The sequence below is a fragment of the Aquamicrobium zhengzhouense genome (assembly GCF_016124105.1).
GTDB lineage: Bacteria > Pseudomonadota > Alphaproteobacteria > Rhizobiales > Rhizobiaceae > Aerobium > Aerobium zhengzhouense.
In genome coordinates, this window is record NZ_JADGMQ010000003.1 from 105,425 (window position 1) to 328,909 (window position 223,485).

At 59.7% G+C, this 223,485-nt stretch carries 230 protein-coding genes, 5 tRNA genes and 3 pseudogenes (1 of these 238 running past the window's edge); 141 read left to right on the plus strand and 97 right to left on the minus strand.

Features of this window, described 5'->3' with window-relative positions; all coding sequences use genetic code 11:
- From IOD40_RS06595 to IOD40_RS06660, 14 genes are all read left to right on the plus strand, one after another.
- On the plus strand, positions 1-243 hold the 3' portion of the coding sequence (locus tag IOD40_RS06595) for a hypothetical protein (protein ID WP_198475590.1). It extends 30 nt beyond the left edge of the window; only the last 243 of its 273 coding nucleotides appear in the window; its start codon lies off the left edge, out of view; its stop codon occupies positions 241-243.
- Positions 207-605, plus strand: a complete 399-nt coding sequence (locus IOD40_RS06600; RefSeq protein WP_198475591.1) for a hypothetical protein — start codon at positions 207-209, stop codon at positions 603-605. The genes IOD40_RS06595 and IOD40_RS06600 overlap by 37 nt, the downstream gene beginning before the upstream one ends.
- Positions 602-907, plus strand: a complete 306-nt coding sequence (locus IOD40_RS06605; protein WP_198475593.1) for a hypothetical protein — start codon at positions 602-604, stop codon at positions 905-907. The genes IOD40_RS06600 and IOD40_RS06605 overlap by 4 nt, the downstream gene beginning before the upstream one ends.
- 2 nt (positions 908-909) lie before the next feature.
- The gene (locus tag IOD40_RS06610; RefSeq protein ID WP_198475595.1) at positions 910-1,077 is read left to right on the plus strand and encodes a hypothetical protein; all 168 of its coding nucleotides are present in this window, start codon (positions 910-912) and stop codon (positions 1,075-1,077) included.
- Positions 1,074-1,439 carry a VRR-NUC domain-containing protein gene (locus IOD40_RS06615; protein WP_198475597.1) on the plus strand — a complete coding sequence of 122 codons (366 nt, stop codon included), beginning with the start codon at positions 1,074-1,076 and terminating at the stop codon, positions 1,437-1,439. Before IOD40_RS06610 ends, IOD40_RS06615 begins: the two co-directional genes overlap by 4 nt.
- The gene (locus tag IOD40_RS06620; protein ID WP_198475599.1) at positions 1,436-1,633 is read left to right on the plus strand and encodes a hypothetical protein; all 198 of its coding nucleotides are present in this window, start codon (positions 1,436-1,438) and stop codon (positions 1,631-1,633) included. Before IOD40_RS06615 ends, IOD40_RS06620 begins: the two co-directional genes overlap by 4 nt.
- Positions 1,630-1,887, plus strand: coding sequence for a DUF2312 domain-containing protein (locus IOD40_RS06625; protein ID WP_198475601.1), 258 nt, complete (start codon positions 1,630-1,632; stop codon positions 1,885-1,887). The genes IOD40_RS06620 and IOD40_RS06625 overlap by 4 nt, the downstream gene beginning before the upstream one ends.
- Positions 1,887-2,318, plus strand: coding sequence for a hypothetical protein (locus tag IOD40_RS06630; protein ID WP_198475603.1), 432 nt, complete (start codon positions 1,887-1,889; stop codon positions 2,316-2,318). The genes IOD40_RS06625 and IOD40_RS06630 overlap by 1 nt, the downstream gene beginning before the upstream one ends.
- Positions 2,318-2,848: a helix-turn-helix domain-containing protein gene (locus IOD40_RS06635; RefSeq protein ID WP_198475605.1), complete on the plus strand. Its 531-nt coding sequence runs from the start codon at positions 2,318-2,320 to the stop codon at positions 2,846-2,848. The genes IOD40_RS06630 and IOD40_RS06635 overlap by 1 nt, the downstream gene beginning before the upstream one ends.
- On the plus strand, positions 2,848-3,096 hold the full coding sequence (locus IOD40_RS06640; RefSeq protein ID WP_198475607.1) for a helix-turn-helix domain-containing protein: 249 nt from the start codon (positions 2,848-2,850) through the stop codon (positions 3,094-3,096). Before IOD40_RS06635 ends, IOD40_RS06640 begins: the two co-directional genes overlap by 1 nt.
- A complete protein-coding gene (locus IOD40_RS06645; RefSeq protein ID WP_198475608.1) occupies positions 3,093-3,308 on the plus strand; it encodes a hypothetical protein in 216 nt (71 codons plus the stop codon). Before IOD40_RS06640 ends, IOD40_RS06645 begins: the two co-directional genes overlap by 4 nt.
- An 18-nt stretch (positions 3,309-3,326) precedes the next feature.
- A complete protein-coding gene (locus IOD40_RS06650; RefSeq protein ID WP_198475610.1) occupies positions 3,327-3,515 on the plus strand; it encodes a hypothetical protein in 189 nt (62 codons plus the stop codon).
- Positions 3,490-4,122, plus strand: a complete 633-nt coding sequence (locus tag IOD40_RS06655; RefSeq protein WP_210336815.1) for a hypothetical protein — start codon at positions 3,490-3,492, stop codon at positions 4,120-4,122. Before IOD40_RS06650 ends, IOD40_RS06655 begins: the two co-directional genes overlap by 26 nt.
- Before the next feature lie 253 nt (positions 4,123-4,375).
- Entirely contained in the window at positions 4,376-4,825 is a 450-nt protein-coding gene (locus tag IOD40_RS06660) for a hypothetical protein (protein WP_198475614.1), read from the plus strand.
- Positions 4,826-5,059: 234 nt separating this feature from the next.
- On the opposite strand, the gene IOD40_RS06665 is transcribed toward IOD40_RS06660, so the two are convergent.
- The 3 genes from IOD40_RS06665 to IOD40_RS06675 all read right to left on the minus strand — a co-directional run bounded on the left by IOD40_RS06665 (position 5,060) and on the right by IOD40_RS06675 (position 6,626).
- Entirely contained in the window at positions 5,060-5,407 is a 348-nt protein-coding gene (locus IOD40_RS06665; RefSeq protein WP_198475616.1) for a hypothetical protein, read from the minus strand.
- A 451-nt stretch (positions 5,408-5,858) separates the two neighbouring features.
- Positions 5,859-6,266: a hypothetical protein gene (locus tag IOD40_RS06670; protein WP_198475618.1), complete on the minus strand. Its 408-nt coding sequence runs from the start codon at positions 6,264-6,266 to the stop codon at positions 5,859-5,861.
- Between the two features lie 159 nt (positions 6,267-6,425).
- Positions 6,426-6,626, minus strand: a complete 201-nt coding sequence (locus IOD40_RS06675) for a helix-turn-helix domain-containing protein (RefSeq protein ID WP_198475620.1) — start codon at positions 6,624-6,626, stop codon at positions 6,426-6,428.
- Between the two features lie 125 nt (positions 6,627-6,751).
- On the opposite strand from IOD40_RS06675, the gene IOD40_RS06680 reads away from it, so the two are divergent.
- The 20 genes from IOD40_RS06680 to IOD40_RS06775 all read left to right on the plus strand — a co-directional run bounded on the left by IOD40_RS06680 (position 6,752) and on the right by IOD40_RS06775 (position 25,351).
- Positions 6,752-6,898, plus strand: coding sequence for a hypothetical protein (locus tag IOD40_RS06680; RefSeq protein ID WP_198475622.1), 147 nt, complete (start codon positions 6,752-6,754; stop codon positions 6,896-6,898).
- On the plus strand, positions 6,895-7,464 hold the full coding sequence (locus IOD40_RS06685; protein ID WP_198475624.1) for a hypothetical protein: 570 nt from the start codon (positions 6,895-6,897) through the stop codon (positions 7,462-7,464). The genes IOD40_RS06680 and IOD40_RS06685 overlap by 4 nt, the downstream gene beginning before the upstream one ends.
- 42 nt (positions 7,465-7,506) lie before the next feature.
- Entirely contained in the window at positions 7,507-7,878 is a 372-nt protein-coding gene (locus IOD40_RS06690) for a helix-turn-helix domain-containing protein (RefSeq protein WP_198475626.1), read from the plus strand.
- Between the two features lie 61 nt (positions 7,879-7,939).
- Entirely contained in the window at positions 7,940-9,430 is a 1,491-nt protein-coding gene (locus IOD40_RS06695; RefSeq protein WP_210336816.1) for a hypothetical protein, read from the plus strand.
- 17 nt (positions 9,431-9,447) lie between these two features.
- Positions 9,448-11,634, plus strand: a complete 2,187-nt coding sequence (locus tag IOD40_RS06700; protein WP_198475630.1) for a portal protein — start codon at positions 9,448-9,450, stop codon at positions 11,632-11,634.
- Between the two features lie 105 nt (positions 11,635-11,739).
- Positions 11,740-12,714, plus strand: a complete 975-nt coding sequence (locus IOD40_RS06705; RefSeq protein ID WP_198475632.1) for a hypothetical protein — start codon at positions 11,740-11,742, stop codon at positions 12,712-12,714.
- A gap of 44 nt (positions 12,715-12,758) precedes the next feature.
- Complete coding sequence (locus IOD40_RS06710) at positions 12,759-13,937, plus strand: P22 phage major capsid protein family protein (protein ID WP_198475634.1); 1,179 nt, start codon at positions 12,759-12,761, stop codon at positions 13,935-13,937.
- Positions 13,938-13,987: 50 nt separating this feature from the next.
- Positions 13,988-14,266: a hypothetical protein gene (locus IOD40_RS06715; RefSeq protein ID WP_198475636.1), complete on the plus strand. Its 279-nt coding sequence runs from the start codon at positions 13,988-13,990 to the stop codon at positions 14,264-14,266.
- On the plus strand, positions 14,263-14,907 hold the full coding sequence (locus IOD40_RS06720; RefSeq protein ID WP_198475638.1) for a phage adaptor protein: 645 nt from the start codon (positions 14,263-14,265) through the stop codon (positions 14,905-14,907). Before IOD40_RS06715 ends, IOD40_RS06720 begins: the two co-directional genes overlap by 4 nt.
- Positions 14,908-14,911: 4 nt before the next feature.
- The gene (locus tag IOD40_RS06725) at positions 14,912-15,793 is read left to right on the plus strand and encodes a hypothetical protein (RefSeq protein WP_198475640.1); all 882 of its coding nucleotides are present in this window, start codon (positions 14,912-14,914) and stop codon (positions 15,791-15,793) included.
- A gap of 10 nt (positions 15,794-15,803) precedes the next feature.
- Positions 15,804-16,124: a hypothetical protein gene (locus IOD40_RS06730; RefSeq protein WP_198475642.1), complete on the plus strand. Its 321-nt coding sequence runs from the start codon at positions 15,804-15,806 to the stop codon at positions 16,122-16,124.
- Between the two features lies 1 nt (position 16,125).
- A complete protein-coding gene (locus IOD40_RS06735) occupies positions 16,126-16,743 on the plus strand; it encodes a hypothetical protein (protein WP_198475644.1) in 618 nt (205 codons plus the stop codon).
- A complete protein-coding gene (locus IOD40_RS06740) occupies positions 16,740-17,210 on the plus strand; it encodes a hypothetical protein (protein WP_198475646.1) in 471 nt (156 codons plus the stop codon). The genes IOD40_RS06735 and IOD40_RS06740 overlap by 4 nt, the downstream gene beginning before the upstream one ends.
- A gap of 443 nt (positions 17,211-17,653) precedes the next feature.
- Complete coding sequence (locus IOD40_RS06745) at positions 17,654-19,576, plus strand: hypothetical protein (protein ID WP_210336817.1); 1,923 nt, start codon at positions 17,654-17,656, stop codon at positions 19,574-19,576.
- Positions 19,577-19,687: 111 nt separating this feature from the next.
- Positions 19,688-20,458 (plus strand): hypothetical protein, encoded by a 771-nt coding sequence (locus IOD40_RS06750; RefSeq protein WP_198475650.1) that lies wholly within the window; start codon positions 19,688-19,690, stop codon positions 20,456-20,458.
- Positions 20,459-20,461: 3 nt separating this feature from the next.
- Positions 20,462-20,731, plus strand: a complete 270-nt coding sequence (locus tag IOD40_RS06755) for a hypothetical protein (RefSeq protein ID WP_198475652.1) — start codon at positions 20,462-20,464, stop codon at positions 20,729-20,731.
- A 3-nt stretch (positions 20,732-20,734) separates the two neighbouring features.
- Positions 20,735-22,903, plus strand: a complete 2,169-nt coding sequence (locus tag IOD40_RS06760; RefSeq protein ID WP_198475654.1) for an ML domain-containing protein — start codon at positions 20,735-20,737, stop codon at positions 22,901-22,903.
- The gene (locus IOD40_RS06765; RefSeq protein WP_198475656.1) at positions 22,900-23,271 is read left to right on the plus strand and encodes a hypothetical protein; all 372 of its coding nucleotides are present in this window, start codon (positions 22,900-22,902) and stop codon (positions 23,269-23,271) included. The genes IOD40_RS06760 and IOD40_RS06765 overlap by 4 nt, the downstream gene beginning before the upstream one ends.
- Before the next feature lies 1 nt (position 23,272).
- A complete protein-coding gene (locus IOD40_RS06770) occupies positions 23,273-24,187 on the plus strand; it encodes a hypothetical protein (RefSeq protein ID WP_198475658.1) in 915 nt (304 codons plus the stop codon).
- A gap of 66 nt (positions 24,188-24,253) precedes the next feature.
- Positions 24,254-25,351, plus strand: coding sequence for a hypothetical protein (locus tag IOD40_RS06775; protein ID WP_198475660.1), 1,098 nt, complete (start codon positions 24,254-24,256; stop codon positions 25,349-25,351).
- Between the two features lie 8 nt (positions 25,352-25,359).
- Here IOD40_RS06775 and IOD40_RS06780 read toward each other — a convergent pair whose 3' ends face one another.
- Positions 25,360-25,644, minus strand: a complete 285-nt coding sequence (locus tag IOD40_RS06780; RefSeq protein ID WP_198475662.1) for a hypothetical protein — start codon at positions 25,642-25,644, stop codon at positions 25,360-25,362.
- Positions 25,645-25,702: 58 nt separating this feature from the next.
- On the opposite strand from IOD40_RS06780, the gene IOD40_RS06785 reads away from it, so the two are divergent.
- Positions 25,703-27,910, plus strand: a complete 2,208-nt coding sequence (locus tag IOD40_RS06785) for a hypothetical protein (RefSeq protein WP_198475664.1) — start codon at positions 25,703-25,705, stop codon at positions 27,908-27,910.
- A 645-nt stretch (positions 27,911-28,555) separates the two neighbouring features.
- Here the strand turns inward: IOD40_RS06785 and IOD40_RS06790 are convergent.
- Positions 28,556-28,777, minus strand: coding sequence for a hypothetical protein (locus IOD40_RS06790; protein ID WP_198475666.1), 222 nt, complete (start codon positions 28,775-28,777; stop codon positions 28,556-28,558).
- 169 nt (positions 28,778-28,946) lie between these two features.
- Here IOD40_RS06790 and IOD40_RS06795 point away from each other — a divergent pair, with 169 nt between their 5' ends.
- From IOD40_RS06795 to IOD40_RS06810, 4 genes are all read left to right on the plus strand, one after another.
- Entirely contained in the window at positions 28,947-31,064 is a 2,118-nt protein-coding gene (locus tag IOD40_RS06795) for a M23 family metallopeptidase (protein WP_198475668.1), read from the plus strand.
- Positions 31,065-31,119: 55 nt separating this feature from the next.
- Positions 31,120-31,929, plus strand: coding sequence for a glycoside hydrolase family 108 protein (locus tag IOD40_RS06800; protein ID WP_198475670.1), 810 nt, complete (start codon positions 31,120-31,122; stop codon positions 31,927-31,929).
- On the plus strand, positions 31,929-32,183 hold the full coding sequence (locus IOD40_RS06805) for a hypothetical protein (RefSeq protein WP_198475672.1): 255 nt from the start codon (positions 31,929-31,931) through the stop codon (positions 32,181-32,183). The genes IOD40_RS06800 and IOD40_RS06805 overlap by 1 nt, the downstream gene beginning before the upstream one ends.
- A gap of 169 nt (positions 32,184-32,352) precedes the next feature.
- Positions 32,353-32,664, plus strand: a complete 312-nt coding sequence (locus IOD40_RS06810) for a hypothetical protein (protein WP_198475674.1) — start codon at positions 32,353-32,355, stop codon at positions 32,662-32,664.
- Positions 32,665-32,701: 37 nt separating this feature from the next.
- On the opposite strand, the gene IOD40_RS06815 is transcribed toward IOD40_RS06810, so the two are convergent.
- The 3 genes from IOD40_RS06815 to IOD40_RS20305 form a co-directional block, all read right to left on the minus strand.
- A complete protein-coding gene (locus IOD40_RS06815; RefSeq protein WP_198475676.1) occupies positions 32,702-34,258 on the minus strand; it encodes an ATP-binding protein in 1,557 nt (518 codons plus the stop codon).
- Positions 34,259-34,444: 186 nt separating this feature from the next.
- Positions 34,445-34,723, minus strand: coding sequence for a hypothetical protein (locus tag IOD40_RS06820; protein WP_198475678.1), 279 nt, complete (start codon positions 34,721-34,723; stop codon positions 34,445-34,447).
- Between the two features lie 21 nt (positions 34,724-34,744).
- Entirely contained in the window at positions 34,745-35,248 is a 504-nt protein-coding gene (locus IOD40_RS20305) for a thermonuclease family protein (RefSeq protein ID WP_325099676.1), read from the minus strand.
- Positions 35,249-35,471: 223 nt separating this feature from the next.
- Here IOD40_RS20305 and IOD40_RS06830 point away from each other — a divergent pair, with 223 nt between their 5' ends.
- Both IOD40_RS06830 and IOD40_RS06835 read left to right on the plus strand, forming a co-directional pair.
- Positions 35,472-35,609 carry a hypothetical protein gene (locus tag IOD40_RS06830; protein ID WP_198475682.1) on the plus strand — a complete coding sequence of 46 codons (138 nt, stop codon included), beginning with the start codon at positions 35,472-35,474 and terminating at the stop codon, positions 35,607-35,609.
- 497 nt (positions 35,610-36,106) lie between these two features.
- Entirely contained in the window at positions 36,107-36,394 is a 288-nt protein-coding gene (locus tag IOD40_RS06835) for a hypothetical protein (protein ID WP_198475684.1), read from the plus strand.
- A 52-nt stretch (positions 36,395-36,446) separates the two neighbouring features.
- Here the strand turns inward: IOD40_RS06835 and IOD40_RS06840 are convergent, their stop codons facing one another.
- The 9 genes from IOD40_RS06840 to IOD40_RS06880 form a co-directional block, all read right to left on the minus strand.
- Positions 36,447-37,694, minus strand: a complete 1,248-nt coding sequence (locus IOD40_RS06840) for a flagellin N-terminal helical domain-containing protein (RefSeq protein WP_198475686.1) — start codon at positions 37,692-37,694, stop codon at positions 36,447-36,449.
- Between the two features lie 324 nt (positions 37,695-38,018).
- Positions 38,019-38,095, minus strand: a tRNA-Arg gene (locus IOD40_RS06845).
- A 22-nt stretch (positions 38,096-38,117) separates the two neighbouring features.
- Positions 38,118-38,423 (minus strand): ETC complex I subunit, encoded by a 306-nt coding sequence (locus IOD40_RS06850; protein ID WP_198475688.1) that lies wholly within the window; start codon positions 38,421-38,423, stop codon positions 38,118-38,120.
- A gap of 19 nt (positions 38,424-38,442) precedes the next feature.
- Positions 38,443-38,519: transfer RNA gene (locus IOD40_RS06855), tRNA-Pro, on the minus strand.
- A gap of 84 nt (positions 38,520-38,603) precedes the next feature.
- Entirely contained in the window at positions 38,604-39,320 is a 717-nt protein-coding gene (locus tag IOD40_RS06860) for an ABC transporter ATP-binding protein (protein ID WP_198475689.1), read from the minus strand.
- On the minus strand, positions 39,313-40,077 hold the full coding sequence (locus tag IOD40_RS06865; RefSeq protein ID WP_198475691.1) for an ABC transporter ATP-binding protein: 765 nt from the start codon (positions 40,075-40,077) through the stop codon (positions 39,313-39,315). Before IOD40_RS06865 ends, IOD40_RS06860 begins: the two co-directional genes overlap by 8 nt.
- Positions 40,077-41,063 carry a branched-chain amino acid ABC transporter permease gene (locus IOD40_RS06870; protein WP_198475693.1) on the minus strand — a complete coding sequence of 329 codons (987 nt, stop codon included), beginning with the start codon at positions 41,061-41,063 and terminating at the stop codon, positions 40,077-40,079. Before IOD40_RS06870 ends, IOD40_RS06865 begins: the two co-directional genes overlap by 1 nt.
- Positions 41,064-41,070: 7 nt before the next feature.
- Positions 41,071-41,922 carry a branched-chain amino acid ABC transporter permease gene (locus IOD40_RS06875; RefSeq protein ID WP_198475958.1) on the minus strand — a complete coding sequence of 284 codons (852 nt, stop codon included), beginning with the start codon at positions 41,920-41,922 and terminating at the stop codon, positions 41,071-41,073.
- A 127-nt stretch (positions 41,923-42,049) separates the two neighbouring features.
- Positions 42,050-43,213: an ABC transporter substrate-binding protein gene (locus IOD40_RS06880; RefSeq protein ID WP_198475695.1), complete on the minus strand. Its 1,164-nt coding sequence runs from the start codon at positions 43,211-43,213 to the stop codon at positions 42,050-42,052.
- Positions 43,214-43,523: 310 nt separating this feature from the next.
- On the opposite strand from IOD40_RS06880, the gene IOD40_RS06885 reads away from it, so the two are divergent.
- From IOD40_RS06885 to IOD40_RS06895, 3 genes are all read left to right on the plus strand, one after another.
- A complete protein-coding gene (locus IOD40_RS06885; protein ID WP_198475697.1) occupies positions 43,524-44,258 on the plus strand; it encodes a GntR family transcriptional regulator in 735 nt (244 codons plus the stop codon).
- A 245-nt stretch (positions 44,259-44,503) separates the two neighbouring features.
- On the plus strand, positions 44,504-45,904 hold the full coding sequence (gene ligM, locus IOD40_RS06890; protein ID WP_198475699.1) for a vanillate/3-O-methylgallate O-demethylase: 1,401 nt from the start codon (positions 44,504-44,506) through the stop codon (positions 45,902-45,904).
- Positions 45,905-45,976: 72 nt separating this feature from the next.
- Positions 45,977-46,711, plus strand: a complete 735-nt coding sequence (locus tag IOD40_RS06895; RefSeq protein WP_198475701.1) for a GntR family transcriptional regulator — start codon at positions 45,977-45,979, stop codon at positions 46,709-46,711.
- 63 nt (positions 46,712-46,774) lie between these two features.
- Here IOD40_RS06895 and IOD40_RS06900 read toward each other — a convergent pair whose 3' ends face one another.
- On the minus strand, positions 46,775-47,947 hold the full coding sequence (locus IOD40_RS06900; RefSeq protein ID WP_198475703.1) for a cystathionine beta-lyase: 1,173 nt from the start codon (positions 47,945-47,947) through the stop codon (positions 46,775-46,777).
- Positions 47,948-48,341: 394 nt separating this feature from the next.
- Here IOD40_RS06900 and IOD40_RS06905 point away from each other — a divergent pair, with 394 nt between their 5' ends.
- From IOD40_RS06905 to IOD40_RS06920, 4 genes are all read left to right on the plus strand, one after another.
- Positions 48,342-49,370, plus strand: a complete 1,029-nt coding sequence (locus IOD40_RS06905; RefSeq protein WP_198475705.1) for an amino acid ABC transporter substrate-binding protein — start codon at positions 48,342-48,344, stop codon at positions 49,368-49,370.
- 158 nt (positions 49,371-49,528) lie between these two features.
- Positions 49,529-50,719, plus strand: a complete 1,191-nt coding sequence (locus IOD40_RS06910) for an amino acid ABC transporter permease (RefSeq protein ID WP_198475706.1) — start codon at positions 49,529-49,531, stop codon at positions 50,717-50,719.
- 1 nt (position 50,720) lies between these two features.
- Entirely contained in the window at positions 50,721-51,878 is a 1,158-nt protein-coding gene (locus IOD40_RS06915) for an amino acid ABC transporter permease (protein ID WP_198475708.1), read from the plus strand.
- A 57-nt stretch (positions 51,879-51,935) separates the two neighbouring features.
- Positions 51,936-52,739 (plus strand): amino acid ABC transporter ATP-binding protein, encoded by an 804-nt coding sequence (locus IOD40_RS06920; protein WP_198475709.1) that lies wholly within the window; start codon positions 51,936-51,938, stop codon positions 52,737-52,739.
- Positions 52,740-52,805: 66 nt separating this feature from the next.
- On the opposite strand, the gene IOD40_RS06925 is transcribed toward IOD40_RS06920, so the two are convergent.
- Positions 52,806-53,996: an FAD-dependent oxidoreductase gene (locus tag IOD40_RS06925; protein ID WP_198475711.1), complete on the minus strand. Its 1,191-nt coding sequence runs from the start codon at positions 53,994-53,996 to the stop codon at positions 52,806-52,808.
- Between the two features lie 9 nt (positions 53,997-54,005).
- Positions 54,006-54,251 (minus strand): zinc-finger domain-containing protein, encoded by a 246-nt coding sequence (locus IOD40_RS06930; protein WP_198475713.1) that lies wholly within the window; start codon positions 54,249-54,251, stop codon positions 54,006-54,008.
- A 154-nt stretch (positions 54,252-54,405) separates the two neighbouring features.
- Here IOD40_RS06930 and IOD40_RS06935 point away from each other — a divergent pair, with 154 nt between their 5' ends.
- Both IOD40_RS06935 and ppx read left to right on the plus strand, forming a co-directional pair.
- Positions 54,406-56,616: an RNA degradosome polyphosphate kinase gene (locus IOD40_RS06935; RefSeq protein WP_198475959.1), complete on the plus strand. Its 2,211-nt coding sequence runs from the start codon at positions 54,406-54,408 to the stop codon at positions 56,614-56,616.
- On the plus strand, positions 56,613-58,130 hold the full coding sequence (ppx, locus tag IOD40_RS06940; protein ID WP_198475715.1) for an exopolyphosphatase: 1,518 nt from the start codon (positions 56,613-56,615) through the stop codon (positions 58,128-58,130). Before IOD40_RS06935 ends, ppx begins: the two co-directional genes overlap by 4 nt.
- A 57-nt stretch (positions 58,131-58,187) precedes the next feature.
- Here ppx and rnd read toward each other — a convergent pair whose 3' ends face one another.
- Complete coding sequence (gene rnd / locus IOD40_RS06945) at positions 58,188-59,342, minus strand: ribonuclease D (protein WP_198475717.1); 1,155 nt, start codon at positions 59,340-59,342, stop codon at positions 58,188-58,190.
- 6 nt (positions 59,343-59,348) lie between these two features.
- The gene (locus IOD40_RS06950; protein WP_198475719.1) at positions 59,349-60,680 is read right to left on the minus strand and encodes an MFS transporter; all 1,332 of its coding nucleotides are present in this window, start codon (positions 60,678-60,680) and stop codon (positions 59,349-59,351) included.
- Positions 60,681-60,959: 279 nt separating this feature from the next.
- On the opposite strand from IOD40_RS06950, the gene aspS reads away from it, so the two are divergent.
- Positions 60,960-62,750 (plus strand): aspartate--tRNA ligase, encoded by a 1,791-nt coding sequence (aspS, locus tag IOD40_RS06955; RefSeq protein ID WP_198475960.1) that lies wholly within the window; start codon positions 60,960-60,962, stop codon positions 62,748-62,750.
- A 93-nt stretch (positions 62,751-62,843) separates the two neighbouring features.
- Here the strand turns inward: aspS and IOD40_RS06960 are convergent, their stop codons facing one another.
- Complete coding sequence (locus IOD40_RS06960; RefSeq protein WP_198475721.1) at positions 62,844-64,028, minus strand: hypothetical protein; 1,185 nt, start codon at positions 64,026-64,028, stop codon at positions 62,844-62,846.
- Positions 64,029-64,243: 215 nt separating this feature from the next.
- Here IOD40_RS06960 and parC point away from each other — a divergent pair, with 215 nt between their 5' ends.
- Positions 64,244-66,526, plus strand: a complete 2,283-nt coding sequence (parC, locus tag IOD40_RS06965; protein ID WP_198475723.1) for a DNA topoisomerase IV subunit A — start codon at positions 64,244-64,246, stop codon at positions 66,524-66,526.
- Here the strand turns inward: parC and IOD40_RS20200 are convergent, their stop codons facing one another.
- Positions 66,527-66,649 carry a hypothetical protein gene (locus IOD40_RS20200; RefSeq protein ID WP_267905067.1) on the minus strand — a complete coding sequence of 41 codons (123 nt, stop codon included), beginning with the start codon at positions 66,647-66,649 and terminating at the stop codon, positions 66,527-66,529. It abuts the gene before it with no gap.
- Positions 66,650-66,673: 24 nt separating this feature from the next.
- On the opposite strand from IOD40_RS20200, the gene IOD40_RS06970 reads away from it, so the two are divergent.
- Entirely contained in the window at positions 66,674-68,188 is a 1,515-nt protein-coding gene (locus IOD40_RS06970) for an ATP-binding protein (protein WP_198475725.1), read from the plus strand.
- Here the strand turns inward: IOD40_RS06970 and IOD40_RS06975 are convergent, their stop codons facing one another.
- The 4 genes from IOD40_RS06975 to hemB form a co-directional block, all read right to left on the minus strand.
- A complete protein-coding gene (locus IOD40_RS06975; RefSeq protein ID WP_233713881.1) occupies positions 68,189-69,070 on the minus strand; it encodes a DMT family transporter in 882 nt (293 codons plus the stop codon).
- A gap of 57 nt (positions 69,071-69,127) precedes the next feature.
- Entirely contained in the window at positions 69,128-69,889 is a 762-nt protein-coding gene (locus tag IOD40_RS06980; RefSeq protein ID WP_198475727.1) for an arginyltransferase, read from the minus strand.
- 101 nt (positions 69,890-69,990) lie between these two features.
- Positions 69,991-70,458 carry an RDD family protein gene (locus IOD40_RS06985; RefSeq protein WP_198475729.1) on the minus strand — a complete coding sequence of 156 codons (468 nt, stop codon included), beginning with the start codon at positions 70,456-70,458 and terminating at the stop codon, positions 69,991-69,993.
- Positions 70,459-70,536: 78 nt separating this feature from the next.
- Positions 70,537-71,568 carry a porphobilinogen synthase gene (hemB, locus tag IOD40_RS06990; RefSeq protein WP_198475731.1) on the minus strand — a complete coding sequence of 344 codons (1,032 nt, stop codon included), beginning with the start codon at positions 71,566-71,568 and terminating at the stop codon, positions 70,537-70,539.
- Positions 71,569-71,678: 110 nt separating this feature from the next.
- Between hemB and IOD40_RS06995 the strand changes: the two genes are divergently transcribed.
- The 11 genes from IOD40_RS06995 (at position 71,679) to IOD40_RS07045 (ending at position 82,560) form a co-directional block, all read left to right on the plus strand.
- Positions 71,679-72,107, plus strand: a complete 429-nt coding sequence (locus IOD40_RS06995; RefSeq protein ID WP_198475733.1) for a DUF6163 family protein — start codon at positions 71,679-71,681, stop codon at positions 72,105-72,107.
- A 146-nt stretch (positions 72,108-72,253) separates the two neighbouring features.
- Positions 72,254-72,769, plus strand: a complete 516-nt coding sequence (gene ldtR, locus IOD40_RS07000; RefSeq protein WP_198475735.1) for a transcriptional regulator LdtR — start codon at positions 72,254-72,256, stop codon at positions 72,767-72,769.
- Positions 72,770-72,988: 219 nt separating this feature from the next.
- Positions 72,989-74,242, plus strand: a complete 1,254-nt coding sequence (locus tag IOD40_RS07005; RefSeq protein ID WP_198475739.1) for a L,D-transpeptidase family protein — start codon at positions 72,989-72,991, stop codon at positions 74,240-74,242.
- 159 nt (positions 74,243-74,401) lie between these two features.
- Positions 74,402-75,715, plus strand: a complete 1,314-nt coding sequence (gene glyA / locus IOD40_RS07010) for a serine hydroxymethyltransferase (protein ID WP_198475741.1) — start codon at positions 74,402-74,404, stop codon at positions 75,713-75,715.
- A gap of 34 nt (positions 75,716-75,749) precedes the next feature.
- A complete protein-coding gene (gene nrdR / locus IOD40_RS07015) occupies positions 75,750-76,214 on the plus strand; it encodes a transcriptional regulator NrdR (RefSeq protein WP_198475743.1) in 465 nt (154 codons plus the stop codon).
- A gap of 6 nt (positions 76,215-76,220) precedes the next feature.
- The gene (gene ribD / locus IOD40_RS07020; RefSeq protein ID WP_198475745.1) at positions 76,221-77,336 is read left to right on the plus strand and encodes a bifunctional diaminohydroxyphosphoribosylaminopyrimidine deaminase/5-amino-6-(5-phosphoribosylamino)uracil reductase RibD; all 1,116 of its coding nucleotides are present in this window, start codon (positions 76,221-76,223) and stop codon (positions 77,334-77,336) included.
- Positions 77,336-77,953, plus strand: coding sequence for a riboflavin synthase (locus tag IOD40_RS07025; RefSeq protein ID WP_198475747.1), 618 nt, complete (start codon positions 77,336-77,338; stop codon positions 77,951-77,953). The genes ribD and IOD40_RS07025 overlap by 1 nt, the downstream gene beginning before the upstream one ends.
- Before the next feature lie 114 nt (positions 77,954-78,067).
- The gene (locus tag IOD40_RS07030; RefSeq protein ID WP_198475749.1) at positions 78,068-78,523 is read left to right on the plus strand and encodes a 6,7-dimethyl-8-ribityllumazine synthase; all 456 of its coding nucleotides are present in this window, start codon (positions 78,068-78,070) and stop codon (positions 78,521-78,523) included.
- A gap of 2 nt (positions 78,524-78,525) precedes the next feature.
- A complete protein-coding gene (gene nusB / locus IOD40_RS07035) occupies positions 78,526-79,032 on the plus strand; it encodes a transcription antitermination factor NusB (protein WP_198475751.1) in 507 nt (168 codons plus the stop codon).
- Positions 79,029-80,255, plus strand: a complete 1,227-nt coding sequence (locus IOD40_RS07040; RefSeq protein WP_198475753.1) for an MFS transporter — start codon at positions 79,029-79,031, stop codon at positions 80,253-80,255. The genes nusB and IOD40_RS07040 overlap by 4 nt, the downstream gene beginning before the upstream one ends.
- A gap of 166 nt (positions 80,256-80,421) precedes the next feature.
- Positions 80,422-82,560, plus strand: a complete 2,139-nt coding sequence (locus tag IOD40_RS07045; protein WP_198475755.1) for a sodium-translocating pyrophosphatase — start codon at positions 80,422-80,424, stop codon at positions 82,558-82,560.
- Between the two features lie 67 nt (positions 82,561-82,627).
- Here IOD40_RS07045 and IOD40_RS07050 read toward each other — a convergent pair whose 3' ends face one another.
- The gene (locus tag IOD40_RS07050; protein ID WP_210336818.1) at positions 82,628-82,774 is read right to left on the minus strand and encodes a hypothetical protein; all 147 of its coding nucleotides are present in this window, start codon (positions 82,772-82,774) and stop codon (positions 82,628-82,630) included.
- A gap of 120 nt (positions 82,775-82,894) precedes the next feature.
- Here IOD40_RS07050 and IOD40_RS07055 point away from each other — a divergent pair, with 120 nt between their 5' ends.
- Positions 82,895-83,167, plus strand: coding sequence for a PepSY domain-containing protein (locus IOD40_RS07055; RefSeq protein WP_198475759.1), 273 nt, complete (start codon positions 82,895-82,897; stop codon positions 83,165-83,167).
- Positions 83,168-83,199: 32 nt separating this feature from the next.
- On the opposite strand, the gene IOD40_RS07060 is transcribed toward IOD40_RS07055, so the two are convergent.
- Positions 83,200-83,274: transfer RNA gene (locus IOD40_RS07060), tRNA-Asn, on the minus strand.
- Positions 83,275-83,723: 449 nt separating this feature from the next.
- Complete coding sequence (locus IOD40_RS07065) at positions 83,724-84,140, minus strand: heme-copper oxidase family protein (RefSeq protein WP_198475761.1); 417 nt, start codon at positions 84,138-84,140, stop codon at positions 83,724-83,726.
- 313 nt (positions 84,141-84,453) lie between these two features.
- Here IOD40_RS07065 and IOD40_RS07070 point away from each other — a divergent pair.
- The 3 genes from IOD40_RS07070 to IOD40_RS07080 all read left to right on the plus strand — a co-directional run bounded on the left by IOD40_RS07070 (position 84,454) and on the right by IOD40_RS07080 (position 86,824).
- Positions 84,454-84,527, plus strand: a tRNA-Cys gene (locus IOD40_RS07070).
- Positions 84,528-84,583: 56 nt separating this feature from the next.
- On the plus strand, positions 84,584-85,258 hold the full coding sequence (locus IOD40_RS07075; protein ID WP_198475763.1) for a protein-L-isoaspartate O-methyltransferase family protein: 675 nt from the start codon (positions 84,584-84,586) through the stop codon (positions 85,256-85,258).
- Positions 85,259-85,450: 192 nt separating this feature from the next.
- Complete coding sequence (locus IOD40_RS07080) at positions 85,451-86,824, plus strand: TolC family outer membrane protein (protein ID WP_198475765.1); 1,374 nt, start codon at positions 85,451-85,453, stop codon at positions 86,822-86,824.
- A gap of 178 nt (positions 86,825-87,002) precedes the next feature.
- Here the strand turns inward: IOD40_RS07080 and IOD40_RS07085 are convergent, their stop codons facing one another.
- The 5 genes from IOD40_RS07085 to IOD40_RS07105 all read right to left on the minus strand — a co-directional run bounded on the left by IOD40_RS07085 (position 87,003) and on the right by IOD40_RS07105 (position 93,298).
- Complete coding sequence (locus IOD40_RS07085) at positions 87,003-88,643, minus strand: MFS transporter (RefSeq protein ID WP_198475962.1); 1,641 nt, start codon at positions 88,641-88,643, stop codon at positions 87,003-87,005.
- A gap of 118 nt (positions 88,644-88,761) precedes the next feature.
- Positions 88,762-90,000: an O-antigen ligase family protein gene (locus tag IOD40_RS07090; RefSeq protein ID WP_198475767.1), complete on the minus strand. Its 1,239-nt coding sequence runs from the start codon at positions 89,998-90,000 to the stop codon at positions 88,762-88,764.
- Positions 89,997-91,532, minus strand: a complete 1,536-nt coding sequence (locus IOD40_RS07095) for an undecaprenyl-phosphate glucose phosphotransferase (protein WP_198475769.1) — start codon at positions 91,530-91,532, stop codon at positions 89,997-89,999. Before IOD40_RS07095 ends, IOD40_RS07090 begins: the two co-directional genes overlap by 4 nt.
- A 69-nt stretch (positions 91,533-91,601) precedes the next feature.
- Positions 91,602-92,729, minus strand: coding sequence for a glycosyltransferase family 4 protein (locus IOD40_RS07100; RefSeq protein WP_198475771.1), 1,128 nt, complete (start codon positions 92,727-92,729; stop codon positions 91,602-91,604).
- An 8-nt stretch (positions 92,730-92,737) separates the two neighbouring features.
- Positions 92,738-93,298: a polysaccharide biosynthesis/export family protein gene (locus IOD40_RS07105; protein ID WP_198475963.1), complete on the minus strand. Its 561-nt coding sequence runs from the start codon at positions 93,296-93,298 to the stop codon at positions 92,738-92,740.
- A 226-nt stretch (positions 93,299-93,524) separates the two neighbouring features.
- On the opposite strand from IOD40_RS07105, the gene IOD40_RS07110 reads away from it, so the two are divergent.
- Positions 93,525-95,621, plus strand: a complete 2,097-nt coding sequence (locus tag IOD40_RS07110) for a GumC family protein (RefSeq protein ID WP_198475773.1) — start codon at positions 93,525-93,527, stop codon at positions 95,619-95,621.
- Between the two features lie 20 nt (positions 95,622-95,641).
- On the opposite strand, the gene IOD40_RS07115 is transcribed toward IOD40_RS07110, so the two are convergent.
- On the minus strand, positions 95,642-96,811 hold the full coding sequence (locus IOD40_RS07115; protein WP_198475775.1) for a GNAT family N-acetyltransferase: 1,170 nt from the start codon (positions 96,809-96,811) through the stop codon (positions 95,642-95,644).
- 54 nt (positions 96,812-96,865) lie between these two features.
- Between IOD40_RS07115 and IOD40_RS07120 the strand changes: the two genes are divergently transcribed.
- Positions 96,866-97,876, plus strand: a complete 1,011-nt coding sequence (locus IOD40_RS07120; protein WP_198475777.1) for a polysaccharide deacetylase family protein — start codon at positions 96,866-96,868, stop codon at positions 97,874-97,876.
- Here the strand turns inward: IOD40_RS07120 and IOD40_RS07125 are convergent.
- Entirely contained in the window at positions 97,873-98,091 is a 219-nt protein-coding gene (locus IOD40_RS07125; RefSeq protein WP_198475779.1) for a DUF2842 domain-containing protein, read from the minus strand. The two genes, IOD40_RS07120 and IOD40_RS07125, sit on opposite strands and share 4 nt — an antisense overlap.
- 148 nt (positions 98,092-98,239) lie before the next feature.
- On the opposite strand from IOD40_RS07125, the gene IOD40_RS07130 reads away from it, so the two are divergent.
- A complete protein-coding gene (locus IOD40_RS07130; protein ID WP_198475781.1) occupies positions 98,240-99,340 on the plus strand; it encodes a COX15/CtaA family protein in 1,101 nt (366 codons plus the stop codon).
- 11 nt (positions 99,341-99,351) lie between these two features.
- Here IOD40_RS07130 and argC read toward each other — a convergent pair whose 3' ends face one another.
- The 5 genes from argC to IOD40_RS07155 all read right to left on the minus strand — a co-directional run bounded on the left by argC (position 99,352) and on the right by IOD40_RS07155 (position 103,059).
- Entirely contained in the window at positions 99,352-100,290 is a 939-nt protein-coding gene (gene argC / locus IOD40_RS07135; RefSeq protein ID WP_198475783.1) for an N-acetyl-gamma-glutamyl-phosphate reductase, read from the minus strand.
- Positions 100,291-100,377: 87 nt separating this feature from the next.
- The gene (gene speB / locus IOD40_RS07140) at positions 100,378-101,331 is read right to left on the minus strand and encodes an agmatinase (protein ID WP_198475785.1); all 954 of its coding nucleotides are present in this window, start codon (positions 101,329-101,331) and stop codon (positions 100,378-100,380) included.
- A gap of 106 nt (positions 101,332-101,437) precedes the next feature.
- A complete protein-coding gene (rpsI, locus tag IOD40_RS07145; RefSeq protein ID WP_198475787.1) occupies positions 101,438-101,917 on the minus strand; it encodes a 30S ribosomal protein S9 in 480 nt (159 codons plus the stop codon).
- Positions 101,917-102,381: a 50S ribosomal protein L13 gene (gene rplM, locus IOD40_RS07150; RefSeq protein ID WP_198475788.1), complete on the minus strand. Its 465-nt coding sequence runs from the start codon at positions 102,379-102,381 to the stop codon at positions 101,917-101,919. Before rplM ends, rpsI begins: the two co-directional genes overlap by 1 nt.
- A 240-nt stretch (positions 102,382-102,621) precedes the next feature.
- Entirely contained in the window at positions 102,622-103,059 is a 438-nt protein-coding gene (locus IOD40_RS07155) for a PaaI family thioesterase (RefSeq protein WP_198475789.1), read from the minus strand.
- A 117-nt stretch (positions 103,060-103,176) separates the two neighbouring features.
- On the opposite strand from IOD40_RS07155, the gene IOD40_RS07160 reads away from it, so the two are divergent.
- The 10 genes from IOD40_RS07160 (at position 103,177) to IOD40_RS07205 (ending at position 113,779) form a co-directional block, all read left to right on the plus strand.
- On the plus strand, positions 103,177-103,986 hold the full coding sequence (locus IOD40_RS07160) for an enoyl-CoA hydratase (RefSeq protein ID WP_198475790.1): 810 nt from the start codon (positions 103,177-103,179) through the stop codon (positions 103,984-103,986).
- A 5-nt stretch (positions 103,987-103,991) separates the two neighbouring features.
- Positions 103,992-104,513 (plus strand): CoA-binding protein, encoded by a 522-nt coding sequence (locus tag IOD40_RS07165; RefSeq protein ID WP_198475791.1) that lies wholly within the window; start codon positions 103,992-103,994, stop codon positions 104,511-104,513.
- Positions 104,514-104,653: 140 nt separating this feature from the next.
- Entirely contained in the window at positions 104,654-105,937 is a 1,284-nt protein-coding gene (locus IOD40_RS07170; RefSeq protein ID WP_198475792.1) for an O-acetylhomoserine aminocarboxypropyltransferase, read from the plus strand.
- Between the two features lie 3 nt (positions 105,938-105,940).
- Positions 105,941-106,291 (plus strand): cupin domain-containing protein, encoded by a 351-nt coding sequence (locus tag IOD40_RS07175; RefSeq protein ID WP_198475793.1) that lies wholly within the window; start codon positions 105,941-105,943, stop codon positions 106,289-106,291.
- Positions 106,292-106,320: 29 nt separating this feature from the next.
- Positions 106,321-107,424, plus strand: a complete 1,104-nt coding sequence (locus IOD40_RS07180; protein WP_198475794.1) for an NAD(P)/FAD-dependent oxidoreductase — start codon at positions 106,321-106,323, stop codon at positions 107,422-107,424.
- A gap of 145 nt (positions 107,425-107,569) precedes the next feature.
- Positions 107,570-108,208, plus strand: a complete 639-nt coding sequence (locus tag IOD40_RS07185) for an ATP-dependent Clp protease proteolytic subunit (protein WP_198475795.1) — start codon at positions 107,570-107,572, stop codon at positions 108,206-108,208.
- Positions 108,209-108,498: 290 nt separating this feature from the next.
- Positions 108,499-109,770: an ATP-dependent Clp protease ATP-binding subunit ClpX gene (clpX, locus tag IOD40_RS07190; protein ID WP_198475796.1), complete on the plus strand. Its 1,272-nt coding sequence runs from the start codon at positions 108,499-108,501 to the stop codon at positions 109,768-109,770.
- A gap of 217 nt (positions 109,771-109,987) precedes the next feature.
- Entirely contained in the window at positions 109,988-112,396 is a 2,409-nt protein-coding gene (gene lon, locus IOD40_RS07195; protein WP_198475797.1) for an endopeptidase La, read from the plus strand.
- Between the two features lie 191 nt (positions 112,397-112,587).
- On the plus strand, positions 112,588-112,860 hold the full coding sequence (locus IOD40_RS07200) for an HU family DNA-binding protein (protein WP_198475799.1): 273 nt from the start codon (positions 112,588-112,590) through the stop codon (positions 112,858-112,860).
- 226 nt (positions 112,861-113,086) lie between these two features.
- Positions 113,087-113,779 carry a PopZ family protein gene (locus tag IOD40_RS07205; RefSeq protein WP_198475801.1) on the plus strand — a complete coding sequence of 231 codons (693 nt, stop codon included), beginning with the start codon at positions 113,087-113,089 and terminating at the stop codon, positions 113,777-113,779.
- A 25-nt stretch (positions 113,780-113,804) separates the two neighbouring features.
- Here IOD40_RS07205 and IOD40_RS07210 read toward each other — a convergent pair whose 3' ends face one another.
- Positions 113,805-114,206, minus strand: coding sequence for a hypothetical protein (locus tag IOD40_RS07210; RefSeq protein WP_198475803.1), 402 nt, complete (start codon positions 114,204-114,206; stop codon positions 113,805-113,807).
- A 233-nt stretch (positions 114,207-114,439) separates the two neighbouring features.
- Between IOD40_RS07210 and IOD40_RS07215 the strand changes: the two genes are divergently transcribed.
- From IOD40_RS07215 to IOD40_RS07225, 3 genes are all read left to right on the plus strand, one after another.
- Positions 114,440-117,211: a valine--tRNA ligase gene (locus IOD40_RS07215; protein WP_198475805.1), complete on the plus strand. Its 2,772-nt coding sequence runs from the start codon at positions 114,440-114,442 to the stop codon at positions 117,209-117,211.
- 134 nt (positions 117,212-117,345) lie between these two features.
- Positions 117,346-118,527, plus strand: a complete 1,182-nt coding sequence (locus IOD40_RS07220) for an outer membrane protein transport protein (protein WP_198475807.1) — start codon at positions 117,346-117,348, stop codon at positions 118,525-118,527.
- Between the two features lie 337 nt (positions 118,528-118,864).
- Positions 118,865-119,674 carry a tetratricopeptide repeat protein gene (locus IOD40_RS07225; protein WP_198475809.1) on the plus strand — a complete coding sequence of 270 codons (810 nt, stop codon included), beginning with the start codon at positions 118,865-118,867 and terminating at the stop codon, positions 119,672-119,674.
- Positions 119,675-119,690: 16 nt separating this feature from the next.
- Here the strand turns inward: IOD40_RS07225 and xth are convergent, their stop codons facing one another.
- On the minus strand, positions 119,691-120,479 hold the full coding sequence (xth, locus tag IOD40_RS07230; protein ID WP_198475811.1) for an exodeoxyribonuclease III: 789 nt from the start codon (positions 120,477-120,479) through the stop codon (positions 119,691-119,693).
- Between the two features lie 6 nt (positions 120,480-120,485).
- A complete protein-coding gene (gene erpA / locus IOD40_RS07235; protein WP_198475813.1) occupies positions 120,486-120,836 on the minus strand; it encodes an iron-sulfur cluster insertion protein ErpA in 351 nt (116 codons plus the stop codon).
- Between the two features lie 84 nt (positions 120,837-120,920).
- On the opposite strand from erpA, the gene IOD40_RS07240 reads away from it, so the two are divergent.
- From IOD40_RS07240 to IOD40_RS07305, 14 genes are all read left to right on the plus strand, one after another.
- Positions 120,921-122,135 (plus strand): deoxyguanosinetriphosphate triphosphohydrolase, encoded by a 1,215-nt coding sequence (locus tag IOD40_RS07240; RefSeq protein ID WP_407649110.1) that lies wholly within the window; start codon positions 120,921-120,923, stop codon positions 122,133-122,135.
- 59 nt (positions 122,136-122,194) lie between these two features.
- Positions 122,195-123,952 (plus strand): arginine--tRNA ligase, encoded by a 1,758-nt coding sequence (gene argS / locus IOD40_RS07245; RefSeq protein ID WP_198475817.1) that lies wholly within the window; start codon positions 122,195-122,197, stop codon positions 123,950-123,952.
- 99 nt (positions 123,953-124,051) lie between these two features.
- Positions 124,052-127,597: an SPOR domain-containing protein gene (locus tag IOD40_RS07250; RefSeq protein WP_198475819.1), complete on the plus strand. Its 3,546-nt coding sequence runs from the start codon at positions 124,052-124,054 to the stop codon at positions 127,595-127,597.
- 116 nt (positions 127,598-127,713) lie between these two features.
- Positions 127,714-128,733, plus strand: a complete 1,020-nt coding sequence (nagZ, locus tag IOD40_RS07255; RefSeq protein WP_198475821.1) for a beta-N-acetylhexosaminidase — start codon at positions 127,714-127,716, stop codon at positions 128,731-128,733.
- A gap of 42 nt (positions 128,734-128,775) precedes the next feature.
- On the plus strand, positions 128,776-129,582 hold the full coding sequence (locus IOD40_RS07260) for a segregation and condensation protein A (RefSeq protein ID WP_198475964.1): 807 nt from the start codon (positions 128,776-128,778) through the stop codon (positions 129,580-129,582).
- Entirely contained in the window at positions 129,575-130,297 is a 723-nt protein-coding gene (gene scpB / locus IOD40_RS07265; RefSeq protein WP_198475823.1) for an SMC-Scp complex subunit ScpB, read from the plus strand. The genes IOD40_RS07260 and scpB overlap by 8 nt, the downstream gene beginning before the upstream one ends.
- A gap of 49 nt (positions 130,298-130,346) precedes the next feature.
- Positions 130,347-131,447 (plus strand): ABC transporter ATP-binding protein, encoded by a 1,101-nt coding sequence (locus IOD40_RS07270; RefSeq protein ID WP_198475825.1) that lies wholly within the window; start codon positions 130,347-130,349, stop codon positions 131,445-131,447.
- A gap of 56 nt (positions 131,448-131,503) precedes the next feature.
- Positions 131,504-131,719, plus strand: coding sequence for a twin-arginine translocase TatA/TatE family subunit (locus tag IOD40_RS07275; protein WP_198475827.1), 216 nt, complete (start codon positions 131,504-131,506; stop codon positions 131,717-131,719).
- A gap of 39 nt (positions 131,720-131,758) precedes the next feature.
- Entirely contained in the window at positions 131,759-132,319 is a 561-nt protein-coding gene (gene tatB, locus IOD40_RS07280; RefSeq protein ID WP_198475829.1) for a Sec-independent protein translocase protein TatB, read from the plus strand.
- Positions 132,316-133,143, plus strand: a complete 828-nt coding sequence (gene tatC, locus IOD40_RS07285; RefSeq protein WP_198475831.1) for a twin-arginine translocase subunit TatC — start codon at positions 132,316-132,318, stop codon at positions 133,141-133,143. Before tatB ends, tatC begins: the two co-directional genes overlap by 4 nt.
- A gap of 182 nt (positions 133,144-133,325) precedes the next feature.
- A complete protein-coding gene (gene serS / locus IOD40_RS07290) occupies positions 133,326-134,624 on the plus strand; it encodes a serine--tRNA ligase (RefSeq protein WP_198475833.1) in 1,299 nt (432 codons plus the stop codon).
- Positions 134,624-135,406 (plus strand): 5'/3'-nucleotidase SurE, encoded by a 783-nt coding sequence (gene surE, locus IOD40_RS07295; RefSeq protein ID WP_198475835.1) that lies wholly within the window; start codon positions 134,624-134,626, stop codon positions 135,404-135,406. Before serS ends, surE begins: the two co-directional genes overlap by 1 nt.
- Positions 135,403-136,056 (plus strand): protein-L-isoaspartate(D-aspartate) O-methyltransferase, encoded by a 654-nt coding sequence (locus IOD40_RS07300; RefSeq protein ID WP_407649111.1) that lies wholly within the window; start codon positions 135,403-135,405, stop codon positions 136,054-136,056. The genes surE and IOD40_RS07300 overlap by 4 nt, the downstream gene beginning before the upstream one ends.
- Before the next feature lie 107 nt (positions 136,057-136,163).
- Positions 136,164-137,459: a peptidoglycan DD-metalloendopeptidase family protein gene (locus IOD40_RS07305; protein WP_198475839.1), complete on the plus strand. Its 1,296-nt coding sequence runs from the start codon at positions 136,164-136,166 to the stop codon at positions 137,457-137,459.
- A 110-nt stretch (positions 137,460-137,569) separates the two neighbouring features.
- Here IOD40_RS07305 and IOD40_RS07310 read toward each other — a convergent pair whose 3' ends face one another.
- Entirely contained in the window at positions 137,570-138,448 is an 879-nt protein-coding gene (locus IOD40_RS07310) for an ATP-binding protein (protein ID WP_198475841.1), read from the minus strand.
- A 179-nt stretch (positions 138,449-138,627) separates the two neighbouring features.
- Between IOD40_RS07310 and yajC the strand changes: the two genes are divergently transcribed.
- Genes yajC through IOD40_RS07330 form a run of 4 tightly spaced genes read left to right on the plus strand, consistent with a single transcriptional unit; the run spans position 138,628 to position 142,819 of the window.
- A complete protein-coding gene (gene yajC, locus IOD40_RS07315; RefSeq protein WP_198475843.1) occupies positions 138,628-138,963 on the plus strand; it encodes a preprotein translocase subunit YajC in 336 nt (111 codons plus the stop codon).
- Positions 138,964-139,020: 57 nt separating this feature from the next.
- Positions 139,021-141,582: a protein translocase subunit SecDF gene (secDF, locus tag IOD40_RS07320; protein WP_198475845.1), complete on the plus strand. Its 2,562-nt coding sequence runs from the start codon at positions 139,021-139,023 to the stop codon at positions 141,580-141,582.
- Positions 141,583-141,588: 6 nt separating this feature from the next.
- A complete protein-coding gene (locus IOD40_RS07325) occupies positions 141,589-141,978 on the plus strand; it encodes an Mth938-like domain-containing protein (RefSeq protein ID WP_198475847.1) in 390 nt (129 codons plus the stop codon).
- Between the two features lies 1 nt (position 141,979).
- The gene (locus tag IOD40_RS07330) at positions 141,980-142,819 is read left to right on the plus strand and encodes a phytoene/squalene synthase family protein (protein ID WP_198475849.1); all 840 of its coding nucleotides are present in this window, start codon (positions 141,980-141,982) and stop codon (positions 142,817-142,819) included.
- Between the two features lie 4 nt (positions 142,820-142,823).
- Here the strand turns inward: IOD40_RS07330 and trmFO are convergent, their stop codons facing one another.
- Positions 142,824-144,245, minus strand: a complete 1,422-nt coding sequence (trmFO, locus tag IOD40_RS07335) for a methylenetetrahydrofolate--tRNA-(uracil(54)-C(5))-methyltransferase (FADH(2)-oxidizing) TrmFO (RefSeq protein WP_198475851.1) — start codon at positions 144,243-144,245, stop codon at positions 142,824-142,826.
- 173 nt (positions 144,246-144,418) lie between these two features.
- A complete protein-coding gene (locus tag IOD40_RS07340) occupies positions 144,419-144,559 on the minus strand; it encodes a DUF1127 domain-containing protein (protein ID WP_198475853.1) in 141 nt (46 codons plus the stop codon).
- Positions 144,560-144,809: 250 nt separating this feature from the next.
- Between IOD40_RS07340 and IOD40_RS07345 the strand changes: the two genes are divergently transcribed.
- Both IOD40_RS07345 and IOD40_RS07350 read left to right on the plus strand, forming a co-directional pair.
- Positions 144,810-145,919 (plus strand): DUF2157 domain-containing protein, encoded by a 1,110-nt coding sequence (locus IOD40_RS07345; protein ID WP_198475855.1) that lies wholly within the window; start codon positions 144,810-144,812, stop codon positions 145,917-145,919.
- Positions 145,916-146,491 carry a GDYXXLXY domain-containing protein gene (locus IOD40_RS07350; RefSeq protein WP_198475857.1) on the plus strand — a complete coding sequence of 192 codons (576 nt, stop codon included), beginning with the start codon at positions 145,916-145,918 and terminating at the stop codon, positions 146,489-146,491. The genes IOD40_RS07345 and IOD40_RS07350 overlap by 4 nt, the downstream gene beginning before the upstream one ends.
- 21 nt (positions 146,492-146,512) lie before the next feature.
- Here the strand turns inward: IOD40_RS07350 and IOD40_RS07355 are convergent, their stop codons facing one another.
- Together IOD40_RS07355 and IOD40_RS07360 are read right to left on the minus strand one after the other, a co-directional pair.
- A complete protein-coding gene (locus IOD40_RS07355; RefSeq protein WP_198475859.1) occupies positions 146,513-147,634 on the minus strand; it encodes an FUSC family protein in 1,122 nt (373 codons plus the stop codon).
- A 298-nt stretch (positions 147,635-147,932) separates the two neighbouring features.
- The gene (locus IOD40_RS07360) at positions 147,933-148,229 is read right to left on the minus strand and encodes a hypothetical protein (protein WP_198475861.1); all 297 of its coding nucleotides are present in this window, start codon (positions 148,227-148,229) and stop codon (positions 147,933-147,935) included.
- Positions 148,230-148,367: 138 nt separating this feature from the next.
- Between IOD40_RS07360 and IOD40_RS07365 the strand changes: the two genes are divergently transcribed.
- The gene (locus IOD40_RS07365; protein WP_198475863.1) at positions 148,368-149,267 is read left to right on the plus strand and encodes a LysR family transcriptional regulator; all 900 of its coding nucleotides are present in this window, start codon (positions 148,368-148,370) and stop codon (positions 149,265-149,267) included.
- A gap of 1 nt (position 149,268) precedes the next feature.
- Here IOD40_RS07365 and IOD40_RS07370 read toward each other — a convergent pair.
- Positions 149,269-149,353: transfer RNA gene (locus tag IOD40_RS07370), tRNA-Leu, on the minus strand.
- A 398-nt stretch (positions 149,354-149,751) separates the two neighbouring features.
- Here IOD40_RS07370 and tig point away from each other — a divergent pair.
- Positions 149,752-151,233, plus strand: coding sequence for a trigger factor (gene tig, locus IOD40_RS07375; RefSeq protein WP_198475865.1), 1,482 nt, complete (start codon positions 149,752-149,754; stop codon positions 151,231-151,233).
- A gap of 63 nt (positions 151,234-151,296) precedes the next feature.
- Here the strand turns inward: tig and IOD40_RS07380 are convergent.
- The 3 genes and pseudogenes from IOD40_RS07380 to IOD40_RS20020 all read right to left on the minus strand — a co-directional run.
- Positions 151,297-151,458, minus strand: a pseudogene (locus tag IOD40_RS07380) (JAB domain-containing protein); the annotation flags it as partial.
- A gap of 254 nt (positions 151,459-151,712) precedes the next feature.
- The gene (locus tag IOD40_RS20345) at positions 151,713-151,955 is read right to left on the minus strand and encodes a helix-turn-helix domain-containing protein (RefSeq protein ID WP_407649102.1); all 243 of its coding nucleotides are present in this window, start codon (positions 151,953-151,955) and stop codon (positions 151,713-151,715) included.
- 129 nt (positions 151,956-152,084) lie between these two features.
- Positions 152,085-152,348, minus strand: a complete 264-nt coding sequence (locus IOD40_RS20020) for a helix-turn-helix transcriptional regulator (protein WP_233713884.1) — start codon at positions 152,346-152,348, stop codon at positions 152,085-152,087.
- Positions 152,349-152,842: 494 nt separating this feature from the next.
- On the opposite strand from IOD40_RS20020, the gene IOD40_RS07385 reads away from it, so the two are divergent.
- The 9 genes from IOD40_RS07385 (at position 152,843) to IOD40_RS07425 (ending at position 167,259) form a co-directional block, all read left to right on the plus strand.
- On the plus strand, positions 152,843-156,307 hold the full coding sequence (locus IOD40_RS07385) for a DEAD/DEAH box helicase (protein WP_198475867.1): 3,465 nt from the start codon (positions 152,843-152,845) through the stop codon (positions 156,305-156,307).
- A 405-nt stretch (positions 156,308-156,712) separates the two neighbouring features.
- On the plus strand, positions 156,713-156,937 hold the full coding sequence (locus IOD40_RS07390; RefSeq protein WP_198475869.1) for a YodC family protein: 225 nt from the start codon (positions 156,713-156,715) through the stop codon (positions 156,935-156,937).
- Between the two features lie 3 nt (positions 156,938-156,940).
- Positions 156,941-159,949, plus strand: a complete 3,009-nt coding sequence (locus IOD40_RS07395; RefSeq protein WP_198475871.1) for a DEAD/DEAH box helicase — start codon at positions 156,941-156,943, stop codon at positions 159,947-159,949.
- Positions 159,950-159,972: 23 nt separating this feature from the next.
- Entirely contained in the window at positions 159,973-160,869 is an 897-nt protein-coding gene (locus IOD40_RS07400) for a DNA-binding response regulator (RefSeq protein ID WP_456061950.1), read from the plus strand.
- Positions 160,866-161,444 carry a hypothetical protein gene (locus IOD40_RS07405; protein WP_198475873.1) on the plus strand — a complete coding sequence of 193 codons (579 nt, stop codon included), beginning with the start codon at positions 160,866-160,868 and terminating at the stop codon, positions 161,442-161,444. The genes IOD40_RS07400 and IOD40_RS07405 overlap by 4 nt, the downstream gene beginning before the upstream one ends.
- Position 161,445: 1 nt before the next feature.
- The gene (locus tag IOD40_RS07410) at positions 161,446-164,847 is read left to right on the plus strand and encodes a UvrD-helicase domain-containing protein (RefSeq protein ID WP_198475875.1); all 3,402 of its coding nucleotides are present in this window, start codon (positions 161,446-161,448) and stop codon (positions 164,845-164,847) included.
- An 81-nt stretch (positions 164,848-164,928) separates the two neighbouring features.
- Positions 164,929-165,675 carry a multiubiquitin domain-containing protein gene (locus IOD40_RS07415; RefSeq protein WP_198475876.1) on the plus strand — a complete coding sequence of 249 codons (747 nt, stop codon included), beginning with the start codon at positions 164,929-164,931 and terminating at the stop codon, positions 165,673-165,675.
- Complete coding sequence (locus IOD40_RS07420) at positions 165,650-166,822, plus strand: ThiF family adenylyltransferase (protein ID WP_198475878.1); 1,173 nt, start codon at positions 165,650-165,652, stop codon at positions 166,820-166,822. Before IOD40_RS07415 ends, IOD40_RS07420 begins: the two co-directional genes overlap by 26 nt.
- On the plus strand, positions 166,822-167,259 hold the full coding sequence (locus IOD40_RS07425; protein ID WP_210336819.1) for a DUF6527 family protein: 438 nt from the start codon (positions 166,822-166,824) through the stop codon (positions 167,257-167,259). Before IOD40_RS07420 ends, IOD40_RS07425 begins: the two co-directional genes overlap by 1 nt.
- 537 nt (positions 167,260-167,796) lie before the next feature.
- Here IOD40_RS07425 and IOD40_RS07430 read toward each other — a convergent pair.
- Positions 167,797-168,021, minus strand: coding sequence for a helix-turn-helix transcriptional regulator (locus IOD40_RS07430; RefSeq protein WP_198475882.1), 225 nt, complete (start codon positions 168,019-168,021; stop codon positions 167,797-167,799).
- 418 nt (positions 168,022-168,439) lie between these two features.
- Between IOD40_RS07430 and IOD40_RS07435 the strand changes: the two genes are divergently transcribed.
- Together IOD40_RS07435 and IOD40_RS07440 are read left to right on the plus strand one after the other, a co-directional pair.
- Complete coding sequence (locus IOD40_RS07435; RefSeq protein ID WP_198475884.1) at positions 168,440-169,102, plus strand: response regulator; 663 nt, start codon at positions 168,440-168,442, stop codon at positions 169,100-169,102.
- Positions 169,102-170,442, plus strand: coding sequence for an ATP-binding protein (locus IOD40_RS07440; RefSeq protein WP_198475886.1), 1,341 nt, complete (start codon positions 169,102-169,104; stop codon positions 170,440-170,442). Before IOD40_RS07435 ends, IOD40_RS07440 begins: the two co-directional genes overlap by 1 nt.
- An 88-nt stretch (positions 170,443-170,530) precedes the next feature.
- On the opposite strand, the gene IOD40_RS07445 is transcribed toward IOD40_RS07440, so the two are convergent.
- On the minus strand, positions 170,531-171,277 hold the full coding sequence (locus tag IOD40_RS07445; RefSeq protein ID WP_198475966.1) for a L,D-transpeptidase: 747 nt from the start codon (positions 171,275-171,277) through the stop codon (positions 170,531-170,533).
- 246 nt (positions 171,278-171,523) lie between these two features.
- Here IOD40_RS07445 and IOD40_RS07450 point away from each other — a divergent pair, with 246 nt between their 5' ends.
- The 4 genes from IOD40_RS07450 (at position 171,524) to IOD40_RS07465 (ending at position 175,510) form a co-directional block, all read left to right on the plus strand.
- The gene (locus tag IOD40_RS07450; RefSeq protein WP_198475888.1) at positions 171,524-172,063 is read left to right on the plus strand and encodes a thioredoxin family protein; all 540 of its coding nucleotides are present in this window, start codon (positions 171,524-171,526) and stop codon (positions 172,061-172,063) included.
- Between the two features lie 185 nt (positions 172,064-172,248).
- Complete coding sequence (locus IOD40_RS07455; protein WP_198475890.1) at positions 172,249-172,857, plus strand: DsbA family protein; 609 nt, start codon at positions 172,249-172,251, stop codon at positions 172,855-172,857.
- 33 nt (positions 172,858-172,890) lie between these two features.
- Entirely contained in the window at positions 172,891-174,708 is a 1,818-nt protein-coding gene (dsbD, locus tag IOD40_RS07460) for a protein-disulfide reductase DsbD (protein WP_233713885.1), read from the plus strand.
- Position 174,709: 1 nt separating this feature from the next.
- Positions 174,710-175,510: a TlpA family protein disulfide reductase gene (locus IOD40_RS07465; protein ID WP_198475892.1), complete on the plus strand. Its 801-nt coding sequence runs from the start codon at positions 174,710-174,712 to the stop codon at positions 175,508-175,510.
- Positions 175,511-176,013: 503 nt separating this feature from the next.
- On the opposite strand, the gene IOD40_RS07470 is transcribed toward IOD40_RS07465, so the two are convergent.
- The 4 genes from IOD40_RS07470 to IOD40_RS07485 all read right to left on the minus strand — a co-directional run bounded on the left by IOD40_RS07470 (position 176,014) and on the right by IOD40_RS07485 (position 178,428).
- Entirely contained in the window at positions 176,014-176,484 is a 471-nt protein-coding gene (locus IOD40_RS07470; protein WP_198475894.1) for a cytochrome b, read from the minus strand.
- Positions 176,485-176,822: 338 nt separating this feature from the next.
- Complete coding sequence (locus IOD40_RS07475) at positions 176,823-177,326, minus strand: DUF305 domain-containing protein (protein ID WP_198475896.1); 504 nt, start codon at positions 177,324-177,326, stop codon at positions 176,823-176,825.
- A 22-nt stretch (positions 177,327-177,348) separates the two neighbouring features.
- On the minus strand, positions 177,349-178,116 hold the full coding sequence (locus IOD40_RS07480; RefSeq protein WP_198475898.1) for a glutaredoxin family protein: 768 nt from the start codon (positions 178,114-178,116) through the stop codon (positions 177,349-177,351).
- An 18-nt stretch (positions 178,117-178,134) separates the two neighbouring features.
- Positions 178,135-178,428 carry a metal-sensitive transcriptional regulator gene (locus IOD40_RS07485; protein WP_407649103.1) on the minus strand — a complete coding sequence of 98 codons (294 nt, stop codon included), beginning with the start codon at positions 178,426-178,428 and terminating at the stop codon, positions 178,135-178,137.
- A gap of 163 nt (positions 178,429-178,591) precedes the next feature.
- Here IOD40_RS07485 and IOD40_RS07490 point away from each other — a divergent pair, with 163 nt between their 5' ends.
- Positions 178,592-178,855, plus strand: coding sequence for a hypothetical protein (locus tag IOD40_RS07490; protein ID WP_198475902.1), 264 nt, complete (start codon positions 178,592-178,594; stop codon positions 178,853-178,855).
- A 16-nt stretch (positions 178,856-178,871) separates the two neighbouring features.
- Here IOD40_RS07490 and copM (IOD40_RS07495) read toward each other — a convergent pair whose 3' ends face one another.
- Entirely contained in the window at positions 178,872-179,276 is a 405-nt protein-coding gene (copM, locus tag IOD40_RS07495; protein ID WP_198475904.1) for a CopM family metallochaperone, read from the minus strand.
- 14 nt (positions 179,277-179,290) lie between these two features.
- Complete coding sequence (locus IOD40_RS07500; RefSeq protein ID WP_198475906.1) at positions 179,291-179,485, minus strand: heavy-metal-associated domain-containing protein; 195 nt, start codon at positions 179,483-179,485, stop codon at positions 179,291-179,293.
- Positions 179,486-179,645: 160 nt separating this feature from the next.
- Here IOD40_RS07500 and IOD40_RS07505 point away from each other — a divergent pair, with 160 nt between their 5' ends.
- Positions 179,646-182,204 (plus strand): heavy metal translocating P-type ATPase, encoded by a 2,559-nt coding sequence (locus IOD40_RS07505; RefSeq protein ID WP_198475907.1) that lies wholly within the window; start codon positions 179,646-179,648, stop codon positions 182,202-182,204.
- Positions 182,205-182,258: 54 nt separating this feature from the next.
- A pseudogene (locus IOD40_RS20400) lies at positions 182,259-182,396 on the plus strand (glutaredoxin family protein); the annotation flags it as partial.
- Here the strand turns inward: IOD40_RS20400 and IOD40_RS20405 are convergent.
- On the minus strand, positions 182,376-182,507 hold the full coding sequence (locus IOD40_RS20405; RefSeq protein WP_456061952.1) for a hypothetical protein: 132 nt from the start codon (positions 182,505-182,507) through the stop codon (positions 182,376-182,378). The pseudogene IOD40_RS20400 and the gene IOD40_RS20405 overlap by 21 nt on opposite strands.
- A 26-nt stretch (positions 182,508-182,533) precedes the next feature.
- Here IOD40_RS20405 and IOD40_RS07515 point away from each other — a divergent pair, with 26 nt between their 5' ends.
- Genes IOD40_RS07515 through IOD40_RS07525 form a run of 3 tightly spaced genes read left to right on the plus strand, consistent with a single transcriptional unit; the run spans position 182,534 to position 184,292 of the window.
- Entirely contained in the window at positions 182,534-183,547 is a 1,014-nt protein-coding gene (locus IOD40_RS07515) for a 2Fe-2S iron-sulfur cluster-binding protein (protein WP_233713886.1), read from the plus strand.
- A gap of 20 nt (positions 183,548-183,567) precedes the next feature.
- Positions 183,568-184,083: a Cu(I)-responsive transcriptional regulator gene (cueR, locus tag IOD40_RS07520; protein WP_198475908.1), complete on the plus strand. Its 516-nt coding sequence runs from the start codon at positions 183,568-183,570 to the stop codon at positions 184,081-184,083.
- Between the two features lie 2 nt (positions 184,084-184,085).
- Positions 184,086-184,292 (plus strand): hypothetical protein, encoded by a 207-nt coding sequence (locus tag IOD40_RS07525; RefSeq protein ID WP_198475909.1) that lies wholly within the window; start codon positions 184,086-184,088, stop codon positions 184,290-184,292.
- A 112-nt stretch (positions 184,293-184,404) separates the two neighbouring features.
- On the opposite strand, the gene IOD40_RS07530 is transcribed toward IOD40_RS07525, so the two are convergent.
- On the minus strand, positions 184,405-184,851 hold the full coding sequence (locus IOD40_RS07530; RefSeq protein ID WP_198475910.1) for a c-type cytochrome: 447 nt from the start codon (positions 184,849-184,851) through the stop codon (positions 184,405-184,407).
- A 161-nt stretch (positions 184,852-185,012) separates the two neighbouring features.
- On the opposite strand from IOD40_RS07530, the gene IOD40_RS07535 reads away from it, so the two are divergent.
- The 8 genes from IOD40_RS07535 (at position 185,013) to IOD40_RS07565 (ending at position 192,684) form a co-directional block, all read left to right on the plus strand.
- Positions 185,013-185,384 (plus strand): hypothetical protein, encoded by a 372-nt coding sequence (locus tag IOD40_RS07535; protein ID WP_198475911.1) that lies wholly within the window; start codon positions 185,013-185,015, stop codon positions 185,382-185,384.
- 173 nt (positions 185,385-185,557) lie between these two features.
- A complete protein-coding gene (locus IOD40_RS20025) occupies positions 185,558-185,893 on the plus strand; it encodes a four-helix bundle copper-binding protein (RefSeq protein WP_233713887.1) in 336 nt (111 codons plus the stop codon).
- A 36-nt stretch (positions 185,894-185,929) separates the two neighbouring features.
- A complete protein-coding gene (copM, locus tag IOD40_RS07540; RefSeq protein ID WP_233713888.1) occupies positions 185,930-186,409 on the plus strand; it encodes a CopM family metallochaperone in 480 nt (159 codons plus the stop codon).
- A 242-nt stretch (positions 186,410-186,651) separates the two neighbouring features.
- On the plus strand, positions 186,652-187,008 hold the full coding sequence (locus IOD40_RS07545) for a hypothetical protein (RefSeq protein WP_210336821.1): 357 nt from the start codon (positions 186,652-186,654) through the stop codon (positions 187,006-187,008).
- 75 nt (positions 187,009-187,083) lie between these two features.
- A complete protein-coding gene (locus IOD40_RS07550; protein ID WP_198475913.1) occupies positions 187,084-188,574 on the plus strand; it encodes a multicopper oxidase family protein in 1,491 nt (496 codons plus the stop codon).
- A gap of 63 nt (positions 188,575-188,637) precedes the next feature.
- Entirely contained in the window at positions 188,638-189,600 is a 963-nt protein-coding gene (locus IOD40_RS07555; protein ID WP_198475914.1) for a cation diffusion facilitator family transporter, read from the plus strand.
- Positions 189,601-189,704: 104 nt separating this feature from the next.
- Positions 189,705-192,086 (plus strand): heavy metal translocating P-type ATPase, encoded by a 2,382-nt coding sequence (locus IOD40_RS07560; RefSeq protein ID WP_198475915.1) that lies wholly within the window; start codon positions 189,705-189,707, stop codon positions 192,084-192,086.
- 109 nt (positions 192,087-192,195) lie between these two features.
- The gene (locus tag IOD40_RS07565) at positions 192,196-192,684 is read left to right on the plus strand and encodes a DUF411 domain-containing protein (protein WP_198475916.1); all 489 of its coding nucleotides are present in this window, start codon (positions 192,196-192,198) and stop codon (positions 192,682-192,684) included.
- Between the two features lie 180 nt (positions 192,685-192,864).
- Here IOD40_RS07565 and IOD40_RS07570 read toward each other — a convergent pair whose 3' ends face one another.
- Complete coding sequence (locus IOD40_RS07570; RefSeq protein WP_198475917.1) at positions 192,865-193,104, minus strand: hypothetical protein; 240 nt, start codon at positions 193,102-193,104, stop codon at positions 192,865-192,867.
- Positions 193,105-193,325: 221 nt separating this feature from the next.
- Between IOD40_RS07570 and copM (IOD40_RS07575) the strand changes: the two genes are divergently transcribed.
- From copM (IOD40_RS07575) to IOD40_RS07590, 4 genes are all read left to right on the plus strand, one after another.
- Positions 193,326-194,867, plus strand: a complete 1,542-nt coding sequence (gene copM / locus IOD40_RS07575; protein ID WP_198475918.1) for a CopM family metallochaperone — start codon at positions 193,326-193,328, stop codon at positions 194,865-194,867.
- A gap of 100 nt (positions 194,868-194,967) precedes the next feature.
- Entirely contained in the window at positions 194,968-195,387 is a 420-nt protein-coding gene (locus IOD40_RS07580) for a c-type cytochrome (RefSeq protein ID WP_198475919.1), read from the plus strand.
- A 54-nt stretch (positions 195,388-195,441) separates the two neighbouring features.
- Positions 195,442-195,651: a hypothetical protein gene (locus IOD40_RS07585; RefSeq protein WP_198475920.1), complete on the plus strand. Its 210-nt coding sequence runs from the start codon at positions 195,442-195,444 to the stop codon at positions 195,649-195,651.
- A 54-nt stretch (positions 195,652-195,705) separates the two neighbouring features.
- A complete protein-coding gene (locus IOD40_RS07590; protein WP_233713889.1) occupies positions 195,706-196,632 on the plus strand; it encodes a LysR family transcriptional regulator in 927 nt (308 codons plus the stop codon).
- Here the strand turns inward: IOD40_RS07590 and IOD40_RS07595 are convergent.
- The 13 genes and pseudogenes from IOD40_RS07595 to IOD40_RS07655 all read right to left on the minus strand — a co-directional run bounded on the left by IOD40_RS07595 (position 196,613) and on the right by IOD40_RS07655 (position 208,770).
- Complete coding sequence (locus IOD40_RS07595; protein ID WP_198475922.1) at positions 196,613-196,852, minus strand: DUF2274 domain-containing protein; 240 nt, start codon at positions 196,850-196,852, stop codon at positions 196,613-196,615. The two genes, IOD40_RS07590 and IOD40_RS07595, sit on opposite strands and share 20 nt — an antisense overlap.
- A gap of 2 nt (positions 196,853-196,854) precedes the next feature.
- Positions 196,855-197,985 (minus strand): TrbI/VirB10 family protein, encoded by a 1,131-nt coding sequence (locus tag IOD40_RS07600; protein WP_198475923.1) that lies wholly within the window; start codon positions 197,983-197,985, stop codon positions 196,855-196,857.
- Entirely contained in the window at positions 197,982-199,010 is a 1,029-nt protein-coding gene (trbG, locus tag IOD40_RS07605; RefSeq protein ID WP_198475924.1) for a P-type conjugative transfer protein TrbG, read from the minus strand. Before trbG ends, IOD40_RS07600 begins: the two co-directional genes overlap by 4 nt.
- Positions 199,007-199,696 carry a conjugal transfer protein TrbF gene (trbF, locus tag IOD40_RS07610; RefSeq protein ID WP_198475925.1) on the minus strand — a complete coding sequence of 230 codons (690 nt, stop codon included), beginning with the start codon at positions 199,694-199,696 and terminating at the stop codon, positions 199,007-199,009. The genes trbG and trbF overlap by 4 nt, the downstream gene beginning before the upstream one ends.
- Positions 199,693-201,048, minus strand: coding sequence for a P-type conjugative transfer protein TrbL (gene trbL, locus IOD40_RS07615; protein ID WP_198475926.1), 1,356 nt, complete (start codon positions 201,046-201,048; stop codon positions 199,693-199,695). Before trbL ends, trbF begins: the two co-directional genes overlap by 4 nt.
- 4 nt (positions 201,049-201,052) lie before the next feature.
- On the minus strand, positions 201,053-201,343 hold the full coding sequence (trbK-alt, locus tag IOD40_RS07620; protein WP_198475927.1) for a putative entry exclusion protein TrbK-alt: 291 nt from the start codon (positions 201,341-201,343) through the stop codon (positions 201,053-201,055).
- 17 nt (positions 201,344-201,360) lie between these two features.
- Positions 201,361-202,143 (minus strand): P-type conjugative transfer protein TrbJ, encoded by a 783-nt coding sequence (gene trbJ, locus IOD40_RS07625; RefSeq protein ID WP_198475928.1) that lies wholly within the window; start codon positions 202,141-202,143, stop codon positions 201,361-201,363.
- Positions 202,140-204,650: a conjugal transfer protein TrbE gene (trbE, locus tag IOD40_RS07630; RefSeq protein ID WP_198475929.1), complete on the minus strand. Its 2,511-nt coding sequence runs from the start codon at positions 204,648-204,650 to the stop codon at positions 202,140-202,142. The genes trbJ and trbE overlap by 4 nt, the downstream gene beginning before the upstream one ends.
- A 9-nt stretch (positions 204,651-204,659) precedes the next feature.
- Complete coding sequence (locus IOD40_RS07635) at positions 204,660-204,941, minus strand: VirB3 family type IV secretion system protein (protein ID WP_198475930.1); 282 nt, start codon at positions 204,939-204,941, stop codon at positions 204,660-204,662.
- Positions 204,941-205,270 carry a TrbC/VirB2 family protein gene (locus tag IOD40_RS07640; RefSeq protein ID WP_198475931.1) on the minus strand — a complete coding sequence of 110 codons (330 nt, stop codon included), beginning with the start codon at positions 205,268-205,270 and terminating at the stop codon, positions 204,941-204,943. The genes IOD40_RS07635 and IOD40_RS07640 overlap by 1 nt, the downstream gene beginning before the upstream one ends.
- Complete coding sequence (gene trbB / locus IOD40_RS07645; RefSeq protein WP_198475932.1) at positions 205,267-206,265, minus strand: P-type conjugative transfer ATPase TrbB; 999 nt, start codon at positions 206,263-206,265, stop codon at positions 205,267-205,269. The genes IOD40_RS07640 and trbB overlap by 4 nt, the downstream gene beginning before the upstream one ends.
- Before the next feature lie 383 nt (positions 206,266-206,648).
- On the minus strand, positions 206,649-208,055 hold the full coding sequence (locus IOD40_RS07650) for a sensor histidine kinase (protein ID WP_198475933.1): 1,407 nt from the start codon (positions 208,053-208,055) through the stop codon (positions 206,649-206,651).
- Positions 208,052-208,770: pseudogene (locus tag IOD40_RS07655) on the minus strand (response regulator). Before IOD40_RS07655 ends, IOD40_RS07650 begins: the two are co-directional and overlap by 4 nt.
- Positions 208,771-208,950: 180 nt before the next feature.
- Between IOD40_RS07655 and IOD40_RS07660 the strand changes: the two are divergent.
- Together IOD40_RS07660 and IOD40_RS07665 are read left to right on the plus strand one after the other, a co-directional pair.
- A complete protein-coding gene (locus IOD40_RS07660; protein ID WP_198475934.1) occupies positions 208,951-209,211 on the plus strand; it encodes a hypothetical protein in 261 nt (86 codons plus the stop codon).
- A 197-nt stretch (positions 209,212-209,408) separates the two neighbouring features.
- Positions 209,409-209,906 (plus strand): DUF2938 domain-containing protein, encoded by a 498-nt coding sequence (locus tag IOD40_RS07665; protein ID WP_198475935.1) that lies wholly within the window; start codon positions 209,409-209,411, stop codon positions 209,904-209,906.
- A 22-nt stretch (positions 209,907-209,928) separates the two neighbouring features.
- On the opposite strand, the gene IOD40_RS07670 is transcribed toward IOD40_RS07665, so the two are convergent.
- The 18 genes from IOD40_RS07670 to IOD40_RS07755 form a co-directional block, all read right to left on the minus strand.
- On the minus strand, positions 209,929-210,357 hold the full coding sequence (locus IOD40_RS07670) for a ribbon-helix-helix domain-containing protein (RefSeq protein WP_198475936.1): 429 nt from the start codon (positions 210,355-210,357) through the stop codon (positions 209,929-209,931).
- A gap of 4 nt (positions 210,358-210,361) precedes the next feature.
- Positions 210,362-212,347: a conjugal transfer protein TraG gene (locus IOD40_RS07675; RefSeq protein ID WP_198475937.1), complete on the minus strand. Its 1,986-nt coding sequence runs from the start codon at positions 212,345-212,347 to the stop codon at positions 210,362-210,364.
- A gap of 24 nt (positions 212,348-212,371) precedes the next feature.
- Positions 212,372-214,111 carry a relaxase/mobilization nuclease domain-containing protein gene (locus IOD40_RS07680; RefSeq protein ID WP_198475969.1) on the minus strand — a complete coding sequence of 580 codons (1,740 nt, stop codon included), beginning with the start codon at positions 214,109-214,111 and terminating at the stop codon, positions 212,372-212,374.
- Between the two features lie 243 nt (positions 214,112-214,354).
- A complete protein-coding gene (locus tag IOD40_RS07685) occupies positions 214,355-215,125 on the minus strand; it encodes a lytic transglycosylase domain-containing protein (RefSeq protein WP_456061951.1) in 771 nt (256 codons plus the stop codon).
- Positions 215,122-215,457 carry a DUF736 domain-containing protein gene (locus tag IOD40_RS07690; RefSeq protein WP_198475938.1) on the minus strand — a complete coding sequence of 112 codons (336 nt, stop codon included), beginning with the start codon at positions 215,455-215,457 and terminating at the stop codon, positions 215,122-215,124. The genes IOD40_RS07685 and IOD40_RS07690 overlap by 4 nt, the downstream gene beginning before the upstream one ends.
- 67 nt (positions 215,458-215,524) lie before the next feature.
- Entirely contained in the window at positions 215,525-216,070 is a 546-nt protein-coding gene (locus IOD40_RS07695) for a S26 family signal peptidase (protein WP_198475939.1), read from the minus strand.
- On the minus strand, positions 216,067-216,552 hold the full coding sequence (locus tag IOD40_RS07700) for a DUF2840 domain-containing protein (RefSeq protein WP_198475940.1): 486 nt from the start codon (positions 216,550-216,552) through the stop codon (positions 216,067-216,069). Before IOD40_RS07700 ends, IOD40_RS07695 begins: the two co-directional genes overlap by 4 nt.
- Positions 216,549-216,803, minus strand: coding sequence for a hypothetical protein (locus IOD40_RS07705; RefSeq protein ID WP_198475941.1), 255 nt, complete (start codon positions 216,801-216,803; stop codon positions 216,549-216,551). Before IOD40_RS07705 ends, IOD40_RS07700 begins: the two co-directional genes overlap by 4 nt.
- The gene (locus tag IOD40_RS07710) at positions 216,800-217,543 is read right to left on the minus strand and encodes a DNA-methyltransferase (protein ID WP_198475942.1); all 744 of its coding nucleotides are present in this window, start codon (positions 217,541-217,543) and stop codon (positions 216,800-216,802) included. Before IOD40_RS07710 ends, IOD40_RS07705 begins: the two co-directional genes overlap by 4 nt.
- Complete coding sequence (gene parA / locus IOD40_RS07715; protein WP_198475943.1) at positions 217,540-218,193, minus strand: ParA family partition ATPase; 654 nt, start codon at positions 218,191-218,193, stop codon at positions 217,540-217,542. The genes IOD40_RS07710 and parA overlap by 4 nt, the downstream gene beginning before the upstream one ends.
- Positions 218,190-219,365 carry a replication initiator protein A gene (locus IOD40_RS07720; RefSeq protein WP_198475944.1) on the minus strand — a complete coding sequence of 392 codons (1,176 nt, stop codon included), beginning with the start codon at positions 219,363-219,365 and terminating at the stop codon, positions 218,190-218,192. Before IOD40_RS07720 ends, parA begins: the two co-directional genes overlap by 4 nt.
- Positions 219,366-219,383: 18 nt before the next feature.
- Positions 219,384-219,668: a helix-turn-helix transcriptional regulator gene (locus IOD40_RS07725; RefSeq protein WP_198475945.1), complete on the minus strand. Its 285-nt coding sequence runs from the start codon at positions 219,666-219,668 to the stop codon at positions 219,384-219,386.
- A gap of 140 nt (positions 219,669-219,808) precedes the next feature.
- The gene (locus tag IOD40_RS07730) at positions 219,809-220,414 is read right to left on the minus strand and encodes a DUF2285 domain-containing protein (protein ID WP_325099682.1); all 606 of its coding nucleotides are present in this window, start codon (positions 220,412-220,414) and stop codon (positions 219,809-219,811) included.
- Positions 220,353-220,574, minus strand: coding sequence for a transcriptional regulator domain-containing protein (locus IOD40_RS07735; protein ID WP_198475946.1), 222 nt, complete (start codon positions 220,572-220,574; stop codon positions 220,353-220,355). The genes IOD40_RS07730 and IOD40_RS07735 overlap by 62 nt, the downstream gene beginning before the upstream one ends.
- A 111-nt stretch (positions 220,575-220,685) precedes the next feature.
- Positions 220,686-220,961, minus strand: coding sequence for a DNA -binding domain-containing protein (locus IOD40_RS07740; protein ID WP_198475947.1), 276 nt, complete (start codon positions 220,959-220,961; stop codon positions 220,686-220,688).
- A 96-nt stretch (positions 220,962-221,057) separates the two neighbouring features.
- Positions 221,058-221,306, minus strand: a complete 249-nt coding sequence (locus IOD40_RS07745; RefSeq protein ID WP_198475948.1) for a helix-turn-helix domain-containing protein — start codon at positions 221,304-221,306, stop codon at positions 221,058-221,060.
- Between the two features lie 304 nt (positions 221,307-221,610).
- The gene (locus tag IOD40_RS07750; protein WP_198475949.1) at positions 221,611-222,012 is read right to left on the minus strand and encodes a single-stranded DNA-binding protein; all 402 of its coding nucleotides are present in this window, start codon (positions 222,010-222,012) and stop codon (positions 221,611-221,613) included.
- Positions 222,013-222,732: 720 nt separating this feature from the next.
- Positions 222,733-223,149, minus strand: a complete 417-nt coding sequence (locus tag IOD40_RS07755; RefSeq protein WP_198475950.1) for a hypothetical protein — start codon at positions 223,147-223,149, stop codon at positions 222,733-222,735.
- Positions 223,150-223,485 lie beyond the last annotated feature (336 nt).

Consider the following 223,485-nt stretch of genomic DNA (forward strand, 5'->3'; position numbering starts at 1 on the left):
AACCTGAGCGCAAAAAGGGGATGCGAGCGGGGCATTGTCTCGCATCCCCAAAGCGCCAGCGGCATGGCGCGTTCCTTCCTTGGCGACACGAGCTTCGAGCTTTTCCAGAAGCCGTTTAGCCGCGTCTCCAAGGCTTTCCAAGCCGATCTCTCCTTTGAAAATGCTCACGAACTGCATGGGCATCTAAGCAAAGGAGTCGATGCAGCATGTGCAAAGAAACTAAGCAATCGGAGCATGAGTTGATGTGTAGCGCCGATCTCGCGACCGGTTACGTCCGGCGCATGATTGAGAAAGAGACACGCGGATGGGGCGACCAGAACAACGCGCTCCACCGTTTGGGCAACCGATATGGCCTGCCATTTTGGTCGCTGCACAATATCAGAATAGGCCGCGCAAAGACGGTCGAAGCCGGTCTGTTCGACCGGATCAGGGCGGCATATCTCGACCTGTGTGAACGACAGGTTCGCCAGCTTCAACATGAAATCGAAATTGAGAAAGCAAAGGGCGGAGGGGATGCTTCTTTTGAGGATTTGGCGCGCGAGGCTGAGGAATTGGCTGCGCGCGTGGCGCAAGCGTCGAAGGGCGCGCAAAGGAGGGAAATATGAACGCGATTGATCAAAGCCTGGCATCCGCCGTCGAACGGGAATGCAACATCTTGCAGTTCCGCGAAGACCACGAGGAAAAGAACGAACGCCTGGACGAGGTGATGCTGCGAGAGGCCAAACAGGCCCGCCAGCGCATCAAGCGCATCCGCAAAGCGGCAGCAGATGAAGTTGCCGCCATCGATGCCGAGATTGCCGCGCTAGTTGCCCGTAAGGCCGAGGTGCAGACCGGCGCGGATGCCAAGGCTCAAGCCGAGGAGCGCCGCATCGCCAAGTGCCGCGCTTATCTCACTGCGGGCGAATAGGCATGACCCGTCACCCAATCGAAACAGCGGCCGGTGAGGCGTTTGCACCTGAGCCTGAGCCATTCGAGGCACGCCCGGCTGCATGGCGTCTCATCGTTGCGCTGCTGGTGATCCTGGTTGTCGGGATGGGCGCGATGGCGTGGGCGGTGTTCGTGAGGGGGGCGGCATGAGGGCGCTTTTCACCAAACCGACCGAAGACCAGATCCAGCGTCAACTGCTCGGCTGGCTCAAGGCAGTATGCCCGAATGCGGTTGTCTTCGCCGTCCCGAATGGCGAGCACCGCAACAAGGCCACGGCAGGAAAGCTCAAGGGGCAGGGGGTTCTTCCGGGAGCTCCCGATCTGGTCATCGCCCATGATGGCGTGATCGCGTTTGTCGAGGTGAAGCGCCCCAAAGGCGGCAGGCTCTCCCCGGCCCAGCTCGAGTTTCAGGAGAGGTGTTCCGAGCAGCGTCTGCCATATGGCGTCGTGCGCAGTCCGGGCGATCTGCAAGCCTTCCTCGATGACATTGGCATCAAGACGAGGGCAGCATGAGGTTCACCTATGCAGAGAAACGGGATGCTGCACGAGGCCGCGTCTACAGCCTGGAGACGTGGCTCGCTGATTTCGGCGGCCCGAAGTCCAAGTTCCCGCAACACCTGATTGATGACCGCAAGCGCGAGCTCGCCCTGATGCGAGACATCGCCAGCGATTATTCGCGCGCGGCAGAAAAGGAAAAGGCAGCATGACCGATACGACCGACAGCAGACAGACGATTGCAGCAGGCCAGCTGCGCGCCTTCATTGAGCGGGTCGAGAAATTAGAAAACGAGAAGCAGACCATCGCTGAGGACATCAAGGAGGTCTTTGCAGAGGCCAAGGGTACCGGCTTCGACACGAAGGCGATGCGCACGATCCTGAGGCTTCGCAAGAAGGACCGAGCCGAGCGCGAGGAAGAAGAAGCGATCCTCGACATGTACCTCTCAGCGCTGGGGATGGTGTGATGACCCGCCGCAAGATCACCAAAGCAGACGAGACACCGGAGTTCATCGCATTCTGGGACATGTGGCGTCCAAAAGCCCGGCACAATGACGGGCGCGGCTTGGCGCGCGACACTTTCTTCAAGCACGTAGAGCAGGGGGCTGATCCTCAGGACATCGTGGACGGTGCCGCCTACTTCCTGCGTGGCATTAAAGACCGCCAATATATCCCGCTCGCCTCGACGTGGCTCAATCGTCAGGCCTACGAGGACTTTGCCGAGCAGGAGCGTGAATTCCAGGCGCGTCGTGCAGAGCGCATGCAGCCGCAAGCCTCCAACGTCACCGTGCTTCGTCCTCGGACAGAAGCGGCCCCGACTATTGATGCAGAAGCGCGCCGCCGCCACTTCGAAAGCTTGCGCGCTCAGAACCCACTTCTTGCAGGAGGTGATTGGTAATGCAGGAGCATGACCTCGCTCATCATTACAGACCCGGCCTCAATCCGGATTTCGTGAACAGAGTGAAAGAACGGAAAGCCGCCGAGCGGAAAGAGCGTGAGGCTACGATCCTCAAGGCTAAGCTTGCCGAAGCCGAACGCCGGCGTAAGGAACTGGAAGCAAAGATCGCGCAGGAGAAGCTTCTACGCGAGCAGGCGATTGAGAACGAAAAGAAAGTCATCGAGAACTATCAGGTGATCGTCGTTCATGGTGTCAGTCGCTCATCACGCGACATCATTCGAGAGACTGCAAAGGCATGCAGGGTGAGCGCCGAAGAGATGCTGGGACGATCTGGTCAGAAAAAGATCGTGGATGCGCGCCACCTTGCCATGTACCGCCTGCGAAACGAACGCGGACTGTCTCTGCCGCATATAGGCCGGATATTCGGACGTGATCACTCAACCGTCATCCATGCAATCAAGAAGGTTGAGGCCAAACGGAAGGGCGTCAATGGCCAGTGCACCAGCGATCTCATCGCGGGGGCCGCTTGATGCTGGATGAGCGCGGCAAGTTCAAGAGAAAGCCGGTCCGGTCCGCATCTCCGACCGTTCGCATCATATTCGATGCGATAGACGCCTCAGGACTGACATATCGCGAGGCCGCGTATCACGCCAAATTGCACTACGCGACACTGTCCTGTTGGAAGCAAGGGAAGCGATCGCCGAATATCCTGGATCTGGAAGAGATTGCTCAAGTCCTTGGTTACGACATCGTCTTGAAGAAAAGGGCCAAGGCATGAGCAGAACCCAGGTTACGACCGGCTTCGTCATCGTGCGCCCGGATGGCCGAAGGGTAGACGATACCCTTTACGATGGTGAGGTGGATGCGGCCATTGTCTGCGCCTTCCTAAATGGCTGCCGTGTCGCGCCTGCCAAGCGCATCACGACGTTTCAGCGCAAGGGCGGTCAGATGGTTCCAGTGCGCACTGAGATCAGCATACAGCACGACTAAGCGGCAACGAGGGACAGTATGGCGAAGGCACAAAAGCGCGACCATGGCCGATTGCGCCAAATCATGGGAGCCAAAAAGAAGCGCCAGCAAGCCATCACGAAGGCCGTGGATAAGCTGGCTCTGGAATACGCGCAGGGCAGGGCGGCTTCGGCATGCTGGGTGGATCTGATGAAAGCAGCGAATGAGGATCAGGTTGAGCAGAGATAGCAAGACCGCACGCCGGTTCCCCCGCGAGACTATCCAGATGGGCGACAAGCGCGTGCCTGCAGCAAAAATCGAATGCAACAAATGCCAGTCCGTCGCCTACCACACTGACACAGGATTGAACGATGACGTTTACTTCAAAAGGAAGGGGTGGACGGTCGGCAATGGTCCCGCTGCCGATGTGTGCGGTGCGTGCGCTGGAAGGAAACCTAAGCCCGATTTGAAGGTGGTCCCGATGGAAGCAGCTGCAGTTAAGGACAAACCGCGCGAAATGACCCGCGACGAGCGGCTGATCATCATGGACAAGATCAGGGACGTTCACGATGGCGACCGCTACGGCTCGGGCTGGTCGGACAAGAAGGTCGCTGACGATCTGGGCGTGCCTCGCGCGTGGGTCGAGGACATTCGCGAGAACGTGCTGCAATTCGCGGGCGGCCATAGCGCCGACATGGAGGAGTATCTGGCGATGATCGCGCCGGTTAAGACCGAACTTGCCAACATGATCAATTCTGCGCGCGTCCAGCTACAGCGCCTGGAGGAGATGGCGGGCAAGGAGCTTGCATCGATCACCACGCTTGGCCGGAAGGTTGAGAAGGAAATGAGCCGCTAAACACAGCCGCCCCGCTGGCGGGCGGGAACGGCTGCAAATCACTCAATTGAAGGCTTCCCCAAAGCTACCACGGCTGGGGCTTTTGGCGCAACAAGCGGCGAGGCATACACACATGGCAAGGGCAGCAAGGAAGCCTGAGAGTTTCCAATCTCAGCATATCGAGACAGGCACCATGAGGCACGAGAACCCAAGCTGGACACCAGCCAACGATGGGGAAAAATGGGCACCAAGGTATATCCAACCGACTGTGAACTTGCGTGAAAGCGCCATTGTTTCATTGCGCGCCAAGAAGGCTATTGATGAATGCCAGTACGAAGCGGCAGAGCTTTTCCGCAGGCTATTCGAGGCTATCGGAGGCAAAGGCGCTCGCGCTATCGATTACAGTCGGGAATTCGTGGATGGAGGACGCTTCCCCGATCCGGTAAGTGATCATCAGATCGACGCAGGGAGGAAACTTGCCAAGGCCTACGAGGCGCTAACCAAGGCGCACGGCCTCTATGCGTGGCGGCTTGTCGGATACATCTGCGGTGAAGGGCGCGCGATATCAGAACTGACGGAAACGAAGCGCCAGCGTCTCACTATGGCCGACAACCTGCGCACCTATCTGGACTGCCTCGCTGCCCATTGGGGATTGGCTTCACGCGGTATTGACATGGTAACCAGCAAAGGGCAGAATCACCTAAATTTCGACAATTGTAAGTGATTTGCGCCGTTAAGGCGTGACCGACAACAGCACCCGCCACGCCTCTCCACGATGCGCCTCTGGGCGGGTTTTTCGTTTGCCGCCCCCGACACACTCCATCAGCTCCTTGGCCAATAGCGGGACCAGCGGCATTCCTAATGCAAGGCTACAATGGAGCTCAAACGAGCAAGGCGCATCCGAGACAAGCTCCGCGTGAAGCCGGGGCAGTTTGCAAGGCGATGGGTGTCGCGCATGCTATTTTGTGGAATTCAGGAACTTCGGGCACCAGAGGCGCTTAACTGCACCCACGCAGTTGGTGGGTGACCCGTCGGCTGCGTGGATGACAACTGCTTTGCCGATTAAGTAGTCGTTCATTTGTAGCCGCATTGTCATCCGTAGTACGTTGTAGCATTCTTCGGCAGAAAACTTGCACATTCCCATTAATATCGTTGTCGCAGCATCATCATTCGCCGAGATCGATGATGATGTTATGGCCATTATTACTTGCTGACGCAGTTCCAGCTCGATCTCCTCAACGGTGGGGTTTGTCACCGCTAGGCCGCCCGCAATCACTGCAAAGCCCAACCATCCGCTGGCAGACATCTCTTATCCCTCAATTCGTTGTCTTCTTGTCTTGCGTTTTCCTAAACCCGACCCATGCATAAGTGAGGACGATGCCACCCAGCGCCCATGTTGTAAGAGGAAATGGGGGCTGCAGAATAAAGACAACAATTCCGCTAGCCAGGAAACCGATGAGGGTTGCTCCATTGCTGACGCCCGTGTTCTGCAACAGGTATGGGATGGGCGCGTCGCAGTTCGGGCATGTCGCACCCGGAGTGTTAAAAGTATGCCTGCAGCTTCGACAAGTAGCCATTACTTGGTCCTTAAGAAATCCGCAGGTTACGCTATGGTGTGGTCTCCTATAATTGCAATCTACTCATAAGTGGTAGTGGTTTACGGCTGACAGCTGCAGTCGCCGCCGGTAATAAACCAAAGACGGAGTAAGGCCGGCCCGTTCTGACCAAGTTCAAGGCAGTCCGGGTCGTTTGCTCCCTCAATATACCAGCCTGACCAAGTCAGGTGCGACAGTCAAAATCAGTCCGACGGAGCCCAGTATTCCTTTTGGATGCCTGTTAAGTACAGCAAGCGCTCCGTGAGCCATGTGGATCAAGGCGAAGAGCATCACAGCAAGCAGCGGCAGCGCCAAGATAGCCATGATTATCAGCGGAGTTGCGTCCTGCGCCGGATCAGTAGATGAAAGCGCCTGAGGGTACATCCTTTTTACGATTAAGAAGGCGCCCCCGAAGAAGCCGTAGAACCCAAACAGAGTCCGTATCGGCGCTCTCTGTTTGAGTTTGAGAAGTAGCTTTTTGATGGAAAGTAGCACTGCTTCAGCGCGCGATTGCTTGTCGAATAGGTCTATCAAGACCATTGCGTATCCGAATATCTCGGTTGGTCCCATGCCTATCCTCCCAAACTCGCGTAATGAGAAGTTCGCGCAAGAGTTTGCAAAGGGCAAGACGGCCGATTAGGTGTACCAACCAACCGGGTTTGCAGTGAATACTGGGGCGGCCTTACCTAATCCAACCAAGGGGCCAGCCAGGTTGATCTCCGGCTGCAGTCATCCGCCGACCGAAACCTGCTTCGTCAGCGCCATTACGCCATCTGCTAGATCAAGATAGGCAATCACTGGCCCAGGTATCTTGGCTTGGCCAGTAGCCCACTTCGACACGGTGTTCCGGTGGACATAGACGAGTTTAGCGAAGCCTGACTGTGAGACGTGAAGGTAATCAAGGCGGGCTTTGAACTGATCTGGCGTCATGGATTCTCACCTAAACAGTGAAGGATGCGCCGGGCCAGTATCCACCAACCAGTGATTTCAGGCAAGAAACGACTCTCCGTCGGACGCTGCGCCGCCGTCACCTGCGTAAAGCGAAGGACCATCCAATGATCAACATGCCTGTCACTCACAAGCCTTCCGGTACGGCTGGCAAGGTCGATGGCGTATCTGTCACTGCTGATGGCAAGCCTATCGTGCGGGTGGCTGATCGCTGGTTCTTCGCAGATGAAATCGAGGCTGCAGCAAAGCCATGAACCAGACGCCCAACCCTTTCATGCCTTTCTGGGATAGCTACGACAACACGCAGGCTTCCCCGACTTACGACAATGCGCACGCCTATCAGGATCTGCTGGGCCGCATGCCGGAGTACCAGCCAAACAGCCAGCTTGGCCCGATCCACGAAGCCGTTGGCATGGACGGCATTCGGCGCAACATTCTCGCCTCCAACGAATACACGGCTCGCCTTCTAGGCTCGATGCCTCAGAGCGTCAGTCAGGACATGGGCCGTCGAGCAGCTGTTGGCATCAATTCCATGCCGGGCGTGTTCAGCGACTACACCAACCCCAACCTTCCGAACCAGCACCACAACATGGCAGATCAGCGCGCACAGGCGCAGCAGATGATGCCAGATGCATTCCAGGCGCTGCTAGGTGCCTTCACCGCCCCACCGGCTCAGGAACTTCCCCCGGCTGTGCAGCAGCTTATCGCAGGCCCTCAAGAGCCAGCACAAGCCGAGCAGACCGAAGCGGCTAAGGGCAAGAAGAAGAGCCCCACCGATATCATCGCTGATGAAAACTTCCGGTGGCCTCGTTCCCGCTAGGGGCATCAATCACATTCCGGCAACAATCCGAAAGGAACTGCCATGGCTGACAAGCCCCAACGGTCCAAGGGCGGAAGGCCGACGAGGTATCGTCCGGAGTTCTGCGATACAGTCGTAGAGCTCGGAAAGATCGGCAAGAGCAAGGCTCAGATGGCTGCGCACTTTGATGTAAGCCGCCAGACCATCGACAATTGGGCCGAGGTAAATCCCGAGTTTCTAGAAGCGCTCAATCGCGCGATGGTCCATTGCCAAGCTTGGTGGGAAGACCAAGGGCAACTGGGCCTTACCCTGCAAGGCTTCAATGCCGCTGTTTGGCGTAAGTCGGTCGAAGCTCGGTTCCGTGACGATTACACCGAGCGCCGTGAGACGCACGTGACCGTATCGCACGAGGACGCACTTGAGCAGCTTGAGTGAGCGCGAGCTAGCGATCCGGAGGCGACTTCGCGACGACCTGCTGCACTACGCCGAAAAATGCATGAAGATCCGCTCCAAGGGCGGCAAGATCATCTCATTCCGGCTCAACGCAGCGCAGAGGTATCTTCACGAGCGCCTCGAAGAGCAGCGGCAGCGCACAGGGAAGGTCAGGGCTCTCATCCTAAAGGGCCGACAGCAGGGCGTTTCGACATATCTGGGTGCGCGGTTCTACCATCAAGTATCACACAATAAGGGCTTGCGGGTTTTCATCCTGACGCATGAGCAGGCCGCGACCGATAACCTCTTCGGGATGGTGGCGCGGTATCACGAGCATTGTCCTGCTCTGGTCAAGCCGAGCACCGGCGCATCCAATGCGAAGGAGCTATTTTTCGACCGGCTTGAAAGCGGATACGCGGTCGGCACGGCGGGAACGAAGGCGGTAGGTCGATCGCAGACGATCCAGCTCTTCCACGGTTCGGAGGTTGCTTTCTGGCCAAACGCGGCAACGCACTTCACCGGTGTTGTCCAGGCTATCCCTGATCTACCGGGGACGGAGATTGTCCTTGAATCAACTGCCAACGGCGTCGGTGGTGAGTTCCACGAACGCTGGCAGATGGCGGAAGCCGGGCTAGGCGATTACGAAGCAATATTCATTCCGTGGTTCTGGCAGGAAGAATACAAACGTCCCGTTCCACCGGATTTCGTTCTCGAAGCGGAAGAGGCTGAGTATCAAGAGATACACGGCATCAGCCTTGAACACATGGTCTGGCGACGTGCCAAGATCCATGAATTGAAAGATCCGTTGCTGTTCAAGCAGGAATACCCTGCGACGGCGGCAGAAGCATTTCAAATCACCGGGCATGACAGTTTCATCAAGCCTGAGGCGGTGCTTCGGGCGCGTAAGGCAACGTGTGAAGGAATTGGCCCGCTCATCATCGGTGCTGATCCGGCTCGCTTTGGCGATGACCGGTTCTCACTTGCATGGCGGCAGGGCCGGAAGGTCCTGAAAACAGAGAGCAAGGCGAAGATCGATATCGTCGCTGGGGCAAACTGGATCCGGCAGGTCATCGACACCGACAAGCCAGACGCTGTTTTCATCGACGTGGGCGGTCTCGGCGCGGGGGTGTACGACATTCTCCGAAGCTGGGGCGAGCCATACGCCTCTATCTGCAAGGCCATCAACTTCGCATCTGAGCCGCAAGAGCCTGTTCGCTACTTGACGGATGGCTCCAAGATGCCTGGCCCGCGCAATAGGCGTGCAGAGATGTGGGAACGGTCGCGAGACTGGCTTGATGAGCCTAGCGGGGCCGATATCCCGGACGTTGATGCGCTCCAAGCTGATGCGTGCGGACCGGGTTATCACTACGACGCAAACCAGCGTCTGTTGCTGGAATCGAAAGAGCATATGCGAGCGCGTGGTCTCAGATCCCCGGACGATTGGGACGCGATCGCACTCACCTTTGCAGAGCCTGTTGCGGTCAAAGCGCAGGACTACCGCAACTCTGCCGAGCGCGACTATCGCGGCGGCGGGGCTGGCGGCTGGATGGGCTGATCCTCCGAGGTTCATGAATGAGCGATGATCTTCTCAAAGAAGCGCAGGATGCGTTCGACGCCGCACGCGAGGCTGAGAACGAAAATCGCGTTGCTGCGCTTGATGATCTGCGCTTTGCCCGTCTAGGCAAGCAATGGCCGGAAGAGATTAAGCAGCAGCGCGATTTTGATCAGCGTCCGATGTTGACGATCAACCGTCTGCCAACCTTCATTCGCCAGGTGGTGAACGAGGCACGGCAGATGAAGCCGACGATCAAGGTTCATCCGGCAGACAGCGAAGCTGATGTTGAGACCGCCGAGATCATCAATGGCCTGATCCGCAACATCGAATACACGTCCAATGCGGACGTTGCCTATGACACTGCGACTGAGAGCGCGGTGACGATGGGCTGGGGCTACTTCACCGTTGATATCGACTACGCATACGATGACACGTTCGATCTGGATATCCTGATCAAGCGCGTTGCCAACCCGTTTTCGATCTATGGCGATCCAAACTCGACGGAGGCCGATTCATCGGACTGGAATACGGCGTTCGAGACGGAATGGCTCGCAACGGATGATTTCAAGCGTCTATTCCCCGGCGCGGATGAGATCGATTGGGAATGTGACGAGCAATCGTCCGAGTGGTTCAGTCGCGAGCGTGTGCTGATCGCCAAATACTGGCGTCGCACGCAGGAAGCCAAGAAGATCCTGCAGCTTTCGGACGGCCGCGTGATGGACGCTTCATCCTTCGATGAGGCAGCGCCGTTCCTGATGGTCGAAAACATCAGCGTTGTCGGTGAGCGCGAGGTGATGGCCCACAAGGTCAAGCGCTACCTGCTCAACGGCAAGGAAGTGCTGAAAGAGGAAGAGTGGCCAGGCAAGTACATTCCAATCATCCCGGTTTATGGCGATGAGGTGAATGAGGAGGGCAAGCGCCATTTCCTGTCGCTGATCCGGTCCTCGAAAGACGCTCAGCGCATGTACAATTATTGGCGCTCTGCAGCGACCGAGCTCGTCGCTCTTGCGCCAAAGGTTCCGTTTATTGGCCCGAAAGGTGCGTTCAAGTCTGACGCTCGAAATTGGGCCACAGCGAACAAGGTAAGCCACCCATATCTCGAGTATGACGTGGTTGCAGGTGCACAGCCGCCGCAGCGTCAGCCGCTCGATACAGGTGCTGCAGCTGGTGCCCTGCAAGAGGCTATGAACGCCGCTGATGACCTCAAGGCGATCATGGGCATCTTTGATCCATCCATGGGGGCGCGCTCGAACGAAACGTCTGGAAAGGCGATCATTGCTCGCGAGCGCCAGGGCGATGTCACGAATTTCCATTTCCAGGACAACATGTCTCGCGCGATCCGTCATGCGGGGCGCGTCATCATTGATCTGATCCCGAAGGTCTACAATTCGGAGCGTATCGTTCGCACGCTGGGTGAGGACGGTTCACCGACGCTTGCCAAGCTCAAGCAGCCTGTTCCGCAGATGGGCCCGCATGGCCGGCCGATCATGGAGCCGGTGCTTGATCCGATGGGCAATCCCGTCATGGACCCGATGAGCGGCGCTCCGATTGAGCAGCCAAAGATGCGTGTGTTTGACCTTGGCATCGGCAAGTATGACCTGACTGTCACCGCTGGCCCGTCCTACGGCACGCAGCGTCAGGAAGCTGCCTCTCAGATGATCGAGATGATGCGGATGAACCCGACCGTTGCTCCGCTGATCGGTGATCTGGTCGCCAAGAACCTTGATTGGCCTGGTGCGGACGAGATTGCACGCCGTCTCAAGGCGATGCTCCCGCCGCAGTTGCAGGAGGGCAGATTGCCGCCTGAGGTCGAGCAGATGATCGAGGAAGGCAAGCAGACGATCGCTGGTCAGCAGCGCCTCATGGATCAGATGCAGGCTTACATTCTCAAGCTTGAGTCTGAGGACGAGGCAAAAGCGAAGAAGGTTCAGGTGGACGCGTTCAACGCTGAAACTAAGCGGCTCGACGCAGAGACCAAGCGCATGGACGTGCTGGCTGATATGGGCCACTCGCCAACGCAAGTGTCATTCCCTTACGCCGACCAGATCGTTGCTGAGGCGAAGGCCAACAGCCTCAACGCCAAGGCCGAACACGAAATTGCAAACGCAAACCTCGCCAACGCGCGGGCAATGCAGGTCGCAACGCCTGACCCGATTGTGCCGCAGAGCATCATCCACGCGCACCGACCGCGCCGCGACTTCTAACCAACGGAACATTCCAGATCAGAGGCTCCACACCGGGGCCTCTTTTCGTATGCGCCCACGTCAGTGGCGCTCCATCCCCATTCACCAACCGGCAAGGAGTGAATAATGAGCAACGATCAGGACGCCGAACTCGATTTCGTAACACCGGACGATGGGACGGCAAGTGACGAAGTGGAGCACGACGAGAACCTTGAAGCGGTTCACGACGATGATCCTGAACTTGAGGGCGATGGTGACACCGACGCCGATCAGGGCGACGAGGAAGACGCAGACGACGAGGATCCTGTCTCGCAAGAGGAAACGGAAGAACTCGAAGTAGGCGGGAAGAAGTACAAGGTCCACAAGGACCTCAAGCCGCTCATGATGATGCAGGCTGACTACACGCGCAAGACACAGGAAGTCGCGGAGCATAAACGGGCACTGGAACAGGACCACGAAGCGATCCAGCGGGAACGCGAAATGGTGGCCCAGCACTCCCAGATGATCCGCCAGAACCTGCAAGGCTATGCGCAGCTGGCGAACATCGATCAGCGTCTGGAAGCATTCGCGAAGATCGATTGGAACGCCTACGAACAGCAAGACCTATTCCAGGCCCAGCAGGCTTTCCGTGAATACCAGTTGCTAAAGGACCAGCGGCAGCAACTCGCTGGCAACCTGCAGCGTCAGGAGCACGAAGCCCGGTCGATGGCCGAGCAGCAACAGAGGCGCCAGGCAGAAGAACAGCGGCTTGCTCGTGAACGGGCAGCAGCTGAGACACTCAGGGTGCTTCAGAGGGACATCAAGGGCTGGAATGAACAGCTCGCGGGTGAAGTACGCATCTTCGCAGAAGCGCAGGGGTACACCCAAGAGGAACTGTTCAACGCCACGTCCGATCCCCGCGCTTTCAAGCTTCTTCACAAGGCCATGCAGTTCGACAAGCTGATGGCAGCGAGGAAAGCAGCCCAACCCAAGACCGAACAGGCCAAGCCACTGACCAAGGTGGGCGGACGCAAAGCCGCTGCTCCACGCGGTCTCGATGACAGCCTGTCAGCGGATGAATGGGTTCGCAGGCGAAACGAACAACTGCGCAAACGCGCGTGACCCAATCCGAGCGGCCCTAGCGCCGGCACAAGGAACTCCACACCATGGCAAACACTTTGCTCACCCCAACGCAGGTGACCCGTGAGGCCCTGCGCATTCTTCACCAGAAGCTGAACTTCATCGGCTCGATCACCCGGGATTACGATGACCGCTTCGCCAAGGACGGCGCGAAGATCGGCGATACGCTGAAAATCCGCCTGCCGAACCAGTATGTCGTCACCGATGGCAAGACGCTCGCAACTCAGGACACTGCGGAAGAAAGCGTCGATCTGAAGGTCTCGCATCAGAAGCATGTCGGCATGAACTTCTCGTCCGCCGACCTGACCCTCTCGCTGGACGACTTCTCCAAGCGCATCATCGAACCGGCAATGAACGTTCTCGCATCGAACGTTGAATCGACCGTTCTCGCAGCCCGCTATGCCGACATCTACAATCAGGTGACGGATATCGGCAATGCGGCAACGTTCAAGAAAATCCTCGACGGTCGCAAGATCCTCGTGGACAACCTTGCCCCGCCGATGGGCCTGACCGCGAACCTGAACACTCAGGACAACGTGGACCTCGTGGACAACCTCAAGGGGCTGTTCAACGACACCAAGGAGATTTCGAAGCAGTACCGTGACGGCTATATCGGCCGCGCCGCTGGCTTCGACTTCATGGAAAACACGCTGATGCCAGCACACACCAATGGTGCAGGCGCTGGCTACCTGATCAATGGCGCATCCCAAGCCGGCTCCACGCTCACCGTGGACGGCGGCACTGGCGCTATCACCAAGGGCACGGTTTTCACCATCGCCGGTGTTTACCGCGTCCATCCGGAAACCAAGAAGCCGACTGCAACTCTGCAGCAGTTCGTCGTCACTGAGGATGCAGCAGCCGCCGCAACCTCGATCAGCATCTCGCCTGCCATCATCACGACTGGTGCAAAGCAGAACGTCACTGCTGCTCCGGCGGACAATGCGGCGATCACCTTCGCTGGTACGGCGTCCACCACGCATGGCATCTCGCTTGGCTACACCGAAGACGCCTTCGCCTTTGCCACGGCTGACCTTGTGATGCCTAAGGGCGTGGACTTCGCTTCCCGTCAGGTTCTGGACGGCATCTCGCTGCGCATCATCCGCCAGTACGACATCAATAACGACAATCTGCCTTGCCGTGTTGATGTGCTCTTCGGCTCGGCAACGGTCCGACCGCAGCTGGCGACGCGCTACGCCTTCAATTGATCAACGAGAGAGTGGGGCTTCGGCCCCACTTTTCATTTGCGGGGTGCGCTATGGCCGAACTCATTCCAACGTGGGGCTACGCCGCAGACGGCAAGGCTCAGCTGTTTCAACTCGCGTCTGGGGAAGAATTGCCGCAGGGCTGGGCGGATCATCCCAACAAATGGCAGACGCCAGCCGTCAATCAGGCGGTGGATGAGCTGGACAAGATCATCGCCTCTCAGAACAAGGGCGCGCTTGATCGCTTTGCTGCTAGCCAAGGCATTGAACTCGACCGCCGCAAATCCTTCGGCAAGATGGTTGCCGATTACCGGGAGGCAATCTCCCGATGACGTGGGATTACAACCGCCTCAAGGCTGAGGTCACCAAATTCGCGATGCGCGGCGGTGACACGGAATATGAGGACACGGTTCCGACCTTCATCAGCCTGGGCGAGAGCGCGCTAAACCGCGAACTGCCTTTGCGCGTGATGGAAGTTGATACGCCGCTGATCGGAGCGACCGGCTCGCGCCTCATTCCTCTACCTGCTGATTTCGTGGAGCCCTTTGCGCTTCATCTGACCACCTATGGCGAGCCGCGCTGTGTGCGCCCCGGCGTGGCAGGCCAGATGAAGGTGCGATCGAGCAATTCCGAGCCGACCGAATGGGCGATCAACGGCACCAATATCGAGCTTAACGCTCCCTGCGATCAGAACCACAGTTTTACCTTCCGCTACCGCAAGTCGTTCGCGCTGTCTGACGCAGAGCCGACCAATTGGCTGCTGACACACTACCCGGACGCCTATCTCGCCGCTGCGCTTGTCTGGGGCGGGGTGTTCATGCGCGACACGGCAGAGGCCGCACCGTGGAAGGCCATTCTTGATGACGCAATCGCAAAGATCGGCTGGCTTGAAGCCCGCTCGATTGCGGTTGCACCTTTGACCGCAGATCCCGCGCTCGCCGGTCGCGGTGGCTTCAACATCTACACCGGGTAATCCCATGACAGATGCGACTTTTACCGACCGGCTGGGGCTGATCCTGCAGGCCTATGCGTCAAATCCTGAGACGTGGGGAACCGAGCTTAACAACGCCGTCATCCGCCTAATGGACGATACGGTGGCCTATGAGCCGATCACCGTTGATGCAGACGTGACGCTCTCGGCCGACGATGGGCTTGAGAACCAGGTGCGCCGCACTCTGCTGCCATTAATTGGGGCAGGCGGACATACAGTCACCGTCAAGAGCGTTGATCGGTTCTATCTCGTCTACAATGCGTGTGCGGCTGATGTTGAGATCAAGCCGGAAGGCGGGACGGGCTCAACGGTTCGTGCGGGCTCCTGCGTTATCTGGACCACGGATGGCGCAACGGCTTCCACCTTCGACGTTCCGCTCGATCGTATTCGCAAGCCGGAAGCTGACGTAGACTTCAACGGCAAGAAGATCGTCAATCTGGCAGCACCAACGGGCGACGACGATGCTGTGACCAAGCAATACGTTGATGACGCCAAGGGCGAGATCGACAGCCGCCCACTGAACGAATTCACGAAGCCCGACGCGGCGCTCGACCTCAACGGCAAGAAGGCCATCAATCTCGGTGCTCCTACCGATCCGGCAGATGCGGCAACGAAGGGCTACATTGACACGCTCGCTGCTTCTTCATCGCTTGGAACGGTTGCAGCTATTGCGGACGAGATTGTCGCTGTAGCAGCGAATGAAAGCAACGTCGTTACCGTGGCCGAGAACATCGCGAATGTGAACACGGTAGCCGCGAACATCACGAGCGTCGATCTGGTGGCCGACAACATAGCGGACGTTCAGAACGCCGGAGCCATCGTAGATGAGTTCAAGAACACCGCATTCTGGCTCGCTGTGACCTGCTGAGGATTGAGATATGAGCACTGACAACAATGCAGGTGTAATGCTGACGACGACGCTGGCCGACATCTACACCGCCCCAGCTGGAGGGGCAAAGATCAGTCTGATCCAGGTGGCGAACACCCATGCGGAAAATGAGGTGGACGTTACTGTCGTCTGGTCGAACGCCAGTGCGAGCAACCTTGAGATACCGTTCTGCTCCAATTCACCGGTCGCTGTAGGGGACGGGCTCTCCGTGCAGGCTGGCGGCATGATCCTGAAGCCGGGTGATAAGATCCGGGCTCGCGCGTCTGCGGACAGCAACGCGGCAATCACCGTCGCAGTGATCGAGGGCTGACATGAGCAGGTTCAAGCGAGTCGGCGGCCTTTCGAGGTTGAGTGATAAAGGAGTGGCGCGTGGGGGTATCTTGGATTTTGTCGGATATGCGCAGGGGTCAACATCCAGTCTTGATATCTCACACATAGATATTCAGCCGGGTGATCTTATTCTAGGCTTTGCGTCTCAGACACAGGCGGGGTCTTCGTACCCAGTTCCTGGCCCCCCTCCGGGCTACACCGTTATCGCAACCGCAGAAATGTCATCAGCAAAGATGGCGGCATTTTATAAATTATCGGATGGGACAGAGACTAATTTCACTCCAGCCCCCGCAATGAGCATTGGAGCGGTTCTTGTCCTGCGCGGCGTGTCAGGCATAGGAAATTTCACAACAAATGCAACAGGGACCGGGCAGTCGCCTATAATCAAACCTGCGTCCATATCCGAGGGGTCTTTCTTAGTATTTGGATTCTACAGAGCCTCGGGGCTTAGAGCCGCCGGGTTCGCTTGGCTAGCAAACACCGTGCCCATGGTCGCGTTCACGCCAACGTCTGAACTAGCGAATTTCTATATGGAGGCATCAGGTTCCGCCCTTTGGGAAACGTCTGGGCCGAATATAGCTCTGGAGATACTAGCATGACCCTCTACTCCCTCAACGGCTCCTATCCCGCACCTCTACCCTTCCGCATCATCCTCTCCAGCGGCGCTACCCGAACCGATCCGGCAACGTTCACTCCGGCTGAGATAGCGGACGCGGGCTACGTCGAAGCCCCGGCAAAGCCGGCCTTCGATCCGGCCACGCATCAGCTTGGTTGGGATAGCGAGAACTGGACGGTTACGGAGCTACCTCCTCTGGAGCCAGTCTATGAACCGCTGACTGCTCGGCAATTGCGCCTCGGCCTGATCGGTGCAGGCGTTTCTCTAGCTGACGTTGACGCAGCCATTGATGGAATCCCTGACGAAGCCGGCCGGGAAGTCGCCCGCGTGGAGTGGGAGTACGCCTCTCAGTTCGAGCGCGAACATCCGCTGATTGGGCAGGTTGGTTCTGCACTTGGTATGTCTGCCGAGGATATCAACACAGCATGGCTTGCGGCGGCGGACTTGTAGTCACGAGGACCGCCAAGATCGTATATCCCTCCCAGTAAGCAGGATGCGTGCCAAAGTATCCGCAGATGGGGTGAGAGTAGGATTGAATAAATTTGGAATAAGCACACCAGCCGCCAGAGATGTAGCTCTTAGGAGCTATCAGTATTAGAGCCGCGTCCCGCCTGTTCAAAAACGTCCGGTCGGTCTTGGGGTTGTTGCTCTATAATACTCAGTCACTTCTAGGTATATGTGATTGTAATCAAGATTTATGTGATCGCATCGGAGTCATGGCGATTCTGGTGAAAGTATTCAAGCAAGGTCAGTTTGCTTCGTTGCATTGACCGTCGTCGGGTTGCGAGCTATTTTCCAGCACGAACTGGACACGGTGGGAGGAAATTTTGTTCAACGAGTCATTTTATCTACAGATGAACCCGGACGTAGCGATAGCAGTTGCGGCAGGGTTAATGTCAGCGCAAGAGCACTTCGAGCTATATGGGAAGTTCGAGAATAGAGCTCCGTCGCCGTTCTTCGACCCGGTGCTTTATCTGCGGGCTAACCCAGATGTAGCTGAGGCTGTACAAGGCGGGCTTGTTAACGCGTTTGACCACTTCATGTCATTCGGACAGAACGAAGCGCGGAGTCCGTCTGTTTTCTTTGACCCGTCAGTTTATCTGCGAAACAACCCGGATGTTGCAGCGGCTATTGAGGCTGGCGCGTTCTCTTCGCCGTTCGAGCACTTCCTGCTTTACGGTCAGAATGAGATTCGCAACACAGCGCCGTTCTTTGACCTAAAGGGTTATCTCGACGCAAACCCCGACGTTGCAGCTGCTGTTCGCGCTGGACACACGACCGCGTTCGATCACTTCATCAATCATGGATTTGCCGAAGAGCGTGACCTTGGCAATGGCATCAGCCTTGAGCAGTTCGCCAGCGATCCGAAAGCACTAGCGGCAATTCAGGATGGCGATTACAGCGCGCTGATGTCGCGGGTGGCTGAGGTCGCTCCGTTCCTGCCGACCTACAGCCCGCCAGCCGGGTATACTGTTCCAAGCAACACCCCCCTTCCGGCTGATTTCGTCCCGGCAGGTGAGGAAAAGCTGGTTGTGCCGCCCGGGGTGGAAGCGCCGGATGTGCTGCCACCAAACTTCCAGCAGCCGGAGCCAGAGCCTGAGCCTGAGCCGGGCGAGGGTGGTGGTGGCGGCGGTGGTGGTGGCACGCCGACACCGGATCCTATTGTGCTGGAGTTCAACAAAGCGAAGTCCTACACCGACTTCATTGCCTTGATCCGCGAGCACGAGGTCGCGCTTGGCGTGACCGAGAGCCTCAAAAACCTGCCTAATGAAGGCGGGCGCATTAACGCAGTCGGCATGGGCGTTCAGGAGGTGCGAAATCTCTTCGGTGATTTTACCACTGTCGATGGCATTAAAGCAGCTGTCGCGAAGCATATACAGACTGAGCTGAACAAGCAGGCGGCGCTGCAGGGTCTTTACTCGACCGAAGATCTCGAGACGTTCGTTGATCTGGTAACCAATTTGGCAAGCGACCGCGCAGGCATCATCGACTACTACACCACGCTGGCAACGCAGACCGACTCCGAAGCCGGTCACCTGCGGGTCGATGCTCTCGAGGAAGAGCTCTACACCGTCGCGCTGACCAAACTCGCGGAAGCATTTGGCGATCCGACCGAGGCCACGAAGATCTTTGAAGAGTTCCAGGATGTACGCGGCAACTACAGCGGCAGCATCGTCACCTTGGTCAACAAGCTCTACGAAGCGCACGCTGCAGCCGACGACGATGTCGCGTTCCTGCGTTCGGTCAATACTGCCGATGATGAAGCCACAGTCCTTGCAGCCATCAAGACCGACCCTGACTTCGCCGCACTCCTGGAAGGCACTGCCTTCCCGGACAATGGCGGACGCGAAAAGGCGGTTGCGCTTGGCGTCATCGAGACCATCGAGAAGCTTGGCTACTTCTCTGATGTTGGTGATTTGAGGGAGGTCATCGGCCTCCATATCGAGATGGAGCAGAACAAGGCTGATTTCATTGCAGGGGCGCAAGTAGCCCAAGGAGAGGGATTTGCCGCAACCTTCGAGGACTTGATCCGTGACCTTGATCTCGACCGCGACACTATCATCAACTTCTGGTCGAATGCCGACGATCCGGAAGCAACCGCACGCGCGGATGAACTGAAGGCCGACACCTTTACCGTCGTCCTCGACCAGATCGTCAGTCACGCCGACACTCTTGGTGAAAATGACAGCACCTACTGGGCCGATCTTGCCTCCGCCTTCGATGACATCAACACCGAATACACCGGAAGCATCGTCACCTTGATCGGGCAGCTTAAGGATGCTCATAACGAGGCTACTTCGGACCCGGTTTATTAGCTTCGAGCCTAGTAATACAACCTCGGAAACCCGGCCTTCGCGCCGGGTTTTTCTTATGAGCTGTATCCCTCCCGCGTCCCTGATCTCGCAAAAGTTAACAGGAGCTTCACCATGGTCTTTGGCGGCTTTGGCTTGGGACGACTTGGCTTCACGCATCCCATGCGGACGGAAGCCCCGGAAAGCGAGACTGTCTCCCTTTTGCCGGATCAGCAGCAATGGATGTCGGATTGGGAGAAGCGCCGGGCAGCCGAGGCAGCAAGAGCTCGTCCCGCTGCCGCGCCAAGAGCACAGACGTTCGACAACGCCGGGTATCTTGCTGCCAACCCGGATGTTGCAGATCCGTCGAGTTGGGGCGGTGCTTTCCCTGCCAATCCGGTGGGTGCCTATCACTACGGCGCTCACGGTGCCGGGGAGGGTCGCCAAGGCACAAACTTTGATGAAGCCAAGTACCTCCAGCTAAATCCTGACGTTGCGGCGGCTGTTTCCGGTGGTCAGTTTTCAAGCGGGCTTGACCATTTTGCCAAGCATGGATTTGGCGAAAACCGCGCGGTTAATGTGACGCCGGGCAGCGCGGGCTATACGCCAAACTTCTCTGCGCTCAACGCGGAGTGGGACAAGATGACCCCGATGTTCGAGAACCAAACGCGCCAGCAGCAGGCCTATGACTGGATGCAAGGCGGCAACCAAGAAAACGGCCTGATGTCTGAAGACTATGCCAATGCCGGGTTCAACACGATCACCGGCATGAGCAACCCCTATGCTGGCCCCGGCCAGATCGAAGGCGTTGATATGGATTGGGCGCAAGGCGTCTACGATCCTCAGACACAGCGCGGCACTGGCACGTACACGCCAACCCATCAGCGAACCAACTTCGGCTGGTAACCCATGCGACATTCTAAAATTGTGCTGAGTGACGACGAGATCGTTGCTCAGATGAGAGCTGCTGCGCCTGCCAATGAGGGCGCTGGTGCCGTTCAGGCGCGTATAGACGACGTTCTTGCCGAGCGCCGCGCCAATCAGGAATCCATTCAGGCGGAATACGACAAGGGACGCGGCACCGACTTCGGCACGGCCGAGATTGTCGCTCAATCCAAGCTCTACCCGGTGAAGGAACACAAAGGACCGATCACCGCAGTTTACACGCCGGGGAAGTAGCCCATGCCGCTTGTTAAGCTCGAACTAAAGCCGGGCATCAACACCAATGATACCGCGCTGGCGAACGAGGGAGGCTATGTCGCTGGCAACCGCATGCGCGGCTGGCAGGGTAGGGCGCAGCCTATCGGCGGCTGGCGGTCACGCACGACGCAGGTTGTGGATGGTTTATGTCGCGCATCCCACGCCTGGTCAACACATGAGGGCGCAACCTGTATCGCCTACGGCACCAGCGAAGGCTTGTTTGGCGAGTATAACGGCAATTTGCGCGACATCACCGGGCCGATCCACGAGACAACGCTGCAAGACGTTTTCTCAACCACGAACGGCAGCGAGATTGTCACGGTCCATCTACCGTTTCATGGCCTTGTCGAGGGGCAGGACGTTGTATTCAGCCATCATCAGATGGCTGTTGCTGGGCTGACGATCGAGGGCACCTACACAATCAAGAGCGTTCCGACGCGGGGGTCATTCACGATTGAGCACGCGTCCAATGCCGATGCCGATGTTGAGAACGGCGGCGGCTATGTGGATTTCCGCGCCGATCTGATGCCCGGACTCGTTAGCGATCCGCTCACAGGCTACGGCACCGGGGGATATAGCGAAGGGCCGTATGGCTCCTCGGGGAACCGCCCCGGCATGCGCCAGTGGACACTTGCCAATTGGGGTGAATATCTTCTCGCAAACGCCTGCGGATACGGTCTTTGGGAATGGCAGCCCTATGCCAATTATCCGGAGCTCGCTTACAATGGCGAGTTCGCCAATGCGGACGGCTGGGGTCTTGGCACTGGCTGGAGCATTGCAAGCGGCAAGGCGACGAAGGCAGCAGGAACGGGCTCCGCCCTTTCGCAAAGCGTTGAGGATCTGGTCAAGGGCGGCATTACGGTTCGCGTCACCTTCACCGTGACAAGGACGGCCGGCACGCTCAAGTTCCGTGTCAATGCCGGTGCCACGCCAGCGGTGATCGACGTTGGGCCAGCTTCCTCGCCCATCTCCAAGTCTGGCACATACACCCGCACCTTCCGCATGCCAGCGCTTGCAAAGGACGTGGTGTGGGAAGCAGACAGCGCGTTTGCCGGTTCGGTCGAGGACGTTTCCTATCACCTTGAAGACAAGGCAATTCGCATCACGACCGCGCCGCCTGTGATAGATGCGATGTACGTCAACACGAATGGCATCGTCGTTGCGCTTGGCACTACCTCGGTAGACGAGGGCACATACGATCCAACGCTGGTTCGTACCTCGGATCTCGGCAATAACCGCGCATGGGTGCCGGATGAAGGGTCTTACGCTTCGTTCTTCAACGTTCGCGGCATTGGCGGCCGTCTAGCGAAGGGCATCGCAACCCGCCAGCAGGACATCATTGCAGGCGACGACGGCGTTGCCTCGCTACAATTCACCGGCGATCCGCAAGATCCTTTCACGGTCAACATTCTTGGCACCGGCTGCGGCGTCGTCGCGCGCCACGCCATGGTTGAGCAGAACGGCTTTGTGTTCTGGGCAGCTGAGAAGAACTTCTACATCTTCCGCGGCGTCGGCGCGACCAGCCTCGGCATTCCTGAAATCCTGCCGTGCCCGATCTCGAAAGACCTCTTCGACAATATCGAGCGCAGGCAGAGCGCCAAGAGCCATATGGGCATCGTCCCGGCATTCTCGGAATTGTGGTTCTTCTATCCCGATCAACGCGATGGAGATGAATGCTCGCGGGCCGTCTCATATTCCTGGACCGAAGGGCACTGGCACACGCATAAGCTCGCGCGCACTACATGGTGTTCGTCGGGCATCTTTCCCAACCCGCTTGGCGTTGCACCGAACGGGCGCCTCTACAATCACGAAGTCGGCACCTCTGCCAATGGTGCGAACCTCGACGCATGGATTGAAACAGGCGATCTCGACATAGGCGACGGTGACACGCTTCTCGCGCTCACAAGCCTGATGCCCGACTTTGCCAGCATGGAGGGGCAGGTCGCGTTCACGATCCTGTCGAAGCTCTATCCGCACCAGAAGGACCCCAAGCAGACGGGGCCATTCATCATCACGCCGACCACCGAGCGCGTGAACTTCCGCGTCATGACCAGGCAAGTGCGGTTTCGCTTTGGCAACGGCACGGCAAACACCTTCTGGCGCATGGGCGCTCACCGTATCGACCTGAACCAGACGAAGGCACGGCGATGACACCCAGCGAGCAGATCATCGAGTTCAACCGCGTCTGGAAGTGGCTTGAGAAGGCCGTCAAACGCGGTGGCAACACCCACGAAAAGCAGCATGTTCTCGCCCGTATTCTGGATGGCCGCGCGCAGCTCTGGACCAATCGCGAGGCGGCTATCGTCACCTCTATCGAGACTTACGACAACGGCTTCAAGGAAATTCAGGGATGGCTGGCGGGCGGCAAGCTCAGCGCTGTCCAGCAGCTTCGTGATGAGGCGGAAGCGTGGGGCAAGCAGATGGGTTGCAGCCGCTCGCAGCTTATATCGCGTCCCGGATTTGAGCGCGCATTTCCCGGATACCGCCGTGTCGCGGTCGTACTTGTGAAGGATCTATAAAATGAGCTTCGGCGGATCGAAAAGCCAAACGACGACGCAGAACGCGAGCAACGTTAGCGCAGGAGGCGGCACCTCCAGCTATGCTCCGTGGACGCAGAACATGCAGACCGCTATCGGGCAGATGGCGCTTGCGCAGAACGCGGGAAATCTCGGCCCTCGCGATTCAGCAATTGCTGGCTTCACGCCGGATCAGCTCAAAGCCTTCGATATGGCTCGCGGTACGGCGGCTCAGTTTGGCGCTGGCAATTCTGGCAGCGACACGTTCAGCGCACTTCTCGGTCAAAGCCGGATCGGGCCCGACGACTGGAAAGAACACATGAACCCGTATCTCGACTCGGTGGGTCGCGATGCGGTCAACAATATGCGCCGGGAGCATGAGAACGCTCAGGCAGGCTTGTCGGCACGATACGCGGCACGTGGCGGCTTGGGCGGCTCAGGTGAGGGTTTTGCTCGCGCACGTATGACACGCGGCCTTAACGAGGCGGTTCCCGGCGTCATCGCGAACATCATGTCCGGTGGCTATGATCGTGCCCAAGGCATTGCCGCTCAAAACGCACAGAACGCGCTTGCGGCGGCGGGGCTCCATGATCGCCACATGAGCAGCGAATTCGACCGGCAGGGGGCCGCAGCTGGCCTTCTTGGGCAAGCTGGAGCAGCACAGCAGGCGCTTGCACAACGCAGCCTCGATCTGCCGCATGAAGCCCTCCAGCGCATCGCGTCGTATGTCCCTCAGGTTTACGACAACTCGCAGAGCTCGTGGAGCATGGGCAACGAGAACAAGACCGGCACGCAGCCTGACAACTCTCCCAGCCTGTTCCAGCAATTGCTCGGTGGTGGCTTGGCGGTGGCGGGCCTCCCAGCAGCGGGCGGCGGTTCCGTTGGCGGTAACTGGCTCTCCGGCCTCCTCGGCAAATAGGGGTATTTCATGCTCGGTCTTCCTCAGATTGCACCACTCCCTCAGTCCCGGCCGATGGAAAGCGGCATGGCTGCGCCCGTTCCTGCGGCTGGCGGTGGCCTCGGAGGCGCTTTGGGCGGCCTTGGTCAGCGTATCGGCGGCGCGCTCAACACGCCCGCAGGCGGCAACCTTCTGTCGGCGCTCGGCTATTCGCTCATGTCCAGCCCGCGCAATGCACCCTTGCAAAACTTCGGACAGTTCCACACGAACCTGACCGCCAATACCCTCCAGCAGCAGCGCTATGATCAGCAGCAACAAGAGGCGGAACGCCAGCGTCAGGAAGAGGCGGCATCGAAGAACCAGACGGCTGCTTGGCTCAAGTCGAACTTTGGGCTTAGCGATGACGAGGCTCTTGCAGCAGCGCAAAACCCGACGATCCTACAGCACTATCTCAAGCAGGCTCAGGGTGGTTCTCGCCCTCGCTACAGTCTCAACCCGATCTATGGCACCGACCCCGAGGGCAATACCGTCATCAGTGTACTCGGGGACGACGCCTCGCTAAAGACCGTGGATACCGGGGGAGTAAAAATTTCTACTGGCGTGGATCGGGTTGACGTAGGCACCCACTACAACCTTATCGACAAGCGGTCTGGTCAAATGGTCGGGACCTTGCCGAAAGAGAACTATCAGGAAGCCTTTGACACGGCTCAGGGTGGCGCAGAAGGCAAGGCGGCGGGTGAAGCTAACGCTAATCTCGAAAGCGAGATGATCACCGCACGTCAGACAATCCAGGAGCTTGACGAGCTCATCGCGCACCCCGGCCTGTCGGCTATCGCAGGTCCCGTCGATCAGTTCCGTCCATCATGGTCTATGGGCGCTGAGGGGCGCGATGCCTTGGCACGGTTCAACCAGGCGAAGGGCCGCGCGTTTCTACAGGCGTTCGGCATGCTCAAGGGCGGCGGTGCGATCACCGAAATCGAAGGTCTTAAGGCCGAACAGGCTATGGCCCGTATGGACCGCGCGCAGAGTGAGCCTGAATTTATCCAGGCGCTTAAGGACTTCCGCGAAGCAGTTGCTAGCGGGATGACGAAGTTGCAGCGGCGCTCCTCAGGTGGTGGAGCGTCTCGTGCGCCGACCGCTCCCGCTCGAACATCAAGCGGCGTCCAGTGGAGCTTTGACGACTGATGGCGCGTTTAGTTGATCGCGCCACTCGGCGCTGGCGCTGGCTGCTTGCTCACCATCTCCAACGTCTTTCTTATCGCATCATAAAGCTGGAGTGCGGCTGCGGGCGAGCACCGCAGATGTGCCGTTGCAGTCAAGCGGCTCTCAACTCCACTCCCCGAAGGGTGCAATATATGGGCCGCCAACTCGATTTGGATCGCCCCGTTCAGAACGCCAAATACGGGCGTTTCATCAAAGTAGACGACGGGCGCTCCGTCGTTTGGATGAATAACTAGCGCTGCCTTTTCTTCGGTCATCTGCCCCTCCCTGATTTCCCCACCACATCCTTGAATCTTTCTTGCGGCGAGTCGAGTCATGACAGTCCTCAACATCAACGGTCGGCGCGTCCGCGTCGATGACAGCTTCCGCTCGCTTTCGCCGGAAGATCAGCAAGCAACGGTGGAGGAAATTGCGCGCGAGATGGGCGCGGCCTTTAGCGGCACCGACGATGATCCTATCCTCGACAGCCTGCGAAACGCGCCAATCGGTGAGGATGATCCTTGGGCCAACCTCATGCAGACGGTTGGTCAGAAGGTCGATCCTGCTACCAATCAGCCGCACGGCGTGCCGGAATACTCGCCTCCCGGTGTTGAGGGCTATGACCCCAAGACTGGCGAGGTGGCTCAGCTCGAAAGCGGTTGGAATGAACGCGCGGGAGCATTCGCCACGGGCGCGGCCGATCTGCCTGTTATCGGTCCTGCTCTCAAATCAGCTTCTGCTGGAATCGCTGCAGGACTGACCGCGCCATTCGCGGACGACAGCTTTTCAGAGCGCTACGGCAAGATGCGTGAGCGCCAAGAAGAGGTCATGGAAGAACACCCCGGGTATGCGCTCGCGGGCAATGTCGCAGGCACCATCTTAACTTTGCGCGGCATCCCACAGAGCCGCGTTGGTTCGCAAGCGTTCGGCCTGACCGGCAGTGTACCGCAGCGCATGTTTGCAAGCGGCTTGACGAATGCCACTATCGCTGGCGCGGATACTGCAGTGCGTGGCGGCGATATCGGTGATGTTGGCAATAGCGCATTGGTTGGGGGCGGCATTGGGGCAGCGGTCCCCGGTGTGGGCCACGTTGGCAGCGCTCTTTGGCGAGCCGCTGGCGATAAAGCAGCTCCTATCATCAACGCCGTACGAGACCCCGCCCGGGAAGCGTCACGGCGCGTAGGGACGGCTGTCGAGCGCGATATTACCGCGAGCCCGACCTCGGTATTGACCGGAGCCGATGAGGCAATTGCCAGGCAGAACAACATTCCGCTCCTGAATGTGGACCGTGGTGGGGAGACAACCCGCGCCGTTGCTCGTTCCGTTGCCAATCAATCGCCGGAAGCACGCGGCGCTATCGAGAATGTCGCAAGCGATCGCTTTGCAGGGCAGGGGGCTCGTGCAGTCGAGTTCGTTAAACGCATCTCTGGCGGCAACGCTGATGACCTACAGTTTCAGCAGCTGATTCGCGACACGGCCCGCGCCGTCAATCGTCCAGCGTATAACAAGGCGTTCTCAACACCCGCCGCACAGAACATGTGGCACGAGGGGTTTGAGCAGCTGATGCAGGCTCCGGCAATGCAGTCGGCAGCACGTCAGGCCACAACACGCGGAGCGAACCGCGCTGCCACAGAAGGCTTTACGCCTGTCCGCAATCCGTTCGCCTTCGATGAGGCCACGGGTCGAGTGATGCTTCGCCAGAACTCGGACGGAACAAGCGCGCGTCCTAATCTGCAATTCTGGGATCAGGCGAAGCGCAACCTCGACAGCATGATCGGCAAGGCGCAGCGGTCAGGCGACAATACTTACGCGTCAGACCTGATGTCCCTCAAGTCGCAACTGGTCTCGCTTCTTGATGATGCAGTCCCGGCATATCGTTCCGCACGACAAGGAGCAGCCTCTTTCTTTGATGCAGAAGACGCCCTCGAAGCGGGACGAAAGTTCGCCAACTCTCCGCGCTCGATCCCGGAGGCGCGGGCTGCATTCTCGAAGTTCAACAAGACCGAACGGGCAGGCTTCCAAGCAGGATACGCTTCCGAGCTAATCGATCGCATCAAGACAGTTGGCGACCGCAGCAACGTCATTAACTCGGTCTTTAAGAACCAAGCTTCGCGAGAATCAATCGAGATGGTCTTTGGCCCTCAGAAGGCGAAGGAGCTCGAGGCGTACATTCGGGTGGAAGACATTGCTGACCGTCTCCGGGGGGCAATGGGGAATTCCACTACGGCACGACAGCTTGTCGAGCTCGGACTCGGCGCAATGGGCGGCGGCTATATGACCGGCGATCTTTCCGGCGCCGCCATGGGCGCGCTCGCCGTTAAGGGCGGTCGCGCCGCACTCACTAAAGCCGATAATCAGGTTATGAAGCGCATGGCGGACCTCCTGACCAAGGATGATCCAAACGCGCTCAAGCATGCGGTATTGGTAGCACGTCAAAACCCGAAATACATGCAGGCTCTTGAAGTAATCGGGGATGCGCTCGCTATTCCCGTCCGAGCTGGCGGCATGGTTGGCAGCCGCCAAGATGATCTTGGCGGGACCTAGCGTTCTTTCTTCCCGAAGAGACATCCCCAGGCTTTCAAGATCAAGTCCGACAGGAGAATCAAAGCGATCCCGCCGACGATTCCGAACGCGGTTGCAGATATCCCCTCGGTGAGGGACAGCTCACCGTAAGATCCCCGGGTCACTGCAATCGCAATAGCAACGCCGGTCGCAGCGATCAGGCCGGATACAAATTTGCCGCTGCGGCTTGGTTTCGCGTCCCCGTCTTGGTCATGCGGGTTGGGCTCGATGGTGGGCGGTTCGTGCTCCCGGCTGCTCAATTGCAGAACCCGTTAATGCACGTGTGGCTGAACGAGCGGCCTCGGGAGTCAGTGCCTTGGTAAAGCTGAGTGTTTCCCATGTTGTACTGGTTCATGTTCCAAGACTGACCGTTAGTCTGCCCTTGGTGCATGGTCGTGTTGCCAAAGGTCGTTGAATTCTGCGACCAATTGGAGCCGGTTCGGGAATTGTGGCCTTGGACCATGGTGTTGTTGCCGAAACGATTGACCGTATAGCTATTCCCGCTTGTGTCGGTGCAATTTTGGAAAGAACTCGTGCCAACGCACATAGCGCTGGCGGCTGTTGAAAAGAGCGTCGCGGCGATAAGAACAGCAATGCGCATGAGCGGTTTCTCCATCTCGGGTTGGATTACTTGACCCCGCAGCCGTTATCGTCACACCGGGATGTATAAATGCCGCTCATGTCGGGCGACTGATACGTGCAAGAAATCAAGTACCCGTCTTTCTTGACGAAATCAATCAAGCGCCAGCCGTTGCGGTCTCTTTCTTCGCAGAGGACGAAGTAGTGCTTGGGCTTACTGTCGAAGCAGCCACCAAGCGCGAGCAACATCGCTACCCCAACCCACTTCATCCACCCCTCCCAAGCAAAGGCTTACTCTGCCACCTAGGGATACGGCGGGCAATGGGCACTGAGAGCTACGCTTAGGACCTTCGCGTCGAAGCACTAGGCCTCGTCACACCACAAATTCAAATTCCGCAAGCCGCTCCATCTCAGGGCGGCTTTTTCTTTGAGGATCACCATGAGCGCAGCAGTTCGCGATGCGATTGTTTCTTACCTGGCAGATCGCGGTGCCCCGCTGCACGTGGCTGCGGCGATTGCCGGAAACTTCTCGGTCGAGACTGGCGGGTTCTCGCCCAAGGTCCTTTCTGGTGAGAAAAGGGGCGACAACGGCAAGGCTGCTTTTCTCGGTCAGTGGCGCGATGGGCGGCTTGAAAACCTGAACCGCTTTGCAGCGTCTCGCGGTGAAAAGGTGCCGAGCATCCCGACGCAACTTGATTTCATGGCGCTGGAGCTAACGCCTGGCTCCCGGTACGCCGACCCCATCGCGTCCCGTAAGCGTGACGATATCTTCTCAGCGCCGACAATCGAGCAGGCTACCGAGGCATTCGCGAGGCATTATGAGCGCGCGGGGACGCCTCACATGGACCGCCGCCAAGAGGCTGCTCAAGCCGCATATCAGGGCTTTTTCGAGAGCCGTACGGTAAATGCACCAACACCAGTAGCACGTGCCGATGCGATGCGGGATGCTGTAGTGGCTGCTGCTCAACCCGCACCATTGGCAGAGCCGCGCGAAGGCTATGTTAGCCCGCTTGGCCCACTAGGCGACCGAGTTGTCAGCAATTTCGGCCCTCGCAACGCGCCGCAAACCCCACAAGGGCGCGGCTCATCCAATCACCGTGGTATTGATCTGACGGCTGGCCATGGTCGCGGTCAGGTCGGATATCCGGCTCAAGCTGTTGCCGCTGGCGTCATCACCCATGCGGGCCCACGCGGCGGTTATGGTAACATGGTCTCGGTCCGGCACGATGACGGGACTGTCTCACGCTATGCGCACCTGCAGGACGTGAACCCGAATATCGCTGTCGGTACTCGGATCGGGCAGGGGTCTCCAATTGGCACAGTGGGTTCGACCGGCAAGAGCCAAGCTCCCCACCTCCATTTTGAAATGATGGACGCGCAGGGCCGGCACATCAACCCATCGAACGTCATCGACTTTGCGCAGAACCGTTCGGTGCCGACGCCAAGCCCTCGAACAAGCAACGTGCCCACCATTGCCCATTCCGGCGCACCGGCACGCGCTGCACAGGAACAGTCCATGGCCGCACTCAACCGGTCACAGGAGACGCCGCTGATCAGCATGGCCGCTGCACCGGTGCAATCGGCAATGATCCCGTCGCTGGACCTTTCCTCAGCCCCGCGTATCGACGTCGCTCAGCCAGCCGTACAGGCCAATGCTTACGCTCCGGCATTCAACGCACCATCCGCAGCCCCTCAGACGGCGCGTGAGGCGTTCAACATCGATGACCGGATCAACCAGGCGCACTCAGTCTCAGTGCCCCAGCTAGCCGGCGTAGCAGATGCGCGCGTGGCGCAGGCTCATTCCGTCCCGAGCGTCGCTCCTCAGATAGCAGACAACCGGGTAGCGCAGGCCCATGCGGTTGGCGCACCTTCGGCACGTTCGGCTCAGGATGCGTCAATGGCCGCGCTTGCAGCGTATCAAGCAGAGCGCGCACCGGCTCAGGCATTTGCGGCAGCGGCTCAGACGCCGATCGCTCAAGCGGCTCCCGTTCATGCCGCATCGGTCCCGGCCTACGCCTCCACTCCGGCCCTTGGCCCTACACCCACTGCGCGGCCTGATAACCTCGCAACGCAGATCGTCGCCAATGCGGTGCAGCCTTCGGCTCCGGTTCAATCGCCATCGGTTCACAACTACGCGCCAATGCCCGATCACATTTCCTCGGCTCCGCGAACGGGCGGGATCTTCGGGGATGGCGGCATCTTCTCCCCGGCGAACGTCCAAAACACAGCGGTTGGAGGCCTTGGTGGCTTTGCCGGCGGCGCGCTTGGTGGCGCACTGCTTGGCCCGGTTGGCGCACTAGTCGGGTCAGCGGTGGGTCGGCACATGGCAGTCGATAAGTTCGGTGCTCGTGCGCCTGATCCTATCGCGCCTCTCGGCATTGCGGAGTTCAACCGCCTGATGGCTCAGAACTACACGCCGGGCCTGGCTTTCCCCGACGCACCAAACTTCGATACGATCTACCACTATTCCGGCGATGGCCCCAGCTATTCAGACATGGCGGCTATCTCACCGGGCGCGGCTGACGCGATCTCAGAAGGCCGAGGTGGCCTCTACTAACTACCCCTCTCATCTCATCAACCTGCACCGACCGGCAACGGCGGAAGGAGAAGACATGGACCGCAACTTTCAGCGGGCGCTTCCGCTCGTCCTCAAACACGAAGGTGGCTTCGTGAACCATCCGGCAGATCCGGGTGGCGCAACGAACAAGGGCGTGACGCTGGCGTCGTTTCGCGCCTATGTGAAGCCGAACGGAACGGTTGAGGATCTCAAGGCCATCACCGATGCGCAGGTCGCGACCGTCTATTACCGGCACTATTGGTCGGCGGTGAATGCACAGGCTCTGCCTTCTGGGATCGACTACGCGGTCTTTGACTTTGCGGTGAACAGTGGACCGGCTCGCGCGGCCAAGTATCTGCAGGCGGTTCTCGGTGTGGCGCAGGACGGTCGGGTTGGGCCTCAAACAATTGCCGCGGCCGAGAAGGCGAATGCGCGCGATGTGATCGATGCGCTTTGTGACGACCGGCTCGCCTTCCTCAAGCGCATCAAGAACAAGGGCAAGCTGATGTGGGAGACCTTCGGCAAGGGCTGGTCGCGCCGGGTTGAGGATGTGCGCAAGACCGCCCAGCTGATGGTGGGCCATCCAGCCGATGTCAAAGAGGTGGTGCGAGAAGTTTCGGTTCCGGTCGATAAGCCCACGGTCCCGGTGTCGGTTGAGAACGAGGTCAAGCAGAAGACCGGGCTGTGGTCCTGGATCACTGGTCTCTTCTCGTCCGGTGCTCTCGGCCTTGGCTGGCTGGCTGGCATGGATTGGCAAGCGATTGTCGCGATCGGTGGCGTGGTCCTCGTCTTCCTTGTCGTCATCTTCCTGATGCGCCGGCAGATCATCGCCGGGGTTAAGGAGATCCGCGAGGGGCTGGCGTGATGCTGACCCTTCTGTTTTCCCGCACCGGGGTAATGGTGGCGGGTATTGTCATAGCGACGCTGATTGCCGTCTGGGCAGTCACTGCAGCCTATCAGGCAGGCCGCAATGCCGAGCGAACTGCGGCTCTCACTACCTCCGTCGAGATCCTGCGCGAAAGGAGCGCCATCGATGACCAAACACGCAGCATGGACAGCGGTAGCCTTTGCCGGGCTCTTGGTGGCGTCTGGGTGTCAGACGAGCGTACCTGCCAGTGAGTGCGATGGCTGGCGCAAGCTGAGCCCGTCTTCCGAGACGCGCGCGTTCATCATTGAGCATGACCGGCCCTTCGCGGAAGAGGTCGCGTCTCACAACGGGTTCGGTACACAGCGCGGCTGCTGGTAGCGAACTGAAACCATCCACGGGCGTTCACGAAGGGGCTGATACGTGACGGATAAGGCAAACGAGATGGACGGTGACCTGCGTGCTCGGGTCGTGACGTTGGAACACGCGTCAGCGGCAAAAGAACAACGGCTATCTGCCCTAGAGGCGTGGCAGCGTCAGCGGGACATCGATTCTGCCAGGCATGACGAGAAATGGAATGCCATGGAGGCTCGGATCGATGCGCGCTTCTCCGGCCTCGAAAGCTCGGTAGGCGAGATCAAAAACGCACTGTCCCGGATCAACTGGGCGATCATCCTTGGCATTATAGCGGGGATCGTCGGGTTCATGATCAAGGGTGGGTTTGCTGCGCCGTGAGGCAAAAAGAAACCCCGCCGGAGCGGCCGATAAAGAATTATGCGCCATCCGACCGCGATTTCTTCGAGAGGATGTAGTGCGCTTTTGCATCTCGGCTGTAAGCTCCCGCAACAAAATCTAAAACTCCGTTGCGACGCAAACGCTCGAGATCCTTTTTGCTAGTAGCCCAAGTTCGGCCTGTTAGCCTTTGCGCTTCGGTAACCTGAATCTTGCCGTTTCGAAAGGTGTAGGCGGCAATTTTAATTTCGTGCTCTTGGAGCCGTCTCCAGAGCGCTACACCGAAATGGCTGGCAACATCGGCGTCGGTCGCGCGCTTACGGCTCTCGTGATCGTTCATTAGGGTGACCCTCACGAGAACGCCGTGGACAGCCTCTTGCTTGAAGATCGGGTCGGGGAGGCCCCAATCCTTCATGCTCTGGAGGATGCGACGCGTACCCTCTCTCGCCATCTGCACATATCCCAAGACGCGCATCGCATCCATGAAGTGATGATTGCGCGCGGCGCGTGTGTGGTAGATCGTTGTCTCGTTCACCGGGGGTACGAACCCTCCTGGACTCTCGATCTCAAGGCGCTCAGGGAAAAACTTCACCGTGATCTCGGAGCCGCTGAAGCTGTAGGATCGGTGAACGCAAGCATTTACTAAAGCCTCGAGCCACGCCCATCGAGGATACTCGGTTGTAGTAACGAACTTACCCTCTGAGTTCAGCCAAGTTACATTGTAGTTCAGCTCCTGGATTGCGTCCGAGACGCCATTTATAATATTGATAACGTTGCCTTCAACAAACCGGTCGCGGATAGGGTTATAACTCGACCCGACCCCTTCTTGATCAGTAGCGAAACGCTGAACGCGAACGCGGCAGCCCGGAATGGTCTTCCGTGGGTCTTTCGCAGCGAGAAGAACCAGCGCGTTGGTCGGGCGCAGCTTTTCGTCTTCCTCGCGCAGCAGATGGCGATCAAGAAGAACTTCTGTATTACTCCACCCTTGCCTGCTTTCTTTCGTGCGGAACGAGTCACAAAAGTCTTGGATAATGCGAAGGTCGAACTCGTCCGGAAACGCGTAGTTCGCGACATCCATCTCGAACGACAGTTCCCCGCGGGTTGAGCGAAAATCCCGCTTCTCCTCATCGGTCATCTTGTGCTTGCTGTCGCCATATCGCGTAAATGCATCCCCTTTGTTCGTCTCGACCAGTTTCGCAACGTAGGGGATGTAGATGGCGATGCAAAAATCCTGTTCGCCGTTGACAATCACTGGGATGCGCTTGAATTCGGGCTTGGCCTGCGGGCACCTCTGTATATGGCACCGCTCTATGCCATTGAGCAGCGGTGCTGGGAGCTTTGAGCAGCCGTGTGCAATGCCCTTGCTATCTGCCCCAAAAACTATCACTCCGCCTTCAGGCACATTTGAGAACATCGATATATAGGTAGCGAGATCATCGATATTTACAGAGGTGCCGCTCTTGTAGTCGATCCTCCGATCTTCTGGGAATGCCTCCATCATGCGCTGAGTGAGCTTCACCCATATCTCGCGCGGCGACCACAGGGCTGGGTTGTCTCCCGGTGCAAATACAGCATCGAATGGAAGATCGAGCTGCATTCCAAGTTCACTATCGCTGGGGTGTCGACGCTCCGTCGACACCCCAGACCTTGTTTTTTTAGCCATTCTTACCGCTCTGCATTACGCCTCGTGCCTCGCCGTTTCCTCAGTTCAGCTGCTGTGTAGTCCTACGTAGTCGATGATGCTAGACGTGTAATATCGTGCTGAAAAAGCTGAGGGCGAACTTCAAAGCCGAGGCTCAACGCGTCGCAGGCCGTGCTCGCAGGCTGGTACAGGAGCTCCATGCATACCAATTGAGATCCGAGAAAGATGCCCCTCGATGAGCGTCAGGTACGAGATCAAACCACAACATAGCGCAGCAACGAGAAAGCCGATTAGTGCTCCAATCCCACCTCCGAGTGGAAAGCCTGCTGCACGATAGCCGAAATAGAAGCCGGCGATCGTTATAACGATGGCGAGCACGCCATTTAGTGCCGAAAGCGTATCTGCAAGCAGTCTATTCACTGGAAATCCTTCCGAAACATGTCATTCACACCAACTCGCTTTATAGCCTGGCTTCCAGCGGACGGCGTATCCTTCACGCAGAAGGACCTCGCCAGCTGTGGTGCCGTCTCCAAGTTTGACGACTACCAGCGGTCGACCGTAGCGGTCACGCTTCCCGCTGTCTTCTACACGGGTGCCGCGTTGGTCGAGGAGTTCTTGAAGACGGATCTTGGCCTGCTCACCCAGCAAACGCTCTTTGGCGCATTTGGCTCGGCTTATCTCCGGAGCGTCATAGCCTGACTTGTTTGGACTGCCTGGTCCCATGTCGCGCATGCGTTCAGTCCCGCAGCGGATCGTATCACCGTCGACAGCGACGAGGCTGCTGCAGGATAAAACGGCGGCAGCCAACAACGTAACAAGCATTCCTGAGCCCTCCCGCCGTCGATAGTGCGATGGAAGCAAGGGGAGGGCAAGCCGCCTACAAAAGAAACCCGCGCCTTTTGCGGAGGGTAGCGGGGCTTCTACTGCGCGTGAGGAGACGCGCATCTTGATCGTGCGCGAGCGTGGTTGCGTAATCGTTAAAGCAGGTGACTCATCTCAGGCCGGACCGGCAGGAGCACCAGGCGATCCTTGGCACCATAGCCGGAGTGGTCGGAATCATGATCAAGGACGGGGATGTTGCGCAGGAAGGAATCAAAGTCTTTGTTGAAGAACTAAGCGCGTGTCTTACGTTAGGGGATAGTGCTCGTGAAGCGCGGAAGGTGCAGTCATGCCCGAAGATCCCTTTATTATATCCAGCGAAGCAGCTAGCGCCCGCGATGAAAAGGCCAGCAGCCTGATACCGATGCTTATCGGAGGACTTGTACTGATCGTGGTTGGCGGCGTTGTGGTGATGATGTTCGTTTAAGCCGTCACGCATAAAAAGCCCCGCTCCGTGGTCGTTACAGAGCGGGGGCAGTCCTTCCCCGGGGCGCATTGGCTCGTTGCACCACATGATGATGCTGGCCGCAGGTCTTCACTTCGTCAAGGATGAGCGCTCTAGCCAATTCGGATAATTGGCTCCGCCGGCCAAAACGGGATTGGGGAGGCAAGCGAGGCCACGGTAGCAAGGACAGCTGCCGCAATGGCATGCTGCCCACGGCGGGTTGATGAAACGTAAAGCGACAACCTCGATCGCATCTGTGTCGTGCGTTGGCGGAGACAGAAAGCCCTGCCAAAAGGGAAAAAGCAGGGCTTTCCTGTCCATGGCCATTTTTAACGCCCCGGCCGTGGGGAGGGGAGCTTGCCGGGACGTCGAAGAGCGAACCGCTAGTGGCTGCAAAGGTTCCGCTTACTGCAACGGCAGACAGCTTTCCATTTCTACGCAAGGTTCTGATGGGATCATGACGGAAAAGGAGCGCCTTCATGCACATCGAAGATTTCAAGAAGGCTGTAAGCGGTGTGAGCCCAAAGGGATTTGAAGTTCTCGCAACCTTCACTTTGGTGCTCGAGCGGGGGCTGAAGCTTTTTGAAGTGAAGCTCATCAAAGGTCCGAAGGACGAATATCTGGTATTTCCTCCGGATCGTCGTTTTGGCGGAGCCGCTTGGTTCATGCTGCCTGAAATGCGCAGCGAAGTGCTCAGAATGGCGCTGACCGAAATGGATAAGGCCGCACTTGAGCGATTTGCAAAGCTGGCAAATCTCGCAAAATAAAAAAGGGGCCGCCCGGAGGCGACCCTCATATCCAGTTGCCTGAGCGGTTCGATTAACGGAACAGCGACAGGATGTTCTGGGTGTTGGAGTTTGCGATCGACAGAGCCTGAATGCCCAGCTGCTGCTGAACCTGCAGAGCCTGCAGACGGCTCGACTCCTGCTCCATGTCAGCGTCAACCAGCTGGCCGACGCCGCGGTCCACAGCGTCCATGATCTTGCCGACAAAGTCCTGCTGCGAGCCAATGCGGGTCTTGATCGCGCCGAGGTCGGAGGCGGCGGTTGTGACCTTGCCGAGCATGTCATCGATGTCTTGCATGTAAAGAGCAAGGTTTGCAGCCGATGCATCTGTGATGCTGAAATTGGTCACCGTAGTGTCTTCGTCAATTTCAGTTCCACGCAGGTTGCTGATCAGGACAGAATCTCCTACCTGCGAAGCAGCGTCGGTGCCCTTAGTAAGTGTAAGCGTGCCAGTCGCGTAGCCCACTGTCAGGCCTGTGACGCCAGCAGATTCCAAAGCATCTTCGAAAGCAGTTTGGTCAAATGCGCCAGATGCACCTGCAGTGACGGTCACTGTAACCGCTGATCCACCATTCACAGCGACGTCGAACGACAAGGTGTCGCCTTCGGCGAAGGCATTAGCAGTCTCGAGGCCCGTAATGGTGTGGGCGGCGGCAATGGTACCCGGAGTAACGTTGGTCGGTGTAGTACCTGGTAGGACAGCCGCGTTGAGCGTCTTGGTCTGGGTCATGCCGCTCTGCAGCAGCCCCTTTGCGGCCGGATCTTTGGTGAAGAGCGCTGTCTTTGAGGTGTCGACGTTAATGGTTTCAAGCGCGATGTTGTCATCAGCGTCACGGGTAAACGAGGCGACGACCTTCTGGGTTGCTTGCTTGTCAACGTCTAGCCAGTTACCGCCCGAGAAATTTGCCGACTTCGCGTAGGTCTGAAGATCGTTCTGGAGCTGGGCGATCTCTTCCTGGATCTTTTCCTTGTCGATATCCGGCTGCTGAGCGGCAACCAGCTTGGTCTTCATGGTATCCAGCGTGTCCTTCACCGCGTCCATTGCGGTGTAAGCGATATCGACCTGAGCTGCGCCGAGGCCGAGTGCGTCCTTGACGGTCGACATGGCGTTGTTGTCCGAACGCATGGTGGTTGCGATCGACCAGTAGGCAGCGTTGTGAGCTGCTTCGCTCACGCGGGCGCCGGTGGAGATACGGCCTTGGGTGGTTTCAAGGTTCTTGTTGGTCGCCTTGAGGGTCTGCAGCGCGGTCATCGCGCCGGCATTGGTGTTGATGCTCGACATTACTCGTAATCCTTAAACACGAACTAATGGGTCCGGTTCATCCGGCTGAGAAGGATCGCATCATGCTGGCCCCCGAGGCCCCCGCTCGTGAGGTAGTAGTAGCGAGGACCTTCTAACGAAAAGTGAACATCGATCCACCTTGTGCCGCTCCTGAAATGCGAGTCGTGCGGGGGTAGGGATATCAGCCTGTTGGTAACGGATGACACGCCGCGCGGAGAGGATCGAGCGCACGCGCGTTAGAACGTCTCAGCAACAAAAGTTGGAACTCGGCGAAAAACCGACTTGGAACTTTTGTCGTAAGCTGTCGCTAACTAATTGATTTGATGGCGATCCCGGCAGGATTCGAACCTGCGACCATCGGCTTAGAAGGCCGGTGCTCTATCCAGCTGAGCTACGGGACCCCCTGAGCAAGCGGCCCGGGACCTAGTGGGTCCAGGGCATCTTGCGATCATAGCGGAAGTTTTCCGCATATGCCATTTGGCGACGGCGGGGTTCCTTCGGTTCCTGAACACGGAAGGCAAGACCGTTACGCTGCGCGTATGCGATCGCTTCTTCCTTCGTCTGGAAAGTCAGCCGGATCTGGCTCCTCATGTCACCTGAGGTGGTGTAACCCATGAGAGGATCGATCTTGCGTGGCTGTTCCGGCTCGAACTCGAGAACCCAATGACCCGTCTTCGCCTGGCCGGACTGCATCGCGGTCTTGGCAGGGCTGTAGATACGCGCGGACATGGAAACCTCGTGTAATCGATGGTCGGAGTGGCAGGATTCGAACCTGCGACCCCCTGATCCCAAATCAGGTGCGCTACCAGGCTGCGCTACACTCCGAGGCCGTTGTGAGCCGTGGTTTCATTAGGTTTTTGCCACGGCGGAAGCAAGGCCTTTTTTCGATTTTATTGAAATTTCTTGGGTTTATCCCGCACCGAGTTTCAAACCGAGATAACGCTCGAGCGTATCGCGGTCCTCAAGCAGCTCGGCAGAGGTCGCGCTGTGTGCGATGCTGCCCCGCTCAATGATGATCGCATCCTTCGTCAGACGCAGAGCAACTTCTGCGTGCTGCTCAACGAGCATCAATGCCATGCCTTCGCGCTCGGACATGGTCCGCACTGCGTCGGTGAGTTCCTCGACGATGATCGGTGCCAGCCCCTCAAACGGCTCGTCGAGCAGGAGAACACCAGGATTGGTCATCAGCGTCCGGGCAATGGTCAGCATTTGCTGCTCGCCACCCGATAGCTGATTGCCCATGTTGGCGCGTCGCTCTTTGAGGCGCGGGAACAGGCCGTAGACGCTGTTGAGTTCCCAGCGGCCCGGACGTGCCGCGACGATCAGATTCTCTTCCACCGTCAGGGAGGGGAAGATGTCGCGCTCCTGCGGCACCCAGCCCACACCCAGCCGTGCGCGCTTGTAGGACGGGACCTTGGAAATATCCTGCCCCTTGTAGAAGACGCTGCCGCGCGACACGCGCACAAAGCCCATTGCCGTCAGAAAGAGGGTGGTCTTACCAACCCCATTCCGACCCAGGACAGCCATGCTGCCCCCTTCCGGCAGAGAAAAGCTGACATTGTCGAGAACGACGGCCTCTCCGTAGCCGGAGCGAACGTCGCGAAATTCTAGAAGTGCCTCAGCCATTGTGTGCCTGCCCGAGATAAACCTCACGTACGCGCTCATCAGTACGCACGCCATCCGGCGTGTCCTCGACGAGGACACCGCCTGCCACGAGAACGACGATTCGCGATGCGAATCGGAAGACGATGTCCATGTCGTGCTCGATGAACAGAATCGACATGTCCTCAGGCAGCGAGGAGATGACGTCGAAGAGCATGGAGCTCTCGTCCTTCGGCACGCCTGCTGCCGGCTCGTCAAGCAGCAGGACCTTCGGCTTGGTCGCGAGCGCCAATGCGATCTCCAGCAGACGCTGACGGCCATAGGCGAGGGTACGCGTGTTACGCGTTGCTACATCCGCCAGCCGGAGCTTTTCGAGAATGTCGAACGCCTCATCGATGGCGGCCTGCTGGGAGGACAGGCCGCGCCAGAACTGGCCCGCAACATTCTCTCGCTCACAGACTGCCAGCGTGACCGACTCGAGCGGTGTCAGATCAGGAAACAGCGTGTTGATCTGAAAGGTTCGGGTCAGCCCCTTGCGGACCCGTGCTGCGACGGGGGCATTGGTGATGTCCTCGCCGCCGAGCAGGATCCGGCCGGAATCCGGCTTGAGCTGTCCGGTGATCAGGTTGATCAGCGTCGTCTTGCCGGCACCATTGGGGCCGATCAAGGCGTGGCGGCAGCCGTGAGGGAGATTGAGCGATACGCTGCGTGTGACCTGCAGCGCGCCGAAATTCTTCGTCAACGCCTCGGTCTGCAGAACAATAGGTTTGTTTCCAGCCATCAGTCGCGCTTTCCGGCCAGGCGGCTAATGAAGCCGAGAATGCCCTTGGGCATAAACAGAACGACTACCATCAGCAAAAGGCCGATCCAGAAATACCAATATTGCGGGTTGATGCCGGCGAGCTGGTCGCGGGCCACGAGGAAGATGATCGCACCGATGATCGCGCCGTAGAGACGGCCCGTGCCACCGAGAATCAGCATGACCACAACGTCCGCCGAGCGGTTGAAGCTCAGAACCTCAAGCGCAACGGTGCTGGTGGTCTGAGCGAGAAGCGCACCAGCCAGACCGGCCATAGCAGCAGAAATCGTGTAGATGATCTGCTGATGCGACTTATAGGCGGAACCGATCGCCGGCATGCGCGTCGAGTTCTCACGCACACCACGCAATGCGAGGCCGAACGACGAGTTCACCAGCCTGCGGCTGAGCAGGAAGCAGACGAACAGGACCGCGAGCGAATAGCCGTAGGCCGTATATCCCCACAGGTCGAAGCGGAAATAATTGAAGATTGGCCATGTGCGGGGCACTCGCAGGCCGTCGGCGCCGCCGGTGAGCCAGCCAAGGCTGTTGGCGAGCTCGAGCGTCAGGAAGCCGAGACCCAGCGTGATCATCAGCAGTGCAAGGTGCTGCACCCGCACGATGATGAAGCTGGCGACGAAGCCGATGAAGCCGGCGAATGCGCCTGCAATCAGAAGCCCCGTCAGAGGCTCGCCCCAGCCGTTCTTGCCCAGCAGGGCCGCGCAGTAGGCGCCCAGACCGAAGAACATGGCGTGGCCCAGCGTGATGATGCCCGCATAGCCGAGGATCAGGTCCACCGAGAGCGCGAACAGAGCTGCAATCGCAATTTGGTTCGCCAACGGCAGATAGGTCGGGAACAGGACGAATGGCAGCAGCAGCAGGGGCCAGAAAATGATCTCGGGCAGAGACCAACGGCTCTGGCGGCGAAGCCAATCGCGTGCAGTTGCCTGTGTAAGTGTTGAATTAGTCATGTCCGGGTCACCGCTTTCCGAACAGGCCGAGCGGGCGGACGAAAAGGATCGCCACCAGCAGCAGATAGATCAGGAACGAGCCGATCTCCGGCCAGAAATATTTTCCAGCGACGTCGCCAATGCCAAGGAGCGCTGCACCTACAAACGAGCCGGTGATCGATCCGAGACCGCCAACAGAGACGACGATCAAGACATAGACGAGGAAGTGGAAGCCAAATGAGGGGTCGAGACCGACGATCTCGACAGCGAGTGCTCCACCGAGACCGGCAAGGCCGCTGCCGAGCGCGAAGGTGATGCCAAAGATCTTTTCGACATCGAGGCCAAGCCCCTTGGCCGCGCGCTGATTGTCGACAGCCGCGCGGATCTGTGCCCCAAGACGCGTGCGCTCGAGCCCGAAGACCAGAACAGCTGTGACGACGAGGGCCACTGCAATGAGGAAGATCCGATAGACGCCGAATCGCATCCCGAACAGTTCGACCGACCCACGAAGCCAATCCGGCAGAATCAGAACCTGCTGTACCGTTCCGAATAGATAGGTCGCTACGGATGAGGCGACAAACACCACACCGATCGTGAAGAGAACCTGGTTCAGCTCCGCCGCGCCATAGAGGCGCCGGAAAAGCAACCTTTCAAACAGCACGCTGACAATTGCAGCGGCAAGAAAGGCGGCGGGAAGAGCCAGAAGAAAAGGGAAACCGAGTTGGCGCATGACCGTGACGGCGACGTAGCCGCCCAGCATGCCAAAAGCCCCATGGGCGAGGTTGATGAAATTCATCAGGCCCAGGGTCACCGAAAGCCCCACTGACAGGACGAACAGAAGCATCCCGAAAGCAAAGCCGTCGAACAGAACTATGATCAAACTGCTCATGTCGACCCGTTAGCGCGTCTTGTTTTCGCGGCGTTTGATTGCCGAGGTCCGGAAAGACATACCTTCCCGGACCTCGGTGGTTGTAGAAAAACCGGCAGATACGTCTGCCAGCAGCGTATTAGTGAAGCGGGTCCTTAACGTTCGCGATCTCGTGGATCACGACGTTCTGGAGCTTGCCGTCAACTTCCTGCACTTCGCGGATGTAGACGGTCTGGACCACGTCGCGGGTCTCCGGGTCGATTGACATCGGACCGCGCGGGCTGTCCCAGGACATGCCCTTGGCAGCTTCGAGCAGTGCATCGCCCGAGGCATCACCATTGGTCTTCTTCAGCGCCTCATAGATAAGGTGCATTCCATCGTAACCGCCGATGGAAAACAGATCAGGCTCGCGGCCGTTGTTGGCAGCGGTGTAGCCCTCGACAAACTCCTTGTTCAGCGGATCGTCACGCTCAAGCGTGTAATGGAACGTGGTGATGATGCCGCGAGCGGTTTCGCCCATGCTCTCAAGAGCTTCCGGATGGGTCAGTTCGCCCTGCGCGAAGACCTGTGTTGCCGGCGGGTTCAGGCCACGATCGGCAAGAGCCTTGCCGATTGCTGCCGGCTGCGCGCCGCCCGGAACGAAGATGTAAACTGCTTCAGGATTGGCATCCTTGACGCGCTGAACAAAGGCCGAAAAATCCGGATTCGCGACCGGGGTGCGGTCAGAGCCGAGCATCGTGCCGCCTGCTTCGGTGAAGCCTGCAGCGAACGACTTCTCAGCGTCGTGGCCCGGACCGTAGTCCGATACTAGCGTGTAAGCCTGCTTGACGCCGTTCTCGTGGGCCCACTTGCCGAGCGCATAGTTGACCTGCGGGATCGTCACGGACGTGCGGACGATGTAATCCGACTGCTCGGTGACCATCGAGGTCGCAGCATTCATGACGACCATGAGCTTCTGGGCTTCGTCAGCGACCGGGGCCGCACCGAGTGCCTCAGGCGTAAGTGCGAAGCCAGCGATGATGTCGGCGCCGTCACGAACGACCAGCTCCTGCGCCATGCGCTGGGCTACGTCAGCAGCAGGGCCGCCGGTGTCCTTCTTGATAAGCTCGATCTTCTTTCCGGCAACGGTGTCGCCGTGCTTTGCAATGTAGAGATCGATACCAGCCTGCAGCTGGTTAGCCGCGTCAGCGAACGGGCCCGAGTACGGCAGGATCACACCGATCTTCACCGTTTCCTGTGCCAGAGCTGAGGTCGACATGGCGAGTGCCAGGCCGAGCGCAGCCGTAATGCGATGAGTCAACATTCAAGACCTCCCTAGGTTGTTGAACTGCAGACGATCCAATGCCCCCGTCTGCTCTCAGTACCGACTGTATACACGGTTCATTTTCCCGCCAAGAGGGGGGAGGCTGAAATTTAATGAGTAACGTAACGGAACCCTGTGGGGAACTATGTGGGACCATCAGTACACAGGACGCATTTCCATCCTATCTAAAGCGGATCGAGCGTATTTCTTGTGTATACACATTAGCTTAGGCTGCTGGGTGTCGCAGGTGGTGTCAAGCCTGATCGGGCGTATATAGTCGGTCAACTGAAAAGGGAGGATTTCAGTCGGCATGAAGCAGAGTTCGACTCGAACGCATGCGATTCGTGTGGCTATCGAATTGCGTAAGCGCATCCTGAGTGGGGAGTTCGAAGGCGGAGCGCGTCTTTTTGAGGTTGCCCTTGCAGAATCGATGCACGTGTCGCGCACCCCAGTGCGCGAAGCAATGTTCAGGCTGGCGGAGGAGGGGTTGCTAGTTCGCGGCAGCAGTGGCGGCTTCTTGGTCCGTACCTTCAGTCTTGATGATGTGGCCGACGCGCTTGAATTGCGAGGAGTTCTTGAAGGAACAGCAGCTCGGTTGGCTGCAGAGCGGGGAGTATCGGCAAGGGAGTTGCGCCAGATAAGTGCAACCCTTGAAGAAATGGATGCGTGTTTCGCCATTTCTCCTGAGGACGTTGATTTCGACGCATATTGCGATCTGAACGCCAGGTTTCACTCAGAGCTGGCAGTTCTTTCTGGCAGCCAAGTATTAGAGCGGGAAATCGAGCGCGTGACGCGTTTGCCGTTTGCGTCACCCTCCGCCTTTCTTCCCACTAATGCAGATGTCCCGGCGTTTCGCCTGTCGCTGGGTCCGGCCCAAGATCAACATCGTGAAATCATCCTGGCGATCACGGAGCGGGAGGGCGCAAGGGCCGAGGCGATTGCACGTGAGCATGCCCGGATTCCTCGCCGAAATTTGCATTTCCTGCTTTCCGAAAGAGCCGATTTGGCAGCCCGAACTCCAGAGCTGGCATTAATCGTGACGTGACGGATGGCAGCGGCTCACGCTGTACACAGTTTTTCATAGATTCGCCTCTTCCGAAGCTTCTGCAAGGAAAATCAAACTGTTCAGACGGTTTGGTGAGTGCAGGATATTACGGTCTCAGGCCCGTCGTAGGGGCGTTGCGCTGTTAAAAATAAGCGGTTCGACCTTGTCCGCTTCAAAACCGCCTTGCAATTCTCACACGTGCGATACAGTATGTATACATCTTCACATCAAACGGAGGACAAAGAGTGTCGGTTACTAGCCTAGAAGCCCTTCTGCAGGAGAAGGGTAACGCCGTTGACCTGCTGCGCAACTCGCGCATCGGTGCTTACGTTTACCCCGTCGTCGCGCCGGAATTCTCCAACTGGCGCACCGAGCAGTGGGCATGGCGCAACACTGCTGTGCTTTTCGATCAGTCGCACCACATGGACGAACTGATCGTTGAGGGCCCGCAGGCTGAGGAATTCCTCGCCTACCACGGCATCAACGCTTTCCACAATTTCGACCTGAACCGTGCAAAGCACTACGTTCCCGTCACCCCGGCTGGTCACGTCATCGGCGACCACATCATCTTCCGTGAGCGTCAGGACAAGTTCGTCCTCGTCGGCCGCGCACCGACCTCGAACTGGCTCCTGTTCGCTGCCGCTTATGGCAAGTGGAACGTCCGCATCAAGCACGATCCGCGTTCGCCATCGCGTCCGGAAGGTGAGCGCGTCCTTCGCACGCACTACCGCTTCCAGATCCAGGGCCCTGAGGCCAACAAGATCTTTGAAAAGATGAACCGTGGTCCGATTCCGGACATCAAGTTCTTCCACGTCGACTGGATCAACATCGGTTCCAAGCGCGTTCAGGCTCTGCGCCACGGCATGTCGGGCGCTCCGGGTCTCGAAATCTGGGGTCCGTACGAAGACAAGTCCTACATCCTGGCAGAAATCATGCAGGCTGCTAAGGACGCTGGCGTCGATCTGGTTCGTTGCGGCTCGCGCGCTTACTCGACCAACACCCTCGAGTCGGGCTGGATTCCGTCCCCGCTTCCGGGCATCTACACCGGCGACGGCATGGTCAAGGCGTTCCGCGAATGGTCGGGCATCGAGTCCTACGAAGCTTCGGGCACCATCGGCGGTTCGTTCGTCTCCGAGAACATCGAAGACTACTACGTCAACCCGTTTGAGCTGGGTTACGACTTCTACATCGGTTGGAAGAAGGATGACTTCATCGGTAAGGAAGCCCTTACTGCAATGAAGGGCCAGAAGAACCGCAAGAAGGTCACCCTCGAGTGGAACCGTGAGGACGTCCTCAAGGTGATCGGTTCGGCATTCGAGCAGGGCACCCCGTACAAGTGGATCGACTTCCCGCAGCCGAACTATGCATCGTCGTCCGCTGACATGGTCATGCACAACGACAAGATGGTCGGTATGTCGATGTTCAACGGCTACTCGTTCAACGAGCGTTGCCTGCTGTCGCTGGCAGTCGTCGACTCCGACGTTCAGATCGGTGACGTTCTCACCCTCAAGTGGGGCGAGCCGGAGCCGACCCAGAAGACCTCGACCGAGACCCACAAGCAGGCAGAGATCCGCGTCCGCGTGTCGCCGACTCCTTATGCCGCTGAGGCTCGTGAAAACTACGCCGACAGCTGGCGTTCCAAGTAGTAAAATACGGAACTTCCGTATCGTGGCGGCCAGAGATGGCCGCCACTTCTTTCCTCTTGTGCGGCCAGGGAAATGAACGAGCGTAAGGAAACGTCCCAGACGCTGAAGGCCCTTATGGGCATCCGCAATCTGGTGATCGGTGGCGAAATTGCACGTGGCGAACGCCTCTCCGAAGTCCCGCTTTCCGAACGGCTTGGAATTTCACGCACACCGATCCGCGCTGCCCTTGCGCGACTTGAGCAGGAAGGCCTGCTAGAAAGAATTCCCTCCGGCGGTTTTCTCGCGCGGGGATTTTCTACCGACGAAGTCATCGATTCGATCGAGATACGTGGCGTCCTGGAGGGGACGGCTGCTCGTCTTGCCGCAGAGCGCGGTGTCGAACCACGTAAGCTGATTGAAATCAGTAAGGTCGTGGAGGCGCTTGACGAGATTATGTGCGATGACCCTCGCGAGATGAACTTCGAGCGCTATGTTGAACTGAACGCCGAGTTCCACCGGCTGCTTTCGATGCTCGCGGGTAGCGAAACACTAAGGCGTGAAATCGAGCGCGCAACAAGCCTGCCGTTCGCATCTCCAAGCGCTTTTCTGGAGTCGGAGGAAGCTATTATCGTCTTCCGGCGATCGTTGATTGGCGGACAGGAGCAGCACAGAGCGGTGGTCCAGGCCATTGAAATGCGCGAAGGCGCGCGGGCAGAAGCCATCGCACGCGAGCACGCTCGCCTTGCCCGCCAAAATCTCGAATACGTCCTCAACACCGACAAAAGCCTGCTCACCCGGATACCGGCGCTGACGCTTGTCGTCACTTGACCGGAGTTTTCCGGCGCGGAGAAGCGGCACTGCTGACCATTAGCAGTGCACGGATCTTCACGATTATGCGTTCGCTACGGCCTGAAGGGCGTTCGTGAGGTCGCGTTTGATATCCTCCGCATCCTCAAGGCCGATCTGAAGGCGGATAACCGGTCCGGCATAGCTCCGGCGTGCCACCGTACGATCGCCAAGCCAAACATGGACGGCAAGGCTTTCATAGCCACCCCAGGAATATCCAAGTCCGAACAGCTTCAATGCGTTCAGAAACGCATGAGCTTCCTTTTCACCGCCACCATTCAAGACAATCGAGAAAATGCCGCTCGAACCGCTGAAGTCGCGTTTCCACAGCGCGTGGCTCGCGAAGCTTTCGAGGGCAGGGTGTAAAACCTGCGCGACCCCAGACTGTGCTTTAAGCCAGCGTGCAATCTCCAGGGCATTCTTCTCGTGCCGCTCGAGGCGCACGCCCATTGTGCGAAGTCCTCGAAGGACCTGGTAAACATCATCCGGAGCTGCACAGCAGCCCATGGTTATGTGTGTCTCATGCAGCTGTTCCCAGCAGCGCTCGTTTGCAGAAACGGTGCCGAGAAGGATATCGGAGTGCCCGGAAGGGTATTTTGTTGCCGCGTGGATCGAAATATCGACGCCATGCTCCAGCGGGCGGAAATAGAGCGGCGTTGCCCAGGTGTTGTCCATCATCACCACGGCGCCGCGAGCACGCGCGGCGGCGGCAATAGCCGGAATGTCCTGCATTTCGAAAGTGTTTGAGCCGGGCGATTCTGTAAACACGACCTTCGTGTTCTCTTTCATCACCGATGTGATCCCGGCTCCGATGGCTGGATCGTAATACTCGACCTCCACGCCGAGTCGTTTCAGCATCGTATCGGCAAAATGGCGGGTCGGATGATACACGGAGTCGACAATAAGGACGTGGTCGTCGGCCGATAGGAATGCGAGCAGCGGGATCGTTACGGCTGCAAGACCAGAGGGTACGATGATCGTGCCGGCAGAACCTTCCAACGTGTCGACTGCAGCGGCCAGTGCATCCGTCGTCGGGGTCCCGCGCGTCCCATAAGTGTACTTCTGGTTCCGCGTTGCCATCGTTTCGGCATCCGGGAAGAGCACGGTAGATGCGTGGACGACCGGCGGATTCACAAAGCCATAATAGTCGTGGGGATTGTTGCCGATATGCGCGAGCAGGGTATTCGTGCCCTGATTGTCCTGACCTGAATTGCTCATGTGACCTCGATCCGTTTCAGTCGAGGGATATCGGCTGGGAAGCGCTTCTGCAACTGCGTGCGCGGTTCATCAGTGACCGCACAATAATCAGATTGTCGAAGATGTCGGACCGGCATTGCCTGGTGATGATGAAAACGGAGATAATCTTCACTGCAGACAGTTCAATCAAAACGATAATTTGTTCAGTATCCGATGCCCTTCGGGCAATTTCCGGCCTACTTTCATTCTCTCTTGACCGACGCTCAATAATCCCTTTCGATGGTTGACGTAGTGGGAGACGGAAAGACGGGACTGCCGCACTTGGGCGACCTGACAGTTGACAGGGCAGCTTCTCCTTCCGCAGGAACCGAATGGGGCAAAGCACCCCCCGATAAGAAGAAAAGGGTACGTGGGCATGAAAAAATTTGTAACCGGAGTTATCGGATCGGCGGCGCTTGCACTGTCGGTCACATCCGGCTCCGCCGCAACTCTGGACGACGTCAAGGCGAAAGGCTTTGTCCAATGCGGCGTTCACACAGGTCTCGCCGGTTTTGCTGCTCCCGATGATCAGGGCAACTGGAAGGGCTTCGACTCGGATTTTTGTAAAGCTGTTGCAGCCGCAATCTTCGGCGATCCGGAGAAGGTAAAGTTTACACCGACCAATGCGACGGAGCGTTTCACCGCGCTGCAGTCCGGTGAAATCGATCTTCTTGCGCGCAACACCACCTGGACCCTTAGCCGCGATACGTCGCTGGGCTTCAACTTTACGGGCGTCAACTATTATGACGGCCAGGGCTTCATGATTAACGCAGCGAAGCTGCCCGGCATCAATTCGGCCCTTCAGCTTTCGGGCGCTGCGGTGTGCGTCCAGACGGGGACCACGACTGAGCTCAACCTCGCCGACTATTTCCGTGCGAACAACATGGAATACAACCCGGTCGTGTTCCAGGGATTTGACGAGACCAACGCCGCGTATGAAGCAGGCCGTTGCGATGCTTATACGACCGACCAGTCGGGCCTGTATGCTCTCCGTCTGACCCTGGCAAACCCGGATGACCACGTCGTTCTGCCTGAAATCATCTCAAAGGAGCCGCTTGGCCCGCTGGTCCGCCAGGGCGACGATCAGTGGTTTGACATCGTCAAGTGGACGCTTTTCGCGCTGGTCCAGGCTGAAGAGCTTGGCATCACGCAGGCGAACGTCGAAGAGATGAAGGGTTCGGACAATCCGGAAATCAAACGAATCCTCGGTCAGGAGGCAGACTCCAAGATCGGCGATATGCTTGGCCTCGACAATGACTGGGTTGTCAAAGTCGTCGCCGGCGTAGGCAATTACGGCGAGATGTTCGAACGCAACATCGGGCAGGAAAGCCCGCTGAAGATCGCGCGAGGCCTCAACCAACTTTGGACGAAGGGCGGCATCCAGTACGCTCCGCCACTGCGCTGAGCATTCTGCGGCTGCCGGTTCTCACCGGCAGCCGTTTTTCCCTGTACCAACTACATAACAGGCCGCCGGTGTCCGGACGGCTACGGTACCGGTCTTAGGCATTATCGGGAATGACGGAGGCGCCACGTACGTCCCCGCACCGAACCAAGGGGAACCATATGGCGTCGAATGAGGTGCTGCGGGCTGACACGTCAGCTCGCGTATCATGGATGAACGATCCGAAAATTCGGGGCATCGTCTTCCAAATCATTGTCGTGGCGATTCTGGCTGCGGCTGTCTACTGGATCTGGGGAAACACTGTCGACAATCTGCGCCGTGCGAACATCTCGTCCGGTTTCGGATTTTTGAACCGCCGAAGCGGCTTCGATGTTTCCCAATCGCTGATCGACTACACATCCGACTCTTCGTTCCGGCAGGCGCTCATTGTCGGCCTGCTGAACACGGTCCTCGTCGCGGTATGCGGGATTATCACCGCGACAATCATCGGCTTTCTGGTCGGCATAGGCCGCCTGTCAGGCAATTGGCTTATCGCCAAGATCTGCATGGTCTATGTCGAATTGTTCCGGAATATCCCGCCGCTACTCGTCATATTCTTCTGGTATCTGGGCGTGCTATCCGTGCTTCCCGGTCCACGCGACAGCATTTCGCTCCCTTTTTCTTCCTACCTCAACAATCGCGGGTTCTTCCTTCCGAAAGCGATATGGGGAGACGGGGCCTGGCTGATAACTGCAGCGCTTCTCATTGGAATTGTAGCCGCGTTTCTGGTTGGTCGTTGGGCTTATCGTCGGCGAATGCAGACCGGCCAGCCATTCCCGACCCTCGGAGTGTCGCTTGGCTGCATCATCGGCCTCCCGCTGCTGGTGTCGCTGGCGCTCGGGGTGCCGCTCACCTTTGAGTTTCCGCAAAAGGGCACATTCAATCTCAGCGGCGGCTTTCAGGTGAAGCCGGAATTCTTGTCGCTTTATCTGGCCCTGTCCTTTTACACCGCCTCGTTCATCGCTGAGATCGTTCGTGCCGGGATCCTCGGCGTCAGCCGTGGTCAGTCTGAAGCTGCCCATGCGCTGGGACTGCGTGCAAGACCAACGCTTCGGCTGGTGATCGTTCCACAGGCGATGCGTATCATCATTCCGCCACTCACGAGCCAGTACCTGAACCTGACGAAGAACTCTTCGCTGGCGGTGTTCGTCGGTTATCCGGATCTCGTTCAGATTGGCCAGACAACCATGAACCAGACGGGGCAGGCGATCGAAGTGGTTGCGATCTGGATGGTGATCTACCTCGGCTTGAGCATCTCGACTTCGGCCTTCATGAACTGGTTCAACGCCAAGATGGCACTGGTGGAGAGGTAACATGCAACAGGCAGACCTTTCCTATGTGCGCACGGAGATGCTGGCTCCCCAGCCAGCCCCCAACCGTGAGCGTGGATTTGGCGCGTGGCTTCGCGCCAATCTGTTCGCATCTCCGATAGACACGGTTCTGACCCTCCTGGGGCTATTCCTGGTGGTCTGGTTCGTGCCGAACTTCCTGCGCTGGGCTTTCATCGACGCAGTGTGGAGCGGTCCCGATCGCAGCGTGTGCGCAACGATCCCACAGGGCGGCATTCAGCCTGAGGGGTGGTCGGGGGCTTGTTGGGCCTTCGTCAACGCGAAGTTCGCGCAGTTCATGTACGGCAGGTACACCTTCAGCGAACGCTGGCGGGTCGATCTTACCGCGATCATGTTCGTCCTCCTGATGGTGCCTCTTCTGATGCCACGCGCACCATATAAGGGGCTGAACGCGCTCCTGTTTTTTGTGGTATTCCCAATTGTAGCCTTCTTCCTGCTCGTGGGCGGCTATTTCGGCTTGCGGTACGTGCCTACTTCGGAGTGGGGTGGGTTGCTGGTGACGATGGTGCTCTCCTTCGTCGGTATCGCGATATCGCTGCCGCTGGGTATCATCCTCGCGCTCGGGCGACGTTCGAAAATGCCGGCCATAAAGCTGGTCTGCGTGATCTTCATCGAGGTGGTTCGCGGTGTCCCGCTGGTCACGGTGCTGTTCATGGCGTCCGTGATGCTGCCGCTCTTCATGCCAGCTGGCGTGACGTTCGATCGCTTCTTGCGCGCGCTAGTCGGGGTGTCGCTGTTCGCATCGGCTTATATGGCGGAAGTCGTGCGCGGCGGCCTTCAGGCGATCCCGAAGGGACAGTATGAGGGCGCCGAGTCGCTCGGCCTCAGCTACTGGCAGAAGATGATCCTGATCGTCCTTCCGCAGGCTCTTAAGCTGGTAATTCCGGGCATCGTCAACACCTTTATCGGCCTCTTCAAGGATACGAGCCTGGTCTACATCATCGGCATGTTCGATCTCCTTGGCATCGTGCGCCAGAACTTCACCGACGCTGCTTGGGCATCCGCTCAAACACCGATGTCCGGCCTGGTTTTCGCTGGAGCGGTGTTCTGGATTTTCTGTTTCGGAATGTCACGATACTCAATCTGGATGGAGCGTCGTCTGGATACCGGTCACCGACGATGAGTGACCGCTACCAGGCGAAATATAGAACAAGGCGAAATCGCCAAAGGGGAATGACAAATGGCTACTGAGAACGCTGTCTCTCCGCGAGAAATCGCGGTCGACCGATCGAAGATGCAGGTGTCCGCCACCGACGTGTGCATTGAAATCATCAACATGCATAAATGGTACGGCGAATTCCACGTCCTCAAGGACATCAATTTGAAGGTCATGAGGGGGGAGCGGATCGTGGTTGCCGGGCCCTCAGGTTCCGGAAAGTCAACGATGATCCGCTGCATCAATCGACTGGAAGAGCATCAGCAGGGACAAATTCTCGTTGATGGGATCGAACTTACAAACGATCTCAAGAAGATCGATGAGGTTCGCCGAGAAGTCGGGATGGTGTTTCAGCACTTCAATCTCTTCCCCCATCTCACGATCCTCGAGAACTGCACGCTGGCGCCGATTTGGGTTCGCAAGCTCCCGAAGCGTGAGGCAGAGGAAGTGGCGATGCACTACCTGGAGCGGGTCAAGATCCCGGAGCAGGCCAACAAATATCCCGGCCAGCTTTCAGGCGGTCAGCAACAGCGCGTTGCGATCGCGCGATCGCTCTGCATGAAGCCAAAGATCATGTTGTTCGACGAGCCGACATCCGCCCTTGATCCAGAGATGGTCAAGGAAGTGCTCGAAACCATGGTCGGCCTCGCGGAGGAAGGCATGACGATGATCTGTGTTACTCACGAAATGGGCTTTGCGCGCCAGGTCGCCAATCGTGTGATCTTCATGGATCAGGGACAGATCGTCGAACAGAACACGCCAAGCGAGTTCTTTGACAACCCGCAGCACGAGCGCACCAGGCTGTTCCTGTCGCAGATCCTGCACTAGCGCGGCGCAGACCCGAGAGTCTTTGGCGACACCATGTGTGTCGCCACCCGACGGTTCATCGATTCGCTAACTGCCGACGCGTGCGTCGTAGCCATAGAGCCAATCGAGATCGGCCGCGAGTTGGTGTGGTTTCCGGATTGAGAGAATCATGTCTCGGGCAATTGCGACCGGTCCGGCTGCATGCCAGGCGAAACGGTTGAATTCGCCGCGGCGCGCAACGCGTCTAAGACGTGGACGCCGTATTGCCTCATATGAGCTAAGCGCTGTCGCAGCGTCGTGCCCGGCTGTGAGCTTTTCAGCCAAAACAATCGCGTCCTCGATCGCCATTGCAGCGCCCTGGGCTGCATGCGGGCTGAGTGCGTGTGCTGCGTCGCCAATGAGGACGGCGCGGCCGCCAAAGGTCCAGGGCGATGTGGCCGGCACTTCATGGATCGGCCATGTCGTCCATGTGCTTGGATGCCTGATCAATCTGAGTAACGCAGGATCGCTTCCCGCCATGGCAGTTTCCAGCCGAGCCGGTCCCGCATCATTCGTCCAGCTTGCAGCCTCAGGCGGTGCGGGGGTGATTGCCACCAGATTGATTTCCTTGCCCGTACGCACCGGGTAAGAGACCAGATGGAAGTTGCGGCTGACAAAGGTCGTGACCCGGTCGCGCGGTACTATTTTTCCGCCATCATTCAGAACCGCGCGCCACGCAATATGGCCGGTATAGCGGCTTTCGGCAGTCCCGCCCAATTTCGCCCTTGCGCTGGACCAGACCCCGTCAGCGCCGATGACAATATTAAAGGGGATCTCTTGTTCGCCGTTTTCTCGAACGATCCGAAGGAGGCATCCATTGCTCGTGAGCGAGATGTCTTCGACCGCTGCTCCGGAGATCAGTGAGATTGAAGGAAAAGTCCGAACCTTTGCCAGAAGTGCTTTTTGCAGATCCGCACGATGCACGGTGAGATATGGCGCTTCCCAGCGCTCGAGCGCGAAAGCTCCCAGAGGGACCGTCGATAAGAGTTTGAGATTGTTTGCGCGGCGGATCGTGATGTTCAGCGGCGCGACGCTCTGCTGGAGAACGTGATCGAGAACCCCGAGGTTCTGTAAGATGCGTGAGGCGTTGGGTGAAAGCTGGAGACCAGCTCCCACTTCCTGAAGTTGAGGCGCGCGCTCGAAGACCGTGACCTCAACGCCTTTACGGGCCATCGCAAGCGCAAAGGTGAGGCCAGCTATGCCGGCCCCGATTACGGCGATGGTGTTCGTTTGATGCATCCAGAAGGATCAGGCAGCCTGCGGCTGATAAACTGCGCCTTCAGGGTTCGTACGATCTGCCGGCAGGGCCGGGTCGTAACGGAAAAGCGTTGAGCAGTAAGGGCACACCTTCTCCGAGTCATCGCCCATGTCGAGGAAGATGTGAGGGTGGTCAAAGGGTGGGTTCGCACCCACACACATGAATTCTTTCACCCCGATCGCGATCGCGGGATGACCTGCGTCGTTCTGGAAATGAGGTACCGCGTGGCCAGCCATGTGATGCTCCCGGATTCCTTGCCGATTGCGCCTGAGGGAGCGTTTGCCGCATAAACGTGGTCTTTGCAAGTTGGTGATATCAAACTGTCGCAAATGGCTGTCACGAGCTAAGGTGGCAGGATCCCGTAGCCTGCGGCTAAGGATGAACATGACTATGAACGAGCTCAAGTCCGCGACGAGTGAATTTACCGGAGAAATCCATGCCCTGGCGGCTGCGCCTGATGGCAATCCCGATCGTTTCGTCAATCGGGAGTTCTCCTGGCTACAATTCAACCGGCGGGTCTTGAATGAGGCGGAGAACGCGAATCATCCGCTACTGGAGCGCGTTCGCTTCCTGTCGATCTCTGCAGCTAACCTCGACGAGTTCTTCATGGTCCGCGTCGCGGGGCTCGCCGGTCAGGTTCGACAGCGCATTGCGATCAAAAGTCCTGACGGCCGCACTCCCGAGCAGCAGTTGGAACTTCTCCTGTTCGAAGTGGCGCGTCTGCAGGAAGACCAGCAACGCGTCTACGCCCATCTGACCGACCTTCTGCGCAATGAAGGCATTGAAGTCGTCCGCGCCGAGCACCTCAAAGCAGCGGAGCGTGAGTGGCTTGAAGCGCATTTCATGGAAGCAATCTTCCCGGTCCTGACCCCGCTTTCAATCGATCCGGCGCACCCGTTCCCGTTCATTCCGAATTTGGGGTTCTCAAGTGCACTGCAACTGCGCCATCTGCGAAATCGCGAGCAGATGACGGCGCTCCTTCGCTTGCCGGTCGCGCTTCCCCGCTACATCCAAATCCCTGGAGACGGTTCCCGGGTACGCTTCATCAAGCTGGAAGAGGTTGTTGCCCTGCACATAGGCAAGCTTTTTCCAGGCTACGAAGTGGAAGGTTCTGGCACATTCCGCATCATACGTGACTCGGATATCGAGGTGGAGGAAGAGGCAGAGGACCTCGTGCGGCTATTCGAGAGCGCCTTGAAACGCCGACGGCGCGGTCAGGTGATCCGTATCGAGTTCGATGACAAGATGCCCGAAGCGCTACGGGAGTTTGTGGCGACCGAGCTTGAAGTGCCGTCCTCGCGAATCTCGATCCTTCGAAGACCGCTGGCGATCAATCAGGTGTCTGAACTTGTTTCAGTTCCTCGTGATGAGCTGAAGTTCACACCGTATAATCCTCGCTTCCCCGAGCGTATCCGCGAGCATGGCGGCGATTGCTTTGCGGCGATTCGTGAGAAGGACATCGTCGTTCACCACCCATATGAGTCGTTCGACTCGGTCGTACAGTTCCTGCGACAGGCCGCTGCCGACCCGGAAGTGGTGGCGATCAAGCAGACCCTGTACCGGACCTCGAACGACAGTCCCATTGTACGAGCGCTCATCGATGCAGCAGAGGCGGGAAAGTCCGTTACGGCGCTGGTTGAACTTAAGGCAAGGTTCGACGAGGAAGCGAATATCCGCTGGGCAAGGGACCTTGAACGTGCCGGAGTGCAGGTCGTGTTCGGCTTTCTCGAGCTGAAGACCCACGCGAAGATGTCATTGGTCGTGCGGCGTGAGGATGGAAAACTGCGCAATTACGTCCATCTTGGCACTGGAAACTACCATCCGATCACGGCGCGGATTTATACCGACCTGTCTTTCTTCACCTCTGATCCGGTGATAGCGAGGGACGTGGCGCAGATTTTCAACTTCATCACGGGCTATGCGGAGCCAACGGGGGAGATGCACCTCGCCATCTCGCCGTTCGGACTCAGAAGCCGCATTCTCGAGCATGTCGCGGAAGAGATCCGTCACGTGGAAGAAGGAAGGCCCGGGCAGATCTGGATGAAGATGAACTCGCTTGTCGATCCCATCATCATCGACGCGCTGTACGACGCCAGCCGGGCAGGGGTCGAAATCGACCTCGTCGTGCGCGGCATCTGTTGCCTGCGGCCTCAGGTGCCCGGTCTGTCGGATAACATCCGGGTAAAGTCGATCATCGGGCGCTTCCTCGAGCACAGCCGCATCTATTGCTTTGGCAATGGCAGCGGCTTGCCGTCCGATGATGCCATCGTATTCATAGCGTCGGCCGATCTGATGCCCCGCAATCTTGACCGACGGGTTGAGACACTGGTTCCGATCACCAACCCAACCGTTCACGAACAGGTGCTTGGCCAGATTATGCTCGGCAACATCATGGACAACCAGCAGAGTTTTGAAGTACTGGCGGACGGAACCTCGCGGCGGATAACACCCGAGGAAGGCGAAGAACCGTTCAACGCGCAGGAGTATTTCATGACCAATCCGAGCCTGTCGGGTCGAGGTGATGCCCTGAAATCTCACGCGCCACAGCGTATCGCGCAGTATAAGCGCGGCAAGAAAGCCAGCGTGGCAACCCCCGCATGATTTCCCAATCGCAGGGCCGGCTCCCAGATCGCCGGCCTTTGTCAATCGTAGACATCGGCTCCAACTCGATCCGCCTCGTCATCTATGAGGGAATCGCGCGTTCGCCGACGATACTTTTCAACGAAAAGATGATGGCCGGCCTCGGCCGTGGAATCTACTCCACCGGCAGGCTGGACCCGGAAGCGGTCGATCTCGCTCTCGAAGAGTTTCGGCGCTTCCGAGCGTTGTCGGAGCAGGCGGGTGCTGAGTCGTTGCATGTGATCGCAACCGCTGCTGCGCGAGAGGCCGAGAACGGTCCCGATTTCATCCGGCGCGCCGAAGAGATCTTTGGCGTTCCGATTCGAGTTCTCAGCGGGCGCGAAGAGGCAAATTATGCAGCGCTGGGAATCGTCTCTGCATTCCGCGATCCTGATGGGATTTCAGGCGATTTGGGCGGCGGAAGCCTTGAACTCGTCGACATTCGGGGCAGAAATCGTGCCGAGGGTACCACACTCCCTCTTGGCGGCCTGCGCCTGCAGGAGATGGCCAAGGGATCGATAGATTCAGCTGTTGCGATTGCGCGCACAGAACTGAAACGAGCCAGCTTTCTGGAAGAGGGGCGCGGACGCACTTTCTATTGCGTAGGCGGCACCTGGCGTAACCTTGCCCGCCTGCACATGAATATGCGGGGATATCCACTCGAAGTGATGCATCACTACGAGTTTGATATGTCCACTTTTAGCAGCTTTTTGCGACAGATTATTGACGGTGACCTGTCGAGGCTGAAAGGTATCGATCGGATTTCAAAATCGCGCCGCGCACTGCTGCCGTATGGTGCTGCTGTTCTGCGCGAAATCTACCAGGCAATGACACCTGAAAAGGTTGTCGTCTCGGCCCTCGGTGTACGTGAAGGCTATCTCTACTCGCTTCTGGATGAGGAAGGCCAGCGGCAGGATCCGCTGCTGTCCGCAGCCGAGGAACTGGCGGTTCTGCGGGCTCGGTCGGTCACACATTCGCGCGAACTTGCGACGTGGACCGGTGAGGCTTTCGAAGCATTCGGGATCGAGGAAACGATCGATGAGGCCCGCTATCGCCGTGCTGCCTGCCTGCTGACTGACATTGGTTGGCGCGCACATCCGGACTACCGCGGCACGCAATCGCTGAACATCATCGCTCACGCCGCGTTCATTGAAGTCGACCATCCCGGTCGTGCCTTCATTGCCCTGACGAGCCTTTTTCGGCATGAGGGCATCTATGAGGACGCGGTTTCGCCGGTGATGGGAACGTTGGCGGGCCCGCTCTACCTGCAGCGGGCGCGGATCCTGGGGGCGCTGCTGCGCGTCGTCTATCTTTTCTCGGCCGCCATGCCCGGGGTCATACCCAATCTGAAGTGGCGCAAGGGCGAGGGCGGCAGACTGTCCCTGGTCGTGCCGCGTAAATACGCCGATCTCACGGGCGACCGGCCGGACCGTCGCATGGCATTGCTAGGGAAGGTGTTGCGTCGGCCGATGGATATCGTTCTGTCCGACGATTGATCGCCCAGGCACGGCAGGTGTCTGCCGTGCCCTTGAACGGCGATCAGAGCGCGAAAGTCACTTCGTCTCGAAGACCGTGATCTTCCGATTTTCGAATTTCAGCGCGATTTCACCGCGTACGAGGGCGAGGGCGCGCTCGCCGAACACTTCTCGTCTCCAGCCCTGCATAGCCGGCACGTTTGCATTTTCGCCTGATGCGGCGATTTTTTCGACGTCGTCTGAGGACGCGAGCACTTTCGGTGCCACGCCCTGCTGCTCGGCGACGATCTTCAGCAGGACTTTAAGGAGTTCGGCTGCGGCGCTGGTGCCCTCTGCCTGCTGGACAAACTTCGGCAACTTGGGCAGCTGATCCTTGGGAATATCCAGCGCCTTATTGACGATCTCCAGCACTCCCGCAGCCGAAGACGAGCGTTCCCAACCTCTGGGCGTCGTACGAAGCCGGGCGAGAGCAGCCGCGTCACGAGGTGCCTGCTGCGCAATCTCGAAGATCGCGTCGTCCTTCAAAACGCGCCCGCGGGGAACGTTGCGCTCGCGCGCTTCGTATTCCCGCCAGGTTGCAACCGCTTGCATGATTGCAAGCTCCTGCGGCTTGCGTATCCGCAATTTCAATCGCTTCCAGGCGTCTTCGGGAGCGGGGTCATATGTTTCGGGCGATGTCAGTACGCCCATCTCTTCATTGAGCCAGTGGGCGCGGTTCTCCCGCTCAAGGTCGGCCTTGAGATGAAGGTAAACGTCGATCAGATGTGTCACGTCAGCGAGCGCATATTCCAGCTGCTTCTCCGACAACGGGCGGTGACGCCAGTCGGTAAAGCGAGACGTCTTGTCGATGCGCGCGCCAGTGATCTTCTGAACAAGCTGGTCGTAGGAAACGCTGTCGCCAAACCCACATACAGCCGCTGCGACCTGCGTGTCGAACATGGGGGAAGGGATGATCTTCCCCATGTGGTAAATGATCTCGACATCCTGACGGGCAGCGTGGAACACCTTAATCACGCTTTCGTCGGCCATCAGACGGAAAAAGGGTTCCAGATCGAGGTCTGGAGCCAAGGGGTCTACAAGGGCGGTGACGCCCGGAGCCGCCATCTGGATCAGGCACAGCTCCGGCCAAAAGGTCGTCTCGCGGATGAACTCGGTATCAATGGTGATAAATTCGGAGCGCGAGAGCTCCCCGAGTGCGGTTTCCAGTTCTTCCTGGCGGGTGATGAGATGCATCAGGCTCTATGATCTTTTGTTTGGTGTCTCCATCCCAGTCGGCGGCGTTCGCGTCAAGTCTTCTGCTTCATATGTGCAGGCATTCCCACTCTTCTGTTGTGTCCCAGGTCGTGATCCACCTGTTTGCCACTGAGCCAGGCGGGCAAAAAGCGTGGAAGTGCGCAAAAGCGCTGTAAAGCGACCACGCTCTCCATCCTCCGCCGGGCCGCGTACGAGCATTCGCCAGACAATTATCGCGAGAAACGCCACGTATACGGCTGTTGAGAAGTGGAAAAGCGCGTGCGGCCCGTACTGCTCCATCGCTGCAGCCGCAGTGAAGGGACCTGCGATGGCTCCAAACGAGTAGAACAACATCAAGGCTGCGTTCAGCATGACGAACTCATTGGATTCGGCGCGGTCATTGGCGTGGGCAGCCGAGAGCGAATAGAGCGGCATGGCGAAACAGCCGAAGACAAAGATGATCGCGAAGTTGAGCATCCTGCTGTCGCCTGCAAGAAATCCAATCGCGGCAGCACTGCCCATGGCGAGTGTGGTTGTTACCAATATGACCTTCCGCCGGTCGTATCGATCGGACGCATAGCCAAGAGGATACTGGATCAGCGCGCCACCTATGATCGACATGCTGACGAAGGTTGCGACATCGGCGACCGACATGCCGATATTTTGTGCGTATATGGGCGACAGAGTCCGGAATGCACTATTGGTCATGCCAACCGCCACGCAGCCCAGCGCAGCGAGCGGCGATATCGTCCATGCGCGTTTCAAATCCAGTTTGATGTCTGGTGGGGCCGCAGGATTTGATCTGTCTCCCAACGAGACCGGTACCAGCGACATGGTGATCATGATCGCCATTACCGCGAAGATGGTGAAGCCCTCGGTCCCGAAGAACGGTATAAGGAACTGCGCACCGGTGACCGCACCCAGGTCAACGATGCGATAGACGGCGAGAACCCGTGCTCGGTCGGAATTTGCGACACCTGAATTCAACCAGGCCTCTACGACCGTGAATAAGCCAGCAAAGCAAAATCCGGACACGAAACGTGCGCCGATCCAGGTGAACTCGTCGACCGAGATGATCATGACCAGCGTCGCGCATGCGGCGACGGCCGCCAGCGCGGAAAAGCAGCGAATATGTCCGACCGAACGTATCAGGCGGACGATTATCAGGCAGCCGATGAGAAAGCCGGCGAAATACGCTGTCCCCATAAAGCCGATGGAGGCGGGGGGGAAGCCCTCCTGAACACCGCGCAGCGCAATCAGCGTCCCCTGCAGCCCATTTCCACCCAGCAGGATACCGGCCGCGAGCAAGATCGGAATGAGGGGCCGGAGGCTGTGCATGAACTGACTTTCGTTCAAATCGCGAGCTGCCTACTCCTACGACGCGCAAGACGCCCGTGCCACTGACACCGGACAAGTGGTCAATGGTCCAGAATCAGTCAGAGATAAGCAGCACTCGAAAATTGCTTGGGATGAGCCAAGGAATCGCCGGTGGTATCGCCGTATCGGTCTTGTAAAAGGCAGCGTATCCTTGACAAATAAGGCCTCTCATGCGCTCTACCGCGCAAAAGATGCCGGATTATGTGCCGGCACCCACCATATCCGGAATTTCACATGACCATGCATCGTTACCGCAGCCACACCTGCGCTCAATTGACCAAAGCCGATGTCGGCCAGACCGTTCGCCTCTCGGGTTGGGTCCATCGGGTGCGTGACCATGGCGGGCTGCTCTTCATCGACATGCGCGACCACTACGGACTGACGCAGATCGTGGCAGATCCGGATTCGCCTTGCTTCAAGATCGCTGAGACCGTGCGCGGTGAGTGGGTCATCCGCGTTGATGGTGAAGTCAAGGCGCGAACCCCTGAGACGGTCAACGCCAACCTTCCAACGGGCGAGATCGAGATATTCGCCGTTGATATGGAAGTCCTGTCGGCTTCGAAGGAACTGCCCCTGCCGGTTTTCGGCGAGCCCGAATATCCGGAAGACATCCGTCTCAAGTACCGCTTTATCGACCTGCGTCGTGAAACGCTGCACCGGAACATCGTCAAGCGCACCAAGATCATCACGGCGATGCGCAACGGCATGACGGAGGCCGGCTTCGGCGAATATGCCACCCCGATCCTGACCGCATCGTCTCCTGAAGGCGCACGCGACTTCCTCGTGCCGAGCCGGATCCATCCGGGCAAGTTCTTCGCACTGCCGCAGGCACCCCAGCAGTACAAGCAACTGCTGATGGTGGCTGGCTTCGACCGCTACTTCCAGATCGCGCCGTGCTTCCGCGACGAAGACCCGCGCGCTGACCGCCTGCCGGGCGAATTCTACCAGCTCGACGTCGAAATGAGCTTCGCCACCCAGGAAGACATCTGGGAGACGATGGAGCCGATCATGACGTCGGTCTTCGAGCAGTTTGCCGACGGCAAGCCGGTCACCAAGAACTGGCCGCGCATTCCTTACGACGTTGCCATCCGCAAATACGGCTCCGACAAGCCGGACCTGCGCAACCCGATCATCATGGAAGAAGTTTCGGACCACTTCCGTGGTTCGGGTTTCAAGGTGTTCGCCAACATCCTCGCCAACGACCCTAAGGCTGAAGTCTGGGCTATCCCAGCCAAGACCGGCGGTTCGCGTGCATTCTGCGATCGCATGAACTCGTGGGCACAGGGCGAAGGCCAGCCGGGCCTCGGCTACATCTTCTGGCGCAAGGAAGGTGACAAGCTCGAGGGTGCAGGGCCGATCGCCAAGAACATTGGTGAAGAGCGCACTGAAGCCATCCGCCAGCAGCTGGGCCTCGGCGATGGCGATGCCTGCTTCTTTGCTGCAGGCGACCCGAAGAAGTTCGCTTCGTTTGCTGGTGCAGCCCGCACCCGGGCAGGCGAGGAGCTCAACCTCGTTGACCGTGACCGCTTCGAGCTTTGCTGGATCGTCGACTTCCCGTTCTACGAATGGAACGAAGACGAGAAGAAGATCGACTTCGCGCACAACCCGTTCTCCATGCCGCAGGGTGGCATTGAGGCGTTCGACAGCGCCGACCCGCTGACGCTGAAGGCGTACCAGTACGACGCAGTTTGCAACGGCTTCGAAATCGCATCGGGCTCGATCCGTAACCAGTCGCCGGATCTGATGGTCAAGGCGTTTGAAAAGGTCGGCCTCAGCAAGGACGATGTCGAAGAGCGTTTCGGCGGTCTTTACCGCGCGTTCCAGTACGGCGCGCCTCCGCACGGTGGTTGCGCCTTCGGCATCGACCGTGTGGTCATGCTGCTGGTGGGCGCAAAGAACCTGCGTGAAATCTCGCTGTTCCCGATGAACCAGCAGGCGCAGGATCTTCTGATGAACGCGCCTGCAGAGGCAACGCCGGCTCAGTTGCGTGAATTGCACCTGCGCACAGCTTTGCCGAAGAAGGAAGACTGACCTTCGGCCGGCGGAGCATTGGCTCCCAGCTTGTGTCAGCTAGAATTGAAAATGCCCGGCAGTGCCGGGCATTTTTGTTGGAGCGTAAATACGTCAGTCGTTCGCAGTTGCGGTCACGTTCAGGGTCTTGATCAGTCCCTGCGGTGTGCTCATCCCTTCGGCCATGATCAGAGCAAAGGGAACTTCATTGGCTGGCTTTGCCGTGATGCGGATGTTTTTCGGATCATCGAGAAACGTCGACACGGCACGCGTGGCAGCGGTGGTGAAGTCTGAGCTTCCCAATTGAGCGACCGCAAACGGCACCGCACCCTTCGCGATAGCAACGACATCGCTTTTACTCATGCCCTGCATCTGCGCGACAAGCTCAAGCACCTTGCCGGTCAGCGAGTCATCTGCGAACGAGAGCTCTGCCTGTTTGAAGCTCATCTGCTGCATGAGGCCAAGCATAGCCAACCCCTGAGCAGAATTGTCACCTTCCGGGTTCTCCGCAAATGTCTTCTGGATTTCGCGAAGTGATGCAACGAGCTCGCGTGTGTAGCCTCCCAGGTTGAACGAGAAGCCGAGGGTGCCGGCGTTATCAACCGTGAAATTATTGGCAGTCAGCTCCAACTGGCCATTTTCTGGATCCCAGGTGCCGCTTGATTCGATCTTCCCGGTCATACGCTGGTAGCCAAGAGCCTCAATGATAGGCCATTGCTCGCTTCCCTCAGCCATCGAGAGATCCAGCGAGAAATGATCCACCAAGCCGCGATAGGTCATCGGGCTACCGGGGGAGGCGGGAGTGACGGTTACCGAACTGTCGGTCAAGGCGACGACTTCGGTATCGCCATTATAGACGCGAATGTCATCGATATGGGCGCGCTCGTAGAAGATGAAGCCGCCATAATTGTCGCGTACATTGTCGTTTGGCAGAAGAATGTCGTTCATGCCGATGCCACGGACGCTCAAGGAGAAGTTTTCTTCCCCGTCTACGGAGATGTCGTCCATGCTTATCGAAGCGACGCGATAGCCTTCCGGGTCATCCACAATATCCTCAAACGAGATGTTCGATACGCCAAACTCGTCTTCAGCGGTGGCTAGCGTGACGTCTTCGAGAACCGCGTCGTCGCCGCTGATGCGTGCGTTTTTCCAATTGATGCTGATGCCCTGATCCTCGAACAGGACCTTAAAGCGTTCGAGGGCCGCGTCTACACCCTGTGCCTGAGCACTGGTCAGCGGTGCCATGACAATTGCTGCCGACAGGAGCAGCAGGCGAGTTTGGCGGCGGCGATTGTTCATGGGTTCTTCCCTTCGACGTGAACAGACTTGGATCGGGCTTTCTATGCAGCGCTGCGAAGTCGCAATAGTGCCCAGAGAATTGACGTAAAGTCATTGAATGGCAATTCGGTTGTGAACTCTCGATGAACGGTGGAAAAATCGCCGGACTGCCTGTGCTTTGCGCTCTCGGGGCTGTTTCGCTTGCCGCGAATCAGCGTGTCGGATAACCCAACCCTATGGGAAAAAGCATAGTTCCGTCGGGCTCCGGCGGTGATGATCACATCGAGTCGGTCGATCTGAAGCAGGCGCTCGAAGAGCGTTACCTTGCCTATGCGCTGTCGACCATCATGCATCGAGCACTGCCGGATGTGCGAGACGGTCTGAAGCCGGTTCATCGACGCATCATGCACTCGATGCGTCTGTTGCGTCTCAATCCCGATCAGGGGTTTGCAAAATGCGCCCGCATCGTGGGCGAGGTGATGGGTAAATTCCATCCCCATGGCGACCAGTCGATCTACGACGCGCTGGTTCGTCTCGCCCAGTCCTTCTCGATGCGCTACCCGCTCGTGGACGGACAGGGAAATTTCGGCAATATCGACGGCGATAGCGCTGCGGCGATGCGCTATACCGAAGCGCGGATGACGGACATCGCGACCGAGCTTCTGGCCGGTATTACCGAGGATGCGGTCGACTTCCGTCCGACCTACAACGAGGAAGACGAAGAACCGGTCGTATTGCCTGGCGCCTTCCCGAACCTGCTTGCCAACGGATCATCCGGTATTGCGGTCGGCATGGCGACGTCGATCCCGCCGCACAACGTTGCGGAGCTGTGCAAGGCTGCCCTGCATCTGATCGATCATCCAGACGCCGAAGTCGAAGATCTCATCACGAGCGTGCCGCATGAGGACCCGGATGAGAATATGGTCCGTGGGCCTGACTTCCCGACCGGCGGCGTCATCGTCGATTCGCACGCGTCGATCCTTGAGGCTTACAAGACGGGCCGTGGATCGTTCCGTGTTCGCTCGAAATGGGCCGTCGAAGATCAGGGCCGTGGGACTTACCATATCGTCGTCACGGAAATCCCATACGGGGTCCAGAAGTCACGCCTGATCGAGAAGATCGCCGAACTTCTGATTGCGCGGCGTCTGCCTCTGCTGGAAGACATCCGGGATGAAAGCGCAGAGGATGTACGCGTCGTTCTGGTGCCCAAGAGCCGCACGGTTGATCCAGAGATCCTGATGGAATCCCTGTTCAAGCTGACGGAGCTCGAAGCGCGCTTCCCCTTGAACATGAACGTACTGTCGCGCGGCAAGGTGCCGGGCGTCTTGTCGCTCAAGCAGGTGCTGCGGGAGTGGCTGGACCACCGCAAGGAAGTGCTGGTCCGTCGCTCCAATCACCGCCTCAATGAAATCGTCCGGCGGCTTGAGATCCTTGGCGGCTTCCTCATCGCCTATCTCAATCTCGATGAGGTGATCCAGATCATCCGCGAGGAAGATGAGCCCAAGCCAGTCATGATGGCCCGCTGGGACCTGACGGATTTGCAGGCCGAGTCGATCCTCAACATGCGCCTGCGTTCTTTGCGCAAGCTTGAGGAGTTCGAAATCCGCAAGGAGTTCGACGTGCTGTCTGAAGAAAAGGCGCAGATCGAGGCTTTGCTGGCGTCCGAGCAGAAGCAGTGGAAGACCATCCGCTGGGAGGTCGACAAGCTGCGCGATCGCTTTAGCTCCACGACCGAACTCGGGCGTCGTCGTACTCAGTTTGCCGATGCTCCGGAACACGATCTTGAGGATATTCAGCAGGCGATGATCGAGCGTGAGCCGATCACCGTAGTGGTTTCGGAAAAGGGCTGGCTGCGCGCACTGAAGGGCCATCTGGCGGATTATTCCACGCTCAGTTTCAAGGAGGGTGACAGCCTGATGCTCGCCTTCCACGCGCAGACGACTGACAAGATCCTTTTCCTGACGACTGGTGGAAAGTTTTTCACCATTGGAGCCGACCGGTTGCCAGGCGGCCGCGGTCACGGCGAGCCGATCCGTATTATGGTCGACATGGAGAACGATCAGGCGATCGTTACCGCTTTCGTCCACGACCCCTCGCGCAAGCTCCTTCTGGCCTCCTATGCCGGCAACGGTTTCGTTATCCCCGAAGCCGACGTCATCGCGAATACGCGCAAGGGGCGTCAGGTGGTCAACGTGAAGGCACCGGACGAGGCGAAGTTCTGTGTTCCGGTCGTTGGCGACCACGTGGCTGTCGTCGGTGAAAACCGGAAGCTCCTTGTCTTCCCGCTTTCGGAAGTCCCGGAGATGGGGCGCGGCAAGGGCGTGCGCCTCCAGCGCTACAAAGATGGTGGCATCTGCGATATCAAGACCTTCGCTCTGGAAGAAGGTTTGACATGGCAGGATTCTGCCGAGCGGACATTCACCCGAAACAAGGAAGAACTGGTCGAGTGGATGGCAGCGCGCGCGTCAGCCGGCCGCATGGTGCCAAAGGGCTTCCCGCGCACCGGCAAGTTCGGTTGATCAGCTAGTCTCGTCGCCTGAGAACGCGCCCTGCGACCATTCGCGGGGCGTTGCAAGTGCCTCTCCTGTGAATTGCGCCTCGCGAGAGGCCCAAGGAGTGGTGGTGAGTGCTATGCCTGTCATGGCGCAACAAACGGAGGTTTCTGGATGACTGTCGGCATCGATCTTGGAAAGGGCGCGAGCGGCGCGTCCGCGAAGGTCGATCTGGAGGAATTGCTTGCCACGCGATTGCTGGTCCAGGGCAACTCCGGTTCCGGCAAGTCTCACCTTCTGCGCCGCCTGCTGGAGCAATCTGCGCCTTGGGTGCAACAGTGCATCGTTGACCCGGAAGGTGATTTCGTCACCCTGGCCGACAAGTACGGGCATCTGGTGGTAGATGCGCAGCGGACCGAGCAGGAACTGACGCGCATCGCCGGTCGCATTCGCCAGCATCGCGTCTCGGTCGTCCTGAATCTCGAAGGCCTCGATGCCGAGCAGCAAATGCGTGCCGCGGCGGCGTTTCTAGGCGGAATGTTCGATGCGGAACGGGAGTTCTGGTACCCGGTCCTGGTCGTTGTTGATGAGGCGCAGCTATTTGCGCCCGCTGCCGGTGGAGACGTATCCGACGAGGCGCGAAAACTTTCCCTCGGCGCAATGACGAACCTCATGTGCCGGGGAAGAAAGCGCGGACTTGCCGGGGTGATCGCGACACAGCGCCTCGCCAAGCTCGCAAAGAACGTTGCGGCCGAGGCTTCGAACTTCCTGATGGGACGAACCTTCCTCGACATCGATATGGCGCGTGCGGCCGATCTCCTTGGCATGGACAAACGTCAGGCTGAACAGTTCCGTGATCTGGAACGCGGACGATTTGTCGGGCTTGGACCAGCTATTGCGAGGCGCCCGGTGCCTATTGCCATTGGTCCGGTGGAAACATCAGCGCGGTCGGTCAGCCCGAAGCTTATGCCACTGCCGGACACGGCGCCTGAAGATGCGGCCGAGTTGATTTTCAAGATCGATCCGGAAGAGGAGCGGCGTATCATTCGTCGTCCGCCGCCACCGCCTCCTGCGCCCACGGCCGAAATTCTGGAGCGGCTGACGAGACAGCGAGCCGAACCCATCGCGCCAGAGCCGCCGCCGAGCCTTTTCCCGGAGATAGATCAAGCCGAGCGGGAAGCCGCACTCGCCGCCGTTCTGCGTGAAATCGTTGATGATCCCGATGCAGGTTTCCGCTCAGTGGCCGTGTTGTATCAGGATTTCCTCGTTCGTTGCCGCATTCATCGGGTTCCAGGTGTCGCGCCTGATCTCAATAATTTCAAACGGCGGTTGGCGATTGCTCGCGCCGGTGTTGATGAGGAAACCGCCGAGAGCGAAAGCTGGGCGCAGGCGGTTCAGATGGCTGATACGCTTACGGACGACATCCGTGGCGTATTCCTGGTTGTTGCGCAGGCGGCCCTGTCCGGTTCGCCGTGCCCCTCGGATGCGACTTTGGCCCGCGCTTACGGCACGCACTCGCCATCGCGCGCCCGACGGCTTCTGACTTATTTTGAAGAACGTGGATTGCTAGTCCTGAGGACAGACTTTCACGGCATGCGGATCGCTGTGTTTCCTGAGCTCTCCGCAGAGACTGCGCCGGGCGACCCCAATGCGCCCGACGAGCTGGAGAGCAGGGACGCTGCCGAATAATCAGGCAGCGAGCCGGCGCTTGCGGCTTTTCTTCAGTTGCCAAACGGCATGGATCAGTAGCGTCACGATCAGGATAGCCCCGCCGAACAGGCTCTGGTTCGATGGGACTTCGGCAAAAATGTACCAGACCCAGATCGGGGCGAGGACCGTTTCAAGGAGGTAGAACATCGCCACCTCCGGGCCGCTGATGTATTTGGGCCCGGTTGCCAGCAGGAAAAATGCAATTGGGATCACGACCAAGCCGTCGAAGATGATCCACCACGGAGCCTCTACATTGAGGCCGTTGCTCGCTACCATGGTACCGCCAACCAGTATTGGCGCGATGACGGCAATCAGTGGCGTAAAGCCCATATCGCGACCACTGGCGCGAGAGATGACAATGGCCGTCGCGATCGAGATGGCTGCTCCCAGAGCCAGAAGATCACCGAACCATCCGCCGGAACTCAGTCCGTCCTGCACGATGATGGCAATTGCCAGGATCATGACGCCCATCGCCAGAAGCGTTTGTGGGCGTGGTACCTCCCGCAGGAACACCCATGACAGCACGGTGGAGAATACGGTGCTGAACGCGACGATGAAAACGAGATTGGCGGTGGAAGTGTAGAACACCGCGCTCATGAAGCAGATTGACGTAACACCGTAGCACGCAACTACGGCGAGGCCGGCCTTGCCTGGGATCAATGGCGGCACATCCCGTGAGATAGCTCGCCAAACGAGCCACGCGATCAATGCAGCAACCAGTGTGGAGGAGCCACGGAGCAGCAAGATCGACCAGACGTCACCACCAGCAAGTTTGATAAGCGGGATGTCGAAGGCGAGTGTCACGCCGCCAATGGCTGTCAGGATCAGCCCTTTCGTATGTGGCGACATGGTTTGAGACATACAAAAACTCCTGCGCCGCAACGCGCTATCTATTCGTTTGTGATTCAGGAAAGGGCGTCAGCGCGTATTTTCGGGAACGAACCTGTCCCAACCGCGCGGTCCGAGATGTTCCTGTGGTTCAAAGCGAACCTTGTACGACATCTTGGGAGAACCGTTCACCCAATAGCCGAGGTAGATGTGAGGAAGTCCCGCAGATCGCGCCCTGTTGATATGATCAAGGATCATGAACGTGCCAAGCGAGCGATCTTCCATCTCAGGATTATAGAAGGAGTAGACCATCGACAAGCCATCACTCATGCGATCGGTCAGGGCGACGGCGATCAACTCACCATCACCTTCGCCGGTAATGAAGCTGTCGGGCCCACGGCGGCGATATTCGATGACGGTCGTATCGACGTGGGTATCTTCGATCATCATGGAATAGTCAAAGACGCTCATGTCGGACATGCCGCCGCTCTTGTGGCGTCGATCCAGGTATGCCCGGAACAGGGAGTATTGCTCGGTGGATGTCTCGGGAGCCTTTGCGGTTCCTATCAGGTCGCTGTTGCGCGACAGCACCCGCTTCATATTGCGGGTAGGCTTGAACTCATCAACCAATATGCGGACAGAGACGCAGGCTCGGCAGGTCTCGCAGGCCGGGCGGTAGGCAATATTTTGCGAGCGACGAAAACCACCCTGCGTCAGAAGGTCATTCAGTTCCGGCGCACGATCACCAAGCAGATGCGTAAACACCTTCCGTTCCTGCTGTCCTTCCAGATATGGGCAGGCGGATGGTGCTGTCAGGAAGAACTGGGGTGATTGTGTTGTGTGATGCGTCATGGCCTTCGACGGTCGTCCCAACCACGGGTACACCCAGATAAGCTCGTCTGCCGGGCCGAAAAGTCAACCGAAAAAGATTGAACCACGCTTGCCACTTAGCCTCATCGGTCGGTTCGCGTAACCACGGTACCAAGCAGAAGGTCATGCACCGTTCTCTTACGCTCCAGAAAGAGGGTCGCGAGCAGGATCAGCGGCGTCAGGACTGCGTTGCCGGCCCAGAACAAAACGGTATGAACGATGGCGAGCATACCATCCACGGGACGGTGATCGAGCCGTTGAAGCCGCAGGCTCATCATGCGCATTCCTATGGTTGCCTGGCTCGCGCCTCCCATCGTCTTCCAGACGTAGATCAGGGCGACCGCGGGGCAGATGATCGCAAACAGCATCCAACCGAGGCCAAGCGTCAAAATTCCCAGAAGGAAGACGAAAATCGCAATAGGTATGACAAGCAGGCCAATGATCAGATAGTCGATCAGAAATGCGAATACGCGTCGTGAGCGAACGCCATCATAGACACGGATGTCATCCAGGCGGTCGCTAATGATATCACCGTCGTAAGTGCGGCCCATTGTTTCAGTCCTCATTGTGCAGGACAGGTGGTAGTTGAGGCCCGCTGATTCAACCGCAAAGCGGTTCTCTTGCTCGCGCTAGCCTTCTTGCTTCAGAAGTTCCGCAACGCGCGGCGCGTAATAGGTGAGAATGCCGTCACAGCCAGCACGCTTGAACGCCAGCAGTGATTCCAGCATCGCCTTTTCGCCATCGATCCATCCATTCGCGGCGGCCGCCTCGATCATCGCGTATTCGCCGGACACCTGATAGGCGAATGTCGGTACGCGAAGTTCGTGCTTCAGGCGATGAATGATATCGAGATAAGGCATGCCGGGCTTGACCATCAGCATGTCTGCGCCTTCGAGCAGATCTTGTTCCGCCTCGCGGACCGCCTCGTCAGAGTTCGCGTGGTCAAGGTAATAGGTTTTCTTGTCGCCCCGCAGAAGACCTTGAGTTCCGATCGCTTCGCGGTACGGGCCATAGAAGCATGATGCGAACTTGGTGGCGTAGGACATGATCGGGACGTCCTGAAAACCGGTAGCGTCCAATGCATCGCGGATTGAGCCGACGCGGCCATCCATCATGTCTGATGGAGCGATGATATCTGCCCCGGCTTGCGCCTGCAAAACTGCAGCCTGAGTGACCTGTTCGACGGTTTCATCGTTCACGATAATGCCGTTGCGAAGAATTCCGTCGTGGCCATGGCTGGTAAACGGATCCAGCGCCACGTCAGTGATGATGCCCATTTGCGGCACAGCGGCTTTGATCGCGCGTGTCGCCCGATTGATGAGGTTGTTCTCGTCGAGGATCTCCGACCCCGCGTCGTCTTTCAGGGCATTGTCGATCTGCGGGAAGGTGGCGATGGCAGGAATGCCCAGTTTCGCGCCTCGTTCTGCCTCCGCGACGGCGAGGTCTACTGTCATACGGAAGACGCCCGGCATGGCATCTACCGGCTCGCGCCGATTTTCCCCCTCCATGATGAAGATCGGCCAGATGAGATCATCCGCCGTCAGACGGTTTTCCTGCACCAGGCGGCGCGACCAGTCTGCCTTGCGCATGCGGCGCAGGCGCCGCGATCCTGTGATCTCGTCAACGGTGCGAACCAGGGGCACCCGCGAATGTATGCTCATGATACGGACTCCAGTTTCCGCGCTTCTAGCATGGTGATCCCTGTCGGGCCAATTGCTTGCGGATCAAACATGCTGCCCTATGCTGCATGACGAATCTCGGAGGATAATCAATGCTCGCCACGAACGAGTTTTTTGCACGGACGCCGTCACACGCGACCCCGCTCGAGCTCACGTGGCAATGGTTTCTTCGGGTCGTAGCTACGATCAGTCTGGGGCTGGGCATTCTATATTGGATCCGGCTTATCGGCTTTTATGAGGGCGCACAGTGGCGCTTTGACCTTATGCCTGTGCATTGGCAGGTGGCTTCGGTCGCCCTCGCGGTCCTGTTTCCGTTCGCGGCGAGCGGACTTTGGATGCTTGCATCTTGGGGGCCGGTCATCTGGTTCCTCTGCGCAGCGATCGAAGTCGGGATGTACCTGGGCTTCCCCACTTTGTTCGGGTTTCACCTCGAGATTTTGATCGCGCATGCTGTGGTGGCGGTCGCGTACTGCACCCTTCGGGTCATCTTTTTTCTGAAGTCCCGAAAGGAGGCGGATTAACTGAGCATTAGTCCTGTCTGTCTCTTCCGCCCGGTAAGCCCCTGTTAAGCCTGCGGTTTAAGTCGAATTTTATAGGTATTCGATATGGTCGGGCCAAGGTGAGAACAAAAAAGAAAATCACCAGGCGTCAAACAAGAGGCAAGACCATGATGACTTCCCGTCAGGCGGCGAAGCCCGCGGCTAAGCATGAAGATCGCAAGGATGCGATCCGGAATCTCTACATGGAATCTTTGCAGCTGGTGGAAAGACTTCATCGCCGGTTGCTCGATGTGATCAAGGACGAATTTGATCGGAACGGTCGTTCAGACATCAACTCGATCCAGGCTCTTTTGCTCTTCAATATTGGCGATGCAGAACTGACGGCTGGTGAGTTGCGCTCCCGCGGTTACTATCTCGGATCGAACGTTTCCTACAATCTTAAGAAACTGGTCGACCTTGGCTTCATCAATCACCAGAAGTCCCGTGTTGATCGCCGCTCGGTTCGCATCAGTCTGACTGAGAAGGGGCAGGAAGTGGCTGAAGTCGTGGCCCGTCTCTACGAGCGCCACATCGGCTCGATTGAGCAGGTCGGCGGTATCAATGCGGACGAGTTCATGCAGATGAACCGCGCGCTCCAGCGCCTCGATCGCTTCTGGAACGATACGATCGCCTATCGCATGTAGTTGCATTCAAGACACGACTGTCGAAACCGCGTGCGCGATGGCGCGCGCGGTTCGCGTTGTTTGGCCTGACGCCACTTTAACGCCATAAAAGCGTGTGAGCCAGAACAGGTCTCGTATGGGCGTTACTACCGTTTGGGGTATGTTAACCCTACGAGACTTATTGCTGAGTGGTGCCGCGGAGTGTGACGCGGCGGACTTTTGAATGCCAGGACCATCTCAATGAAGACAAGTCGTCGAAACTTCCTTGCAGGTGTGGGCGTCGGCGCAGCCGCGACAGCTCTTGCAGCGCCCGCAAAAGCGCAAAGCGTCATCGATGAAATCCTCTCGTCGCATTCGCGAGCAGGGTGGGACAACCAGTTCGACGCACGTTCGACAGCTCAGCCGGGCAGGGTGGTGTCCACGTCCCCTGTCTTCAGTCCGCAGACCGTTTCCTACATTGAGCAGACGCTGCAGCACTATTCGAACGTTGTCGCCAATGGCGGTTGGCCGATGGTGCCGGCGCAAAAGTCATTGAAGCTCGGCGTCGTTGACCCCGACGTCCAGGCTCTGCGGCGGCGGCTGATGGTTTCCGGAGATCTGCCAGAGTCAGCGGGAATTTCCTCGGCATTCGATTCTTACGTTGATGCTGCGCTGAAGCGCTTCCAGCAACGACACGGTCTGCCCGCAGATGGGGCAACCGGTCGCTTTACCTACGCCGCAATGAATGTGCCGGCGAATATCCGCCTTGGGCAGCTGCAGACGAATCTCGAGCGTCTTCGCGCGATGCCGGCTGACGTGCATGGCCGGTTCGTCATGGTCAATATTCCGGCTGCAGAGATCGAGGCGGTGGAAGGCGGTCGCGTCGCGTCCCGCCACGTTGCGGTCGTCGGAAAGATCGATCGTCAGACGCCGATCCTCAATTCGCGGATCCACGAGATCAACATCAATCCGTACTGGAATGCCCCGGAGTCAATTGTCCGCCGGGATATCATTCCCCTCATGCGCAAAAACCCGAACTATTTGCGAGATAATAACATCCGCATTCTTGGGCCGAACGGTGAGGTTGATCCTTTGACGATCGACTGGAACACTGAGGAAGCAGCAAAGCTTCGCTTCCGTCAGGATCCGGGCCGCATCAACGCCATGGCGACGATGAAGATCAACTTCCATAACTCTCACGCGGTCTATCTCCATGACACGCCGCAGCAGAGCATGTTCAACGACCTTGAGCGTTTCCACTCATCAGGTTGCGTGCGCGTCCAGAACGTACGTGATTTGGTTACTTGGATCCTGAAGGAGACCTCAGGCTGGGAACGCCGCCGCATCGAGCAGACGATCCAGGCCGAATCGGACGTAAAGGTGCCAGTTACCAATCCGGTGCCCATCCATATGACTTACATCTCGGCATGGGCGACGGATCAAGGTGTGGCGCACTTCCGTGATGACATCTACGGCATGGATGGTGTCGAAGCGCTTCAGATCTCGACCCTTTGAGGCCGAACGGCCCCTCGTAAAGGCCGCCGCGAGGCGGCTTTTGCGTTTGTGGCGCAAAGCCGCAAGCAAATTTCGCGGCTGCGCATGGCCGCATGCCGGGAAGTATGGTAATCGCGCCGCGTTCACGCCACTTCCAATTTTAGTCCGAAGGACAGGTACATGGCCATTGCTTCCGCAGCGTCGGCAGATGCTTCCGCTTTCTTCACCCAGCCGCTCGAGGAGCGCGATCCAGAAATCTTCGCCGCAATCCGCAGCGAACTTGGTCGCCAGCGCGATGAGATCGAGCTGATTGCGTCGGAGAACATCGTTTCTCGCGCCGTACTCGAGGCGCAGGGTTCGATCATGACGAACAAATACGCGGAAGGGTATCCGGGCAAACGCTACTATGGTGGCTGCCAGTTCGTCGACATTGCCGAAGAGCTTGCAATCGAGCGCGCCAAGCAGCTGTTCGACTGCCAGTTCGCTAACGTGCAGCCGAATTCCGGCAGCCAGATGAACCAGGCTGTGTTCCTTGCGCTGCTGCAGCCGGGCGACACCTTCATGGGTCTTGACCTGAATTCGGGCGGTCATCTGACCCACGGTTCGCCGGTTAACATGAGCGGCAAGTGGTTCAATGTCGTATCCTATGGTGTGCGTGAAGACGATCACCTGCTCGACATGGATGCGATCGAGAAGCAGGCGCATGAGACTAAGCCGAAGCTGATCCTGGCCGGTGGCACTGCCTACTCCCGCATCTGGGACTGGAAGCGCTTCCGCGAGATCGCAGATGCTGTCGGCGCCTATCTCATGGTCGACATGGCGCATATTGCGGGCCTTGTTGCGGGTGGACAGCATCCGTCACCGCTTCCGCATGCGCATGTTGTCACCACGACGACGCACAAATCGCTGCGTGGTCCCCGCGGCGGCATGATCCTCACCAATCACGAGGATATCGCGAAGAAGATCAATTCGGCCGTGTTCCCTGGCCTTCAGGGTGGCCCGTTGATGCACGTCATTGCTGCCAAGGCTGTGGCCTTTGGTGAGGCGCTGAGGCCAGAGTTCCAGACCTATGCAAAGAACGTTGTCGACAACGCGCGTGCGCTGGCAGAAAGCCTGAAGGAAACCGGTCTCGACATCGTTTCAGGTGGCACTGATAACCATCTGATGCTTGTCGATCTGCGTCCGAAGAATGCGACTGGCAAGCGCGCCGAGGCAGCTCTTGGCCGCGCGCACATCACCTGCAACAAGAATGGTATTCCTTTTGATCCGGAAAAGCCGTTCGTGACTTCAGGTGTTCGTCTTGGAACCCCAGCTGGAACGACCCGCGGTTTTGGTGCTGCCGAATTCACTGAGATCGGCCAACTGATTGCCGAGGTCCTGGACGGTCTCAAGGCTGCGAACTCTGACGAGGGCAACGCCGCCGTCGAGCAGGCTGTGCGTTCGAAGGTGGAGGCGCTTTGCGCGCGCTTCCCGCTTTACCCATATCTGGGGTAGACCTACGACGAACAAGATTCGTCGGGGATGAGCGATGCGTTGCCCATACTGCCAGTCTGAAGACACGCAGGTAAAAGATTCCCGCCCCGCAGAAGACGGGGCGGTCATCCGCCGCCGCCGGGTGTGCCCGATATGCGGCGGTCGTTTTACGACCTTCGAGCGGGTGCAATTGCGCGACCTCGTGGTCATCAAGCGCTCTGGGCGCAAGGTTGCGTTCGATCGTGACAAGTTGCTTCGGTCCATGGAGACCGCTGTGCGCAAGCGTAATGTCGATCCTGAACGGATCGAGCGCGCTGTAAGCGGCATACAACGCCAGCTTGAGAGTTCCGGCGAGTTCGAGATCAATTCCGGCGACATTGGCCGCCTCGTGATGGACGCCTTGAAATCCATCGACGACGTCGCCTATGTGCGTTTTGCTTCGGTCTATCGCAATTTCCGCGAGGCCAAGGATTTTCACGATGTCCTCGGCGAGCTGCGGGGCGACGAAGACGAGGACTAATCAGTCATGGTGGCCAATGCGCCCGAGATCCCCAGCGAGATGGATCGCCGTTTCATGGCTGCCGCGATCAGGCTTTCGCGACGCAATCTCGGACTGACGGGCACCAACCCTTCTGTCGGCACACTGATCGTTCGCGACGGAGTTATTGTCGGGCGCGGTGTCACCGCTCTTGGTGGGCGGCCTCATGCTGAGCCACAGGCGCTTGCAGAGGCTGGAGAGCTCGCGCGGGGGGCCACGGCTTATGTCACCCTTGAGCCATGCGCACATCACGGTCGCACACCTCCTTGTGCAAACACCTTGGTCACTGCGGGGGTTGCCCGGGTGGTCGGAGCTGCGACGGATCCGGACCCTAGGGTCTCCGGGCAAGGTTACGCGATATTGCGAGCGGCGGGGATTGAGGTCACTGAGCGCGTCCTCGCTGATGAAGCTGCCGATCTAATGGCGGGTTACCTTACGCGCTCTATAAGCCTCCGGCCGGAAGTCACTCTCAAACTTGCGGTTTCGGAAGACGGGATGATCGGGCGCGAAGGAGAAGGGCAGGTCTCCATCACCGGGCCGCAGGCCCGTGCTCAGGTGCATGTCATGCGGGCGGAATCCGACGCTATTCTCGTCGGCATTGGAACTGCGCTTGCTGATGATCCGGAATTGACCTGCAGGCTGCCGGGGCTTGCCGAGCGCTCGCCGATCCGTATCGTCCTGGACCGCGCGATGCGACTGCCGCTCAGCTCGAAGCTGGTCAGGTCTGCCCGCGACGTTCCGGTTCTGGTCGCTTCTTGCAACGTCACTGCTGCTTCGGAGCGCCGCGAGGCGCTGGCCACCCATGGCGTCACCTTCATCGCGGCGGAGACTTACGAGAACCGCCTCGCACTTCCGGAGCTGCTTGAGGATCTTGGCGCCCAAGGAATTTTGACTGTTCTCGTTGAAGGCGGAGCAAAGACAGCTCGTCATTTTCTCGAGGAGGGGCTGGTGGACCGGATCGCCCTGTTCACCGGGCAGGCGATCGTCGGCGCCGGTGGAATTGCGTCGCCGATTAAGCGGGATTTGGTGCCGGAGGGCTTCAAGCTCCAGCGTGAAGCGCGTTTCGGCGAAGACGAATATCTTGAATTTGTGAGGACACGCTGATGTTCACCGGTATTGTGACAGACGTTGGGACGGTTACGTCCGTCTCGCCGCTGGCAGAAGGCGTCAGGCTGCGCATTGGGACCGTCTATGATCCGGCCACGATCGATATAGGTGCTTCGATCGCATGCGCTGGCGTCTGTCTGACTGTTGTCGCATTGCCGGAACAAGGTTCCAAGGAGCGTTGGTTTGAGGTTGAGGCCTGGGAAGAAGCGCTGCGGCTCACCACCGCCGCTAGCTGGAAAGCTGGTTCTCGCATCAACCTCGAACGCGCCTTGAAGATCGGTGATGAGCTGGGCGGGCATATCGTATCGGGTCACGTTGACGGGATTGCACAGATCGTCGAGCGGAAGGAAGAAGGCGACGCGGTGCGCTTCACCCTGGTAGCGCCGAAAGAATTTGCGCGCTTCATAGCGCCGAAAGGCTCAGTCTGCCTTGATGGGACATCGTTGACCGTCAACAGGGTTGACGGCGCACGATTTGACGTATTGTTGATCCAACACTCGCTCTCTGTCACCACTTGGGGAGAACGCGGGGTTGGCGATCCGGTCAACCTCGAGATCGACACGATGGCCCGCTATGCGGCTCGCCTGGTGGAAGCCACGAACCAAGGCTTCTAGTTTGATCGACCACAAGAAGGAGCCTTGCGCACGGCGCAAGCCTCCAACGCTAACGAACCGCTTGCTAAGGGACCTGCTTCGGCCTAATTGACCGAACAATCTCCGGAGTATCGCATGACCATGACCACCTCGCCTCGGCTCCTCATCGTTGAGGCACGCTTCTATGACGATTTGGCGGATGCCCTGCTGGATGGGGCAAAGGCTGCATTGGATGCGGCCGGTGCCAAGTACGATGTCGTAACGGTTCCGGGCGCGCTCGAGATTCCGGCAGTCATCTCCTTCGCGCTTGATGGCGCAGAAAATGGCGGTGTCGACTATGACGGCTTTGTCGCGCTCGGCTGCGTTATCCGTGGCGAGACGTATCACTTCGATATTGTCGCAAATGAATCCTGCCGTGCGCTGATGGATCTTGCCGTCGAGGAATCGCTCGCCATTGGCAACGGCATTCTGACCGTCGAGAATGGTGAGCAGGCGTGGGCGCGCGCCAAGCGCAGCGAAGGCGACAAGGGCGGGTTCGCAGCTCGCGCCGCGCTGACCATGATCGCTCTGCGCGAACGGCTCGGAGCTTGAACTTGGCCCCGAAATCCACACCGGCTAAACCGGGCACCCTTCGCCCGGCAAACAAACGCGGTGTCGCGCGTCTTGCCGCGGTCCAGGCTCTCTACCAGATGGACGTGGCACGCAGTGGCATCCTTGAGATTACCGCCGAGTACGAACAGTTTCGCCTTGGCAAGGAAGTAGACGGCGCGCAGTATCGTGAAGCTGATCCCCAGTGGTTTCGTGCGATCCTTGCCGGGGTCGTCGAAAATCAGAAGACCGTCGACCCCGTCATCCGTCAGGCTCTGACTGATGATTGGCCGCTGTCGCGTCTCGACTCGACGCTGCGCGCGATTCTTCGCGCAGGCGTTTTTGAGTTGATGCGCCGTGAAGATGTGCCTGTTCCGGTAGTCGTCTCGGAATATGTCGACATAGCCAAGGCCTTCTATGATCAGGACGAGCCAAAGCTCGTCAATGCCGTTCTCGACCGCGTAGCAAAGCGATTGCGCGGGGAGGGCAAGGGCAAGGAGCCAGCGGCTTGACGCATGATCGGCTCTTTGACGAAGCGGTTGCACGACGCTCTGCTATCATCTTCGCGTCGTCTCAGGCCATCGTCGGATCAGCTGCTCCGATAACGATCTCAATCGGCGGCTTGGCCGGTTACTATCTGCTCGATGCGGACAAGTCGCTGGCAACGCTGCCAGTGACGGGCTTCACCCTAGGGGTAGCCCTCGGTGCAATTCCTGCGGCCGTCCTCATCAAGAGCCTCGGCCAACGCGCGGGCTTCATGCTGGGCACAGGCGCAACGGCGCTCGGTGGCGCACTCGCCACCTTCGCCCTTTTCGAAACGTCATTCTGGCTGTTTGGCTTCGCGCTTGCCCTGATCGGGCTTGGTGGAGCGTTCGTGCAGCAATTCCGCTTTGCAGCAGCCGACAATGCGCCGCCGCCTTTCAAGGCCCGGGCTATTTCGTTCGTGATGGCCGGCGGAATCGTCACCGCGATTCTCGGGCCACAGATCGTGATTTTCACGCGCGAGTTGCTCGCGCCAGTCATGTTCGCGGGATCCTTCGCCGCGATCGTCGTGCTCGCGGCGGTTGGCGCATTCATTCTTTCTTTTCTGCGAAATCGCGATAGCACATCCACCAATTCGATGGTGGATCAGGAGCCCGCTCGCCCGTTAACGACCATCATCCGCGAACCACGCTTTGCGGTTGGTCTGACATGTGCTGTCGGTTCATACGCGCTGATGAGCTTCCTGATGACAGGGGCTCCCATTGCTATGGTGGGCTGTGGGTTCACTGCGGATGAAGCGACCCTCGGGATCTCCTGGCATGTGATGGCGATGTACGCGCCAAGCTTCTTTACCGGCAAGCTGATTGCTCGATACGGCGCCAGTAGAGTAGTCGCTCTGGGGCTTGTGTTATTGCTGGTCTGTGCCCTGGTCGGACTGTCCGGGATCCAGCTTTGGCAGTTCTGGACGGCGCTGATCCTGCTGGGTCTCGGCTGGAATTTCGGCTTCATCGGCGCGACCGCCATGGTGGCCAATACGTATCGTCCGAGCGAGAAGGGCAAGGTCCAGGGCTTTCACGATTTCATCCTGTTTGGCGCGGTCGCGATTGCCTCTTTGTCATCAGGAATCGTCTATACTCGGTGGGGCTGGGACATGCTCAACTGGCTGAGCCTCCCGGTCATCGCAGTATGCTTCGTCGCTCTACTGGTGCTGAGCCAGTTGTCTGTGCGTGAACAGGCACTTAGCGACAGCTGACAAGTCGTCTTCGTCGAAATACATACAAACGAGATACATTAACTTGACGGCTGCTTAGTCGTTTCGCAAGCTGCGCGTGGAAGGCAGAAGTCCTTCGGGGTTTCTGCCTCTTCAAACCCGGCCCGGGGAGGGGTTTTTCGGGCCATCACGTGAGGAACTCCGCGAAATGACTATGCTTTATGTCGTCATTCTGTGCGGCTTGCTTTCTGTGGTCTACGCCGTATGGGCGACGCAATCGGTATTGGCGGCCGACCAGGGAAATGCCCGCATGCAGGAAATTGCCGGCGCGATCCGCGAAGGAGCGCAGGCGTATCTGAATCGTCAGTACACCACCATCGCCATTGTCGGCGTCGTGGTTTTTCTTCTCGCTTGGTGGCTGCTATCGGGGGCAGCAGCAGTTGGGTTTCTGATAGGCGCGGTCCTGTCTGGTGCGGCAGGCTATATTGGCATGCACGTCTCGGTACGTGCGAATGTGAGAACCGCACAGGCGGCTTCCGGTAGCCTCGCTGCCGGGCTTGATCTCGCTTTCAAGGCCGGTGCGATCACCGGCATGTTGGTAGCAGGCCTCGCTCTGCTGGGCGTTGCCGTTTACTACTGGATCCTGATCGGACCGTCAGGCTACGCGCCATCTGATCGCACAGTGATCGATGCGCTTGTTTCCCTCGGCTTTGGCGCTTCTCTGATCTCCATTTTCGCCCGTCTTGGTGGCGGCATTTTTACCAAGGGTGCCGACGTTGGCGGTGACCTCGTTGGAAAGGTTGAAGCTGGTATCCCCGAGGATGATCCCCGCAATCCGGCCACCATCGCCGACAATGTGGGCGATAATGTCGGTGACTGCGCTGGCATGGCCGCTGACCTGTTTGAAACCTACGCGGTGACGGTTGTGGCGACTATGGTGCTCGCAGCAATCTTCTTCGCTGGATCAGACGTTCTCGCGTCGGTGATGATCTATCCGCTGGCGATTTGCGGCGCTTGCATCATCACGTCGATTATCGGGACGTTCTTCGTCAAGCTTGGTGCGAACGGCTCGATTATGGGCGCCCTTTACAAGGGGTTGATCGTCACTGGACTTCTGACGGTTGTTGGCGTCGCGATTGCCAATCAGCTTACGATTGGCTGGGGAGAGCTTGGCGTCGTGGCGGGCCAATCGATTACCGGCACCGCACTGTTCGTCTGCGGCCTGATCGGTCTTGTCGTGACCGGACTGATCGTGGTCATCACCGAGTACTACACCGGGACCAACAAGCGGCCTGTAAACTCGATTGCGCAGGCCTCGGTGACTGGGCACGGCACGAACGTGATCCAGGGGCTCGCAGTCTCGCTCGAATCAACGGCGCTTCCGGCTATTGTCATCGTCGGCGGCATCCTGGCCACGTTCCAGCTTGCCGGTCTGTTCGGAACCGCCATTGCCGTTACGACCATGCTGGGCCTCGCTGGCATGATTGTGGCTCTCGATGCCTTCGGGCCGGTTACGGACAACGCTGGTGGTATTGCCGAAATGTCTGGCCTGCCGCCCGAGGTGCGCCAGTCTACGGACGCGCTTGATGCGGTGGGGAACACCACAAAGGCCGTGACAAAGGGCTATGCGATTGGTTCGGCGGGCCTTGGCGCGCTGGTGCTCTTCGCAGCATATTCCTACGATCTGGAATATTTTGCCGCGAACAGTGATCGCTATCCGTATTTCGCCGGGATTGGCGACATCTCGTTCTCACTGTCGAACCCGTATGTCGTCGCGGGACTCATCTTCGGCGGGCTTATCCCTTACCTGTTCGGCGGCATCGCCATGACGGCTGTTGGACGCGCAGCCGGGTCGATTGTCGAGGAAGTGCGCAAGCAGTTCCGCGAAGATCCCGGCATCATGGCCGGCACCTCTAAGCCGAACTATGCACGCGCGGTGGATATTCTCACGCGAGCGGCGATCAAGGAAATGATCATTCCTTCGCTTCTGCCTGTCCTCGCACCACTCGTCGTCTATTTCGGAGTGCTTCTGATCTCCGGATCCAAGGCCTCAGCCTTCGCGGCGCTGGGAGCGTCGTTGCTCGGTGTGATCGTTAACGGTCTGTTCGTGGCAATTTCCATGACCTCCGGTGGCGGCGCATGGGACAATGCGAAAAAGTCGTTCGAGGATGGCTTTACCGACAAGGACGGTGTGAAACACTTGAAGGGATCCGAAGCGCATAAGGCATCGGTTACAGGTGACACCGTTGGCGACCCTTACAAGGATACGGCAGGGCCTGCGGTAAATCCCGCAATCAAGATCACCAACATCATGGCCTTGCTGCTGCTGGCGGTCATGGCGAACTAGCGGTCCGCAAACGCAATCGGCCGCAGGGAGACCCATTGCGGCCGATTGGTTTTATCCTGACGCTAGATCAAAAGTTATGCCTTTCTGACGAAGGATTGCGTCGGCCCATCCGGTTTGGAGCCGAAATCAGCGCGACCGGCTTTCGTGACTGATTTTCCTTCATGATCACGTAGCCAATCCAGGCGAGGCTTCCGACAAAGAGCATTTTCAGCATCATCTTTCTCCTTTCGCCTCCAACAGCGGAGGGCAGAGATCGGTTCCGCGAATTAACCGTGGAACGGCATGCGCCGCTTCTCGTTCATCATCTCCAGGAGATCGATCAACAGGAGCGAGCATGTTGAAGAAGTTGGCATTAGCGGGAGCTCTAACTTTTCTGACGCTGGGTGGTGCTCAGGCACAGAATGAGAATCAAAACGCCACGACAGCTGATTCACGCAAGCCGTCAGAGATTCTCGCGCTCATCGAAGGGCGCAATGATTTCGCGCGACTCGAGGAGATGAAATGGGATGACGATGGCTACTACGAAATCGTCTATCACACGGCTGACAAAGCGCGGGTGGAGATAAATATTGACGCGAAGACAGGAGAGCCCGTTGACGGGCGGTGAGGCGCTAAGCGACCTTTTCTCTTGAAGAGAGGTGGCTCCCCGGGCCGGATTCGAACCAGCGACCAACCGGTTAACAGCCGGTTGCTCTACCGCTGAGCTACCGGGGAATGGCCTGCTCACGTGAACGAGGCTGCGTATACAAAGCCTTTTCTGATTTGCCAAGCCCTATCTGCACTTTTCGTGTTTTTTCCTGTCTCGCGCTGGTGTTTCCACATTTGGCGTCTCATATCTGGCCGGGTTCAGCGTGTGAAAAGTGAAACACCATGTGCATCGATGAGCAGGAACGTCGCCCGAGACGAAAGATATCGCTGTTGGGGCGTGAGATTCTGCTGCCAGAATCGCGTGCTCTACGAGTCACGATCGGAATCGCGCTGGTTTTCGGTGGTTGCCTCGGCTTTTTGCCGATTCTCGGCTTCTGGATGATTCCGCTCGGCCTTTTGATTCTGTCTTACGAGTTCGCATTGGTACGCCGGTGGCGGCGCCGATCCGCCGTCTGGTGGGCTCAAAAACGGAATCGCCGGCCCAACAGGCCTCGTTAAGACCAGGACATGCCCATTCAGCCCACAGGGTCAGTACGAATCCGTGGAATGTCGGCACGACTCTTCCTGCCGTCCCGCAATACGATCAATCCGAACATGAGGACGCCAATGAAGACGATTATGGACGCAACGGCTACAATCGGCTCCAAGGCGGGATTGCCCGTTACCAGCAGATAGAGGGAAGGGGTCATCAGGACCACGCCGAAGGTGTAGGTGTAAAACTGAACCCTGGCGAGGCGTCTTGCAGCGCCGTCAGGGTTAAGCGCGTGGTAGGTCCCGAAGATGGCCATCGTCACCCAACCAAGCAGGTTGATGTGCGCGTGCGCACCTACTGCACTATGGTCGTGACTGATTGACATATGCAGCCCAACGAGAACGCCAGCGATTAAAAAACCGAGCGCGCAAAGATAGTACATTCTTGAAATCAGCGGCATCGTGTGTCCTCCCCGAACCGCAAGATGCCGACCTTAACTCCCGTCTGGGTCTCAGTGCTACTGACCGGCGGTTGAAGTCCGCGCTGAGTCGCAAAACGAGGTTCCTACAAGAATCATCTCTTTGGCGGATCCGATACCGCAACAGACGTAAGTAGCCGAGTTGCGGCGGTGAATGGGTGTATGCATGGCTCTCGCCACTGTCTCATTCCATATATCGAGTGTCCGCCAACGATATTTCGTATAATGGCCCGTGCCCGCTTGACGGGTTCCATTACCTAACATATTGAGACCGCGGAACGTTTGGAAACGTTAAGGCCTCGTGGCGGAGTGGTTACGCAGAGGACTGCAAATCCTTGCACGCCGGTTCGATTCCGGCCGAGGCCTCCAATCCTTCTTATACGTTCCAGCCGATGCAATTCGCGTAGCGCCAGACAGGTTGAGTGATGACGGTCGATTTTCAGCAGCTTCGGGTGAAGATGGTCGACGGTCAGGTCCGTACCACCGACGTCACGCAGGTCAGCCTGCTCGCCGCGATGCTGTCCGTTCCACGCGAAGAGTATGTTCCTGAGGAACGTCGCGCGCTTGCCTATATCGACGAGGACATTGAGCTCGCGCCGGCGGGTGAGGGTGCAGAGGCTCGTTACCTCATGGAGCCGTCGCCGTTCGCCAAAATGGTTCAGGTCGCGGAGATTCGTCCAGGCGATCGGGTGCTCGATGTCGCGTGTGGAACCGGCTATTCGAGTGCCGTCCTCGCGCGCCTGGCGTCCGAAGTCATTGCTTTGGAGAGCATCGCCACGGTGGCAGAGCGTGCCAAGTCGATCCTTGAGGCGCAGGGCGTGGGCAATGTCGAAGTTGTCCAGGGAGCGCTTGCTGAAGGGCATTGCGTCAAGGCTCCCTACGATGTCATCGTCATCAACGGCTCCGTTGATGAGGTCTCGAAGGAACTGTTCGATCAACTCGCTGAAGGCGGTCGCTTGGTTGCAGTCGTCGGCACCGGCAATGCTGGTCGCGCCGCGATCTACGTAAAGGACGACGGACACGTATCAGCTCGTACAGTATTCAATGCAGCTGTGCGTCCTTTGGCTGAGTTCGCTCGCACAATCGCTTTCGAATTCTAAGCTTTTCACGAAAAAAGTCTTGGAATGTTACCGATCGGTAACGCCACCTCGCGCAAACTTTGTGTATTGTCCCGCTTGATTTCTCCCGGTAGTCATATGCCGGTTGGCTCATCAGGCGCGCTCCGGCGCGGGGGATGGTTTGCGTTCAACTGGGGCAGGTACCTGCCTCAGCGCTTTTGAAAGAGGTGGCACTTGTTTTCTGTCCGCAAAGGTTTGTTTGCCGCGTTGCTGTCTGGGGTCGCGCTGGCATCGACACCGTCGTTCGGTGAAACGTTGCAGGGTGCCATGTCGAAGGCATACACCAACAATGCCAGCTTGAATGCGGCGCGTGCCGGGGTTCGGGTCACGGATGAAGGTGTTGCGATCGCGAAGTCGGGCTGGCGACCCGCCATTGGTGCGAGCGGCAGCCTTACCTACACGAAAAACTCAGGTGTCGAGATTCGCACCGGCTCGTTCGGTGTCCAGATTCAGCAGTCGATTTTTGACGGCTTTCAGACGCTGAATTCGGTCCGGTCCGCCGAATCTCGCGTCCGCGCCTCAAATGAGAGCTTGCGCAACAGCGAGCAGGATATCCTCTTCAATGCCGCTGCAGCGTATGTGGATGTTCTGCGCGACCGACAGATTGCCAACTTCCGCGAGCGCAATCTTGCGTTTCTCGGTGAGCAGGTCCGTGCAGCCAACTCTCGCCTCGAAGTAGGTGAGGGCACGCGAACAGACGTTGCCCAAGCGCGTGCACAGCAGGCAGCCGCTGTTGCCCAGCTCAGTGCAGCTCGCGCTCAGCTGCAATCTAGTGAGGCAACTTACTACCAGCTTGTCGGCGATCGTCCGGGCAAGCTCGATGTGGCCCGTGCTGCCAGCCATCTGGTTCCTGCTTCGCTGGAGCAGGCGCAGGCCATCGCGCTGTCCGAGCATCCGGCAGTGCGTGCCAGTGAACACCTCGTGGACGCAGCCGCATTCCAGGTAAAGCAGGCGGAGGGTTCGCTGCTGCCGCAGTTGAGTGCTCAGGCCGGTGTCTCCTCCAGCGACCGGAAGACCTATTCGGACCTTCCCGGCGTGCGTGAACAGGATGGGAGCTCCACCACGGCTTCTATTGGCCTGAACCTTTCGATTCCGATCTATCAGGGTGGGCGCACCTCAGCGACGATCCGCCAGGCGAAGGAATCGCTCGGCCAGGCGCGCATTGAGGTTGATGTCGCTCGCGACCGTGTACGTCAGGCTGTTACCGCGGCTTGGGCGCAATATGTGGCTGCCCAGCAGATGGTCTCTGCCGGCCGTGAGCTTGTCTCAGCAGCGCAGCTTGCGCTCAGCGGCGTTGTTGAGGAGAGAAACGTGGGTCAGCGCACCACGCTCGACGTACTCAACGCGCAGGCGGATGTGATTTCCGCACAGATCAGCCTGGCAGGTTCGGAACGCGACGTGGTCGCAGCAAGCTACGCGATCCTCTCCTCGATGGGCCGCCTTGCTCCGGATCGTCTCGGCCTGAACGTCGCGCTTTACGACCCCACCGAGCATTATGATGCCGTGAAGAACAAGTGGGTAGGAACGCGGACGCCTGACGGCCGCTGATAGCGACGCTTCGCACCCGAGAATTAGGAAAAGCGGCTGACGGTAAACGCAGCCGCTTTTTTGTTTTCCTTCTACCGCCGATGCGCTCCATCCTTAGGTGAGGCGCGGATTTACCGGCAGAGCAATGCCGCTGACCGCGCGCGCCTCAAAGAGGACGCGCTGACGGCTGCAGGCTTGCTTACTGCTGGTGCAGTTCTACGACGCCCTTTGGATGAATGTCCCATTCTCGGCGGCCTGTTGGGCGCTCGATCATCCGGTGGACCGTTGGCGGGTGCTCACCGGCATGCAGCCGGCGGATTTCGTCGCTGACGAGAGCATCTGCATGGGTCATGCGCTGATTGTAGCGGACATATTCAAGCCACGTCGGCAGATGATAGCTTTCCATCCAGCGTTCCGGATGCTCCAGATCCCGCATCAGGCTCCAGCGGCGAGCGCCATCCCGCTTCCTGATCCGCCTTCGCTCCCCCATCATTGCAAGGAAGGTGGGCGTGTCCTTCTCATCAATGATGTATTCGATCACGATCTTCACCGGGCCGCTTCGCGGGGTGATGTCCAGCTCGAGAGCAGGCTCCTTCCAACGGTTTATCGGGTCGAGGTTGAGGGATTCCAGCGCCGGCAGCGCGATAGACTTTATCAGGCCGACGGCTGCACCCGCGGCCATCACAAGGGCAGCGATTTGCAATGCCGCTTCAGGGCCCGATGTGTCGGCGATGCTTCCCCATACCCAGCTGCCGATTGCCATCCCGCCAAACGTACATGTGTGATAGAGCGACAGCGCGCGGCCGACGACCCAGCGCGGCGTTGAGAGTTGAACGGTGATGTTGAAGCTGGACAGCGAAATCACCCAGCATGCACCCGCCAGAAGCAAAACCGCCACTGACAAGATCGCGCCAGGTGCGAAGGAGAGCGTCAAGGCAGAGACCGCAAAGCCGATGAAGCCTAGCCGGGCAATTGCCTCAGTTGTCATGTGCTCGCGCAGATAGCCGCTGGCGACAGCGCCACCAACTGCACCGACGCCGAACGCCCCGAACAGCACTCCATAGAGGAATGCGCCGCCGTCCAGCATATCACGCGCAACGATCGGCAGAAGCGCCACGATGGTGATTACACTGCCGCCGAACCAGAACCCGCGGTACAATACCTTCTGCAGGTTTGGCGACATCGCCACGTAACGAAGCCCCGCCACAATGGCGAGGCCGAGTGGTTCGCGGGGGAGAGTCGATGCGCGTGGTGCCGGCTTCCATCGGACCAGCACGATCAGTAGCGCGATATAACTTACAGCATTCACCGCGAAGGCGGCGGCGGCGCCGAAAGCGGCGACGATTGCACCGCCGATTGCCGGCCCGACGCTTCGAGTGAGGTTGAACCCCATGCTGTTGATCGCGACTGCTGCCGGGATGACGTCGCGTGGAACCATATCACCGACCGACGCCTGCCATGACGGGTTGTACAGCGCTGTCCCGCAGCCGATCATAAATGTGAAGGTGAGGAGCAGCCAAGGTGTCAGCATGTCTTCATAAGCGAAGACCGCTAAAACGATGGATATGAAGAACATGAAGCCCTGGGCGAGCAGCATCACGCGACGCCGGTTGAAGTTGTCCGCAATCGCCCCGGCCACCACGGAGAACAGCATGATCGGCATTGCCGTGGATGCTTGAACCAATGCCACCATGTCCGCTGAAGACGATATGATCGTCATCAGCCACGCTGCGCCGACCGTCTGGATCAGCGAGCCGAAGTTGGAGGCGAGGCTGGCAGACCAGATTGAACGAAAAACCGGTTGGCGAAATGGAGCGAGTGGAGATGCAGATGACACGATTTAAAAGAGACCCCATAAAATTATGCAGCTGGTGCGGGCGCACCTAGCGTAACTCAACTTTTCGATTCGAGCTTAGCGAATTTGCAAGGCCGAATTTCGGCTGGGTTGGCGGCAACGCCTACCGGAGGTGCGTTGCGTTGCGCTGATGCCGCTGCTCAAGCGCCATCGCGCCCCAAATCAGGCCAAGAAGCAGGTAGAAATGCCGCCAATGGTCCATGTCAATGACGGTTCCGAGGCCGATGTGACCGAGAAACACAACGTAGGCGCATAAGAGGAACGGCTGCCAGGGGCGATCGCGAAAGAGGATCCTGAACCCTCCGATCACTGTCCATGCTATGAGCGTGAGGAACGACGCAAAGCCGAGCCATCCATAGTCCATCAGGGCCTTGAGCCAGATGTTATGAGTGTCTTCACCGAGGAGACGGCCGAAATTGAGAGGACCAATCCCTAATGGATGCTCCATAGCCATCTGGAATCCGATAGCGAAGCGAGCAAATCGCCCTGACTGCCCACCATCGTAATCCTGAACCAGCTTGGCGCGCGTCGCAAAGAAGTCCGAGACGCCGGGGAGTTGCAGAGCGAACAGGATCGCTGCGACAAGGATCGCAAGTGCCAATAGGGACATGAGTGCAATGCGAAGGCGGAAGAGGCCGCTCCGCGATTGCAAAAATAACGCCGCAATCATCAGGACGCCTGCAACCGCGAACAGGCCCCATGCTCCTCGGGAGAATGAAAAGAAGATGGCGGAGACCAACACGACGAATGCGCCTGCGGTCACAGGCATCAAAAGCGGGTTGCCCGTCAGTAGGCGGTGGAGCAGCCAGATGGCGGGCAGGGCTAGGAAGGGGCCGAAGACATTAGGATCGGCAAAAGCCCCCGACGCACGATCGTAAAGGGTGAACATTCCGGCGCCGGGGAAAAGGCGAAAGTAACCAGCAATGCCGAGCAGCCCCGTGACAAGCCCGGCCGCAACCCAGGCAAGAAAGATCAGGCGATAACGTGAGTGATCGGCTTCGACGATCGCGACGAAAAACACAGCTGTCAGGGCAAGAAAAATCGAGACCGCCAGATACATCGGCGTCTCGTAAAGGTCGGACATCACCCCCATCGAGATGAAACCGCCAATGTTGAAAAGCACCAGCAGCGTGAGCAGCACCGCCGCGTGCCCTGAAATACGCAGGCCGAACAGCGCCCAGATGCCGAGCAAGGCTGCCATGTAAAGTTCGTACGGTGCGGGCTCGTGAATCACAAAGCCCCCGAGAAATACGCCAAGCGTAACCGCAGCCGATGTAACGATCGAGATCGCCTTGGCCTGAACTGCCGCGCGCGGCAAACCGCTTTGCGTCAACTCACTCAATATGCGTTCTCGGAATTCAGGAGCCGGATTGGGGTGAGGAACAGGATCTTGAGATCCAGCCAAAGCGACCAGTTTTCGATGTAATAGAGATCGAATTCGGTGCGTATCCGGATCTTTTCGTCATTATCGATCTCCCCACGCCAGCCATTTACTTGAGCCCACCCCGTGACCCCCGGCTTGACCCTGTGTCGCGCGAAATATCCGTCGACGACCTCGTGGTAGAGGAGATTGCGGGTCTGTCCTGCCACTGCATGCGGTCGCGGACCGACGAGTGACAAATGCCCCATCAGAACGTTGAAGAACTGGGGCAGTTCGTCGATTGAGGTCTTTCGGATAAACCTGCCGACGCGAGTGACGCGCGGATCGTTCTTGGTGACTGCGTTTTTCGCGCTCGGGTCGCATTGCTCGACATACATTGACCGGAACTTGTAGACATCGATTGGCTCGTTGTTGAAGCCGTGCCGCGTCTGTTTGAAGAGTATGGGCCCTTTGCTATCGAGCTTGATGGCTACGGCCGTCGCGAGCATCACCGGAGCGAAAAGGACGATCCCCAACAGGCTGAAGACGACGTCGCAGCTACGCTTTACCACTGAGTCCCAGTCATTGATCGGCCGGTCGAATATATCCAGCATCGGTACGGAGCCGATGAACGAGTAGGAGCGTGGCCGGAAACGCAGCTGGTTTGAATGGGCAGACAGGCGGATGTCGACCGGCAGTACCCAGAGCTTCTTCAGGAGCGACAGCACGCGTTTCTCGGCAGTGAAAGGCAGGGAAACGATCAGCATGTCGATGCGGGCAATCCGGGCAAATTCGATTAGCTGAGCGACCGAGCCAAGTTTCGGATAGCCCGCAATGATCGGGGGCGAGCGCGTGTCGTCGCGATCATCGAAAAACCCGCAGATGCGAATGTCGTTGAATGGCTGGCGCTCGATGGAGCGGATGAGAGCTTCTGCTTGTGAGCCGCCACCGATGATAACTGCGCGTCTTTCCATTCGGCCATTGCGCGCCCAGCGGCGCACAAGGCGCGCAACAATGCTTCGAAAGGCCAGCATTCCTATCAGGCCGGCAGCGAACCAGCTTGCTGCCCAAACGCGCGAGAACTCGATCGAGATCTTCAGGAAAAAACCAATCGCAGCCATCGCAGCGAGGGCGGATGTCCATACAAGAAGGCATGTCCCAAAGGCGAGCAGGGGCTGTTGCAGCCGCGCGAGCTGGTAGTTGCCAGCGATCTCCAGCAGCACCACGCTTGTAGCAGAGCAGGCTAGGATCAGCGGGCCATAGTACCAAAGCTGGCCGGCCTCCCATCCGACATAAGTAAGCCAGAGCCCTATTCCGCTTAAGACCAGTAGCGAAAACTCTAGGATACGCACGACACCGATGACCATGACCGGTGACATCGTGTCGTGCCTGTACTGCGTCGCAATTTGCCGGGCGAGCGGGCTGATCTGAGCGTTGAAGGCGCTTCCGCGCTCGTCCTTAAACGATCGAACCGCGTCTAGCGTGAAGTTATGATCGAGCTTCTTCTTTGGCATCTGCAATCTCTTGGCTGCAGATGACTTACAGGAAAGCTGCTAAGGAAATCTTGACCCTCTGCCGTAGAGTTAGCTGAGCAATGACGTGCGATAGGCGGTTTCGATATTATTCGACATGGTCGCTACGCTGAAGCGACTTCGAAGTTCATCGGCCGGCGGCATTGTTTTCAGGTACGCAGCTTCATTTTCGAGGACACGAACCATGGTCGACGCAATGCTGTTCGCGTCGGCTGAAACCAGGGCAGGGGATGAAGCACCGAAAATTTCCGGTATTCCACCGACCGCGGTTGCTATCATGGGCTTGCCTGCAGCGAGTGCCTCAAGAACCAGATATGGCATGGCCTCGGCACGCGATGGGACAACTACAGTCCGTCCAAGCGCAAAGGCGTCCCGCGCCGGTATAGGAGGACGAAAGGAGACTGCAAGGCCGAGCACTTCCGCCAGTCTCTTGTAACTCTGAAGATCAGGCCCATCGCCGATCATGACCGCCCGGATCTTTCTCTCGGTGATTGTCTCCGCGTTCGCGAGCGCCTGTAAAAACAGATCCGGCCCCTTCAGGCCCCGCATCATCCCGATATAGATGAAGTCTGCTGCGTCGGGTGCCGGAGCTACGGGGATGAACTCGCTGGGGGCCAAGCCATTGTGGAACATGGACATAGGCACTGACGCGGATCTGCTGATTTTCTCGCGGAACGCCTGCCTTTCGTGCTCCGAGACAAACAAGATGTGGTCGCTCAACCGGGTCAGCATCCGCTCGATCGCGAACAGAAGCCTACCTTTCCGAGTGGCGGGGTCGTAATGCAGCACGCCGCCATGCGGAGAATAGACGCGGGCAACGCGATACCTGAAAACCCGCAACACTGAGCCGAAGACTCGCACAAGCGCGCCACCCTTGGCGCCATGCCCGTGCAGCACGTCTGGCCGCAATTCCTTGATCAATCGATATGTACGCCAACCCGCCGCGAGATCTGCCGCGCTGATGGCGCGCCTGATGGGCATACGAAGGACGCCCAGCTCCAACTTGTCCTGTATCTGCTCAAAGTAGTGTTCCTCAAGCGGTCCGCCTGTCGAGGAATCGCAGATGATGCCCACCTTGTGGCCTGCTGCGGCCTGCGCCTTGGCGAGGTCTCGCACGTGCCGGAATATGCCACCTACCGGCGAACGAAAGCAGTGGATGATGCGAAGGCTTTGATCCACGTCACGCTCTAGAAGAGGCGTTCGCGAACGTAGATCGTGTCGCCCGGAAGCACAGGGTCGGAGGTGGGTACGCGCCCTGTCATGACCTCATTGTTGATCGTCCTCGTGATATCAACGTTGGTCTGGTTGGCGCGCGGGGTAAAGCCACCAGCGGAGGCTACAGCTTTCTGGACGGTGAGCCCGGGCACATAGGAATACTGACCGGCGGCGCCGACCTCGCCCATCACGAAGATGGAACGGTAGCGATCGACCTCGACCGAGACGTCCGGATCGCGCAGGTAACCATTGCGCAGCTTGTCAGCGATCAGCCGCTCAATCTGCTGGACCGTGTGGCCACGTGCAGGAACAGCGCCAACCAGCGGAAAGGAGATGTAGCCGGACTGATCGACAGCGTAGATGTTTGTCAGCGAGTCCTGCTCGAAGACGGTGACACGAATGCGGTCGCCCGCGTCGACGACATAAGGTTTGCTAGTTGCTTCGTGGAAGGCCGCGGGAGCCGGCCGATAGCTGGAACATCCAGAAACTGCGAACGCAGCGCAGAGGATGAATGCAACGGTCGGGCGCTTCATGGACAAGTGGCTACTTCCAGATTGTGGACGGCGCCGGATGCCGTCTCTCTTGGAAGCGAATTTGTGCTGACAAGGTTAATGGCCGGTAAAAGCCTGGAAGTATTTGTCCTTTTGGCTGGCGTTGCTCTCGCGCTGTCTGCACACCAGAACAGGCGGTTACTCATCGTTTAACTCCTCGGTTACCATACGCATTTACCATGCTGCAGACGTGTATCGGAGTTTGCGCATGTCTGGGGCTGGAACGGCGGACGTTGATGTTGATCTTGGCAGGTTGTTCGGCAGCCTGTCACGAAATTGGCGGCGCATTGCTGTGGCGGCAGCAGGTACGACTGCAATCGCCTTCATGCTCGCTTCGATGGCAACGCCGCATTATCGCGCTGAAACGCGTGTGCTTATCGAAAACCGCGAGTCTATTTATACCCGGCCCACCGGCGCTACGAGCGAGGCAGACCGTCCGCTGCTCGACGGTGAGGCGATAGCAAGCCAGGTCGAAGTCATCGCTTCGAACGACATCTTGCGCGACGTCGCTCGCAAACTCGATCTGGCCAAGCATGATGAATTTGGTGCCGCCGGACATACTTCAACGCTTGGGCATCTGATGATCCTCGCGGGGCTGAAAAACGATCCTTCGCAGGCTTCTGTCGAGGACCGGATCATCAAGGCGATGCGCGAAAAATTGAGCGTCTACAATGTCGACCGCTCACGCGTCATCGTCATCAGCTTCTCGTCGACGGATTCGGCTTTGGCTGCCAAAGTTCCGAACGCGATAGCCGACGCATATCTCGACGTTCAGGAGCAGGCGAAGCGCCTGACGACGGCAGATGCCACAGAGTGGCTCGAGCCGGAGATCGCCGACCTGCGCCGTCGTGTGCGCGAGGCTGAGGCGCGCGTTGCAGACTATCGTGCGACCGCTGATCTGCTCGCGGGGCAGAATAACTCCGTTCTCGCCAATCAGCAGCTTTCGGAAATCTCGACTGAGCTTTCGCGTGTGAGTGCGGCTCGCTCCGCAGCCCAGGCGCGCGCCATTGCGATCAAGGATGCGCTGGCATCGGGTGCATCGGTAGAGACGATCCCTGAAGTCCTGAATGCGCCTGTGCTGCAGCGTTTGCGAGAACGCCAGGCGCAGCTTTCATCGGACCTTGCTGACCTCTCGACGACCTTGCTTGGAAATCATCCGCGCATCCGTTCGTTGAATGCGCAGCTGTCCGAGCTCGGCCAGCAGCTTAGGAACGAGGCAAACAAAGTTCTCGCATCTATCGAAGGCGACGAGCAGTCAATGCGGACGCGTGAGACGCAACTTACGGCCGACCTCAACCGCCTCAAGGCTGCGGCGGCGCAGGCAGGCGGTGACGAAGTCGAGCTTCGGGCGCTTGAGCGCGAAGCCGCAGCCGAGCGTGCGTTGCTTGAATCCTATCTAACCCGTTATCGCGAGGCGGCTTCCCGCGCTGACCGGAATTACCTGCCGGCGGACGCGCGGATCTTCTCCCGCGCGAGCCAGCCTTATGAGCCATATTTCCCGAAAGTGTTGCCGATCACGATGGCGGCGTTTGCCGGTTCGGCGCTGATTCTGATGATTTTCACCTTGCTCGCGGAGCTGTTCAGCGGGCGCGCCATGCGGGCGGCACCCCGAGCGATCGATCCGGTTGAGGAAGTCGTCATGCCAACATACTCAGCGGCAGATCACCTAGGCTTCGCGGATGAGGGCGAGGTCGTATCGGCCGCGGCGCAGACTGAGCTTTTGATCAGCGATGCTGCCAAGCTCCTGGCAGAAGCTGATTTCACACGTGCAGTCTTCATCTCTCCTGAAGGAGATGAGGCGGCAGCCGCGTCCGTCATGGTTGCGCGCGAAATATCTGATATCGGCTTGCGGGTTGTCTTTCTGGACCTGACATCTACCGGCGCGCCATCGTCCTCGATGCTGGAGAGCAGCAGATATCCGGGCATCACCAATCTTCTGGCGTCCGAGGCGCAGTTTTCCGAAATCATTCGCGGCGATCTTTATTCGGATTGCCACGTCATCGCCGTCGGTACGGCCGAGACAGAGAAGGCGATGCGGGCCATCGATCGCTTGCCGATCATCCTGGCATCATTGGAAACCGCTTACGACCTGATCATCATTGAATGCGGACCTACAGATGCCGAGAGTCTTGCCAGGGTGATCAGTGAGACGACGGAGATTCTGGTGAGTGTCATCGAGCGGGAAGAAGTTGCGATCCAGGAAACTGCAGCTGATCTCGTCGCCGCAGGATACGGTGAGGCCTTGCTTGTCACGCCGGTAGGCTATCAGGCTCCACCCGCGCCTGAAGGAAGATCGGTGGCGTGATTGCTCAAGCACCGCTTGGACTATTGGTCATGCGGTGTTGACCTGGTTCCAGCCACCTTGGTCCGCAATTGCTTAAGGACCGACCAGAGTACGGCATTTGATTTGATTAGGCGCACGGCGTGGCCGCGCGCTGTCGAGATCGCCCATGCGGCTCGCCCTTTGGCTGTGAGCGGCAGCAGGGTGTCAAACTGCCATGTTTCGACGTCGCACCAGCTACGCTTGTAAGGTTCATCCCCGACACTGAAGTCGTAGAGCGACTTCCCCGCGTTACATGCCTCTTCAATGCAAAGGTAATCGAAGAAGAAGCCGGGGCTGAGGTTCGCTCCCATCTCAACAATTCCACCAAAGTCACAGACAACGCTATGTTCGTTGATGCTCATCCCGTGGACGGCGACGAGCTCGCCGTTGATCTCGATGCCTTTGACCTCGAATGGACGATCCCCGTAAACCAGACTGCTGGAATAAAGTCTGCGAAAGAAAGTCTGAACTTCAAGCGGCGCAAATACGTTCGGAATACCGCGCTCTGCGAACCGGGCAGCCTTCATCATGAAAAATGCATCGAGCAGCCGGTCGACCTCTTCCGGGGATGACGCCTTGATGACCCGGTAGCCTCCAATTTCATCGAATTTCCGCTGGTTGTGGCGGAATTTTTTTTTCTTGCGACGTCCTCCGTTGCGCTTGAGAGCAGCTTCAAGGCCGTCCCTAAGATCTACGGCAAGGGAAACATTGGGACTGCGCATCGCGGCAAGCTTGCGAAGTGGATTTTCCAGGTTCCCATGGTTGGGATTCTGTCTCTGAAGGCTGATGAGATCTATGTCGGGTCGCGAGGCCTGCACAGCGGAGCAGATGGCTTTGATGTCGGCCTCCTCAACCAATCCGGCGTCCGGTACAACGGCGGGAAAGTTGCCGTTCGCGTGTTCTGCGGACGGGAATTGAGCGATGGCAAACGGCCCTTCTCGAACCACTTCAAGTGCAAGCGCGAAAACCGGAGCGCCACCTTTGCGCAGCATTATGATGACAGCATCGGAACCGCTGGCCTCTACCCAAGCGCGTATCCAAAGCGGATGCTGAGGGGGAGCAAAACGCGCGTCTTGGCAGAACCTGTCGTAGGCTGAGAGCCCGATATCGTCCGCCGGAAACACCTCCACCAGCGGGGCGTACGTTTCCCTCGCCGCGTTGCTGTCAACCATAACGCAATCCTTCCGCCCGATACTGCACGCAACGTAGTCGAGAAAGGTGAATCAATGCTCGACGCCAGTGAGGTCGGACAGAAGCTGATTCTGAGCGCTGGTTATTGGTCCGGCGCGTCTGTGCTGGCGAACCGGTTCCTGTCGCCGTCGGGAGGCATCTTGATGTTGCACAGGGTAAACCGTGGTGGCCCTTCGCCTCTGGGCGTGAATAGCCATCTGACGATCTCGCCGGAATTCCTTGACCGATTGTTGTCCGATTTGCGCGGCGGCGGGCTCTCTTTCGTCTCCATGGACGAGATGGTTGACGGTTTGCAACACAGGCGAAAAGGCATGATAGCCGTCACTCTTGATGACGGTTGGCTGGACAATTTTACCGATGGGCTACCCGTCTTTCAGTCTCACGGAGTGCCATTTACCGTTTACGCAACCACAGGGTTCATGAGCGCGCAGGTTGAGCCCTGGTGGGAACTGGCGGAGGAGTTCGTTGCTCGTGGAGGAGAAATTCGCTCGCTGGGCCACCGCGGTGAAAGCTTGCGGCAACGAGCGCTACGGCTGATGCGATATATTTCCGCTGAAATGGATGAACAGGATCAGCAAGCATTCCTGGCGCGGATTGGTGCGATTGATACGGCAGCGCCTCGTCGGTTCATGGATTGGAACGAACTGCGCGTGCTCGCGGCTCACCCGTTGGCGACAATAGGGGCCCACACGGTCCATCACTACAATCTTCGTCGCCTCGATGAAGCTTCAGCTTTCTCAGAGCTTGTCGGCAGCGCAGACCACATAGAGCGGGAGATTGGCGTTCGGCCCAAGCATTTTGCGTACCCGTACGGATCGGCAAATGCGGCAGGTGCCCGGGAGCTCGACTTGGCTCGCCGCGCCGGTTTCCAGTCCGCCGTTACGACGCGGCACGGTGTCCTTATGCCTGAACACCGTCACCACCTGCATGCGCTTCCCCGCATTTCGATCAATGGGAACTATCAGCGGATAAGCTATGCGCGCACGTTGCTGTCAGGGCTAACGACACTGTTGGCCAATCGCGGTCAGCGGCTGGTCACGCTCTAGCGGGTCTTGGGGCGAGGGGGCGTCGCCATCCATTTGATGATGACCATCGCAGGCAACACCCAGAGCAGGCCGGTGAAGAAGAAGTAGGCGAGGTGGACGAGTGGTCCGGACTCGGCAAGCTGTGCCACCGCGACGATGGTCGCGACAATCGCGTAGATGCTAACCAGCAGCACCAGCAGCACTGTACCAATCAGTTTCTTGAGACGTACGGGCATCGCTATTCTTCCTTTGACGGCGTTCTATGCCGCATGGGTGCAGGGCGCAAACGGTTTACGCCGCGACGGCGTGTCGCGTGGCCTTCTATTGCGTTGCGTCAGCGGATAAGAGACGAAACGCGCACTTGTCTTCGTGAAGGTGACCTGCATGGCCGGACACGCGGCATCAAATGCCTCTACTCCAATTCTCGCAATGGATCGCGAACAGCACAACCGCCGCCTTGTTCGCTGGTGGCTCTACGTTGTCTTGCTGGTCCTGTTCGCGTTGTTCGTCGTCGGTGGCGCAACGCGCCTGACGGGGTCTGGCCTTTCAATTACCGAGTGGAAGCCGATCCATGGTGTCATACCACCAATGAACGAGGCTGAGTGGCTCGAAGAGTTCGATAAATATCGCGCCATCCCGCAGTATGAGCAGGTCAACAAGGGCATGTCCCTTGGCGAATTCCAGGTGATCTTCTGGTGGGAATGGGCACATCGTATCCTCGCCCGTGGTGTGGGAATTCTAGTCGCGGTTCCATTGGTGTTCTTCTGGGTATCCGGTCGGCTGGAACAGCATCTCAAGCCGAAGCTCGTCGGCCTTCTCGCCCTTGGCGGATTTCAAGGGTTTATCGGCTGGTGGATGGTCTCCTCCGGTCTTTCTGAACGAGCCTATGTCAGCCAGTACCGCCTTATGACGCATCTTATGCTGGCTTGTCTCATCTTCACGGCCACCATGCTCATTGCGCGCGGGTTAGCTCCACATAGTGCGGGACCGGCGAAAGATCGGACACGCAGCTTTGCCGGATGGCTTCTGGTCTTGGTGCTAATCCAGATCGCTCTGGGTGCGCTTGTCGCCGGGCTTCACGCCGGTATGACCTTCACCACTTGGCCGCTGATGGATGGCAAGCTTTGGCCCGATCAGCTGCTGTTGATGAACCCGTGGTGGATCAACTTCTTCGAAAACGTGAAAACCGTTCAGTTCACTCACCGCATGGGTGGGTACGTGCTGTTCCTGGCGGCTCTGTGGCATGCGATCGCAACATGGAGAACTGAGCCGGGTACGCCGCACGCGAGGCGCGCTTTGGTGCTGTTCCTGATGGTGTTCGTTCAGGCAGCTCTTGGAGTCGTGACGCTTGTGACAGCGGCGAGCCTTCATCCGGCCCTTACGCACCACGCCTTCGCTATCATCGTCCTTGGCTTCGCAGCGGCTCACTGGCGCGCTGCGAAGGGGAGCTATCCAAGCGAGACTGTCGTTATCAACGACAGATGAGGGAAGGCGGCTTAAGCCGCCTTGCCAATCATCAGTTCCATGTTCTGGACAGCAGCGCCCGAAGCGCCCTTGCCGAGATTGTCGAGTACTGCCACGAGGTTTACCTGCCCATTGCCCTCTGTGCCGCAAACAATCAGCTGCATGCGGTCGGTATCGTTCAACGCGGTCGGATCAAGGCGCGGCGCGGACGTTGCAGTGCCTAGCGGCAGTACCTCAACGATATTCTGACCTGCATAATGATCCGCCAACGCTTCGTGGAGGCGGGCCAAAGTGGTGCCCTCTGCAAGCAGATCAAGGTGCAGCGGCACCTGGACCAGCATGCCCTGCGCAAACTTGCCTACGCTGGGGGCGAAGATTGGCGCCCGATCGAGTTTACCGTGAAGTTTCATCTCCGGCACATGCTTGTGGGCCAGAGACAAGCCGTACAGGAAGTGCGGCGAAGCAATGTGGTCTTCAGCGCCCGCATTCTCCATCTGCGCAATCAGCTGCTTGCCGCCGCCGGTATATCCGGACACAGCGTTGACGCTGATCGGGTAGGTGGCTGGAAGAAGGCCAGCGGAGACAAGCGGCCTGATCAGTCCGATGGCACCTGTGGGGTAGCAGCCTGGGTTGGCGACGAAACGCGCAGCGGCGATCTTGGCAGCCTGCGCCTTGTCCATCTCGGCAAAGCCGTAGGCCCAATCGGGGTTAACGCGATTGGCTGTCGACGTATCGATCACACGAGTAGTCGTGTTGCCGTCCAGCATTGCGACGGATTCGCGCGCAGCATCATCCGGGAGGCACAAGATCGCAATGTCGGCGGCGTGCAGCATCTCGCGGCGCAAATCGGCGTTGCGGCGGTCAGCCTCCGGGATCGACAGCATTTCGATGTCGGTGCGGCCTTCAAGGCGCTGACGGATCTGTAGGCCCGTTGTACCATGCTCGCCGTCGATGAAAATTTTCGGTGTCATTTCAATTTCCCGGGAAACCCAATTATATCAAGACCTTGGGTCTAGTTCCGGAATCAGACTAACCGGAACCTCAACCTGGATCTTAGCTTACGAGGCTGCAGCTTTTCGCTTCGCCAGCAGTCCAAGATAGTGCAGGGCAACGGTCGCGCCCGCGATAGCGGTTATATCGGCATGATCGTAGGCTGGTGCAACCTCCACAACGTCCGCACCCACAATATCGAGCGCCTCCAGCTGTCGAAGGACCGATAGCATTTTGGCGGAGGAAGGCCCGCCCGCTACTGGCGTTCCGGTGCCGGGGGCGTAGGCCGGATCGAGGCAATCTATGTCGAAGGTCAGGTATGTTTTTGCGTTAGCGGTACGCTCAAGAATGGCGCTTGCGACCTCGCTGGCTCGCATCTCTTCAAGTTCATGGCCATAGATGATCTTGAAGCCACAATCTTCTGGGGCGTGCGTGCGAATGCCGATCTGAATGGAGCGCGTCGGATCGATAATTCCTGCACGCACGGCACGGGCGACAAACGACCCGTGGTCAATGCGGCTGTCATCGTCGAACCATGTGTCCTGATGCGCGTCGAACTGCACGAGCGCCATCGGTCCGTGTTTCGCGGCGTGCGCCTTCAAGATTGGCCATGTGACGTAGTGATCGCCTCCAAGTGAAAGGAGAAAGCCAGCCTCGCTGAGGATGTGCGCGGCCTCGCGCTCAATCCGTCCCGGCGTCTCCTGATGGTTGCCGTAGTCGAGAAGGCAATCGCCATAATCGACGACCGACATGTTCTCGAACAGGTCGAGATGGAACGGGTATTGGGGGTCTACATCGAAGATGGCCGAAGCGCGGCGGATAGCCTGCGGACCAAAGCGTGATCCAGGGCGATTGGAGACGGCGGCGTCGAAAGGAATGCCCCAGACAACAGCATCTGCACCCGCCACATCCTTCGAGTATCGGCGGCGCATGAAGGACAGCGCGCCTGCGTAGGTCGGTTCCGCGTCGCTCCCGATGGCTCTGTCTGCCGTGAAGGCTCGGTCTATCGCGTCGGATGGCATCGTGATCTCCTACAATCGAGGATGGAAGCTATTGGCCGGAAGCGTCACATGCGCAACAAAAAAGCGGACCCGAAGGCCCGCTTTCTCTTGTCCAATCCAGGCGCGATTAGCGCTTGGAGAACTGGAACGAACGACGAGCCTTGGCACGACCGTACTTCTTACGCTCGACGGTACGGCTGTCGCGGGTCAGGAAGCCACCCTTCTTGAGGACGGCGCGGAGCGCCGGCTCATAATGGGTGAGTGCCTTCGAGATGCCGTGACGAATTGCGCCAGCCTGGCCGGAGAGACCGCCACCAACAACAGTCGCGACGATGTCGAACTGACCATCACGGTTCGACGCAACGATCGGCTGCTGCAGGATCATCTGCAGGACCGGACGCGCGAAGTACTTGTCGTACTCCTTGTCGTTGATGATGATCTTGCCGGTGCCCGGCTTGACCCAGACGCGAGCAATTGCGTCCTTACGCTTGCCAGTTGCGTATGCACGGCCCTGTGCGTCCAGCTTCTGGACGTAAACCGGAGCCTCTGGCTGCGCAGCAGCGCCAGCAACCTGGCCGAGTTCTGCGAGAGAAGAAAGGTCAGCCATTATGCGGCCCTCTTGTTCTTGCCGTTGAGTGCGCCGATGTCCAGCGTCTCCGGCTGCTGTGCCTCATGCGGGTGCTCTGCACCAGCGTAAACGCGCAGGTTCTTCATCTGACGACGGCCGAGCGGGCCGCGCGGGATCATGCGCTCGATTGCCTTCTCGATGACGCGCTCCGGGAAGCGGCCTTCGAGGATCTGGCGAGCCGTGCGCTCCTTGATGCCGCCCGGGTGGCCGGTGTGCCAGTAGTACATCTTGTCGGTGTACTTCTTGCCGGTCAGCACGACCTTGTCAGCGTTGACGATGATGACATTGTCACCGTCATCGACGTGCGGGGTGAAGGTAGCTTTGTGCTTGCCACGAAGACGATTGGCGACAATGGTTGCCAGACGACCGAGGACGATGCCCTCAGCGTCAATAAGCACCCACTTCTTCACCACGTCCGCAGGCTTCTGCGAAAAGGTAGCCATGGTTTCTGCTTTCGTTGGTCCTTTACCACCCGAAGGCGGGAAGGCGTTTCTTGTTGCTTTTGTTGTTGAAGAACTTGTTCTTCTTACAACACGGGAAGCGTCCACCTTTTCAGGCTTCAGTATCCATGGCGGCTTATAGAAGGCAGCGAATAAGGCGTCAACAAGGGTTGTGCAATAGAAGTAAAAAAATAACCAATAAAAACAACTAGATAGGCGTGGGGTATTATTTTACCACAGCAATCAGCGCTTTGGTGGGATCGAATAGGTGCCTGTTGCGTGGGCGACGACCTGCTGGTCAGGTCCCGCGATCATTTCGATGTCGAAGACCATAAGGCTGCGGCCAAGCTTCAGAATCCGGCATTTTCCATCGATCGGTCCAGCCTCTGCCTTACGCATGAAATTGATGCTGATGTTGGTCGTTACTGACAGCGCATCGCGGCCAGCATGGCTTAAGACACAAACATAACCGCCGATATCCGCGAGGGCAAACAGGGCGGGGCCTGACACGGTGCCGCCAGGGCGAATGTGCCGATCCGTTGCGTTCAGGCGAACAATGCAGCCACCGGGAAACACCTCCGTCGCAACGTAATCTTCGGAGCCGTTATTGAGCTGCGGAAAAATCTCGTTCAGGAACAAATTGATCTCGTCGGCGCTCATCACCGGCGTCAGCGCGTTCATCTCAAAAAACCTCCCACTCAGTTCTTGCCGCTGAATGTTGCCGTTTCGAAGCTTTCCTTCAAGGCGCTGCGTGGTACTTTCGGCGCGCTGATACGAACATGCGCGGCGGAGACTAGGATGACTGATAAGACCGACAATGCGGCTGGCCCGCTCATTATCGAACGCGTCGAGACGACGCTGCGCCTGACGCTCGCCAACCCACCCGCCAATGCGCTTTCAATGGCGATGATCTCGGAGCTCCAGAGCGCGCTGGACAAGGCGGCCAATGACCGGACTGTACGTGTTGTCGTGATTGCTGCTGCTGGGAAGGTCTTCTGTGCCGGGCATGACCTTAAGGAAATGACTGCGCACCGCGCCGATGCTGATGGCGGAAAGACGTTTTTTGAAGATATCATGAAAGCTTGCGCCAAACTAATGCAGTCGATCGTCAAGCTGCCAAAGCCGGTCATCGCGGAAATCGGCGGCATCGCGTCTGCAGCTGGTTGCCAGCTTGTCGCCAGTTGCGATCTGGCAATTTCGACTGATAAGGCGACGTTCGCTACGCCTGGGGTTAACATAGGCCTGTTCTGCTCGACCCCCATGGTCGCGCTCTCGCGCAATATTTCGCACAAGCACGCAATGGAAATGCTGCTCACCGGTGAGCAGATCGATGCGTCGTCTGCCCGTGAATACGGCCTCATCAACCGCGTTGTGCCGGAAGAGTATCTCACTCACGTCGTGATGAAATACGCCGAATCCATCGCGTCGAAATCGCCGCTGACGATCAAGATCGGCAAAGAGGCATTCTATCGGCAGGCCGAAATGAACCTGACCGACGCCTATGACTACGCGTCAAACGTCATGGTCGAGAACATGATGACCGGTGACGCCAACGAAGGCATCTGCGCTTTCGTCGAAAAGCGCGCGCCCGAGTGGAAGGGCGAGTAACGCATATGAAGCACGACGCGTACGACAATTCCTACATCGCAGACATTTTGAGCTCGGTGAAGACCGTCGCCATTGTCGGCGCGTCGGCCAATGACGTGCGGCCGTCGTTTTTCGTTGCAAAGTATCTGATCGACAAGGGTTACAAGGTTTTCCCGATCAATCCGGGACATGCAGGCAAAGAGATCCTCGGACAAATGACCTATCCGCACCTAGCCGACGTGCCACAGCCAATCGACATGGTCGATGTATTTCGCGCTTCGGCGGCGGTGCCGGGAATCGTTGAGGAAGTATTGGCACTTGATCCTCTGCCCAAGGTCATTTGGATGCAATTGACCGTTCGCCATGATCAGGCAGCCGCCAAGGCAGAGGCCGCAGGCATCAAGGTGGTGATGGATCGTTGCCCGAAGATCGAGTACGCGCGTCTTGCTGGGGAGATCGGCTGGAACGGAGTAAACAGCCGGGTGATCTCATCCAAAAAGCCGGTTTTGAAAGGCGGCTTCCAAAGCTTTGGATTGCGAAGCCGCTGACCGGAAGAATTTTCTAACCCACGCTCGTTTTTACGAACGCGGAATGGTTCCGTAGGTGCATTGAGGAAAAATCCTCTTTGCGTTTACGCACTGCCTTTGCGATCAATGCCGTAACGACAATTTTCCCCTGGAGGAGCCAAATGTCACAGCGCACGCCCGGATTTAACACGCTTGCCATTCACGCCGGTGCTCAGCCCGACCCCGCTACAGGAGCGCGGGCAACGCCGATCTACCAGACGACCTCGTTCGTATTCGACGACGTCGATCATGCGGCTTCACTGTTCGGCTTGAAGGCCTTCGGCAATATCTACACCCGTATCATGAACCCGACGCAGGCCGTGCTAGAAGAGCGTGTCGCAGCGCTTGAGGGTGGCACTGCTGCGGTGGCGACTTCGTCGGGCCATGGCGCTCAGCTGCTCGTCTTCCACACGATCATGAAGCCGGGCGATAATTTCGTTGCTGCACGCAAACTTTATGGCGGCTCGATCAACCAGTTTGGTCACGCATTCAAGAACTTTGGCTGGGAAGTGCGCTGGGCCGATCCTGAAGACCTCGCATCCTTTGAAAGCCAGATCGATGAGCGCACCCGCGCGATCTTCATTGAAAGCCTTGCTAATCCCGGCGGCACCTTCGTCGACATCGCCAAGATTTCCGAAGTTGCCCGCAAGCATGGGCTCCCGCTCATTGTCGACAACACGATGGCGAGCCCATACCTCGTTCGTCCGATCGAGCACGGAGCCGACATTGTCGTCCACTCGCTGACCAAGTTCATCGGTGGTCATGGTAACTCCATGGGCGGCATTATCGTCGATGGCGGTACTTTCGACTGGTCGAAGTCGGGCAACTATCCGATGCTCTCGGAACCGCGCCCGGAATATGCCGGCATGGTTCTTCACGAGACTTTTGGCAATTTCGCATTCGCTATCGCCTGCCGCGTGCTCGGTCTTCGCGATTTTGGGCCCACCATCTCGCCGTTCAACGCCTTCCTGATTGCTACCGGGCTTGAGACGCTGCCGTTGCGGATGCAGCGTCACTGCGACAACGCTCTCAAGGTGGCTGAGTGGCTGAAGACCCATCCGAAGATCGAGTGGGTTTCCTATCCAGGCCTCGCAGAAGATCCGAACAACGCACTGCAGAAGAAGTACTCGCCGAATGGTGCGGGTGCGGTATTCACGTTCGGGCTCAAAGGCGGCTTTGAAGCGGGTGTGAAGGTGGTTGAAGGGGTGGAGTTGTTCTCACACCTGGCAAATATCGGTGACACCAAGTCACTGATCATTCATCCAGCTTCCACGACGCACCGCCAGCTGACCGATGAGCAGAAGGTTGCTGCAGGTGCTGGTCCCGATGTAATCCGAATCTCGGTTGGCATCGAGGATGTGGCTGATATCATTGGAGACTTGGAGCAAGCTCTGGCAAAGGCATAAGCCATGTACGCTAGTCACTTTGCAGCACTTTCAATTGCTGGAATTGACGTGGAAGAGGGGGCTCCGGCCCCCGACCGCGTTATTTCAGGCACGCCAACCTTCCGGACATGGAACGTCGAAGAGGCGGAGGGGGGCATCTACGCTGGCATCTGGGAATCGACGCCCGGGAAGTGGCGCATCTCCTACGACGAGTGGGAGTTCTGTCACATCTTGTCTGGCGTCTCGATCATCACGGAAGATGGTGGTGAAGCGAGGTCAGTAAGGGCTGGCGATTCTTTCGTCATCCGGCCAGGCTTCAGGGGGACCTGGGAAGTTGTCGAGACGACGCGCAAGGAATATGTGATCCGCGCGTAACAGCCGGGCATCTGCCTGCGGGAGGGGCGATGAGAACGACTGTCGTAGGCGCAGGTATAGCCGGATTGGCAACCGCCTGGGCGCTGACCCGCCGAGGGCACCAGGTGACGCTCATCGAGCAGGGCACCATTCCCAACACTCTGTCCGCTTCGGGTGATCATCACCGAATTATTCGCCGTGCGTATCCAGCCGATTCCGGCTACGGCGACGCTATCTCCGAGGCATACTCGGCCTGGAACGAGTTGTGGCGGGATCTTGATCGCAGTCACTACGACCCGCGCGGCTTCATGTGCATCTCACGCGAGCTGGGGGATGAAGCCGAAATTTACCTCGCCGGTATGGATGCGGGCGGTTGGCAGTATGACCTCCTCCAGCCCGACGCCGCATGCGAGCGATGGCCCTTTCTCGATCGCGGTTCGTTCAGATACGCTTTTCAATCTGATGACGGTGGAGCGCTCCATTGCCGACGCATTGCAAGCGACCTGGCGGCCTGGCTGCGCGAACATGGCTGCGTCATCCTTGAGCAGCGCCGCGTAGATGCCGTCGATTGCGATGCGGGGCGATGCCACCTGGCCGACGGTGCCACCATTGCAGCGGACCAAGTCGTTATCACGGCGGGGGCCTGGGTTGCCAAGCTCTTCCCGGACCTATCCCAGCGTCTGGCTGTTCATAGAACTGGTGTGGTTTATCTCGACCCTCCCACCGATCTGGTGGAGGCCTGGAGCAGGGCTCCCGTCATCCTCGATGTTGGCGGAGCGACCGATGGCTACATCATACCACCTTCAGGCCAAGGCGGCTTGAAGTTTGGTGCTGGTGCTCATCGCTACGAAAATGCTGATCCCGATCGAGCCCGGGAGCCGTATGAGGGTGAGGGATGGGATATCCTCAACCTATTTGCACCTCCTATTGCGCGGATATCTGAATACGAGATCACGCACACGGCCACCTGTGTCTACACTTTTACCTCCGACGAAAGGTTCTTCATGGAGAGGCGGGGCAATTGCGTCATTGTGTCCGCCTGCTCTGGCCACGGCTACAAGTTTGGGGCTGCCGTCGGGCAACATGTCGCGGCCGCGCTGGAGAATGGTGATTTTGCGCGTCTCGAGCGCTGGCTCCTCGGCGACCGCCCCTGACGGTCAAAGACAGATCAGAGACATTCTGGCGTTGCAGGCGGCCTTCTAAACTCTTGCACTTGCATGAGTGGGCATCCTATGTAGCGACTGACATAAGTTGGATTCCGGCCTTCGCGCCCAGTACAATCTCCTGGAAGGACTATCGATGCGGGACCCCGTCGAACACTACATGAACCTCGTGCCGATGGTGGTCGAGCAGACCAATCGTGGCGAACGCGCATACGACATCTTCTCGCGCCTCCTGAAGGAGCGCATCATCTTCATTACGGGTCCGATCGAGGACGGCATGGCGTCGCTCGTTTGCGCGCAGTTGCTCTTCCTCGAGGCTGAAAACCCGAAGAAGGAAATCAACATGTACATCAATTCGCCGGGTGGCGTCGTCACCTCTGGCCTGGCGATGTACGACACGATGCAGTTCATCAAGCCGCCGGTGTCGACGCTCTGCGTTGGTCAGGCCATGTCGGCTGGTTCGCTCCTGCTGTGCGCTGGCGCGGAAGGCATGCGCTTCGCGACCCCTAACGCGTCGATCATGGTCCACCAGCCATCCGGTGGATACCAGGGGCAGGCGACCGACATTCTTATTCACGCCCAGTGGACCGAAGCGCTCAAGCGCCGGCTCAATGAAATTTACGTGAAGCACACTGGTCAGGATTACGAGACGATCCATAACGCTTTGGAGCGTGACCGCTTCATGACTGCCGAGCAGGCCAAGGAATTCGGCCTGGTCGATCAAATCATCGAATCGCGCGAGGCTGTTGAAGCCGCGAGCGCTTCTGCTGAGTAATACGTATGGACGATGGCGCGTAAGCCGAATTTCGGTCTTCCGCGCCATTTACGTCACAATTTGCTGTTCCCTCGGGACAGGTGGCGACCTACGTTAAGTCTCTGTTGAGTTTAAACGGCGTAGCTTTCCTGCTTGGAACGCTGGCGTTCGTTGCTATACATTCCTATGGGATGGCTATGGCAGCTACGGCGGGACATGGGCATTGGCAGGGGCATGTTCCCGCCATTATGTTAGACCTGAAAGGCCACGCTTGTTGCGGGCCCCGGTAAGGCCGAAAGGACTTGGACAACATGAGCAAGGTCAGCAACGGTGGCGGCGATTCCAAGAACACGCTGTACTGCTCGTTCTGCGGCAAGAGCCAGCACGAGGTTCGCAAGCTGATCGCTGGCCCGACAGTGTTCATCTGCGATGAATGCGTTGAGCTTTGCATGGACATCATCCGCGAGGAAAATAAAACCTCGATGGTGAAGTCGCGCGAGGGTGTGCCCACCCCGCAGGAAATTCTTGGCGTTCTGGACGACTATGTGATCGGACAGCCTTATGCCAAGCGTGTGCTGTCGGTGGCGGTTCATAACCACTACAAGCGCCTCGCGCACGCCTCGAAGAACCAGGACGTCGAGCTGGCGAAGTCGAATATCTTGCTGATTGGCCCGACGGGCTGTGGCAAGACGTTGCTTGCGCAAACGCTGGCGCGCATCATCGACGTGCCATTCACCATGGCCGACGCGACGACATTGACCGAAGCCGGTTACGTTGGTGAAGACGTCGAGAACATCATCCTGAAGCTGCTTCAGTCTGCCGATTACAATGTCGAACGTGCGCAGCGCGGCATCGTCTACATCGACGAAATCGACAAGATTTCCCGCAAGTCGGACAATCCGTCGATAACACGCGATGTGTCGGGCGAGGGCGTCCAGCAGGCGCTGCTGAAGATCATGGAAGGCACCGTTGCTTCGGTTCCGCCGCAGGGCGGCCGCAAGCACCCGCAGCAGGAGTTCCTGCAGGTGGATACGGCCAACATCCTCTTCATTTGCGGTGGCGCATTTGCTGGCCTTGACCGCATCATTTCCGATCGTGGCCGCAAGACTTCGATCGGCTTCGGTGCGACCGTGGAATCGCCAGAAGATCGCCGTACGGGAGAGCTTTTCCGTCAGGTCGAGCCTGAGGATCTTTTGAAGTTTGGTCTCATTCCGGAGTTTGTCGGTCGTCTGCCGGTTCTCGCGACGCTCGAGGATCTTGATGAGGCTGCACTGATCCAGATTCTGACGGAACCGAAGAACGCCCTGGTCAAGCAGTACCAGCGCCTGTTCGAGATGGAAAATGTTGAGCTGACGTTCCACGACAGCGCGCTCTCTGCCATCGCGAAGAAGGCGATTGAGCGGAAGACAGGTGCTCGTGGTCTGCGTTCGATCATGGAATCGATCTTGCTCGACACGATGTTCGAACTTCCGGCGCTGGAAGGCGTGCAGGAAGTGGTGATCTCGGATGAGGTCGTCTCCGGAAACGCCCGCCCTCTCTATATTTACGCTGAGAAGGAAAAGGGCAGCGCAGCAAGCGCCTGACGGTTTCCAGTTCCAAAGCTTGGCGGCGCCTCCGGGCGCCGCAATCGTTTTGGCGTAGGACTTGATCTTCGGACGGTGCAACGCCAACTAAGCGTTCGAGATGATCGTTGAGTTCTTCCGTGCTGCAGCCTCTCAGAGGTAGGCGGAACGATTTACGGTCGCTAATATCGAGAATCGCGGCTGGCCATTTGGCGGCCGCGACATGAAAGGTTGGATTATGACCACATCTCCGAGGTCTGCTGGCGAAGGCACCTATGCGGTCCTGCCGCTGCGTGACATCGTCGTATTCCCGCACATGATTGTGCCGCTCTTTGTTGGGCGCGAAAAGTCGATCCGCGCACTCGAAGAAGTTATGGGTGCTGACAAGCAGATCCTGCTCGCAACCCAGATGAACGCCGCGGACGACGATCCGGCTGGCGATGCGATTTATGATGTCGGCACGCTGGCAAATGTTCTTCAGCTTCTGAAGCTGCCTGACGGAACCGTTAAGGTTCTCGTTGAAGGCACCGCTCGTGCGAAGATCGGAAAGTTCATCGATCGCGAAGAGTTTCACGAGGCTGAAGCCGCCGTACTCCTCGAGCCTGAGGAAGACGAGGTCGAAGTAGAGGCGCTTGCTCGCTCGGTTGTGGCCGACTTCGAGAACTACGTGAAGCTGAACAAGAAGATCTCGCCAGAGGTCGTTGGCGCAGCCAGCCAGATCGATGATTATTCGAAGCTGGCGGATACTGTTGCCTCGCATCTGGCGATTAAGATCACTGAGAAGCAGGAAATTCTTGGCACTCTGTCGATCAAGGACCGGCTGGAGAAGGCCATGGGGTTCATGGAGTCCGAGATCTCCGTGCTCCAGGTGGAAAAGCGCATCCGCTCGCGCGTCAAGCGCCAGATGGAGAAGACTCAGCGCGAGTACTACCTCAACGAGCAGATGAAGGCGATCCAGAAGGAACTCGGCGAAGGCGAAGATGGCCGCGACGAGGCTTCGGAGATCGAGGAACGCATCAAGAAGACCAGGCTCTCAAAGGAAGCGCGCGAGAAGGCAGATGCCGAGCTCAAGAAGCTGCGGGCGATGTCGCCTATGTCAGCCGAAGCGACGGTCGTTCGCAATTACCTTGACTGGCTGCTGTCCATTCCATGGCAGAAGCCGTCCAAGGTGAAGAAGGATCTGGCCTTTGCAGAAGAGGTCCTCGATGGGGATCACTTCGGTCTCGACAAGGTCAAGGAGCGGATCGTTGAGTATCTGGCGGTTCAAAGCCGACAGAAGAAGCTCAAGGGACCCATCCTGTGCCTCGTTGGACCTCCCGGTGTTGGCAAGACCTCGCTCGCACGCTCGATCGCCAAGGCGACCGGCCGTGAGTATGTTCGCATGGCCCTTGGTGGCGTTCGCGACGAAGCAGAAATCCGCGGTCACCGCCGCACTTACATCGGCTCGATGCCTGGCAAGGTCATCCAGTCGATGAAGAAGGCGAAGAAGTCGAACCCACTGTTCCTGCTCGACGAGATCGACAAGCTGGGTCAGGACTACCGGGGCGATCCGTCGTCGGCTCTGCTCGAGGTTTTGGATCCTGAACAGAATTCAACCTTCATGGATCACTACCTGGAGGTCGAATACGATCTGTCGAGCGTGATGTTCGTTACGACGGCGAATACGATGAACATCCCCGGTCCGTTGCTTGATCGGATGGAGATCATCCGTATTGCTGGTTACACCGAAGACGAGAAGGTCGAAATCGCCAAGCGGCACCTGCTTCCGAAGGCAATCCGCGATCACGCGCTGCAGCCGAACGAGTTTGAGCTCACGGACGGCGCGCTGCGACTGGTCGTTCAGCAGTATACTCGCGAAGCAGGCGTTCGTAGTCTTGAACGTGAGCTGATGAAGCTGGGCCGCAAGGCTGTGACGGAAATTCTGCGCAAGAAGGTCAAGACGGTGAAGATCACCGAGGAAAACCTTTCCGATTATCTCGGTGTGCAGCGCTACCGTCATGGTGAGATCGACGGTGAGGATCAGGTCGGTGTCGTCACCGGTCTGGCTTGGACCGAGGTCGGTGGAGAGCTGCTCACGATCGAAGGCGTCATGATGCCCGGCAAGGGCAAGATGACGGTGACGGGCAATCTTCGGGACGTGATGAAGGAGTCGATTTCCGCTGCTGCATCGTATGTTCGTTCGCGTGCGATCGACTTCGGCATCCAGCCTCCGCTGTTCGACAAGCGCGACATCCACGTGCACGTGCCGGAAGGTGCGACGCCGAAGGACGGTCCGTCGGCCGGTACTGCGATGGCAACGGCGATCGTGTCGGTGCTGACCGGTATCCCGGTTCGCAAGGATGTGGCCATGACGGGCGAAATCACTCTACGTGGTCGCGTTCTCCCGATCGGCGGCCTCAAGGAGAAGCTGCTTGCAGCTCTTCGTGGCGGCATCAAGAAGGTGCTGATCCCGGAAGAAAACGCCAAGGATCTGGTGGACATTCCGGAGAATGTGAAGAGCGGTCTCGAGATTGTTCCGGTCAGCCGGGTGGGAGAAGTGCTCCAGCACGCTCTCACACGGATGCCCGAGCCGATCGAGTGGGTGGAGCCCGTGGAGCCCGCCGCAGCCAAGCCGGGCGACGTTTCGGCAACGCCTCTAGCGCACTAACGTTGCGTGAGCACGTTTAATGACAAGGAAGCCGGGTTTTTGACCCGGCTTTTTTGCTCGAAACCGCAGAAATCCGGTAAAAAGCGGCTCTGCGCACGCTTTCTCGCTTGGTGTCTTCAAGTTCATTTTCTAATGTTTGCATCCTGCCGGTTGAGTCAGTCACCGGTCTTTCACAGGGAAGGGAATTCTCCATGAATAAGAATGAACTCGTATCCGCAGTCGCGGACGCCGCCAAGCTCTCCAAGGCTGACGCCCAGGCCGCTGTCGATGCGGTTTTTTCGGTCATCACCAACCAACTGAAAAGCGGTGGCGATGTTCGTCTGATCGGCTTCGGAAACTTCTCGGTTTCCAAGCGCGAAGCAACGACCGGCCGCAACCCGCAGACTGGTGCTGAAGTGAAGATCCCGGCCCGAAACGTGCCGAAGTTCTCGGCTGGCAAGGGTCTTAAGGACGCCGTCAACTAAGCGGTACCGGTGACAGGCGGGGGAAAGTTGAAAAGTCGGGCGCAAGTCCGGCTTTTTCTTTTGCCCTTGCTCCTATTCGCTTTGCGGCTGGGTGTCCTTAGCTGTGTGAAACCAGTCTAATGCCGGTCAAAGGATTCACAGTTCGGTAACCGTAGTTTAGCCTTGAGCATGATTCGGTGATCCGGCGTCGGCCGGATGGGGTGGCACCACAGCGGCGGACCTGACAATGGCACAGACTGGCAGCGCGCAACGCGAACCTTCAATGGAAGAAATCCTGGCGTCTATTCGCAGGATCATCGAGGACAGTGACAGTGTGAGGCAACCTCTTGAAGAGGCTACGGCCGAGCTTCGTGTCATCAGCCAGCCGATGGCAGATGCGGACGTGCGCGCTGCTTCGGCGGACATCGAGGCGTTTCGCGAGGAGTTTGAAGAGCACGCCGACGACCCTGCATCGGCAGTTGAGACGATCCAGCCGACGACCCAAGCAATGGTTGATCAGCCAATCCCTGAAGCCGAGGAGGTGGCTTCGGTGGCAAACGTGTCAGCGTCACAAGAGGATGTGCAGCAGGTTACAGCGCCGGCTGACGGTTTCGTTCAGGTGGCCCGAGACGATTCGAAGGTAGCGGACGTCGAAGCCACCACAGTCGAGACCGCTCCGCAGACGGTGGCCGAAGGGGAGATGGACGAAAAAATTGAGGCGAGGCCAGCTTTGATATCCGGCGCAACGGAGCGCCAAGTAGCTGCTGCTTTTGGAGAACTGTCGGAAGCGTTTGCGGCTAGTCGTCGCCGTTCGTTCGACGAAATGGCGGAAGAGATGCTTCGGCCTATGCTTCAGGACTGGCTCGACAACAACCTTCCGACCTTGGTTGAAAAGCTGGTTCGGGAAGAAATCGAGCGTGTTGCTCGCGGTGGCCAATAGCCACCAGCGAGCATTTCGCGGACAACTAGAATTTCTGGCAGTCGCCGTACATGATGTGAAGCGTATCGCTGCTTCCAGCGATGTAGCCGTAAGCGAGAGCGCGTACGAAACGCAGTGACGCTTTGTCGAACGTCATGAAGTAGAACTCTTCAACGCATTGAAGAAGGTTCGGCTTTCCGTGCCACGGGGCCTCGCACTTATATACTTCTTCACGCCCATCCACACGCAGCGTCAGCCTGGAGCCGTTCTCAATTGCGGTAAACTTCTCGTCGTGGAATGACGTTCGTTCAAACCGGTTCTTGTCTTTATTCAGCATGAATCCGGTGTTGTCATACGATGCGCACGCGTAGGCTGCGCTTTCAGCAAAAGCGGAGGATGTGCTAAGCGCGACCATGAGGGCTGCAACGCAGCCGCCAAAACGTTTCATAGACGTAGTCTTTCAGTGATTACCGATGATCCGCGTTTGATAGGCGATGAAATCGCCCAGGCAAACGGCAGTGAGGCCGGTTCGGTGGATGATCAACAGGTGTTGTGGCAGGCGACGAAGGCCTCGTAAACACTACGAAAAACGCTACTTATGAGAGTAAGGGGGCATCAGGTTGACTCAGATGCTCCCATCCGGTTTACACCGGGCTGAATCCGCAACAGCTGGAGCTTCCCATGCTCGACAAGACATACGACGCGAAGACCGTCGAACCCATCATCGCGAAAGCTTGGGAGGACGCAGACGCGTTCGCAGCCGGAGCTGGCGCAGAACCTGGCGCAGATCCGTTCGCAATTGTCATCCCGCCGCCGAACGTCACGGGTTCACTGCATATGGGCCATGCGCTCAACAACACGCTTCAGGACATTATGGTCCGTTTCGAGCGTATGCGTGGCAAGAACGTCTTGTGGCAGCCAGGTATGGACCATGCCGGTATCGCGACGCAGATGGTCGTCGAGCGCAAGCTGGCAGCTGAAGGTATTCGCCGCCGCGACCTTACGCGCGAAGAGTTCATCGACAAGATCTGGGAATGGAAAGCCGAATCCGGCGGCATGATCTTCAACCAGCTGAAGCGGCTTGGTGCGTCATGTGACTGGTCTCGCGAACGCTTCACCATGGATGAGGGGTTGTCCGAGGCTGTTTTGGAAGTCTTTGTCACGCTTTACCAGCAAGGTCTGATCTACAAGGACAAGCGGCTGGTCAATTGGGACCCGAAGCTGCTGACTGCGATCTCCGATCTCGAGGTTGAGCAGATTGAGCTTGACGGAAGTCTCTGGCACTTCCGCTACCCGGTCGAAGGCAAAACCTACGATCCAGAGGACGCGTCGACATACATCACCGTTGCGACGACGCGACCGGAGACGATGCTGGGCGACACGGGCGTTGCCGTGCATCCGGAAGACGAGCGCTACACGGCCCTCGTTGGCAAGAACGTGATCCTGCCGCTTGTCGGCCGCCGTATTTGCGTCGTGGCAGACGACTATTCGGATCCCGAGAAGGGCACCGGCGCGGTTAAGATCACGCCCGCACATGATTTCAATGACTTTGAAGTCGGCAAGCGCAACGATCTGCGCATGATCAACATCCTCAACACGGATGCGACGACCAACATTGTCGACAACGAGGATTTCATTGAAGGCATCGAGCCGACGCCGGAGCAAGCCGCAGTTTGGCAGCAACTCCATGGCCTCGATCGCTTCGAAGCGCGCAAGCTGATCGTTCAATTGATGGAAGAAGGCGGTTATCTCGCCAAGATCGAACCGCACCGCCATATGGTCCCACATGGCGACCGTGGCGGCGTGCCGATCGAGCCGTTCCTGACCGATCAGTGGTATGTCGATGCGGCGACGCTCGCCAAGCCGGCCATTGCCTCCGTTCGTGAAGGCCGCACAAACTTCGTCCCGAAAAACTGGGAAAAGACCTATTTCGATTGGATGGAGAACATCCAGCCGTGGTGCATTTCACGCCAGCTGTGGTGGGGCCATCAGATCCCGGCGTGGTACGGCCCGGACGGCAAGGTCTTCGTCGCAAAGAGCGAACAGGAGGCTCTGGACCAGGCGGTAGAGTACTATCTGGCGGTCGACACACCCTGGCGCGACTGGGTTAAGGACCAGCTCGAAAATTACGAGCCGGGCAAGATACTGACGCGCGACGAAGACGTCCTCGATACCTGGTTCTCGTCGGCGCTATGGCCATTCTCGACGCTCGGCTGGCCGCACCAGACCAAGGAGCTCGAGACCTATTACCAGACCGATGTTCTGGTCACCGGTTTTGACATCATCTTCTTCTGGGTCGCCCGAATGATGATGATGGGGCTTCACTTCATGAAGGAGGAGCCGTTCCACACCGTCTATGTTCACGCGCTGGTTCGCGACAAGACCGGTGCCAAGATGTCGAAGTCTAAGGGCAACGTCATCGACCCGTTGGAGCTGATCGATGAGTATGGCGCTGACGCGCTTCGTTTCACGCTCGCCATCATGGCGGCGCAGGGCCGTGACGTGAAGCTCGATCCGGCACGCGTCGCAGGCTACCGCAACTTCGGCACCAAGCTGTGGAACGCGACCCGTTTTGCGGAGATGAATGAGGTCAAGCGCGACCCTTCGTTCAAGCCGGAAGATGCAAAGCTCACCCTCAACCGCTGGGTGTTAACCGAGCTCGGTCGCGCTACGGCCGCAATTACCGACGGCATCACGTCATATCGCTTCAACGATGCGGCCGCGTCGGCCTATCGCTTCGTCTGGAATCTCGTCTGCGACTGGTATGTCGAGTTGCTCAAGCCTGTCTTCATGGGCGACGATGAGGCTGCAAAGGCGGAAAGCCGCGCCTGCATGGCGTACGTGCTTGACGAGATCTACAAGCTTCTGCACCCGATGATGCCGTTCATGACGGAAGAGCTGTGGAAGCAGACGGCAGATCGCAACACTCTGCTTTGTCAGGCCGCCTGGCCGACCCCGGACTTCGAAGATGCTGCGGCTGCGGCTGAAATCAACTGGCTGATCGAACTGGTGACGGGTATCCGCTCGGTCCGTTCAGAAATGAACGTTCCACCGTCAGCAACAGCTCCGCTGGTGCTTGTCGGTGCAAATGAGCAGAGCCGTGAGCGTGCTGCACGGCACCACGCAGCAATCCGGCGTCTTGCGCGTGTCTCGGAGATCGATTTCGCTGATGGGGGCCCGAAGGGCGCTGCTCAGATCGTGATCGGCGAGGCAACCGCGTGCCTGCCGCTCGGCGACTTGATCGATCTTAAGGCCGAGGAAGCGCGTCTTACGAAGGAGCTTTCGAAGAACGCTGACGAGATTGGCCGGATCGAAAAGAAGCTCGGTAATCCGAACTTTGTTTCCAAAGCTGCGCCGGAAGTGGTTGAGGCGGAGCGAGAAAAGCTCACAACTCTTCAAGAAGGTCGCGCCAAGCTTGAGACCGCAATAGCCCGGGTGCGCGACGCCTCCTGAGACCCGGAACAACTGTGGGATTGAAGAAACGCTCCGTCGGTGATGGGGCGTTTTCTTATTGGCAACTTCCGCGCGATACCGCTTGTTAACCATAATTATGCTTCGTTTAGGCTTCCCGCTGCCGAGAGAAGACCATGGTAGAAGTTCGCGCAAAGAATATTTTGGCATTGCTGGCGGCGTTGGGTTTCTCAACCGCGGCGGAAGCGGGTGGGTTCGCCCGTGGCACTGCCGACACGGACATCCTGTATGAGGCTGGCACATTCGCTGCTCGGGCTGGCGCCACCGTGATCGTTCCAAATCGGAAGTTCGATACAAATTCGAATCCAGCGCTGATTGGGGTAAATCCCTTTCAAAGCTACGTCGTGCCGTCCGCTGCCGTTAAGTATCAACTAGTTCCTAATTTTAGCTGTGCCGGAACATACACGCATGGCTTTGGCGCTGCGGGCGACTGGCGCGGCGGTGGCGGAACGGTCACCGGAAAACTCACTGAGGAATTTCTGGTTCATGAGTTCGGTCTGACGTGCGGCGCAAACATCGAGTTAGGCAACGGCAAGCTGTGGCTGCTCGGTGGTGCGTTTGTCGACCACTTCGATTATGAACGGACCGGGGTGGTACGTGGAGCGCTACTCCCGGCGCTTAACGGTTTGCCGACCCTGCTGGAGCTTGATGGGACCGATGTCGGCTACCGTATCGGCGTAGCCTACGAGATGCCAGAGATCGCCCTTCGCACTCAACTGATGTACCGCTCAGGCACTTCTTTTGGAGCTACCGGCAATTTGACGGCACCGATGGCGGCTCTTGGTTTAGGCCTCAGCGGTTCTCCAGCGACTGTCGGCACTATAGGTGTCGGCCGGTTGCCCCAGAGCGTGGAATTTAAGGCGCAAACTGGTATCGCACCGGGCTGGCTCGGATTTGGTTCGATCAAATGGACCGATTGGAGCGCAGTGGAGACGCTCGATGTGTTCGGACCCACGGGTGCGATCGTCAGTCGTAATGAATATTACTGGAGAGACGGTTGGACCGTCGCCGGTGGGATTGGCCACGCTTTCACCGACCGCATTTCGGGTTCGCTGTCGGTTCAGTGGGACCGCGGTGTGTCTACCGGCTATGACCTGATGGGCGACACTTACACGGTTGCAGCCGGTGGCTCGTTCAAGGACGATTGGGGCGGGGAGTTCCGCATGGGGCTTGGGCTCAGCTATTTGAGCTCATCTCAGGAGACCGCTTACCCGACCGCTTACTACCCCGCAGGAAATGCTTCCGTCGATTCTGGATGGGCAGTCAGCTTCGGCGGCAGCTACAAGCTCACCTGGTAGTCTAAAAACGTCCGCTACCAATTACGCCCGTGCCTGTCGCGGGCGTATTTGTTTGTGTGGCGGTTGTGCAACATGAAGCACGAGACACGATCGTCCAGCCTCTCAATGCCCTGAAATGCCCACATCCCGCCATAAACCCGGCGCACCTCAAGGCTCTATTATGAAAGGTGCCGTAAGAGCGCTATAACGGAAGGCGTCGCGTCACCTGCGACAAGGATGATGATGGAAGAACGGAAAAGGTCCAGCTTGTCGGTGCGGACGTTTGAAGTGCCAACGAGCAAGGATTCGGCTCCGGCTTCTGCCATTCGGGTGGCAAGGACGTGGGAAACGGGGCGTCATGCGTGTAGGTGAGTTTTTCAGAATAGGCTTGCTGTCTGTAGCAACCTGCGGGGCCTGCAGTCTGTGGTCCGCAAACGCCTTTGCTCTCGACCAGTCGGTCATTGGAGCACCGGAGGAAAAGCGCAGTCCATGGGCCGTTTTCCGGCTTGGCTTTACCGCTTACAAGAGTGGGCATAAGGAACAGGCAGTCGAAGCGTATAGATATGCGGCCGAGAATGGGCAGCTAGGTGCCCGTTGGAAGCTGGCTCGGATGTATGCCGAAGGGGACGGCGTCACGCGCAACGATTACGAAGCCTACAAATTCTTCCAGGAAATCGCCGCACAGGACGTTGATCCCGGCTCCCCGGATGGCAGTTACGTAGCAGACGCTCTCGTCGCACTTGGACGATATACCCTTCGCGGTATTCCTGACAGTCCGGTTCAGCCAAATCCTGCAGTAGCGCAGGATTATTACATGCGCGCCGCCGCCACCTATCGGAATCCCGATGCTCAGTTCGAGGTCGGGAACATGCTCCTCAACGGGGAAGGGGGCTTCAAGGCGAACATCCAGCAGGCAGGCCGCTGGTTCCAGCTGGCCGCCCAAAAGGGCCATGCGGGCGCTCAGGCCACGCTTGGAAACCTCCTCTTCCAGAGCGGGAAGGTGGTCCGTGGCCTCGCGCTGATGACCGCTGCTCTTGAACGTGCGCGCCCCGGCGACAAGCAGTGGATACGCGGCATGCAGGAAGAAGCATTTGCGCTAGCAGATGAAGCGGACCGTCGGACCGCGATTGCCCTTGCCCAAGATATGCTTGTTCAGGGCTCTAACTAGCCGATTTTAAAAGCGGTCAGTCTATCCTGAGTTCGGCAATGGCCGGAACGTGATCTGATGGCTTCTCCCAGGCGCGAACGTGCTTTTCGACGCTGGTCGACGACAGCAGATTCGCGGCCTCCGGAGAGAGAAGAAGATGGTCAATCCGGATGCCATTGTTCTTCTGCCAGGCACCGGCCTGATAATCCCAGAACGTGTAGATGCCGTCTTCATCAGTCGTCGTGCGGATCGCATCGATGAAGCCGAGGTTGCAGAGACGGCGCAATGCCTGACGGCTCTCAGGTTGAAAGAGCGCGTCATTGTACCACTGGTCGATGTTCCTGGCGTCGCCGGCTTCCGGGATCACGTTGTAGTCTCCCGCTAGCACGAGCGGTTCCTCGAGCGCCAATCGTTCATCCGCCCAGCGTTCCAGGCGGTCCATCCACCGGAGCTTGTAGCCGAACTTTCGGTCTTCGCTGATTGGATTTCCGTTAGGAAGATAAAGCGACACCACCCGAAGGACCCCTTTCGGGGTCGAAAACACGCCTTCGATAAAGCGTGCCTGTTCGTCTTCGTCGTCGCCTGGAAGACCGCGATTTACCTCATCGAAGCGCAGCTTCGAAAGGATCGCAACTCCATTGAACCCTTTTTGGCCGTGCGTTTCGACGTGATAGCCGAGCGCTTCAATCTCCATCCGAGGAAATGCGTCGTCAACGCTTTTGATCTCTTGGAGGCAGGCGATATCCGGCTTGCTCTCCTCAAGCCAGGCCAGCAAAGTGTCGATGCGTGCCTTGACGCCGTTGATATTCCAAGTTGCGATTTTCATGAAGATTCAGATCGAGAAAGAGGTGCCGCAGCCGCAGGACGCTACTGCATTTGGGTTTTTGATCTGGAAAGACTGACCGATCAGATCGTCCACGAAATCGACGACAGCACCCCCCATGTAAACGAGGGACAGATCATCGATCAGCACCGTGGCGCCATTTTTTTCAATGGCAACGTCATCGTCATTGCGGGTGTCGGTGAGGTCCATCTTGTAGGAGAACCCTGAACAGCCTCCACCTTCGACGGTAATGCGCAATGCAATCTTGCCAGGCTCCGTCGCGAGAATTTTCTTGATACGATCAGCCGCAGCGTCGGTCATTTCGACGCTCTTCATGCCGGACTTTGCATCGACGCCCATAACCATCACCTTGCGTTCGCATTTGCACAATAGGTATGAACAGCCAACAGCCAAGTCAACAAGCGGTGGGATCACGTGATCGGAATATCAGGAACCCTCGACGGGATTGGCTTCGGTTATCGTCCCCGTGCACCGTACGCGTGCGACCCCGAGAAATCGCGAGGTCGTCTTTATCACGAAGGCGAAAGTCGGACCCGCACTCCGTTCCAGCGCGACCGGGACCGGATCATCCACTCCACGGCGTTTCGGCGTCTCAAGCACAAGACGCAGGTCTTCATTGCTCATGAGGGCGACCATTATCGCACACGCCTGACACACTCGATCGAGGTGGCTCAGATTGCCCGCGCATTGGCGCGTGCGCTGAGGGTGGATGAGGATTTGGCCGAGGCGATCGCGCTGGTCCACGACTTTGGACATACGCCGTTCGGGCATACTGGTGAAGACGCGCTTGATGCGATGATGAAGCCTTGGGGCGGGTTTGATCACAACGCCCAGTCACTGCGAATCGTTACAAGGATCGAACGTCGCTACGCGGAATTTGACGGGCTGAACCTGTGCTGGGAGACGCTTGAGGGCCTGGTCAAGCATAACGGCCCCCTTGCGACCGATGACGGTCGCGCGCTGAAGGGCGAGCTTCCGATGACGATCGTAAACTTCAACGAGCTGTTTGATCTGGAGCTGTCAAAATTTGCCTCCGTCGAGGCGCAGGCGGCAGCGCTGGCGGACGATATTGCATACGACGCGCATGACATTGACGATGGCCTGAGATCGGGCTTGCTCACGCTCTCCATGCTGGAGGAGACGCCGCTTCCCGCCCAGATCCTCTCTGAAGTCAGAGCCAAATATCCGTCTCTCGATGCGGTTCGTACTGGCCATGAGCTGATGCGGCGGCAAATCACCAGGATGGTTGAAGACGCGATCGGAACGTCCAACGCGCGCCTCGCAGAACTCAAGCCAGAAAGTGTGGCCGATATTCATAATGCGGCGAAACAGGTCGTCTCTTTCTCCGAGGATATGGGAACTGCGGAAAAAGAGTTGAAACGTTTCATGTACGCAAAGCTCTATCGTCACCCCGATGTCATGGAAGCGCGAAGAGGTGCGGACCGCATCGTACGCGACCTGTTTCAGCATTATTTTTCCAACCCCCGAGATATGCCGGAGGGCTGGCGGGAAGGGCTGGACAGTGCTGAAGAGCGCATCAAGGCACGCGATGTCGGTGATTTTATTGCGGGGATGACGGACACCTACGCCATCCGCGAGCATAAGCGTCTGTTTGACCATACACCCGAATTAGGTTAGGCGAAGCGCGAATTTCCGGGCCTGAGGGCCTCTCCCGCATCAAAGCCGGATAGCTGACCATGAATATTTTCACGCAGTTCGCGTCGCGCATCAACAAGGCGATTGAACAGCTTGGGTTGACCCCGAAGGACGGCGGTTCACTCGATCTTTCGCGAATTGCGGTCGAGCCTCCGCGCGACCCAAGTCACGGCGATCTGGCGACGAATGCGGCGATGGTACTTTCCAAGAGTGTTGGTGAGAATCCGCGCGCGCTGGCCGAGAGGCTCGCGGGCGTCCTCGCCGCCGACCCGGACGTTGCTGCGGCTGAGGTTGCTGGACCCGGTTTCGTGAATCTGCGTCTTGCTGATGGTTTCTGGCAGGCTCGGCTCGGCGAGATGCTTGAGGCGGGGACGGATTACGGGCGGTCTACGGCCGGCGCAAACCGCAAGGTAAATGTCGAGTACGTTTCGGCGAACCCGACCGGACCCATGCATGTTGGCCATTGTCGCGGTGCTGTCGTTGGTGACGCACTTGCCAACATCATGGCTTTCGCTGGCTTTGATGTGACCAAGGAATATTACATCAACGACGCAGGCGCGCAGATCGACGTGCTCGCGCGCTCCGTCCTGCTGCGCTACCGCGAGGCGCTTGGTGAGCAGATCGGAGAGATCCCGGCGGGGCTTTATCCTGGCGACTATCTGGTCCCGGTCGGCGAGGCGCTGGCCAAAGAGTTCGGCGAGAAACTGCTGTCGATGGCAGAGGACGAGGCCTTGGCGCTCGTCAAGGAGCGGACCATCGATGCAATGATGCAGATGATCCGCGAGGATCTCGAAGCGCTCAACGTTCATCATGACGTGTTCTTTTCGGAGCGCACGCTCCATGAAGGCAATGGCAGCGCCATCCGCACGGCAATCGCCGACCTTACCCTCAACGGCCATGTCTACAAGGGCAAGCTGCCGCCTCCGAAGGGTGAGAAAAGCGAAGACTGGGAAGATCGCGAACAGACCTTGTTCCGCTCGACCGAGGTTGGCGATGACATGGATCGTCCGCTGATGAAGTCGGACGGGGCCTTTACTTATTTCGCCGCTGATGTCGCCTACATGAAGGACAAAATCAGCCGTGGCTTTGAAGAGCTGATCTTCATCCTTGGTGCCGACCACGGCGGTTACGTCAAGCGCATGGAAGCGCTCGGCAAGGCGCTGTCGGGCGGCTCCGTCGATGTCGAGATCCTGCTTTGCAATCTCGTCAAGCTGTTCCGCGGTGGCGAGCCTGTGCGCATGTCGAAGCGGGCAGGCGAGTTTGTGACCCTGCGTGATGTGGTCGAAGAGGTTGGGCGCGACCCGATCCGCTTCATGATGCTCTATCGCAAGAATACCGAGCCGCTGGACTTCGACTTTGCCAAGGTAACGGAGCAGTCGAAGGACAACCCGGTCTTCTACGTGCAATACGCGTCGGCGCGTTGCCACTCGGTCTTCCGGCAGGCGAAAGAGCAGCTCGGGGAAAGCTGGATCGAACGGAAGACGATGAAAGATGCTGCGCATCTGCTGGTCGATGAGGGCGAGATTGCGATCATCCGTAAGCTGGCTGAGTATCCACGGCTGATCGAGTCAGCAGCTCAGTCCATGGAGCCGCATCGCCTCGCTTTCTATCTGTACGACCTTGCGCAGGTATTCCACTCGCATTGGAACCGTGGCACCGACAACCAGGCCTTACGCTTTATTAAGGTTAACGAACCAGAATTGACGCACGCCAGGCTGGGACTGGTGCAGGCCGTTTCGGACGTACTCACGTCCGGCCTTGCGTTGATCGGTGCAGATGCACCAGCGGAGATGCGCTAGGTTCACGGAAGGTTCTGCCACCGTTTACCCACATTAGCTTGGTAACGCCAACCTAGTGACGTCGCCGGCGTCCGATCGAGTCCGAGTGCGGGAAAAAGCATGGCAGACACCAATCAGAACACGCGCGGCCAGTTTTTGGATGATGATCCATTCGCTGAGCTCACGCGCATCATGGGCCTTGACCCGCGTCCAGCCGCTCCCGCGGCTCCAGCTGCCGAAACAGCAGCTACACCGGAAGTCGAAGATTTCGGTATTGACCTTGAGAAGGAGTTGCTCGGCGAACTTGCATCTGACGAGTTCGTAGCAACTTCCCCTGAACCAGTAGCTTGGCCGGAGAGCCCGGTTTCCCAGCCGGCCACCACAAGCTCATACGTTGAAGAGACACAGCCGCAGGAGGCAGTTTCGCAGCCTGAGGTACAAAGTGCACCTGAGGACGAAACGGCCTGGGAAGATAGCCTCGATGACCTGCTTGCGCGGGAATTGTTGGCCACGACCGAGTCCGATGAAGAGGATGAGCCAGATATGGCTCCGGCGGAGCCTCACGTTACGGTTCAGGAAACTGCTGTTCCCGAAAGCTCCCTTGAGGAGGAGCGTGACACAGCGGTGCAGGTTGCACCTGAAGAAGTGATCGCGACTGCCGCCGAACTGTATCTCAACGATGACGAGCTTTGGCCGCTCGAAAATCTGGAACATTTCAACGTCGAGGTGCCTTCCGAGGAACAGGCTGAAGCGGCTGCGGACGAAGAGACCGCAGAGCCAGTACAAGCTGCGTCAGTCCAGTCTGACCCTTCCCTGGTGCCAAGTGTCGTCGCTGCTCACGAAAGCATTGAGACGGCCCCTGAACCTGTTGGTGCCGAAGCTTCTGCCGCCGTAGAGCCGGATTTCGACTTCGATTTTGGTGGCCTCGAGAGCAACGACGACAGCGAAGCGGTTGCAGAGCCGGGTGAGGTGCATTCGCCACTCGACGCGCAGGCACATCCTTTCGAGGAAGAGGCCCGCGACGACGAAGCCGCTTCGGCCTCTGCAGACTTCGAAGACGATTTCAGCTTTGAGCCTTTTGAACTCGATCTTGCTGACGAGCGTGTAGCAGAGACTCCGGACTTGGAGCCCGAGATTTCTGCCAACGACGACACGAGTGCCGCCGTCGCATCTGACTTCAGCTTCGAGCCGGCCGAATTTGAGTCGTCTGAAAAGACGGAGAATGCTGCTTCGGCAGACGCTTCGACATTCGAGGTGACGGCAGAGGACATCGATTCAGATGCCCCCGCAGAGTTCTCGTTCGAACCATTCACACTCGATCGTGCAGACGATGCAGCTTTAGAACCGATCGGGGCCGCACCCGAAGTTGAGCCTGTTCATGCGGATGCTGAACCGCGTGACGATTTCTCCTTTGATCCGTTCGAATTCGAAAACGAAGCAGCTCTTGGTGCAGAGCCTTCGCAGGCTGAAGCGTCTCAGATCAGCAGCGCGCCTTCGGCGCCGGAAGACGTTTTTCCGTTCGATGCATTTGAGCTCGATCTGAGCGATGAGAGCGGCGAGGTTGAGCGCGAGCCGGAGCCTGCGATTGCCGCGCCCGCTTCGATCTTCCCGACAGCGCCTGCGTCGCTACGTATCGCCCCAGCGGAGCCAAGCTTCGAAGATGAACTGACAGCGCTGCTGAACGGTGAGGATACGCCTGCACCGGTCGTCGCAAGCACGACGGCTCAGCCGCGCGACAGCTGGCAACCGTCAGTCCATACGTTCGGGACGACCCAGAACGCGGAAACGCCGTCCGCACCAAGCTACACGCCGGCTACGGCCAGCGCTGAACGGGATGTTGAGCATGAAGAGCTCGAAAATATTTTCGACGATTTCTCGCTTGATCTCGATGATAGCGCGCAGCCGGCAGAGCCAGAGCCTTCTGTTGATGCTCAATGGTCGACGGCCCCACGGACCGCGACGACCCCGGTCGAGGAACCGGATTTTGACGCCATCTTTGGCGATGACCTCGATCTTCGCATAAACGAGGAGCCAGCTCAGCCGGCGTCTGCGCCTATGCCTTCTTATGCGCCTCAAACAGGCCTTGCCGCAGGTGCGGTCGGCATGGCGGCTGCAGCCAGCTTCGGCTCCCGAACTCAGTCTGACAACGCGGGCTTTGAAAGAAGCCCGCCGCAGGCCGCAGGTGGATACGGATCGGCCGCGACGGCAGCTGCATCTCAGCATGGCTTCGGTCAATCCTGGACTGCTGCTCCCGCCGTTTCGAAGGACCAGGCGCCGGAGATCGAGACCATCGAGGTTCTCGAGCCCGCACCGAGACTGGTCGATGACCTGGATATCCCGGAAGTCGAATATGAGGCTGCGCCTCCGCCTGCCGATCCTTTCGATGCCTTCGAGAGCGAATTTGCTCGAAGCATGGATCAGATGCAGGACGTCGAGCATTCGTCGCAGACGGAAGCTGCCGCACAGCATTTTGACGGCCCAACTCCGCGGGAGTTGGCGGAGGAAGAGGCACGTTGGCTGTCTGCACCACCGATGGATCAACAGGATTTTGACTTCGACAATGAGGTAGATCAAGAGGTTGCGCCGGCGCCTTACATAGGCAGGCGAGCGCAATCCACTCCGCGCCGCCGCGGGACGATGCTCGCGGCAGCCGTTGCCGGTGTTGCGGCTATTGGTGTGATCGGAGTCGTGGGCGCTTCGTTCTTTGGTGGTGGTTCGGATGGTCCGGCGTTCGTGGCTGCGGATGGGGAACCGATAAAGGTTCGTCCGGAAAATCCCGGTGGAACCACCGTTCCGAACCAGAACAGCAAGGTTTATCAGAGCGTGACCGGAAGCGGCGAAACCGTGCCTGGTCAGGAACGGCTGATCACGACCTCCGAGCAGCCGGTGGATGTCCTGCGGCAGGCTGAGGCTGAAAATGTCCTCGCTCCCGGCATTGATGATCAAGGCGCCGACGAAGACGTTGCAGCGGTGGATGACGGCAGCGATGAACTCGCAGCTATCATGGGACAGCCGAAGTCCGAGGATCGGATCGATCCGGCTGACCAGTCTGCCCAGTCAACTGTCGCCGAGGAAGTCGCAGCGGTAGCACCGCGCCGGGTTCGCACGATGGTCGTAAGGCCAGACGGGACGCTCGTACCTCGCGAGGAGGTCGCTCCAGCCGCTGAAGCTCCCGCACAGAATGCGGCGACTTCCGTGATGGAAGCTCCCGCAGCTGGCGTCCCGCTCGTGGAGAGTGCAAACTCGCTCTCCGATGCGGATGCCGGTGGGGTCGATGTCGAAACTCCGGCGACCGTAGCGGTTGTGCCCACGCCGCGCGTCGAGCCGCGTCCCGCCGCCTCGCAGCAGGTTGCTCAGGCACCAGCGCCGGCACCTACGCCAGTCTCTGCGCCCGCCGCAGCAGCATCAGCAGGTCAGGCATCGGGCGGTTGGTCGATGCAAATCGCCTCGCAGCCGACAGTCGAAGGTGCGCAGGCTGCCTATCAGGACCTTGCGCGCCGATATGGCAGCGTCCTTCAGGGCAGGGGCGTTGACATCGTTCGAGCCGACATTGAAGGGCGCGGTACTTATTATCGCGTGCGTATCCCGGCAACGAGCCGCGATGAGGCAATTCAGCTTTGCACCCGCTACAAATCGGCGGGAGGCAACTGCTTCGTCTCGCGCTGATCTGTGCGGAATTTCAGAAAGGCCACCTCCGGGTGGCCTTTCTCGTTTGTGGACCAACCCCGACGGCGCTGGACAGTCGGGTGCACGATGTCTCGCTTCCAGATATGATTCGAGTCATGAGCGAATCAAAAGCAATGATCGTCGGCGCGTCCGGCGCGACACTGACATCCGAGGAAATTGCCTTTTACCGCGAACAGCGGCCTTGGGGATTCATTCTGTTCGCGCGCAATATTGTCGACGCTGAGCAGGTGCGAGAGCTTGTGGCTGCGATGCGCGATTGTGCCGGCAGCCCGAATGCTCCGGTCTTCATCGATCAAGAGGGAGGGCGGGTCCAACGACTGCGTCCGCCGCTCGCACCAAACTACCCCGCGGGGGCGGCCCTCGGCGCGCTATATCAGCGCGACCCAAATGCCGGACTCCGCTCTGCCTGGCTGGTCTCGCGGCTTCATGCGTTCGATCTACGCAAACTCGGAATAACTGCCGACTGCCTCCCGGTACTCGATGTTCCCGTAGAGGGGGCGCACGACGTGATCGGAGACCGTGCCTATGGCAAGGAGCCGGGTATCGTTGCGGTGATGGGCCGAGCCGCCATGGAGGGACTGAAGGCGGGGGGAGTGCTGCCGGTAATCAAGCATATTCCGGGACACGGACGCGCATTTGCCGATAGCCATTTCAACCTGCCTGTCGTCGACGCGACGCTTGACGAGTTACGGACGCATGATTTTCCGCCGTTCCGGGCTCTGTCCGATGCTCCAATGGCGATGACGGCGCACGTTGTCTATACGGCCATCGATCCGGACCATCCGGTTACGACCTCTCCACGTGCCGTCAACGAGATCATCCGCGGCGAGCTGGAATTTGACGGGCTGCTCATGAGCGATGACGTCTCGATGAAGGCCCTCTCCGGCGACTTCGAAGAGCGGACCCGTGGGATCTTCGAGGCCGGTTGTGATGTCGTCCTCCATTGCAACGGCCTGATGGACGAGATGAAGGCGGTGGCGACGCAAACGCCGGTTCTTTCAGGCGAGGCCTTGCGTCGCGCGACGGCTGCCTTGCAGGGGCTGAACGTAATCGACACTGCAGTTGAAGAAGAAGTGCGCGCAGAGTTCGCGGCCTTGTATGAGGCGGTAGCATAGGAACAGCCATTGTCCACGACAGCATCCAAAGCTGACGTTCCGATGGAACGGCTCTGGAGTGACGAAGAGGAGAAGCCAGGCATCTCCGAGCCGTCACTGGTTGTGGACGTGGATGGCTTTGAAGGTCCGCTGGACCTACTTTTGCATCTGGCACGGACGCAAAAGGTCGACCTTGCTCGGATCTCGATTGGTGCGCTGGTCGACCAATACATCTTATTCATCGAGCAGGCGCGTCGCATGCGGCTGGAACTGGCCGCTGATTACTTGGTGATGGCGGCGTGGCTCGCTTATCTGAAGTCGAAGCTGCTCATACCCAAGCAGCCGGACGACGAAGGCGAGAGCGGCGAGGAGATGGCAGCGGTCCTCCAGTTCCGGCTGAAGCGGCTGGAGGCCATGCGTGACGCGGCAGCGCGTTTGGTTAATCGCAATCGGTTGGGCCGAGACGTTTTCGCGCGTGGAATGCCTGAGATGGTGATCATCGAAAAGCATAACGAATACACCGCCACGCTTTATGATCTTCTGACAGCCTACGCCGCTCAGCGCCAGCGCCAGGCAGTCAGTACGGTTCAGATCGCGAAGCGAGGTGTTTGGTCGTTGAAGCAGGCGCGCGAGTTATTGACGCGAATGATTGGCGAGGTCCGCGACTGGACGGCGCTTGATCACTTTCTTCTCCGTTGGACCACGAAGCCGGAGCAAAGGGCTACTGCCATTGCGAGTTCGTTCGCGGCCAGTCTCGAAATGGTGCGGGATGGGACGCTTGAGGTCCGGCAGGACGGTGCGTTTTCACCGATCTACCTGCGAGAGCGCCGATCCGATCCTATTCGAACGGGGGAGGGGGCTGATGAATGACACTGGCGCCAAGATCATTCCTTTCGACAAGGAAGGTGATCATGGGAATGTTGTCTTCCACACTGATATCCTCGAAGCGGTTCGTATGGCGGAGGCAATCATCTTCGCATCCGCATCGCCTGTCTCCGAAAAAGCGCTCGCTGAGCGTCTGCCGGAAGGGGCCCAGGTTCGCGAAGTCGTCCTTGAACTTCAGCGGCAGTATGAGCGTCGGGGCGTCAATCTTGTGCGCGTCGCGGACGCCTGGGCGTTTCGAACTGCTGGTGATCTTGCATTCCTGATGAGCCGAGACGCGGTGCAACAAAAGAAACTCTCTCGAGCGGCACTCGAGGTCTTGTCGATCATTGCCTATCATCAGCCAGTCACAAGGGCGGAAATCGAGGAAGTTCGCGGAGTCGAAACGTCAAAGGGAACGATCGATACGCTTCTCGAGACCGGTTGGATTCGTATGCGGGGGCGAAGGAAGACGCCGGGCCGGCCAGTTACATACGGCACGACTGACGTATTTCTTGACCATTTCGGTCTCGAAGAGCTACGTGATCTTCCGGGTATCGACGAACTTAAAGGGGCGGGTCTGCTGTCGGCTCGGATGCCAGCCAATTTCGCGATCCCACAACCCCCTGTGGATCATGACGCATTGACCGACGATGAGGACCCGCTTGAGGATCTCGATCTTGAGGGGCTAGGGCTGTTGACACCTCGCGCCATGGATGATTGACCAAGGTTGGTCTTCCACATAACCGGTAGGCCAGACGGGTCGGTAACGAGTGGCTGCGAATTCTTCATCGGTTCAGGTAACAGCGGGGGTGTCTTTTGCCGCCCGGCTCAGGTTCGAAAATATCAGTCATGAATTTTTGCCCGGGCTGGCCACGCTTCATGATGTTTCTCTGACCGCGGATGCCGGCGAGGTTCTTTGCCTCTTGGGTCCCTCTGGTTCTGGGAAGACAACATTGTTGCGCATTGCGGCGGGTCTGCAGGGGCAGACACGCGGACGCCTGTTTCTGAACGAACGCGAGATCGCTGGACCCGAGGTATTTCTTCCTCCCGAAAAGCGTTCAATCGGCCTCGTTTTTCAGGACTTCGCGCTTTTCCCGCATCTGAGCATCATCGACAACGTGCGTTTCGGACTTACTGCGCTCTCGAAAGATGAGGCACGGCGCGAGGCAATGAACGCGCTTAAGCGCGTCGGTCTGGCCCATTATGCAGATGCGTATCCGCAGGCATTATCCGGCGGACAGCAGCAGCGCGTCGCGCTGGCGCGTGCGATTGCTCCGCGCCCGGCCGTGCTGTTGATGGACGAACCGTTTTCCGGCCTCGATTCGCGTCTGCGGGACATGGTCCGCGCCGAGACCCTCGAAATCCTGCGCCGCAGTCGCGCGACCGCCATAGTTGTTACGCATGATGCCGAGGAGGCTATGCGGCTTGGCGACAAAATTGCGCTGTTGAAGGACGGAAACCTCGTCCAGGTTGGCACGGCCCAGCAGCTTTACAACCAGCCTTCGAACCTGTTTGCTGCAGGCTTCTTTTCGGAACTGAACGTCTTCGAGGGCAGAGCGCAAAACGGGGTCGTGGAAACTCCCTTGGGACGCTTTTCGGCAAACGGGCTGTCGGACGGAACTGCCGCATCAGTCGCCTTTCGTTTGTCCGCGTTCGATATATCGGAGAAGAGCGGCGAAATACCGGCCAGGGTGTTATCTCGCCGTTTTCTTGGAGTGATAGAATTGGTTGAGCTGGCTGTTCCAGGATCGGAAGTACCGGTTAGAGCGCGTGTCAGGTGCGGCGCTTTGTCCGGTGACGATCGGGAAATTTGGCTCACGATACGTGAAACGGATGTGCTTGTGTTTGCAAGAAGCGACAACAGCGCATAGATCAAATCCTAGGCTGGCTCGACCGGTCGGGGGAAACATTCGAGAGAGAGTTACAAATGGGTACTTTTTCGGTCTGGCATTGGCTCATCGTTCTGGTCGTAGTCTTGCTTCTGTTCGGTCGTGGTAAGATCCCGGAACTGATGGGTGACATGGCTAAGGGTATCAAGAGCTTCAAGAAGGGCATGTCCGACGAGGACGAGCCGAAGACGGTTGAGCATCGCCCTGAGGAGACGGTAGCGTCGACCAAGGAAAAGGCTGGCAAGACGTCCTAAGGGCTCGTGCCCACCTTTTCTGCGTCGGAGTGAGAAGCGATGTTTGACATCGGCTGGAGCGAGATGCTGGTGATCGCAATTGTGGTCATCGTCGTCGTTGGCCCCAAAGAATTGCCTGGAATGCTGCGGACTTTTGGCAAGACGACTGCGAAATTGCGCGTCATGGCCAATGATTTCCGCAAGCAGTTCGATGAGGCCATGAAAGAGGCCGAGCTTGACGATTTGAAGCAACTCGCAAACGACGCGCGCAGCTTGAACCCGGCAAGCCAGATAAAGAAAGCGCTATCGCCAATGGAACAGGCAGCCCGGGACGTAAAAGCCGGGCTCGATAGCGCGATGAAGCCGGAGACGTCAGCGGTTACCGACGCCTCTGCGGATGCCGCTCAGGCGGATGAATCGGGAGACACGCCAGCCGCGGCAGCGATGAAGGCGGCGGTAGCCAAGGCCACCGCCGCGACGGCCGCCACTGCTGCAGCGAATTCAGCGGCAGCTACCACGGCTTCCTCCCCAGAGGCCTTGGCTAGCGACGCGCTGCCTCCTGAAAACACCCAGTCAGTAGCCGCAGGCGAACAGGCCGATGCCGGCGGAGCAAAATCGTGACTTCAGCAGATAAAGACGAGATCGAGCAGTCTTCGGCACCGCTGATCGAGCACCTCATTGAGCTGCGCAAGCGGCTGATTTGGTCGCTTGCTGGATTTTTCCTCGCATTCCTTTTGTGCTTCTTCTTTGCGAAGGAGCTGTTTAACCTGCTGGTCCTCCCATTCCAGTGGGCCACCCAGTGGGCAGGGCTCGATACCGGGCGGGTCAATCTGATCTATACGGCGCCGCAGGAGTTCTTCTTTACCCAGATCAAACTAGGAATGTTCGGTGGTCTTGTGCTGGCGTTTCCGGTGATTGCAACCCAGCTCTACAAATTCGTGGCGCCGGGCCTCTATCGGAATGAACGACGGGCCTTTCTGCCTTTCCTAGTTGCTGCCCCCATCCTGTTCTTGTTGGGTGCGGCGCTCGTCTACTTCTTCTTCACCCCGATGGTGATGTGGTTCTTCCTGGCGATGCAGCAGATCGGCCCGGATGATGAAGTGACGATCGAGCTGCTGCCGCGCGTCTCGGAATATCTTGGACTGATCATGACGCTGATCCTGGCGTTCGGATTGGTGTTCCAGCTGCCGGTGGTAACCACTCTTCTGGCGCGGGTCGGCCTTCTGTCGGCTCAAACTCTGGCCGATAAGCGCAAATGGGCGATCGTCATTGCCTTTGTCGTGGCGGCTGTGATCACTCCGCCCGATCCGGTCAGCCAGATCGGATTGGCGCTTCCTACGATACTGCTTTACGAAATCTCGATCATCTTGTGCCGCCGCATCGAAAAGACGCGTGAAAAGGAACGACTGGCGCGGGAAGCTGAAGCGGCTGAACCGACGACATGATCAGTGAGAACTCTGCCTGGCTTTTGCTGCGGGTGTAATTCCGCAGCAAAAACTGGGCTTGTTTCTCAATTGCCGTCTGCACCGTTGTGCCTCTTGCGGCCGAGAGTCTTGCGAAGATTCGGTTTGTTGTTTACCCACCTTGGTTGCTCCCAAGAGGGCTGACGACAGGAATTGGACGCATCATGCTCGACATCAAATGGATCCGCGAAAATCAGCAGGCACTCGCCGAAGCGCTGGAGAAGCGCGGGCAGTCGGCAGATTCGGCACGGTCGATCGTCGCGGATCTTATCGCGCGCGACGAAGCACGCCGCACACATCTGACAAAGCTGCAGGACACGCAGGCAAGGCAGAACGCTGCGTCCAAGGAGATCGGGAAGGCCATGGGGGCCAAGGATCTCGCGCTGGCTGAAAAGCTTAAGGGCGAGGTGGCGGAGCTTAAGGCATTTGTCCAAAGCGGTGAAGCAACCGGGCGCGAGTTGGATCGCGCTCTCACAGAGGCGCTCGCCGTTGTCCCGAATGTGCCCCTAGATGACGTACCCGTCGGCAAAGACGAAAACGACAACATCGAGATTCGGCGATTCGGTGACCCGCGCCAGGGAGAAGGGTTAAAGGAGCACTTTGAGCTCGGTGAAGCCCTCGGCTTCATGGACTTTGAAAGGGCGGCCAAATTGTCAGGTTCGCGCTTTACCGTTCTGACCGGAAAGCTTGCGCGTCTTGAACGTGCTCTTGGTCAGTTCATGCTGGATCTTCACACGAGCGAACACGGCTACACGGAGGTGGTCGCTCCGCTTCTGGTCCGTGACGAGGCCTTGTTCGGTACTGGCCAGTTGCCGAAATTCGAGGAAGATCTGTTCTTTACCCCCCATGGTGATGGTCGGCTGGGGCTGATCCCGACATCTGAAGTGCCGATGACGAATCTGGTACGCGAAGAGATTGTAGGGGCTGAAAAGCTGCCGCTGCGCTTTACGGCCCTCACGCCGTGCTTCCGCTCCGAGGCTGGATCCGCTGGGCGTGATACCCGGGGCATGCTGCGTCAGCACCAGTTTTATAAGGTCGAATTGGTATCGATCACTGATGCAGAGACGGCTCTCTCTGAGCACGAGAGGATGACGGAATGCGCGGAGACTGTATTGAAGCGCCTAGGGATCCCCTATCGGACCGTTGTTCTCTGCACCGGCGACATGGGATTCGGTGCTCGTAGGACCTACGACATCGAGGCTTGGTTGCCGGGTCAGAATACCTATCGTGAGATTTCATCTTGCTCCGTCTGCGGGGATTTTCAGGCGCGCCGAATGAATGCGCGGTATCGCGGAGCGGACGGCAAGCCACAATATCTCCATACCCTCAACGGGTCCGGCGTTGCCGTTGGTCGCGCTCTGATTGCTGTGATGGAGAACTATCAGAACGATGATGGCTCCATTAGCGTCCCTGATGTCCTGCGGCCTTATATGGGCGGCGTTACCCGGATTGAGGCAGCCTGATGCGCATTTTGCTGACCAATGATGATGGCATCCACGCAGAGGGCCTTCAGGTTCTCGAGCGGATTGCGCGCCAGCTTTGCGACGAGGTTTGGGTGGTTGCGCCGGAGACTGACCAGTCAGGCTTCGCGCACTCGCTTTCGCTTTCCGAGCCACTGCGGATGCGCAAGGTCAGCGAGCGGCACTATGCCGTTCGTGGAACACCGACGGATTGCGTGATCATGGGCGTGCGGCACCTGCTGCCAGAGCCACCTGACCTGATCCTGTCCGGCGTAAATGCTGGGTCCAACGTTGCCGATGACGTGACCTATTCGGGAACGATCGCCGGCGCGATGGAAGGCACTTTGCTGGGTATCAGGTCAATAGCGCTAAGCCAGGCCTATTCCTTGTCGGAAGATGGTCGTGAGGTGAATTGGGCAACGGCAGAAGAGCATGCTCCGCACGTATTGCGTCAGCTGATTGGGCTCGACCTACCACGGAATGTGTTCCTCAACCTGAACTTCCCGAATTGTGACCCCGATGAGGTGAGGGGTGTAGCCGTGACTGATCAGGGCAAGCTTTCGCATGGGCTTTGGCTCGAAGAGCGCAAGGATGGTCGGGGCTTCCCTTACTTCTGGCTGCGTTTTGGTCGTGACCCTGGTGAGATCCGCGATGGTACCGATATCGCAGCGCTTCGTGCCAGCATGATCTCGGTGACACCGTTGCACATGGATCTCACGGCGTATGCGGTGAAAGACCAGATTGCCAATGCGCTCGCCAAGGCGCCAGCGCGCCAGCAGAGCTGACAATGGACGAGGCGGAACGCGAACGCTTTGCGGCATTTCTGCTGCGGATGCGAAGCAGCAATTTGAACCATCGAGATCTGATGGCGGCAGTTGAGGCAACGCCTCGCTCGTCCTTCGTGCCGCCTCAGTGGCGCGTCGATGCCTGGTCCGAGCGCTCGATTCCCATCGAGTGCGGTGAGGCGATCGAGGGGATCGACCTCCAGATGCGGGTGATTTCACTCCTGAACCTTGAGCCTGGTTCGCGGGTCCTCGAGGTCGGGACCGGCTCGGGCTATACGTCTGCCGTCATGTCCAGGCTATCGGCCCGCGTCCTGACGCTGGATCGTTTCCGCACGCTGTGTGATGCCGCGCGTCAACGCCACGAAACGCTTGGAATTTCCAATATCCTCGTGCGCCAGGCAGATGGGACAAACGGTGCGGCGGCAGAGGGGCCGTTCGATCGTATCGTTATATGGGCGGCTTACGAATCGCTGCCGCGTGGTTTTGTGGAGCAATTGTCGTCCGGAGGTGTGATGATCGCACCGATCGGTCCGGCAGACGGCATCCAGACGCTGGAGAAGCTTACGAAGACCGGCAGCAGGTTCGAACGTGAAAACGTTGCAAATGTCCGCCTTCAGCCGATTGCATCAGGCATCGCTGCCGCGATCTGACTACGGTACGCAGTCTGTAAACATTCATTTCCTCGGATTAACGGCCCAGTAACATTAACGCGCTTTAATCGAACCATTCATTGGTATCGAGTGTTGCGGGTAGTGTGATGGGTTTCGCAGTTTCAGGCCAAAACCGCCGTGTTCTGTTGCGCGGAGCCGCTGTCATCCTGATTGGCGGTCTCACCGCCGGATGCAGTTCGGGAGCAATGCGCTTCGAGGACCTGGCCGGTCCGCAGGCCAGCGTTTCCAATCAGCAATATTCGGGATCCGCGTATGGCGTGGATCCGACCGCAACCGGTTCGATTTCATCGGCGCCACGGCAGGGCGGCTTGCTGAACCGGCTGACTCCACGACCACGGCAGGATCTCGGTGGGCAGTACGCAGCAGCGCCATCGCAGAACAGCTGGCAAAACAACAGTGCCCCGCAGCCGGTTTATTCAGCGCCCGCATCGCCCGTCTCAGCCGGACCTGCACTGGCACCGGTGATGCGCAGCAGCCTTGATCCTGCACCCGCCGTCCCGCCTGCGGCTCGACACGCGGAATCGCGTCCGTCCACCGCGTCGGGTGCTTTTGGGCAGACGGATCAGGTCGCACGCGTTCCTACGCCAACGAAGGCCCCTGATGGCCGGGTAGTGAATCAGTCTACCAATCTGACACAAACAGCACAGCTGGGTACGCAGTCGGTCGCGTCCGGCGCGCAGGCCGCTGCTGCTGGCAACGTCCACAAGGTTGCGTCCGGCGACACGCTCCACTCGGTGTCACGGAAATATCAGGTCAGCGTGGATTCACTGAAGCGAGCCAATGGCCTTTCCGACGGCAACATCCGTATCGGGCAGACGCTGACGATCCCGGGAGCCGGGGCAGCTAGTGCCCCCGTACAGGTAGTAGCGGCACCGAAGCCAGCGACGGCTGCGGTCACGCCCGAAACGCCGAAGCCGGAAGTTGCGACCTATACTCCACCGAAGAAGGCCGAGTTGCCAGTCCAGCAGGCGGCAATCGACCGCACAACGCCGGCTCCGAACGCAACCGGCATCTCCAGCATGCGCTGGCCGGTCCGCGGTCGCGTCATCAGCGGCTTTAGCGCTTCAGGTGCGAAGAAAAACGATGGCATTGATATCGCAGTCCCGGCGGGCACGCCGATCAAGGCTGCTGAAAACGGTGTCGTGATCTATGCCGGCGACGGTCTTAAGGAATTCGGCAATACGGTTCTGGTCCGGCACGAAAACGGGCTGGTAACCGTCTACGGCCACGCCAGCGAGCTGAAGGTTCAGCGGGGTCAGAAGGTCCGTCGTGGTGAAGATATTGCGTTGGCCGGTATGAGTGGCTCGGCAGAAATGCCGAAGCTGCACTTTGAAGTCCGGAAGGATTCCACGCCGGTCGATCCTTCGAAGTACCTCGAGTAAGCGAACCGAACAAATGTAGGGGTGTCCGTTTCGTCTCCAGTCCGGACCACCTGCAAAATAAAGGCCCGCATCGCGCGGGCCTTTTTGCTATTCGGGATCACCTGTCTCGCTTATGCTTCCAGCCGGTGACCCAGCCGACCGGCCAGATCCTGTACGAACTGCCATGCAACTCGGCCAGATCTGCTCCCGCGCGTGGTTGCCCACTCAAGCGCGTCACGACGCAGCTCGTCAGCACCGACCTTGAGACCGAAGTGCTTTGCATAGCCGTCGATCATTTCGAGATATTCGTCCTGCGAGCATTTGTGGAAACCGAGCCACAGGCCGAACCGATCGGATAGCGAAACCTTCTCTTCGACGGCCTCAGCCGGGTTGATTGCGGTTGACCGCTCATTCTCGATCATGTCGCGCGGCAATAGGTGCCGACGGTTGGAGGTGGCGTAGAAGATCACATTTTCCGGCCGTCCTTCGACACCACCATCGAGCGCTGCCTTGAGGGATTTGTAGGAGGCATCGTCATGATCGAACGAGAGATCGTCACAGAACAAGATGAAATGCTGCGGCTGGCCCTTGAGGATGGTGAGAAGCTTGGGCAGCGACGAAATGTCTTCGCGATGGATTTCGATCAGCTTCAGTCGGGGCTGATCGGGCGCACTTTCAGCCAATATTGCAGCATGCGCGGCCTTGACCAGCGATGACTTGCCCATCCCGCGGGCACCCCACAACAAGACGTTGTTCGCCGGTAATCCCCGAGAAAATCTTCGAGTATTCTCGACCAGGATATCGCGAACCCGGTCGACGCTCTTGATAAGGGAGATGTCGACGCGGTTGACCTGATGCACCGGTTCAAGCGCGCCGAGCTCAGCTGACCATACGAAGCAATCGGCCGCCGAGAGATCGCTGGGCTGCGGTTCGCGCGGAGCAAGAAGGGCGATCGTTGCGATCAATTTGTCGATCTTTTCTTCCAGCGTCTCGGGCAGGGCGGTGCTCATGCAAATATTTCCGTGCTTATCGATTGTTACCGGCTGAGGGTCTATCATGCGTCTCAATGCCTTAAAAGGCGTGGGGTCGAAGCAGGCACGGTTGCATTGAAACCGTGAGACATTATATTCCGGCCACCTTTCAGGGGCGGTTCGGCCGGCCTTTATCACCTTCGTTTCAGGAGATTTCCATGTTTGTCACCCCGGCATACGCCCAGACTGCGGCAGGCGGCCCAGACATTTTTGTCAGCATCCTTCCGTTTATCCTCATCTTCGTTGTGATGTATTTCCTGATCATCCGGCCTCAGCGCCAGCAGATGAAGAAGCGCGCCGAGATGCTCGCGGCAGTTCGCCGTGGCGATACCGTGATCACGGGCGGCGGCCTGATCGGCAAGGTGACGAAGGCTGCTGACGACGAGCTGGAAGTTGATCTTGGCAATGGCGTCACTGTGAGGGCGCTTCGCGGCACCATCGCGGACGTTCGCGTCAAGGGCGAGCCGGTGGCAAACCAGAACGCCAAGAAATAACCTCATTCAAGGCAGAAGCGGTACCCGTGCCGCTCCGTCTGTATTGGACGTTTTAATATGCTTTATTTCTCGCGTTGGAAGTCGGTATCGATCTGGTTGGTCGTACTTCTCGGTATCATCGTAGCGCTACCGAACCTCCTGCCACAGTCGGTCCTGTCGTCGATGCCGAACTGGCTCCCGACGCGACAGCTTACGCTGGGTCTCGACCTTCAGGGTGGATCTCACATCCTGTTGCAGGTGGATCGGGAAGATCTTATCCGGGACCGACTTGAAGCCGCGAGAGATGACGTCCGCACCAAGCTTCGTGATGCACGCATCGGTTATACCGGGCTCTCCGGAACCGGGCGTGCTGTCCAGGTTCGTATCCGCGACGCCAGCCAGGTTGAAGCTGCAAAGGCTGCTCTGGCCGACCTCACGGCACCGGTTTCGGCAGGTTTTCTTGGAGCCGGTACGGTAACCGAGGTTGCCATGACGGAGCCGGAGCCAGGATTGCTGCGCTTTTCCCTTACGGATGAGGGCATCAATTACCGCGTTGGCACTGCGGTCGACCAATCTGTTGAGGTGGTCAATCGGCGCGTTAACGAGCTTGGTACTACTGAACCGATCATTCAGCGCCAGGGAACGGATAGAATCCTTGTTCAGGTGCCTGGCCTAGAAGATCCGCAGCGCCTGAAGGACATCCTTGGCCAAACCGCCAAGCTGACCTTCCAGATGGTCGACCAGTCAATGCCGGCACAGGAGGCGCTCAACGGCCGCGCTCCCGCTGGCACGACGGTTATGATGTCGAACGATGAGTCGCAGATTCCGTACATCATCGAGAATCGCGTCATCGTCTCCGGCGAAAATCTCGTAGATGCGCAAACCAGCTTTGATCAGCGGACGAACGAGCCTGTTGTATCGTTCCGTTTCGACAATCAGGGTGCAACACGATTTGGCCAGGCTACACAGCAGAACGTTGGTCGCCTGTTCGCCATCATCCTGGACAACAAGGTTATCTCCGCTCCGCAAATCCGCGAGCCGATTCTTGGTGGTTCTGGGCAGATTTCAGGCAACTTTACCGTTCAGAGCGCGAATGACCTGGCGGTCCTTCTGCGCGCCGGCGCGCTTCCCGCCGATCTGCAGATTATTGAGGAGCGCACCGTTGGACCAAGCCTGGGGCAGGATTCGATTCAGGCTGGTACCTTTGCGACCGGTGTTGCAGCGATGCTGGTATTTGCGTTCCTGATTATTTTCTACGGAAAGCTCGGGGCGCTTGCGAGCATCGGCTTGGCCGCAAACCTCGCTATGATGATCGCAATTTTGACCGTGCTTGGCGCTACGCTGACCTTGCCCGGCATTGCAGGTATTGCCCTTACACTTGGCATGGCTGTCGACTCCAACGTGATCATTTACGAACGCGTTCGTGAGGAGAGGGCGCAAGGCAGGTCGCTGATCCAATCGCTTGATTCCGGGTTCCGTCGCGCACTTGCCGCGGTCGTTGACGCTAACGTCACGACGCTTATCGCAGCCGGCATCCTGTTCTATATGGGCACCGGTCCCATCCGTGGTTTTGCCGTCACTCTGGGGATCGGTATTATCACCACGGTCTTCACCGCCTTCACTCTAACCCGCTGGTTGATCGCCGTCTGGCTGCGTCGTACGCGCCCGACTGACTACCCGGCTGGCCTCGTGCACGTGCTTCCTCTTGAGCCGAAGGTGAAACTGATGCGCTGGCGCAATGTCGCCTTCGCCGTATCTTCGGCCGCTTGCATCGCGATCATCGCGATGTTCTTCACCGGCAACATGAACTACGGCATCGACTTCCGCGGCGGGTCGCTGATTGAGGTCCAGGCGAAGAACGGCGTGGCTGACCCGGGTGATGTACGTGCCCGGCTGGGCGAATTGGCAATCGGCGAAGTTCAAGTTCAGGAATTTGGCAACGCCGAACTGATGATTCGTGTTCAATCGCAGGACGGCGACGAGGATATGGCTGAGCAGGCTGCCGTCGAGTCTGTACGCGGCGCAATTGGCGATGAATATGAGTTCCGTCGAGTAGAGGTGGTCGGCCCAACTGTCTCGTCCGAACTCGCCTGGTCTGGTGCCATCGGCATTACAGCATCACTGATTGCGATGCTCATCTACATCTGGATCAGATTTGAGTGGCAGTTCGGTTTGGGAGCGATCGTGTCGACGTTGCACGACGTGATCTTGATGATCGGCCTCTACGTGGTCTTTGGCATGGAGTTCAACCTCGCCAGTATCGCGGCCATCCTTACGGTCGTCGGTTACTCGATCAACGATACGGTCGTTATCTACGATCGGGTTCGAGAAAATCTGCGGCGATATAAGAAAATGCCGACCCTGGATTTGCTGAATCTATCGCTCAATCAGACGCTTTCGAGAACTTTCCTCACCGGTTTGACGACGATTCTCGCACTTGCCACGCTCTATATGTGGGGTGGCGAAGTCATCGCTGACTTCATGCTCGCCATTCTGATTGGCGTGCTGATCGGAACTTACTCGTCTATTTTTGTGGCGGGCCCGATGCTGTACCTCTTCAACCTTCGACCGGGTATTTTCGCCGAGAGCACCGACGAAAAGTCGAATACCGCCGGTGTTGCTCCTACCAAGGTGGCATGATCCTCAATGAAGGAAGGTTTGATCATCCGCGCGGCCCATTATCCGGGCCGCGCTCCGATTGATGCCTACGGAAACGGCGGGTTCCGTTTCGCCGACATGTCTCATCGCGGCTCGATTCTTTGTCTGCCATCGGGCATCCACGGCTGGCCTGTAACGAGTGGTCGTGGGCTTACCGAAGAGGATCTGGAAAAGGTCATTGCCGAGGCAGGAGAGCTGGATATCCTTCTTGTGGGGACCGGGATCGATCTGGTGCCACTTTCGAAGACGGTCCGCGAGCGGTTGCGACAATTCAACGTGTCAGTCGAGCCCATGTCGACGGGCTCGGCGGTGCGGACTTACAACGTTCTCTTGGCCGAGGACCGCGCAGTCGGTGCAGCGTTGATAGCGGTTGAGTGAGATGACAGAGACGCCCGCGTCGCTTCTTCCCGACCTGCGCAAGAATGATCTAGATCGCTATATTTCGGTGCTGTACGCGCCGGCAGAGAAGCGTGAAGCCTTGGCGGCGCTGTATCTATTCAATGCCGAGATAGCCGCGATCCGCAGCCGGATCCATGATCCCATGCCAGGTGAGATCCGTGTCCAATGGTGGCGGGATACGCTGCAGAGTGGGGATCCCGATGCGGCGGGTCATCCGATCGCAACGGCATTGTTGCGCGTCGTCCACGAACATCGCCTTCCACTGGCAGCGTTCGATAATTATCTAGAGGCTCGGATCTTCGACCTCTATGACGATCCAATGCCCTCTCGCAGCGACCTCGAAGGCTATTGCGGTGAGACGGCGTCGGCGGTGATTCAGCTTGCAGCGCTAATTCTCGATCCGGTGACTGCGCGAAGCTATGCTGCCGCGTCAGGACATGCCGGATGCGCACTTGCGATAACCTCACTCTTGAGGCTGATTCCAATTCACCGCTCTCGCGGGCAGTGTTACATCCCGGCCGAAATTCTGGGCGCGGCAGGCATCAGCCGGGAGGAGTTTCTGACCGGCGAGAATCCTGAAGGCGCGCGTCGAGCGATCGCCGGAATGTCGGCGCTTGCGCACGAACATTTCGTTCAATTCGAAGCTGATGCGAAAGGGTTGCCACCGGCACTGGTCAGCGCATACCTGCCGACGGCGCTGGTTCCTTTGTATCTGGCGAAAATTGGCAACGACAGCCTCGATCCGATGGTCGATGTCGTCGACATTTCGCTGCTACGAAAGCATTTCAAGTTGATTACCAGCGCCTTGCGGCGCTGGTAATCATTTACTCGGCTGCGGCCAATCCTTCGCTTTCCAACCAGCGACGGCAATCAGCGAGTGCACGGGCGGACAGCGCCCTTTTCTTCGCGATTGCCTTGTCCTTGCCGCGGAAGCGCCCTTCGAAGCCATCCGGACGCAGTTGCGTGCCAGGTTCAAGTGGCGGGAAGAGGCCGAAGTTCACGTTCATCGGCTGAAAGGAGCGCTTGCCTGGCTCGTCATCTGAGACGATGTGCCCACCGGTGATGTGGCCGAGAAGGGCACCGAAAGCCGTTGTCTGCGGCGGCGTGACAAGTGACCGGCCAAGACGCTGTGCCGCGGCGAAGCGACCCGCGAGAAGACCGATAGCTGCGGATTCGACGTAGCCCTCGCAGCCTGTAATCTGGCCAGCAAACCGCAGGCCCGGACGGGATTTCAACTGCAGCGATCCATCGAGCAGGATCGGCGAATTGATATAAGTGTTGCGGTGCAGGCCGCCTAGTCGGGCAAATTCTGCATTTTCCAGGCCAGGGATCATGCGGAAGATGCGAACTTGCTCGCCATGCTTCAGCTTCGTCTGGAACCCGACCATGTTGTAGAGGGTACCGAGTGCATTGTCTTGGCGCAGCTGCACGACCGCGTAGGCTTTCACCGTCGGATTGTGGGCGTTAGTCAGCCCCATTGGCTTCATCGGGCCATGACGCAGTGTCTCTGCGCCGCGCTCTGCCATAATCTCGATCGGCAGACACCCATCAAAATATGGCGTGCCTTCCCATTCCTTGAACTCGGTTTTGCCGCCAGCGATCAACTCGGCGACGAACTTCTCGTACTGCTCCTTGCTCATCGGGCAGTTGATGTAGTCTTTGCCCGTGCCGCCCGGGCCGACCTTGTCATAGCGCGACTGGAACCAGGCGACGTTCATATCGATCGAGTCGAAATGAACGATTGGAGCGATTGCGTCGAAGAAGGCCAGAGAATCCGCGCCGGTCTCCGCGGCAATCGCCTCGGCCAAAGATGGTGCCGTGAGTGGCCCGGTGGAAACAATCGTCAGGTCCCAATCCTGCGGGGGGAGACCGGTGACCTCTTCGCGCACGATGGTGACGAGGGGGTGCGATTTCAGTGCGGCAGAGACCCGGTCCGAAAATGCGACGCGGTCGACCGCGAGGGCGCCGCCCGCTGGTACCTGGCTCGCATCGCCCGACGCCATGATCAACGAATTGGCCAAGCGCATTTCGGCATGCAAGACGCCAACTGCATTTGTCTCGGCATCATCCGATCTGAACGAGTTGGAGCAAACCAGCTCGGCAAGGCCGTCAGTCTGGTGCGCCTCGGTCTCTCTTATGGGACGCATCTCGTGGAGGATTACAGGTACGCCCGCTTGTGCGAGCTGCCATGATGCTTCGGAACCGGCGAGACCGCCACCAACGACGTGTACAGGAGCTATTGTCATGGAAGGGAAATAATCCGCTACGGGCGTGAAAGCAAGGAAGCCCGAAAACGACAACACCCGCCGGGGGAGGAGGACCGGCGGGTGTCGTTTAAGTGGCCCTCAACTGGGAGGAGGAAGTTTTGGGCCTTATTCGCCGGGTGGGAGGAGGAACCCCGGCGAAAACTGAATTCTTTTTAGACCGACTTGCGGGCGATGAACGGGATGTCACCGCGGGCGATGCCCAAGTCGTGAAGTTCACGATTGGAAAGGCGGCTCAGCTCGTTGACGGTGTCACGGTAGCGGCGCCAATTGCGGAAATTGCGGATCAAGTTCATTTCGTCACCTAGAGAAGCTTTTGTGTTTCGTTGTTCTTGCGATGATTGGTAGATAGGTCCGTAGCTTCTTCTTTTGAAGTGCTACTAGTGCATGGCACCAATGCGTTTTGTGCATTGCAGCATTAATGCGCATCTACCGTTGGGGCAGGACAATGGCGGATGTCTCCTATGTGGCCGTATTTGCGACATAAATTGGTCTGGATGTCGCTATGTTGCACGCCAGCATCGTCGCTGCGCAGAGGATGAGATGGTGAGTTACGCAAGTAAGGTCAAGCGGGACATAGAGCGGTGGGTTGAGGCCGGCATTATCGGGTCCGATACGGGTTCGAAACTTGCGGCCGATGTTGCGCAACACCATCGCGGAGCGTCACTCGGTGCTATGCTCGCAACGATGGCCTCCGCACTGCTGGCAGCATCGATATTGATTTTCATTGCGGCGAACTGGGAGGTGATACCGCGTCTGACGCGAGTAGCGTTCCTGTTCCTGCTAATTCTGGTTGGGTATGTATCCGGTGCCATTCTGAAGTTGCGCGAGCATGGTACCTTTGGTGAGGTTGCCTGGGTGCTCGCAGCAGTCAGCTTTGGCGCGGCAATAGCATTGACCAGCCAGATGTATCACATCTCCGGCGATGAGACGCAGGCACTGATAATGTGGTGTGTGGGCACAGGTTTTGCGGCGGCCGTGCTTCAGTCTCGCTACCTTACGGTCTTGGCAGCGCTCCTGGCAATTTGCTGGATGACCGTAGCCGTTTCAGAGAACGCCTCGAAGGCGACGTCTCTTTCACTTCAATATCTCGGCCTCGGGTCCACGGTTTATGCGATCTCGTATTGGACTAGGAGCAGAGCGGCGCGGCAAATCCTGGTAGTCTCGCTTTCTCTGCTGGGGTTCTTGAACTTCTTGCACGAACCCGCCTTGGCGTATCCCATGGTACTTGGCGGAGGCGGCGTTGCGTTGTTCCTGCTCTCGGTATGGAAGCCGGTTTTCGTTCAGCGATGGCTGGGTCTGGGATCGAGTGGATCCGTTCTCGGACTTCTCGCATTTATAACCGCGGCGGGGATGGCGCAGCTGGATTATATCGATACCGACGGATTCCTGTTCGCATCCGCTGCGGTATTCATCGGTCTGGTCGGGGCAATGCTGCTTTCCGGACGGGACAACAGGTCGCTTCGTTGGCTGGTGTACCTCACGTTCAGCGCCGAACTGGCGGTTGTTTACCTTGTAATGATCGGGACGATGCTAGGTACAGCCGGGTTCTTCCTGGTAGGCGGGCTTGTTCTGGCGGCCCTCGCCTGGTTCATCAGTCGATTTGAGCGGCAGATACGGGGCGACCGATACAACGAAGGAGGATGGGCTCAATGACGAGACGTTGGCTGATTATCCTCGCGTTTCTGGTTGCTGCCGCGCAGATCTCCGTCTTGAGTTGGACCATCTTAGGCCGGGCTTCCATCTTGCGCGATGGAAGCGAGATCGTGCTCTCCGTGGAGCCTGTCGACCCACGTGACTTGCTGAGAGGTGACTACGTCACTCTTGCCTACAACATCAGCGATATTCCGCTAGAGCTTTTCAGCGATCTCGCAAACGGTGGAAGTACTGTTGCTGAAACGGTCTATGTCCGTCTGCGGCCGGGCGGGGAGGGGATCTGGGCGCCGATTGCAGCATCGGTAGGTGCGCCCTTGTCAAATCCTCCATTGGCGGATGAGGTCGATATTCGCGGCCACGCCCGTGTAAATGTCCATTCGCGCCAAGAGACAGTGCGAGTACGATATGGCATTGAGCGATATTACGTACCCGAAGGCGAAGGCCGTGAAATCGAGCGCAATCTGGGGCTAGGGTCGTTTACCGTACGGGTGGCTGTCGCGGCGGACGGAGCCTCGCAGATCAAGTCGCTGCATGACGGGGACAGAATGCTTTATCAGGAGCCCTTGTATTAAGGGGTTTTGATCGCGTCATCGTTAGGTCTCTCGAGCGTCATCCGGTCTGCCGTGTCTCTTGGCCAAATGGCGTCGATCATCAATCGACGACAATAGGACTGCGATCCCGACGCCAACGGCGACGCCCAAAACGGTGTCCAATACGCGTTCAGGAGCCATTTGCGCACCAGCCGATTGCGGAGCGGCTAGCTGCGTCATCAGCAAAGCCATGGGCGTGACCAGTACCTGTCCGATTGCGTAATTGTAGCCAATAACAATCTCAGTAAGGATCTGCAGTCCCACCAAGACACCGATAATCACCCAGGCAGACGGATCTTGTACCAACACTCCCCAAGCCAGAAACGCGCCCACCACTGTTCCGGCCGTCCGCTGCAAGGCGCGGTTCATATTGATGTGGAGGTTGGTTCCCTGAAGGACAGCAAGCGCACCCATGGCAGCCCAAGCAGGGTGGTTCGCACCAAGTAGATAACTTGTGAATGCGGCAATGCCGGCACCGACACTCGCGCGCCCTGCCATCGTCAGAAGATGAGGGATGGGTAGTTTCGGCGTGCCGGGGCCCGGAGCTTCGGATGGATGCGTATAGCGGAACCGCTCGGTCGCGGCGCAGATGAACAAGGCCAGAAGTGCGACGGCTGTCGTCGCAGCAGTCCGCTCAATTACTTGATCAAAACTCAAGCCGTCCGACATGGATGCAGCGCCGGCAAACACGAAGATCAAGGGGCCGGGCGGGCCGAATCCGAAAACCAGCCCGACGAAAAGAAAGATGCCGCATGACAAGGCCAGTAGGCAAAGCTGGAACGTATAGGACATGCCGAGCCACGCGACGGCGGACATCGAGAAGACAGCAGTTACCTGGCAAATCAGGCACAAAAACACGATCATATTGCGATCGCGGCGCGGCGCAAATCGACCAAATAGCGCGACCAGGGCGCCCAGTGATGCGAACCCCACGAGATGAGGCCACGCGGAAAGCAGGACGAGTGGCAGAGCTATGGCTGCGGTGATCCCGCCCTGCAGTCCGGCGAGTAGGGAGTTTCGAATCGAAGGTTGCTCGGCCACCGTCATGCTGTCCTGCACCTGACGCAGGTTCATCAGGTGACGTGCCGCCTGGCGCCGGGAGTGTGTGCTGGACCGTTTTTTCATCTCATGTGCCGCTAAAATCTTTCTCGTGCACGTGCTGCTCTGGGTGTTCCGTTTGCAGAAAGCAGAACTGACTTGACCGGATCGCTGCTTCTCATTTCTAGCGCAACCACGAACACCTGCGGGCGGAGGATCAGGCGCAAGGTCGGCAACTTGGTAGCCAGGATAGTAGAAGTGCCAGGCGCGCGACGGAATTGAGTTTGAACCCACCAAAAGAAAGGACGGGATCGCCGATCCCATCCTTCCAAGTTCATTACAGCAATCTTAAGGCGTGAGCGGCCGGAGCCGTCAGCGGAAAGCCTTAGTGGGCTGCCCGGATACCCGTAGCTTCGACGCCGTTAACGTAGTTGTCGCTGCCATAGTCAACAAAAGTCGGGTTCTGGCTGTTCCAGGAGATGCTGACACGCTGGCCGGTCTGAAACTGCGAAAGGTCTACGTGAGAAGGCAGCTTGTATGCGTCGCCGCCACGGATGCGGAGGGTGTTCGCGGAGCTGTTCATGCTCTCGATGTATCCGGTGCTCTCGAACGATGCAGCGGTAGCGAGGGTCGGAGCGATAAGGGTGGAAGCAGCAATTGCAGCAGCAAAAAGAGTACGCATTATCTATTTCTTTCAATGTCTTATTGGTTGGAGGGAGGGGGTGTCCAACCGATGTGATGTTGATATATGCTTGATCTGATCGGAAAAAACGGTACGAAATCCGGATACCTTGTCCGGTAATTCCGAAGAGTGTGTGCAATGAAGCCCGATTTCATGGAGGCGCGAGCCTTTGTTGCTATCGTAGATTCCGGCAGCTTCGTCATGGCGTCGAAGCAGCTGCGCCTATCGCCTTCACGTGTCAGCGAGCTTCTGATGAACTTCGAAGAGCGCTTGGGAGTTCGTCTGGTCGAGCGTACTACTCGCTCTGTAAGTCCTACTCTTGCAGGCGAGATGCTGTACGCGCGCCTGAGCCCGCTTCTGGATGAATTCGTCCACACGCTGGAAAGAACGCGGGAGTTCAACGGCAGTGTCGCCGGTCTCCTCCGTCTGACGGTTGCGCCGCCAGCAGCTGATTCACTCCTTGCGCCACACTTGTCCGAGTTCCTCAGCATGTACCCGGACGTCAGCGTCGAATTGTCGGTCGATGGGGATCGTGTCGACATTGTCACTGAGCGCTTCGACGCGGGAATCCGGTTCGGAGGTTTGGTTCACAAGGACATGATCGCGGTCAAGATCAGCGAACCTATTCCGCTGGTCGTCGTGGCTTCACCGGAATATCTGGCGAAACATGGCACTCCGGCATCACCCCATGAACTTGAAAATCACTGCTGCTTCAATGTGCGGTTGGCTGGAGGCGCCGCACTTCCATGGCGCTTTCAGCAAGATGGAAAGAGCATGGAGATGCAGTTTGAAGGGCGTATCATCGTCAACAAAACCGGCATGCAGATCAAAGCGGCCGAAGATGGACTGGGCCTTTTCCAGTCTCCGCGTAGCGCCGTGGCCGAGGCGCTGAAATCTGGAAAGCTTGTAACCGTTCTGGATGACTATGCGCCGCCGGCCCTGGATGGCTTCTATCTCTATTATCCCAGCCGACGCCTCATCAGACCGGCGCTGAAAGCGCTGGTTGATTTCCTGCGGCAGAAGCGTCGAGAGATTTGAATGGTGCGGGCGGAGGGACTTGAACCCCCATGCCTTGCGGCGCTTGATCCTAAGTCAAGTGCGTATACCAATTTCGCCACGCCCGCACGGCGCTGTCACTAGGATATATCGATGTGCGCTGCAAGTGCTGAATTGCAGGGAAGATCACTGGATGTGAAAATACGCGTGAACAACCGACATCCGGTCCTCAAAATGCATGGTGAGCCAACTGGCTCAGAAAAAGGGATTTTAAGCTAAGCAATTTAGCCGGAAACGCTGGCGTTTGCCCTAAAACTGGCTATATAGGGGCGCGATTTGTGCTGCCAGAAGCGGCGCCAATCCGGGGAATAGGTCGGTCAGTGACGGAATATTGTGGGCTTCTGCAACATGTTTTGCGCACGCCAGCCAAGATTCCCCTACCATCCCGTCCCCCGGTACGCTATTCCCGCACGCTGAACGGCGAGCCGCCGTCCCCGGCGGCTATGACGAAGACAAAGGTTTTGAGATGCAGGTTACCGAAACGCTCAACACGGGGCTGAAGCGCCAGATCAAGGTGATCGTCCCAGCCTCCGACCTGGAAGCCAAGCTCACTGAGCGGCTTTTCGCGGCAAAGGACAAGGCACGCATCAACGGCTTCCGGCCTGGCAAGGTGCCGATCCAGCACCTGCGCAAGATGTACGGCAAGTCGTTCATGGCTGAAGTCGTGAATGAGATCCTGAACAATTCCACCCGCTCGATTCTTGAGGAGCGTGGTGAGAAGGCGGCGATGCAGCCTGAGGTCATCATGACCGAGGACGAGGCTGAGGCCGACAAGATCCTCGCCGGCGGTGCTGATTTCGAATTCTCGCTGGAGTACGAAATTCTGCCGGAAATCGAGCAGAAGGACCTGTCCTCGATCAAGATCTCGCGTCTCGTCTACGACGTTCCGGAAGAAGAAGTAACCGAACACGTTGAGCAGGTTGCCAATTCGGCTCGCACCTTCGAGGAGAAGAAGGGCAAGGCTGAGAGCGGCGACAAGGTCACGTTCGACTACCTCGGCAAGATCGATGGTGTTGCTTTCGAAGGCGGCGCTGCAGAAGATTCTGACCTCGTGCTGGGTTCCAACCAGTTTATCCCTGGTTTCGAAGATCAGCTGATCGGCGTGAAGGCCGGCGAAGAGAAGGTGATCACTGTTAACTTCCCGGAGCAGTATCCGGCCGCGCACCTTGCGGGTAAGGAAGCCACCTTCGATATCAAGGTCAAGGCTGTTGCCAAGCCGGCGGCGCTTGAGATCAATGACGAAGTCGCAAAGCAGCTTGGCCTCGAAAGTGTCGAGAAGCTTCGTGAAGTCGTAAAGGGTCAGATCGAGAGCCAGTACGGCGCGGTTACCCGCCAGAAGGCGAAGCGCCAGCTGCTTGACGCGCTCGACGAAGCTTACAAGTTCGAAGCTCCGTCCAAGCTGGTTGAGGCCGAGTTCAATAACATCTGGGCGCAGGTCAATAACGACCTCGCACAGGCTGGTCGCACTTTCGCTGACGAAGACACCACCGAAGAAGAGGCCCGCGCTGAGTATCAGCGTCTGGCAGAGCGCCGCGTCCGCCTTGGTCTGGTTCTGGCTGATATCGGTGAGAAGGCTGGTGTTGAGGTATCTGATGACGAGCTGCAGCGCTCGCTGTTCGATCAGATCCGTCGCGTCCCGGCCAGCCAGCAGCAGCAGGTCTACGAATTCTACCGTAGCAACCCGAATGCGCTCGCTTCCATCCGCGCACCTCTTTTCGAAGAGAAGGTTGTTGATCACCTGCTCGGCGTAATCACCGTCGATGACCAGAAGGTCTCCAAGGAAGAGCTTCTCGCAGACGACGAAGAGAACGCAGAAGCTGCGGAAGAGAAGAAGCCGGCGAAGAAGGCGGCTTCGAAGTCCAAGGCTGCAGATGAGGCAGGCGAAGGCGAAGCCAAGAAGAAGGCAGCGCCGAAGAAAAAAGCTGCCAAGGACGAAGCTTCCGAGTAAGCGTTTCTTGCATCAATTCGAAAAGGCCACCTTCGGGTGGCCTTTTTGTTGCGACGTCTACCATCAAATCAGTTGCAAGCCCCTGAGGCTTGAATGGCCGTTCTTGCCGACGATGATGTGGTCGTGCACAACGATGTTGAGCGGCCTGGTGGTCGCGATGATCGTCTTCGTCATCTCGATGTCCGCACGGGAAGGGGTAGGGTCGCCGGAAGGATGATTGTGCACCTATCGTCTTTCTAAAAAATCCATAGAATAATCAATATGTTAATATGAATACTGGTGGGAGTGGAGCCGTTAATTGGGGTATGCAACTCGCCTCGATCCATCGAAATTCCGGTGCGCCCCGGCCGGTCCCGCAAGGGCCCGGACTTACACGCTAACGCATGACTTTTCTGGCCCAAAGCCACGGAACGAACAAGGGCCGATCTCCGATGAGCCTACCGGCCGCAGCCGTCACGCTTCGAAAGCCGGCCCTCATTTTAATCGGGTTCAGCCACAGATTGATCTGTGGCGGCGATGGCGATCGATATCCGCCTACACACCGTTAAGTTTGAACGATCCCATCGATCGAGCTCTTCGGTAGGATATAAGATCGCCTTGCCGATCTTGATATATGACGGCCCAATTCTCTTGCACCGCCAGTTTCGCAACGTACCGTCGCTGAGCTTGTTACGATAGCGTTCGACGACCTCTTCGCAGGTCAGATAAGCTGGACCAGACACGGCATCTCCAACAGTAGATTGATAAATTGTGCAACAGGCTGTTGCACAAATGCAGGCGCGGCACGCACCCGCCCCGATGGCTTACAGACCCTTGCATACGAGGCGCCCGGGATTTCGATCGGCATGACTCTATGCCTTGCGGCGATCCTCGCCGGCTCGCCGCGCTGCGGGAAGCACCTTTCGGCTGTTAGGATCCGATGTTGATCGCGTTGTGCCTAGGTCTGCCCAGGCCTTCAGGTCTCCAAGCGAGTAAACCACCCGACCGCCAAGTTTTCGGTAGGTGGGGCCTGTTCCATAAGTTCGATGCTTTTCGAGTGTCCTTGGGGACAATCCGAGAAAGAGCGCCGCCTCGTCTGTGCGGACATACCGCGTTGGAAGCTCGTTTAGTTGCATGTGATTTCTCCGTGCTATGCATGCCAAAACGGCATGCGCGCGCGGTGCTCCCATAATTTCGTTTCAAAGGCGGACCTGCTAGTTGCGGAACAGGCCGATGAGTCAGGAGCTGTCATTCTTCTTCGCGCTTCTTGCGAGCTCGTCACGCGATAGTAAGTAGTTTATCGTCCGCCTCGCAAAATGCAGCAACGCGACTTACCTCTCCACGTAGATCGGGTTCAAGCGATAGGGGGAGATAGTAGACACCCTTGATGAAGTCGCGATTGAGCCGCTCTGCACAAAGGTCAGCTTTCTTGCAGGGGCTGGATGTCGGCAACTGGTGCTTGCTCGTAGAAGTATGGATACGCCACGAATATTTACCGCTTTCACATATTTCGAGTGGCCGTAAGGTCAGGCTGATACATCTTTGATTTGAGAATCAACAAGAGCCGTCGCGCCCGCAAAACCTGATCGCGGCGAGACGAAACTGTTTATCCTTGGGGGCTGTGGTGGAGTTGGAAGATCTTTTCGCGCGTGGCAGCCCGGACGACGAGTCAATCGATCGTCGCGGCGGTCGTGTTTCACTCGATGCGGCCGTCGACACGCCAGCGATGCGGGCCGAGTTCCGCCGTCTCCTAGGACCTCTCGACCAGATGGGTTTCTGGAGCGCGGCAGTCGACGAGGGCACATACCTGCCGGCGCGAGGCCTATGGGCCCCGCAAAGGCGTGCCGTCGGTCTATCGTTGGCACACGTCGCAGCGCGGCGAACAACGGATGGGTCGACCGGCGCCGCTCTTATCAAGATGCCCACCGGAACGGGGAAAACCGGGGTCATCGCCACCGTCGCCTGCGCCGTGCCGCAAATCGCACGAGTTCTCGTGCTCACGCCCCGGCGTGCCCTCGTCGACCAGATGGTGCGCGACCTGCACACCCGACTTTGGAGCCGCTTCGACGCCATCTATGACGGCAATGAAGTCAGAGCTCGACGCGCCGACGATCCTGACGTCGGCTCCGCGGTTGCCAACGGTCCTGTCTGGCGGTTGCTGCCGAGCGCCGCTGAGCAACTCTCCCAGATCACCGATCCCAGGGTGGTTATGGTCGGAACCTTTTCAGCGCTTGAACAGGTGCTGCGCCCCGATCGGCCGGCTCACAGGCTTTCCGGTCGACGCCCCCGGGGGTTCGATGCGGCACCACCTGAAGATGAAGAGGGAGATGATCCGTCCGAGGCGGCCCGAACTGCTCTGGTTACCATGCTACGCGGCTTCGATCTCGTGATAGTCGACGAGAGTCACTACGAGCCGGCATTCGTTTGGTCTCAATGCATCCGCAGCCTGGGCAGACCAACGCTCCTGTTCAGTGCTACGCCCTATCGCAACGATTTTCGCTACTTCGATATAGACGGCCGCTTCGCCTTCAACCTGTCATTCCGAGAAGCGAGCGAGAAGTGCCTGATCCGAAACGTCAAGGTGGACACGACGCCGGCAGGCGAGGGCGAATCGTTCGCGCAGCGCGTGGTGCGTTTCTTGGGCGAAGTTGGCGCCAGCGCGATGCCCCATGCTCCCGACGAAGCTCGGGTCATCGTGCGAGCGGAGTCGCACGATAGTCTCATTCGTCTGCGGGAGGAGCTGCGGCGCCTGGGACAACGCTGCGTCCTGATCCACCATAAGGAGACGCGCAGCAATCCAGCTTCGCTGCGCTTCGCCAATGCAATGCCAGCCTTCGACGCGCCTCAGACACGCGACGTACGGATCTGGCTCCATCAATGGAAGCTGCTGGAAGGCGTCGACGACAGTCGGTTCTGCGGCGTGGCGGTTATGGAGCCCTTCTCGAATACGCGGGCCGTCATCCAGCAAATTGGGCGGGTGCTGCGATATCATCGCCGCGACCGGAGCGAAACGGCGCTTGTCATAGGCGACACCAACTTAGGCGACGACCTTGATGAGAGGTTTGAGCGCTATCTTGGCTATGAGGAACGCTTTGATGCCGATCCAGGCGACGCATTGAAGCGGGAGACTCAGTTCTTCCATACGCTGCGCGACGCCTCGCCCGCCGTCCAATACATCGCCGGCGACTTCCGCGATCGCTTTGAGCTTGACGGTGAGAGCGTAGGGTTCGGCGACATCCAGTTACCGATGCGAACATTCGTCACTCGATCGAACGGAGCTTTGTCGCTCGACCAACTCGCCGCAGCGTCCGCGGAGGCGATGGGGCTGGAAGACCGTCACGACGCAACGGTCATCAAACCTGAGGGTGACGAGCCTACTAACATCCGCCTAGTGGTATACGTGGAGTGGAGCAACTCCCCATTGCTGATCAGCAAGGCGATGCCGAACTGGACGCTGGGAATTATGGCCATCGTCAGCGTTGGACAGCGCGTGTTCCTGCTCGACACCGAAGGGCTTGTCGTCGACCCGGAACAGTTAGGACTGGAACCAGAGGGCCCCGAGACCCTCCAACGTCTCGTTCCCGTATCCACGCACGATGAGGCTTGGAGGGTAACAGTAGCATCGGCCGTCAGCCTCGATATTTCCGATATGGGCATCCGGTCGATGTCTGCACGCATGCGGGACTTCTCCGTTGGCTTCTTCGACCTGTCGCAGGGCATGCAGGCGACCACATCGGTCCGGGCATCAATGCGTCCGAAGACAGGCCCCGCGGAAACACGTTACCTCTCACTCCAGCGAGCCACGGTGTCGGACGCCCGCGCGGGATTTGTTGAAGTCACCGACTACGTTGAGTGGATCAACAAGCTGGCTGACCGCCTCGACTCGGCAATTGCGCCAAGCACGGCTTTTGCGCGCTTTGCCCAAGCGCTCCCAGCACCCGATGCAGCGCGGGCTGTACCGCAGAATATCCTCTTCGATTTTGCTGAGATCATCGGCGAGGACGGCGCATCGCCACCAGTTGGGTGGGACGCTGGTCGGACCCAAGCACTAGCCCATGCAGACCGGTGCCTTGATGTCGACGGCAATGGAGCGTTCAGCCTCGAGGTGGACGGCCGCAGCTTCGAAGGAAAAATCGCTTACACGATCACTGGCTCGACACGCCGTCGAGGCAAATACGTTATCGAAATACCCGATCTCGACGCCTTTCTGGTCAACCGGGATAGGGAAGCGTTGAAACAAGCTGAAAAGGCTCAGCTGCTTTCCGGAGTTCTGTCGCGGACCCAGCCGTTCCGAGTGGTCCCGCGCGACCCATCACTGGTCTATGCGCAGAAGTTTTTCTATCGCCCTTCGCTGGCCATCGATGTGGTCGCACGTGATGAGCCCGGCGGCCCCTTGGAGGCCATCATAGCTTCGCCCTGGCTTGCCCAGGTGACCTCCGAGAAGGGTAGCGCTACGTCGGGTCTCGATGACTGGGTGAACGAAAGCGTATTCGGCGGCATTTACGCTCATTTCGATCACGCCGGTCGCGGCCGGCCGGACGCCAGCAGACGCGATGCTATCAGGTCCGCCGACCCCGGACTGGCCGATGTTCTAGACGCCTTTGATGTCGTGATTTGCGACGACGGGGGGACCGAGACGTGCGATTTCCTCTGCATCGACAGAGCAGGCAGCAAGGTCGTCATGATCCATGCCAAGGTCGATGACACACAGATGAGCCTGAATTCCCTCCAGGAAGTTGGCCGTCAGGCTCAGGCAAGCCTCGGTCTGCTGACGTGGATTCATGAGTTTCCCGACCGAACGGTCCTCTGGCGTTCGCGCGTTCCGATCCAGCACGGCCACCTGACGCGGCGAGTGCTCAAAGGACCTAGGGTGGAGGACGCGTGGCCAGAGGTTCGCGATGCACTCCGCTCGCCTCGCTATAATCGTGAAGCGTGGATCTTCGCGGGACGGATCCTTTCGCGTGAGCACTTCAAACGACAGCTGCAGCGCGTTCCACCTCCGCCGAAGCCTCGGCAGATGCTTTATTATCTAGCATCGCTCCAAACGTCCGCCGCCAGAGCCAATGTGAGCATGCGGATATTCTGCTCGCCATGACGCGTCGCCATTAACCTTCCGCCTTCTGGCGGACGTTCAGTTTCCGATTGTGGCATACCGCAGCCTCCAGCATCCGCCGTTGTAGGAATGACCCGTTTGGGTCGGTTCCCGAATTTGTGCAACAGCCTGTTGCACTGATGTAGGCACGATACGCATGCGCGCGGGCACTTCCACGATTCCGTCTAAAAGAGCGATCCGGCCGCAGTCGCTGACCTGTCCGGTCAAGCGCAAACTCTCGCCGCTATCGAGCCCGCGAGCTGATACTTGGCATTACTTGGACGATTGAAGTGCTGATTGATAAAAAGAGTAGAAAATCATGGTATGTTTGGTCGGCCATCTCGCAAAATGCAGCAATGCAACCTAACTTTGAGTCAATATGAAAGCTTCGAGTGGGAGGGGGGAATTATGGAGTTTGCGCCGGGCGACACGGTTCAGCTGAAATCGGGCGGACCGATCATGACGGTTGAGCAGGTCGGCGAGCATTGGTCGATCGAAGGCACCGCGGTTTGCTGCGTGTGGTTTGAGAAGGTCGGCAACAAGCAAGTCGCCTCTCGGGAGACATTCGCTGCTGTTGCGCTGGACAAAGCTGAACGACCTGGTTTCGCATCGTTTCAGGTGACACGAGGCTGATTGATGATCCGGGGGGCGTTCATTGGCATCGATAGGCATGCGGATCCCTTCATCGGTGATCTGACCGGAGCCGCGCGCGACGCCACCGCGTTGTGGGCAGTGCTCTCTGACAGCATCGTCGACCTAGACGCCCCCCTCATCACGGACGATGCGGCGACCCTGGCTACGATGCGCGATGTTCTCGACGCGACGCTTGGCGCTGCCGGTGAAGACGATGTGGTGATCCTCGGGTTCGCCGGACACGGCACGCAGGACCACCGTCTGGTTCTGCATGATACGGACGTAGCCGATTTGCCGAACACGACGCTCGGCATGGACGAGCTGGCTCAGCGTTTTCGAGAGACCAGGGCGCGTGCAGTCATCCTCTTGCTTGATTGCTGCTTTAGTGGTGGTGCTCCGGCGCGCGTGATCGACGCCGGCCTAGTTCCCCGCGACGCTGTGGCTTTCCCGCTCGTTCAGGTGGCAGGTCAGGGACGTATCCTGTTCGCCGCATCGTCGGCCGATCAGGAAGCGCTCGAAGATCCCCAGTCGCGACACGGCCTCTTCACCAAGGCCGTCATTGACGTTTTGTTTGAGGCAAACGCCCCGCTAGGCGTGCTTGAGCTTGTCGATCGCGTTACTCGCCTTGTCACGGCGAACGCTGGGCGATTTGGCTATATCCAATCGCCGACCATGTTCGGACAGACCGAAGGCGATCTTGTCCTGCCTCCTGGCCAGATCGGTGCCCGATATCGCGAAGCCTTTCCGGAACGCGTCAATTTTCAGACGACGGGCGACATCCGCGAATTGGCAGCTGCGGGCATTCCGCAAGAAGCGGTCGACGCATGGCATGAGCGCTTTCCCCAAGGGCTCAACGAACTTCAAATTGAAGCGGTCAACGAACAGGGGGTGCTGAACGGCAACTCTCTCATGGTCGTCGCGCCGACCAGCGCAGGAAAGACTTTCATCGGCGAGTTGGCTGCGCTCAAGGCCATCGCGGATGGCCGCAAGGCCGTGTTCCTTCTGCCGTACAAGGCGCTTGTGAACGAGAAGTTCGAGGACTTCTCGGCCCTTTACGGCGATCGTCTGGGGCTCCGGATCGCCCGATGCTCCGGCGATTGGCAAGATCAGGTCGGCACTGTTCTAAGGGGCAAGTACGACATCGCGTTCTTCACCTACGAAAAATTCCTCAGCATGTCGGTCGCCTCCGCACACATGCTTAATCAGATCGGCTTGGTCGTGCTCGACGAGGCGCAGTTCATCACCGAGCCAGGTCGTGGCATGGTGGTCGAACTGTTGCTCACCAATCTCGTGAGTGCCCGCCAGCGCGGCGTTGCTCCGCAGCTCATCACACTTAGCGCGGTTATCGGCCACGCTAACCATTTCGATCGCTGGCTCGGTTGTGACCTTTTGCAAACCGACCATCGCCCGGTTCCGCTGGTCGAAGGTGTCCTAGATAGGAGCGGTGCACTTGCGCGCCTGGGGCCGGGTGGTCCCGAAACCATTCAGCTCCTCGACCGCTTCGCGATCCGCCAGCGCGGGCAAAGGCAATCGTCGCAGGACGTGATCGTGCCACTGGTCCGCCATCTCATCGATGCTGGCGAGAAGGTCATTATTTTCCGCAATGCGCGTGGTCCGGCGAGCGGCTGTGCGAACTATCTTGCGGCAGAGCTTGGCCTTCCTGTGGCGCAAGCCGTGATCGACGCACTTCCCGAAGGCGACCGCTCCCAGACCTCGGAGAGTCTCCGCCGATCGCTCGAAGGCGGCATCGCGTTTCACAATGGCGATCTCACCCGCGATGAGCGCGTTGCCGTCGAGCGCGGATTTCGCCGGGCGGATGGCCAGATCAGGGCCCTCGTCGCGACCAGCACGGTTGCCGCGGGCGTGAACACGCCCGCATCCACCGTGATCATCGCCGAGACGGATTTCCCCGGGCGGGAGCGGCAGCCCTATACGGTGGCTCAGTATAAGAACATGGCGGGCCGCGCCGGTCGGTTGGGGTTCGAGGCCGAGGGAAAGGCAATCCTGCTCGCCGATACCGCCATGGAGCGTAATCAACTGTTCCGGCAGTATGTGCAAGGTCAGCCGGAGGTCATCCGGTCATCGTTCAATCCGAACCAGCCGGGAACCTGGGTGATCCGCTTGCTTACGCAGGTTAGAGATGTTCCGCGCGGTGCCGTCGTTGACCTGATCGCGAACACCTATGGAGGTTATCTCGCCGCCCTCCAGAATCCGGCATGGCGCGATCGCATGGTTCCTACACTGGAGCAGCTGTTGGACCGCATGATCGCGGATGGCCTGATCGAAGAAGACGCCGATAATCTCCGCCTGACCATGCTTGGGCGTGCCTGTGGCGAGTCTCCCCTCACACTCGAGTCCGCGATGCGCCTGGTTGAGCTGTTGCGTCGCGTTGATCCGGCCGACGCGACGCTAGAAGCTCTCCTTGTTCTCGTCGAATGTCTGCCGGAGCGCGACGAGGACTACACACCGCAAACCCGCAATGGTGAGCCGCGGTGGCAGCAGGCCGCTCTTGGCCGCTTCGGACATGGCGTGGGCCGCGCGTTGCAGCATCGTGCCGAAAGCGATGTCGCGTTCTATGGCCGATGCAAGCGCGCGCTCATCGTGAGCGATTGGATTGCTGGCGAACCGACCAATGATATCGAGGCTCGGTACTCGTCTAATGCCTTTGTCAGGGTAGGGCACGGCGACATTCGTGGTTACGCGGATGGCTCTCGCTTCCTATTGGAGTCCGCGCTGCGCATAGCAGCGATCGTGCTGGAGCGGGCCGAGGAACAAGAGGCGGCAGCGCTATTGCTCACCCGGCTTGATCTCGGCCTTCCAGTCGAAGCGTTGCCCTTGAGCACGCTTGGCTTTCCGCTGACACGGGGGGAAATTCTCGCACTATTTCGAGCCGGTCATTTGAACCGAGAGGCAATCGCTGCCTTAACCGCAGATGCTGTTGCTGGAATCATCGGCCGGCGCGGACGTGAACTGCATGAGGCGATGCAGCCCGTTCTACCAGGGGTAATCTAGGTGGTGTGGGGTGTTGTGAGCACATGTCTGAATTTGAAGAGTGCTGGCGAGAAGAGGGCGGCACGATGAAGCAGTTGGGGGGAGCCGTTGGTGCGATGGGAGTGGCAGGACCGAGCGGCGCGGGTGAAATGATAGCTAACTCGCTTCGAAAACGTCGGCTCAATGGGGAACTTTACGAGCGCGATCCGAAGGTAGAAGCGCTCATCGCCGAATTGGCGATCCTGCCGCGTGACGAGTTGATTGCCAGGGCGGAAATCACCAAGCGTTCCGACCCGGGCTACATCCCTAGCGAATGTCTCGTCTATTTCATTCGCGCGAGCCGTCGAGACAACAACGAGGCGTGGTTCGAACGCCTCTATCGGATCCTGATCGGACGGGTGCTGCGCAGCTTGCCCAAGGAAAGCTCTGATGGCAGGACGGAATCGCTGACGCGCGGGGTCGTGCGCGACCAGGTGTTCAGCCGGTTCGTCGAGCTCCTTTCGGCGGATCGCGCCGACTATGCCGACAAGCTCGACTATTTCGAGGTGCGCTTTGATGGCGCGCTGGCAAGCCTGCGGCGCGATGCGCAGGAAAAGGCCTGGCGCGACGAAAATCGTTCCCAGCCCCTCGAATATGACGAGGAGAGTGGTGAACTGTCACCAGAGGTCGAGGCGGCCGCGGGGGCCCACGATCCCTTCGCCGCGTCGGATTTCGACGATCCGGCTTACCGGTCGCGCCTGGATGGAGCGATTGAAGCTCTACCGATAGAACAAAGCAGGATCATTCACATGCTCAGACAAGGCTTTCCCATCGACTCGAAGGAACCGGACGTCATGACCATCGCCAAGGCCCTGGGCCGCTCCGAAAAGACGATCCGAACCTACCGTGACAAGGCCTTCGCCACCCTGCGAGCCGCCATGACCAACGGAGACGAGCGGTGAGCCCCGCCGGTGCACGACCATCCCGCGAGTCCGTGCTCGACGCGTTCGCCGTTGAGAGCGAGCCTGGCCGCTCGACCCTAGAACGCTATCTGCGGCTTTACCCAGAATATGCTGGGGAGCTCGTCGACCTCTCGCGCGAACTCCGCCGCGAGTCTTACGAAGACGCCGCACCCCTCTCTTCTGGCGATCAGGCGCTGATCGATGCGGCTTGGTCGCAACACGCGAAGGCTGTGCCGGCGGCGGCACCCGACCCTTTCGCGGCGCTGACGGTTGATGACTGGCGCACCGTCGCCCAGGATTTGGACGTGCCCCGACAGGTCGTGACCGCGCTGCGCGAACGGCGGGTCTCTCTCGTCAGTATCCCGCGACGCTTCCTGGCGATGTTAGCTGAGGCGATGCGCAGCTCTGTCGCGCAGTTGGAGTCGTCCTGGGAGCCAGCTCCGCTGCTCGTCGCGCGCAGCTACAAGGCCGATAATAAGCCGGCGGCGGGCGAGCAGGTCACCTTCGAGCAGGTGCTGATCGACGCTGGCGTTCCGGCCGAGATGCGCGCCAGATTGCTGGCGGAGGCTGACTGACATGGATAGTGTGGAGCTCGCCAGGCAAGTCGCCGCTGAGCTTCACGCTCGCCTCGTTGCATCCGGCGCCGATCCCTGGTCGCCTTATGATTTTGCTGTCGCTGAGGCCAAGTGGCGAGGGATCGACGTCGAGCCAACGGCGGCAGGGGCGGCTGTCCTCAACGGTGGCCGCGCGACCTTTGTCGCCGCCGACGATCTGATCCTCCATGAAAACATCGGATCTAGGTTCGAGCAGGCCTTCCTCGTGGCGCATGAGATCGGCCATGTAGAGCTTGGCGACGATCCCGAAGGTGAGCCCGCGCCGGCGATTGATCCGGCCCGCGCGGCCGAGCCGTCGCCGGTCGGGATCGATCGGGTGATCGACTATGGGCGCAGGCAGCGTCGCGAGGTCCAGATGGATCTTTTCGCGCGCGAACTGCTGATCCCGCGAAACGTCGTGCGGGCGCTTCATGTGGATGGCGGCCTTTCCGCTTCTGAGATCGCTGCAAAACTCGGGGCGCCGTTCGAGGTCGTGGCGCAGCAGTTGTTCGATGCCTTGCTGTTGCCGCCGGTGCCGCCCACGCCGGCGGCAACGCACGTCGAACGGCCGCTCAATCCGCTGCAAGCGGCGGCGGCGGCGCATCGCGGGGAAGCCTATCTGCTGGAAGCGGGTCCTGGCACCGGGAAGACCCAGACGTTGATCGCGCGTGTCGAAGGCCTTCTGGAAGAGGGTATCGATCCCAGGCGTATCTTGCTCCTAACCTTCTCGAACAAGGCGGCGGGTGAGATGGCCGAAAGGATCGCGCGCAAGCGGCCCGAGGCGGCGGCCGCGATGTGGATCGGCACGTTCCATGCCTTCGGCCTCGATATCATCCGTCGCTTCCACGCGGAGCTCGGCCTGTCGAAAGACCCGCGGATGATGGATAGGACCGAGGCGGTCGAGCTCCTCGAGGAGGAGTTTCCGCGGCTGAGGCTCGCGCACTACCGCAACCTCTATGATCCCACCCAGATCATCGCTGACATGCTGGCCGCCGTCTCGCGGGCGAAGGACGAGGTAGTCGACGCTGAAACCTACGCCGGACTCGCCGATGCCATGTTGGCGAAGGCGGGTGATCCGGAAGCGCGTGAAGCGGCAGAACGCGCTGTCGAGGTGGCCCGTGTCTATGCCGCCTATGAACAGCTCAAGCGCAACGCGCACTGCATTGACTTCGGCGATCTTGTCGCTTTGCCAGTGCAACTGCTCGAAAAGGACGCGGCCATCTGTGCGGCGCTGCAGGCGCGATATGATCATGTCCTGGTCGATGAGTATCAGGACGTGAACCGCAGCAGCGTCCGGTTGCTGAGGGCGCTACGGCCTGACGGCCGCAATCTCTGGATGGTCGGTGACGCCAAGCAGTCGATCTACCGTTTTCGCGGCGCCTCATCCTTCAACATGACCCGGTTCGGCAAGGAGGACTTCCCCGGCGGCAAGCGCGGTCGATTGAAGCGCAACTACCGTTCGGTGCCTGAGATCGTTGCCAGCTTCTCCGGCTTTGCGATCACGATGCGCGCGGGCGACGCGGACAGCGGCCTCGAAGCGGTTAGGGAAGCTAATGGACATAGGCCGGAGCTGCGCACGGTCCAGCGCGCCGAGCTGCAGCAGGTCGCTTTGGCCGATGCAATCGAGGAACTCCGGCGCGAGGGCTACGCCTATCGCGAGCAGGCAGTCCTATGCACCGGTAACGAAAAGCTGTCGACGATCGGTCAGGACCTCGAACGGCTGGGTGTGCCGGTCCTGTTTCTGGGCAGTCTGTTCGAGCGGGGGGAGGTCAAGGATCTTCTGGCTCTTCTTTCGATCCTTGTCGACCGGCGCGCCATGGGCCTGGTGCGCATTGCCTGCTGGCCGGACTTTGTCACCAGCTTCGCCGATGTGGCCGCGGTCTTTGACCATCTACGGGCGGCCGGGCATGCGCCGGCCAGTTGGCTGCGGGATGGCGAGACGATCCCCGGTTTGAGCGACGGCGGGCGACGGACCCTTGTCGGGCTCGCGGCTGCGCTCGACGGGTTCGATCAGACGGCCTCGCCCTGGACCGTGCTCGCGATGCTGCTGCTTGATCGCACGCGCATTGCTGCACGGTTCGTAACGTCGGCGGACCTCGCCGATCGCACGCGCGGCATCGCGATTTGGCAGTTCCTCAACTTCGTGCGGGGGCAGCCGGCCGGACGCGGGCTGCCCATCACCCGCCTGCTCGATCGAGTGCGCAGGCTTGTCCGGCTCGGCGACGATCGCGATCTGCGTCAGTTGCCGGCGGCCGCGCAACATCTCGACGCAGTGCGGCTGATGACTATCCACGGCGCCAAGGGCTTGGAGTTTGGCGGCGTTCATATCCCTGGGCTCAACAGCGATACGATCCCACGCACGCCGCCGGCACCGCCCTGTCCGGCGCCCGATGGCATGATCGTAGGCGCCGAAGGCAGCGCGATCGAGACGTTCCGCGCGGGTCAGGCCGAGGAGCAGGAGTGTCTGTTCTACGTGGCGCAGTCGCGCGCCCGCGACCGCCTGATCCTTTATGCGCCGACCGAGAAGAGCAACGGCCACAACCGACCGCTGTCGCCATTCCTCGACCGTCTCGGGGGCACCCTGACGCGCCGCTCGGTCGTGCCGGCGCGGCCGCTTCCCGTGGCCGCGGAAGCTCGGGAAATCGATTTGATAGTCGACGGACGGCTACGCTTCGGCGCCCCGCAGATCGCTCTTTATGAATCCTGCCCGCGCCGCTTCTTCTACACGCATGTCCTGCAGGTCGGCGGCCGGCGGACCGCGACTGCCTTCATGCATCTGCACGAGGCGGTTCGCGTGGTGGTCGAGGTGGTGATCGCTGCAAACGAGCCCGTGACCGAGCGGGACCTGGAGGATCGCACCGACGCGGCGCTTGCCGATCGAGGTCTGGGCGACCATGGCTATCGCGCGGAATTTCGCGATCTGGCCCTTGCGATGCTGCGCTTCTTCCTATCGAACCGCGCTGGCGCGGCTGTCGAAACGCCCGTTGCGCTTAGCCTCAATTTCGGCGGCGAGGAGATCGTGGTTCGGCCGGATGAGGTGCTGGTGCGGCCGGACGGCGTTCGTGCCGTACGTCACATTCGCACGGGCCATATGCGGTCGGCCGAGAGCGAGGATGTCGGGGCGGCGGCGCTGATGCTGGCGGTCCAACGTGCCTCGCCCGGCGCTGTCGCTGAGCTTGTCCATCTTTCCGACGGCGAGACGCATGCCATCGCGTTGTCGGATCGGAAGCTGAAGGGGCGCAAGGACAAGCTCGTAGAGTTTCTCGGCGACATCCGGGCGGGGCGGTTTCCGGCCCAGGTTTCGTCGCGCACCTGCCCGAACTGTCCGGCCTTCTTCATCTGCGGCCAGACCCCGGACGGCCCCTTGAAAAAAAAGTTCGCCTGACCTTACCGGTCGGCCGACCTCGCTCCGATTGGACCCTTAGAGCCGCGGCGTCGCCTCGGAAGAAACTAAGGATCCAATCTTATGACTACCGAAGAACTTCTTGATTACGACGATCTCGGCGACGCCCTGCGCGAAGGCCGGGCGTTGCGTCCGGCGCGGGAATATCGCTTTCTCCTCGCGCAGGGCGATCTCAACTTCAAGTCCCGCGTGGTGAGCGATCCCGTGCCGCTCGGTCGCCAGTTGCTTGAGGCCGCGGCGCTCGACCCGCGGGACGGCTACAGCCTCTTCGCGATCCTGCCCTCGGGCGATTTCGAGGATGTGAGGCTTAACGAGCCGTTCGACCTGCGTGAGCGCGGTGCCGAGCGATTCATCGTCTTTCAGACCGATCGCGACTTCAAGCTGACCCTCAACGACGACGAGCTGCGCTGGGGCAAACCGGCCATCAGCGGCACGATCCTCTATGGCCTCGCTAAGCCGGGTGAAGGCGAGGGAGTCTTCCTCGAAGTCCCTGGCGGCGAAGATCGCCTTGTCGAACATGGTGACCTGATCGATCTGACCGAGCCCGGCATCGAGCGGTTTATCACCGCGCGGCTGACGTTCGAGATCGTCGTCAATTCGCGGCCGCGCACGGTGAACGCCCGCACGGTCACGTTCGAGCAGATCGTCCAGCTCGCCTTCCCGGGCCAGCACGAGCTCAACGTCGTCTTCTCGATGACTTACCGGCACGCGGCATCGACGCCGCACGCTGGTGAGCTCGGGGCTGGCGGCTCCGTCGATGTCAAGAAGAAGGGCACGGTGTTCAATGTCACGCGCACTGTTCAGTCTTAATCCGGACCTCAAGCGGCTGCTGGATGAGGGTTACTTCGTCCAGCAGCAGGGTGGACATCTCGTTATGCGCGAGGTGCCCTACGTCGATGCGCGCCGGGAGGTGCGCATCGGCACTCTCATCTCCAGCCTCACGCTGGCCGGAGATCACACGCGCACCCCCGACACCCACGTCGTCCATTGGGACGGTGACTTTCCGTGCCACGCCGATGGCTCGCCTATCCAGGGCATCTCGCACGCGGCAGGCGCCTTCGATCTCGGCCATGGCCTGAAGGCGACGCACAGCTTCTCGAGCAAACCGGATGGAGGGTACGCCGACTACCACCATAAGATGACGAGCTACGCGAACATCATTGCGGGGCCGGCTGCGGTGTTGAAGCCCGGCGCGACGGCTCGTACCTTCCGTGAGCCGGAAAAAGAGGAAGAGATCGTCTTCAATTACGTCGAGACCGCCTCCGACCGTGTCGGAATTGGCGTCCTGACCGAACGGCTCATCAACGAACGAGTCGCCATCATCGGCGGCGGCGGCACCGGCGGCTACATTCTGGATTTCGTCGCCAAGACGCCGGTTCGTGAAATTCGACTCTTCGACAGCGACGAGTTCCTGACCCACAACGCGTTTCGCGCGCCGGGTGCTCCGAGTCTGGAGGAACTGCGAGAAGCGCCGAAGAAGGTTGACTATCTGAAGCGCATCTACAGCCGGATGCATCGGAATATTGTGGCGCACGACATCGCGCTCGGCGTCGACAACATCCATCTCCTTGACGGCATCACCTTCGCATTCCTGTCCCTCGATGCGGGTGACGCGAAGCGGTTGATCGTCGAGAAGCTCGAGGCGATTGGTGCCGCGTTCGTCGATGTCGGTATGGGCCTTGAGCTCGATGAGGGATCGCTCGGCGGCATCCTGCGGGTGACCGCCAGCACGCCGGAGAAGCGGGATCACGCCCGGCAGCGCATCTCCTTCGCTGGCGGCGGCGCGAAGGACATCTACGCGTCCAACATTCAAGTCGCGGATCTCAACGCCTTGAATGCCGTCCTCGCGGTCGTGAAGTGGAAGAAGATCCGCGGATTCTATCGCGATCTCGAGCGCGAGCACCACTGCACCTACACCACCGATGGCAACATGCTGATCAATGGGGACCTTGGGTGATGCGTCACAAGCGACTCGATCATCGTTTCCTCGAACATATTCCTGAACGCCTGGAGCCAGGCGTCCTCTATATTTCGATGGGATATGCGACATCGGCCCATAGCTGCTGCTGCGGTTGCGGCGAGGAGGTTGTGGCGCCCTTCACGCCGACCGATTGGAAGATGACGTTCGACGGCGAGACCGTCTCGCTTCGGCCGTCGATCGGTAATTGGAGCTTGAAGTGCCGGTCACACTACGTGATCGATCGCGGCAAGGTGATTAAAGCCGGCCCTTGGAGTGACGAGCAGGTTGAAGCAGAGCGTCGTCGTGATCGCGCTGCCAAAACACAGTTTTACGGGCAGGCGCCAAAGATTGAACCTTCTGTTCAGTCTGCTCCTGTGAAGGCGGCGCCAAGCTTCTGGCGTCGGATCTGGAACTGGATATCTGGCAGGTCGTAACGGTAAGCCCGGTGGCAATATGTCGTCGGGCTTAGCGCGCTTCCAGTGCCGAGTCTGGCCTTGCAAGAGCGCAGACGCAAAACCGAACTATCGTCCACTAGGACAGATGCGGCGTGGACGTCGGCTACCTAACTAAGGCCAGATTCCGCTCCAACGAGGTCAAGGTTCTGGCGGTCAGACAGCGTCACCTTATCCGAGGTTTGGGAGACGGTGAACTCAGTACGGAATTTCTTAAGTGATTGAGTTTGCTGAAGAAGTATAGAAATCTTATTGTGGCTTCATTTCGAAGAAAACTGGTAATTTATCATCCCACTCCGTCCGGACGTGGCCGACAATAAGCTAATAAAATCAGTTATTTCCGTGATCGTCCGGGACTATGCGTGACCCGAAATGCCCATGGGGTATCGAGCGGGATAGTTGTGGAACACACGACAAATTTAAGTATCTGACTGTAAATAAACAGAAATCATGAAGGATTCTGGTAAGAGGGGACGTTAACAGGGGTATGTTATCCGTGTCCAGCCGTGATCATCACGTTCAGTCCTCGGTCTGCACGTTGATTCGTCCTGTGGCACGGCAGGGTACCTTGTTCTGCTCATCCCAAGCTTCAAGCTCGCCGGCTGGGTAGAGGACAGCTTTGCCGATCTTTACGAAGGATGGACCTATGCGCATTGCTCTCCAATTTCTCAGTGTACCAACAGAAACGCTCCCACGATAACGCTCTGAGACTTCTTCAGGGGTAAGAAATCTGTTCTCTGTCATCGCGGTCTCCTTGAGAGGGGGCCGAGTGACAACTGGATGGCTGAGCTGGGATTGCGCTCATTCGATCACAGTCGGCATAGACTACGGCCCCTAGATCACTTCTATGCACGGGAATACATGCGTGATCCTGAAGCACGGCGAAAGCAGAAATGGCCAGTCGTAGGGAAGCCGGATAATGCCGGATAAACATCGGCGGGTTTGCAGCTCAATGCGCCAGGACGACGGATCAGCTCGGTTGCATTTTGTTGTGTCCGCCAGACCGGACACGCCGGGCAGCGCCCTCCGCCATCCCACGAGCTTGCAAAGTTGGCACACGGGTGCCCGATCACTGAACAATATCGAGGCACGCTCAAGTTCGGTCCTTAAGGCTGCCTTAAGCCTCGTATAGAAATGCGACCTAGAACCTCGGGTGATAACCATGCGCGTGCTGATAGTCGAAGATGATGCCGTCCTTAGAGACGGATTGACGGTGGGCCTTTCGATTGGCGGCTTCACCGCCGATGCGGTCGAAACCTGCGAAGAAGCCGCCGCAGCTCTGACGAACCATGAGTTCGATGCGCTGGTGCTCGACCTGATGCTTCCCGATGGCTCCGGCCTGGATGTGCTGAGATCCCTGCGGGAGCGGCAGGACGCCACACCTGTGCTCCTCCTGACTGCGCGTGATCAGGTCGCCGACCGGGTTCACGGACTGGATGCCGGTGCCGACGACTATCTCGGTAAACCGTTCGATCTGGACGAGGTCGCCGCGCGGCTGCGCGCGCTCGTCCGCCGCGCAGCGGGCCGCCCGCGATCAGTGCTTGAATGGCGGGGCTTGCGCCTCGATCCGGCGAACCAGAATGTCGAACGTCTGGGCGAACCCATCCGTTTGTCCCGGCGCGAATACTCGATTTTGCATGCCCTGATGATCCATCCCGGTCAGATCCTGTCGCGAAGCCAGATTGAGGAGAAGCTTTACGGCTGGCAGGAGGAGGTCGAGAGCAATGCCGTCGAGGTCCACATCCATCATCTTCGCGGCAAGCTGGGACCGGGCATAATCCAAACCGTCCGTGGGATCGGCTATCGCCTAGGGGACGAACCGTGATGCCGTCGATCTCCAAACGGCTGTTCCTGATCCTCGCTCTGACCACCGGCCTCGTCTGGCTGTCGGCGGTCGTGTGGATTTTCCTTTCCACGCGCGCCGAGGTGGAACGGGTTCTCGACGCGCGGCTGATGGAAGCAGGCCGGATGGTCTCCTCATTGATCGTCAGCCAGGAGATCGCCGCCGATCCGACGCAGACGATCAGGTCTGATCTGCCGATGCGTACACACAGCGCCTATGATCGCCAGCTTTCGTGCCAGATATGGTCGCTGCAAGGGACGTTGATCGGACGCTCGGATGCGGCGCCCGATCAAGCAATGTCCGAGCACACCGACGGGATCTCCGAGACTGTGATAAACGGTGAGCGCTGGCGGGTTTACGCAATCACCAATGCCGAGCGCGGTGTCCGCGTTCTGGTCGGTGACAATCTGAGTATCCGTAACGGGTTGGTGAACGACGTCATCCGTGGCCTTCTCCTGCCGGCCCTGCTGATCTTGCCGGTTCTTGCCATCCTGATCTGGCTAAGCGTCAGGCGTGGCCTCGAGCCGCTCAGAAAAATCGCAGGCGATCTGGAAGCACGACACGCCTCCGACCTCAGCCCGATCGAGGACGTGCAAACGGCCAGAGAAATCGCACCCGTCCTGCAATCGCTCAACGGACTCTTCGCACGCGTGGCCGGGCTTCGGGAACGCGAGCGCAATTTTACCGCCTTTGCCGCCCACGAGTTGCGCACGCCGCTGGCTGGCCTCAAGACGCAGGCGCAGGTTGCGCTTGCGAGCGGTGATGGCACGATCCGCGAGCAAGCATTGCGTCAGATCGTGGTCGGTGTCGACCGTACCGGCCGGCTCGTTCGGCAATTGCTGGATATGTCGGCGGTTGAAGCCCTCGACCAGGGCGAGCGCAGCGGTAAGGTACGGCCGGGGAGCATACTGAGAGCGCTCGCGGACGAACTGGCCGATCCGGCCAGGGGTGTCGAGGTCGAGATTTCCCCTGATCTTGACCGCATCGAGCTGGATATCGAGCCGGATCTGTTCGCTCTTGCTGCGAGGAACCTGATTGAGAACGCAGTGAACCATTCGCCGCCCGGAGGCGTCGTACGGTGCCGTGTGGCCGGCCCGTCCGAAGATGGCCGGATTATCATCGAGGATGATGGTCCCGGCATTCCCGACGAAGAGTTGGCCCGCGTCACCGAACGCTTCTTTCGCGGCCGCAACAAAGTTCCGGTCGGCAGTGGTCTCGGCCTCGCGATCGTCGAAATGGCGCTCGGGCGGAGTGGCTGGCGGCTACGACTTCAGAACCGCGACAGTGGGGGGCTGCAAGCGGTGATGGCGAACTCCGCCTGACCCGTTTCATCTGGTGCGGGGCAGCCAATTCATCTTTCAAGGAGGTAGCGCCCAGCAGGGAGCGTAAGCTTCTTGTCGCGCGACAGAGCTATCCCACCAGAAGATGGTCCATAGCCGGATCGGCTATCACGACCAGCGGGCTCCCGTCGCGAACGTTGTCGGCGAGGTGGATGACATCCTGATTGATCATCCGGATGCATCCGGATGAAACCGCCTGGCCGATCGTCCAGAACTCCGGGTTTCCGTGGATGCGGTAAATCGTGTCCCGGTTTCCTTCATGAATGTAGAGGGCGCGTGCTCCAAGTGGATTTTCCAGCCCTGGGTCCATGCCGCCATTGGCGATTGAGTAGGGCTCCAACTCGGGTTGGCGGGCGACCATTTCGTCGGGAGGAGTCCAGCGTGGCCATGCCCGCTTGTATGCGATATGACGCCCTCGGCCAGCCCACGAAAAACCGTCCCTGCCGACACCCACCCCGTATCGGGTTGCGCGGCCGTTGGGCTGAACGTGGTAGAGATAGCGGTTTGGCGTGTCGACGATGACGGTGCCGGCTCGTTCATCGGTCGGATAGTCGACTTCCGTCCGCCACCATTTCGGATCGACCTTGGAAACGTCGACTTCCGGGATCGGGAAGCGCTCGTTCAGCAGTGCGTAATACATCGGGGGCGTCGGCGGCGGAGGGGGCGGCGCGACCGGCTGCGCGACCTGCGGTGTTTGCCCCGTGGAAACACATCCGGCGAGGGTCATTGCGCTGGCGCCAATGAGGAAAGCGCGCCGCGCGATTGCGGGTGTCGGTAGCTTACTCACGTTTCGTATGCTCTCTGCTTTACGATCGATCAAGTCGCACAGCACGATGCTTGGCTTAAGGGCAGCTTAAGGCAAGCGTGGCCGCAGATAGCGATGCGGCATGGACCTCAGGCGCCGACCTGCGGCTCAAGTGATCCGGCCGAACACATTGTCGATCGGGTCGGGCACAGGGTTGGAATCGCGGGCTTGCGTTGCAGGCGAGGACCACTTTTTTTCACCCTTAAGCGGGCCTTAAGGAACGCCCGCTTTGCCGCCGGTCCTGAGAAGGAGACTAGGATGCGGACGCGACTTCTAACAAACAACGCCGTAGCGTCTACGGCAGATGTCGGATGCGGCATCGATGGTGATGCTCAACGCATGAATGGCCAATGGACCCGCCGCGGTCTTCTGCTCAGCGGCTTGGTGGTGCCGGTAGGGTTGTTGACGGCACCCATTGGGCTGGCCGCCGCCAATCGGGCTGCAATGGTCACAGATGTCGCTTCCTACCAGGAGAGGCTGGAGCAGTTCGCCCGGACGCATCGCTTCGCGCTTATCGACATCCGTGCGGATTGGTGCGCGGTGTGTCACCGCATTGAGCGGGAAATCCTCGCCCATCCAGCTGTGTTGCAACAGCTCCAGGCGGTCCCTCTCGTCAAGGTGGATGTGACCGCCATGGACGAAAGAAACCGCCAGCTCCTATCCTACCTTCGAGCGAGCGGCCCGCCGACATTTTTCATCGTGGATGCAGCCACCGGACGGGAATATGACGGCACCCGTTCAGTCGGATCGTTCAGCAGGCGCGATCTCGTGCGGCGATTGCGGCCGTTCACCCGATAGTCCGGAGTCCGGGACAACCTGCCATCGATCTCCGGCTCGATGCGGTCCTTAAGGCTGCCTTAAGCTCGGGAGAGTGCGCTCGCTCCAATATCCATGATCTGGAGCTTTCGACCATGCACGATCGGCGCCCCCGCACACCCATACCTCATCCTTTCGCTATCGGGGGGGCACCATTCCGCAGTGAGATGAGCCGGCGGACCTTGCTCTCGGGGTTGGCGGCGCTCGCTGCCGCCGGCCTTGCCATACCCGTGCGCGCGGACGACATGTCAGCCGAGATGATCCTGAACGATCCGGAAGCGCCGGTCGGCGGCAATCCGAACGGCGACCTGACGATCGTCTCGTTCTTTGACTACAACTGCCCGTTCTGCAAGCGCACCGTCGAGCCGCTGAATACGGTGCTGGAATCGGATGGCAATGTGCGCCATGTCTACAAGGACTGGCCGATCCTCGCGCAGTCGTCTGTCTATGGCGCAAAGCTGGCCTTGGCGGCCAGGTATCAGAACCGCTACGAGGACGCCTATCTCGCGCTGATGGGTATCGAAGGCTCGCGTGTGCCGGAAGAGCGGATGCGGGAGGCGCTGGAAGGCGCCGGCTTCGACACGGCAGATCTTGAGACTGAAGCCAATCGCCGCGACGCTGAGATTACCGCGGTGCTTCAGCGCAACAACGCGCAGGCCGAGGGGCTCGGTCTGCGCGGCACGCCCGTGTTTCTGATCGGTCGGTTTCTCGTCGCCTCCGCCCTCGATGAGGATGGCTTCCGCCAGGTTGTCGCAGACGCTCGCGAAGCATCCTGATACATCCCCGATCGCGACCATCCGAGTAATTTCATGTCCCCAATGCCCATACTCCGCCTGCTTGCCGGCCTGTTCTTCGCCCTCCTGTCTCTGCCCGCTGCGGCGCAACAGGAGGACCTCTTGCAAGCTGAGGAAGCCTTCCGCTTCTCGGTGGAGCGGAATGCGGATCAGCAGATCCAGCTCCGTTGGGAGATCGAGGAAGGCTATTATCTCTATCGCGACCATATGGAAGCGAAGGACATAACAACCGGCGAGGCGGTCCCGCTTTCGACTGGACCGGGTGTCGTGGAGACAGAGGATGCCAACTTCGGTCCTTCAGAGGTCTATTATCTCGAAGCGATGGCACGTCTCGGCGCCGAAGCGCCCGGGCAGGTCGCAGTCACCTATCAGGGCTGCAAAAAGGATTCGATCTGCTATCCGCCGCTGACCCTGACCGTCAACACGGCAAACCTTCAGGTTTCCGAGCCCGTCGTCGGCTTCGGCATCGCTCCAGCTCCGGTCGCCTCCGGCGACCGGTCCGGGAACGGCGGCTTCAGCCTGGCTGAGGACACGCAGGGCGGCGGCATGGTCGGCTCGCTTCTTGCCAGCGGCGGTGCGATCTGGGTGATCGTGAGCTTCCTTGCCTTCGGGTTGCTGCTCGCCTTCACGCCCTGCGTGCTGCCCATGTATCCGATCCTGAGCGCGACCCTGGCGCGCGAGGGCGAGGCATTGACGGCGCGGCGCGGCTTCATCCTGTCTTCAGCCTATGTGCTGGCGATGGCCGCTGCGTTCGGCATGCTTGGCATCGTCGCGGCATGGTCCGGCCAGAACCTCCAGATGGTGTTGCAATCGCCATACGCTATTGGCGCCATCGCGGCGCTGTTCGTGGTGCTCGCGACGTCGATGTTCGGTCTCTTCGAGTTGCAACTGCCAACCGTCTGGGTCAGCCGGATGGCGGGCGTCCAAGCCGGCACGCGCGGCTCAGTGGGGGGAGCCGCCGGAATGGGTTTCCTTTCGGCACTGATCGTCGGTCCCTGCGTCACCGCGCCACTCGCGGCGGCCCTTCTCTATATCGCACATACGGGTGACGCCTGGCTCGGTGCGGGTGCGCTGTTCTCCCTCGGGCTCGGTCAAGGCATTCCGCTGATCGCCTTTGGTACGATGGGCAGCCGCGCCCTGCCACGAGCGGGGGCGTGGATGGTGCAGGTCAAATACGCGTTCGGCTTCGTCTTTCTCGGTGCGGCGATCTGGATGGCTTCACGAATTCTGCCACCACAAGTGACGCTCGCGCTCTGGGCGAGCCTCCTCTTGATTGCTGCGGTCTTCATTGGCGTCGCTGATCGGCTCGTGGTCGATGCGGGTGCCTGGCCACGCTTCCGCAAGGCCACCGGACTTGGGATTTCCCTCGGCGGCGTCATCCTGGCGATCGGGGCGGCGTCGGGCGGGACCGACCCGCTACACCCGCTCGCCCACCTCGCCATGACCGGTGCGGGCCAGCAGACCGCCCAGGCCGAGATGACATTCGCTGAGGCAAACTCGACGCCGCAGGTCGAGCGGGCGATTGCCTCTGCCAACGGGCGTCCGACATTGGTCTATTTCACGGCCGACTGGTGCGTCATCTGCAAGACGATCGAACGCGACGTCTTTTCCAGCACGGAAGTCGTCGCCGCACTGGATGACTTCCAGCGTGTCAAGGTGGATCTGACCGCACTGGATGAGGCCAGTCAGGGCCTGATGCGCGATCTTGCCGTGGTCGGCCCGCCGACCATGATCTTCTTCAACCGGAACGCAGCAGAGGCAAACGGCTCCCGTCTCGTCGGCGATGTGACAACCGACACGCTGCTGACATCGGTCTCGCAGGCGAGGCAGTAAGATGAATGCAGTCGCGATCGGTCCCTTTGTCTTCGCGCCCGACCGCTTCGCCGCGATCCTCGCCATCGCCGCCTTTCTCCTGCTGAGCGAGATCCTCGCCCGCAAGGTCGATCAGCGCTTTTCATCCTGGGCCTGGGGCGTGACCGTCACCTTCGTGGTAGGCGCGCGCGTCGGGCACGTCGTCCAGCACGCGAGCAGTTTCCTCGCCGAGCCGCTGCGCGCATTCTACATCTGGCAGGGTGGCTTCATGATCGAAGCCGGCGTCGCATTGGCGTTTGCCTACACGGTCTTTCGCTTCCGGCGGGAATTACGGCTCATACTATGGACCGCCCTGCCGAGCGCGGCTGCGGCCTATGTCGCCTTTTTCGTGCTACAGCTTACCGCCGGCGCGCCGGCGACCCCGCTGCCAACCGGAGGCATCTACCGCACGGTGGCCGGTGAACAGTTCAACCCGGCCGACCTCGAAGGCCAACCTGTGGTCATCAACCTGTGGGCAACATGGTGCCCGCCCTGCCGCCGCGAAATGCCGATGATGGCGGACGTGGCCGCAAACACGGACAATACCAAACTTGTCTTCGTCAACCAAGGTGAAGGCCAGGAGATCATTCAGCGCTATCTGACAGCCGAGAATCTTGAGCTTGAGCACGTCGTGCTCGACGGGCTTGGTGAGTTCGGTCGTCATTACGAGGTGCCGGGCCTGCCGGCTACGTTATTCCTCAAGAGCGACGGGACGCTGCAATCGTTACATATGGGCGAGATCTCAAGAGAGGCCCTCATGAGCGGCATTCAAAACCTCGAATAGCCGCCGCAGGTCTGGCACGGCAGGTATTCCCTGAGACTGAGACGAAGCTGCGACCATCGTCATGATGTCGTCATGCAATCCTCATTGAACCTGCCAGTCGGAGAAGGCACTGAAAGACCAGGAGACCTGTCGAACGATGTCTCGTTATCCGGAAATCTGCTGGTCTTCGCTCACTCCATTCTTGACGCGCTATTGAGCAAGGCGGGAGATATTAGGACCTTTGATCAAGGCGAGCCTTAATTGTCTCCATCTGCTTGATCTCGCTGCGCGGGGCCGCGATGATTTCTTCGCAAAAAGGTTTCGCGCCGAACTGGCCTACGGAGAAGCCGCCGGTCGGGGCACATCCATCCGACTTGCCGCTAAGTCTGCCATGTAGTCTCCTGCTGAGCCCAACCTTGCAATGGCGAGGACCATGAGCCGCATCACGCAACGCTGATTGTCACGCAGGGCTTATCTTGGTCGAAGTCGGCATCCAAAGCTTCTCGGATCGGCCGAATGACGTCTCATTTTCGACCGATCCGTAAGCTCGGCGACATTCTGCTGAGCACGCCATCGCGCCTGATGCCATGCCACAAGGCTGCGGTGAGGTGAAGACCGACAAGTACAAGTGTCACGTACCAGAGCGCTTTGTGACTCCATGCGGCCGGTGCCCAGAAATAGGTCACGATTACGCCGGTTGCCGCTTGGGCTGCGAGGCTCCCGTAAAGGCCCCAGTGAATGGTCGCTGCGGCAAGGTCCCTAAAGTGGTTGATCTGAGGCCGTTGCCGGAGTCGAAGTGCCATGCGCAGGAGCACTAGCGCGCCGATGCCAATACCGCAGTAGTTATGAACCATATGCAGGAAAAGGTCCCATTCCTTGGCCGGGAGAAGTGGGTTATGGGTCCTCGGGATCGCGTCGGCAGTAGACCATTGGATAATGATCATGGCGACAACGACCCAATGGATTACTATCTGAAGTCTAGAATACTTGGGCATTATCGACCACCGCAGGGTAATATATCTACTTTCTTCGCCTTCCCTCACCCGAAACGAACAAAATCAATTGGCACTCCGCTTTGAATTCTGAGCCTGGATAGAAGAGGCGCACTTTCGTCGCAATTCTCACGTTTCGATCCTGAGGTGGAACGCCGTAATTTCAGCACGGCTTAGGAATTTTTTTGCTTTTTATTCGGCTGTATGAATCGGTCTGTCAATGGCCCGTCATGCGTTATTCGAGCCTTGGTTCACTAAGCGGCATCTACGCCCATTTATGGGGCGATCCATTGCGCGTCCGTTTGCCCGTGCTTGACGCGTTTTACAGCGAGGTCGCAGATTCAGGGCTTTTGATCGAGGCGAGCCTTAATTGTCTCCATCTGCTCAATCTCGCTGCGCTGGGCTGCGACGATTTCTTCGCAGAGAGTAAGTAGTTCCGCATCGCGCAGGTCCGCTTCCCTGCACATGAGGATCGCGCCCGAGTGGTGCGGGATCATCGAATCGATAAACTGCTTGTCATCGATCAGGATTTGGGTTCGCGTCGCTGCAAATGAGGCCACCGTCAGGACGATGAACGCGGCATAGAGGGCAACGTTCAAAGCCCGTCGAGGAAACATACCGGGCATCGTCGCCAGCATGAAGATTCCCATTGGCGCCCACATTGTCACCGCCATGTAGAACATATTGAGATTATTATGGAAGTCGTGCAAACCGTCGATCATCGAGAACATCACGACGTACATGACGATCAGGCCAAGCGCCATATTGATCCAGAACATCAGGTAGGGACGTCCTGCGCCGTGGTCGGCTTGTTCGTGCTTGCCGGAATGGGAAGATTGGGTCATCTCGTGCCTCCTTGGTTTGCGCTTAATGTCCGAGGCCGATGCCCATAGGCTTGAGTAGCATCCAGATCGCCATGCCGACCATCATCAGGTTTTCGGTCAGAGACACGAAGCCGAGCGGCACGTTGCTGTCGCCGCCGACGCAGGCGCATTTGAGTTCACGCTTGTCGATATAGACCGCCTTGAAGACCGATACGGCTCCGACGGTGCCGATGAAGAGGGCGACTGGGACCGACAGCCACATCAGGGCGCCGGCCATCATCAGGACGCCCGCCAGCGCTTCGCCGAATGGATAGAGGTAGGAATAGCGCACCCAGCGCTGGGCGAGAAGGTCGTAGTTCAGGAACATGGTGGCGAAGCCCTCCACGTCCTTGAGCTTTTGCAGGGCGAGCAGACACATGGCAATGGCGATGAACCATTCAGCCGCCTCGACCGTCGCGAGGCTGCCGAATGCCGCCCAACTCGCCGCCAGCGCCATCAACGCCGCCATCGCGAACAGCGCGATCACCGGCGTATAGGTCGTGGCGTCCTTGTCCTTCACCTCCTTGCCGAAGAAGGCGAGAAGATCGTCGTAGCCGCCGATGCGCTTGCCGCCGATGAAGGTTTGCGGCGTGGTCTCGACTCTGTGCTTTTCCTTGAAAGCGTCGATCTCGGCGCGCAAAGTCAACTCGTGATCCTCGACCACATAGCCCTCGCGCTTCAGGAGATCGAGCGATTTGAGACCATAGGGGCAGGTGTGCTCCGCCGTCACCATCCTGTGCAGTTCGGCGTGTTTCTGGGTGGAAGTGGCCATGTCGTCAGTCCTTCGATTTCAGAGTTTTGCTTTTGCGAACACCTCGACCAGTTCGCTGAATTTCTGGCGTTGCGCGTCCGCATCGCCCGCCGCGATCGCGTCCTCGACACAACAGGCAGCATGCGTCTTGAGAATTTCGGTCTCGACTTTGGACAACGCCGCCTTGATGGCGTGGATCTGGTAGAGGATATCGATGCAGTAGCGGTCATCAGCCAGCATCTGGCCGATGCCGCGCACCTGACCTTCGATACGATTGAGCCTCGCGCGGAGGGCTTTGCTGTCCTTGTGGCACATCGTCGTAAAATACCCCATATGGGTATATTTAACACCCGGAAGCCATCCTGGGTTCCCTGCAATTGAATAATCTCGTCGGCGACTTCCCATCTGCTTTGGGCCGTTGTCGCGATAATAACGGGGGTTGACCTTCCAACGGTGGGAAGGATCATCTTTGCTAGACAGCAAAGGAGATCAATCCATGAAGATCAGAGCCGAGAATCTGATCGCCGCTGTTGGCGAGCTTCGGGTCGGGCTGCTTGCGGTCAGGAATCTGGCCGATACGCTACTGTCCCTCATCGAGGCAGCGGACACGTCACCATCGTCGAAACGGGGTTCCGGACGTGGTTCGGCGTCCATGCGAGCCGTTTGCCTTGATCGAAGGCGCACCGACGGGGCGCTTGTCGCCTTCGCGGTGGCAACCGTCATCGTGCTGATGACCGGCAAAGGAAAAGGGCGGAATTGATCCGCCCTTTTCCTTATCATTGACCACGCTTGGCCAGCCATTCCTGCATCTGCGCGATCTCTGCCTCTTGAGCGGAGATGACCTCCTCAGCGAGCGCTCGCACCTCGGGGTCCGATCCGTGTTCGAGAACGACACGGGCCATGTCGATGGCGCCCTGGTGATGCGGGATCATACCGCGCATGAAATCCTCGTCCGCATCGCCCGTAAACTCGATGGCCATATCGGCGTGCATCTTGTCGTTAACTTCCTGATAGGCCCGAATCACAGGGTTGTCCGAAGGCGTGCTGGTGCCGTGTCCGGCATGCTCACCGTGATTCATGGTCGCTCCTTGTCCTTGCTCGTCCATCTGGGACTGCGCGTAGGCGAGCCCCCCGGCAATGACGAACGCGCCGGCAATGAAGATCGGGGTGAGCTTGTTCATGACGTAGCTCCTTATCAGTTTACGGTTGCAGGATAGCCGGCTTCTTCCAGAACCTCCTGAAGAGCCTCCGCGGTAGCCGTCGTCTCGACCTTGACCGCGCGTGCCTCCGGATTCGTTTCCACCCTGGCGCTGGGGTCGACGGACTGGATCGCCTTGGTGACGGATTTCGCGCAGCCGCCGCAGGTCATGTTCTCGATTCTGAGTTCCATGATAATTCTCCTTGTTTCTGTCTCACGCCGGCGAATGTGGGGCTTCCAACCATGGTAAGGTCAATAGCGATTTTTCTCTTCGCTACCTCTTGACCTTCCCATGGTTGGAAGCCCCATCTTCTGCCCGAACTGGAATTTCGGGACAAGAAAGGAGGCGGCTATGAATGCCCCCGTTCAAGCAACAGACCTGTCCGGGACGATCTCGCTCCCCATCGAGGGAATGACCTGCGCTTCCTGCGTCGGTCGCGTTGAAAGGGCCCTCAAGGCCGTGCCCGGCGTCGCCGATGCCGTCGTCAACCTGGCGACAGAAAAGGCGAGCATCACCACGAAGGTCCCTGTCGATGCCTCCACGCTCGTCAAGGCTGTGGAGGATGTGGGCTATGAGGTTGCGGCAAGCTTCTCCGCGCCTGTGGCGGCCTCGCTTGAGCTGGCGGTCGAGGGGATGACCTGCGCATCCTGCGTGGGTCGCGTTGAAAAGGCGCTCAAGGCCGTGCCCGGCGTCACCAATGCCGTCGTCAACCTCGCGACCGAAAGGGCCACGATCAAGGGCAGTGCCGATGTGGCAGCCTTGGTGGCGGCAATAGAGAACGCCGGATACGACGCCAAGGTGATCGCAGCAGACGCCCGGGGCAGCCAGTCCGAAACGGATGATCGTGCCGAGAAGAAGGAAGCTGAGCGCCGTGAACTGACCCGCGATTTCACGATTGCTGTGCTGCTGACCGTGCCTGTCTTCATCCTGGAGATGGGCTCGCACGTCATCCCCGGCATGCATGACCTGATCGCTTCGACCATCGGCATGCAGATGAACTGGTACATCCAGTTCCTGCTAACGACCATCGTCCTGTTCGTTCCGGGTATCCGCTTTTATGATAAGGGGCTTCCGGCACTGTGGCGGCTCGCCCCCGACATGAACTCCCTGGTCGCTGTCGGCACACTCGCGGCTTACGGTTATTCGCTGGTCGCGACCTTCGCACCCGGCTTCCTGCCTGCCGGAACGGTGAACGTTTATTTCGAGGCCGCAGCCGTCATCGTGACGCTGATCCTGCTCGGCCGTCTGCTGGAGGCGCGTGCCAAGGGGCGCACGTCCGAGGCGATCAAGCGTCTTGTCGGCCTTCAGGCCAAGATGGCGCGCGTGCGCAGGGACGGCAAGACGGTTGAACTGCCGATCGATTCCGTTCTGGCCGGAGACATCGTCGAGGTTCGGCCCGGCGATCGCATCCCGGTGGATGGCAAGGTCATCGAAGGCGAGAGCTATGTCGACGAATCGATGATCACCGGTGAGCCGATCCCGGTTTCCAAGGGAAACGGCAGCGAGGTCGTGGCCGGAACGGTGAACCAGAAGGGCGCCTTTGCCATTCGAGCAATAGCAGTCGGCGGCAACACCGTTCTGTCGCAGATCATCCGCATGGTCGAGGACGCGCAGGGCTCCAAGCTGCCGATCCAGGCGCTGGTCGACAAAGTCACGATGTATTTCGTGCCGGCCGTCTTCGCCGTCGCAGCCCTAACCTTTGCGGCCTGGCTCTGGTTCGGGCCGTCGCCCGCGCTCACTTTCGCGCTGGTCAACGCCGTCGCGGTTCTGATCATCGCCTGCCCTTGCGCCATGGGCCTGGCTACGCCGACCTCGATCATGGTCGGCACGGGCCGCGGTGCCGAGCTGGGCGTGCTCTTCCGCAAGGGCGAAGCGCTGCAATTGCTGAAAGACGCCAAGGTCGTCGCAGTCGACAAGACGGGCACGTTGACGGAAGGCAAACCGGCTCTCACCGATCTGGAACTGGCCGCCGGATTTGAGCGCGCAGATGTGTTGGCTCTGGTCGCGGCCGTCGAGGCCAAGTCCGAACACCCGATCGCCCGCGCGATCGTGGACGCGGCCGCCGCGGAGAACATCTCACTGCCGGACGTGTCGGACTTCGAATCGGTGACAGGTTTCGGCGTGAAGGCTGCGGCCGGTGGCAAGCGGGTCGAGATAGGCGCTGACCGCTACATGAGCGAACTCGGTCACGACGTGGCGGCGTTCTCCAAGGTCGCCGAACGCCTCGGCGATGAAGGTAAGTCTCCGCTCTATGCGGCGATCGACGGCAAGCTCGCGGCGATCATCGCTGTGGCTGATCCCATCAAGGAGACGACGCCGGCCGCCATCAAGGCGCTGCACGATCTTGGCCTAAAGATCGCGATGATCACTGGCGACAACAAGCGCACGGCCAAGGCCATTGCCGCGCGGCTGGGCATCGACGAGGTGGTGGCGGAAGTGCTGCCGGACGGCAAAGTCGACTCGATCCGTCGCCTCAAGGCCGAGCATGGCAAGGTCGCCTTCGTCGGTGACGGCATCAATGACGCGCCGGCGCTGGCCGAGGCGGATGTGGGCCTTGCCATCGGCACCGGCACGGACATTGCCATCGAGGCTGCCGACGTGGTGCTGATGTCGGGCAGCCTGCAAGGCGTGCCGAACGCGATCGCGTTGTCCAAGGCGACGATCGGCAACATCCGGCAGAACCTGTTTTGGGCCTTTGCCTACAACACGGCTCTGATCCCCGTTGCCGCTGGCCTGCTCTATCCGGCTTACGGCATCCTGCTGTCGCCCGTCTTCGCCGCCGGCGCGATGGCCTTGTCGAGCGTCTTCGTGCTCGGCAATGCGCTGAGGCTCAAGACCTTCCGCGCCCCGGCACAGGCTGAAAGCGGTGCCGTCCGGCACCGTCAGCCGGAACTTGCACCCGCGGAATAAGAACAGACGAGCTTGCTTCGGCAGGCTCGCCACATCTGCGAAAGGGATGAAGCGATGACCAATTCAGGAACTCCGTCGGTGCTGCTTTATACAACGCCAACCTGCCCCGATTGCCATGCCGTTAAGCGGTGGCTTGCAGATCAGGGTGTGCCGTTCGAAGAACGGGACCTGTCAGATCCGCAGATCGCCGAAGAGGCGAAAGCGCGGACCGGCGTGCGCGTTGCCCCGATCACCATCGTCAATGAACAGGTCTTCTACGGAACCTTCGCCGACCAGAACCCCGCCTTGCGGAGGCTCTGTCATCGAACATCGCCTGAGGGGAGATTGTCATGGCAAGACGAATCGAAATCCGGCAGGCGGCGCGCACTATCGACGTGCCGGACGGCCGAACCATTCTGGAGAGCGCGCTGGAAGAAGGGTTCGCATACCCTCATGGATGCCGTTCGGGTCGCTGCGGCTCCTGCAAGTCCCGACTGCTCAGCGGCGAGGTCGGCCTTCTGCCGCATACGCGCTTTTCCCTGACGGACGATGAGCGGGCTCAGGGATTGATCCTCGCATGCCGCGCGCAGCCGCTTACGGACTGCGCGGTCGCATGGCTCGACGAGGACGAGGAACAGCTTGATCTTCCCGTCCGCACCTTTCGGACGCGGGTCGTCGCGATCGATGACGCAACCCACGACATCCGGCAAATCAGGCTGGAGATCGAAACGGGAGAGACCGTCACGTTCAAGGCGGGCCAGTATGCGCAGGTGACGTTCGACGGCGTTCCGGCGCGCGACTATTCGATGGCGAACCGGCCGGGTCGAGCCCAACTCGAATTCCACATAAGACATGTGCCCGGTGGAGCGACGAGCGAACACATCGCCAGGTCGCTCAAGGTCGGCGACGAGGTTACGGTTCGCGGACCTCTCGGCAGCTCGTTTCTGCGCGAACAGCATACGGGACCGATTCTGTCAGTTGCCGGCGGATCGGGACTGGCGCCGATCAAGTCGATTGTCGAAACGGCACTGACAAGCGGCCTGCGGCGGCCGATCCATCTTTATTTCGGGGCGCGGACGGAACGTGATCTCTATCTCATCGAACATTTCAATCTTCTAGCGAGCACTTACGGCAACCTCACGTTCACTCGTCCTTTCCAAGGTCAGCCGATCCGAACACTTCCGAACCGGCCTAGTAACGGATGCGATCGTGAGCGACGTCAGAATCTCGATGGCTGGAGGGCCTATATGGCCGGACCGCCTGCCATGATCGATGCCTCCAGCATCATGCTTCGCGAGTTGGGATTGCGCGCTGAGGACATACATGCGGACGTGTTTTTTACGCCCGAAAAAGCGCTTATATGAGCGGATGAAAGGAACTGGGGATGAATATCGGAAAAGCAGCGGCAGCATCGGGCGTCTCGGCCAAGATGATCCGCTACTACGAGTCGATCGGATTGATCCCAGAAGCATCGCGAACGGATAGCGGTTATCGCGATTACTCCGACAAGGATGTGCATACGCTGCGCTTCATAAGGCGCGCGCGCGATCTCGGCTTCTCGGTCGAGCAGATGAGCGAGCTACTTGCTTTGTGGCGTGACCGGAGCCGGGCGAGTGCGGACGTCAAGCGTGTTGCGCTCCAACATGTCGAGGAACTTGAACGGAAGGCGCGCGAACTCAGGGAGATGAGCATGACGCTCAAGCATCTGGCCGAGAACTGCCGGGGCAATGCCCGGCCGGACTGCCCGATCATCGACGAGCTGTCGGCGGCTGATGGCCCTGAGACCAGCCCCACGCGCACCCGCCATCGTTCTGGCACGACAGGGAACAGGTTCGAGCACACAAGGCCCGTCGTGTCGGCGCAGGCGAAACGAAGCGACCACGGCGCTAGGGAGCAATAGGCATGACCCTTGCCGGCGAAATCCTGCACCTGTTCAAACGAGCATGTTCGGACGGCGACATGGAAGTTGCCGAGAAGCTACTGCAAGCCCTTGAACTGATTGATGCGCGAGGACTCGGCGCCGCAGCTTCGGATAAGCCGTTGTCTCAAGCCTATCTGGCTATCGGTGAGCTCCCTGTGCCTCCGAAAAAATGTCAGCGGCCTCATTAAGACATCATGTGTTCAGTGAGACCCCAGAATGGGACTAGGAATGCCGACTTCGCAGGTCAATAACCACTCGCGTACGAGCGGATCACGATTCGGAGGCGGTTGACTGCGAAATTCAGCGGCGTCGGGAAACCTCCTCCTGAAATCCGCGCTCTCGTTCCGGCCAGGTACTCTTGATAAAGGCGAGGACCGCCCGGATCTCGGCATCGCCCAGGGTATCGCCAAAACCAGGCATGTCGCTCTCGTAGTTTCCCCCGACGACGGCGGCTGTGCCCTCTTTGACGATGCGGAACAGCATCTCATCGGCATGATGCCAAGTGTGGCCGCTGGCATCATGCGGGGGAGCCGGCAGTCGCCCGGACGGTAGAGGCGTTTTCCAGTCAGGCTGCCCCTCGAGTTGCACGCCGTGGCAGGCCGCGCAGTGATCTCCATAGATAGTGCGACCGGCTGCGATTGTTGCCGCGTCTTCGCCATTAGTCCGAAGGTCAACGAAGGTCCAACTGCCGATAATGATCGCGCCGGCTGTGATGCCGAGGCCGATCACAACTCTTGCGTTGGTCACTCAGCCTGCTCTGTAAGCTGTTTGGAACCGTCCAGACTGTCTAATTCAAAGCAAGTCATTGCGATACCTCATGCAGTGGAACCCTTAGTCGGCTGATGCGTTCCGGCGTTATGCGACGGCAGGCCACAAAGAGCAAATCTGAATCCTTTTGGCAAAAGCTTGTGAGCGCTCTGGCGCTTCTGGCAACCGTCATGTTCATGGCGCATGGCGCGATGGCAGAGACTTTGGGGTTGCACGTTCATGCGCTCGACGCTGCTCAGCCCTGTCACACTGAATCATCGTCGGACGCGACGAATTGGCTTTCCGATTCCGTCGCCCACGACGAATCCTCAAGTGTTGCCGACCCGCAGTCGGGCGTGGATCAGCATAATAGTTCCGCCTGCTGCGGAAAAGCTTGCATGGCTGCGCTCGTGCCGGATCAGGTTCCTCGTTTGCAAAGCCCGCGTGGCGATCAGAAGTCACTGGTTCTCGCCTGCTGGCTCACCGGTCTTTCTCCGGAGGGGCCGCGCCGCCCCCCGAGAACATCCAACTGATTTGATCGTTCTCCGTCGAGAGCGCATGACAGCTGTGATGCTGACGTCTCTCACGCCGCTTTGGATGGATGACGGTCTATGGACGCGGCCTATCTTGTTTTGCGTCCCTGCTGTGACTGGCGTCACCCGCGCAGTCCTCAGTCCCTACGCCTTTCCATAGATGGAGAAACCAAATGCACCACGAGATGTCCCCTGAAATGCAGAGCTGCATCGACGAATGCCTGCGCTGCCATAGTGTTTGCCTAAGCACAGCCATGAACCATTGCTTGGAGGCAGGCGGGCGTCACGTCGAGCCACGCCACTTCCGAATAATGATCGCTTGTGCGGAAATCTGTCAGACCGCAGCTAACTTTATGCTGATGGGCACCGACCTTCACAAACGCACCTGCGCAGTTTGCGCCGACATCTGTGAAGAATGCGCCCAGAGCTGCGAGCAGACAGGCGATATGCAGGAATGCGTTGATGCCTGCCGCCAGTGCGCGGACAGTTGTCGGAAGATGGCAGCTTGATCGCCGCAAAACCAGTCACATCAAAGGAACACTTTCATGCGTAAGTTTAAATATGCCGTCGTCTGCACTGTTCTGCTCGCCACCCCTGCGGCTTTCGCCCAAGAGGGCGGGGCAGGAATGCAGCATAACCAGCACGGTATGACCGACCTGTCGATACTTCCGCAGGGCTGCCAAGATGCGATCCAGCAGTCCGGAACGTCCGGAATGATGCAAGGGATGGACATGTCGAGCATGATGGGAGGCATGGAGAACATGGATGAGGCGCAGCAAGCCTCCATGCAGGCCATGATGGAGATGAATGGCCCGATGATGGCCACTCATACCATCAAGGATCCCGATCTCGCTTTTCATTGCGGGATGATCGCCCATCACGCGGGTGCCATCGCCATGGCCGAAGTCGAGCTGCAATACGGTGATGACGAAGAGTCGAAAGCGATCGCTCAGAGGATCATCGACGCTCAAGGCCCGGAAATCGAAGAGATGACTGCCTGGGTCGATGAGCATACAGGCCAGTAGTAGGATTCGGACCGCTGGAGCTTGATGCTGCGGCGGTCCTAACGATCGCAAAGAGTGTATGTGCGGCCTACAGGAGACGAATCCATGTCGCTGTCTCGCCGCACAGCACTCGCGAGGTCAATTTTAGCGCGGCGAGACCGACTAGCAGATGACTGGCAGCTCGACCGGCCAGAAACCTTCCTAAGACCGGAGAGCAGCTCAAAGCAATGGACATTCCGCTGAGCAATGTCTATCTTTCCTGCATGTTCGCTCGTCTTACCACTATGCTCGCCGTACTCGCGATCGCCGTCATGACGACGGTGACGGCTGGGCACGCGGGGCGCCTGAGCGCGGAGCCGGATCACGCCGTGCATGTTAGCAAGACGATGCAGGTTGATTCCGACCATGTAGGACCCTGCGGCGGTGAACGGCACTGTGGATCAGGTGATGTCGCAAACTGTGAGCTGCTTTGCGCAGGTGTATCGGTCTTCCTGGCCTCGCCAAGCGAAGGGTCTGGCAGCAATTACGCGCCTGTCAGCCATGACCTGCCGGCTGCTGAAAATGTCGCCAGTCGGGCACCTGGACTGAACGAACGACCTCCCAAGCTCCGTCTCCTCTGATCACGTGCCCGGGCTGCTGCCTGCGGCGCCCCATCGGCTTTGAAGAACGGGACTGATTGTCCCGAGGAGACGACCATGAATACCATTTCACGACGCGGCTTTCTTGCCGCTGGCGCAGCCATGCTGGCCTCTGCGCATCTGCCCCGAATCGCGTCAGCGCAGGGCATCGCCCCGCTGCCCTTGCACGCCGCCAGCCGGGTGCTGGACATCGACGGTCGCGCCGCCACCGTTTGGGGCCTTGCCGGCCCGGCCGGACAGGGCTTGACGCTCGACCCCGGCGCGCGGTTCCGGGTGGATCTGCGCAACGATCTCGATGTTGAAACGCTGATCCACTGGCACGGCCAGATCCCGCCCAACGCACAGGATGGCGTGCCCGACATACCCTTGCCTATGCTCGCACCCGGCGAGACGCGCGCTTATGACTTTGCGCCGCTGCCCGGCACCTACTGGATGCATGCGCATGTGCCGCTGCACGAGATGCGGCTTCTGGCAGCACCGCTGATCGTGCGCAGCGCCGAGGATATCAGCGCCGACCGGCAGGAAGTAGTGCTGTTCCTGCATGACTTCTCGTTCAAGGCACCCGAGGAAGTGATGGCCGAGATCCTCGACGGCCATGGAGGCGGCCACGGCACGGACATGGGCGGCATGGCGGGTATGGATCATGGCGCCATGGGGAACATGCCGATGGAAGGCATGGATCACGGTGCCATGGGCGGCATGATGGCGATGGGTGCCATGGACGGCATGGCGATGGACCTCAATGACTACGACTGGGACGCCTATCTTGCCAATGATCGCACGCTGTCGGACCCCCAGGTGGTGCAGGTCGAGCGCGGCGGGCGCGTCCGCCTGCGGGTGATCAACGCCGCCGCGGCGACAGTGTTCTGGATCGAGACCGGCGAGGTGCAGGCGCGGCTTGTCGCGGTGGACGGACATGCGGTTCAACCGGTTCTTGGCACGCGCTTCGGCCTGGCCATGGGCCAGCGGCTCGATCTGGAGATTGACCTGCCGAACGAGGGCGGCGCTTGGCCGATCCTCGCGCTACGGGAAGGCGCGCGTGAGCGCACCGGCCTGATCCTTGCCACGCAGGGCGCCGAAATCCGGCGCATCGATGCCGTGGCTGAAGCGGAAGCCCCCGCCTTCGACACCGATCTGGCGCAGGAGTCGCGTCTGCTCGCGGCGGAGGCGCTGCCGGATCGGCCGGTGGACCGCAGCCATATGGTGATGCTGGGCGGCTCGATGCAGCCCTATGTCTGGACGATCGACGGAGCCGTCTGGGGCCAGCATCGCCCGATAGCCGCGCGCAGCGACGAGCGGGTCGTGCTGTCCTTCCACAACATGTCGATGATGGGCCACCCGATGCATCTGCACGGGCATGTGTTCCAGGTCGTCGCGCTGAACGGCCGTGCGGTCCGCGGCGCGCGGCGGGACACGGTCTATGTGCCGCCTATGTCGATGGTCGATGTCGCGCTCGACGCCGGCGAGGCCGCGCGCTGGATGCTGCATTGCCACCACATGCCGCATCTCGAGACCGGCATGATGACCGAGTTTGAGGTCAGCGCATAAGCCAGAGGATGGCAGATGACGCCGGGTGCCGGCGTCCTCCCTAACAACAAGGAGATGCGGTTCATGTCAATGTCTCACGGCGGCCACGGCGGTCATATGCCCGCAGGCGGCGATCGCAAGGCGCTTGTCATTTCAGGCTGGCTCACCGGTCTTTATTTTGTAATTGAACTCGGCATTGGGATCTGGACGGGTTCGGTTGCCGTCCTGTCGGATGCCTTTCACACCTTTTCGGCCGTGGGTGGCGTGCTCATCGCGCTGGTCGCGCTACGCTTGACCGAGCGGAAATCCAGTCCGGCGCGTACCTTCGGCTACGTCCGGGCCGAGATTCTTGGCGCGCTCTTCAACGGCCTGTTTCTCGTTGCGATGGCCCTTTTTGTGCTGTGGATGGGCGCGATGCGCCTAATGGAGCCAATCGAACTGGCCACGACACCGATGCTGTTTGCCGCTGTGGGCGGGATCGCCACCGAACTTGTCGCGCTCTGGCTGCTCTACGAGCGCCAGAAGGACAACCTGAACATGCGCGGCGCGTACTGGCACATCCTCCAGACCTTCGTCGGTAGTTTCCTCATCATCGTCTCGGCGCTGGTTATCCGGTTCACTGGCTTCCTAGCCATCGACCCGCTGCTTGGCATGGCGTTCGGGCTTGTCCTGCTCTGGGCTTCTTGGGGAATTTTGCGTGAGGCATTGCACATCCTGCTGCAAGGCACCCCCGAAGACCTCGACTTGGAAGCCGCCATCGAGGCCATCCGACAGATCGAGGGAGTTACCGATGTGCATCACGTCCACGCTTGGAGCCTAACATCCGGGCGTAATGTATTCTCGAGTCACATCTGTGTTCGGGACTGGGAAGACGGCGAGCGGGTGCTGCGCCAAGCGAGCAATCTCCTGCGCGAGCGATTTAACATCTACTTCTCGACTTTACAGTTGGAGGAATACTGCCTCGACAGTGAGAGGTCTGCAGCAGAGATTGACATCATGCAGGCCCGGAACAGACCAGCGTCGGAGAAGATCCAAGACAATCATTGACGGGCAGGAATCGGGATTCCTATCACCTCTTGACCTTACAACGGTTGGAACGCGCAGAATAGGTGAAACGCAATCTTAGGATAGGACGCCGAGGAGGCGTGAAAATGACCAGCAAGACCGAACAGGATCACCAGAACCATGGGCATATGCACGATCGCCCGCATGGCCACGCGGTGGCCGCGCCGGATAGTGTGCATAAGGTCAAAGACCCGGTCTGCGGCATGTTGGTCGATCCGCACACGACCCAGCACAAGGCCGAGCACGCCGGGCGGCCTTATTACTTCTGTTCGGCCGGGTGCCGGGCGAAGTTTGTGGCCGAGCCGGAACGCTACCTCGATCCGGCTGCGGCGGCGAAGACCGAGCCCGTGCCCGAGGGGACGAGCTACACCTGCCCGATGCATCCGGAGATCCGGCAGGTCGGGCCGGGCTCCTGCCCGATCTGCGGCATGGCGCTGGAGCCGGTGCTGGTCAGCCTCGAGGCCGAGCCCAACGAGGAACTCATCGACATGCGCCGCCGGTTCTGGATCGGGCTGGTGCTGACAATCCCGGTGTTCATGCTCGAGATGGGTGGCCATCTGATTGGCCTCGACCACCTCATCAGCCAGCGCAACTCGAACTGGGTGCAGCTCGTCCTCGCCACGCCGGTCGTACTCTGGGCGGGCTGGCCCTTCTTCCAGCGCGGCTGGCAATCGCTGGTCAACCGCAGCCTCAACATGTTCACGCTGATCGCAATGGGCACGGGGGCGGCCTGGATCTACAGCATGGTGGCGGTGCTGATGCCGGGCATTTTCCCGGATGCCTTCCGGCAACACGACGACTCCGTCGCAGTCTATTTCGAGGCGGCGGCGGTCATCACCGTCCTTGTCCTGCTCGGCCAGGTTCTGGAACTGCGTGCGAGAGAGAGCACCAGCGGCGCGATCCGCGCGCTGCTCGACCTTGCACCCAAGACCGCACGGCTGATCCGCGACGACGGCACCGAGGAAGAGGTCGCGCTCGACAGCGTTCATGTCGGCGACCGCCTGCGGGTGCGGCCGGGCGAGAAGGTGCCGGTCGACGGCGAGGTGCTGGAAGGCCGCAGTGCCGTCGATGAATCGATGGTTACGGGTGAGTCCATGCCGGTGACCAAGGAAGTCGGCTCCAAGGCTATCGGCGGGACCATGAACCAGTCCGGTGCGCTGGTGATCGAGGCCCGCAAAGTCGGCCGCGACACCATGCTGTCGCAGATCGTCCAGCTCGTCGCCGAGGCGCAGCGAAGCCGCGCGCCGATCCAGCGGTTGGCCGACCAGGTGTCGGGCTGGTTCGTGCCGGCGGTGATCGTCGTCGCCGTGCTGGCCTTCATCGCCTGGTCGATCTGGGGGCCGGAGCCGCGCATGGCCTTCGGCCTGATCGCCGCCGTCTCGGTTCTCATCATCGCCTGCCCCTGTGCGCTCGGGCTGGCGACGCCGATGTCGATCATGGTCGGCGTCGGCCGCGGGGCACAAGCGGGCGTGCTGATCAAGAACGCCGAGGCGCTGGAGCATATGGAGAAGGTCGACACGATCATCGTCGACAAGACCGGGACGCTGACCGAAGGCCGGCCCGCCGTCACCGCCATCGTTCCCGCCTCTGGCTTCACCGAGGAAGAGGCCCTGCGCCTTGCCGCGAGCGTGGAACGCGCGAGCGAGCATCCGCTGGCGCTCGCCATTGTCCGTGCGGCCGAGGAGCGCGGGATCGCGACGGCGCCGGTTTCGGACTTCGACTCGCCCACCGGCAAGGGCGCCTACGGCACGGTCGAGGGCAAGCGCATCCCCCTTGGTAACGCGAAATTCCTCGCCGAGCAGGGGGTGGATGTCGCGCCGCTGGCCGATGAAGCCGACCGGCTGCGCGCGGACGGAGCAACCGCGATCTTCATGGGCGTCGATGGCAAGGTGGCAGCGATCTTCGCCATCGCCGATCCGGTCAAGCCCTCGACCCCCGAGGCGCTGGCGGCGTTGAAGGCGCAGGGCATCCGGGTGGTCATGCTGACCGGTGACAACTGGACCACGGCCAAGGCGGTCGCCCGGCAGCTTGGCATCGACGAGGTCGAGGCGGAGGTCTTACCCGATCAGAAAAGCGCGGTTGTGCAGCGACACAAGGCAGCCGGCGAGGTGGTGGCGATGGCGGGCGACGGCGTCAACGACGCGCCGGCGCTGGCCGCGGCCGATGTCGGCATCGCCATGGGCACTGGCACCGACGTGGCGATGGAGAGCGCGGGCGTCACGCTGCTGAAGGGCGACCTCACCGGCATTGTGCGCGCCCGCCGTCTGTCCGAGGCCGTCATGGGCAATATCCGCCAGAACCTGTTCTTCGCCTTCATCTACAACGCGCTTGGCGTGCCGGTGGCGGCCGGGGTGCTCTATCCGTTCTTCGGCATTCTGCTGTCGCCGATCATCGCCGCGGCGGCCATGGCGCTCTCCTCGGTCAGCGTGATCGCGAATGCGGCACGCCTGCGTGGGGTGAAGTTGTGAGGTCCGCGCGGCATCGGGTCGCGGGTCACCGCGGTCTGTTGACGCGCTCGCGCCCCGCGCCCCGGTCGTGTGTGGCGCTACAATGATGCAAGCGATGCGAGGTTCGATAATGCGCAATACATGCACGCTCGGCAGACGAGGAATACTGGCCGGTCTCGGTGCTCTTGCCTTGGCGCTTTCCATGTCGGGGCATCTGCGGGCGGAAACGCTGCCGCTGGTGACGGTCACCAAGGACCCGTCCTGCGGTTGCTGCAATGGCTGGGTCGAACATATCGAGGCCGCGGGCTTTCCTGTGCGGGTGCTCGAATCCGCCGACATGTTCGGCCTGAAGCAGCGGCGCGGCGTTCCGGCGGAACTCGCCTCCTGCCATACTGCAGATGTGGGCGGATATGTGATCGAGGGCCATGTCCCTGCCGCTGCGGTGAAGCGCCTGCTGACCGGGCGGCCGGCCGGGGTCGGGCTCGCGGTTCCAGGCATGCCCGCCGGCTCACCCGGCATGGATTTCCCCGGTGTCGAGCCGGAGCCGTATGAGGTTTTCCTGTTCGATGCCTCAGGCCACAACGCGTTTTTGCGTTTCCTCGGCGTCCAGGAGATTTGATCGAAGTCCGCCATGATCGCTCAACTCGTGACCAGAACGCTGTTCGACAGTTCTCTAGCGCGCACCGCGCGAGAGGGCCGCGGCGTGAACGGGCGCGCACAGGTGGTGTTCCGGTTGCGGCGCGACTGGCTGCGGCATCTGTCGACGGCACTCCTACTGCTGGCTTTCAGCGCCTTCTTTCTACAGCCACTGGCGCATGCGAGCCCGCGCGGACACTCTGTTCACCATGATGCCGCCATTGCCGCCGTGGCGCAGCTTTGCGCCCATTCCGATGCATCGGGCGAGGGCCATGAGGCTTCCGTCAAACACCGCGACCAGGAGGAGACGGCACCCGGCGTGCTCGACTGCTGCCAGGCATGCCTGGTCGCCGCCATCCCTCCTGAGGCCAAGTCGCTGTCCCGCCATCCAGGCAGCGACCATTTGAGCCGCCTAAGTCCGAGCCATTTCGGGAGAACTCCTCCAGGCATCCTGAGACCCCCACGTCCGATCACAGCCGCGTAGGGCGCGCATGACTGGGAGGGCTTTGCTCCTCCTCGGTCCCTCAGCCGACCGGCTGGTGAGCGCCACAACCGACAATCAGACGAACACGGACACCCGCGTCGATGAGCGACGCCGGTCCTCCGGGCCAAAGGATGAAAACGATGAAACGAACTGCAATTGCCCTTTCGGTCAGTTTTCTGACGGGGCTGCCCGGCGTTGCTCTGGCGCAAGCCGAGCATGACGCCCACCACCCTAGAAACTCCCCTGTGCAAGCGGAGCAGGCTCCTGCGCCAACGCTTCCCTCGGCAACGATGCCTTCGATGCAGAGAATGCCGGAGCAGTGTCACGCCCTGATGCAGGCGATGCCCCGAGAATGCATGAGCGCCATGCAGCAGATGATGCAGGGCAGCATGATGCGCGGCGGAATGGCCGCGCCAGCCGGCGGAGAAGAGGCACCGGTTGATAGCGAGGGCTCCGAGTCCACGAAGGCCTATGTCGATGCGATGAGTGCCATGCACGGGCCGATGATGGACGGCGTCATGGCTGAAGACCCTGACGTCGCCTTCGTCCGGGGCATGATCCCGCATCATCAGGGCGCGATCGACATGGCGAAGATCGTGCAGCAGTACGGGGTCGATCCGCAGACCAGGGAGTGGGCGGCCCAGATCATCGAGGCGCAGGAACGCGAAATCGCCGAGATGGAGAGCTGGCTGGCGGAGAACGGTGAGACGCAGCCGTTCGATCTCGGCCAGACCGGCGGCACCGTCTACTCCGCCGATGAGGGCGACAGCACGATCAGCGCCATCGATCTGGGCAGCGGAGCCGTGACCACGGTGCCGATCCCGGTTGCGCCGCACAACGTCGACCTGACGCCGGACGGGCGCTTCTTGCTGGCGGTCGGCACACCAGCCTCCGGTGACCATGGGTCGGAAGGTCATGGACATGAGGGAGACGCGGCTGGTATTCTGGTGATCCTCGACCCTCGGGATCTCTCGAAACCCGCTGTCACGGTCGAGGTCGGATCCCATCCGGCCCACGTCGTCGCTGATACGCAAGGTCGCGCCTATGCATCCCTCTCTGGCGGGGGCGAGGTCGCAGTCATCGATCTCGCGACCGCATCGGTGATCGAGCGCATCGAGACCGGAGCCTATCCGCACGGGCTGCGGCTCAGCCCGAACGGGGCCGAACTCTACATCGCCAATGTCGAGGATGGGTCGGTGTCGGTCATCGACACGGCCAGCCTCGCCGAGGTCGCGCGCATCCCGGTCGGTGCCGCCCCCGTCCAAGTTGGCTTCACGCCTGCGGGCGACCAGATCTATGTCTCCCTGCGCGACGAAAACCGCGTGGCCGTGATCGATACCGCAACCCGCGAAGTCACGAACAGGATCGACGTCGGTCCGAATCCGATCCAGATGATCGCGACGCCGGACGGTGCCTTCGTCTATGTCGCAAATCAGGGCACCGATTCCGAACCGAATGACACCGTGTCCGTGATCGATACCGCGACCGGTGAGGTGGTGAAGACGATCACCACCGGTCCCGGCGCGCACGGCGCGTCGATATCGGCAGACGGCGCATACGTCTTTGTCACGAACATCGCCGACGACAGCGTCTCGATTATCGATACCGAGAGCCAGGATGTTGCCGAGACGATTCCGGTCGGCGATCGCCCGAACGGCATCGTTTACGGAAGCTCGAACTGAAGGAATCGCGAACCTTGGCGCCGGGTTCCCCGGCGCCAAGGCGATCGAGGCCACATCACCAAATCTCTCCATTCGAGTGAGCAAATCAGAGGAAGATGTCATGCGGACTTTCATTCTCGTGGCGATTGCCGCGATCGCGACAGGCGGTGCCTGGTGGCTCTGGAGCCAGCCCGATGCTGCAAGCCCGGCGGAAGAGGGCCAGGCTCTTGCTGCTGTAACTCTGCCGGCCACACTGTCACCCGAAGCCGAAGCCGGTCAGCAGATATTTGCCGCCAATTGCGCTTCCTGCCACGGCACGAACGCTGAAGGGCGTGCGGGGACCGCGCCTCCGCTCATCCACAAGATCTACGAGCCGGGTCATCACAGCGACATGGCTTTCGTCTTGGCAGCACGCAACGGGGTGCGCGCCCATCACTGGCGTTTCGGAAACATGGCCCCGGTGCCGGGCCTCACGGATACGGACCTAGCCGGCATCATTCGTTTCGTGCGGGAGGTTCAGGTTGCGAACGGCATTCAATAAACCGCTGATCTTGGGCGACCCAGCCGTGATCGAGGTCATGTCCCGGCTACGGTCTTGCCGCATTCTCCGCCACCGATCGTCGAGAAGGTCGAGGGCCGCCGCGTACAACAGATCGACGTGGTCACCAAGCAGGTCGTCAGTGCAGGGCCGGGCGATGCTCGGTCGAACGGCGTTGTCTACGGTATCCGGTCCGATGAGCAACTGGCACCGGAGTCCGCTTCGATACCAAGTTATATCAAGATCCTGGACGATACTTATCGCTAATCTGCTTACGCTCTTCGTCCAGACGCTCGCCATCGCCAAATAATGTTGCAGCGAATGGCGGAGCCTTCCAAATCAATCGAACTTCGTCATCTCCGCTATTTCGTGGCTGCAGCCGAGCATGGCAGTTTTCGCAAGGCTGGAGATGCACTTGGACGGTCGCAATCTGCAATCAGCCGCTGCATTGCCGATCTCGAAGACAGGATGGGCGCGTCACTCTTCCATCGGCACGCATGGGGCGTGTCGCAGACCTTTGCGGGACAGCGTTTCCTTCATCGCGCGCGACGGGCCATCAAGACGATCAACGAAGGCGCTCATGAAGTCGCCGCCGCTGGCCGATCCGAGCAGGGGCGAGTGCGGATCGGCATCTATTCATCCATCGCTTCGGGCTTTTTGGCAAAGCTGTTGGCGCGCTATGGCCGATGTCACAAAGATGTCAGGATCGAACTGATCGACGGCGAGCCTGCCGAACACATTGCGGCCATCCGCCAGTTCCGCCTCGACGTCGCCTTCCTGACCGGCGACAGGGAATGGCCCGGATGCGACCGAGCGCCTCTGTGGTCCGAACGGGTTTTCGTTGTGCTGCCCGATTTCCACCCGCTGGCGGTTTTGGACGAGGTGATGTGGGGAGACCTGGCCGATGAGCCCTTCATCGTCAGTGAAGCCGCGCCGGGCCAGGAGATCCATGATCATCTGGTGCGGGAGCTGGCGGACCTTGGCCGGCATCCCGAGATCCAGGTTCAATCGGTCGGCCGGGACAACCTGCTGCCTCTGGTGGCGATCGGCCAAGGTTTGACGCTGGTGAGCGAGGCCATGACGGTGGCCGCGTTTCCAGACATCACATACCGGCCCATCGCCGGCGAGATGCTTCCATTTTCGGCGGTCTGGTCCCCGACGAACGACAATCCCGCGTTCCGCAGGTTGCTCTCCATGGCAAAGGCGGCGTCTGCCAAGGCCGCGAAGCTCAGGCAATCGGCTTCGTAGATTGGGGCGAGCGACGTGCTTTTGCGAAGCCACGATCTGTCGCAATAAATCGCTCCAGCATCGGCACAATCAGTTTGACGGGATCGGCGACGGGCTGGCCCGTCTCGCGGGCCAGCACCTCGGCATAGGCGACCAGATCGCGGTGAAGCGGCGCAGGCAGCTCCACCGTCACCTTGACGGGCTTGTCATCGGGCAGCGGGCCGAGTTTCAGTTTCGTCATGCTTATCCTCCTGCGGGTTCGAATACGAGGTCGCGGGTGACAATGATCCTGAGCGGGAAACCGGGCCTGATCGTCAATGTCGGCGCGACCTGCAACTGGCGCTGAACGATCTGCTGGCCCGCTTGATTGACGGTATCCTGCGCACCGTCGCGGATGGCCCGGATCAGCCGGTCCTCGTCGCTGGTCGCCAGCTCCGTACCGACCGCCAGCAGCGTGGACAGCCCGGCCGCCTTCATCAGATCCCACCAATGATAATCGACGCCATCCTCAAGCCCGGCGTAGCCGCGGGCATCCGTTCCCGGAAGGCGCTCCAGCACAATGGAACGGCCGCCCGGCAGGATCAGGCGATTCCAGACGAGCAACACCCTGCGCTGGCCGAAGGTCACGCCGTCGTCATACTGGCCGATGATGCGGGTGCCCTGCGGGATCAGAAGCAGAGAGCCGGTCGGGCTGTCATAGACGTTCTCCGTCACCTGCGCGGTGATCTGGCCGGGAAGGTCGGAGCGGATGCCGGTGATAAGTGCCGCCGGAATGACGGCTCCGGCCTGCAGGATGTACGGCGACGCCGGCGGCGTGACACGATCCGGGGAGACGGTCTGCCGGTCCACCGGCCCATTGAGGAAGGCAGCATGCCGGTTCTGCCCGGTCGCGTCCTGTTGCTGTCCGCCGAGTCCGGCCAGGCCGGGTATGGTCGTTCCCGGAGTGCCTCCAGAACGCGGACCGGACTGGAAGAACACGTTGCTGAGCCGCGCGGCCTCTTCCTCGGCGCGGCGGCGTTCCTCTTCGGGATCTACGGCAGGCGTCGTTATGGCAGGCGTCGCAACGGGCTGCCCCCGGTTCTGCGCCTCAAGGATTGGGCGGCCAAGATCACCAGGCAAAGCAGGGCCAAGCACCGGACCGGTATAGTCGCTCGGCAGGCCGGACAAGCCGTCGGCCGTGGGGCGGTTCTCGGTCGAATAGAGTTCTTCGCCGCCCGGTCCCGCGTCGCGGGTCTGGAGCGCGTAGATGAGCGCACCGCCGATGCCGAGAAGCGCGACCGCACCCACGCCTACCAGCATCTTGCGGGACAGGCGGGTGACACGTGGCGGTTCGGCGCGCAAGCGCATCGGTGGGACAGTTTCCGTATCGCTCATGAGGATGAGCCTTCCGTGGTCGTGCGAGCCGGCTGGGTTGCGGCCTGGCTCTGTTCCATCCGGACAATCCTGACCACCTGCTGACGGTCGCCGCTGCCAAGGCGCAGCTCGGCTGCAGCGAACAGACGATCCACGATCAGGACATTCTGGTGGATTCGGCTGTTGACGATCTGCGGCTCACCATCGGAGCCGAGAACGAAGATCGGTGGCATCTCGCCCTGCACGATCCCGCGCGGGAAGACGACATAGACGCGGCGTCCATCGTCGAAAACGGAAACCGGCCGCCAAGGCGGGCTGTCACCGCGCACTTGCAATCCGTAGCGATAGTTGCGTGCGGACTCGACCGGGATGACTGGCGCCGAGGGCGTGGCAACACGGCTTCCCGCCGGAGGTGCCGGATAAGCCCAGGCGACGGACGGCATATAGAGCGATTCCCTTGCACGCAGCTCGACCATGTAAGTGCGCCGGTCGGTGGTCACGACAAGATTGGTCGAGATGTCTTCGCGCGTCGGCTTTACGAGGATATGGACACGGCGGTTCGCGCCCGAACCGGATTCGGTGTCGCCGATGATCCAGCGGATCGTATCGCCGGCTGCGATCGGGCCCGCGCCTGTCAGGCTTTCGCCCGGCTCCAGCGCGATGTTGGTGATCTGGCCGGGGGCGGCATAGACCTGATAGAGCGCGCCCTCACTCCACGGATATATCTGGATGGCGTTGTAATAGCCTTCGCGGCGCGGCTCGACACGGGCGGCGGCATTGGCGTTCTCGACGCGGCCGGCCGGCGTGCTGGCAGCGGTGCCGCCCCGCGCGACGGCCCAGGCTGGCGGCGTGTGCAACGGCCGCGGCCGGTCGTCGGTGGCGGCCGTTTGCACGGTGGGCAACGGCGGCACGGAGTCGTCGTAGCTGAATTGCGGCACCCGGTTGGTGGCGCAGCCCGCCAGCATGGTCGCGGAAAGCAGCAAAGCCGCCAAAGCGGGTTTACGGAAAACCGGAAGCCCGGCTTTACGGAAAGTCGAGGCGGTCATTGGCTCATCTCCCGCGACCAGTTGATCGCGTTCACATAAATTCCAAGGGGATTAGCCCGCAGGCGCTCGGCGTTGCGCGGAGTCTGGATCACGATGGTCAGGATCGCGGTCCAGCGCTCGGTGGTGGAAAGCTGGCCGCTCTCGTAGTGCCGTTCGGTCCAAGCCACGCGGAAGGAATCCGGTGAAGCCCGGATGACCGAGGACACCTCGACGGCGACCTGCTGCCGGCCGACGCGGGTGAACGGGTCGTTGGCGCGAGCATAATCGTTCAGCGCCGCCGCGCCGCGATCAGTGGTGAACTCGTAGGCGCGCAGCCAGTTCTGGCGCACGATGATAGGATCGGCCGGGATCGCGCGGACCTGCTCGATGAAGCGTCCGAGATGGAAGGCGACCTGCGGATCGGTCGGCTGGTAGTCGGCCGAGGCCGGGGCAACGGTCTGAGCCTCACCGAGCGCATCGACCTCAACAACCCAGGGCACAACGGTCCCGCGTGCCGATTGCCAGACCAGCGCGGCGGCGAAACCTGCCGACAGGATCAGGCTGCCGAAGGCCATATAGCGCCAGTTGCGCGCCTGCATGCGGGCCGAGCCGATGCGTTCGTCCCAGACCTGCGCTGCCTTCTGATACGGCGTCTGGGGTTCCGGCGTCTTGCCGTAATGGGTTGCTGGTCGTTTGAAGATGCTCATGAGCGGTCGCTTTCGGAAAGATTGACAGAGGAACCGGAGCCGTGGCTGTCGCCGGAACGGACGGCATGAGCGGCGGCGGTGACGCCGTGGCTCATGGCCCGGTCGCGGCGCATCTGCTGTGCCCAGGCAGGCCCTTCGGTTGATGGCGGAGCTGATGGCGTGGCAGATGCGCTTGCGCCGACGGTACCCATCGAGGAGCTGCCGCCAGAAGCTGCAAACCCGCCCTTGACACCATCCGAGTAGCTGGATTTCAGGCTATCGGTGGCGCGGGAGGCGGCGCGTTTCAGGGGCGAGACGGTCGCGGAGGCTCCGGCGCGGGCCACGCCGCCAAGGCCGGAGGCGACTCCGGCCGCGCCGGACTCGCCCATCGAGCCAAGGGTATAGGCCGACGAAGCCGCGCCGGCTGTCGTGGCTCCACCACGCGCGAGCGCGGCACCGCCCGAGAGTGCGGCTGCACCGCCGCGTGCGGCGAGCATGGTCGCTCCGCCTGCGGCAACGGTCGCGCCGCCGACCGCAAGGCCAGTGCCGACGGCGGCGCCTGCGCCGAGCTGCGGGCCGCCGGAGACAAGGCCGGTGGCAATGCCGGGACCGAAGATGCCGAGGCCGAGAAGGGAAAGCGCGGCGAGCACGATCGCCATGGCGTCATCGATTGTCGGAGTCGCGCCGCCAAAGCCTGCGGTGAACTGCCCGAACAGCGTCGAACCGATGCCGATGATGACGGCGAGGACCAGCACCTTGATGCCGCTGGAGACCACATTGCCCAGCACCCGCTCGGCCATGAAAGCGGTTTTGCCGAAAAGGCCGAATGGGATCAGCACAAAGCCGGCGAGCGTGGTCAGTTTGAACTCGATCAGGGTGACGAAAAGCTGGATCGCCAGGATGAAAAAGGCCAGCACCACCAGTGCCCAGGCGAACAGCAGGCACGCGATCTGGATGAAGTTCTCGAAAAAGGCGATCCAGCCCATCAGGTCCGAAATGGATTCGAGCAGCGGGCGACCGGCGTCCAGCCCGGTCTGGGCAACGCGGCCGGGGCGCAGGAGGTCGGCAACCGAGAAGCCAGTGCCGGACGCCATGAGCCCGAGCCCGGCGAAGCTCTCGAAGACGATCCGCGCGAGATTATTCCAGTTGCTGATGAGATAGGCGAAGACGCCGACGAACAGCGTTTTTCTCACCAAACGGGCAATGATGTCGTCATCGGCGCCCCAGGCCCAGAACAACGCGGCGAGCGTCACGTCGATGACGATCAGCGTCGTGGCGATGAAGGCAACCTCGCCGCCGAGCAGGCCGAAGCCGGAGTCGATATAGCTGGTGAAGACGCCGAGAAAGTTGTCGATGACCCCCGTTCCGCCCATGTGCTCACAGCCTCCCGTTCTGTGCAGGTGTTGTTGGCGCGGGTGTCTTGCCGAGGAAGCGGTCGCGGGTCTCGGCCCAGATCGCGAGGCAATTCGCATCACTGGCCGCAGCCTCACCCATCTGCTGACAACGGCGCTGTCCCTCGCGCAAGGGATCGACCGGAGGAGGCTGGAGCGAGGGAGCGGAAGGCGCCGGGACGGAGACGTCCTCGCGGTTCATCTCGATAATGGTCGCCGTGATGGCCACGGCGACAAATACGATGGCCGCGATCCGGGCCAGCACCTTCCCGTCCATGATTTCCCCTCCCGGCCTCAGTTGAACATTCGTGCGTTGCCGGGCTGGTAGCCTGACCCCGGGGTCAGGAAGCGCTCACGCTGGATGCGTCCCTGTTCGGCTGCGGTGGCGCGTTCGGCCTCGGTCAAGGCATCTGCCCGGCCATTGGCCGAGATCACCGCGATCAAATCGGAAAGCTGCTGCGATTGGAGGGCGAGCAGCTGGTTGCCGGCCTGGGTTGCCTGAAGCGCGCCGGTCGCCCCCTGGCTTTGGCCGACAAGCTCCGACATTTGCGTGCGATTGCTGTCGATATTGCCGACGACGCCGGCCTGGACGCGCATCGCGTCCTGCAGGCCGCCGACGGTGTTTTCCCAGCGCGAGCGCGCATCGGCGATCATCTGCGCGTCAGTGGCGTTCAGGGACAGGTTGCCATAGTCCTGCTGGAACATCTGGTCGATGTTCTGCACATCGAAGGCAATGTTCTGGGCCTGCCCGAGAAGCTGCTGGGTCCGCTGGACATTCTGCTGGATCTGCTGGAGCGACGAATGGGGCAGGCTCGCGAGATTGCGGGCCTGGTTGATCAGCATCTGCGCCTCGTTCTGAAGCGAGGTGATCTGATTGTTGATCTGCTCCAGCGTGCGCGCGGCGGTCAGCAGGTTCTCGGCATGGTTGGTCGGGTCATAGACGATCCGGCCGAACCCACCGAAAAAGGCATGGGCCGGGGTGGCGAACATCGGGACCAGCGCCAGCGGCGCGGCGAGCGCAAGCGCAAGCGCCGAAGCGCTCGCCATGCGGGTGAGACAGGGCATTTTGTGCGTCATGGGATAATCTCCTCTTCTTCCAAGGTGAATTCGAACGCGTCGTCATCGAAGGCGACGGGCGACAGGTCCTCGCTTTCGGTCGCGAGATTGGTGAGGTCCGGGATGAGATCGGCGGCCCATTCGACGCCGCGCGCCCGGAGCCAGGCGGCGAGGAAGCCCTCGCGGTCATGCTCAGCAAAGATTTCGCTGATCAGAGCCTGATCGGATTTCGAGGAGGCAGCGCAGAGTGCGAGGCCGACTTGCGCCAGGCCCAGCTCGAACAGGCGGTTTCCGCGCCGCGACTGGCAGTAATAGTCGCGCTTGGGCGTGGCCCGTGCGAGGATTTCGATCTGCCGGTCATTGAGGCCGAAGCGGCGATAGATGGCCGTGATCTGCGGCTCGATGGCGCGCTCGTTCGGCAGCAAGAGCCGCGTCGGGCAGCTCTCGATGATCGCGGGCGCGATGGTGCTGCCGTCGATGTCGGACAGGCTCTGCGTGGCGAAGATGACGCTGGCGTTCTTCTTGCGCAGCGTCTTGAGCCATTCGCGAAGCTGTTCGGCGAAGGCGTCGTCATCCAGCGCCAGCCAGCCCTCGTCGATGATGAGCAGCGTCGGCCGCCCGTCGAGGCGATCTCCGATGCGATGGAACAGGTAGGAGAGGACCGCCGGTGCTGCACCTGTCCCGACAAGACCCTCGATCTCAAACGCCTGCACGTCCGCCGAGCCGAGATGCTCGCTCTCGGCATCGAGCAGCCGCCCATAGGGGCCACCGACACAATAGGAGCGTAGCGCCTGTTTCAGATCGTTGGACTGGAGCAGGACGGCAAGGCCGGTGATGGTGCGTTCGCCGACCGGCGCGGAAGCGAGCGAGGTCATCGCCGTCCAGATGTGTTCCTTGACCTCGGGCGTGATCTGGATGTTCTCGCGCATCAGGATCGCGACGATCCAGTCTGCGGCCCAGGCGCGTTCTGCCGTCTCGTGGATGCGCGCCAGCGGTTGCAGCGAAACGGAAGTCTCGGATGCGTCGGTCAACTCTCCGCCGAGATCATGCCAGTCGCCGCCCATGGCGAGTGAGGCGGCGCGGATCGAGCCGCCGAAATCGAAGGCAAAGACCTGTGAGCGCGCGTAACGCCGGAACTGCAAGGCCATCAGCGCCAGCAGCACCGACTTGCCGGCGCCCGTCGGCCCGATGACCAGAGTATGACCGACATCACCGACATGAAGGGAGAGCCGAAACGGGGTCGATCCTTCGGTCCTGCCGTAGAGCAGCGGGGGTGCGCCGAAGTGATCGTCCCGTTCCGGTCCCGCCCACACGGCGGACGAAGGGACCATGTGGGCAAGGTTGAGCGTCGAGAGCGGAGGCTGGCGGACATTGGCATAGGCATGTCCGGGCAAGCTGCCGAGCCAGGCGTCGACCGCGTTGACTGTCTCGACCATGACGCTGAAATCGCGGGACTGGACGATCTTCTCCACCAGCCGCAGCTTCTCGTCAGCGCGGCGGGCATCCTCGTCCCAGACGGTGACGGTCGCCGTGACATAGGCCATTCCGGCCATGTCGGCGCCGAGCTCCTGCAAGGCCATGTCGGCGTCTGTCGCCTTGTTGGCGGCATCTGTATCGACGAGCGCGGATTGTTCGTTGGTCATCACCTCCTTGAGGATTGCGGCGATGGACTTGCGCTTGGCGAACCACTGGCGCCTGATTTTTGTCAGCAGCCGCGTCGCATCGGTCTTGTCCATGAGGATGGCGCGGGTGGACCATCGGTAGGGAAAGGCCAGCCGGTTCATCTCGTCGAGCAGGCCGGGCGTCGTTGTGCCGGGAAAGCCGGTGATCGTCAGCACCCGGAGATGGCAGTTACCCAGACGCGGCTCCAGCCCGCCGGTCAATGGCTGATCGGCCAGAAGCGCATCGAGATAGACCGGGGTTTCCGGCACGCTGACGCGGTGCCGGTTGGTCGAGATCGTCGAATGCAGGTAGGTCAACGTCTCGGCATCATCGAGCCAGCGGCACTCCGGCATGAAGCCGTCGAGCAGCGCCAGCACGCGGTCGGTGCGGTCGGCAAAGCCGCGCACCAGTTCCCAGGGATTCACGCCCGACGTTTCGCGGCCCTCGTAGAGCCAGGACTCGGAGCGGGCGGCATCCTCGGCGGGCGGGAGCCAGAGGAAGGTGAGAAAGTAGCCGGAGACGAAATGGCTGCCTTCCTCCTCGAAATCGGCCTTGCGCTCGGCATCGACCAGCGCGGAGGCAGGATCAGGGAAGCGGCTCGCCGGATAGGTGGCGGCTTCCGACCGCTGCGCTTCGACAAAGATGGCCCAGCCGGAGCCAAGGCGACGGAAGGCATTGTTCAGCCGGCCGGCTACCGCGACCAGCTCGGCCGCGACGGCGGAATCGAGATCCGGCCCGCGAAACTTCGCCGTCCTCTGGAATGAGCCGTCCTTGTTGAGCACGACACCTTCGCCGACCAGCGCCACCCAGGGCAGGTAATCAGCGAGGCGCGAGGCGGTGCGGCGGTATTCTGCGAGATTCATCATGGGCTTTCCTCACACCGAAAGATGACCGGGAATGCGGAGGTGGCGGCGCGCGACCTCGACGAAGAGCGGATCGCGTTTGGCGGCCCAGACGGCGGCGATGTGACCGACGGCCCAGATCAGGATGCCGGCGAACCAGAGCTGAAGTCCGAGGCCCACGGCTCCGGCCAGCGTGCCGTTGAGGATCGCGACGGAGCGCGGCGCTCCGCCGAGCAGGATCGGCTCGGTCAGGGCGCGGTGAACCGGAACGCTGAAGCCGGGCACGGTATCGAGGGCCTCGAAGCTCACGGCCATCAGACCAGCGCCCCGCCGCCGAAGCTGAAGAACGAGAGGAAGAAGCTGGATGCCGCGAAGGCGATGGAGATACCGAAGACGATCTGGATCAGGCGACGGAAGCCGCCGCCGGTATCGCCGAAGGCCAGCGTCAGGCCCGTGACGATGATAATGATCACCGCGATGATCTTAGCGACCGGACCCTCGACGGATTCGAGGATCGATTGCAGCGGCGCTTCCCAGGGCATGGAGGAGCCCGAGGCAAAGGCTGGCGACGTCATCAGGCTCGCCCAGGTGAAGGCGGCGGCGGTCGCCAGATGATGACGGATACGGAAGGCGCAACGGATCATGCAGGGTCTCCTGGAACGTGAGAGATTGAGGTGTCGGGAAAAGCGGGGAAAATCCGGTAGTCGCCGTCGGGGCCGAGACCTTCGACGCGGGCGAGTTCGGCCAGCCGGCGCGCGGACCCGCGACCTGCGAGGACGGCAACAAGGTCGATGGTCTCCGCGATCATCGCGCGCGGCACCGTGACGACGGCTTCCTGGATGAGTTGTTCGAGACGGCGCAACGCACCGATGCCGGAACCGGCATGGACGGTGCCGATCCCTCCGGGGTGGCCGGTGCCCCATGCTTTGAGAAGGTCCAGCGCCTCTGCCCCACGGACCTCGCCGATCGGGATGCGATCGGGACGCAGGCGCAGCGAGGAACGGACAAGCTCCGACAGCGTGGCGACGCCATCCTTGGTCCGCATCGCGACGAGGTTCGGCGCGGCACATTGCAGTTCTCGGGTGTCCTCGATGATGACGACGCGATCCTGCGTCTTCGCCACCTCGGCGAGCAGGGCATTGGTCAGCGTGGTCTTGCCGGTCGAGGTGCCGCCTGCGACCAGGATGTTGGCGCGAGACGCGACGGCCTGGCGAAGCGTTGCGGCCTGATCGGCGGACATGATGCCGGCCGACACATAGTCGTCTAGCGTGAATACGGCGACGGCGGGTTTGCGGATGGCGAAGGCCGGGGCTGCGACGACCGGCGGCAGCAGACCTTCGAAGCGCTCGCCCGTTTCCGGCAGTTCCGCCGAAACCCGCGGGCTACGGGCATGGACCTCGACGCCGACATGATGGGCGACCAGCCGGACGATGCGCTCGCCATCGGCGGCCGACAGTATCTCGCCCGTGTCGGCCAGCCCTTCGGACAGCCGGTCCACCCAGATCCGGCCGTCGGGGTTCAGCATGACCTCGACGACGGACGGGTCTTGCAGCAGAGTTGAGATGGCAGGCCCGAGCGCCGTCCGGAGCATGCGCACGCCGCGGTCCACCGTTGCCTGTTTGTGGTTGATGCCTGCCATCTCGTCCCCGTTCCACCGGGGAGGCGAGAGACGATCCCCGGATGGGGATGACTAAAAGAGACGCAAAACAGGTCGTTTCAACAAGTTTCGGCCGTCGTAGTAGTGTGGGATAAAAATACAGGAGAACGGCGGAGGCTGAACTCGTCGCAATCACCGACGTGGCGAACCCGGGAATTCTGCCGCCACCCACCTGATTCGATAAACTTTGTGGGACGAAGCGGCCTTTCGCTCTGATCACAAGAATTGGGCTACCAGCGAGATCAGCGGCGTCGGGTTGAGCTGAAACCTGACTGATAGATGATGTGACTTTATTACCGAGGCCTGGCGGCTCGATCCGCTGAGCGATCGGTGCCCGTTGCGTGCCCGGACCCGACCGGAGTCCGTCAGAACCGGCTTGCGGGTAGAACGATCAGAGCACACAGCCCACCTTCAGACCGATTGACAAGCGTAAGCTGGCCATCATGAGCCCGGACGATCGACTGGGCGATTGCAAGCCCCAATCCCATTCCACCCGTTTCCCGGCTGCGGGAACTTTCCAGCCGATAGAGCGGCTCGAACACATGACTGAGTTCGGCCTCGGGAATGCCCGGCCCGCAATCGTCGATCGCAATCTCGATACCGCGCGCGGAGTTGCTGATCGCGACCACCGCGCTACCGCCATAGTTGACCGCGTTGTCGATCAAATTCGTCAGAGCACGCTTCAGGCTTGCCGGGTCGCATTCGAGGACAATCGGCTGCGCCTCATCCATGCGCACCGGAAGGCCGCCATCGGCCATGTCGTCGACGATGCTGGCGATGAGAGCGGTGAGATCGGTCCGCCGGTGGGGGGCCCGGCTCTCGCCGTCGCTGGCGAAGGCGAGCGTCGCCGCCACCATCGCGTCGAGATCGGCGATGGTTGAAAGCATCCTCTCGCGTTCGATCGGATCATCGACGTTTTCCGCCCGCAGTCGCAGGAGCGTCAGCGGCGTGCGGAAGTCGTGAGAGATGGCGGCCAGCATCTGCGAGCGATCCTCGATCATGCGCCGCAAACGCGACTGCATGGCATTAAAGGCATGCGCGGCCTGCCGCGTCTCGACCGTTCCGGTCTCCGGCATCGGCGGTGCGTTTAGGTCCTCGCCGAGCCTTTGAGCGGCCTGCCCAAGGGCTGTCAGCGGAGTTGTTACTCGGCGCACCACCCAGATCGCCACCAAAAGGGTGATGAACACCATGACCCCCATCGAGATGAGGAAGCGCAGCGAGAAGGCGCCGCCGCTGTCCGGCAGGACGGTGGAGTAGACGAGCCATTGTCCATCCTGCAGCGGAACGGCAACCTGCATCTCGCGAAACCCGGCGAGAGGACCCATTCCGCCAAATCCTTGCATCATCGGGTGCTGATCCATCATACGCTGGGCCAGACCGACCATGATACCGCGCGGCTGTGAAACCGACACCAACGGCGCGCCGCTTCCACCGGTGGACAATTGCTCGGTAAGAAGCTGCCGCAATGCATCTGCAGCCGGTGCATCGGCATCGGTTACCGAGGTCCGTGGCGGCTCGGCGGCCAATGCGACCTTGAATGTCTCATCGCTCAAGGCCGCCACGATGCGCGCGCGCCAATCGTCGGAAGCATCCTGCACGAGGCGGCTCAGGTTGGTGATGCGCTGGGCGATCACCGCCCCGCCGACCGCGCGCACGATCTGGCTGCGGTCCATACTGTATATCCACGAGCCGACCAAATGGGAGGCGATGAGCCCGGCCAGCAGGACGGACAGAGTCTGGCCGAACAGGCTGCGGGGAATGAAGCGCCTCATTCGTTGCTCACCTCGGGGGCGAACAGATAGCCGCCGCCCCACACAGTCTTGATGATCGATGGCTCGTTGGGGTTGAGTTCCAGCTTCTTACGCAGGCGGCTGACCTGGGTGTCTATGCTGCGATCGAAGGCATTGGCTGCGCGGCCTCGGGCCAGGTCCAGGAGTTGGTCGCGGCTCAGCACTCGCTGGGGCGTTGGACCAGCGCCAGCAGCAGATCATACTCCCCAGTGCTCAGGGGAACCGTGACCCCATCCTCGCGTAACAGTTCCCGTGCGCCGGTATCGAGCCGCCAACGGTCGAAGCGATAGCCTTCCGCGCGGTTGGTGCGCTCAGTGGCACCGTCGTTGCGGGTCCGGCGCAGAACCGCCCTGATCCGGGCGATCAGCTCACGGCTGCCGAAGGGCTTGGCGACATAGTCGTCAGCGCCGAGTTCGAGACCGACGACGCGGTCGATCTCGTCTCCCTTGGCGGTCAGCATGATGATCGGGACATCCGATTCCGCGCGCAGGGCCCGGCAGAGCGAAAACCCGTCCTCGCCGGGCAACATCAGATCGAGGATGATGAGGTCGATGCGCGCGTCGGCCATGACCCTGCGCATTTCCCGGCCATCGGCGGCTACGCTGACGCGAAAACCCTCCCTGGCGAGGGCACGTGAGACCAGGTCGCGGATTTCGCGATGATCGTCGACGATCAATATGTGAGGGCCATCTCGCATGACGTTGTTTCTAGTCGAGAAGTGATCGGATTGCCGGGAAAAGTTGTAACCGACTTTGGCAGGCACCGTGCTTGACACATCCTGTCACAATTATCGCCTTTACCGAAAAACTTGGGTGACATTCTCCCTGGCAAATGTCCGCGTTCAGCGGAGATCGCCGCTGCCAACCAGGAGAAAATCATGACCAAGACTGCAAAGACGGCGACCGGCGCTGCCATCGCCCTCATCTCCAGCATCGCGCTGATGTTCCTGATGCGGGCCAACGCCCCGCGTCATGCGCACATGTTCGAAGCTGTGCAGGCCGGAACCCATCCCATGACCACCATGTGGAGCGAGATGGGCTGGATGATGGCGCTCGGCCCGGTTACAGGCATCCTGTTCTTCGGGGGCATCGTGACCTTCGTCGTTCTGCTTGTCCGATTCTTCGCCAAGTCGGACTGACGCGCGCATACGCGCATCCTGTCCCCAGCGGGTTGCTCGCTTCTCTATGACAACGACCCGCACGCCCGACTCGCTCCAGATGGAACCCACGTAGGGCTCAAGTCGTGCCGCAATCTAACAGAGGCACACGGCACATTTTCAATAGCGGTGCGATTTCGCTCCATTGGAGCGCCGCTTGCTATGCAAAAGGATAGATAATGACCGAGGCAATAGATATCATAGTCGCAGCAGTGCTCGTCGGCATTGGTGGTACGGCGATTCTGGATCTGATTTCTTTTCTGATGGAGCGTTTCTTCGGCGTGCCGGCGACCGACTGGCGGATGGTCGGCCGCTGGCTGGGCCACATGCCCAAAGGCCAGTTCGTCCAGCGCGACCTGAAACGGGCGATGCCGGTGCCGGGCGAACATGCGCTCGGATGGGTATTCCACTATCTCATCGGCGCCGGATACGGACTGCTGCTAGTCGCGATCTGGGGCACCGGCTGGCTGGAATCCCCCCGGATTGTGCCGCCCATGATCCTCGTCCTGGGGCTGCTCGTCCTGCCCTACTTCGTGATGATGCCCGGTATGGGTATAGGGATCGCGGCCTCGCGGACCCCAAAGCCGAATGTTGCGCGGCTAAAGAGCGTACTGGGCCACTCCATCTTCGGCTGCGGCATGTTCCTGACTGCATGGTTGTTGGAAGCTATCGCATGACTTATGCGGAACGATCCGCGTGTCATCCATCCGATTGGACCACGTCTTCGGAAACCTCCTGCCGAAGCTTCGGTCCCTGGGCGAGACGCCGGCCGAGTGCTGTGATGAACGCTTCATAACGCTCGTTGGCTTTGGCCCGTGCCGCCTGTGCTGCGGGCTCGGGCAATGCCGGTGTCGTATTGATCCAGAAGCGGATGAATACCGCCAGGCTTTCGACAGCGATACCGACGTCACGCTCCATCCGGGTGATGCGGCGGTCGATTTGATCGAGTCGTTTAGCAACGATGGCCTCTCGACGTTCGGCATCATCGGGAGACAGGAATGAGGCGATGGCTGCCTCGCCGATCATCGACTGCGACTGAGCCCGCCGCGCGGCAAATTCGGTCAGGGCTTTTTCGACATCGGGGTCCAGATAGACGGTGAGTTTTTTCTTCTTCCCGCGATTGGCCATGGCGCTACAGCTCCATGCCGTCGTTCGGGTCCATGGCAACCTGCCGGGCAATGCCCTGCACCTGGCGGATCATGCGCCGATTTTGCGTGGCTTCTTCCTCAACTTCATCAGGCAGCGCGATCTCGAACTCGTTCTCGATCGGCTTCTTCTTCTCCACGGGCTTCACGCGACTGAGTTCAGGCTGCAACCGGCGCTCGGATTCGGTCGGATCTTCACCATCGGTCCTCTGGCCATCGTGATCCGTGGCGCCTTCCGGTCGCGCGGGGATCGGAAGCGTGGTCCAGTCGTCGGGCCGCGTTCCTTCGGGGCCTTTCAATTCAGGCGGTGACAGAACACGCTCCCGAAACCGGGCATCCTCGTAATAGCGCGCCTTCGTCGCCCGGATCGGGGGAATGCCCGCCACCATGACGATTTCCTCATGTGGGGGGAGTTGCATGATTTCGCCCGGCGTCAGCAACTGGCGCGCGGTTTCCGAGCGCGAGACCATGAGATGCCCGAGCCAGGGGGACAGCCGGTGGCCGGCGTAGTTTTTCATCGCCTTCATCTCGGTGGCGGTGCCGAGCGCGTCCGACACCCGTTTCGCGGTGCGCTCGTCGTTGGTGGCGAAGCTGACCCGGACATGGCAATTGTCGAGGATCGAGTTGTTCGGACCATAGGCTTTCTCGATCTGGTTCAGCGACTGCGCGATCAGGAAGGATTTCAGGCCGTAGCCGGCCATGAAGGCCAGCGCGGTCTCGAAGAAATCGAGTCGCCCAAGCGCGGGAAACTCGTCGAGCATCAAGAGCAGCCGATGCCGGCTGGCATTCGCTTGCAGATCCTCGGTCAGACGGCGACCGATCTGATTGAGCAGCAATCGCATCAGCGGCTTGGTGCGGTTGATGTCGGAGGGCGGCACGACGAGGTAAAGTGTGGTCGGCTGATCGCCGCCCACAATATCGCTAATCCGCCAGTCGGAGCGCCGTGTGACCTCGGCCACGACCGGATCGCGATAGAGGCCGAGGAAGGACATCGCCGTCGACAACACGCCGCTGCGTTCGTTCTCGGACTTGTTGCGCAGCTCGCGCGCGGCGCTGGCGACGACTGGATGCGGCCCCGCTTCGCCCAGATGCGGGGTCTTCATCATGGCGCGCAACGTGGAATCCACCGGCCGCTTAGGATCGGACAGGAATTTGGCGACACCCGCCAGGGTCTTGTCGGGTTCGGCGTAAAGCACATGGAGGATGGCGCCGACGAGGAGCGAATGGGAGGTCTTTTCCCAATGGTTGCGCTTGTCGAGACTGCCTTCCGGGTCGACGAGGATGTCGGCGATGTTCTGGACGTCGCGCACTTCCCACTCGCCGCGGCGAACCTCGAGCAGCGGATTGTAGGCCGAGGATTTGGGGTTGGTCGGGTCGAAGAGCAGCACCCGGCCATGACGTGATCGGAACCCCGAGGTGAGTTGCCAGTTCTCCCCCTTGATGTCGTGGACGATGGCCGAGCCCGGCCAGGTGAGAAGCGAGGGGACGACCAGGCCGACGCCCTTGCCGGATCGTGTCGGGGCAAAGCACAGCACATGCTCCGGGCCATCGTGCCGCAAATAGTCGCGATCATATCTGCCGAGGACAACACCATCGGGATCGAGCAGGCCCGCCGCCTTGATCTCTGCTTTCCCGGCCCATCGCGCCGAGCCATAGGTGGCGACGTTCTTGGCCTCACGCCCCCGCCAGACCGACATGCCGATGGCGACCGCGATGGCGATGAAACCGCCCGAGGCCGCGATGATCCCACCCTTGGCGAAGATCGGCGGCGCGTAGGCTTCGTAAAAGTACCACCACCAGAAGATCGCGGGCGGATAATAGATCGGGGTGCCGAACAATACGAACCAGGGCGGCCCGAGCTGCGCCTGATAGCCGAGGCTCCAGGCGACATACTGCGTCGCGCCCCAGGTGGTGGCGAGGATGATGAGGAAGACGACGGCGATCTGTCCCCAGAGGATTTTGGTCGCGGACATGGCGTAGTTCCTTTCCGATCGAGGCTAGAGACCGAGGCCGCGCTTGCGCCCGAAGTCCCAATCGACGCCGCCATCGTCGCGGGCGACACCGGAGACGTGGCGGCCGATCTGTTTTTCGAGAGAGGGCGACCAGGGCACGAGCTGGAAGCCCAGGCCGTCGTCGATCATGGCGAAGCGGCCGGAGGCCAGCGCGAAACGCTGGCGATAGGAGCCGGCAACATATTCGCCGCTGGCGGCGCGCTCGAAGGACATGCCGGTCTCGGCCGCCAGCTTCTCGCCGAGACTGTCGAGTTCGCGTTGGCGCAAGGTGCTGAGCAGCCGGCGCGCGAAGACGACACGTCCGCCCTGCCGCTCGGCAAAGCCCTCGCCGATCAGATGCTCGGCCCGCTCGTCCAGGGCCTGACGAACCTCGGCGCCGAAGCCGCTATCCGAGAGCGCAATCGGATCGCGGGCAATGGCCTGCCGGTCGAGCCAGGTCGCGCCTGAGGCGCCGACCTGCGCAGCAAGATCGAGATCGGCGCGCACGGCGAGCGCGACGCGGCGCTGCCCTTGCGGGTCCTCCCAGGATCGCAGCTCGACGATCGAGCCGGGCGGGCTGTCACCGGCGGCATCGAGATGCGGCAGCTTGATGTGATGGGTACGGCCGTCGACACCGTCGACCACGGCATAGGCCGTGCCCTTCAACTCGTCATCGAGGCCGCGCTCGACCAGGCGGCCAATGACGGGGACGTCGAGGCTTTCCCCGGCGAGGACATAGCTGGCCGAACCGCGCTCGATGCCGCGTTCGGTCAGGGCGCGGTGCATCCGCTTGATGATGTCGCCGCGCTCGCCCATCTCGCGTAGGACCGTTTCGGCTTCCGGCTTGATGAACCATTGCGAATGGCCGATCTGCCCGGCCAACCCGCGGATTTCGAGGGTGCGCAGCCGCCCCACCTTCAGCGCATGGAACTCGTCCGGCTGGCGGTCGGCGGGCGGGGCAAGGTCGATGATGCCGGACTTGCCGGCGTCGCGCACAAGCTGCCGGTCGAGTTGTGTCCAGCGTTCCGCCTCGACCTGCCGCTCGAGATTGCGGTGGATCTCCAGATCGGTGCGCGGGCCGAGTTCCTGCGTGACGAGATCCTGTGCGCGGGCGCGCATGCCCTCCTTGATGTAGTCGCGGGAGATCACGAGGTCATGGCCGTCGTCGGCGCGGCCGCGCAGGATGATGTGGATATGGGGATTGTCGGTGTTCCAGTGATCGACGGCGACCCAATCGAGGCGCGTGCCGAGATCCTTTTCCATCTGACCCATCAGCTCGCGGGCGTGATCCTTGAGATCGGCCATGTCCACCGCGTCCTCGGGTGAGACGATGAAGCGAAAATGATGCCGGTCGTCCTGGCATCGCTCGGCAAAGGCACGCACGTCTATGTCTTCTCTTTCCGGGCCGAACATCCGGGCCTTTTCCCCGTCGCGGGTCACACCATCGCGGCGCAGATAATCGAGGTGCGCGCCGAGCGGAGCCGCGCGCGCCGTGTGGCGAACCACGCGGGTCTTGATGACGACCACGCGCGAGCGTCCGGTGAGGAGACGATTGGCCTGGATGCTGGCGCGCTGACCGCGCCCGAAACGCGAGCGGCTGCCGGATGTGATCTTGCCGGAGCGTGAGACGCGCCCGCCGGCCTTCTGGGCGGCGGCGAGCGCCTGGGCGATGAAGGGCCGGGCCTGTTGCGCGCGGGTCGAACGGATGCGCCCCGGACGAATGCGGAATTCGCGCTCATCGGACATGGCGTCGCCCTGCACGGTGCAAATCATCATGTAAAATCAGAAAGATGGGCGCGCAGCGCACGGTGCGCGCCAGCGCCGCACGGTGCGGAAGGCGCCGGAAACCTGAACAAAAACAACCGCCCAACCGAAGCGCACCGTGCGCCTTTTTATCTCGCCATCCTTCGGTCGTGGTGCCTGCCGCCACCCCTCGCGCCCTCCATGACACGCCAGCGCCCGACAAGATGCGAAACCGCGCGGAGCCGCTCATGGCCGGTCCCCACCGGCATTGCGGGCGACGAAGAGGCCCTCCAGCTGCAAGGCGGTGATTGCGTCTGGTGTCGCCGGAACGGGGGAGGGGGTATCGTCCGGCGCGCGGTCGGGGGACGTGAGATCGGCAGCGGAAACGCCAATTTCGCGCGCCACGAAGATCGCCGCCTCGCGCCAGTCGGGCGGGGGAGCGATCGCCGAGCCGTCGTCGGAAGGCCGCTCGCCGAGCAGGATCGGGGTCAGTGCAGCGACATAGGCGCGCGTTTCGGCCGGTAGCGGACGAGCCGTCGCGCGGTATTCGTCGTAGCGGCCGGGACCGGCATTGTAGGCGGCGAGCATGGCGGCCACATTGCCGTAGCGGTCCCATATCTCACGCAGATACGCGGTCCCTGCGAGGATGCTATCTCGCGGATCATAGGGGTCGCTACCGAGGCGGTGGCGGTTGCGCAGTTCCGCCCAGGTGTCGGGCATGACCTGCATCAAGCCCATTGCGCCCGCCGAGGAAACGGCGCGCGCATCGCCCGCACTTTCCGCCCGCATTACCGCGACGATCCATGTCACCGGAATGCCGAAGCGCTGCGATGCTTCGGCGATATAGGCGTTGTGCGAATGCGCGGCGACGGCACGAACCAGGATGGCGGTCTGCGCCACAACGGGCGACGTCGCGATGGCTGAGCTGAAGAGGCCGAAAAGAAGAAGAAGGATGATGCGGCGACGAACGCCGCATCTCTCGGTGGCGGGACAAGTGCAGGAGATGATCATGATCATTCCTGTTCGTCGCGCTTTTTCTGACGGATCCAGTGCAGGCCCCAGTCGCGGCCGTCTTCGTCCGACTGGAACAGGCGGGCGCGGATCGGCTGCTCGAAGACGGGGTCGTCGAGCAGCACAGAGATGAAGGTGCCCGCGCGTTCGCCGGAGTGTTTCCAGCCCGCGCCGACTTCCGGCCCATCGTCATCTCCGAGGTGAATGCGATAGGCGGGTGCCTTCTCGGCGTCCGCGTTCTCGGTCGGAACGAATGCCAGCTCGATGTCCAGCGAGAGTGTGCGGACACGCCCGGAATAGCCGGACGGGGTGCGGGTGAATTGTCCGATCAGTGCCATTGGAGGCTCCTTTCCTATGCGGTGGAACAGATGCGGGGCGTTCGCACGCTCCGCTGTGGACGCGCCGTCACCGCGTCGGCGCGCGCCAGACGAAGCGGTCGTCGCCGTCCTCGTCGGTGAAAAGCGGGGTGGCCCGGCCGATCACCGCCGATGCGGGGAACGGGCCGAAGTAGCGGCCGTCGAGGCTGTCGCCGACGTCGAGGTTCATTAGGAAAATCTCGCCCTCGGCGATGGTGCGGCAGCCCTGCCAGATCGGCAGGGCTCGGCCCCGGCTGTCGCGCAGGCGGGCCTCGCCAAGCGGAACGGCATCGACCGTGATCGCGGGGCCATCGCGGCACACGCGTTGTCCGGGCAGGCCGAGGACGCGTTTCAGAAGCGGCACGTCGCGTGCGACGTAGCCGCGCTCCACCATGAAGGAGGTGAAGGGTTCGGGCGGCATGACGGCGACCAGATCGGGCACCTCGATCCGCTCGGTGGATGCGATGGTGTAGAACCCGATCGGCACGCTGGCCGATGCGTTCCAGACCAGCCTTGGCGCCGTCGGAACGAATCCGGCAATGGCGATCCCCAGCGTAGTAGCCGCCGTCACGATGACATAGCCGGCGCGGTTCATGGTGCGATCTCCCGGCGCCGGAGCCACGCCTGATGGCGCTCGGTTGTGTAGGGATGCGGCGTTTCGCCTGCGTTCATCCAGTGGGCGACATGGCGCCAGTGATCGTGATCGGCCTCGGCGGGATCGACGCCGAGGGCTTCGATCGCATCGACATGACGAAGGACATCCTCGACCTTCGGCCAGCTTTCCGCCTTCAGCAGGATTTCGCCGCCGGGACGCACGAAGGGCAGCGTCTGATAGGCGCAGCCGGGCGCGACGGCGCGCAGGATGTCGATGCGCGAGATCACGGTGCCGTAGTCGTTCGCCGCCCAGCGGACGAATGCGAAGACGGCGCCGGGACGGAAGGAAACGATGCGGCGGTTGCGGTCGAGAATCTGCGTTCCGGCTTCGTGGCCGAACCTGATCCAGTATTCGACCTTCTTCTCCACCCACGTCAGTTCCACGCGGGTCAGATCGTCTTCATGGGCTGCGGCGCCGATCATGAGCGGTCTCCTGATGTGTCGGGAAATTCGCGCGCGAGCAGTTCGCGCAGCATGTCGGTGACGGTGCCGCCGCGTCTGATCGCTGCGATCTTGATTCGCCCGCGAAGCTCGGGCGTGATGTCGATCGTCAGGCGGGCGGAATAGACCGCGGCATCGCCGCTGCGTTCCAGCGGCGTGTCACCGGCCCTGATCCAGCTATCGGGATCGACCGGACGGGCGGCGAAGCCGCGCTTCCCGTTGCGCGCCGTCATGACGAAACTCCGTCATGGAACGGCAGCACGCTGGCGATGCGCGCCCGCCCACGCTCGGCCATGTCAGGGTCGATCTCGCAGCCGAGATAGCGCCGGCCGGAAAGCCGGCAGGCTTCCCCGGCCGCGCCTGAACCGGCGAACCAGTCGCCGACCAGACCGCCTACCGGGCAGCTCGTGCGGATCAGGATTTCCAGCAGAGCCGACGGCTTCTCGGTCGGGTGGATGGCGCGGCCATGGCAGTTGCGCAGATAGATGACCGAGCGCATGAGGCGTGGCCCGCCGTCGTGGCTGACATAGTGGCCGGCGTCGATCTGGCCGGTATGGGGCGGACGCTGCTTGCGCCGCACGGTACGGGCTGTCGCATCCGGCGTGGTCTGGACGTCGTTGTAGATGTCCCGCCATGCCGTCTCGGCCGGGTAGAACTGAACGGCCAATTCATGCACCCGCTTGAAGCGGTCGGCATGAAAGCCGGTGCCGTTCTGCTTCTCCCAGACGATCTCCTGGGCGATCCGAAACCCGGCGTCGGCGAAACGGTCGGCTGTCGCCATGAAGCTGCGCAACGAGCCGAAGACCCAGAGCGAGCCGGTCGGTCGGAGGGCGGTGCGCGCCAGTGTGACCCAGCCCTCGACGCGCCGGTCCCAGGTGAGTGACGTATCGCCATAAGGCGGATCGGCGAGGATCATGTCGAAGGGGGCGTGCCAGGGCATTTCTTCGCGGCAGTCGCCGGTCAGGATGGTCATGGGTCGACCCTCCCGATGCCCAGCCGCGCGATCTCATCGGTGAGAGTGGCGACCTTACGCGCGGCAGGAGATTGGCGGCCGATCTCGCTTGCGAGCCGCCCGGTCTGCGCGGCATCGGCGAAGACGACGCGCTGGCCGATGGTGGAGTTGAGCACCGGCGGATCGTGATCGGCCAATGTCTCGGCCGTCTCGCGGGCGATGACGGTGCGTGCGGCGCAACGATTGAGGACGAAACGGGCGGCGAGCTGGGGCCGGTAGATGCGGGCCTCCGTGAGGAGGGAAAGCATCTCGGCCGAGGCCCAGCCATCGAATGGCGATGGCTGCACCGGGATCAGCACGAGGTCGGCGGCAAGTAGCGCAGAGCGCATGAGCCCGGCGACACGCGGCGGTCCGTCGATGACGACATGATCGACATCGCGGGCGATCTCCGGGGCTTCACGATGCAGCGTATCGCGTGCCAGGCCGACGGCGCCGAACAGGCGCGGCAGACCCTCACGCACGCGTTGCTGCGACCAGTCCAGTGCCGATCCTTGCGGATCGGCGTCGACCAGGGTGACGCGCTTTCCGCCCTGCGCCAGCTCACCGACGAGGTGCAACGCCAGCGTGGTCTTGCCGACACCGCCTTTCTGGTTGAGAAGCGCGACGATCATCGGCGTCCTCCCGATGGATCGGGAGGAAGGCGGGGCGTATCGGGATCATCGGATGCGCCAGCGTCGCCTCGATCGGGGACCGACCGGGACAGTGAAGGGGCAACAGATCCCCTTTTCCTCGCGGCTGTGCTGAGGCTCCTGGCGGCGTCGCGGATGAGGTTTTCCACATCGCGCGCGCGCTCTTCAAGGTTAGAGTCTACGTTAGACTCTAAGTTAAGGGCGAGATTTCGTGTTTTTTTGTCAGATGTTAGGGTCGGTTTCGGTTCCTCATAGCACGCGACCCGGGTTCCCGATGGCACGCCTTTGCGGGTTCCGAATGGCACGACGCCTTGCACAGGTTTTCCACAGGACAGGATCGGCTCGAAGGCGAGCAGCGCGCGGCCGCCGATCTCGATCTCCAGGAACAGCGCATAACCGGGCAGCGGCTGTCGCCGGATGATGTCGCGCAGCTCGAAGGCAAAGCGCTTGAACGGCGAAAGGCTGCCGGATTTCTGGTGCAGGTGACGGAAATCGAAGCGCCAGCCTTTGCGCTGGCGTCCACCGTGTTTGCGGACGATCCGGTAGAGCCAGCGTTCGAGCCCGCCGGTCAGATCGAAATAGGTGCGGTCGATGGTGAGCACGAGCGCATCATCGAGGACCGCCTGATAGAACCAGTCCGGCACGATCATCTCGATGCCGTTGGCCTTGCCGTGGCGATCGGTGCGCTCCTTCCATTCGTTGATCCAGGAGAAGCGGTGGCGCCGACCTTCCGCCGGCTGGCGTATCGTGGTGGTGACAGTGGTGGACTGGAGTCGGTCGAGTGCGGCCTTCAGGCGCCGATAATCACGCGCCGAGGTGCCGCGCCCGATGAAGCGGAGGATTTCGTAAGGTGTGGCGACCATGAGCCGCGAGGTGCGAAGCCCGGCGTCGCGAGCCTCGACGATCTGGCTCGCCGCCCAGATCAGGACGTCGGCGTCCCAGATCGTCGCCATGCCGTGATCGGGAACGGCTTCGACGCGGATCGCAATATCACCGGCCGAGAAATCGATCGGTGCAATGCGATGGGTCTTGGAAAGGGAGAAAAAGGGATAGGCCATGAGATCCTGCGCGTCTCGTGGCGCGAAATCGCCGGGGAGCGCCCTGAACAGGTCGAGTTGCCCGCGCTCGGAAGGAGATCGATGTCTCACCGCCATGAAGGGAACCGACCGCGATCAGCGAGCGTAGCGTCCGACCCGCGGGCCGGACGGAAGGGACGCATGGCGCTTGGCAGGCAGGACGGAGCCACGCGGATCAGAGGTGGATGTCACCGCGCCGCGATCAGCCCAGGTTTCGAGATCGTCGATGGCGTAGACGACACGGCCGCCGAGCTTGCGATAAGCCGGGCCGGTTCCGTAGGTGCGGTGCTTTTCGAGAGTGCGCGCCGAGAGGCTGAGAAGCTCGGCGGCTTCCTTGGTGCGCAGAAAGCGGGGCGGCAAGACGACGGGTTCGTGCGGCATGGGTCGGGCCTCCGTGGTGTTGGGACGGCCGCTGCGGATCAGCGGCGGGCAACGACCACGGTGGCGAAGAAGGACCGGCAAGTTGCAGGGCGAAGTTGGGAGGTATCGAAATCGCCCACCATCGGGCGCGCGGAATCGGGCTAACGTGGACGGCGATGACGCAGGAGTGTTCGATAGCCGCCAGCGACCATGGCACGGGCGTCGCGCAGGAGCGTCTTGATGCGATGACGCGCGGACGCAGCCTGCCATTCGTCGCGGCCGAGATGCGTGATGTTGAAAAGGACTTCGGCGATTTCCTGCTGCGTCGCGCCAGCCCGTTCACCGTCGAAGGCGCGGAGCATTCTGCGTTGACGGGCGCGCTGCTGACGCGTCAAGCGCGTGTCTGGTGGGATGGCGCGGCCGTGCAAGGCGGAGAGAAATCGGTAGACGGCTTCGATCCGGTCAAAGCCTTCGACACCGAGGGGGATGACGGCGACCGCCGGCCCATCGATCGCGCAGTCGATGATCTGGAGCCGTTGTCCGTTCCTGAGGGCGAAGCGGAATGCTGCGTCATCATCGCCAATTGGCGTATCGTCTCGCCATGGCTCGACCGGCTCAGAAACGGGGCTGGCGCCGAGTTCCGGCGGGGCCTCCGTCAGGACGACGACGCTGGTGTCCTGCTGCGGGAGCCAGAAGACGGGAGCATCAGGAGACGAGATCAGTGGATCGACGGGGAAATCGCAACCCCCACCGTTGCCGGATTCGATCGGTCAGCGGTTCGGGGTCTCCAGGGTCAGAGGCCACAGCTTCAAAATCTGCGTCATAGGCGTCGTTGCGGCGGAGCCATTCCCAGGCCAGATCGGATGCGGTCAACCTATCCAGATGGTCATATTCCGAAGAACGCCAGGTCGATGCATCGGGGGTCATCGCAGTCTCCCAAGTTTCAGCCCAGGAAGTTGGGATATCTACGATTCCCGCTCGGGTTGAATCGGGGAAGTCAGGTGAAGGTCAACAGGCGATGCGTGCGGCGCATCACGCTCACGCCTTCCGCTGGCTTTCGCGGACCAGTTCGCGATAGCCGTACTCCGTCATCCAGTGCGCGCGGGAAAGGTGCGCGTCATGGATGGAACGACAGCGCTCGGGGTCCCGAGCGGGATCGAGGCCGAAGAGGATTCGCACCGCCTCACGCCAGTCAGCGCCATCGCGCTCGGCATCGAGCAGCCGCATGTAGAGCTTCATGTGCTCGCGATCATAGGACGTCAGCGTCTGGCTGGACGGTGGTTCATCCAGAAATGTCGGCGTCGCGCGTCCCATCACTCGCTCACGATCGGGTAACGTGTTTGTTAACCATCTCTGGTGAGAGATAGCCATTCTTTTTAACGAGAGCAGGTCAACGCCCAGGCCGCGACGCTACCTTTGGGCATCGATCCTGTCATGCAGGAGCAACACTCCTTCGCCCTTGTCCGTCGACAGGAGAACGATCCCGGCGGCCTCGAGTGCGCGGCGCACTTCATCGCGCGTGGACTCAAACACCTCTAGCCGGTTCTCGGATTCGAGGCGTTTAAGTGCGGTCAGCGATACTCGGGCCTTGTCAGCGAGCGTCTCCTGTGTCCAACCCAGCAACGCACGCGCGGCCCGCGATTGTCGGGCGGTGATCATACATGATCACCTCCCACCGAGACCTGCACGCACTCCAGAACTACGACTATTTTAGTCGTTCTTGGGGTGAGCGCCACCCGGAATCGAGGCGGAACTGCCTTTTACAGCGAGATTTCGCCCCATCGCGCGGAGTCTGATTCGGTCGCCAGCAGATCTTGGCCCCATAGCTTGAGAATCGAGGTCACCAGAACAGGGAAGGGAAAGAGGGATGGGATGAGGGGAAGGGATCTGTCGCCTGCGGGTGCGGTCGTAAGCGAACATTAGGAACCCGGTGGCTTGCGCCGCCGGGTTCCGGGCTTCCCGCTTAGAACGGGATGTCATCGTCGTCGATGAACTTGCCGTCGTCGTTCTCGGTCTGCTTGGCCCGGCTCAGAAAATCGACCGTCTCGGCGATGATCTCGCAACCGTAGCGGTCAACGCCCTGCTGATCGGTCCACTTCGTGTAGTGGATGCGGCCGCGAACCAGAACCTTCATGCCCTTGTCGCAATGCTGCTGGACCGTCTTGCCGAGGCCGTTGAAGCAGGTGATGCGGTGCCATTCCGTGTCCTGGACCCGATAGCCGTTCTCGTCGCGGACGACGCGGCCTTCCGAGTAGCGGGGGCGCGAGGTGGCCAGGGTGAATTGGGTGATACCGGTGCCGCCCTGGGTGGTGCGGGTTTCGGGGGCCTGACCAATGTTGCCGGCGAGGATGACGATGTTCTGCATTTTCAAGTCTCCGTTGCTTCTCGGAGGGACCATCCCTCCGACGAGACCCGGCCAAGGCCGTCGGGAGACTCCTGCAACTGCCGGTCTTTCGGCAGCTTGCCCCTAAGGCCCCAGGTGGGGCGGGCAGCCGCGCTTGCGCGGCAACACGGCTGGGAGCCGCGGGGGGTTGCTGGTGGAAACCGAACGGACTTAGGGGATCAGTCAGTCGGAGGGATTGGTGCCTCTGAAAGCACGAATACGGGCACGCGCCGCAGAACCATCGTCCTTGCGGGCAACAGCAAACAGACAGGCTCCCGAACCCGGACCATTCGGTACAGCACCGGCCCACCCGTCTTCTTCTTCCCGGCCACTCCTCGGGCTGCCTGTAGGAAGGCTATGTCGTCCGGGATGAGAACGACGCAGCTATCGGATTTCCGGGCACGGCAGGGCACTGTCCCGGTTTCGACGGCGAAAGGCCCGGTTCCGCGACATCGCGAGAAGCGGCAATGAAGGTGTTCGTGGCTGCACTCCCGGAATGAAGCGTCCGACGCCGCAGGGGTTGACCGCTACGGTTGCGGGATCATGCCGACGACAGATTTCCAGGCCGGGCTGAGCGGTCTGAGATCGGTTGTGGCAAGGGCGACGATGACATGCCTGTCCGGCATCTGTGCGGAAACCCGGGGCCCGGCGGCGCTAGCCGCCGGGTTTTCTCCTTGGAAGCGGACGTTCGCAATCCCCGTTTCAGCGCGAGAAGACCGACTCGCCGAGCGTGTTCAGATTGATGATGGCCGAGACGCCGATGACAAGGCCGCCGATGCCGCCAAGCAGATTGAGCGCAATCGTCGAGTCGATGGCGTTTTTCGTGATGCCATAGACAAGCGCATAGCCGGCGATGACGGCGGGCACCGCGAAGAGAACAAGTGCGATGAAGCGCAGGACCGGGTTTTTGGCTAAGCCGAGAACCCCGATCACGAGGGCGATCGACAGCAGGGCGGCGGCGCCAGCGGCGAAGCCCGACATCAGGACTCCGGCTCCCGCGCCCCAGGCGTATTGCGCGGCAGTGATGGCTGCCATGACGGGCAAAGAGTAGATCGCGAGATTGTAGGCGATCACGCAGGCCCTGATGGTCAGGGAGATGGCGAGCAGGATCAACGTCATGGAAACCTCCAGCGAACGGTTGAGGATCACGACAGGCTGCCGGGAGATACGCTCCGCCTGCGACTACGCTGCTTTGCCGGTTCTGCAAGGATGTTTCATCCGACGACGAAAATGCGTCTCCGTCAAGTGGTAGCGCACGACGATAACAACTTCAGTCGGATGTCCGTCATGGTGAAGGGTTTCGGGTGCCGGCAGGCGTACGAAAGCCTCTCATGCAGGAACCCGCGGGCCATAGTGGGTGGCTATGGGGATTTCGATCTGTGGCCGATGTCGGCGCTGGCAAGATCCGCGCTGGGAAGTGCGGCAATAGAGGCCGACTGGTGGCTTTGTTGCGCG

What these genes read in the sequence shown, in the direction of transcription:
- IOD40_RS07350 (WP_198475857.1), top strand. Translation starts at nt 145,916, where the DNA reads ATGACGAGACGTTGGCTGATTATCCTCGCGTTTCTGGTTGCTGCCGCG.
- IOD40_RS07110 (WP_198475773.1), top strand. Translation starts at nt 93,525, where the DNA reads ATGTCTGGGGCTGGAACGGCGGACGTTGATGTTGATCTTGGCAGGTTG.
- IOD40_RS06975 (WP_233713881.1), bottom strand. Translation starts at nt 69,070, where the DNA reads ATGTCTCAAACCATGTCGCCACATACGAAAGGGCTGATCCTGACAGCC.
- IOD40_RS07025 (WP_198475747.1), top strand. Translation starts at nt 77,336, where the DNA reads ATGTTCACCGGTATTGTGACAGACGTTGGGACGGTTACGTCCGTCTCG.
- IOD40_RS06970 (WP_198475725.1), top strand. Translation starts at nt 66,674, where the DNA reads ATGACTGTCGGCATCGATCTTGGAAAGGGCGCGAGCGGCGCGTCCGCG.
- IOD40_RS07395 (WP_198475871.1), top strand. Translation starts at nt 156,941, where the DNA reads ATGATCCGGGGGGCGTTCATTGGCATCGATAGGCATGCGGATCCCTTC.
- nrdR (WP_198475743.1), top strand. Translation starts at nt 75,750, where the DNA reads ATGCGTTGCCCATACTGCCAGTCTGAAGACACGCAGGTAAAAGATTCC.
- IOD40_RS07170 (WP_198475792.1), top strand. Translation starts at nt 104,654, where the DNA reads ATGTCACAGCGCACGCCCGGATTTAACACGCTTGCCATTCACGCCGGT.
- IOD40_RS06675 (WP_198475620.1), bottom strand. Translation starts at nt 6,626, where the DNA reads ATGACGCCAGATCAGTTCAAAGCCCGCCTTGATTACCTTCACGTCTCA.
- trbE (WP_198475929.1), bottom strand. Translation starts at nt 204,650, where the DNA reads ATGATGAATCTCGCAGAATACCGCCGCACCGCCTCGCGCCTCGCTGAT.
- IOD40_RS07275 (WP_198475827.1), top strand. Translation starts at nt 131,504, where the DNA reads ATGGGTACTTTTTCGGTCTGGCATTGGCTCATCGTTCTGGTCGTAGTC.
- IOD40_RS06995 (WP_198475733.1), top strand. Translation starts at nt 71,679, where the DNA reads ATGCTCGCCACGAACGAGTTTTTTGCACGGACGCCGTCACACGCGACC.
- IOD40_RS07470 (WP_198475894.1), bottom strand. Translation starts at nt 176,484, where the DNA reads ATGCCCAAGTATTCTAGACTTCAGATAGTAATCCATTGGGTCGTTGTC.
- IOD40_RS07340 (WP_198475853.1), bottom strand. Translation starts at nt 144,559, where the DNA reads ATGAACTTGATCCGCAATTTCCGCAATTGGCGCCGCTACCGTGACACC.
- copM (WP_198475904.1), bottom strand. Translation starts at nt 179,276, where the DNA reads ATGAACAAGCTCACCCCGATCTTCATTGCCGGCGCGTTCGTCATTGCC.
- aspS (WP_198475960.1), top strand. Translation starts at nt 60,960, where the DNA reads ATGCATCGTTACCGCAGCCACACCTGCGCTCAATTGACCAAAGCCGAT.
- scpB (WP_198475823.1), top strand. Translation starts at nt 129,575, where the DNA reads ATGAATGACACTGGCGCCAAGATCATTCCTTTCGACAAGGAAGGTGAT.
- IOD40_RS07550 (WP_198475913.1), top strand. Translation starts at nt 187,084, where the DNA reads ATGAATACCATTTCACGACGCGGCTTTCTTGCCGCTGGCGCAGCCATG.
- xth (WP_198475811.1), bottom strand. Translation starts at nt 120,479, where the DNA reads ATGAAAATCGCAACTTGGAATATCAACGGCGTCAAGGCACGCATCGAC.
- IOD40_RS06895 (WP_198475701.1), top strand. Translation starts at nt 45,977, where the DNA reads ATGAACGAGCGTAAGGAAACGTCCCAGACGCTGAAGGCCCTTATGGGC.
- IOD40_RS07690 (WP_198475938.1), bottom strand. Translation starts at nt 215,457, where the DNA reads ATGGCACTGATCGGACAATTCACCCGCACCCCGTCCGGCTATTCCGGG.
- IOD40_RS06665 (WP_198475616.1), bottom strand. Translation starts at nt 5,407, where the DNA reads ATGTCTGCCAGCGGATGGTTGGGCTTTGCAGTGATTGCGGGCGGCCTA.
- IOD40_RS07410 (WP_198475875.1), top strand. Translation starts at nt 161,446, where the DNA reads ATGGATAGTGTGGAGCTCGCCAGGCAAGTCGCCGCTGAGCTTCACGCT.
- IOD40_RS07455 (WP_198475890.1), top strand. Translation starts at nt 172,249, where the DNA reads ATGAGCCGGCGGACCTTGCTCTCGGGGTTGGCGGCGCTCGCTGCCGCC.
- IOD40_RS06650 (WP_198475610.1), top strand. Translation starts at nt 3,327, where the DNA reads ATGGCGAAGGCACAAAAGCGCGACCATGGCCGATTGCGCCAAATCATG.
- IOD40_RS07130 (WP_198475781.1), top strand. Translation starts at nt 98,240, where the DNA reads ATGGCCGGACACGCGGCATCAAATGCCTCTACTCCAATTCTCGCAATG.
- IOD40_RS06745 (WP_210336817.1), top strand. Translation starts at nt 17,654, where the DNA reads ATGTCAGCGCAAGAGCACTTCGAGCTATATGGGAAGTTCGAGAATAGA.
- IOD40_RS06710 (WP_198475634.1), top strand. Translation starts at nt 12,759, where the DNA reads ATGGCAAACACTTTGCTCACCCCAACGCAGGTGACCCGTGAGGCCCTG.
- IOD40_RS07420 (WP_198475878.1), top strand. Translation starts at nt 165,650, where the DNA reads ATGTCACGCGCACTGTTCAGTCTTAATCCGGACCTCAAGCGGCTGCTG.
- IOD40_RS07115 (WP_198475775.1), bottom strand. Translation starts at nt 96,811, where the DNA reads ATGGTTGACAGCAACGCGGCGAGGGAAACGTACGCCCCGCTGGTGGAG.
- IOD40_RS07675 (WP_198475937.1), bottom strand. Translation starts at nt 212,347, where the DNA reads ATGTCCGCGACCAAAATCCTCTGGGGACAGATCGCCGTCGTCTTCCTC.
- trmFO (WP_198475851.1), bottom strand. Translation starts at nt 144,245, where the DNA reads ATGACAATAGCTCCTGTACACGTCGTTGGTGGCGGTCTCGCCGGTTCC.
- IOD40_RS07660 (WP_198475934.1), top strand. Translation starts at nt 208,951, where the DNA reads ATGACCAAGACTGCAAAGACGGCGACCGGCGCTGCCATCGCCCTCATC.
- IOD40_RS07525 (WP_198475909.1), top strand. Translation starts at nt 184,086, where the DNA reads ATGACCCTTGCCGGCGAAATCCTGCACCTGTTCAAACGAGCATGTTCG.
- IOD40_RS07180 (WP_198475794.1), top strand. Translation starts at nt 106,321, where the DNA reads ATGAGAACGACTGTCGTAGGCGCAGGTATAGCCGGATTGGCAACCGCC.
- IOD40_RS06740 (WP_198475646.1), top strand. Translation starts at nt 16,740, where the DNA reads ATGACCCTCTACTCCCTCAACGGCTCCTATCCCGCACCTCTACCCTTC.
- IOD40_RS06720 (WP_198475638.1), top strand. Translation starts at nt 14,263, where the DNA reads ATGACGTGGGATTACAACCGCCTCAAGGCTGAGGTCACCAAATTCGCG.
- IOD40_RS07590 (WP_233713889.1), top strand. Translation starts at nt 195,706, where the DNA reads ATGGCGGAGCCTTCCAAATCAATCGAACTTCGTCATCTCCGCTATTTC.
- IOD40_RS07555 (WP_198475914.1), top strand. Translation starts at nt 188,638, where the DNA reads ATGTCAATGTCTCACGGCGGCCACGGCGGTCATATGCCCGCAGGCGGC.
- IOD40_RS06870 (WP_198475693.1), bottom strand. Translation starts at nt 41,063, where the DNA reads ATGACTAATTCAACACTTACACAGGCAACTGCACGCGATTGGCTTCGC.
- IOD40_RS07465 (WP_198475892.1), top strand. Translation starts at nt 174,710, where the DNA reads ATGAATGCAGTCGCGATCGGTCCCTTTGTCTTCGCGCCCGACCGCTTC.
- IOD40_RS06750 (WP_198475650.1), top strand. Translation starts at nt 19,688, where the DNA reads ATGGTCTTTGGCGGCTTTGGCTTGGGACGACTTGGCTTCACGCATCCC.
- IOD40_RS07220 (WP_198475807.1), top strand. Translation starts at nt 117,346, where the DNA reads ATGGTAGAAGTTCGCGCAAAGAATATTTTGGCATTGCTGGCGGCGTTG.
- IOD40_RS07565 (WP_198475916.1), top strand. Translation starts at nt 192,196, where the DNA reads ATGCGCAATACATGCACGCTCGGCAGACGAGGAATACTGGCCGGTCTC.
- IOD40_RS06610 (WP_198475595.1), top strand. Translation starts at nt 910, where the DNA reads ATGACCCGTCACCCAATCGAAACAGCGGCCGGTGAGGCGTTTGCACCT.
- IOD40_RS07635 (WP_198475930.1), bottom strand. Translation starts at nt 204,941, where the DNA reads ATGGCCGTGAGCTTCGAGGCCCTCGATACCGTGCCCGGCTTCAGCGTT.
- IOD40_RS07260 (WP_198475964.1), top strand. Translation starts at nt 128,776, where the DNA reads ATGGAACGGCTCTGGAGTGACGAAGAGGAGAAGCCAGGCATCTCCGAG.
- IOD40_RS06900 (WP_198475703.1), bottom strand. Translation starts at nt 47,947, where the DNA reads ATGAGCAATTCAGGTCAGGACAATCAGGGCACGAATACCCTGCTCGCG.
- IOD40_RS06655 (WP_210336815.1), top strand. Translation starts at nt 3,490, where the DNA reads ATGAGGATCAGGTTGAGCAGAGATAGCAAGACCGCACGCCGGTTCCCC.
- IOD40_RS07215 (WP_198475805.1), top strand. Translation starts at nt 114,440, where the DNA reads ATGCTCGACAAGACATACGACGCGAAGACCGTCGAACCCATCATCGCG.
- IOD40_RS07480 (WP_198475898.1), bottom strand. Translation starts at nt 178,116, where the DNA reads ATGGCCACTTCCACCCAGAAACACGCCGAACTGCACAGGATGGTGACG.
- clpX (WP_198475796.1), top strand. Translation starts at nt 108,499, where the DNA reads ATGAGCAAGGTCAGCAACGGTGGCGGCGATTCCAAGAACACGCTGTAC.
- IOD40_RS07415 (WP_198475876.1), top strand. Translation starts at nt 164,929, where the DNA reads ATGACTACCGAAGAACTTCTTGATTACGACGATCTCGGCGACGCCCTG.
- IOD40_RS06860 (WP_198475689.1), bottom strand. Translation starts at nt 39,320, where the DNA reads ATGGCTGAGGCACTTCTAGAATTTCGCGACGTTCGCTCCGGCTACGGA.
- IOD40_RS20025 (WP_233713887.1), top strand. Translation starts at nt 185,558, where the DNA reads ATGCACCACGAGATGTCCCCTGAAATGCAGAGCTGCATCGACGAATGC.
- IOD40_RS07360 (WP_198475861.1), bottom strand. Translation starts at nt 148,229, where the DNA reads ATGCGTACTCTTTTTGCTGCTGCAATTGCTGCTTCCACCCTTATCGCT.
- IOD40_RS06635 (WP_198475605.1), top strand. Translation starts at nt 2,318, where the DNA reads ATGCAGGAGCATGACCTCGCTCATCATTACAGACCCGGCCTCAATCCG.
- glyA (WP_198475741.1), top strand. Translation starts at nt 74,402, where the DNA reads ATGGCCATTGCTTCCGCAGCGTCGGCAGATGCTTCCGCTTTCTTCACC.
- tig (WP_198475865.1), top strand. Translation starts at nt 149,752, where the DNA reads ATGCAGGTTACCGAAACGCTCAACACGGGGCTGAAGCGCCAGATCAAG.
- IOD40_RS06925 (WP_198475711.1), bottom strand. Translation starts at nt 53,996, where the DNA reads ATGCATCAAACGAACACCATCGCCGTAATCGGGGCCGGCATAGCTGGC.
- IOD40_RS07390 (WP_198475869.1), top strand. Translation starts at nt 156,713, where the DNA reads ATGGAGTTTGCGCCGGGCGACACGGTTCAGCTGAAATCGGGCGGACCG.
- IOD40_RS07155 (WP_198475789.1), bottom strand. Translation starts at nt 103,059, where the DNA reads ATGAACGCGCTGACGCCGGTGATGAGCGCCGACGAGATCAATTTGTTC.
- IOD40_RS06605 (WP_198475593.1), top strand. Translation starts at nt 602, where the DNA reads ATGAACGCGATTGATCAAAGCCTGGCATCCGCCGTCGAACGGGAATGC.
- IOD40_RS07210 (WP_198475803.1), bottom strand. Translation starts at nt 114,206, where the DNA reads ATGAAACGTTTTGGCGGCTGCGTTGCAGCCCTCATGGTCGCGCTTAGC.
- IOD40_RS06920 (WP_198475709.1), top strand. Translation starts at nt 51,936, where the DNA reads ATGGCTACTGAGAACGCTGTCTCTCCGCGAGAAATCGCGGTCGACCGA.
- IOD40_RS07595 (WP_198475922.1), bottom strand. Translation starts at nt 196,852, where the DNA reads ATGACGAAACTGAAACTCGGCCCGCTGCCCGATGACAAGCCCGTCAAG.
- IOD40_RS06910 (WP_198475706.1), top strand. Translation starts at nt 49,529, where the DNA reads ATGGCGTCGAATGAGGTGCTGCGGGCTGACACGTCAGCTCGCGTATCA.
- IOD40_RS06985 (WP_198475729.1), bottom strand. Translation starts at nt 70,458, where the DNA reads ATGGGCCGCACTTACGACGGTGATATCATTAGCGACCGCCTGGATGAC.
- speB (WP_198475785.1), bottom strand. Translation starts at nt 101,331, where the DNA reads ATGCCATCCGACGCGATAGACCGAGCCTTCACGGCAGACAGAGCCATC.
- IOD40_RS07250 (WP_198475819.1), top strand. Translation starts at nt 124,052, where the DNA reads ATGGCAGACACCAATCAGAACACGCGCGGCCAGTTTTTGGATGATGAT.
- IOD40_RS06980 (WP_198475727.1), bottom strand. Translation starts at nt 69,889, where the DNA reads ATGACGCATCACACAACACAATCACCCCAGTTCTTCCTGACAGCACCA.
- parC (WP_198475723.1), top strand. Translation starts at nt 64,244, where the DNA reads ATGGGAAAAAGCATAGTTCCGTCGGGCTCCGGCGGTGATGATCACATC.
- IOD40_RS07680 (WP_198475969.1), bottom strand. Translation starts at nt 214,111, where the DNA reads ATGTCCGATGAGCGCGAATTCCGCATTCGTCCGGGGCGCATCCGTTCG.
- IOD40_RS07545 (WP_210336821.1), top strand. Translation starts at nt 186,652, where the DNA reads ATGTTCGCTCGTCTTACCACTATGCTCGCCGTACTCGCGATCGCCGTC.
- IOD40_RS06885 (WP_198475697.1), top strand. Translation starts at nt 43,524, where the DNA reads ATGAAGCAGAGTTCGACTCGAACGCATGCGATTCGTGTGGCTATCGAA.
- cueR (WP_198475908.1), top strand. Translation starts at nt 183,568, where the DNA reads ATGAATATCGGAAAAGCAGCGGCAGCATCGGGCGTCTCGGCCAAGATG.
- IOD40_RS07095 (WP_198475769.1), bottom strand. Translation starts at nt 91,532, where the DNA reads ATGCCAAAGAAGAAGCTCGATCATAACTTCACGCTAGACGCGGTTCGA.
- tatB (WP_198475829.1), top strand. Translation starts at nt 131,759, where the DNA reads ATGTTTGACATCGGCTGGAGCGAGATGCTGGTGATCGCAATTGTGGTC.
- IOD40_RS06755 (WP_198475652.1), top strand. Translation starts at nt 20,462, where the DNA reads ATGCGACATTCTAAAATTGTGCTGAGTGACGACGAGATCGTTGCTCAG.
- nagZ (WP_198475821.1), top strand. Translation starts at nt 127,714, where the DNA reads ATGAGCGAATCAAAAGCAATGATCGTCGGCGCGTCCGGCGCGACACTG.
- IOD40_RS06685 (WP_198475624.1), top strand. Translation starts at nt 6,895, where the DNA reads ATGAACCAGACGCCCAACCCTTTCATGCCTTTCTGGGATAGCTACGAC.
- IOD40_RS07515 (WP_233713886.1), top strand. Translation starts at nt 182,534, where the DNA reads ATGGCAAGACGAATCGAAATCCGGCAGGCGGCGCGCACTATCGACGTG.
- IOD40_RS06865 (WP_198475691.1), bottom strand. Translation starts at nt 40,077, where the DNA reads ATGGCTGGAAACAAACCTATTGTTCTGCAGACCGAGGCGTTGACGAAG.
- parA (WP_198475943.1), bottom strand. Translation starts at nt 218,193, where the DNA reads ATGATCGTCGCGCTTCTCAACCAGAAAGGCGGTGTCGGCAAGACCACG.
- IOD40_RS20405 (WP_456061952.1), bottom strand. Translation starts at nt 182,507, where the DNA reads ATGACAGAGCCTCCGCAAGGCGGGGTTCTGGTCGGCGAAGGTTCCGTA.
- lon (WP_198475797.1), top strand. Translation starts at nt 109,988, where the DNA reads ATGACCACATCTCCGAGGTCTGCTGGCGAAGGCACCTATGCGGTCCTG.
- ppx (WP_198475715.1), top strand. Translation starts at nt 56,613, where the DNA reads ATGATTTCCCAATCGCAGGGCCGGCTCCCAGATCGCCGGCCTTTGTCA.
- IOD40_RS06705 (WP_198475632.1), top strand. Translation starts at nt 11,740, where the DNA reads ATGAGCAACGATCAGGACGCCGAACTCGATTTCGTAACACCGGACGAT.
- IOD40_RS06600 (WP_198475591.1), top strand. Translation starts at nt 207, where the DNA reads ATGTGCAAAGAAACTAAGCAATCGGAGCATGAGTTGATGTGTAGCGCC.
- IOD40_RS06735 (WP_198475644.1), top strand. Translation starts at nt 16,126, where the DNA reads ATGAGCAGGTTCAAGCGAGTCGGCGGCCTTTCGAGGTTGAGTGATAAA.
- IOD40_RS07430 (WP_198475882.1), bottom strand. Translation starts at nt 168,021, where the DNA reads ATGACAGAGAACAGATTTCTTACCCCTGAAGAAGTCTCAGAGCGTTAT.
- IOD40_RS07490 (WP_198475902.1), top strand. Translation starts at nt 178,592, where the DNA reads ATGAAGATCAGAGCCGAGAATCTGATCGCCGCTGTTGGCGAGCTTCGG.
- IOD40_RS06780 (WP_198475662.1), bottom strand. Translation starts at nt 25,644, where the DNA reads ATGACCGAAGAAAAGGCAGCGCTAGTTATTCATCCAAACGACGGAGCG.
- rpsI (WP_198475787.1), bottom strand. Translation starts at nt 101,917, where the DNA reads ATGGCTGACCTTTCTTCTCTCGCAGAACTCGGCCAGGTTGCTGGCGCT.
- IOD40_RS06645 (WP_198475608.1), top strand. Translation starts at nt 3,093, where the DNA reads ATGAGCAGAACCCAGGTTACGACCGGCTTCGTCATCGTGCGCCCGGAT.
- serS (WP_198475833.1), top strand. Translation starts at nt 133,326, where the DNA reads ATGCTCGACATCAAATGGATCCGCGAAAATCAGCAGGCACTCGCCGAA.
- IOD40_RS07560 (WP_198475915.1), top strand. Translation starts at nt 189,705, where the DNA reads ATGACCAGCAAGACCGAACAGGATCACCAGAACCATGGGCATATGCAC.
- yajC (WP_198475843.1), top strand. Translation starts at nt 138,628, where the DNA reads ATGTTTGTCACCCCGGCATACGCCCAGACTGCGGCAGGCGGCCCAGAC.
- IOD40_RS20020 (WP_233713884.1), bottom strand. Translation starts at nt 152,348, where the DNA reads ATGCAACTAAACGAGCTTCCAACGCGGTATGTCCGCACAGACGAGGCG.
- IOD40_RS20305 (WP_325099676.1), bottom strand. Translation starts at nt 35,248, where the DNA reads ATGCGCGTCTCCTCACGCGCAGTAGAAGCCCCGCTACCCTCCGCAAAA.
- IOD40_RS07505 (WP_198475907.1), top strand. Translation starts at nt 179,646, where the DNA reads ATGAATGCCCCCGTTCAAGCAACAGACCTGTCCGGGACGATCTCGCTC.
- IOD40_RS06630 (WP_198475603.1), top strand. Translation starts at nt 1,887, where the DNA reads ATGACCCGCCGCAAGATCACCAAAGCAGACGAGACACCGGAGTTCATC.
- IOD40_RS07640 (WP_198475931.1), bottom strand. Translation starts at nt 205,270, where the DNA reads ATGATCCGTTGCGCCTTCCGTATCCGTCATCATCTGGCGACCGCCGCC.
- trbL (WP_198475926.1), bottom strand. Translation starts at nt 201,048, where the DNA reads ATGGGCGGAACGGGGGTCATCGACAACTTTCTCGGCGTCTTCACCAGC.
- IOD40_RS07205 (WP_198475801.1), top strand. Translation starts at nt 113,087, where the DNA reads ATGGCACAGACTGGCAGCGCGCAACGCGAACCTTCAATGGAAGAAATC.
- IOD40_RS07665 (WP_198475935.1), top strand. Translation starts at nt 209,409, where the DNA reads ATGACCGAGGCAATAGATATCATAGTCGCAGCAGTGCTCGTCGGCATT.
- IOD40_RS06700 (WP_198475630.1), top strand. Translation starts at nt 9,448, where the DNA reads ATGAGCGATGATCTTCTCAAAGAAGCGCAGGATGCGTTCGACGCCGCA.
- IOD40_RS07160 (WP_198475790.1), top strand. Translation starts at nt 103,177, where the DNA reads ATGACTGATAAGACCGACAATGCGGCTGGCCCGCTCATTATCGAACGC.
- IOD40_RS07475 (WP_198475896.1), bottom strand. Translation starts at nt 177,326, where the DNA reads ATGACCCAATCTTCCCATTCCGGCAAGCACGAACAAGCCGACCACGGC.
- erpA (WP_198475813.1), bottom strand. Translation starts at nt 120,836, where the DNA reads ATGGGCGTCGATGCAAAGTCCGGCATGAAGAGCGTCGAAATGACCGAC.
- IOD40_RS06850 (WP_198475688.1), bottom strand. Translation starts at nt 38,423, where the DNA reads ATGTCCGCGCGTATCTACAGCCCTGCCAAGACCGCGATGCAGTCCGGC.
- IOD40_RS07125 (WP_198475779.1), bottom strand. Translation starts at nt 98,091, where the DNA reads ATGCCCGTACGTCTCAAGAAACTGATTGGTACAGTGCTGCTGGTGCTG.
- IOD40_RS07325 (WP_198475847.1), top strand. Translation starts at nt 141,589, where the DNA reads ATGAAGGAAGGTTTGATCATCCGCGCGGCCCATTATCCGGGCCGCGCT.
- IOD40_RS06725 (WP_198475640.1), top strand. Translation starts at nt 14,912, where the DNA reads ATGACAGATGCGACTTTTACCGACCGGCTGGGGCTGATCCTGCAGGCC.
- trbK-alt (WP_198475927.1), bottom strand. Translation starts at nt 201,343, where the DNA reads ATGGACGGGAAGGTGCTGGCCCGGATCGCGGCCATCGTATTTGTCGCC.
- trbG (WP_198475924.1), bottom strand. Translation starts at nt 199,010, where the DNA reads ATGACCGCCTCGACTTTCCGTAAAGCCGGGCTTCCGGTTTTCCGTAAA.
- IOD40_RS06915 (WP_198475708.1), top strand. Translation starts at nt 50,721, where the DNA reads ATGCAACAGGCAGACCTTTCCTATGTGCGCACGGAGATGCTGGCTCCC.
- trbF (WP_198475925.1), bottom strand. Translation starts at nt 199,696, where the DNA reads ATGAGCATCTTCAAACGACCAGCAACCCATTACGGCAAGACGCCGGAA.
- IOD40_RS06690 (WP_198475626.1), top strand. Translation starts at nt 7,507, where the DNA reads ATGGCTGACAAGCCCCAACGGTCCAAGGGCGGAAGGCCGACGAGGTAT.
- IOD40_RS07685 (WP_456061951.1), bottom strand. Translation starts at nt 215,125, where the DNA reads ATGATCATGATCATCTCCTGCACTTGTCCCGCCACCGAGAGATGCGGC.
- IOD40_RS07450 (WP_198475888.1), top strand. Translation starts at nt 171,524, where the DNA reads ATGCGGACGCGACTTCTAACAAACAACGCCGTAGCGTCTACGGCAGAT.
- IOD40_RS07310 (WP_198475841.1), bottom strand. Translation starts at nt 138,448, where the DNA reads ATGAGCACCGCCCTGCCCGAGACGCTGGAAGAAAAGATCGACAAATTG.
- IOD40_RS07050 (WP_210336818.1), bottom strand. Translation starts at nt 82,774, where the DNA reads ATGCTGAAAATGCTCTTTGTCGGAAGCCTCGCCTGGATTGGCTACGTG.
- IOD40_RS07330 (WP_198475849.1), top strand. Translation starts at nt 141,980, where the DNA reads ATGACAGAGACGCCCGCGTCGCTTCTTCCCGACCTGCGCAAGAATGAT.
- IOD40_RS06775 (WP_198475660.1), top strand. Translation starts at nt 24,254, where the DNA reads ATGGCTGCGCCCGTTCCTGCGGCTGGCGGTGGCCTCGGAGGCGCTTTG.
- IOD40_RS07710 (WP_198475942.1), bottom strand. Translation starts at nt 217,543, where the DNA reads ATGACCATCCTGACCGGCGACTGCCGCGAAGAAATGCCCTGGCACGCC.
- IOD40_RS06930 (WP_198475713.1), bottom strand. Translation starts at nt 54,251, where the DNA reads ATGGCTGGCCACGCGGTACCTCATTTCCAGAACGACGCAGGTCATCCC.
- IOD40_RS07185 (WP_198475795.1), top strand. Translation starts at nt 107,570, where the DNA reads ATGCGGGACCCCGTCGAACACTACATGAACCTCGTGCCGATGGTGGTC.
- ribD (WP_198475745.1), top strand. Translation starts at nt 76,221, where the DNA reads ATGGTGGCCAATGCGCCCGAGATCCCCAGCGAGATGGATCGCCGTTTC.
- IOD40_RS06960 (WP_198475721.1), bottom strand. Translation starts at nt 64,028, where the DNA reads ATGAACAATCGCCGCCGCCAAACTCGCCTGCTGCTCCTGTCGGCAGCA.
- IOD40_RS06670 (WP_198475618.1), bottom strand. Translation starts at nt 6,266, where the DNA reads ATGGGACCAACCGAGATATTCGGATACGCAATGGTCTTGATAGACCTA.
- IOD40_RS06695 (WP_210336816.1), top strand. Translation starts at nt 7,940, where the DNA reads ATGAAGATCCGCTCCAAGGGCGGCAAGATCATCTCATTCCGGCTCAAC.
- IOD40_RS07400 (WP_456061950.1), top strand. Translation starts at nt 159,973, where the DNA reads ATGTCTGAATTTGAAGAGTGCTGGCGAGAAGAGGGCGGCACGATGAAG.
- IOD40_RS06785 (WP_198475664.1), top strand. Translation starts at nt 25,703, where the DNA reads ATGACAGTCCTCAACATCAACGGTCGGCGCGTCCGCGTCGATGACAGC.
- copM (WP_233713888.1), top strand. Translation starts at nt 185,930, where the DNA reads ATGCGTAAGTTTAAATATGCCGTCGTCTGCACTGTTCTGCTCGCCACC.
- IOD40_RS07365 (WP_198475863.1), top strand. Translation starts at nt 148,368, where the DNA reads ATGAAGCCCGATTTCATGGAGGCGCGAGCCTTTGTTGCTATCGTAGAT.
- IOD40_RS07005 (WP_198475739.1), top strand. Translation starts at nt 72,989, where the DNA reads ATGAAGACAAGTCGTCGAAACTTCCTTGCAGGTGTGGGCGTCGGCGCA.
- IOD40_RS07750 (WP_198475949.1), bottom strand. Translation starts at nt 222,012, where the DNA reads ATGCAGAACATCGTCATCCTCGCCGGCAACATTGGTCAGGCCCCCGAA.
- IOD40_RS06935 (WP_198475959.1), top strand. Translation starts at nt 54,406, where the DNA reads ATGAACGAGCTCAAGTCCGCGACGAGTGAATTTACCGGAGAAATCCAT.
- surE (WP_198475835.1), top strand. Translation starts at nt 134,624, where the DNA reads ATGCGCATTTTGCTGACCAATGATGATGGCATCCACGCAGAGGGCCTT.
- IOD40_RS07700 (WP_198475940.1), bottom strand. Translation starts at nt 216,552, where the DNA reads ATGATCGGCGCCGCAGCCCATGAAGACGATCTGACCCGCGTGGAACTG.
- IOD40_RS06805 (WP_198475672.1), top strand. Translation starts at nt 31,929, where the DNA reads ATGCTGACCCTTCTGTTTTCCCGCACCGGGGTAATGGTGGCGGGTATT.
- secDF (WP_198475845.1), top strand. Translation starts at nt 139,021, where the DNA reads ATGCTTTATTTCTCGCGTTGGAAGTCGGTATCGATCTGGTTGGTCGTA.
- IOD40_RS07735 (WP_198475946.1), bottom strand. Translation starts at nt 220,574, where the DNA reads ATGACCCCCGATGCATCGACCTGGCGTTCTTCGGAATATGACCATCTG.
- IOD40_RS07045 (WP_198475755.1), top strand. Translation starts at nt 80,422, where the DNA reads ATGACTATGCTTTATGTCGTCATTCTGTGCGGCTTGCTTTCTGTGGTC.
- IOD40_RS06830 (WP_198475682.1), top strand. Translation starts at nt 35,472, where the DNA reads ATGCCCGAAGATCCCTTTATTATATCCAGCGAAGCAGCTAGCGCCCGC.
- IOD40_RS07440 (WP_198475886.1), top strand. Translation starts at nt 169,102, where the DNA reads ATGCCGTCGATCTCCAAACGGCTGTTCCTGATCCTCGCTCTGACCACC.
- IOD40_RS06790 (WP_198475666.1), bottom strand. Translation starts at nt 28,777, where the DNA reads ATGAAGTGGGTTGGGGTAGCGATGTTGCTCGCGCTTGGTGGCTGCTTC.
- IOD40_RS07600 (WP_198475923.1), bottom strand. Translation starts at nt 197,985, where the DNA reads ATGAGCGATACGGAAACTGTCCCACCGATGCGCTTGCGCGCCGAACCG.
- IOD40_RS06800 (WP_198475670.1), top strand. Translation starts at nt 31,120, where the DNA reads ATGGACCGCAACTTTCAGCGGGCGCTTCCGCTCGTCCTCAAACACGAA.
- IOD40_RS06625 (WP_198475601.1), top strand. Translation starts at nt 1,630, where the DNA reads ATGACCGATACGACCGACAGCAGACAGACGATTGCAGCAGGCCAGCTG.
- IOD40_RS06715 (WP_198475636.1), top strand. Translation starts at nt 13,988, where the DNA reads ATGGCCGAACTCATTCCAACGTGGGGCTACGCCGCAGACGGCAAGGCT.
- IOD40_RS06835 (WP_198475684.1), top strand. Translation starts at nt 36,107, where the DNA reads ATGCACATCGAAGATTTCAAGAAGGCTGTAAGCGGTGTGAGCCCAAAG.
- IOD40_RS06840 (WP_198475686.1), bottom strand. Translation starts at nt 37,694, where the DNA reads ATGTCGAGCATCAACACCAATGCCGGCGCGATGACCGCGCTGCAGACC.
- IOD40_RS07485 (WP_407649103.1), bottom strand. Translation starts at nt 178,428, where the DNA reads ATGGGGTATTTTACGACGATGTGCCACAAGGACAGCAAAGCCCTCCGC.
- IOD40_RS07305 (WP_198475839.1), top strand. Translation starts at nt 136,164, where the DNA reads ATGGGTTTCGCAGTTTCAGGCCAAAACCGCCGTGTTCTGTTGCGCGGA.
- IOD40_RS07200 (WP_198475799.1), top strand. Translation starts at nt 112,588, where the DNA reads ATGAATAAGAATGAACTCGTATCCGCAGTCGCGGACGCCGCCAAGCTC.
- IOD40_RS07030 (WP_198475749.1), top strand. Translation starts at nt 78,068, where the DNA reads ATGACCATGACCACCTCGCCTCGGCTCCTCATCGTTGAGGCACGCTTC.
- IOD40_RS06795 (WP_198475668.1), top strand. Translation starts at nt 28,947, where the DNA reads ATGAGCGCAGCAGTTCGCGATGCGATTGTTTCTTACCTGGCAGATCGC.
- IOD40_RS07065 (WP_198475761.1), bottom strand. Translation starts at nt 84,140, where the DNA reads ATGCCGCTGATTTCAAGAATGTACTATCTTTGCGCGCTCGGTTTTTTA.
- IOD40_RS07175 (WP_198475793.1), top strand. Translation starts at nt 105,941, where the DNA reads ATGTACGCTAGTCACTTTGCAGCACTTTCAATTGCTGGAATTGACGTG.
- hemB (WP_198475731.1), bottom strand. Translation starts at nt 71,568, where the DNA reads ATGAGCATACATTCGCGGGTGCCCCTGGTTCGCACCGTTGACGAGATC.
- trbB (WP_198475932.1), bottom strand. Translation starts at nt 206,265, where the DNA reads ATGGCAGGCATCAACCACAAACAGGCAACGGTGGACCGCGGCGTGCGC.
- IOD40_RS20200 (WP_267905067.1), bottom strand. Translation starts at nt 66,649, where the DNA reads ATGACAGGCATAGCACTCACCACCACTCCTTGGGCCTCTCGCGAGGCG.
- IOD40_RS07075 (WP_198475763.1), top strand. Translation starts at nt 84,584, where the DNA reads ATGACGGTCGATTTTCAGCAGCTTCGGGTGAAGATGGTCGACGGTCAG.
- IOD40_RS06730 (WP_198475642.1), top strand. Translation starts at nt 15,804, where the DNA reads ATGAGCACTGACAACAATGCAGGTGTAATGCTGACGACGACGCTGGCC.
- IOD40_RS06765 (WP_198475656.1), top strand. Translation starts at nt 22,900, where the DNA reads ATGACACCCAGCGAGCAGATCATCGAGTTCAACCGCGTCTGGAAGTGG.
- IOD40_RS06770 (WP_198475658.1), top strand. Translation starts at nt 23,273, where the DNA reads ATGAGCTTCGGCGGATCGAAAAGCCAAACGACGACGCAGAACGCGAGC.
- IOD40_RS07740 (WP_198475947.1), bottom strand. Translation starts at nt 220,961, where the DNA reads ATGGGACGCGCGACGCCGACATTTCTGGATGAACCACCGTCCAGCCAG.
- IOD40_RS06640 (WP_198475607.1), top strand. Translation starts at nt 2,848, where the DNA reads ATGCTGGATGAGCGCGGCAAGTTCAAGAGAAAGCCGGTCCGGTCCGCA.
- ldtR (WP_198475735.1), top strand. Translation starts at nt 72,254, where the DNA reads ATGATGACTTCCCGTCAGGCGGCGAAGCCCGCGGCTAAGCATGAAGAT.
- IOD40_RS06615 (WP_198475597.1), top strand. Translation starts at nt 1,074, where the DNA reads ATGAGGGCGCTTTTCACCAAACCGACCGAAGACCAGATCCAGCGTCAA.
- IOD40_RS07580 (WP_198475919.1), top strand. Translation starts at nt 194,968, where the DNA reads ATGCGGACTTTCATTCTCGTGGCGATTGCCGCGATCGCGACAGGCGGT.
- IOD40_RS06905 (WP_198475705.1), top strand. Translation starts at nt 48,342, where the DNA reads ATGAAAAAATTTGTAACCGGAGTTATCGGATCGGCGGCGCTTGCACTG.
- argS (WP_198475817.1), top strand. Translation starts at nt 122,195, where the DNA reads ATGAATATTTTCACGCAGTTCGCGTCGCGCATCAACAAGGCGATTGAA.
- IOD40_RS07225 (WP_198475809.1), top strand. Translation starts at nt 118,865, where the DNA reads ATGCGTGTAGGTGAGTTTTTCAGAATAGGCTTGCTGTCTGTAGCAACC.
- rnd (WP_198475717.1), bottom strand. Translation starts at nt 59,342, where the DNA reads ATGCATCTCATCACCCGCCAGGAAGAACTGGAAACCGCACTCGGGGAG.
- IOD40_RS07055 (WP_198475759.1), top strand. Translation starts at nt 82,895, where the DNA reads ATGTTGAAGAAGTTGGCATTAGCGGGAGCTCTAACTTTTCTGACGCTG.
- IOD40_RS06620 (WP_198475599.1), top strand. Translation starts at nt 1,436, where the DNA reads ATGAGGTTCACCTATGCAGAGAAACGGGATGCTGCACGAGGCCGCGTC.
- IOD40_RS07105 (WP_198475963.1), bottom strand. Translation starts at nt 93,298, where the DNA reads ATGAAGCGCCCGACCGTTGCATTCATCCTCTGCGCTGCGTTCGCAGTT.
- IOD40_RS06680 (WP_198475622.1), top strand. Translation starts at nt 6,752, where the DNA reads ATGATCAACATGCCTGTCACTCACAAGCCTTCCGGTACGGCTGGCAAG.
- IOD40_RS07425 (WP_210336819.1), top strand. Translation starts at nt 166,822, where the DNA reads ATGCGTCACAAGCGACTCGATCATCGTTTCCTCGAACATATTCCTGAA.
- IOD40_RS06760 (WP_198475654.1), top strand. Translation starts at nt 20,735, where the DNA reads ATGCCGCTTGTTAAGCTCGAACTAAAGCCGGGCATCAACACCAATGAT.
- IOD40_RS07650 (WP_198475933.1), bottom strand. Translation starts at nt 208,055, where the DNA reads ATGAGGCGCTTCATTCCCCGCAGCCTGTTCGGCCAGACTCTGTCCGTC.
- IOD40_RS07695 (WP_198475939.1), bottom strand. Translation starts at nt 216,070, where the DNA reads ATGAACCGCGCCGGCTATGTCATCGTGACGGCGGCTACTACGCTGGGG.
- IOD40_RS07435 (WP_198475884.1), top strand. Translation starts at nt 168,440, where the DNA reads ATGCGCGTGCTGATAGTCGAAGATGATGCCGTCCTTAGAGACGGATTG.
- IOD40_RS07120 (WP_198475777.1), top strand. Translation starts at nt 96,866, where the DNA reads ATGCTCGACGCCAGTGAGGTCGGACAGAAGCTGATTCTGAGCGCTGGT.
- rplM (WP_198475788.1), bottom strand. Translation starts at nt 102,381, where the DNA reads ATGGCTACCTTTTCGCAGAAGCCTGCGGACGTGGTGAAGAAGTGGGTG.
- IOD40_RS07755 (WP_198475950.1), bottom strand. Translation starts at nt 223,149, where the DNA reads ATGACGTTGATCCTGCTCGCCATCTCCCTGACCATCAGGGCCTGCGTG.
- IOD40_RS07705 (WP_198475941.1), bottom strand. Translation starts at nt 216,803, where the DNA reads ATGACGGCGCGCAACGGGAAGCGCGGCTTCGCCGCCCGTCCGGTCGAT.
- IOD40_RS07720 (WP_198475944.1), bottom strand. Translation starts at nt 219,365, where the DNA reads ATGGCGGTGAGACATCGATCTCCTTCCGAGCGCGGGCAACTCGACCTG.
- IOD40_RS06950 (WP_198475719.1), bottom strand. Translation starts at nt 60,680, where the DNA reads ATGCACAGCCTCCGGCCCCTCATTCCGATCTTGCTCGCGGCCGGTATC.
- IOD40_RS07670 (WP_198475936.1), bottom strand. Translation starts at nt 210,357, where the DNA reads ATGGCCAATCGCGGGAAGAAGAAAAAACTCACCGTCTATCTGGACCCC.
- IOD40_RS07725 (WP_198475945.1), bottom strand. Translation starts at nt 219,668, where the DNA reads ATGCCGCACGAACCCGTCGTCTTGCCGCCCCGCTTTCTGCGCACCAAG.
- IOD40_RS07570 (WP_198475917.1), bottom strand. Translation starts at nt 193,104, where the DNA reads ATGGTCGCTGCCTGGATGGCGGGACAGCGACTTGGCCTCAGGAGGGAT.
- IOD40_RS07165 (WP_198475791.1), top strand. Translation starts at nt 103,992, where the DNA reads ATGAAGCACGACGCGTACGACAATTCCTACATCGCAGACATTTTGAGC.
- IOD40_RS07745 (WP_198475948.1), bottom strand. Translation starts at nt 221,306, where the DNA reads ATGATCACCGCCCGACAATCGCGGGCCGCGCGTGCGTTGCTGGGTTGG.
- IOD40_RS07500 (WP_198475906.1), bottom strand. Translation starts at nt 179,485, where the DNA reads ATGGAACTCAGAATCGAGAACATGACCTGCGGCGGCTGCGCGAAATCC.
- IOD40_RS06815 (WP_198475676.1), bottom strand. Translation starts at nt 34,258, where the DNA reads ATGCAGCTCGATCTTCCATTCGATGCTGTATTTGCACCGGGAGACAAC.
- dsbD (WP_233713885.1), top strand. Translation starts at nt 172,891, where the DNA reads ATGTCCCCAATGCCCATACTCCGCCTGCTTGCCGGCCTGTTCTTCGCC.
- trbJ (WP_198475928.1), bottom strand. Translation starts at nt 202,143, where the DNA reads ATGACGCACAAAATGCCCTGTCTCACCCGCATGGCGAGCGCTTCGGCG.
- IOD40_RS07355 (WP_198475859.1), bottom strand. Translation starts at nt 147,634, where the DNA reads ATGAAAAAACGGTCCAGCACACACTCCCGGCGCCAGGCGGCACGTCAC.
- argC (WP_198475783.1), bottom strand. Translation starts at nt 100,290, where the DNA reads ATGACACCGAAAATTTTCATCGACGGCGAGCATGGTACAACGGGCCTA.
- copM (WP_198475918.1), top strand. Translation starts at nt 193,326, where the DNA reads ATGAAACGAACTGCAATTGCCCTTTCGGTCAGTTTTCTGACGGGGCTG.
- IOD40_RS06880 (WP_198475695.1), bottom strand. Translation starts at nt 43,213, where the DNA reads ATGTTGACTCATCGCATTACGGCTGCGCTCGGCCTGGCACTCGCCATG.